Here is a 230,686-nt window from a genome sequence, read left to right as displayed (position 1 = left end):
TTGTATAAGGCAGGACATCTTTATTTGGTGAATGAAAAAAGGTATACTGGAGCATGTTTATAATTCATAATTCACGCCAAAGTAAGGAGATCGACAATGTCCATGCAGGAAATATCCGGTTATAAGTCTATAGCCCTTGATATTGCACAAAGAATTGTAAGCGGGGAATTCCCCGTACAGAGTAAGCTTTCGGGGCGTTCTCTATTAGCAGGCCAGTACCATGTTTCTCCTGAGACGATCCGTAAAGCTATGGGATTATTGAAGGATGAGAATATAGTATTTGTCTCGCAGGGGAAAGAGATTATTGTCATCTCTGATCAAAAGGCGTATGAGTATATCACTAGAAATAATTATTTGAAATCAGTTTATTCACTGAAAGAGGATCTACAGCAATTGTTGCTGGAAAAGAAGAAGCTCGACAGCAAATTTGAGAAGCTGCTCACTGGAATTATCGAGGCGTCAGACCGGATGAAGAATTTGAAACCTTATCACCCGGAAGAAATTACAATCCATGAACAATCACATGTGGTCGGTAAAACCATTGGCACACTACAATTTTGGCAGAATACAGGGGCTACTATTATAGCGCTTCGCCGAGGGGCGAACGTAACAATCTCCCCAGGTCCGCATGTCATACTCAGAGAAAATGATGTACTTGTAGCAGTTGGTGATGAGAAAATGTACCAAAGAACAGAGCAATTTATTAATAAAAATGCTGAGAATCATTTATAATAATAGGTCGAAAAAAGGCTATCCAGCGGGGTTTATCACTGGATAGCCTTTTTTTTGATTATTAAATTACAATAAATTACAAACAACCTATATGATCATTGTAGGTTGTCAGTTTGGGAGTTGTTTGTTATAGTTTAACTTACAGAGTCGCCCGGCGAGATGATCTGACGATAGAGATAAGAAGGAGAGACCCTATGCTGAAATTTGAAAAAGTAGGTAAGAAATACCCTAATGGTTATGAAGCAGTTAAGAACATTAGCTTTGAAATTGAAGCTGGAGAAATACTAGTGCTGATCGGTCCTAGTGGTTGCGGAAAGACAACAACGATGAAAATGATAAATCGTCTTGTTCCGCATACTTCAGGCCATATTTATATCCACGGTAAAGATATCACCAAGGAGAACCCTGTAACCCTCCGCAAGAACATCGGATATGTTATTCAACAAGCTGGTTTATTTCCGCACTACACCATAGAAGACAATGTAGGCCTGATTCCCGACCTAAAGGGGTGGGATGTTAATAAGAAAAAAGAACGGGTGCTAGAAATGCTCCGTCTAGTCGGACTGGATCCGACCCTATATGCCAAACGTTATCCGAAACAATTATCAGGTGGGCAGCAGCAACGTGTAGGAGTAGCCCGTGCATTGGCGGCTGATCCTGAGATTATATTGATGGATGAACCGTTTGGTGCTTTGGACCCTATTACCCGTGAGCAGCTGCAGGATGAACTGCTACGCATGCAACAAGAAGTAAAGAAGACCATTGTATTTGTAACGCATGATATGGATGAAGCACTGAAGCTTGGAGATAAGATCGCTATTCTTAAAGACGGTGAAATCGTTCAACTGGATACGCCATATGAGCTGCTCAGCCGGCCTGCTAATGATTTCGTAGAATCTTTTATCGGCAAAAACCGTATTTACCAAAACCCTGAGTATATCCCCGTAACAGAAGTTATGCGCGACAATCCATCTACATCGCTTCCAGGGCGGACGCTGGGCAAAGCTCTTACCTTTATGCGTCAACGCAAAATGGATACATTACTGGTTGGAAACGAGAAAGGTAAGCTGCTTGGCATAGTCTCCGCTTATGATGTTACCGCCAAAATGGAACAAAGCCTTACTATCGAAGAAATTATGACACCACCTCAAGTGGTGCTGCAGGATACAGCAACAGCAAGAGACGCATTATCATTGATTACGGAAGCTCCTTACGGCATTATTCCGATTGTAACCGCTGAGGGGATCATTGCCGGGATTGTTACAAGAGGCAGTCTTCTGACGGCGTTTGCCGCACAATGGGGAGGCGTGAAAGAGGAGGAAATGTCTATATGAGAGATCAATCATTATGGCAACAGCTCATATATCAATTAGATATACGTAGGGAAGATTTGATTCATTCTATGGGCGTGCATATGCAACTTGTGCTCTTGTCCATGTTATTTGCAATTATTGTTGGCATTGCGCTAGGAATTATGATTACAAGGGTTAAACCTCTGAAAGGTGTTACGCTTGGTGCGGCTGGGATTCTTCAGACGATACCTAGTCTGGCGATGCTCGGATTTATGATTCCTCTATTCGGCATAGGGATGAAGACGGCGGTTGTAGCTTTATTTCTGTATTCACTGCTGCCAATTATCCGCAACACATACACCGGAATAACTGATGTGGACCAATCTATAGTGGAAGCGGCCCGGGGAATGGGTATGAAGAACTGGCAGATTCTATTCCGGGTCCAACTCCCTTTAGCTTTAAGTGTAATTATGGCAGGGATCCGTACTGCTGCAGTTATTAATGTCGGGACAGCAACACTGGCAGCCTTTATCGGTGCTGGCGGATTGGGTGAATTTATTTTCCTGGGTATTCAACGGAACATCGAAGCTCTAACCTTACTTGGAGCTATTCCGGCCGCGATTCTTGCACTCGTACTGGATTATCTACTCGGATTGCTCGAACGCCTTACGACTCCAAAGGGATTGAAAGTATAACTTAAGCTCTGGTCTAGAAAGAATATAAAAGGGGAGATTATATATGAAAATTCCAAAATTGATGACAGGCGTTTTAACTACAGTATTAATGGGGGCGCTACTTGCTGGATGTGGTGGCGGGAATAATAACGCTGCTGCTGGTAACAGTGGAGAAATCACAATTGGCTCCAAAAACTTCACGGAGAATGTTCTACTCGCTCATATGATGGCAGATCTGATAGAAGATAAAACAGATATCAAAGTGAAGCGCCAGATGAACTTGGGGGGCTCTAATGTAGCTTGGAGTGCACTTGAGAATAATAACATTCAGCTATATCCGGATTACACCGGTACCATTGTAGCTAATTACTATCAGGAGAAGACAGGAAACTCCGAGGAATCGTTGGCTAAAACAAGAGAACTGCTTAAAAAAGATGGACTGGCCTTTCTGGATCCATTCGGCATAAATAATACCTACACTTTAGCTGTTAGTCGCGAAACGGCTGAGAAGTACAATCTAAAGACCTTCAGCGATTTGGCGAAAGTATCTGGAGAAATGGTTCTTGGCGTAGAGTTCGAGTTCTTGGATCGTGAGGACGGATACCCTGGTATCCAAAAACTCTACGGTATGGACTTCAAGCAGAGCAAAGGAATGGACCATGGTATCATGTACCGTTCGATCGACGATGGGGAAACTGATGTAACCAATGCATATGCAACGGATGCGCAAATTAAAGTACATGATCTGGTGATTCTGCAGGATGATAAGGAATTCTTCCCTCCTTATGATGCAGGACCGATTATTCGTCAGGAAACGCTAGATAAATACCCTGAACTAGAGGGTATCTTAAATCAATTGAACGGACAGATCAGTGATGAAGAAATGCAACAATTGAACGCAGAAGTTGATGTGGATGCACTCAAGGAAGAGGATGTAGCTCGTAATTTCCTGATCAAGAAGGGATTAATAGAAGGTTAAATATGAGATGCAAACTAAAGCAGGCTAGGAATTTTCTAGCCTGCTTCTTTTTCTGTTATTTGTTTGTAGGTCTGGCTAGTTTCTAAAGTAGTCTGCCAATCCTTCCGCGATGGCTTTGGCTGCTTTTTTCTGATAGGAGGATTTGCGGACAATTGACTCATCTGTAGGATTGGTAAGAAATCCGAGTTCAACTAAGGTAGCTGGAATTCGATTCTCCCTCAGGATGTGATAATCGCCAAAGGATAACCCGTTGCTCTTTAGACCAATGCCATGGCCTAGCCGGGATTCTATCGCCCGTGCCAGCTCCAGATCATCGGACTCGGAGTAAAAGAAGGTCAGTGTTCCGGACACTTTTTTAGGTGAGGAATTATAATGAATGCTTACAAATGCATCAGCATGCAGAGCCTCAGTCATTTGAACTCGCCGAGCGAGTGTAGGCTTCTGGTCCTCCCGGGTACGTGTCATCTCAACCCGTGCACCTTTAGCTAAAAGGGCATCGCGGAGATAAAGGGCAGTATGCAGATTCAAATCCTTTTCCATGGTGTTATATGTAGTGCCGAGCATTCCTGGATCACTGCCGCCATGACCGGGATCTACGACGATTAATTTTCCTCGTAAATTTCCTGTGCGCGAAACGGTGTTTGTGATGCTTTGCGTTGCTCCGGTACGGATATATTGCGCTGCGACCCAACCGGTGTCACCGCTAGCTGTTCGAATCCGCGCCCAATCGTTCTGACGAAGGAGGAGGGTAACAGTATCCTTGGCTTTTAAAGAACCAAGCATCTTATATTGTGTTCCCGGACCGCTTCGGATACGCAATGAATCTGCCGTTACGGTAGCCTTTGTGGTGTTACCCGAAGGGCTGGTTGAGGTGGAAGAAGCATTACTGGTGTTGGAAGATTTAGAAGCGCCAGATTGCTGGGAGCTGCTGTTCACCTTTTTAAGGTAATAGCCGGCTACCCAACCAGAGGTGTTTCCGGTCTTCACCTTTAACCAACCGTGTTGCTCATCGGACACAGTTACTTTGGCACCGTTCTTAATAGATCCTACCACAGTTGCATTCTTAGCCGGCTCGCTGCGTACATTTAAAGAGTTCGCGTATACCTGAGCGGTATAACTGGCTGCTGTTTTAGCTTCAGCAGGCTGTGACGCTGCCATACCCATAAGACTTGCCGCAAGTAATGTGACACCTATCATTTTATTCATAGTATCCTCGCTTTTTCAAAGTAGTCGTAATTTTTTACCCACTTTACGAGGTTTAGAATAATATTTTTTGAGAATAAGGCCTCTTTTCCAGCTGTCTAAAGACTTGTATAATTATTACATAATGGGAAAAGGATGAAGGAGACTGCCGTGACTAAACCAAAGCTATTCATTGGATCTTCCAGGGAATCCATACGTTATGCAAGAGCGATTCATGAGCAGCTAAAGAGGGATGCTGAAGTTCATCCTTGGTATGCCAATGCCTTTCGAGCGAATGAATATACAATGGAGGCATTGGAGCGAAATTTGGATGAGAGCGATTTTGCTGTATTTGTGTTCTCGCCAGATGATGTTGCCAAAATACGCGGTAAATTTTATTATGTGACACGTGATAATACGGGGTTTGAAATGGGTTTATTCTGGGCTAGATTACGGCGTAGCCGCGTATTTTGTCTAGTGCCTGATCAGGTGACTGCCCGTGATGATTTAATCCCTGGAGAGAATGTTGAAGAGTACCATCTGTTGTCTGATTTATCAGGAATTACATCTCTAGAGTATGAAGTGCATCATGATAATCCTACAGCTGCTGTAGATGTGAGCTGTGGTAAGATTATTGATAGTATTCAAGAGCGTGGTAGATTCCGGGACCCGGTTAAAGATTTAGAGCAGCTAAAGATAGAATTAAGGCGCAAAGAAAGTATCCTTCATTTCTTTTGGCAATATAATAGTAATGTGACCATCTCCGAAAATGGAGAGAAGTATCACGCACTCAGCGAGGCGATACGCAATTCCTTTTTACCTCCGAAGCATTGTCGTGTAATCGGTGCAGCGATTTGGCAGGCTCAAGAGCAGGAGACTCTTGTTCAGGTCGGAGGGAATGTTGGGCGTGGTCACTCTTACCCCCTGTCTGTAACGAGAGGGAATGAGAAGCGGCCTAGTGTGGTGGATGCATTTTTATCGAGCAAATGGACTTTTTTTCAACGAACAGAAGTTGCAGAGGTATATATCCTATGCTATCCTCTAGGTAAGAAACATGTTCTTTCCGTACATTTTTCAGGGAGTGATGGGTTATCTGCGGATGATCTTAAGGCGGTAGTTGGGCATAATCAGGATTTATTCCGTACCATCAATCATTTAGTAGGGGAGGATTCAGCATGAAGAGAATAAAGGGCATGAATAACTTAACGGGTGCTGTTCTCCGATCTGCAAGTGGTGGAAGCAGTAGTTCAGGAGATAAGAACACCTCAAGTAAAGCAGGCTCGAGCCATACTGCTCAGCAACCAGCTTCAGCTCAAATTTATACTGCGCCTTCTTTAGACGGCGGAGACGATGAATATAAGAAGCTTATTAGCGGTAAGGTAGATAATAATAAACCTTCCTTTGCGTGATAAGCATAAGTGGCTGTCTCAAAAGTAGAAATCTACTTAAGGGGCAGCTTCTTTTTTTTGCGTAAATGTAACGCTCGATTGAGGTATTAAGCTGTGGGACTAATGAAATTTTTGGAGTAATCAGGGAAAAACTCCCTAAAAATAGCTGGTAATAACTCTAAATGAATGGAATTAGGGAATTCCTCCCTAAAAATCGGGGGAATATCTATATTTAGCACCGAATCAGGTCAATTATAGGGAGATATTCCCTAATTGTTAGAATAATGAGCAGAAATCTCCGATTATTAGGGAGATATTCCCTAATTCCTAAGCAGAGCTTCTGTTTCAATTCTTCAGCCGTTGTGAGGGCGCTCTGCACAACGTGTTGTAGCAAGTCATACATAGTGCACCAAGCCACAAACAATGCTGCAGCAGCACATAGAAGCGCTTCTCCATTAACAGGAGAAGCGCTTCTATGCTTACTGGGACAGCCTTCAGCTCTATCGACTGCTTTTCTTGGCAATTTCGCGTCGTACGACAGGTGCAACCTCTGTTGCCAATAGTTCAATTGCCTTGGCTACCTTGGCGTAAGGAAGGCCACCGATGTCGAGCTGAGTCATAAAACGGTTATGGCCGAACAGCTCATGCTGATAAAGGATTTTTTCGATAATTTGCTGCGGGCTGCCCACAGCCATCGTGTTATCAGCAGATACATATTGGCCAAAGTCGTCACGAGAGACGCTGTATTCTTGTCCAGGTTTTGGGCTGATGGAATTACGATAACTATAATAGTAAGGGTAATATTCATCGAGTGCCTGCTGTGAAGTTTCGGCAATGTAGCCGTGGCTAGTAATTGCAATCTTTAATGCTTCAGGTGAATGCCCCGCCTGCATTCCAGCGCGTCGATAAGTTGCGGCAAGCTCTTGGAAAGGTTCTGGACTACCGCTAAGAATGGCGATGGCCATTCCAGTTCCGAGTACGCCGGCTTTCTCCGCGCTTTCAGGAGAACCTCCTACGCCAATCCATACCGGCAGGCTTTGTTGAAGAGGGCGTGGTGCAATCTCAGAATCCTTCAAGGATGAACGGAAGGAACCTTCCCAGTTCATAATTTCATGCTTATTAAGCTCGAGAAGCAGATCGATATTCTCGGCGAAAAGTCGATGATAGTCTTCAAGTTCATACCCGAAGAGCGGGAAAGATTCCACAAAAGCACCACGTCCAGCAATAATCTCTGCACGTCCATTCGACAGTAAATCAAGCGTGGCGAAATCCTCGAACACGCGCACGGGATCAATGGTGCTTAATACGGTGGTGGCGCTCGTCAGTTTGATTCTACGGGTAACCTGAGAGATGGCGGCCAGAACGACTGGAACCGAAGAAATTGCAAAATCAAGACGGTGATGCTCACCTACACCGAATACATCAAGCCCCGCTTCATCCGCTAACTTCGCCGCAGCTACAACTTCGTCAAGTCGTTGTTTCGGGCTGATCTTATTGCCGGTATGACAATCAGCTACTATGTCTCCTAAGGTGTAGATACCGAATTCAAAATCGGCTGCTGATGCTGTGGTTACCTCGTTACTCATGATCACAAACCCCTTGTTATTCATATATTTGATAAAGCTTGTTCGTTTATGAAAGAATGTGATTATTATAACACAACAACTTACAAATTGTAAGTTTATGAGTAAATGTCTTGATTTCCAGTCTTTTTAATGACAAAATGAGGAAGAAAAATCCATGTTATTACATTATAATTGTCATTAGTATTATATTTTATTTTGAGAATATATCCAAAGATAGCATTTATATGAGGAGGCGTGTGGTAGTGGGAGGAACATTATTAAAATCACATCTTCGTACTGCAGTTATTGGTTTAGGGGTATTGCTTATGGTAAATCCGGTACAAGCTGCTGGGATTGATTCACACACCTCGTATATAGGCTCAAACTTTGAGGATTATTATGCAAATCTGCCTGCTGCGAAGGTAGAGTGGTCAACAACGATGGATTTACCAGCATTAGAAAATGTACCGACGGATTACCTCATGGGGAAAGGGGTTGTTTCTGTTGGAGCAGGTAAAGTTTTTATGCTTCAAAAGGGTCAACTGCTTGCCGTTAACGCTCAGACAGGAAAAGTTGTGTGGAAATACGGCGCTAAATTAAAAACACCGCTGCTTTATCAAGACGGCGTGGTTTACGCGACTTCTGAGGCGGGTACCATCTATGCAGTGAATGCAGCTACTGGAAAAAATAAATGGAGCTCGTCAGCAAATAGTAAAGGTGTCAGTCAATTGGTTCTTGATAAAGATCAGCTATTTGCCGCAGCCAATGGTGATATTCAAGCCTACAATCTGAAGGATGGCAAGTTGCAGTGGCGTGATAACTTCAGCGATCAGCTGTTTGAACCGTTTATGGTTGAGGGGAATCTGGTACTAGCTCAAAACTCAGTATCTGGAGCATATACGTATGACATCTTGCATGCGTTTGATCGAACAACGGGTAAGGAGCTTTGGAATAATAGAGATTATGATCTTCCGATTGCAGAGATGAATGGAACGCTTGTCGTACAACGGAAAGCTACCTTATTCGATACTTACCCACTTCCGACACTCGACAGTCTGGATGTTAAGACAGGGAAAGTGGTAAAAACCGTAGAGTATAATCCTGCTAATATTGACCCGAATGATCCCGAAGCATTTAAGGGAGGCAGTGCCTGGAGTGACGGTGACAGAATTTATATAACAGGGGAAGAGGGTGTTTTTAGTTACCCCCTGAATGCAGATCCTGCTACCGTAACACGAGATAATTACTCGTATGCATCTATCGGATCGAATTTAGAATACGCAGCTGGTCCTTATGATGGAAGAATTCTTTTTAGTAAGGGACAAAGTATTTATGGTGTTAAAATTGCGAATAAATCAGCGGTTCAGTATAGTGGAATTAGCAATCCGATTGCACGCTTTGATCTGCTCGGACATGGTATGTATGTGGCCCAGACTGACGGAAAATTAATCGCGATAGACCTGATTACCGCAAAACCGATCTTACAGCTCAAAACACCAGATAGAGTATTTGGCCCAACCTTGCTGGAGAACGGGATGATTATTGTACAGAGCAAAGGGAAGCTAACTGCTTTCAAGGAGCCGCAGGCACTGAAGATGAAATAATAGAATTCATAAGCGGCTCACCGAAGAATATTCGGTAGAGCCGTTTTCTGTGAATTGGACTTTAAAATCCCAGTGCGAAAAACACAATTCTAATTTATGATTAATAGGATATAGATTTAAGAAATTAAATAGAAGGACCGGGGGATTTTATGGAACAGCAAGCAATTTGGGCGATAGGTATTTTTCTACTGATTTATGGACTGATTATATCTGAAAAAATTCACCGTACGATCCTAGCGATGTTAGGTGCTATTGTTATGGTAGCGATGGGCATTGTGGATCAGGAGACGGCATTGCATCACATCGATTTTAATACCATTGGATTACTTGTAGGCATGATGATGATTGTAGGAATTACTGCAGAGACAGGGCTCTTTAAATATGCAGCCGTGAAATCGGCTAAGCTGGCGAAAGGGAAGCCGAGACGGATACTGATTGCCTTATTTGTTATTACTGCTGTGGCTTCTGCCTTCTTGGATAATGTTACAACAGTGCTACTTATGGTACCCGTTACCTTCAGTATTACAAGACAACTGCGCATAAATCCGCTGCCTTTTTTGATGTCACAAATTATCGCATCGAATGTCGGTGGGACAGCAACATTGATCGGAGATCCGCCGAATATTATGATTGGCAGTGCTGTGAAAGAGCTGACTTTTATGTCCTTTATCAGCAATCTGACGCCCGTGATTATTATCATTATGTTGGCGTATATCCCGCTTTTCCTGTTGATGTTCGGTAAGCAAATTAAATCTACGCCGGAATTGCAGCAAAGCATCATGAGCATGGACGAGAAGGCGATGATTACGGATCATAAGCTGCTGCGAAAATGCTTGATCGTACTTGGAATTACGATTACAGGCTTCTTTTTACATCAGGCGTTACATTTGGAGTCTGCTACGGTTGCCTTAGCAGGGGCTTTTTTACTGCTCTTACTAACTGGAGGAGAACACATGCTGGAGAAAGCTTTTCACAGCGTGGAGTGGATTACGATCTTCTTTTTTATCGGACTGTTTGTTCTAGTATCAGGACTCGTCGAGACGGGTGTCATCGCGGAGCTGGCTGCCAAAGCAATCGAATTAACGGGTGGGGATGTGCTCATGAGCTCGATGATGATCTTATGGGTAAGTGCAATCGCTTCTGCATTTCTTGATAATATTCCTTTTGTAGCCACGATGATTCCTTTAATTCAGGAGATGGGACAGATGGGTATTACCAATTTGGAGCCCCTCTGGTGGAGTTTGGCCTTGGGTGCTTGCTTAGGTGGTAATGGTACATTGATCGGTGCCAGCGCCAATCTGATCGTTGCCGGTCTAGCCGGAAAAGAGGGCTACCCGATTACGTTCATGAAGTACTTAAAGGTGGGCTTCCCTTTGATGCTGCTGTCCATTGTGATCTCAAGTGTATATTTATATTTAAGATACCTGATGTGAATAAGTGTGTCAGAAATAAGTTTTATTGTTGACAGCTTTTCAAATGGATGATATTTTAAATATTATAATTCCAATTGATTTACTTTGAATAAAAATTACCGACTGTTCCTACAGAGGTATTGCGCATGTAAAAGCGCAATACCTCTGTTTTTTTGTAAATATAAGAACGTATAAGTTTCACGCTATACAGTATCCTTATATTTCTCGCATAAACACTTATCGTCCTAGTAAGGATGCTGAAGGCGATTGGGCTTGACTCAAACTAGAAGGAGGGGTTCCGGTGGGAGAAGCGTTGCTGGCTATTTCAAATCTGAATAAACGTTTTGAGTCTGCAGGGGGTCATGTTCAGGCACTGTATAATGTTGATCTCCATGTGCAAGAAGGTGAATTCATTACGGTCATCGGCCCCAGCGGTTGCGGCAAAAGCACGCTGCTGCGCATCGTGGCTGGTTTGGACAGCGGTTATACGGGGAGTGTTACCCTAGGAGGGACGGAAATTGGAGGTCCCGGAATTGATAAAGGGTTTATTTTTCAAGAACATCGTCTCTTCCCTTGGCTCACCGTAGAGAAGAATATTGCTTCCGATTTACCGCTAGGGAACAAGGAGATTAGACGGAAGGTCGATGAGTTGATTGATCTCGTCAAGTTAAATGGATTTGAGAAATCCTATCCCCGGGAGTTATCAGGAGGGATGGCCCAACGGGTGGCGATAGCCCGTGCACTACTGCGAAATCCCAAAATCCTGCTGCTGGATGAACCGTTTGGTGCACTGGATGCGTTCACCAGAGCACATATGCAGACGGTATTACTGGACATTTGGCGTGCGAATAAAACAACCATGATTTTTGTAACACATGATATTGATGAGGCTGTATTCCTAGGCAATCGGGTAGTGATTCTAGAACCGCGCCCCGGTAAGATACGTAAGGTTGTACCGGTTGATCTGCCGTATCCACGTAAAAAAACAACGTCTTCCTTTCAAGAGCTACGTTTGAAGGTGCTGAGTTATTTTGAAAAAGTCGATGAGCTTGAGCTTATTGACGGGGCAGGAATATAAATAAGTCGACCATACCAATGGAGACCTCCGAAAGTGTTCAATATTCGAGGGTCTCTTTTTGTTATTCAAAGAGATTGTAAAGCTAAAAAAAGGCGGGTGCAGAGCATGACAAATCGGGCTATGGCCGTAAGAACTTCCGAACGCCCCGGAAAGGTAACAACATTGGGACTGGGTCTTCTGTTGCCGGGCACTGTGCTGATTCTGTGGCAGACCCTAGGACACTATGGAATGATCTCAGAAATGCTGTTTCCGACACCGTATACCATTGCAGAATCATTTGTATCCTTGGCCGTCTCAGGGGATTTATGGCCGAACTTTAGGATCAGCTTGGTGAGAGCTCTTTCCGGCTTCCTGCTCGGTGGTGGACTTGGACTGCTGTTAGGTATTCTTGTAGGTCTGTTCCGCAGATCAGAGAAATTGCTAGATCCCTCCCTGCAAATGATTCGCATGATACCGAGCTTGGCGGTAGTGCCGCTGTTCATCTTATGGTTCGGGATTGGCGAGGAATCTAAAGTGCTGTTGATTGCTAAAGGCGCATTTTTCCCACTTTATATTAATACGTTTATGGGCATTCGCGGTGTGGATAATAAGCTGTTCGAAGTTTCTCGAGTGCTTGGGTTCAGTCGGTTTAAGCAAGTTGTAAGATTAGTGCTTCCAGCGGCGCTGCCGAACATTATTCTCGGAGTGCGCCTTTCCTTGGGGCTATCTTGGTTAGGTCTGGTAGTAGCAGAGCTGATTGCTTCCACTTCAGGCATTGGGTATATGATGTCGGACGCGCGTCAATTCGCGGATACCCCTGTGGTGTTCGTGGGAATTATTATTTTTGCTATTGCAGGAATGGTGAGTGACTCTATTGTCCGCTACATTGAACGACGGCTGCTCAGATGGCAGGACAACTATCGTGGATAAACAGAAAACGCGCAAGAAACGAAAGGGGGATGCACCATGAGCGATGGAGTAGAAGCTATTTTAAAAAACGCTACAAGAGCACGGGAATCGTTAGATAGCAGTGATACTGCTCCTTTATCGACTAAGAAATCGGAGAGATCCGCGGTACCTATAGCATGGAAATCTCTACTGTCAGATTGGGGAACGGGCGCTATCATACCGGTGGTGACGATTGTTCTTTGGCAGCTGGCAGGAAGCACCGGACTGATCTCCGCGCAGTTTTTGCCGACTCCGTTGTCGATCGCCAGAGCGTTTACAGACCTATTGGTTACTGGAGAGTTAACTCATCATCTAGGTGTCAGTATGGGGAGAGCGGGAATTGGTTTTCTCATCGGAGGTGTTCTAGGCCTTTTATTCGGAGTCCTGACTGGTTTATTTCGCAGTGTGGAATATGTGCTAGATCCTAGTGTGCAGGTGTTGCGGCTTGTCCCGCATTTAGCTATAGCACCGCTGATTATTTTGTGGTTTGGCTTTGGGGAGATGTCTAAAGTAGTGATCATTCTGACAGGGTCATTTTTTCCACTCTATATTAATACGTTTATGGGCATCCGCAATGTGGATAACAAGCTGTTTGAAGTGTCTCTAGTATTAGGCTTTAGCCCGTATCAGAAGCTGCGCAGGTTGATATTGCCGGCAGCATTACCCGGGATTTTGTTAGGATTGCGGCTGTCATTGGCTGTAGCATGGATCGGTCTTGTTGTAGCTGAACTTATTGGATCACAATCCGGCATTGGATTCCTGATCAATGAGGCGAAGCAGAATTCAAATACAGAGGTTGTATTTGTAGGCATTATTATTTTTGCTATAGTCGGTAAGTTAATCGACTCTTTGTTCCGGATCATTGAACGCAAGTTCTTGTTCTGGCGCGATAGTTACGAAGGATAAACCAATTGAGGAGGTCTTGGGACATGAGTAGATCGATACAAAAAGGATTGTTGAATTTGGTGGCGGATGTGCTCGTTATAGGCGGAGGGCCGGCAGGAACATGGGCAGCCCTTACGGCCTCAGCAAAGGGTGCGAAAGTTGTCCTCGCAGATAAAGGCTATTGCGGTTCGAGCGGTGCAACTGCGCCTTCGGGAACAGGGGTCTGGTATGTCAAGCCGGATGAAAAGCTCCGCGAGGAAGCTAAGGCAAGTCGTTATATTTTGGGCGGTCAGCTGGCTGAATCCCGCTGGATGGACCGAGTGCTAGACCGTACCTATGCCAATATGAACAAACTTGGCGTTTCAGGATATCCATTCCCTGTAGATGAGCAGGGCAATCAGTTTCGTAGGAGTCTTCAGGGACCGGAATATATGAAATTAATGCGTAAACTGGTGAAAAAGGCGGGCATTAAAATTTTAGATCATAGCCCAGCCATGGAGCTCCTTGCGGATGAGCATGGCGTAGCCGGAGCGGCTGGCGTTCATACGCAGAGTGGTGAGACCTGGACGGTTCAAGCCGGAGCGGTCGTTATTGCTACTGGGGGATGCGCCTTCCTAAGTAAGGCACTCGGCTGCAACGTGCTTACTGGTGATGGCTATTTATTCGCTGCTGAGGCCGGAGCAAATCTGTCAGGTATGGAGTTCTCTAATGCCTACGCGATTTGCCCTACGTTCTCATCGGTGACCAAGACGGCGTACTACAGCTATGCCAGCTTTTATTATGAAGATGGGAGCATTGTGGAAGGGGCAGGTTCCAAGAAAGGACGTTCAGTGATCGCTCGGAATTTGCTGGCAGGCAATCAGGTGTACGCCAAACTGGACGGAGCGCCCGAGGATTTAAGACCGCTGCTGCGGGTGGCGCAGACGAACTTTTTCCTGCCCTTTGATCGACAAGGGATCGATCCGTTCAAGGATGCTTTTCCGGTTACGCTTCGTCTCGAAGGAACGGTTCGCGGGACGGGTGGTATTCATATCACAGACGAAAGCTGTGGCACAGGTGTTCCGGGACTTTATGCGGCAGGAGATGCAGCAACCCGTGAGCTGATTTGCGGGGGATTTACTGGTGGTGGCAGTCATAATGCGGCTTGGGCTATGTCATCCGGCTCTTTTGCAGGAGAAGGGGCAGCTGTCTATGCGCAGAGCCTTGGCTCACATGCAGCGCACCGTAATCCAGTCGGCTTATCATCTTCCCCACTGGTTCATCAAGAAGTGAAGCCAGGAGTGACTGCTCAAACGACAGAGGTTGTATCTGCTGTGCAGGCTGAAGTGAAGCCGTATGACATTAATTTATTCCGTACGGACAAAGGGCTGACCTCTTCATTAGGTCGTCTGGATGAACTGTGGAAAGATCAGCGCAGCCGTGAGATTCAGCGTACACCTGAAGGGGTTAAAGCGCGTGAAGCAGAAGCCATGACAGCAACCGCCCGCTGGATGTACAATTCTGCGCTTGCCCGTACAGAGACGAGGGGCATGCATAAGCGTGAAGATTTTAAGGGAACGGATCAAGATCAGCATCATCGCTTGATTAGCGGTGGATTGGATCAGGTATGGGTGAAGACAGAAGCCGTGGCCAAGGAGGGTGTTTTATCGTGATTGAGGTGATTAGCGCTGCCAGATGTGTAGAGTGCAACCAATGTGTATCGGTCTGCCCAACCAATGTTTTCGAACGGGTAGAGGATGGCATTCCTGTTATTGCCCGGCAGAGCGATTGCCAGACTTGCTTTATGTGTGAGCTGTACTGTCCTGTGGATGCTCTTTATGTTGCGCCAGATTCAGAGAAAGTGATTGGGGTGACAGAGGCAGGGCTTCAAGAGCAGGGGCTACTTGGTGGTTATCGTGAAAAAGTAGGCTGGGGCAAAGGCAGACAGCCGGTAGCAAGCCATGACTTTATGTACAAATTGGCGTCGAGGGCAGGGTTCTGATCTTGATTAAGATTTAAATAAATAACATTTACTAGGGGGAGAAAGTAATGAAACAAGCGTACAGAGAGATTCAAGGGAAACAATCTAAAAGGATACGATGTGCACTTTTAACTACGATCATGATGATCATGCTGGTGCTTCAGGCTTGCGGAAATAACACTGGGGGCAATGGAGCATCTGCATCCGGCGGCTCTAATACAGAGAAATCTGGAGGAGAGACCGCGAGTAATGTTCCAGCGGTTCTAAATTTTGGTTTTATCGGCTCCAATAAGCTGAATGTGCCAGGTGGCGCGGAGGGCTGGGGCTTTTATAAGGGGATTATTCAGGAAGAGTTAAAGAAATATGGCATTACTGAGGTGAAGCTTACGGGCTTTCCAAACGGTCCCGATCAGACAGAATCCTTAATTAGTGGTCGGCTGGATATCGGCAGTCTTGGGGATACACCTGCTATTATTGCTTATGCTTCTGGCGCCAAGACGCGTCTGATTTCACAATCCTCAGCCAACACTATCGGTTATTTAATCGGTAAGAAGGATGGGCCTAAGACGGTGAAAGATCTGCAAGGTAAAACTATCGCGATTCAAAAAGGCTCTTTTATGCACCGCTATGTGGTCGGATTACTACAAGAAGAAGGCGTGACCGACTACAAACTCGTGCATATGCTCATTCCGGATGCTACCGCAGCTTTAGCCCGTGGAGATGTAGATGCTACTACGAACTTGGGTGTTCCTGCGCTGAAGTTAATTGACCAAGGCTATACTCACTTGGATGACGCCTCGAAGCATCCGAACCTGCTTGGCACTAGCGCAACCGTTGTGTCTGAGGATTATCTGGCGAAATTCCCTGATTTCCCTAAGGTATGGAATGCCGCTCGTGAGAAAGCATTGGCTGACTTGAAGCAACATGAAGATGAATATTATCAATTCCTCGCCGAAATCGGAGATACAACCCCTGAGCTGGCGAAGCAAGTAAATCCGATCAGCGATATCAAGGATACCGCATTTACTGATGAGGGAACCAAGCTGCTGGAGGGTACTAAAAACTTCCTTGTCGAAGAAAAGCTTGCGAAAAAGGATTTTAATATTAGTGATTGGCAGCTGAAATAACGATGGCTGGGAAGCACAACCTGAATTTGAAGCGGTCTAAAATAGCATGTGCTAGCTAATTTTTTTGGGAGGAAGTCAAATGTCGCAGCTTAAGAAGGAAATGACAGTGGATGTCCTCGTGCTTGGAGGAGGCCCCGCAGGTGCTTGGGCGGCATGGAGTGCAGCGTCGCAAGGTGCAAAGGTAGTCCTGGCCGATAAGGGCTACTTGGGCACAAGCGGGGCTACTGCTCCGGGCGGTACAACGCTGCTCGTTATCCCTCCGATTGCCGAACTGCGAGAGCAGGCGGTTCAATCTAGGCTGAAATCCGGTGGATATTTGTCGGAGAATGCTTGGATTCACCGAGTGCTGGATCAGGTAGAGCAGAATCTGGCTCTAGTCGAGCAGTGGGGTTATCCTTTTCCAAAGGATGAGGCAGGCAACTCACTTCGTACACATCTGCATGGACCAGAATACATGCGGATTATGCGAAGAGTTGTCCGCAAAGCGGGGGTCACGATCCTCGATCAGTCGCCAGCGCTAGAGCTTCTTTATGATGAACATGGGGTTGGCGGTGCACGTGGAATCAACCGTCTGACAGGGGAGTCTTGGGAAGTGAAGGCTAATGCCGTAGTGATGGCAACCGGTGGCTGCGCTTTTCTCAGCAAAGGTCTTGGCTGCAACGTACTGACAGGCGAAGGGCTGCTGATGTCTGTTGAAGTGGGAGCCGAGCTGTCGGGTATGGAATTCAGCCGCCAATACGCGCCGAGCTTCGCGGATGGAACCGTAACCCGCGGCCGTATGCTGGCGTGGGCAACGCTTTATGACGCGGACGGTCATCCGCTGCATAAAGGGGATCGGACTTTTGGCAGCATTCCTGAAATGATGCTCAAAGGTTCGGTTTATGCTTCGCTCGATCTGGCAGATACAGCGGAGAAACAGGATTTTCTGCGAAAAGCGCATCCGATTTTCTTTATGCCGCTGGAGCGGGCGGGGATTGATGCGTTTAAGCAGAAATTCCCGCTCACCCTGCGCTATGAGGGAACCATGCGCGGTACTGGGGGGTTGCGCCTTACGGGCACGGACTGCCGGACGACCGTGCCCGGACTTTATGCGGCCGGAGATGCCGCATCTCGCGAGAAAGTGACCGGCGCCATCTCCGGCGGCGGGGCTTACAACGCTTCCTGGGCCATATGCAGCGGAAGCTGGGCAGGTCAGGGAGCCGCGCAGCATGCGCGGTCCTGCCGAGGGCAGGCGAACAGCCGCAACCTTACCGCAGCGGGACGCTACGGTCTGGCGGCTGGCGCCGACACCTCGGAGACGCTGGAGGTGAAGCCGCTAGTCGCGGCGATCCAGCGTGAAATCTTACCGCTGCAGATTAATTATTTCCGCAGCGAGCCGGGCATTTCTTCAGCCTTGAAGCGGCTGAATGCCTTGATGCCCTTCTTGAACGGGCGGGTCCCCGCCACCGTACAGGGCATCGTGCAAGCGCGTGAAGCCGCGGCTATGCTCGCGGTCGGCAGGTGGATGTACACCGCCGCACTGGCTCGGAAGGAGACGCGCGGCCTGCAAAAGCTTGCGGAATATCCGGAGCTTGATCCGCGTCAAACCCACCGGCTGATTGTATCCGGTATAGAGCAAATAAGCATCGGTACCGAAGCTGTGCCTCATGCTCATGAACTGAATCTACTAAAGGAGGGGCAGGCGATATGATCGAACTAATCAGCTTGGAACGCTGTGTGGGTTGCAAACTGTGTACGAAAGTATGTCCGACAAACGTATTCGAAATGCAGGGGAAGATTCCGGTTATTGCGCGTCAGGAAGATTGCCAGACTTGCTTTATGTGTGAAGCTTATTGCCCTGTAGATGCACTTTATGTAGCACCGCAGGCAGATCAGCTGATCGGTGTAAATGAGGACGCGCTAATCCAGACAGGGCTGCTAGGGAGCTGGCGGGCTGAGATCGGCTGGGGACCGGGCGCTAATGGCTCAATGGCTGAAAGGGATACTACCCCTTATTTTGAAGTGTTTACCGAGCAGTACCGTACGTGAAAAAATGAATGTTCTACACTAAAAAGCCGCTCAGACTTACAAGTCTGAGCGGCTTTTTTTAATTCGGTATTGTAGCTACACATCTTCTACTAGAAAAATCTATAGCAGTGCTTCGATCGCTGGCTCAATATCCAGCGGATCCACAGTAGATTCGAATCTTGTAATTACATTGCCTTCGCGATCAATTAGAAATTTAGTGAAGTTCCATTTGATTTCGTCATTGTTCAGCGCTTCCGGATCTTTGCTCTCAAGCATGCTTTGAAGCAGCTTTCCTGAAGAATGGTTCATGTCGAAGCCTTCAAATCCAGCCTGCTCCGTAAGGTGAGTGAAGAGGGGGTGTTTATTTTCGCCCTTTACTTCAACCTTCTCAAAGAGAGGGAACGTAACGCCGTAATTGATTTGGCAAAAGACATTCACTTCTTCATTGCTGCCAGGTTCCTGCTCCCCAAATTGATTGGAAGGGAAACCGAGAATTTGGAAGCCACGATCTTCGTATCGTTCATAGAGCTTTTGCAGGTCGGAATATTGATGGGTAAAGCCACATTTACTTGCTGTATTCACAATCAAAAGTACTTTACCTTTGTATTGTTCTAGTTCGATATCTTTTCCACGAATACTGCGTGCCGTATATGGATAAATGCTCATGCTGCTACATCCCTTCAGTTATGTATTGTAAACCCTAAAGCTGCCAGTGAATAAGAACAGGAAAAATTTTCAATGATTTAATTGTAAACAATGAAAATATCACTGTCAACTTCATACCCAGAAAGGGAGTGGAACCTTTAAAGCAGAACTAGAATAGTATGGATATGGGTTATTTCATATTTCAAAGCAGCTGTTATAGGAATAATTCTACCTCATATTGTTTTAATGCGTTAAAGCTACTCTGCGTTCCATTATTATCTTGCATCGAAAACATTTTTTGATTAAGATAGCAGAAACCAGCGCAAAAGACGCGCTGACATAAACAAGGACTATGACGAAGAGAGTAAGCATTATAGCGGATCTTAACAGGGAAGGCGTGCCGGAGACTGAGAGCACCCTTATGAGACGATTAATGCCGAAGTTCACTTCCGAGTTGGCCCCTGAAGTAGTTTGTCACAGGTCGTGACAGGTATGAGTAGGGAGGCCCGCGCCCCGCGTTACCGGGTTTAAGATAGAGTTAATCTTTAGTCAAAGGAATTCGATATTCTATTCCTTTGTGCTAGTATTCGGGTTAATTCTAAATAAGGGTGGTACCACGGCTCCTCGTCCCTTGCGACGGGGGGCCTTTTTGCGTTTCAAATTATAACAAAGAAGAGGGAGTGGAAGGGTAATGAGTAACGTGGAATTGGATGTTCTTAGAGGTCGTCTGGATGAAATCAATGGGCAATTGCTGGAGCTGATCTCCGAGCGGGCTAAGATTGTGCAGGAGATTGGAGTAGTTAAAGAAAAGCAAGGTGTGCCTAAGTTCGATCCAGAACGTGAAAAGAAAATGTTGGATCAGCTCGTAGCGAGCAACAAAGGACCTTTCACTGACGGGACCATCCGCAGCCTCTTCAAACAAATTTTTTCAGCTTCTCTGGACTTACAATCCGATGAACATAAAAAAACCTTACTAGTAGCACGCAAGGGTCACAAAGAAGATACAGTGATTGTTTTGCCGGGAGATGTTACGGTTGGCGGCTCTTCTTCACTGATGGTAGCTGGCCCTTGCTCCGTGGAGAGCGAACTACAGACCCGCACCGTAGCTGCTGCTCTGCAAAAGGCTGGCGTACGTGTTATGCGTGGCGGTGCCTTCAAGCCCCGGACTTCTCCTTATGACTTCCAAGGTCTAGGTATGGACGGACTAAGAATATTACGTGAAGCTGCAAATGACTATGGTCTGCTGACCATTAGTGAAATCGTAGATCCAAGACATATTGAAGAGTCTTTAGATTATGTAGATATCATCCAGATCGGTGCACGGAACATGCATAATTTCGAGCTGCTCAAGGCAGTCGGAGAAGTTAATAAGCCAGTGCTGCTGAAACGCGGATTGGCTGCCACACTTGATGAATTCATACATGCTGCGGAATACATTATGTCTCGTGGTAACACACAAATCATGTTGATTGAACGCGGAATTCGTACCTATGAAAAAGCGACCCGCAACACGCTCGATATCTCAGCAGTGCCTATTCTCAAGCAGGAGTGCCATTTGCCAGTATTGGTCGATGTTACTCACTCTACAGGACGTAAAGACATTCTCATCCCTTGCGCAAAAGCCGCGCTCGCAGCCGGAGCCGATGGGATTATGGTCGAGGTGCATCCTGATCCTGCAACCGCGCTGTCCGATGCCGCACAGCAGCTGAATATTGATGAGTTCAACACCTTCTTTAACGAAGTGAAAGCATCCGGACTGTACCGAATCTAGAAATATAGAATTTGAATGATATTTCAAGGATTGGCTAGAAAATGAGGTAAATAAGCGCTTACAAGTCTAACTAATCTTTTTGTGAAGGTGAAGGCGGGTCGAGTACAATAAGCAACATTAGCGTTGCACCGGCCCCGGGTCTTTTGGAAAAAGGCCTATATACCTTAATAGTCACAGGAGGAAATTAGATTTTGAAGCAGCTTACCTTAAATAATGGGTGGTTTTCTAACACTCGAACCGATATTTTATCGGGGATGACTGTAGCCGTTGCACTGATTCCTGAAGCGATCGCTTTTTCAATCCTGGCGGGAGTAAGTCCGATGGTTGGTTTATACGCCTCTTTCTGTATTGCGATTGTAACAGCACTTGCCGGAGGCAGACCCGGAATGATTTCGGCGGCTACAGGGGCTATGGCTCTGTTAGTCGGAAGTCTTGTACTAGAACACGGAATAGAGTATCTGTTCGCAGCAACTGTACTGGCTGGTGTGTTTCAGATATTGATGGGGATGCTAAAGCTTGGCCGCTTCATCACGTTTTTGCCTCAGCCGGTTATGACGGGGTTTGTCAACGCGCTGGCAATACTGATTTTTATGGCGCAGCTTACCCATTTTAAGGGACAGGGCTGGGTGATGTACGGCCTGGTAGCTCTGACATTGCTTATTATCTACACGGTTCCTCGGTTTACCAAAGCCGTACCTTCAGCACTTGTAGCGATTGTTATCGTTTCTGTTCTTAGCATCGCTCTTCATCTGGATGTAAGAACCGTAGGCGATATGGGGAATATTACAGCAACTTTGCCATTATTTCATCTTCCGCAAATCCCGTTCACGCTAGATACTCTGCTTATTATTTTGCCATATTCACTCTCACTGGCCGTAGTTGGGCTATTGGAATCACTGATGACTGCCACCTTAATAGACGATATTACGGGCACAGGTAGTGATAAGAACAGAGAGGCGAAGGGACAGGGGCTTGCGAATGTAGTCACTGGTTTTTTCGGAGGGATGGCAGGCTGTGCGATGATCGGACAGTCAATGGTTAACATGAAGTCTGGAGGACGCACGCGTCTGTCCACGTTTGTGTCAGGGATCTTTTTATTGTTCCTAATTATTGTACTTGGCGATGTCGTTAAGCAGATCCCGATGGGCGCACTGGTTGGCGTAATGATAATGGTCTGTATCAGCACCTTTGAATGGGGCTCGCTCAAAACTTTAACCCGTGTCCCGCTCAGTGATGCGCTGGTTATGATTGTGACGGTGGTCACCGTGGTGGCTACGGACAACCTTTCTATTGGTGTTTTGTTTGGAGTTCTGTTAAGTGCTCTAACGTTTGCTTGGAAAATAGCTTCGATCCGCCTAACTGTTCAGGAAGCTGCCTCTTCCAAAACATATGCGGTTTCCGGCCAGCTGTTCTTCGGCACGACAAGCCACTTCATTCATGAATTCGCCTACGATAGCGATCCGGATCATATTATTATCGATTTCTCACACTCTCATGTGTGGGACCAATCCGCAGTTCATGCCATAGGGAAGACGATGAGCAAATACGCCGAGCGTGGCAAAAAAGTCACTATTACCGGACTTAATGACCAGAGCTCGCAGCTGGTTCAGCGGGTGGGATTATCATTATGAAAAAAGATTGCGCTATATGCGCGATCTTTTTTTATAGTAGGGATAACCGTAATAGAAGAAGAGTAAGGTTTTACTTTTGGTGTAAACTGATATAAAGTATAAAGTGGATAATGTTTATCCGCTTTATACGCGGATGTTATCATCTACAGTTCTATTCAAGCTATCTACGTAAATCGAGGTGCTGTACATGCATATGAAAACAGGGGTAGAACAGTCAGTATATGCACTAGTTCTACTCAACATGCTGCCGGATAAGGCGGTTCTGTCTGGGGAAGCGATTAGCCAGCAGCTCGGAGCATCGGCGACCTATTTTCAGAAACTGTTAAGAAAGCTGGTTACCGCAGACATCATCACATCTGTTCCCGGCATTAAGGGCGGCTTTAAATTAAAGAAGAGACCTGAGGATATTCGTGTATATGACGTTTACCTCGCGGTGGAGGGACAGCAGTCGCTGTATTCATCCAATGGTATTCTGGTAGACATGTTGGATTTAGAAAAAGAAGATAGCTGCTGCCTGCTAACCAATCTGATGGAAGAAGCTGAATCCTCCTGGAAAGCTGTATTAAAGCGGGAGACTATTGCTTCGTTGTCGGAGGAAATGCGCGGTGAACGTTTTAAAGATAAGATTGCAGCCTTAGAGGAATGGATCCGCAATAAAATGGTCATCTAACCAAAGAAGGGATGTATTCGCATGAGATTGAGCGTATTGGATCAGGCACCCGTGACTAGTGGTAACACAGCGGAAGGTGCTTTGAATAAAGCAGAAGAATTGGCTATTTTAGCAGAAGAGTTGGGATATAGCAGAATGTGGATGGCTGAGCACCATGGCGGAAATACATTTGCTAGCTCGGCTCCTGAAGTAACGGCAGCCCGTTTAGCCGCCAAGACCAACCGTATTCGAATCGGCACCGGCGGTGTGATGATGATGCATTATTCTCCACTTAAGCTGGCGGAAGTATTTAAAACGTTAAGTGCTTTTTCCCCGGGGAGAATTGATTTCGGTGTAGGAAGAGCGCCTGGCGGCGATACAAGTGCCATGTACGCTCTGTCTGAAGGCCGCGAGTTAATGCTGCATAACATGTATGATAAGCTTGGCATTACTATGCAGTTGCTTAGCGATCAGATTCCGGAAGATGAGCTGTATGCCAAAAATCTCGCTGCTCCAACGAAGGTGGCGCTCCCAGAAGTATGGTTGTTAGGCTCGAGCGGCAACAGTGCGCGAAAAGCTGCACAAATGGGAGTCGGATACTCTTTTGCGCAATTTTTTAACGGTGCGATGAGTAATGAGATCTTGGACCAGTATCGGAATAACTATCAGCCTTCTATCTTCATGGACAAACCTGAGATCAGTGTATCCTATATGGTGACCACAGCAGAAACGAAGGAAGAAGCTGAGTATGAGGCATTACCGCAGGATATTTTCCGCTTGATGATGAGTAAGGGCAGAATTACGCAGGTGCTGACACCAGAAGAAGCTCAGAACATATCGTTATCAGAAATTGACCGGATGGCAATCAAGGAAGGCCGTAAGATTCATTTGGTCGGTGCGGTTAAAGACATCGCCGTACGCCTGCAAGAAGAACAAGCACAATATGGATTTCAGGAAGCGATGATATGCAGCATTCCGCATTCGCAGGAAAAACGGCTAGAGGTTTACCGGTTACTGGCGCGTGAACTGCTCGGTTCTTGATTCTTTCCTCTCAAACCCGCATTTGATGCGGGTTTTTTGTATGCCCAATTTAGCTTTTTGATCGACACATGCCCTCAAAAGACAATAAATTAACCCTCCCGCCCCCTAAAAGTAACATTTGAATATCTAACTTCATCTATGATTAATGAAAGATTTAATTTGAAAAAGAGGATTGGAAGTGATCAAGAGATGTTTCCTTTACATAAATCCGTTACGCTGATAGCTTTGCTTCTAATGAATCTGCTGGCGGGTTGCCAACATCAGGCTGATCCAGCCCCCCTTCAATCGGCCAACGACTACCACACATCAAGACCAAGGCCAACAGACACCGCTGCTAACCTCATTAAGCTGGAGTGGAAGCTGGTGGATACAATCCCTGTAGTCTCTCAACTAAGTGCTCCACCTACAGGCGCTACTTTGATTACAGAGAAGAAGCTTGATGATTTCGGAGGAGTCAAAGTGAGTGTGTATACGATGGCTAGTGACGAAGACTATGTATATGCCAGAGTTTCTTCATCCCAAGGACAATACAGTCTAGGGGCGATAGGGACTTATAATTATCGTCAGCCGGAGAATATCAAGGTAGAAGTGGTGCGGATTTTTAGCGAAAAGGTGCTGAAAATCACCGGTGGACTAGGAGCAAATAATTCGCTCACTAACTATTATTTAATCGACGAGAGTGGTAACCCCTCGGGATTGCTGCAGATAGATACCGGACATTCCAAAGAGCTGGATGTTGATGGGGATGGATCTATTGAGGGTGTAGCTGCACATGGAAATCCGATGAGTGCCTACATTTACCGCTGGAATGTTGATCACGCTGAGGTAACTTTCGTTAATGATGCTTTAAAGGCAGACTCCGTGGTGCTAACGGATGAAGGAATATATGAAGCTTTAAATATCGGGGACAAGCAGAGCAAAAGATTCCGGTTGACCTTAGAAGGACTGATCCAAGAGCAATAACGTCATGACCAGTGCTGCTGAAATATTTCCTGCGACCAATTCCCTCAAACCTCCGTATAGACGATTAAGCTTAAATGATTATCCATAATCTAGGAGGGGTATTGGATGAATATGCAAATGAATCCGAAATTGAAACAGCTGCGTCCGGGAAAAATAGTTAGCGGTGTTGCAGCAGTGCTCATTGTATTGTTGATTGGCGCAAACTCTTTTGTATCTGTGGAATATGGGCATGTAGGTTTGTACAAAACCTTTGGTAAATTAAATGACAACACGTTGTCACCCGGCATTCATTTTAAAATTCCATTTATTCAGACGGTAATTCAGGTCAATACGCAGGTAACGAAGGCGGAGACCGATACTTCAGCTTCTTCAAAAGATCTTCAGCCCGTATCCACACATGTAGCAGTGAATTATTCCGTAAACAAGGCTTCCGCCTTTAATCTGATGAACAATATCGGAGGTAATTTTGACAATGTAATTATCAATCCGGCCATTCAGGAAATCGTCAAGGAAGTGACGGCAAAATATCCAGCAGAAGATTTGATTACGCGCCGTGATGTAGTGTCTAGTGAGATCAGTGAGCATTTAACTGCTAGGCTGGCAAAATATGACCTGATCGTCAACGATATTAACATCGTTAACTTTAAATTCTCGGAGGCGTTCAATCAGTCCATTGAAGCGAAGCAGGTTGCTCAGCAGCAGGCGCTAAAAGCGGAGAATGATCTTCGTAGGATTGAAATCGAAGCGAAGCAAAAAATCGCCCAGGCGCAAGCAGAGGCTGAATCTCTAAGACTTAAGAAGCAGGAGGTTACACCTGAGCTGGTGCAGCTGAAGCAAATTGAGGTCCAAGAGAAAGCGTTAGAAAAATGGAACGGCGTGCTGCCGTCAGTAACAGGGGGAGCGACTCCATTTGTGGATATTCAATCCCTGACGAAATAATTCATTGTTGGATTTCTGATTTATTTTTCCAATTGCTGTTCTGTTTGAGTTCGTGGCTGTCTGCTTCAACATCTGCTCCTCTGATGGGAAAGCCCTACTTCTATAGAAGTAGGGCTTTTTATACTATTAATATTGATAAAGCATTGTAGGAATTTGCCAGCCAGCGCCAACTGACCAAAAGAAGACATAATCGCCACGTTTGATTCGTCCGTCTTCGACTCCGCGTTGAAAGGCGATAAAAGGACTGCTTGTTGCTGTATACCCGAACTCGTCACCTACATAGATGAATTTCTCATCAGTAAGTCCAAGACCCTCTTGGATGAGTTCGATATTTTTGAGAGAGAATTGTGAAAGGCAGAAGGCAGATATATCATCTGTAGTCAGGCCGTTTCTTGAGAGAAGCTCCTTCATGTCTGCAACGGCCGCATCTACACATACTGTACCGTCAAAGGGGGTCCAGCGTATCCGAATTTGCTCCGGTGTAATGTCTTCATGATAAATATTCGAAAGACCACAAGCAGGGAACATAATGTTCTCAGAGCCCTCAGAATCAGTGTAATAAAGGGAGTCAATGAAGCCAGTTTGCTCGCTCCGTTCCAGAATGACAGCTGCTGCGGCATCTCCGAAGTTAGGGTAAGTGATTTCATCATCTGTATTGCAGTTTACCGAGCTATAGTCACTGCCCACGACGAGCGCGTACCGAATGCTAGGATTAGCTTGCATATAACGACTTGTCTGCTCGACGGCGGATACCATTCCTGCGCAGTTGGCATTGGAATCTTGGGTAATGGTCCGGTGTTTGCCTTGCAGCATACGGTGTAGCAGAAGTGCATTGGTAGGGTAGGTATATTCCGGTGTCTGAGAAGCGAACGTAATCATGTCCATATCTTCCCCATGTAAATTGGCTTCATTTAACACTTTTTGGGCGGCTTTGAATCCCATCGTTAGGGCATTCTCATCCTTTTCTTTTACGATGTATCTCCGGTCACGACCCATGACTTCCAGGAATCGCTTGATGTCCTTGCCCATACTCTGGAAATGCCCCAGATAATAATCATTAGTTACGACATGCTCCGGATGGTAATAAGCAGCTTGGCGGATGGTTATATGTCCCAAATGAAACCTCCTATGCTTCAATAATTTCGTAATTCTCTAATTTCGTTGCCCGGGCTACTCGGCTCAGCTGCATTTTTAGGACAGGGCTTTTGGCAATAATGAAGGTTACTTTCTTAAATCCAGATTCTTTATACAGTATGTAGCATTGCTCAAGCATAGGAAGAGTGTCCGGCGAGGATACGTTTAGTGTCTTGCAATCTAAAATGATCTCAAATTGTGTCGGGTCAAATGTACTTATGATTTGGTTGTACTCCTGAATGAAACGTCCGGCATCCTCAGGTGACATAGAACCTTCCACTTGTACATTCAGTTTCTGGGCTGCAGCGTTTGAGGCGAAATTAAAGTTTCCCATTTTAAACAGTCTCCTCCTAAGTAAGTTTGAAGAAAAATTTTAATAAATAGGCTAAAAAACCCATTTATATATAACTATTATCGTATTTTTAAATGGGAAAGTTTAGGGAGATTGTTATTTATATTTTAAAAAATACAAGAAGGTATAAATTTAACTTGAAAAGATAATTAAGTTAATAATGACCTGCTCCAAGTATATTTATAATGAGTTAACCGAGATTGGAGTGGGCTTGATTGCCCTGTCGACTTTGCAAAGCAGAGTTCTATTGGTATGATTACAGAGATGAAAAAAATTTACTATCCAAATCATGGAGGAATGACAGAAATGAGCGAAATTACACTATCGGGGATCATTGATCATACACTGCTTAAAGCAGATACACGGAAAGCAGATATCATTAAATTGGCAGAAGAAGCAAAAGCCTATAAATTTGCTTCGGTCTGCGTAAACCCTGCCTGGGTAGCTACTGCCCATGAAGTATTGAAGGATACGCCTGAAGTTAAAGTATGTACAGTTATCGGCTTCCCACTCGGATCTTCGACAACAGAGACTAAAGTATTCGAGACTACCAATGCTATTGCGAATGGTGCAGGTGAGGTAGACATGGTTATCAATATCGGAGCGCTGAAAGATGGTAACGATGAACTGGTTAAACATGATATTGCATCAGTTGTAGAAGCAGCTCGCGGCAAAGCGCTGACTAAGGTCATTATCGAGGCTTGTTTATTAACGGAAGAAGAAAAAGTACGTGCTTGCAAGCTTTCTGTTGAAGCTGGAGCAGACTTCGTAAAAACATCCACAGGATTCTCTACAGGTGGAGCAACGAAGGAAGATATCGCTCTGATGCGTGCAACAGTTGGACCTAATGTGGGTGTGAAAGCTTCCGGCGGTGTTCGTAGTGCGGAAGACGCTCATGTAATGGTACAAGCAGGCGCAAGTCGTATTGGTACTAGCGGCGGTGTAGCGATTGCTAAGGGAGAAACAAGCCAAAGCAGTTACTAATCAAAGCAGTTACTAATAGAAGATAAGTAAACCAGTAGCGGTGAGATAAGGTGGACAAGCTTTGTCCGCCGCTATTCTGTTTTTTTATGCGTAGAAGCTCTCTACTAGATACATAGGGTATATCTATTTTTTAGCTTAAAAACTGTTATTGAAAGCGTTATCTGGTTTTTATCGAACAGGCTTTCATTTGCAAAATAAAATTATGATAATTCACACCGGAATAATAAGATTTTTTTCTTTTCAAATGATGTCGTTTATGAGAGAATGAGTACAATTATTATTTGTTAAAGATTTCTATTCTTAATTTATAAAGGGAGGAAATACCTATGTCAGAAGACCGTAAGCTGTCATTTGAAACTTTGACTGTTCATGCAGGCCAGGAAATTGATCCAACTACTTTCGCACGTGCTGTACCGCTTTATCAGACCACGTCTTATGGATTCCGTGATGCTGATCATGCAGCGGATCTGTTTGCGCTCAAAGAATTCGGTAATATTTACACTCGGCTGATGAATCCGACTACAGATGTATTTGAACAGCGTTTGGCAGCACTAGAAGGTGGAGCAGGTGCACTTGCTACAGCTTCCGGGGCAGCGGCTATTTCTTTCTCCATTCTAAATATTGCGGGCGCTGGGGATGAAATTGTATCTGCGGCAAGCCTATACGGTGGAACTTATAATCTTTTTTCTACAACGCTGCCTAAGCTTGGCATTAAGGTGCATTTTGTGGATTCGGATAATCCTGAGAACTTCCGTGCTGCGATTAATGATAAAACCAAAGCTTTGTATGCAGAAACCATTGGTAACCCACAGGGGAATGTACTAGATATTGAAGCCGTTGCAGCAATTGCGCATGAACATGGAATTCCTCTTATTGTGGATAATACGTTCCCAAGTCCATATTTACTGCGTCCGATTGAGCATGGAGCTGACATCGTTGTTCATTCGGCAACTAAATTCATCGGCGGGCATGGTACATCTATCGGTGGAATTATTGTGGACGGTGGTAAGTTCGATTGGAAGGCAAGCGGTAAGTTCCCAGGACTTACAGAGCCTGATCCAAGTTATCATGGTGTTGTTTACACGGAAGCTGTGGGTCCGATTGCTTACATTATTAAAGCCCGTGTTCAACTGCTTCGTGATCTAGGGGCTTCTATTTCACCATTTAACTCTTGGATGCTGCTGCAAGGGCTCGAAACACTCCATTTGCGGATGGAACGTCACAGCCAGAATGCGCTGAAGGTTGCGCAATATTTGGAGGCACACGCAGATGTAGAATGGGTAAGTTATTCTGGACTTCCTACTCATCCATCTCATGAATTAGCGCAAAAGTATTTACCTAAAGGTCAAGGAGCGATCCTTACCTTCGGTATTAAAGGTGGAAGTGCTGCGGGACGCAAGCTGATTGAAAATGTGAAGCTGTTCTCGCATTTGGCGAATGTCGGTGACTCCAAGTCATTGATTATCCATCCTGCAAGCACAACACATGCACAGCTGTCGGATGAAGAGCAAACCACAGCGGGAGTAACTCCGGAATTACTCCGCTTATCGATTGGTACGGAATCTATTGATGATATTATTTATGATCTGGAGCAGGCAATCGCCGCCAGTCAACAATAGAACAATGAAATTCAAGGAAGGCATTTGCTGCTATGCGGCGATGCCTTTTTTTTGTGATTTAATAAGGCTAAATTATTCACATCATTTGGCAACGCTTGCATATTTCATGGGAGGTTCCCGTATTTATAAGTGTGGTAATAAGATGTCGGTGGCATGATGTTTATTAACTTGGCGTACCGGCAGCAATCCAAAGATAAAGGGTGGGTGCGAAGATGAAGGGTGAACGTCAGCAGGATGGTTTTCGGAGTAGTGAAGAGCGCCCGTTCAAGTTCATGTATAAGGCCGGTGATCGGGCTGTAGGGATGGAAATGAGCCAAGCCGGATCCGTAGCCTCCGCTGCCGCAGAATTTATTACCGGGGTAGAGCAGAAGGATGTTGTAGAACCTTTGAACCGTTCTTATTTTAAACGACCTGGAGAACAGTCGGCCTTCTTAGTATTGCGTGAAGGACGTGAAGAACGAGAAGAGCGTCCGATTACACGGGAAGGCGCAAGGTCCGTTCAAGCCGGTCCTTGTCTGATACGAAGTGAGGAATGGCTGCTTGAACCTGAACTGTTTTGTCTTTATGAGCATTGGTTATCCAGTGAGGATGAGCTGCAGGCTAATCGAATGCTGCAGCGGATCTATTACCGATTGCAAGCAGCCACCACAGCTCTGCTGGAATCACCGGATGGTGAATGGGCAGCAGTCACCCTGCTGCATCCAGAGGAGCTTGCGGCGCAGCCCGCAAAGCTCGCCGCGCTTCAGGACGCGCAGCTCGAAGCGCTTTTTACTGCGGTGGCGGAGAGCCAGCGTCAAGGCGGCGATTGCCGCCTTGACCTGCTGGTCGCCTACACCGCAAGCGGAGCCGAATTCGCAGCAAAGCGCGAATTCATCGAGTTCGTGGCCGATCAGACACTCGGCCACGCTTATGCGGCGACGTGCCGCATCGGGGCGCTGATCGCGCCTGATGTGGAGCCCGCCGCCGCCGCGGAAATCGCGCGCATCGCCGATTTCCTAGTGCTCGACGGCGCGGCGAGCGAGCTCGCGCCGGAAGGGGCCGCCGCAGAGGGCTTCGCCCTGGCGGCGGGGGAGATACTTGCCGCCGTGCGGAGCGTGAAGCCGGCGGCGGTAGTGCTCGCCGCGGGGACTCCGGCGGCGTCGGCTTTGGCCGATCTGTATCAGATCGGCCTCAGCGGGATCTTTTGCAGCGCCGGTCAGCGGACCGAAGCGCTGCTTAGAGCAGCCTGTCTGATCTGGATCGCCAGGCAGCAGGAAACATTGGATACTGCCGCCGGTGGAAGGCAGTAACACAGCAACGAAGTGGCTGTTCCATATGCCACTTGCGATTCTAAATGGGACGACAGAGCAGTGATTCTCCCGTTATCGGAGGATCACTGCTCTTCATTTTGTGCGTTTTGACTGCTTGCTTCAAAAGAATATTCATCATCGCTTTGGGCACACGGACTCGGAGGACCCTATTTGTATGATTTATGCTTTTGGAGCACAGTTTCGGACTCCAGAGACATTATTCAATAGAAGTTGTGTCCGTATCGGCTAGCTCACACCCTTCCTGCTTTATCAACAATGTAGCTATTACGTCTACCTAGATTTTATCTCTCAAATGTATTTATCTGTAGATCAAGTAAGGTCGTCGTCCTGTGACCAGTATATCATTCTTGTTGCTGCCTCCCGTCTGGAGCACGTGGAGTGGTGAGCGCACAATTTCTTTCAGCACTCTCATTTTACATAAAAAGGATAATTATATTAGCGGATCGAATCTATTAGCATCCTACTGAAAAGAGGCGCTGCACATGTCCGCAAATTTTAGAGTTGCCCTGAAGAAGGTTGTTGACCACTCCTACGACATTGAGATCGGAGAAACTTTATTTAGCGCACTAATAGAGGACTTAAAACGAGGTATCGTAGAAAATGTAAGCAAATTTGCGATAATTACGGATTCCAAAGTTGAAGCACTTTATGGACAAGCCTTGCTGGAACAGCTGATTCAGAATGATTTTCATGCGGAGCTTTTTTCTTTCCCCGCCGGAGAGAAATCCAAAACCCGTGAAACGAAGGCGTTGCTGGAGGATCAGCTATTAAGCCGTTCTTATGGACGAGATTGCTGTATTATTGCGATTGGAGGCGGGGCGGTAACAGATTTGGCAGGTTTTCTGGCAGGGACATTTGGCCGGGGAGTGCCGAGTTTGAACTATGCGACCACCTTATTAGCAGCAGCAGATGCATCCATTGGCGGAAAAACAGGCGTAAATACACCGGTCGCTACCAATCTAATCGGTGTATTTCATCAACCCAGAAAGGTGTACATCGACTTAGCGACATGGAGAACACTTCCGGTTCGTGAGTTGCGTAGCGGCTAGCTGAAACGATCAAACATGCCTGCATGGCGGATGCAGGTTTTTTTGAGTATTTGGAGCAGAATTTGGAACAAGTTGTTTCTTTAGAGGGAGAGCTTATATTAAACCGAGAGGTCTGCGAACGGGTTGCACTTTATAATTGTGAGATCAAGTACGGTGTGGTAGAGAAGGACGAATTGGAGAGCAATCTGCGGCAAATTCTTAATCTAGGGCATACTGCGGGTCGAGCGCTGGAGGCTTTAAGCGGTTATGAATTGTTACATGGTGAGGCTATTGCGATAGGTCTTGCTATTCAGGTGCAGTTAGCAGAGCGCTTGGGATATGTAACTCCGAACCAAACTCAGCGGGTGATTGCATTACTACAGAAGGCGGGTCTGCCGACTGAAATTCCAGCAACCATTACAAACCGAATGCTAATCGATAAAATGTATACAGATAAAAAAGTACGCAAAGGGCGCATACGGTTTGTATTCCAAGAGGGGATCGGTTCGATGAAACGTTTTGAGGATGGATCTTATTCGACTCCAGTCGAGGAACATGTCCTAACAGAACTGTTAGATAAAATCCGCCATTAAGCGAGCAGCTAACATATACTCTGAAATTTAGGGCGGTTAGCTGAACAGATAGGCTTTACTTTTTCATTCCTGGTGGTATGATTAAAATATAAGTTGCACTAAGGAAATATAGTTGTACTATTGCAACAATGATTATCATTCTCACTACCTATAGTTATCAATCATGCTGTCCCGGCTAAGCCGGGGCAGCATGTGTCATTTTAGGGGTCTTAATAATGGCTCTCATTCTCACTTGGCTGAAGTTAGGCTCCACAAAACAAAGCGTATGCTTACGAAGCAAGTTTTGTTGCGAAGAAGAGTCACAGAAGGAACGCTCCACAAAACTTTAAAGGACGGCGATTATTATGCAAGCAACATCAAAACATTTACCTCAGCAATCATCTATTTCCGGCAGTATGAAGAAGCCAGGCGCTCCAAAGCGTCGGTTCGATCCGCGTGCCATGCTTAGCAATTCCGAAATGCAGGCTGCTCTGGGCAGCGGACTGCTTATGCTTTTAGCATGGTCTGTTGGTGGATGGTCAGAAATTCTTTCCATAGCACTCTATGTCATTTCTTATACGATTGGTGGCTGGAATAAAGCAAAAGAAGGCGTAGAAACGCTCGTCAAAGAACGGGATCTCGATGTGAACCTATTAATGATTGCAGCCGCACTAGGTGCAGCTTCCATTGGGTACTGGAATGAAGGCGCCATGCTTATTTTCATTTTTGCACTCAGTGGAGCCTTAGAGAGTTATACGATGGAACGCAGCAAAAAGGATATTTCCTCGCTGATGGCACTCAAGCCGGCAACGGCTATGCGTATTGAACAAGGAAGTATGAATGAGGTCCATATCGACCAGCTGGTGATCGGAGATCTGCTGCTTGTACGCCCGGGAGATTTGATTCCGGCAGACGGTAAGGTATATCGGGGGGAGTCGGCAGTAGATCAGGCTTCCATTACGGGAGAATCCGTACCCGTTGAAAAATATGTCGGTAGCGAAGTTTTTGCAGGCACCGTGAATGGAGAAGGTCCCCTTTATATTGAAGTAACGAAAGCAGCTGAGAACACCCTTTTTGCCAAAATCATCAAAATGGTAGAAGAGGCAGAAACGGAAGTTCCCAATTCGCAGCGTTTTATAAAAAGACTCGAAGCCATCTATGCAAGGGTTGTCGTAGCCTCGACCGTGGCACTGATTCTCCTTCCACCATTTTTGCTGGACTGGAGCTGGAGCGCAACCTTCTATAAAGCGATGGTGTTTCTAGTAGTAGCTTCACCTTGCGCTTTGGTTTCATCCATTATGCCAGCGATGCTGTCAGCGATCTCCAAAAGTGCGCGAAAAGGGGTTCTTTTTAAAGGCGGGGTCCATCTGGAAAATATGGCACGCACAACGGTTGTGGCGTTCGATAAGACAGGGACGCTTACAGAAGGAACTCCACAAGTAACTGATTTTATTGCAGGAGAAGGCTACAGTCGTCAAGAGTTGCTAACGGTTAGTGCATCCATTGAGAATATGTCCCGTCATCCACTGGCGGAAGCGATTGTGCGTAAAGCGGAAGAGGAAGGCCTGGAGCTACGGGGAGTGGAAGACAGTAAAACCATCACAGGCTGGGGGATTGAAGGTCAAATCGATGGACATCTCTGGAGAATCGGGAAGTCTAATTTGCTCGATGAGCTGGCTCAGTCTGCTATGAATCCTGAACTGGAGCATTGGAAACTTAAGCGGCAGCAGTTGGCTGAAGAAGGGAAGACCGTCTCCATCATTCTGGACGGCGAGCAAATTGCCGGAATGATTGCTTTGCAGGATACGGTTCGTCCACAAGCAGAAGCCGCAGTGCGGAAGCTACAGGAGCTTGGGATTAAAGTGGCAATGCTTACGGGTGACCGTGACGCTACGGCTCAGGTCATTGCAGCTACAACAGGGGTAGATCTAGTGTTTGCTGACCTTTTACCGGAGGATAAAGTGAAGCATATCAAGGCACTGCGTGAAAAGTATGGTCACGTTGTTATGGTAGGGGATGGTGTGAATGACGCACCTGCTTTGGCGACAGCAACCGTAGGCATGGGTATGGGCATGAAAGGGAGCGGCGCTGCACTCGAAATAGCCGATGTAGTGCTTATGAATGATAATATAGAAGAGATCGCTTCAACGATATCATTGGCGCGTCGTTCACAGCGTATTGTGAAGCAAAATATGATTTTTGCTGTGTCTGTGATTGCAGTGCTTATGATCAGCAACTTTGTGCAAGGGATCGCACTTCCTTTTGGCGTAATAGGTCATGAAGGCAGTACGATATTAGTGATTCTTAATGGACTAAGATTATTACGATAATATTTATCAAAATTAAATTGTTCACAAAATAGTTTTGGGGTGAGGAAGTCTGGCATATTGACATATTTGCTTTCAGTTATCATAATTAACACTACATTATAATTATTTTAATTAAGAAGCGACGTCATTGCCGTCTAGCTCAAGGAGGACATAGATATGTATAAATCAATAATTGTTGGAACTGGACCGGCAGGATTAACCGCCGCTATTTATTTGGCTCGTGCCAATTTGAACCCACTAGTAATCGAAGGACCCCAACCCGGTGGACAATTGACCACTACAACAGAAGTGGAGAATTTCCCTGGATTTCCTGAAGGCATCATGGGTCCTGACTTGATGGATAATATGCGTAAACAAGCTGAACGTTTTGGTGCGGAGTTCCGTACGGGCTGGGTGAACAGTGTAGAACTTGGAGAGCGTCCTTTTAAGTTGAATGTTGAAGGAATGGGCGTTCTTACTACAGATACATTGATCATTTCCACAGGCGCTACGGCAAAATACCTCGGTATCCCAGGGGAGCAAGATAATGTGGGACGCGGTGTAAGCACCTGCGCTACCTGTGACGGATTTTTCTTCCGTAATAAAGAGATCGTGGTTGTTGGTGGCGGAGATTCCGCACTTGAGGAAGCTGGCTTCTTGACTCGTTTTGCTTCCAAAGTAACTTTGGTGCATCGTCGTGGAGAATTGCGTGCTTCGAAGATCATGCAGGATCGCGTTCGTGCTAATGTTAAAGTAGACTGGAACCTAAATCGCACTCCACTGGAAGTGACTTCGAGCGACAGAGGCGTCAATGGTCTAAAAGTGCTTAACAATGAGACCGGAGAAGAAGAAATCATCGAAGCAAGCGGCGTGTTTGTTGCGATTGGTCACCACCCGAACACCTCTTTCTTAGGTGGACAGATCACAACCAATGCGGATGGCTATATCATGACGAACCCAGGCACTTCCGAAACCAATATCCCAGGCGTGTTCGCATGTGGTGATGTGCAGGATACTCGTTACAGACAAGCGATTACTGCAGCAGGTAGTGGATGTATGGCAGCTATGGATGCTGAGAAATATATCGAAAGCTTGGAGCACAGTGCAGTCATTCTATAATTTGGTTTGAAAAAAACTCAATGCTACATTAGATATCTTCACTGTATATCTTTTATAGGAGGAGGTCATACCATGGAGAAGGTTATTGTATATACCTCAACAAATTGCCCGCATTGCCGTCAGGTTAAGAGCTTTCTTAGCGAAAAAGGCGTTTCCTACGAAGAACGCAACGTCGAGCAGAATGATGATTTTGCGCAGCAAGTATGGGACATGGGAATGAGAGCTATTCCTGTAACTGTTATCGGTGAGCATAAAATTGTGGGCATGAACAAAACTCAGTTCGACAAAGCACTGGCGACTGTTTAAGTAAATAAGATTTCCGCAAGGACATTGTAAGGGGCCGTTTCCGATCAGGAGGCGGTCTTTTTTATGATCTTTAAGTATACAAAAAATAGTCTGACGCTTTAGTGCGCAGACTATTTTTATGAAAGTAGATCTAGAAGTAGAGTTAGGTTTGAGTGAAAGATGTAATGATCTGAAATAGTACGTATACAGCAGCGCCGCTGCCAATAAGAATAAATCCTGATTTCTTTTTAGCTTGAAAAAAACGGAGCACACCGAGGCTGATCAAAGGGGCAATAATGAGCAGAAAAAGCAACACAGTGATGAACATCTGTGCCGAGATATCAGACGTATCAACATAGGTCATGGACTCGCTCTCCATTTCAAAAAAAGGGTTGTAGTGATAAATGTCACACTAGCTTAGCCTTTATTATATAGGATTTCTGTTCCTTTTACTGCACTTTTGATTCACTCAAATGCGTCAATTTTACGTCAATTATTTGTCTTATGAATTTTCGCCTATAAAGATGTTCAGTGAATGAACACAATTGATCCATCAAACTAATAATTATAGGGTCACTCGAATGTCGCCTAGGAATTGCATAACGGCAGAGAAACCTGCACCGATCATCGTTCCACGGCTGCCGAGCTTAGAGAATGTGATTTCGAGTTGCTGCTTGTGGTAAGGAAGAGTACGTTCAGCTACAACCCGGCGCAGCGGCTCACCTAGCCATTCTTCAGCCTCAGACAATGCTCCACCGATTACAATAAGCTCTGGATTGAAGCTATTGATTAGATTGGTCACCCCGATACCGAGATATTCACCCATCGTTGAGAAGTGACGAAGGGCGTCTTCTTGTCCCCCAGCCGCATAACGAACCAGCTCTGGCGTAGTATGGGCAGGGAGGGGGAGGTCGGGATTATCATAGGTTTTCTCAGAGGCATATAACTCCCAGCAGCCACGGCTGCCGCAACTGCAAGGCTTGCCTTGTGCTTCAATCGTCATATGTCCGGTTTCACCGGCATATCCTCTTGCACCCTTGTATAGCTCTCCACCAATAATAATTCCTGATCCGATCCCTGATCCCGCACTGATGTAAAGCAGATGCCTTACCTCTCTTGCCGCACCAAAGTTGAGTTCTCCCTGTGCGCCTGCGTTCGCTTCGTTATCAATGGTGACTGGGACAGAAAATTCAGCTTCCAGTATCGCCCGCAGGTCGACCATTTCCCAGCCAAGGTTGGGAGCAAAGAGTACAACACCATTTTCATCGACCATGCCGGGGACACCTACTCCGATACCGACGATGCCATAAGGCGATTCAGGAGCGCTGACAATCAAGCCGGAGATAAGCTTCTTCATTTGTTCCAGTACGTAAGGGAGATCATGATTGTCTAAGGAGAAATCGCTTTCGTAAAGAATGCCCCCACTCAGATCACATAAGACTGCTGTTAGCTGCTTTACCCGCAGTTCTATGCCAATTACACTGCCAGCCATTGCGTTGAAATGCAGCATTAACGGTTTACGGCCGCCGCTTGATTCCCCAGGTCCGACTTCAGTTACCAATTCTTGCGTGCACAGCTCAGCTACCAGATTGGACACAGTAGCTTTATTCAATCCGGTCATCTCTGAAACCTTCGCGCGCGAGAGTGGAGAGTGTCTTCGAATGGTATGTAGTACGATAGATTTATTTATTTTTTTGACCAGCGCTTGGTCTCCAGTAACCTTCACAAATCACACATCCTTCTTAAATTATAAGAAAGTATAAGCTTCACGGTATACTTTCTCCTTATAATTCTCGCATAAACGCTTACCCCGTCCTTAAAAGGACGCTAAAGGCGTTTTAGCTTGGCATAGTTCCCATTTGTTGTATGCCATTTAGTCTAGAGTGATGTGCTGGAAATTGCAATACATAGCGTCTAGAGGAAATTTTCCAAGATAGATCTCCTATAATTGGGAAGCGGAGAGAGGAAGCTAGACAGAGCTCCAAAAAATGGACGAAAAAAACTTATCAAAACTTTGTTTAACCAATATACAAAGTCCAAAAGATGTGTTAAGATGATCCTGTAAACGCTTGCGGGCGAAGTACAATTTGAGGAGGATTACACAATGGCTTATTTTGAGACAGTGAACAAAATCTCTTACGAGGGAAGCCGTTCCACCAACCCTTTTGCATTTAAATTCTACAATCCTAAAGAAGTCGTAGCCGGCAAAACTATGGAAGAACATCTGAAATTTGCAATGGCTTATTGGCATACATTAACTGCTGGCGGTTCCGATCCGTTTGGCGCTGAAACAGCTATTCGTAGCTGGAACAAATTGAACGGTCTGGACAAAGCTAAGGCTCGCGCTGAAGCAGCTTTTGAATTTATGGATAAGATGGACCTGCCTTACTTCTGCTTCCATGATGTGGACATCGCACCAGAAGGCGCTTCTTTGCGTGAATTCTACAGCAACATCGACACCATCGTTGATATCCTTGAACAAGGCATGAAGACTTCCGGCAAGAAATTGCTGTGGAATACAGCTAATATGTTCACTAACCCACGTTATATGCACGGTGCAGGCTCCACTCCAAATGCTGATGTATTCGCACATGCAGCAGCACAAGTGAAGAAAGGTCTGGAAGTGGGTAAACGTCTAGGCGCTAGCAACTATGTATTCTGGGGTGGCCGTGAAGGCTACGAAGAGTTGCTGAATACAGATATGGGCCTTGAACAAGATAACATTGCTCGTCTGTTCAGCATGGCTGTAGATTACGCTAAGGAAATCGGCTTTGATGGTCAATTCCTGATCGAGCCTAAACCAAAAGAGCCTACGAAACATCAATATGATTTCGATGCAGCAACAACGATCTCATTCTTGCAAAAATACAACCTCGACAAGCACTTCAAGCTGAACCTTGAAGCTAACCATGCTACACTTGCTGGTCATACTTTTGAACATGAGCTTCGTGTAGCTCGTATCAACGGCATGCTCGGATCGCTTGATGCTAACCAAGGTGATACATTGCTCGGATGGGATACTGATGAATTCCCAGTTAACATCTACGATGCAACACTCACACTGTATGAAGTACTCAAGAATGATGGCCTTGGCAAAGGCGGTATCAACTTTGACTCTAAAGTACGTCGTCCTTCCTTCGAGCCTGAGGATTTGTTCCTAGCACACATCGCTGGTATGGATACTTATGCAAAAGGCTTGAAAGTAGCTGCTAAATTGATCGAAGATCGCGTATTCGAAGATTTCGTTGAAAAACGTTACAGCAGCTTCAATGAAGGTGTTGGCGCGGATATCGTATCCGGCAAAGCAACACTGGCTTCCTTGGCTGAATATGCTTTGAACAATGAGAACCCACGTCCTAACCAATCCGGACGTCAAGAATACTTGAGAGCTACACTTAACCAATACATTTTGGCTGAGTAGGATTTACAGGGAGCTTGAAGCTTAGGCTTTGATTCCAGTTTGAACAAATGCAACGGGGGTTGCTGAAGAGAGCATTCTTCGGCAGCTCCTTTTTTGTACAAAGAAATTCTAGAAACGCTCACAAAACTAAGCAGGATGCTTACGAAGTAAGTTTTATTGCGAAGAGAATCAAGTAGCTAAGCTCCATAAAACTAAGTGGATGCTAACGAAGTAAGTTTTGCTCGAAGTAATTCAATGAAGCCTATGCTCACAAAACTAAGCAGGATGCTTACGAAGTAAGTTTTATTTCGAAGAGAATCAAGTAGCTAAGCTCCATAAAACTAAGTGGATGCTTACGAAGTAAGTTTTGTTCGAAGTAATTCAATGAAGCCTATGCTCACAAAACTTTTAGGAGGTCAAAAATGAAATACGTTATAGGTGTAGATTTGGGCACTAGCGCAGTGAAGACTGTGCTAGTGGACCCACAGGGCAAGGTTGCTTTTGAGCATTCTGAATCCTACCCGCTAAGCAGACCACAGCCGAACTGGAGCGAACAAAATCCAGAGGACTGGGTAAAAGGAACGCTGGTCAGCCTTCGTCGCCTAATCGAAGTATCGGGCATAGATCCATCGCAAGTTGATGGTCTTAGCTTCTCCGGGCAAATGCACGGATTGGTACTAGTGGATAAGGAAGGTCAAGTGCTTCGTCCGGCCATTCTTTGGAATGATACACGTACTACTGCACAGTGCAGAAGAATAGAGAAGACGCTTGGAGCAACGCTTATTGAGGTCGCTAGAAACCGTGCGTTAGAAGGCTTCACGCTTCCTAAAATTCTATGGGTGCAAGAGAATGAGCCAGAGGTATTATCACAAGCGTACCAGTTCCTTTTACCAAAAGATTATGTGCGTCTCCGGTTGACTGGTGATTATGCGATGGATTATTCTGATGCTGCTGGAACGCTTCTATTGGATGTAGGTTCTAAAACGTGGAGTGCTGAAATTGCTGAAGCTTTTGAACTTCCACTTTCCCTTTGTCCTAGACTGGTAGAGTCCTTTGAACAGACAGGAACGTTATTGCCGGATATTGCTGAAGCATCTGGTCTCTTATCATCAACAAAGGTATTTGCTGGTGGTGCGGATAATGCATGTGGAGCACTTGGAGCAGGGGTTCTAGGCGAAGGCCGGACGATGTGCAGTATTGGTACATCTGGCGTGGTTCTTTCCTATGAGAGCAACAAAGATTTAAATCTCGAAGGTAAAGTCCATTTCTTCAACCATGGTGAAAAGGATGCCTACTATATCATGGGTGTTACTCTAGCTGCGGGTCATAGCCTTACATGGTTCAAAGAAACCTTTGCGGCAGACAAGAGCTTTGATGAATTGCTAAATGGAGTCTCTTCCATTCCAGCGGGTAGCGGCGGACTGCTCTTTACACCTTATATAGTAGGAGAACGTACACCACATCCAGATGCGAATATTCGCGGAAGCTTTATTGGTATGGATTCAGGGCATACATTGACTCATTTTACACGTTCCGTATTAGAAGGTATTACCTTTTCGTTACGTGAATCCATCGAGATTGTACGTGATTCAGGCAAAGAAATTACAGAAATCATTGCGATCGGCGGCGGGGCTAAAAATGAGGCATGGCTCCAGATGCAAGCAGATATTTTCAATGCATCCATCGTGAAGCTTGAAAGTGAGCAAGGTCCGGCCATGGGAGCAGCGATGTTGGCAGCTTATGGAAGCGGATGGTTCGCATCCCTTAGTGCATGTGCAGAAGCCTTCATCCGTCCTGCGGATGTGTATACACCAGATCCAAAGCAAGCGGCAATCTATGACGGTTTATTCAACCTCTATCAGGAAGTCTACGGTCAGACTCGTGAACTGAATAACAAGCTGGCTGCATACCGCCAATAAAGTGCCATTGTATTTAAACGCTTACCATCCTTATAAGGATGCAAAAGGCGTTTATGCTTGATATGTCTGATGAAAAGGGTCTTTCGCATATGGCGGAGGACCTTTTTATGACCATTTCGTCTATGAATATGAGGATAGGCTGTATTCGAAATGGTTGCCGTTCCTATTGTTCTTCTGTAAAGTATGGGGTATCTCCAGAGCAGAGTTAGATGCTGTAGGAGATAGTGAAGGTTTTGGGGGGCGGAAGGCCATGTTCCAATGGATTGTTAAGCTGTTGAATGACATCAAAATCCGCAATAAGCTGTTGCTTGCTTTTTTACTCACCACGTTACTTCCGGTATTACTGGTAGGCGGTTATCTTACATTTGAGATGAGGACCATGGCGTTCCAGAGCGCACTGGAGCAAGCTTCAATCAACGTAGATCGGGTAAAGAAAAGAACGGAAGAAGTTATCGGTGTGTCTCAAGATATCGCATATCGCTTGAGCAATGACGCACGGTTGAAGAAACTTGCCATACGTCAGTATGTTAGCACTTATGATGTCGTGGAAGCTTACCGCGATTATTCAGATATGCGTGAGTATCTAAGGTTGTATAAAGATATATCCAACATTCGCTTGTACACTGACAACGCTACGCTGCTTAACAACTGGGAGCTGATCAATCCTTCATCTGAGATTAAGGAGAGCCAGTGGTATCAGAGAGCACAGCGGTACGATAGTCTTGTCGGTTGGGAATATATTGAAGATGAGCGTGATAAGCGGAATTATTTAAGTCTTGTTCGCAAAATTGAGCTGGAGGGCTCCAGCAAAATAGGTGTACTCGTTATTAATGTGAACAGTCAGCAGCTTGCATCCATTCTAAGCCAGGAATCTTTTGATACCATGATTGTCGATGATCAGGACAATATCATTGCAGCGAACCGGAAAGATCGGACAGGCAAAAAGCTGGCGGATGTTTCTTTTGATACGAAGCTCCTGGGGCAGGGAAGTGGGAGCTATGAAGCCGTAGTAGATGGTGAAGCTTCCAAAATTGTGATCGAGGAGCTTAAACCGCAAGCCAGCCGAAATGCGCTACGAATTATCTCTGTTTTTTCTATAGAAAGTATAGTTAAAGAACCCAATCAAGTGATTAAGCTTTCGATTACTGTGGTTGCGATAAGTGTTCTATTGGCCTTTTTAATAATATATAGCTTCTCCTCGTTGTTCTCACGACGCTTGCTGCATTTAAGTAGACATATTAATCGAGTCAGTACCGGGGATTTTGATACGGCATTAAAGATTGATGGCAAGGATGAAATCGCCCTGTTAGCTCGTCAATTTAATTCCATGGTACGCAGCATTAATGATTTGATGTATGAGGTACAGGAATCCAATGCTCAGAATAGTCTGTTGGAACAAAAGCAAAATGATATACGATTCAAAATGCTGGCAAGCCAGATCAACCCGCATTTCTTGTTCAATGCACTGGAAGCAATTCGGATGGAGGCTCACATGAAGGGGCAAGTGGAAATTGCTCGTGTGGTACGTCTGCTAGGTAAATTGATGCGCAGTAATCTAGAGGCAGGCCGAAGTAAGATCTTGCTTAGTCAGGAATTAGAAGTGGTACGTTGTTACTTAGATATTCAGCAATTCCGTTATGAGGAGAGGTTGAAATATCAATTTACTGTAGACCCTGCCGTTGAATCTCTTTATATGCCCCCACTCCTTATTCAGCCACTTGTTGAGAACGCAGTAATCCACGGACTGGATAATAAGATGGAAGGAGCATTTGTGACGGTGGAAGTTGTACAAGTTGGGGATCACGCTAAATTTACGATTACAGATAACGGAGTAGGGATATCTCCAATTAAGCTGGAGAAATTACTGAAAACGCTTGAGCACCAGGAAGAGCGTGAAGGTGAGCGAATTGGACTTCGTAATGTCCACGACCGGCTAAAACTATCATACGGTGCAGAATATGGGCTAACTATTGAGAGTAGACCTAATGTAGGAACGGTTATTTTCTTCTGCATACCAATGGAGGACAACAATCTATGATAAAAGTGATGATTGTCGATGATGAGCCGAAGCTGCGGGAAGGACTACGAAGTCTGATCCCATGGGAGAAGCTTGGTTATACGGTGGTAGCTACAGCAGCTAATGGTTTGCAAGCGCTTGAAAAGTATCATACCTTCTATCCAGAGTTAATAGTTGCTGATATTCGTATGCCTGGTATGGATGGTTTGGAAATGATTAGTGAGCTTCGCAAAGAGGGCTCCGAAAGTCATGTGCTCATTTTGAGTGGACATGCAGATTTTGAATATGCAAAGCGAGCGATTGGTTATCGGATTGACGGTTATTTACTGAAGCCAGTCGATGAAGATGAGATGATCGTATGTCTGGAACAGCTGCATGAAACCATCGATCAGGAGCAGCGGTTCAGTGACTGGAATGAGGAGGAGCCCGCTCGTAACAGGGAAACTTTACTTCGGGCGCTACTGCAGCCAACTTCAGAGGAAGAACTGGAGATGGAAGACCTTAGTAGACATGTGGATGCACTAGGACTGGAACAGGGAAACTACGAAGTTATTCTCATTGAGCTAAGAAAAACAGCTGGTGTAAATGATGAGGATCTCCGGGGAATCAAAACAGTGATGGAACAGCAGTTTAATAATGATCCTAATGCTTCATTCTTTACGTTGTCACAGTATTTGGGCATTCTTATGAAGGATCCGGATCAAAGGGCGAGCAAGCGAGAAGAATTATACAAGGGATTATCTGCAACGATAGAACAAAAGGGATACGACTTCATTGCAGCAGCGGGGGGAGTGGTGTCTCGGCCTGAAATGGCGGGAGAATCATTGAATGCAGCACGGGAGTTGCTTAGACGCGCATTCTTCTTCAAGAAGGAGATCCTCATCAATACAGATCCTTCAGGACTTCTGATGGAGTTGAAGGAGAAGACGGAGGATGATCCGGAGACGGAGAGTCGTCTGCTGCTTGCAGTAGAAACCGGAAGTCTGAGCGCGATTCGACCGATCGTGCAGACCATCTGTGCTGAGCTTATAGCCGCGGGCAGTGACGAATTACGAATTAAGGAGACGTTTGTTAGACTTCTTAGTACTGTGTTGGCCCGTCTGGAGCCTACGTATCCGGAAATTCGTACCTATGCAGCAGAGCACTCCCCACCAATAGGGGAACTCTATCAAAGTTATTATTTGTCCGATTTGCAGGATCAGGCTGTCTCATTTCTCGAAGAAATTGCGGGTCAGATGACCAGTGGGCGCGGAAATGAAATTAAGAAGATCACGGAGATCATCAACCGCCGCTACAATGAGAACCTAAAGCTGGAGACCTTATCCGAATTATTCTGCTACAACAGCGCTTATCTAGGTAAGATGTTTAAGAACACCACAGGAGAATACTTTAATACGTACGTGGACAAAGTGCGGATTGAGAAGGCGAAAGAGTTTCTGACGCAAGGAATGAAAGTATATGAGGTAGCCGAGAAGGTTGGGTATATGAACCCCGATTATTTCAACGCTAAGTTCCGTAAATATGTAGGAATCTCACCAACTTCTTATCGTAAAAGCATTTAAGGTTGGTGTGGTGTTCTTGTCTGTTATACCCGTGGCTGAGTTCAGGCGGTTTTCTGAACTTCAGTCCACGGGTCTTTTTTTTGTTTTCCCTACTCCCACCAATTGTACGTGTTGAAGTATTAATGTAGTTAAATAGACACCAGCTTAAGCTTATGCGGGTGAAGGGTTAATGCATTTTCTTTAGAATCAGGGTTCTAAACATCTGCTGGGAACGGAGTGAAGAGGAATATTTGGAACTGTAGAAGCGTTGATAGCTTCTAATTTTAAAAGGGCGACTGGTAGAAGAACGAAGAGGAATATTTGGAACTGTAGAAGCGGAGCGTTCGCCCGAAAGCTTTTCGTAGAAAAGCTAGCTTCGAAAGCATATGCTATCCTCGGATTTCTACCGCGAGAAGCGGTTCAAATCAGGAAATCTGAGGATAACAGCGATCGGAAGTCCGAATATTCCGCGTAGTGGCTGGTTACCAGAAGCCTAGTTAGAAATTTCGAAGAACCAGCGATCAAAAGTTCGACATTCCTCGTAGTGACTAATATCCAGCAAGCAAAGTGTTTTTAGGAGTCCAATTCAAAGAATAATGCAGACGCCAGCAGCATTAGCCCCCCTGTGTCGATGAGTCGAAATGAGAATTCACCACGGACAAAAATCTCTAATTTTCACCTGATTTTAAGTCGAATTTATAGGGTACTGCAATCGCTTACAAAGATTTAGAATTATGACATAGAGAGGAGGGGCTTTATGAAAGCGGACACAGTAACTGCTCAAATCCCGCCGGACACCCGAATGCGCAACAAAAAGCCTGCTTCAGGAGGACGGTTTTGGAGAAGCTTTAAGAATCAAAAGTATTTGTGGATGATGTCGATACCCTTTGTGATCTGGGCATTCGTCTTCAGTTATCTCCCATTATGGGGCTGGACGATGGCGTTTCAAAAGTACAAGCCCGCACGCGGCTTTTTTGAACAAGAATGGGTAGGCTTCGAACATTTTAAGACACTGTTTAGCGATTCGCAATTCCTACTGGCACTACGTAACACGCTGGCGATGAGCGGAATGGGCCTCATCGCAGGTTTTATCTTTCCGATAACATTTGCAATATTGCTCAATGAATTGCGTCTTGGATTTTTTAAACGATTTGCTCAGACCGTCTCGTATTTGCCTCACTTTGTATCATGGGTGGTTGCAGCGGGAATTGTAACTAAAATGTTATCTAGCGAAAATGGTCTTGTAAACGATCTCTTGTTAACAATTGGATTTATAGACTCGCCAATCCAGTTCATGGCTCAGGGCCATCTCTTCTGGGGAATCGTTACATTATCTGATGTTTGGAAAGAAACCGGATGGAATGCGATCATCTACCTTGCGGCCATCTCGGGTATTGGACCTGAACTGTACGAAGCGGCTCGAGTGGACGGTGCCAGCAGGCTCCGCCAGGTATGGCATATTACTCTTCCTGGTATCCGCCCGACGATTACAGTGCTACTCATTATGTCGATCGGTAATTTGCTAAATATCGGCTTTGAGAAGCAATTCTTGCTTGGAAATAACCTCGTTACCGACTATTCTCAAGTGTTGGATCTGTATTCTCTGAAATATGGACTAGGCATGGCGAGATATTCCTACGGTACCGCGATCAATATATTCAACTCAGTGATCAGTGTAATCCTGCTGTTTACGATTAATGGAATCTTCAAACGTACAACTAAAGAGAGCCTTCTGTAATACAGAGGGCCCTTCTAACAATCGTGGCAGCAAAATTGCCCTTTTCTTGAAAGGAGAGCGTTACAGTGGGAAACACAGCTATCACCGGAAAGTCGTGGTCAGACCGGATCTTTGACTTCATTGTTTACTTTGTAATCTTGTTCGTGGTTGTAATCACGATCTACCCGTTTTTGAACGTGCTTGCGATCTCGCTGAATGATTCAGTGGATAGTGTGCGCGGCGGTATCACCATTTATCCTCGGGAATTTACCTGGGACAATTACTTGAAAATCTTCAGTTTCTCAGGACTGATTACCGGGTTCAAAATATCCGCTTTGCGGACAGTCGTTGGTACGTTGTTCGGACTGATTAGTGCCTCAATGCTAGCATTCACGATCAGTCGCCCTGACTTTGCAGGCCGCAAGTTCGTCTCCACATTCTTGGCGATGACCATGTATATCTCTGGAGGAATGATTCCAATATACATGCTGATCAAGGATCTCCATATGATGAATAGCTTTGCAGTCTATGTATTACCTGGACTGGTTAGTGCCTTTAACGTCTTCGTCATCCGCTCCTTCATTGACGGCCTGCCGTATGCACTGCAAGAATCGGCGAAGCTAGATGGAGCTAATGACTTTACCATCTACTGGCGTGTTATCCTTCCGCTGATGAAGCCGGCGCTAGCAACAATCGCGCTGTTCCTAGCAGTGGGTCAATGGAATGCATGGTTTGATACGTATTTGTATAATGGCTCGAGCCCTCATCTGACAACACTACAATATGAACTGATGAAGGTTCTACAGAGTACAACTAGTGGTAACGGAGGCGATTACCGCTCCAACATTGCTTCATTAGCTTCTAATCAGGTCTCGCCAGAGTCTATTAAAATGGCGATTACGATTGTCGTAACCGTGCCAATCTTGCTGGTGTATCCGTTCATTCAGAAGTACTTTGTTCAAGGTATGACACTTGGCGCTGTGAAGAGCTAATCGCAATTTCAGTTACAGGGGAGCTTAGTCTCCCCTAAGTTTTAAGAGTATTTTGTATCCGTTTTCTTTTCCTTTTGGAAAGCTGGGACGAGTATTAACAGGAATTCACCTGTGATACGATAGATAAACAATTTTAAGGAGGGTTTATTTAATGGGGAATAATAGAAAAATAAAAGCTAAGGCAACTGCACTTACACTCACTTCTATTATGATGCTTGGCATGCTCGCAGGCTGCGGTGGTAACAACGGCAATAATGCAGCTGGAGATGCGGCAGGAAATGCAACTAATAAGGAGAATACGGCTAATTCGGCCAATGCGGTTGAGGATACTTCTCCGCTCACGATGACTTTCTTCAGTGCTGACCCTAACCCGAACTGGACAGGTATGCAAGATGAAGTAGGTAAAGTAATTACAGAAAAAACAGGAGTAACCTTAAATGCTGAATACGCGGTGGGTGACCCTGCTCAAAAAGTAGCACTAATCGCAGCGAGCGGTGATTATCCGGATCTGATCAGTGCCAAGACTGACGTTAGTAAGCTGGTAGATGCAGGAGCAATGCTCGATCTGACAGACCTGATTGATAAATATGCACCGAACATCAAAAAAGTATTGGGCGAAGAAGGCCTGAAACGCTCACGTTACAGTGACGATGATCATGCGATCTATGCTATCCCTACCTATGCAGGTGTGGATAACAAATATTTTGATGCTGGCGGCGGATTTGAACTACAGCACCGTGCGGTTAAAGAAGCTGGCTATCCTGCAATCAAAACGGTTCAAGATTATGAGAACGTAATCAAAGCTTACCTGGAAAAACATCCAACGGATGAAAATGGTAATAAAAACATCGGTCTGACGCTGAATGCAGATGATTGGTACATGTACATTACAGTAACTAACCCGGCTTTCACTACAACAGGCTCCCCTGACGATGGTGAATATGCCATTGATATCGACACACAAGAAGTAACGTATCACTTCCGTCGTCCTGCTGAGAAGGAATATTTCCGCTGGCTCAACCATATGAACGATATCGGATTACTTGATCCGGAAAGCTTCGTTCAAAAGTATGACCAGTACAAAGCAAAAATCGCTACCGGCCGTGTTATTGGTCTGATTGACCAAGACTGGGGTTATGGCGATGGAGAAAGAGCATTGAAAGCTGAAGGTAAGCTGGATCAAGGATATGGACACTATCCTGTAACCTTGTCTGAGGAGTACAAAGAAACTTCCTTCTGGCCTACAGGCTTCATGGGTGGTAACGGTATTGGGATCAGCGTAGATGCTAAAGATCCAGTTCGTGCGATTAAATTCCTGGACTACCTCGCTTCCGACGAAGGTCAAGTATTGGTTAACTGGGGTATTGAAGGCAAGCACTACAACGTTGTAGATGGCAAACGCGTCATTCCTGAAGATGTAAACAACCGTAAATATAATGACACTACCAATTTCCAAAAAGAAACAGGACTTGGCAATGTCGGATCAAACTACGCATTGCTTAGCGCTCACTATGGCGACGGTGTATTGGACCCAACTGGAAACTACTATACAACTCGCTTCCCAGAGCAAGTAACTGTAGGTTACAACGCAGTTGAAAAAGAAACACTTGCTGCTTATAATGCAACAACTTGGAAAGACCTTTTCCCAAGTGAAGATGATTTCAAAGTTAAACCATGGGGTGCGGCATGGAATATCACGATTCCTGGCGATAGCGAAATTGTCGTTCTCGACAACAAGCTGAAAGATATCACATGGAAACGAATTCCAGAAGCAATCTTATCCAAACCGGCTGATTTCGATAAAGTTTGGGATGCCTACATGGCTGAGCTTGATAAAGCTGGTGTAACAAAAGCCGAAGATTTACGTGAAGAGCTGGTTAAACAACGCGTGAAACTTTGGAATGATTAATTGCTGAATCACGGCTAATACAATAAAAGCATGAAGATGGCGGGAAGTCCGAACGAAAGTCCGGGCTTCCCGCCGATTTCTTTTCATCTGTAATTACAGGATAGGAGGAATATACGTGGGAGAGAGCAAAAGCACTGGACGGCATGAGCTCTGGTATAAGCAGCCGGCGGCGGTATGGGAAGAGGCACTGCCCGTGGGTAATGGGCGTTTGGGCGGTATGATCTTTGGAGGAACGGAAGAAGAACTAATTCAACTCAATGAAGACACCTTATGGTCGGGCTTTCCGCGGGATACAGCTAATTATGAGGTGTTGCGTCATTTGGCTCCGGCCAAACAGTTAGTGGCAGAGGGGAAATACAAGGAAGCGGAAGCGCTGGTGGATGCTAAGATGCTAGGCAGACGGACCGAATCCTATCAACCGCTTGGGGATTTGCGAATGAAGTTCAATCTTGCTGGTCCTGTAGAGGGTTATCAGAGGGAGCTTGATTTGGATCAAGGGATTGCTACGGTATCCTATATTGCTGGGGATGTAAGGATTGTGCGCGAAGTGTTGGCTAGCAGGCCGGATGAGCTTATAGCCATTCATATCCGTGCTGTGGGGAGTGAGGGTGTGGAGGTTCTACCGGATATTTGGGTGGATCTGACCTCACCTCATCCTTCTCGCTCGGAGATTACTCCGAATGGTGCGCTGATGATGACCGGCCGTGCTCCGTCACATGTGGCTGATAACTATGTAGGGGATCATCCGCGCGCCGTATTATATGAAGAGGGGCTTGGTATAAGTTTTGCTGCTGTTATGGAGTTCCAGACGGTAGGTGGAGGTTGTGTTGCGGAGAACGATAAGCTGTCGATTTCTGGCGCTCGCTCCATTACCATCCGTCTGGCTGCAGCAACCGATTTTTCCGGGTATGACCGGATGCCAGGAAGCGGCGGTAAGCTGCCTTCGGAGTTATGCCTAGAACAGCTGGCTATATCCTCTACTGAATATGCAGAGCTGAAGCAGCGTCATCTGGAGGACTATCAGTCCTTATTCCGGCGCGTGGAGTTAACGCTTGCATCAGTTTCCTCCGAAATAGAGCTTCCCACGGATGAGCGACTGACACGTTACCGCGAAGGCCAAACAGATTCTGCTCTAGAAGCGCTGCTGTTCCAGTATGGCCGCTACCTGATGATTGCTGGCTCACGGCCGGGGACGCAAGCTCTGAATCTGCAAGGGATCTGGAATCCCTATCTCCAGCCGCCATGGAACAGCAATTATACGACCAATATAAACTCTGAAATGAATTATTGGCCAGTCGAGTTATGTGGTTTGGGAGAATGCCATGAACCGTTAATTGATTTTATTACGGAGCTTAGTGTGGCTGGCAGCCGTACAGCAAATATTCATTATGGCGCACGTGGCTGGACGGTGCATCATAATACAGATTTATGGCGTATGACGTCTCCGTCAGACGGCAAGGCGATGTGGGCATTTTGGCCATTGGGGGGTGTTTGGCTCTCTCGCCATCTATGGGAGCGTTATGCTTTTCGTCCAGATAAGGAATATTTGCGCAACACAGCTTATCCTTTGTTAAAGGGAGCCGCGTTATTTTGTCTGGATTGGCTGGTAGAGCTACCTGATGGAAGATGGACAACGGGTCTGTCTACCTCACCGGAAAATGTATTCTTGACTGCTGACGGCACGCCATGCAGTGTCTCGGCTGGCTCAGCCATGGACTTATCGCTCATCGCTGAATTGTTTAAACACTGTATTCAGGCTGCTGAGGTTTTGAATACCGATGATGAACTGCGTCAAGAGCTCATGCAGAAGCAAAAGCTGCTTGCCCACCCGGAGATTGCACCGGACGGACGTATTCGTGAATGGAATGAGGATTTTGCTGAACAAGAGCCTGGGCACCGCCATGTTTCTCATTTGTATGATTTATATCCCGGGAATGTAATTAGTCCGTCCTCCACACCGGAGCTAGCGGAAGCCGCATCGTTATCGCTTAAGAAGCGCTTAGAAGGTGGAGGAGGACACACGGGATGGAGTGCAGCCTGGCTACTTAATCTGTATGCGCGTTTGAAGGATGGAGAGAGTGCGTATAGCTGTTTACGTCGTATTTTGCAAGATTCAAGTCTGCCCAATTTATTCGGTAATCACCCTCCATTTCAGATTGACGGTAACTTCGGAACTACAGCCGGGATTGCTGAGATGCTCTTGCAGAGTCATCAGGAAGGGCTTGAATTATTGCCTGCTCTTCCAGAAGGATGGTCTGACGGTAGTGTGAAAGGGTTGGTAGCCCGAGGCGGCTTTATCACAAATATAGAATGGCGTGAGGGGCGCTTAACGAAGGCAGAACTGACCTCGACTCATGGACAACTGTGCAGGATTTATAGTCGTCAGCCTTTGCTCATTCAAAGTTCTGGTGGTTCACGAATAGGGCTAGAGGTGGAATTTGAAACCGTAATAGGAGAGACCTACATCATTACACCGCAAAGCGAATAAAACATATCTTTCTAGCATATAGGCTGTTCTCAGAGTAGAATTATTCTACAGGGAGCAGTCTTTTTTTGCCTAAACGCTCATTATCTATTAAATGGTAGGGTTCATTATAAGTCTATAGGAGCCGGAGGATCGGAATATATATGTGGAAAAAACGCTTTACACTAGTAAAGATCATTCTGGGAGGAGTGATTATATTCGCTGCTATTCCACCAATGATTTATTGGGGCTGGGGTCATGCTTATGCGGCTTCGAGTTCACCCACCCTTCGTTCTGTAAATGAAGTAGCGCAGAAGCTAACGGGTGCAATGAACAATCGTAGAGAGACCATTACTTTTACTTATGAGAGTAAAGCTTCAAATTTGAAAACGAAAATACAAGCGGCCCTGGATCAAGCGATGGCTAGTGACCCTTATTTGTATTACATTATAGACAGCTACGGATATACTTATCGAGGAAGCTCAAGCTCTGTAAAAGTTACGGTGGAAGTGAAATATTTGGAGACGTTGGAGCAGACGGCTTTTGTGAACAAAGAAGTGAAGGCTGCGCTGAAGAAGATCATAACACCGGGCATGAACAATCATCAGAAGGTGAAGGCTATCCACGACTGGGTTGTGCTTCATCTGAAGTATGATACCTCATATCGCAAGTACACAGCTTATGAAGGATTGAAGAGTGGCAGCGCCGTTTGCCAAGGGTATTCGCTGTTGACCTATAAGCTGTTAAAGGAGGCTGGATTCACGAATAAAATCGTTGAGGGTACAGCCAAACAGCCTGGAGGACGCAGCCAGTTGCATGCCTGGAATCTTGTGCTGTTAGATGGACGGTGGTATCATCTCGACACAACTTGGGATGACCCGACACCTGATAAGGCAGGTGTGGTTAGCACAGCATACTACTTGAGAACGGATGCCCAGATGCGTCAGGACCATAGCTGGACGAAGTCTTATCCGGCAGCTTCTGTAGGTTATCATAAGACCTTGTCTGCGCTTGTGGAACGTGGGGGACAGAATGCGGCTGTCTATAAACAGCTTCAGAAGGATCTCAATTATGAGCTATATGCCGAGGAGCTAATTGTACGTTCGGTAGGAGATCTGACTCGGCTAGCGAATAAGGCAATTGCCGCCGGTGAGGTGTCTATATTGTTCCGTTATCAAGGGAGTGGGACCAAGCTTAAGAATGACCTGCAGGAGCTATATAAGCTTGGACTAGAGGACGTATCTTACTCCAGTTCTGCTTTTGACAATACGGGTGATCTCAAAGTGTTTGTGACTTGGGAATAGAAGGATAACAAAAAAAGGACATCCCATAAGCCTAAATGGCTACGGGATATTCCTTGACTTTTAATGGTTCTTGTTTGTAAGTCTCTTTGTGTGATACTTCATTAATGCCTACAAACTGGATTACCACCGATTAACAATTAGGGAAAATGTCCCTAAAATTCAGCGATTTCAGCTCTTAAGACTAATAATCAGGGAATTCCTCCCTGAAATTCACCCTATTTGGTGGTAAATATATATAATTCACTCAATTATTAGGGAGTAATTCCCTAATTGCATTCAATTAAAGAGCTTTCCATCTACTTTTAGGGAGATTTTCCCTAATTCCTCTCACCTAGCGTAGCTGCAGGGAAAGCCAAAAATAAAGGAGCTAGGCGTCTACAGACTGCTTAGCTCCTTTATTTGCATTTTAACAATATTTTACCACTCAGGTTGCCCAAAGTTACTTTTGAGACACCCACTTTTACCGGGTCTATTTATTCTGGGTGAGTACTTAGGTCGCATTTATCCAAAGGAATAATATTACTCTTCCGGAACCAGCGATAGCCGACCCAGATCAAGACAAACAGCGGCAAGCTGATATAGGAAACGGCGATACCATACCAGTCGATATTTCCGCCTGAGAAGGCGCCCATGTTCTGACCGAGGATAGCTACAATACAAAGTCCTAAGGCAAAGATAGGACCGAATGGGAACCATCTAGCTCGGTAAGGTAGTTCATCTAGCGAATGCCCTTGTGCTATAAAAGCACGTCTGAAACGGTAATGGCAGACTGCAATACCCAACCAGTTAATAAATCCGCACATACCAGAGGCATTCAGTAGCCAGTTATATACGGCTCCGTCACCAAAGAATGAAGCGAGAAAGGCGAGCATTCCGACAGCCGTAGTTACTAGCAAAGCGCCAACAGGGACACCACGGCGATTGAGCTTGCCCAGTGCGCGTGGAGCCATGCCATCCTTAGCCATTGCATACAGGACACGGGTAGAGGCGTACATCCCGGAGTTCCCGGCTGATAATACGGAGCTTAGAATGACGGCATTCATTACGGATGCAGCAATTGCAAGCCCTGCCTTATTGAACACGATTGTAAACGGACTGACTCCGATATCATCGATACCCCCGCGTAGAAGATCTGGATTCGTATAAGGAATCAACATTCCGATTACAAATATAGCAAGGATATAAAAGATTAATATACGCCAGAATACTTGGCGGATCGCAATTGGAACGTTGCGGCGTGGGTTCTCGCTCTCACCAGCAGCAACACCGATTAGCTCGGTACCCTGGAACGAGAATCCGGCTGCCATAAAGACCCCGACGAAGGCGAAGAAGCCACCATGGAAGGAGCTGCCCCCGATTTGGAAGTTACTGAAGCCTACGGCTTCTCCACCCATAATGCCGAATATCATGAGGACCCCGACAACGAGGAAGGCGATAACGGTAATGATTTTGATAATGGCAAACCAATATTCTGATTCCCCGTAGCCACGAGCAGATAGGAAATTAAGGCCGAACATCAGCAGTAGGAACACCAGACTCCAGAGAAAGGAAGGGCTGTCCGGGAACCAATATTTAATGATGACGGTAGCCGCCGATAGCTCTGCTGCAATCGTAACCGCCCAGTTATACCAGAAGTTCCACCCGATGGCGAAGCCAAAGGCGGGACTGACGAAACGAGTACCGTAGGTACTGAAGGACCCGGAGTCCGGTAAATAGGTGGCGAGCTCCCCAAGACTAGTCATGAGAAAATAAACCATTACACCCACTGCCGTATAAGCTAGAAGCGCTCCACCAGGTCCTGCTGAAGCGATCGCGCCGCCACTGGCTAGAAACAGACCCGTACCAATAGATCCGCCAAGCGCGATCATGGTCAAATGTCTTGCTTTGAACGATTTTTTTAGCGCAGGCTGATTAATGTTGCCTTGCGCTGGATTTTGCTGATTGCCCTGCATGAATATGACACTCCTTATGATCTAATCTTACTGTTCATGAACGGGGAGTGCTGAGCTGCTGACTCCCGCAAAACGGGAGGTATACTTCGTGATTTCCAGAAGGTTATGGATGATTGTACGAAACATACAAATTCTGTAAACGCAAAGAAGCCGCAAACTATGTCTGCGGCCTCCATCTATACAGCTCCGCATCATACTCCCTGTGAAGATAGCGCAACACACTGCAGTCTGCTACTTACGCAGGCTGTACAATGTGACAGTTCCGTGCCTTTCGGCAACGGCCCCAGCCTGCACCGCTGTAAGAGCTACAGCGCAAGCTTCGGCAGATATTCCTTTCGGCGTGATTCATAGACGGCTCTAACGTCTCCACACGCGTACTCTTTATATCCGCGACCTCTACCTCATCCTAGTATGACGAGGCTATCTTTACTTCATTCATTTATAAACAACAGGAATTAGTATAAAGCAAGTTTACATCTCAAAGCAATGACAAAATCAGGTACTTCACTGTTAATTGCGGCGGCGTTCTGACATCTGCTGCCAGACGGTGCCCGCTGCGGCTTCACCTGAGGCGATGCGCTCCAAAGCCATCTTGGCCTGAAGTCCAACCTCGAACTCTGGATCATCTGCAGCAAGTGTGAGCGCATCTTGAGCTTCGGATGTGCCGACTTCATAAAGGAAACGAGCCGCGCGCCAGCGGACAAGCTTGCTCTTATCCGTTAGTGCCGCCGTCATTACTGGCGTGGCGGCAGGATCGCCGATGTCGGACAGGGTATCGCCAGCCGTACGTCTTACCGCTGGCGCACTGTCTGCCATCGCCTCGTAGAGCAGCTCCATCGCCTCGGGCGTGCGAAGGTCGCCCAGATACACGACCGCAAGCCTGCGAATATGCAGCTTGGGATCGTGTAGCGCCGCCTTAAGCTCCGGCAGGAGCTCCGCCGTCGGCGTAAGATCCTCTAGCGCGGCGTAGCGCACGCGCCAATCCTCATGCTTCAGGTCTCGCAGCAGCTCATCCTGAGTGCGAGTTCGTCTCTGCTCGACGAACTCGCCTTCGGCTCCGTGCGCAATGGCTTGCTGCACGAGGGAGTCGAGGCGTTCCTGCGGATACGCCGCTTCGATCTCTTGCTCGACCTCGCGCGCAATGTCCGCGGGCTCGCCATAACGAACGCCGTAATCGGTGAGCTTGCGCTCTTTGATCATTACGGCGCTGGCTACATCCATAACCGCTTTCGTGAAGCGGTTAGCTAAGGATATGCGCTCCTCATTCGCGCCCGTTTTTACGCGGATTTGCATCGGTATTCCGCGGAACATTTGGACGAAGACTTGTGCTTCCCCAAAATGCGCACCGGCATCCTCGTCAGCTAGGCTCCAATCTCCAGTCAAGCCGTCACTACTCCCGAAGCGGCTTTGAACTTCTCTTAGAATGGCCGCCCAATCGGCGTTGCCTTTGCGCTCAAGTGCTGCGAAGTCAGCAGCATGATAAATGCTAGTAACGCCCGGTATCGTTAACATTTCACGTGCCCAAGCAGGTGCGGAACGCTCGCTTTCATGCGTATAGGTTCTGCGAATTCCGGGTTCTAAACTTTCGTCCAAATGAAGCTTCATCGTATTTGGACTAGGAGTCGGTTCAATAAATGTAATCTTCATACGTAGCTCCCCCTTGAACGGTATATGGACCGTCATACTTTATACACATATTATCTCATTTCTGGCGTGAAACACAAAATAACACTTCTATTATTTCGCTAAGTTCTGCAATGCGATGAATAAAAGGGCGAACCTTTCTTATGCTATTTGTATATTTTGCAAAATGCGCTGCTGTTCAATATAGTTGTAGTATATTCGCTAAAGCTAGGATTGCGCGGCAAACTCTGTAGAAGAGGTGTTTTATGCCTAAAACTCGTTACCATAATGTCGACAATGTAAGTACAGATAAAACACTAAAAGAATTTCGCCAGTGGCGTGAGGAGCGTCGTCGCAAGAAGAAGGACTATTCATATGTTGTGCCAAATACGCCGCCCAGATTATCTTATCTGTCGGAGAATAGTTTGGAGTCTACCATTACATGGATTGGGCATTCAACATTCTTCCTTCAATATGAGGGGATGAATATCATTACAGATCCCATCTGGGCAAGAAGGCTAGGCTTTGAGAAAAGATTGGGACAACCTGGGATTCCGATTAGTGAAGTGCCGCCGATTGATCTGATTTTGATTTCGCACTCTCATTATGATCACTTACACATAGCTTCTATCCGCAAATTATATCGGGCAGGGACGACGCTTGTAGTTCCTGTAGGTCTGAAGCGAAAAATGCTTCGTAAAGGGTTCCGCAACTGTATGGAAATGGAGTGGTGGCAGGAGATTAAGCTAGGAAAAATCAAGCTTACTTTTGTACCTACCCAGCACTGGACGCGGAGAACGCCTTGGGATACGAATACTTCTCATTGGGGTGGGTATATCTTGGAGCCCGCCGAGTCTGAGAACAAGAGGCTTTCTCCGAACCTTTATTTCGCTGGGGACAGCGGGTATTTTCCAGGTTTTAAGGAGATCGGAAACCGTTATAAGATTGATATCGCGCTTATGCCGATTGGGGCCTATGAACCGGAGTGGTTCATGACCTCTCAGCATGTGAATCCAGAGGAGGCGATACAAGCCTTCCTAGATGTAGGAGCGGAGACCATGATTCCGATGCATTATGGTACCTTTAGACTTGCTGATGATACCGCCCGGGAAGCATTGGATCGCATGGAAAGCGCCCGAGTTAAACACGGGATTTCTGAGAACCGAATTCGTACGCTCAGTTATGGAGAAACACTGGTTGTACAATCGGAGAATCGCACATCTGGACAATAATTGAAAAATTTCCTCCTGGAAAGTTGTCGCCTTAAAACAGTTGGAATAAGTTTCGTAGGAGAGAGATCAGCTTAAATGCCTATTTCACGGGATTTTTGCACTGATTTTATGCTATAATGAGCCGAAACCCTAAAGTGAAAAGGATGGTAATGCGTAATGATTAGCACAAGCGGCGTAACACTCCGCTACGGAAAACGCGCTCTCTTCGAAGATGTAAACATAAAATTCACCCCTGGTAATTGCTATGGTTTGATTGGTGCCAATGGTGCTGGTAAATCAACCTTTCTGAAAATTCTGTCCGGGGAGATTGAAGCGAACACGGGTGATGTTCATATAACACCAGGTGAACGCCTTGCAGTTCTGAAGCAGAACCATTTCGAGTACGATGAATTTCCAGTACTTGAAACAGTTATTATGGGTCACACTCGTCTTTATGAAATCATGAAAGAAAAGGACGCGCTTTATGCGAAGTCTGATTTCACGGAAGCAGATGGTCTACGTGCCGGTGAGCTAGAAGGCGAATTTGCGGAACTTAATGGCTGGGATGCAGAGCCTGATGCGGCGGCTATGCTGATCGGTCTAGGCATTATGCGTGAACTACATGATAAGAAAATGGCCGAACTGAGCGGCAATGAGAAGGTACGGGTACTCTTGGCACAAGCCTTGTTTGGCCGTCCAAATAACCTCCTGCTCGATGAGCCTACCAACCACTTGGATCTCGAATCCATTGGCTGGTTAGAGAACTTCCTCATGGATTATGAAGGTACTGTTATCGTCGTATCCCATGACCGTCACTTCTTGAACAAAGTATGTACGCATATTGCGGATATTGATTTTGGCAAAATCCAGATGTACGTTGGTAACTACGACTTCTGGTACGAGTCCAGTCAGCTTGCTCAAGCTTTGCAGCGTGATTCGAACAAGAAGAAGGAAGACAAGATCAAGGAACTGCAAGCCTTTATCCAGCGTTTCTCGGCCAATGCTTCCAAGTCTAAACAGGCAACTTCTCGTAAGAAACAACTCGAGAAAATTACACTGGATGACATTCGTCCATCCAACCGTAAATATCCGTTCCTCAACTTCAAACCTGAACGTGAAGCAGGTAAGCAGCTGCTGACGATCAGCGGCTTGACCAAATCGGTTGAAGGTGAGAAGGTTCTTGATGAAATCAGCTTTGTAGTTAACAAAGGCGATAAGATTGCTTTCGTGGGCCCTTACTCTCAGCCTAAATCACTTCTATTTGATGTGATCATGGGCGAGCAAGAAGCGGATGCGGGTGAATATGCATGGGGAGTCACTACAACTCAAGCTTATTTCCCGAAAGACAACTCCAGCTATTTCGATGGCGTGGACTTGAATCTCGTAGAATGGCTGCGTCAGTATTCTAAAGATCAGGATGAGACGTTCCTGCGTGGATTCCTTGGACGGATGCTGTTTGCCGGAGAAGAAGCACTGAAGAAAGCAAGTGTACTGTCCGGGGGCGAGAAGGTTCGCTGTATGTTGGCGAAGATGATGCTGAACGGTGCGAACGTGCTTGTATTCGATGAACCTACCAATCACTTGGATCTGGAATCCATTACGGCACTGAACAACGGACTGATCGATTTCGACGGGACTATTCTCTTTACTTCCCATGACCATCAGTTCATCCAAACCATTGCTAACCGTATCATCGAAATCACACCTACAGGTGTAATTGATCGCACGATGACTTACGATGAGTATTTGGAGAATCCTGAAATTAAGGAAATGCGCCAACGCATGTATCCTGTAGAAGTATAATATTTGCCTTCCGCTAAGCGGAAGGAACCCGTTAAGCAGCTACTCTAATCCTTATAGGATTAGGGTAGCTGTCTTTATATTTCAATTTCGAAAAGTTAACGGTAGGTGAAGGCTGTGGACAGAGCAATTTTTATTATGAGGCATGGGGAGACCGAGTTTAATACGCAAGGTCGTTACCAAGGCCAATTGGATTCACCTCTGACTGAGCATGGAGTGGAACAAGTCAGACAAATGGCGAGGCTGCTTCGTTATTCCGTAGATCAATCCTCCGAGTGGAGGGTGATTTCAAGTCCGCTTGGGAGAGCGCTGCAAAGCACACAGATTTTGTGTGAAATCTTAGGTTACGATTTCAATAAAGTAGAAACGGATTCCAGGCTAAGTGAGGTATCCGTCGGATCATGGTCAGGGTTAACGCTGAAAGAGATTGAACAGGACTGGGCCGATAGACTTACTGGAACTACTATGTATGATTGGTACTTTTACTCTCCAGACGGGGAGAGCTACGAGGCGGTTCAAGAGCGTGTCACAGACTGGCTGGATAGCGTGTCTTCTTCTCCGCAGGTCATAGCGGTCACACATGGATTAACAAGTAGAATTCTACGCGGAGTATACGCGGGGCTTACAAGACAGGAGACCTTAGCACTTGAGGTTTCCCAAAGCGCATGTTTTCAGTTGGCTAATTGTACAATAAAGAGAATCAGTAATGAATTTGATGAGTTCTAGCCCATCCTTTAAGGGAGACGAACGCATAAAAGGCTGCGTTGTCCCTGAGGGATAGGCAGCCTTTTATGTTTATAAGATAGTACTAGGATCCGCCGGTACGACGGCGTTGGTTGTTAGGCTTTTTGTTATTCTGACTTTTTAGCGGTTTGGCGGAGCCGGCCTGAAAAGTTGATCCAGGTTTGGAGGTAGATTGTTGTTTCTTCTGCTCCAGCTTTTGCCGGATAGCTTCAGCTAAATTGATTTTTCCTTTTTCATTGCTTTCGCTCATTATGATAACCTCCTTCGAAGCAAGTCCTTCACTTTATTCTAATTGTTTTTAAATGCTGCTACAAGGGCAAGAATAATTGAAAGAATTCTTTTCTAACCAAACAGAAAACGAGGAGATAGCCAAAATGGTTGATATTTACGAAGATATACGTAAAGGCGAGCGTGGAGCTTGGGTTAGCATAGCGGCTTACCTCATTTTATCGACATTCAAACTGATTAGCGGTTATCTATTCGCCTCTAATGCATTGGTCGCGGACGGGGTCAATAATTTAACTGATATCGTGGCATCGGCAGCCGTATTGGTTGGTCTGCGGATTTCGAGAAAGCCTCCTGACTCTGACCATGCTTATGGACATTTTCGGGCAGAGACAGTAGCTGCATTGTTGGCCTCTTTTATTATGGCGGTAGTAGGTATTCAGGTCATTGTGGAGGCGGTGCGTTCTTTTTTCGATCGTGCAAAAGAAACGCCGCAGCTATGGTCTGCGGGTGTGGCTTTAGTGTGTGCAGTGGCAATGATGGGAGTATACATATACAACAAAAGGCTGGCTAAACAGATAAATAGTAGCGCACTAATGGCAGCGGCAAAAGATAATTTTTCGGATGCTATGGTTAGTGTAGGGGCTGCTGTTGGAATTGTGGGTGCTCAGTTCGGACTGCCATGGATTGATTCTGCGGCAGCAGTAGTTGTCGGGCTGATTATCTTAAAGACAGCATGGGATATTTTCCGTGACTCAACTTATCGGCTTACGGATGGCTTTGATGAAGATCGGTTGATGGATCTCCGCAGTACGATCGCTCGTACACCGGGAGTAGAAGGAATTAAAGATGTAAAGGCACGGGTGCATGGGAACCATGTGCACGTGGATGTTGTAGTGGAGGTTGACGCAAATATTACAGTGGTGGAGGGGCATAAAATTAGTGATTCCATCGAAGAGAGAATGAGCAAGCTGCATAATATTATGAATGTGCAGGTGCATGTGGAACCTAAAGATTAAACTTAAAAATGCTAATTTAAGGAAGGAACAAACATATTTAAGGAGGATTCAAGACTTTAGTCCTGTATTTTACCATAAAGTGGCATGATTATATGTGCAATTTGGAGCATGTTCCAAATCCCGGGCAAGCCTATAATGAGGGCATAAAGGAATGTAGTACACACCTTTGTTGAAATCTCATCATGGTATTGGGGGAACGTATGATTAAATCACATAAGCAATTAACAGCATCCTTGTTGGTTTCAGCTGCAATTGTTGCAGGTTTAGGAGTATCTGCTCCTGGAAATGCAGCAGCAGCCTCAAGTCCATCAAATTCAGTTACGGCGGCAGCAGCCGGTCAAACCGCGGTCATCGAGGCAAGTGTTCGCCTTCGCAGCACACCTTCTACAAGTGGAGAAGTAGTGAAGTATTTGCAAAAGGGCGATCAAGTGCAGATTGTGGCGAAACCGAATAACTATTGGTATCAAGTGAAGACAGCAGATGGATCCGTAGGTTACACAAGCACGGATGATAAGTATATCAGCGTAAATTCATCTTCAGTAGGTACACCAACTGCACCATCAGCACAAACGGGAACTATTAAGTACGGAGTGAATCTTCGAACTACTCCTTCTACAAGCGGAAAAGTACTGAGACTTCTGAAGAAGGGGGAACAAGTACAACTTCTGGCAGAGCCGAACAGCTACTGGTATCAAATTCAAACCTCTGATGGTAGCATTGGATATATAAGTTCAAGTGATCAATATATTTCGTTTGCTGGTAACGGGGGGACTGGGACGGTAACGCCGACACCAACACCAACACCATCGGTACCACCAGCACCACCTATTTCGACACCTGGGGCTTCGGCCCAAATCGAGAGTGTAATCTCGGCAGGGATGGGTTATCTTGGTACACCTTATGAGTTTGGATCTAGCAGAAATGATACAAGTACCTTCGATTGTTCTGATTTTATTCGCCAAATTTTCATGGATGCTCTGAATCTGAAACTACCTGCTGATTCTCGTCAACAGGGAGATTGGGTGAAATCAAACAGTACGGTGGTTACGTCTACCTCAGGTTTAAAACGCGGTGATCTAATGTTCTTCATGGATTATAAAGGGAATTCCGCTTCCGCTTATGCAGGGATTGATAAATCCAAGGCTAGAATATCACATGTTGCTATGTATCTGGGAGATGGACAAATTATTCATACGTATTCCGTAGCTTCAGGCGGGGTAAAAGTAGATCAGTTAAGCGCTTCTTGGACGAATCGTTTCCTCTTTGGGGGATCGGTCATCCGATAATTATATAGGTACACAGAAGCGGCAGCATCGCATGTTTGTGACGGGTGAACAAAGGCGGCGTAAGTGCAAAAGATACCCCCTCAGTAGAATCATATCTACTGAGGGGGTATCTTTTGGTAAATATAAGGATTTATACGTTCCGTGCTATAAATTATCCTTATATTTCTCGCATAAACACTTGCCGTCCTTATAGGGACGCCGAAGGCGTTTATGCTTGTTATCAGCTTTTCGGAGCTAATTACATAATTACATTGGCAGCCACAGGAACCTTAACCCACGCTTTTCCTAGCCAAGTATAAACTTCTCTCCATTCATTGCCCCAAGTATCCGTAATCACTTCACCTGTAGTGTCAAGCATTTGAGGGCTAAGCCAGCCTGCGGGAATCATACTGCCGACTGAAAAGTGGAAGGCTGTTTTTTCGGTCAGAACAATTTGCGGTGTGGCCGGAGTAATATCCGATGGCGTAATAATCGTTTCGAAAGTATTTGTGTAAGTGCTTCCATTAACTGTTGTAGCGTCTGTAGTTGTACCTGTTACCTCTGCGGCTGATGCAGTAGCTGCTATTGAAGCCATAAGTCCTAAGGCTAGTGTAATGCTGGCGAATTTTTTCATGTTTAGTTCCTCCTTATTATGAACCAGATTCATACATTTTTCTTATTTTCTCAAGTGACATCTGTGTGCGAATGACCTATACTTTCTGCATGATGAATAAGATATATGGATACTTATGGGAGGAGGCTACATCGATCGACCTCTGCGTCCCGTGAAGAGGGAAACAACAAACAGAACCAAGAAGACGAAGAATAGTATCTTTGCAAGACCTGCAGCGGCTGCTACAAGATTAAAGAAACCAAATATACCAGCGATTACAGCTACAACTAGTAGAATTGCGGACCATTTTAACATTACATATCACCTATCCTTTTTTTGTATTTGTAGTCATTGTATAAACGGGGACTTTGATTCTGAAACAAAGGGGGAGCAGGGAGTTTTGACAACGCTCGACAGAATGTTTCGGCCTATGGCACTAGGGGTAACTATGCAGTATACAAGGCTGAATAGCCGCTATTTATGAGATTTGGAAGGGGTTATAAATATGATCATTGAACTTAGTGTAGCTCTCGTTGCTATCGCATTCGCAATACTTGTTTTCTTTCTAATTAAGACTTTGCAGTCAGCGAAGCAATCTCTCGACAAAGTAAGCCAGACCTTGGTGGAAGTGCAGAAGACGATGGATGAACTGACTTATGAAGTAAAGACTACAGTCAGACATGCCAATGAAATTACCGCTGATGTACAGAATAAAATTCAGAAGATTGATCCTGTCATAGATTCTGTGAAGAATTTGGGAGAAGTTATGAATGAGTTAACCTTAACCGTTAAGCAAGTCTCAGTAACTGTGATTGAGAGATATCGTAAATCGCATGAACTGAGGGAGAAGCGTAAGGGAGTATCCGTAAAAGAAGTTCCACTGACTGCAGCCGAGGAACGTACGGTTAACTCCTATGATGCTGTTAATGCCGAGAAAGCGCCGGGGAAAATAGCTACTGTGTTAAAAGGTGTAGATGTAGCTGCAACTCTTTGGAAAAAATTCCGTCATTAAACTTAAGGCAGCAAGTCTTCTGTAAATGGCGGCTGCAGATAAGAAAGGTGGGATAACAACATGAACATTATCATTCTTTTGTTTAGTCTTCTTTCCCCATACTTTGATGCGTCTCCACAGTTGACACCTATCTCAACATTTATTGAACAGCCTAAGTCTGTTCTGGCCTTTGAGCATATTGCAGAATCCAGCCCTTCTATAAATCGGTTTGATTCACTGCAAGGAGTCTCTTTATATGCCACAAAGGAAGAACTGCTTCTGAGCAAGGGGAATCCCCTTACGGTAACAAATGATCCATTGCAAGGGACAGTGGAGTACCACTACGCAGATGTGACAGTCGGTGTTGGCGAGGGCTTTGTATTATATGTGCATGTCTCACCTTCTCAAGCGCAGCAGTTCGGTCTGCAGGTAGATGGGGTAGGAATTGATCCCGTGAAGGATAATGTGCAATCAACCTTGGGGAAACCGTATTTTATAGCTGAAGATGGTGACGTATATATGAGAGGAAATAATGCGCTCAAAATATATCGAAATTTGGCAGGTGAATTCGAAGGTATTGATTTATTTGATAGTATTTCTTCTTAATGTGTTTCACTTTTGATCATTTTGGTTAATAATCAGGGGCTGTCTTTACCATAGAGTAACCTCCCGAACCACTAGGTGTAGTGGTTCGGGAGGTTACTTTGCTGAACACGTAAATGAACCTATTACTATATTTACATATTATAAAAATAGATATAACGGTTTTAAATAGCGTATGATATAGGTAATGAGTCGCAGAATTTTACGGTCGTAATACAATTTGTGTGAGGTGAAGATGATGAGAATCTTAATCGTAGATGACAATCCGACTAATGTTATCATTATCCGTGAAATCCTGAAAAAAGAAGATTACCGAAATTTCGTAACTGCATCCTCTGCAAAAGAGATGCTTACACGGCTGGGAATCGGTACTGTTAGTGAAGATGGACGTCCTCGGATGTCAGATATCGATCTGATTTTACTGGATATGATGATGCCGGAAATGGATGGAATCGAGGCATGTCGTGTTGTACAGCAATACGAACATCTTAAGGATATTCCAATAATAATGGTTACAGCAGTTGGTGATTCCAAGAAGCTGGCTGAGGCACTGGATGCAGGTGCAGTAGATTATGTTACGAAACCGATTAACAAAGTGGAGCTCATGGCCCGAATTCGGCTTGCGCTCCGGTTGAAGCGAGAGAAAGATTGGCATAAGGAACGGGATCAGCGTATTCAGGAAGAATTGAGACTGGCCGCACTTGTTCAGAATGCTGTGTTGAGCTTACCGCTTCAGGAAGAGAATTTTGAGGTCAATGCCATCTATCAGCCATCCTCTGAGCTTGCCGGTGATTTATACGCATGGTACCCCCTTGGTGATGGCCGATATGGCGTGATCCTGCTGGACATTATGGGACACGGAATATCGTCATCACTTTTTTGTATGTTTCTTGCATCTGTTTTAAAGGACACGGTAACTACGTATGTAGAACCGGAAAAGGTTATTCAGGAGCTCAATCGAAGGTTTAATCAGCTGTATATTGAAAAAAAGTTGATTCAATACTACTTTACGACTATTTATCTCGTGATAGATACCCGTATGAAGCGTATTGACTATGTCAACGCGGGGCATCCGCCTGCGCTGTTTTTTGAAGGTGTAGCTAAGACTCCAGTCATGCTGGAAAGTAACTGTCACCCTGTGGGTCTGTTTGAACAGATCGATATTCAGCCACAGAGCTTAACCTATGAAGATGAAGGGCATCTAGTTCTTTATACAGACGGTTTACTGGAACTGGTTGAGGGCGAACAAGAGGAGCAGTTGAAATTTATGATTCAACATTTAAATGTTGAACATGAGTGGAATGAAGAAGCTATTCGAGCTGCTTTTTTCAATGTTGAGGTTCCTAAAGAGCGTGATGATGATAAGTGTATTGTGTGGATCTCACTGAAGAAGGGAACAGATAGAGAATGAAGATAAAGGCTAAACTCTTAATTGGCTTCAGTGCCATGTTAGCGATTATGCTTGCACTTACGATGATAGGATACGACCGCTTAAATTATATGAATAACCAACTGGAAGGATATCAGGATAGATATATGAAGGGGCGGTCTTCTTCGGGGATGCGTGGAGAAGTCAATGATATGGCACGAATATTGACCACGACCATGTTAAGTGCCGATGCATCATCGGTAGAATCTCAGAAGAATGAGATTAATAAGAAGATTGCTAAAGCGAATGAGCATTATGAGAAAATAAAAGCGTCGATGACTAGCGCTGAAGAAATGCAAATGGTCAGTCAAATAGATGGTGCGTACACTACTTATTTAAATTATCAGGAAAAGGTATTGAAACTGCTATCGGCTGGTTATTTTCAGAATGCTAGCACGTATTCCAACACAGAGGGACAAGCGATTCAGAATGCCGTGTTAAACGCTCTGAACAGTCTCTCTGATTATAATGCTTTTATTATGAATGAAGAGAGTACGAAGGCCAACGAAGCTTATAAAAGTTCGACTCAGATGGTAGTTCTAATGATGATTATGGGCTTACTTCTCGGACTTGGAGTAGTTCTATGGATCATCCCAAGCATCACTCGGGGGCTTAATGTCGTTTCGATGATGATTACCAGCTTTGGCAACGGTAAGGTGAGGGCCATACGGCGTATAAAGGTTACTACTAAAGATGAAATTGGTGAGGTTGCTCTTGTCTTTAAAAAGATGGCTTTAGATCTTGAACAGAAGCAACAAATGGAACAGGCCTATGCGCAAGCGCAGAATGACCAATCCTGGCTAAATGCGAATGTTGCTCGGGTGACGGAACTATTGCGAGGTGTTAGCTCCTTAGACCAGGTCTCACAGACCTTCATCAATGAGTTTACCCCTGTGCTGGGAGCACAGTTCGGAGCTGTATATTTAAAAGATGCCAATCGTCCTGATTTTTTACGAAGCAGTGGATATTATGCAGTAGACAATGATAAGAAACCTAAGGACGGTTTTGTGGTTGGAGAAGGGCTCGTAGGTCAAAGTGCGCTCGATATGCACCCGATCAGACTGGAGAAGGCCCCGGAAGACTATTCATCTGTTAAGTCCGGATTCGTGGATGCACAGCCTGGATATATTTCTATCCATCCGCTTATATTTGAAGACGAACTGCTTGGCGTAGTAGAATTTGCTTCATTCCAGCCTTTTAGCAGCTTGGAAAATGATTTGCTGCAACAGCTCGCAAATAATTTAAGTATTATTTTTAATAATATTAGCCGCCGTTTGATCGTGGAGAAATTGTTACGTGATTCCCAAGCACTTACGGAAGAGCTACAGTGTCAATCCGAGGAATTACAGACTCAGCAAGAGGAATTGCGCCGTTCCAATGAAAATTTGGAGGAGCAGACAGATGCGCTTAAACGCTCGGAAGAACTGCTTCAGCGTCAGCAGGAAGAACTGGAGCATTATAATACAGAACTTATTGCCAAGACCCGTGCTTTAGAGGAACAGGTACAAGAGGTAGAAGAAAAGAAAGATGAGATTGAGCATGCAAAAATTCAATTAGAGAAACAGGCTAAGCAATTATCCGTTACTAGTAAATATAAATCTGAGTTCTTGGCGAACATGTCCCATGAATTGCGAACTCCGCTCAACAGTCTCTTGATCCTATCCCAGCTACTTACGGAGAATAAGGATGGCAACTTGTCAGAGAAGCAGGTTGAATTTGCGCATACGATCTATATGTCAGGTGCGGACTTGCTGAAGATGATTGACGAGATTTTGGACTTGTCCAAGGTTGATGCAGGCAAAATGGAACTAAACCAAGAAGAAATTAAATTGACTGAGCTGAAGAGCTTTGTGAAGCAGAATTTTGCTCCGCAAGCACTTAAAAAAGGTCTTTCCTTACGGATTACCTTTAACGAGCCGCTGCCAGATAGCGTTATTGCCGATGGTCATCGGTTGAAGCAGGTGCTGAGAAATCTGCTTTCTAATGCTTTTAAGTTTACGATGGAAGGATTTATTGAGTTCTCTGTTAGCCAAGCAGATGATAATCTTATTCCGCTAGATCTGCCAGGAGAAGCTGACTATATTGCTATTGCTGTGAAGGATAGCGGAATTGGTATTCCGGCGGACAAAACCGATATTGTGTTTGAAGCCTTCCAACAGGTGGATGGAACAACCAGTCGTAAGTTTGGGGGGACAGGCTTGGGCTTGTCTATCAGCCGTGAGTTAGCACGTTTAATGGGCGGAGCCATTGTGCTGGAATCCCGTGAGGGCCAAGGTAGTACCTTTACTATGTATTTGCCGGTTAAAGGAAATTATAATAGGCAACCTGCAGTGATAGAAGCTGCTGCTTCTGTAGAGGATGCACCCTTTGAGGAATATTTCGGAGATAGGCTTCCAACCCTTGTACCCACGCCGGTCCATGCACCGATCCCACAATTGATGATCGATGATGACCGGGATCATTTGACTGCAAATGATAAGGTTCTGCTTATTATTGAAGACGATGAGAGCTTTGCTAAAATATTGCTGGATATGGCTCATGGCCGCAAATTCAAAGGACTGGTAGCCCTCCAAGGCGATACTGGACTGCAGATGGCGAAGACTTATCTGCCGGATGCGATTATTCTAGATATTCAGCTGCCCGTTATGGACGGTTGGACCATCCTTAGAGAGTTAAAAAGTGCATCACAGACTCGTCACATTCCTGTCCATGTCATCTCTGTGAATGATGAAGTGAAGCAGGGACTTATGATGGGGGCTATGGCTTATTTAAGAAAACCATCTTCCAGAGAGGCTCTAGAGCGGGCGTTCTCGCAAATCGAGAACTATACCTCCAGTACGTTGAAGTACTTGCTGATTGTTGAGGATGATGAAATTCAACGTCGTTCTATCATGGAATTGATCGGTCACGACGATGTGGCCATAACCGCAGTTTCAACTGGCGGGGAGGCACTGAGTGAGCTACGGAAGCAGAGATATGATTGTATGGTTCTAGATCTGATGCTTGAGGATATGACAGGTTTCGATCTGCTGGATCAGATTCGTGATGATGAGGAATTAAATGATCTTCCTATTATTATTTATACAGGTAAGGATTTGGATGGTAAAGAAGAGACACAGCTACGCAAGTATGCGGAATCAATCATTATCAAGGATGTACGTTCGCCAGAACGGTTATTGGATGAGACTACATTGTTCTTACACCGGGTAGAAGCCAATCTTCCGGAAGATAAACGTAAGATTCTGCAGAAGCTTCATAATAAAGAAGAATTGTTCGAAGGAAAGAAGATCCTGCTCGTTGATGACGATATTCGTAATGTCTTTGCGCTCTCCAGCGTACTCGAAGAGTATCATATGGAAGTGAAGTTTGCCGAGAATGGACGCGAAGCGCTGGAAATGCTGGTAGAGCAAGAAGATTTCGATCTTGTGCTTATGGATATGATGATGCCGGAGATGGACGGATATGAGGCTATGCGTCGGATCCGCGAGATGCCGCAGTATCAGAAGCTGCCAATTATTGCACTTACCGCCAAAGCGATGAAAGAGGATCGTGCCAAATGTATTGAAGCTGGAGCCTCTGACTATATGAAGAAGCCAATCGCTACAGGTCAACTTCTATCTTTAATGCGAGTTTGGCTGTATTCGTAACCTCAATATTGGGGTAATACTTTAAAAGAACTAACAAAAAGCCATTCTTCAAAAGTACGGCGTGTTGATAAGGGAGTCGGGATAACAATGAAAGCAATAGAACACGGATATGAGGAGCAGCCCGTTCTGGCGGGAAGTGAAGAACTGGAGCAAATTGAGATTGAGCTGCTTCTTGATGGGGTACACCGTTTATATGGCTATGATTTCCGGAATTATGCGTTACCTTCATTGAAACGACGTATCTGGCATCATGTTCATGCGGAGAATGTCCTCAGTATATCCGCGCTGCAAGAGAAAGTGCTGCATGATCGCGCTTGTTTTGAACGATTTGTCTACAGTCTCTCTATTCCTGTTACTGAAATGTTCAGGGATCCGGGATTATTTCTAACTTTTCGCCAGAAGGTAGTCCCTTTGTTAAGAACTTATCCCTATATTCGTATCTGGCATGCTGGATGCTCCACGGGGGAAGAAGTTTATTCTATGGCCATCCTGCTACATGAAGAGGGGCTTTATGATAAGGCTCGGATTTACGCCACAGATATGAATGAGCGTTCTTTACAGCAGGCTAAGGAAGGCGTTTATGATATTAGCAGAATGAAGCAATACACAAAGAATTATTTGGAGGCAGGAGGTACTCGGGCATTCTCCGAATACTATACTGCGAAGTATAACTCCGTTATTTTACAACCTTATTTACGCAAAAATATTATTTTTGCTGAGCATAACTTAGCTACAGACACTTCTTTTAATGAGTTTAATGTTATTTTCTGCCGAAATGTAATGATCTATTTCAATGATGAGCTTCGTGATCATGTGCACGGGTTGTTTCATGAAAGTCTGAGTCGCTTTGGAATCCTAGTTTTGGGCTCCAAAGAGTCCATTCACTTTACGAAATATAGCGATTGCTATGAATCTTTAGACAGAGTGGAGAAAATATACCGTAACATAAAATAACGCATGTAGGAGGGTGGTCCTATGGGGTTTCAAGAACCAATTCATATACTACTAGTAGACGACCGTCCTGAAAATTTGCTGGCGCTGGAGGCGGTGCTTGAGAGCCAGCATTACGAGCTAATTAAAGCTACCTCCGGTGAAGAAGCGTTGCGCTGTTTGTTAAGGTATGATTTTGCTGTCATTGTACTAGATGTACAGATGCCGGGTATGGATGGAATTGAAACTGCAAAATTGATCAAGGCCAGAGAGAAAACGAAAGAAATTCCGATTATTTTTATCTCTGCCAATAGCAAAGAAGCGGAGCATTTATTCGCGGGCTATTCGGCAGGGGCTATTGATTATATGGTCAAGCCTTTCATTCCACAAATCTTGAACTCTAAGATACAAGGCTTTGTCGAAATGTACATCACGAGCAAGAAGCATCAGACTCAAACCATGCTGCTGCAGCAAAAGACGAAAGAACTGGAAATCATTAATAGTGAGCTTATCAAGGCAAAAGAAGAGGCGGAGATTGCCTCCAAAGCAAAGTCGGAATTTCTAGCTATGATGAGTCATGAGATTCGTACACCTATTAACGGCGTAGTTGGCATGATTGATCTATTAATGGAGACGGATCTTACGCCAGAGCAAAAGGAATACTCGGAGATTATTCGGAAAAGTGCCGACACATTGATTACAGTTATTAACGATATTCTTGATTTTACTAAAATGGAATCGGGAAAAATGGAAGTCGAAGAGCATTTGTTTGAACTCCGAAATTGTATTCAAGAGGTGTTCAGCCTCTTTTCGATTGAAGCGGGAAAGAAGAACCTGGAACTCGCGTATTTTATTGATCAGAAATTGCCTAGACTTTTATATGGAGATATGGCTCGCTTACGCCAAGTTTTAATTAATTTGATCGCTAATGCCGTTAAATTCACAAATCAAGGTGGGGTGTATCTAGTCGCCTCGATTAAGAGCATTGCTGATCATAAGATGGAAGTTGAATTCACGATCATGGATACAGGGATTGGGATTTCTCCGGAAAAATGTGACCGATTATTTGAACCCTTTTCGCAGCTTGATTCTTCTATGACACGGAAATATGGGGGAACAGGTCTGGGACTAGCTATATGTAAATCTCTTGTCGGAATGATGGGCGGAGAAATCCGGGTAGAATCGATGGAGGAAAAGGGAGCTACCTTTATCTTTACGATTCAGGCTTCTATGCCAGGAGAAGATTTGATAGGCGGTTATCAAGAAGAGGAATCCATGCAACCTGTTCCCAATCAAGAGGGGAGAAGCAGAATCCTTGTTGTAGATGACCATCCGATTAATCAGCGTCTAATGGTCAGTATGCTGGATAAGCTGGGCTATGCGGCGGATATGGCTGAAGATGGACAACAGGCTGTGGAAATGGCGATTAAGCATCCTTATGATTTTATCTTTATGGATCTTCAAATGCCAGTGATGGATGGCTTGGAGGCGACCGCCCAAATTCGGCGAGAGGGTGGTCCTGCTGCCAAGAAGACCGTTATTATTGCAATGACGGCGAACGTCATGGAGGGAATTCAGAATCGCTGTAAGGCCTCAGGAATGGATGATTACATCAGCAAACCGCTGAAGATGAGTAGTATAAAACAAATGATTTCTCGATATTCTAGCAATGACAATGTAATAGTTGAACCTGATATATCTATTTTCCAGGCGTAATCTAGTATTTACCAATTGGTTTTTTTAACGTTATTTGATTCAAAGGTATATCATTAAGGTTATTAATATAGAAAATATTTGTTCAGGAGAGATCGTCTAATGAATACGCATAAAAGTAACAAGTTCCATGCGAAGACAGAAACTAAAGGGAATGTATGCACCGTTTTCCTGAGTGGTGAACTTGATTTATCAGTTGCTTCCGATTTCCGCCTGGTGATGGAGCCGCTTGTAGGAGATACCAAACTAGATTTAGTTATTAATCTTAAGGAATTAAAATACATCGATAGCACAGGGATTGGTATTCTACTTTCGATCTTGAAGTCAAGACAAGGAATGGACGTTAAGTTTATGGTTGAGGATGTTCCTCCACAAATTCAGAAGCTGTTTGATATGACTGGTATTTCCAAGTTTTTTGCCTCCCAAGAGAATTCCCACTAGGAAAGGATAGAACAAAGAATGAGTGATGATGTGCAAAAAGTAATTCTTCAGTTGCCTGCTAGCGCAGAGTATGTGGATATTGTTAGGTTGAATTTATACGGCATTGCCTCGAAAATGGGTTTCACCTATGAGGATATCGAAGACATGAAAGTGGCTGTATCCGAAGCGTGTAACAACTCCGTATTGTACGCTTACGGCCAAAAAGACGGAATGGTAGATGTAATCTTTGAGGTAGAAGAAAGCTCCTTATCCATTACAGTCAAAGACGAAGGGGAGAGCTTTGACGGATTGGACAATTCTAATGAACGTATGACACTGCATGATAAGGAATTAAGTGACGTTCAAGTTGGTGGGTTAGGGTTCTACTTGATGCAAGCGTTGATGGACGACGTAAGCGTCGTAAGTGAAGCCGGAAAAGGGACGGTGGTAACTTTGAAGAAGCACCTTAATTTTAGCGAGGAGAAAGTATGAGTGACAAAGTGACTCCCCCCGAGTCCATGAATGAAGCAGTCACCCAAATTTGGGAGTATCAGCAGTCCAAGGATAACGATCAGGCGACGTTGCTGATACAGAAATATGAGCCAATGGTAAAAATGGCTGCTGGGAAAATTTCCCGTAATCGCCCCGATCTGTATGAGGATTTATATCAGGTCGGGCAAATGGCGCTCATCCGGTTACTGCAGCAATATGATATCAGTCTCGGAATCCCTTTTGAGCCCTATGCGATGAAAAGCATGATTGGACATATGAAGAATTATCTTCGTGATAAATCTTGGTACATACAGGTTCCTAGACGGATTAAAGAAAAGGGAGCGCTTGTTCAACACGCGATTGATGAACTAACAGTTAAGCTCGAACGTTCACCTGCAGTCGATGAGATTGCTCATTATCTTGATCTGTCTGTTGAAGAAACTGTAGAAGTACTGGCAGGTAGAGAATGTTACCATTACGTATCTCTTGATTCACCGCTTTCCCAAGAGGAGACCGGAGCTACGCTAGGAGAGCTTATCAGCTCTGATGCGAACGATTACGAGACTGTAGAGAAACGAATGGATCTTCAGCAAGCACTAGGGCAATTGAAGGAGCAAGAGCAGCAAGTGTTGCTACTAGCCTTCCAAGATGGTCAATCCCAGCGGGCAATCGCTCAGAAGCTGGGGGTTTCACAGATGAGCGTTTCACGGATACAGAAGCGGGCCACTGAGAAGTTAAAGCAGATTATGGCCAACTCATCCTATTGAGCTCCTTTATGTGTAATAAACATTACTTTGATTTGAACGCCACTTTTCGACGATAAGGACATGCCTCTCTCCGTACCTGGAGAATAGCATGTCCTTTATTTGTGTTTTATGTTTTTACAAAGCTCTTCCCCCGCTTGACCGTCTAACCCTAAAGGATAGACGGTCAAGCGGGGGAAGAGGGAGAGGTGATAGATGGGCGATAGATAACCCATCTGTTAGCTATTTGCATCGATGTATTTTTTGATCTCGCCAAGGTACTCACCGATCACAGGAACATCAAGAAACAGGCTAAGAATATAGCCTAGTACACCAAGGACTACGAATGTTCCGAGCGACAGTCCGAGACCTCGGGAGATGCCGGCCATCAAGTTTGTGATGATTCTTTTTTTGGGATCGGAGTAATTATCGAGAATATCTTTGAATTCTGATTTTTCCAGTGATTCAGCAATCTTATCGAGGCGATGGTTTAGGCGTTTTACTTCATGTCGTAGCTCAAAAGGATGTTCATCAATTTCATATGCTTTTGTTTGGCTATTTGATTCTCCCATGCAGCATCCCTGCTTTCTGTGGCCCAAATGGGCATTCATTAAGTATTAGTTGAACCGCTGAAACGTTATTAAAGGTATAACTAAACAACAGCCAGCTGCGGACAGCTGGCTGTTGTTTGATAAAGCTGTGTAATGGCCGCAGTTTAATAACTGGATTTATAAGAAGATTTAACATCCTCTTTCGCATCTTTAGCCTCATCAGCAATTTCTTTAGAGGATGCTTTGGCTTCGTCAGCCACTTCTTTAGAAGCATCTTTAACATCAGAGGCTACATTATTTGAGGCTTCACTTACAGTGTCACCAATTTTGCTGCCTGCTTCTTGAAGGGTGGCGGCAATTTGCTGTTTGCTGTCACTGACCGTAGTGTAGATATCCGTGGCTTTAACTGAAACTGTACTAGCCAGGTCGGTTGCCTTTTCACCTACTGTTGTGGCAATGGCTTTGGTTTTGTCAGTTACTACACCGGCAACTTCTTTTGTTTTGTCAGTAGCAAGTGTAAGTTTGTCAGACAGATCACTGCGCATTTCACGACCGGGTTTTGGTGCAAATAATAGAGCTGCTGCAGCGCCTATTAAACTACCAATAAAGATGCCCTTGAAAAAGTTGCTTCCGTTTTCTACTTCATGCTCTACTTTATGTTCTACGTTACTCATCACCAATCACTCCTTATAAGTTATCTTACTTCGTATATAAACTTTGGAGTATAGGCTGAAACAATGGATAAGCAAGGCGTAGATTGCGAGAGCCGCTTATTATGGACTAATGATGAACTGCTTGGAGCACCGCATAGCCGAATTCAGGCAGATTCAAATAGAGACATGAGGTGATAGTTTCTATGCGTTTCTGCGTCTCTAGGTTTACCCATATAGAGTGCGCCACAGGGCAGGGAATCTTGGCGTCGACTATCAAGTCTTCATTGTTGAGCACGATTAAGAAATGGCCATGTTCGTCCCAACGCTCATATACAAGCAGCCTTGGGTGATCCGGGATGTCCAGCGATTTAAAGCCACTATTCCGGAATGCTGTATGTGATTTGCGAAGTTCAATCGTCCAGCGGTAGAATTTGAATAGTTCATTATTCTGTTTCTGGGGGTCCCACTCCATACATTTTCGGTTATCTGGGTCATAGCTACCTTCCATACCGATTTCATCGCCATAGTAAATGCATGGTGCTCCTTGAAAGGTCATTTGGAACAAAACAGCCAGCTTTAATCTTCGGACATCACCGCCGCAAAGGGTCAGGAAACGAGTTGTATCATGACTGTCTAATAGATTGAAGGTAGCCTCTGTAATGTGCTGAGGGTAATTCGCTAGCATAGTAGCAATCGATAGAGAGAATTGTGCAGCATTGATTTGTCCGTGAGCGAAGAAATTAATCTGAATATTGGTTAGCGGGTAATTCATTACAGCGTCAAATTGATCACCAAGAAGCCACGGCAAGGAATCATGCATAATTTCTCCTACGAGATAGGCTTCTGGATTAATGCTTTTGATCGTATTACGGAATTGTCGCCAGAATGTATGCGAGACTTCATTCGCGACATCAAGCCGCCAGCCATCTATACCAATTTCCTCAATCCAATAGCGACCAACATTCAGAAGATATTCATTGACCTCAGGATTCTCAGTATTGAGTTTTGGCATGATAGGCTCAAAAGCAAACGTGTCATAGGTGGGAACTTTGTCGACAACCTGTGGTGGCCACTCCCGTACATGAAACCAGTCAGCGTAACGCGAAGATTGCCCATTGGCGAGCAGATCAGCAAATGGAGGGAAGGTATGGCCGCAATGATTAAAGACACCGTCTAGAATGATCCGAATGCCTTTGGAATGACAGGCGTCTACAAGTTCTTTTAGCAATGCGTTGGTTCCCAGATGAGGGTCCACCAAGAAATAATCCTTTGTGTCATATTTATGATTGGTAGTTGCCTCAAATATAGGATTGAAATATATAGCAGTGATGCCCAGTTCACAGAGATAATCTAAATGATCTAGCACACCTTGCAAGTCGCCTCCGAAGAAATTTCGCGGACTTGGCGTGCCACCCCATACCAGCACATCTGCCGGATCATTGGTAGGGTCACCATTTGCGAAACGCTCCGGGAATATTTGATAAAATACTGCATCCTTCACCCATGCTGGAGGGGAGTGTACATCTTCACGGTTTAAAAAAGGAAAGTCGAATAGGCCTTCATATATAATTACTGGAGGTTCTGAGAAGAAGCCTTTTTCCAAATAATAAAGGACCTCATCTCCATCATAAAGTCCAAAGTAATAAGTGAGTCTGCGATAAATAGGACGGGCCGCAGCCTGCCAATAATCGAATAAGCTATCAGAAGCAAGGATCTGCATGGGAATGATCTCATGGGTTTTATCCCACCCGTATTTATCTCCGCAGAAAAGATCAATCCGGGACACATTATCACGTTTGGTTCTAATGCGAATATGCAGTGTAGACTCATTGTAGGCATAAGACCAATTTTGCCCCATACGATGATAAACGGCTTCTGGTTGAATCATATTCAATTTCCATCCCTTCGCGGCAAGTAAACGCAAAAAAGGGTTCTACCTCATGATTTTCAGAGGTTGAACCCTTGGCGGTTTCATTGCCTTTAAATTTTGTCTGAATCTTATCATATCCCTCAAGATCAAAGCAAGAGATAATTTCACATAAATCCACGATATGGAATATTAAGTATACAGTTGAAATAAAGAGAGAATATAAGGAAGAACCTGAAAAACATTATTAAATCGTCCCGTTTGAGTCTATATTCTTATTGCAATCCAAATTATGGGTAATATAGAATGAGGGCGAATGAACTTGATTTTTCATAACACGCATACAAATTAAAGGCAATGTTACCTGACAGGGTACAACCTCGGCACTTTGTGCAAATGAGGTTGTACCTTTTTTGTATGCTTATTTTTTCTATGTGTGTTAGGTCTGATCACTCATGAATAAAGGGGAGATGAGCAAATGAAGAAGAGTAGACGTTCTAAAATGCAAACGGTGTCATTTAGTTTGGTCCTGAGTCTGCTGTTGGCTTTGACAGTTACGGCTTGCAGTTCAGGCAATGGCAACTCTACGGCAGAGCCGAACTCAAGCCCGAATTCCGCAGTGAACGAGCCAGGGGGAACCACAAATCAGACAGATCCCGCCGAAGAGGAGTTGAAACCGGAAGCGGGGGCCAAATTGATGGTCTGGGAAGCCAAGGAGCAGGTTGAATACATGAAGCAGTTGGCCGCTGATTTCGAAAAAAAATACGGCGTTCCAGTCACGGTTGAAGAGTTGGCGGGTGGAGATCAGGGTGCAAGGCTGGCAACGGACGGCCCGTCCAAACTAGCAGCCGATGTGCTGACTCTTCCGCATGACCAAATCGGTCAGGCTGTAAAAGCGGGGCTACTGTTGCCTAATGATGTGTTTGAGGAAGAGACGAAATCAACGATGGTGGAGACAGCGATTCAAGCATCGACTTATGACGGCATCCTGTACGGCTATCCTAAATCGGTAGAGACCTATGCACTTTTCTACAACAAGGACCTGATCCCTGAGGCTCCAAAAACCTGGGATGATGTGGTTGCTTTTGCCAACACGTATAACAAGCCGAAGGAGAACAAATTTGCGATCATGTGGGAATTCGTAGGGTATTACAGTTATCCATTCATCGGCAGCTTCGGCGGATACATCTACGGTGATAACAATACAAATACCAAGGATATCGGATTAAATAACGAAGGTACTGTCAAAGGATTTACCTTTCTTCAGAGCTTAAAAGGAATTCTGCCATTGAATGCGGGGGACATCACCTATGACGTTAAAACCCAATTGTTTCAGGAAGGTAAGCTGGCGATGAACATTGACGGGCCTTGGTCCATATCGGCATTCAAGGATCATGTGAACCTGGGTGTGGCGCCACTTCCAAAAGGACCTGACGGACAGGACAGCATTTCTTTTTCTGGGGTCAAATCGTATTATGTTAATTCCTATACGGCTTATCCAATCGCTGGCCGCTTGTTCGCAAATTTTGCAAGCAGCAAGGAGAATCAGCTCAAAAACTTTGAAATGACGGGGGCCATTCCAGCGAGCATTGAAGCTGGAGAAGCGCCGCAAATCAAAAATGATCCAATTATCAGTGGAATCTTCGAGCAGTTCCAACACTCTGTGCCGATGCCTTCCATTTCGGAAATCAAATCTGTGTGGGACCCGCTAAAGGCAGCATTTGTATCCCTGTGGAACGACCCAAGTCTTGATGTCAAGAAGACACTAGATCAGACAGTATCAACGATTCAAGCTGATCTGGCGTCGAAGTAAAGGACGGGTGATTTGACCTATGCACAAAAAAACAGGCGCAGCGTTACTCTCGGTAGTCGTTCCGGGACTGGGCCAGTTCTATAACCGCCAGTGGCTAAAAGGATTGGTATTTCTGCTGGTGGGGTCTGTCGGGATTTATTTTATCTTTCATGATCTGATTGGTTATTTACGCGGTTTGAGCACACTTGGTGAATTTCCTAGCCGTATGGTGAAGGTTGGGAAGCTAACCCGGATGGTGGAAGGTGATCACTCCATTTTTATGATGATTGACGGTTTGATAGCTTTATTGGCATTGCTCTTTTACTCAGCCTTTCATGTCCTAAACATTAGAGATGCCTTCCTGGTTGGAGCTGCGCGGGATGGGAAGGAGCCTATTCATTCATTTGTTGAGTCGCTCAGACATATGGGCCGCAGGAATTTCGCGTATCTCGTACTCGCGATACCTTTTGTAGCTGTAGTTTTTCTGACAATATTACCGCTTGTTTTTTCAGTGCTCTTGGCATTTACGAACTATGCTGACCCAATTCTTCCGCCCGCGCATCTGGTGGATTGGGTAGGATTCGGAAATTTTAAGAAGATGCTTAGTCTGGATGTTTGGAGTTCTACCTTTAGCGGCGTGCTAACTTGGACACTAATCTGGGCGGTAATTGCCACCGTGACGACTTACATTGGGGGAGTGCTCGTAGCTGTGCTTATTCACCAACCCCGTGTTCGGTGTAAAAAGCTTTGGCGTACTCTTCTGATTGTTCCCTTCGCCATCCCTAATATGATCTCTCTGCTCGTTATGCGCAATATGTTCAATAATCAGTTTGGACCGATTAATAGTTATTTAAGAGCTATGGGACTGGACGGGGTGGCATGGCTGACCGATCCGTTCTGGGCCAAGGTTACAGTTATTCTGGCTAATATGTGGATCGGGATTCCCGTTACCATGATTTTAGCCTTTGGGGTACTGACAACGATTCCAAGAGATATGTACGAAGCGGCTGAAGTGGATGGCGCTGGGGCATTCTACAAATTTCGCATGGTCACACTACCCATGGTGTTGTTCGCTACCGCCCCTATCCTGATCATGCAGTTTGCCGGTAACATTAACAGCTTTAACGTCATTTATCTAATGACAAATGGAGAACCGGTTAATCCTAATTACCAGTACGCGGGCCATACCGATCTACTGGTGACTTGGCTCTACAAACTGGCGCTTAACCAGTCACAGTACAGCTTTGCCTCTGTCATCGGAATTGTCATCTTCCTGCTGGTCGCGACCTTCTCCATTTGGAGCTACCGCCGAACGCGATCCTACAAAGAGGAGGATATGATTGCATGAAGCCAAAACTGTCGGAAGCGTTAAAAACGATTGGAACCCATTTGCTGCTAATTGTACTTAGTTTTATTAGTCTTTTCCCGGCATTCTGGATTATTATGTCTTCTTTCAAGACAGGAAACAGCCTGTTCAGTGACTCGTTGATTCCTAAACAATTTACAATCATTCATTACAAGGAACTGTTTGAACAGACTAAATATTTGATATGGTTCATGAATACGCTAAAGGTTGCAGTGCTGTCTACGCTACTTGGTACCTTTCTGCTGCTGTTAACTTCGTATGCCATCTCTCGTTATCGATTCACGGGCAGAAAAACGACACTGACCGCGCTCCTTGTTCTACAAATGTTTCCGGGATTTATGGCTATGATTGCAGTTTACGTGCTGCTGAATACACTTGGGCTGTTGAATTCCCACTGGGCGCTTGTGCTTGTATACAGCAGCGGGGCCATTATCACGAATGTATTTGTGGCTAAAGGTTTTTTTGATACCATTCCCAAAAGTCTGGAAGATGCTGCGCGGATGGACGGGGCGAGCCATATGAAAGTTTTTCTCTCTATAATGATCCCGCTGTCCAAACCAATGCTTACCTATGCCAGTCTAATGATATTTAACGGCTGCTTTGTGGATTTCATTTTCGCTGACCTTGTATTACGTACGGAAGAGACGAGGACGCTAGCTGTCGGGCTTTTCCGGATGGTGAATCAAAGCAACTCGACCGAATTCACGTTGTTCGCCGCTGGAGCGGTGCTGGTTGCTCTGCCGGTCACGCTGTTATTCATTTTCCTTCAGCGTTTCCTGGTGGATGGTCTGACCGCGGGTGCAAGCAAGGGATAGATCGATTTGTGCATGCTCCCATACTACAGCAGTGCCGAATTCCAAACAGGCTACTTCCTTTTCAGAAAATCAAAATTCTGAGGAGGAAGTGGTTTTTTTTATTTGAAAGCTTCATTTATACTCATGTCATTCGGAATATATTGCTGTTGTAATTGTTTTTGTGTAGCTTCTAAAATCTTCTTGGTGTGTACAGGATTGAAGAATGATGAAAATAGGAGTAGAATTCCTCATGGAACTAACACTTAAGGGAGTTTGTAGCGTATAAAAAATCCCCGGAGCACGGGGTTATTTTCTAGCATTTATTAAATGTGGAATATTAATAAAATCCTTGTGAGTTATAGCATCTAGAGAAAAGGGAGAGATACAGTGGAAACAGTATTAGTACGAGAGTATCGGTCGGATTTACTGGAATGTGTCCATAGTGGACATATTGCTATCGTAGGAGAAAATGGTGATGTGAAGGGATATGCAGGTGATCCTGAGTTTGTATCCTTTACTCGTTCAGCGGCCAAACCACTTCAGGCTATTCCAGGCATACGTGGAGGAATCGCGGAGCATTATGGTTTTACACCCGCTGAGATTGCCCTAATGACTGCTTCGCACCGAGGAGAGAGCTATCATGTTGCCGCGCTTGAGAGCATTTCCTCCAAGATTGGCATCGATGAGCAACAAATGATATGTGCCACAAGCTATCCACTGGATTATACGAGTAGAGAGAATGCCATTCGCGGCGCGGGCAAAAGAAAGTTCTATCATAACTGTGCAGGCAAGCATATGGGGATTTTATCGTATAGTAAGCTCAAAGGGCTGCCACTTGAGGAATACTCACAGCCGGAGCAAACGGTTCAGCGTGAGATTATAGATACCATTGCTTATATGGCTGGCGTAGCCCCAGACAGTATTGGTCTAGGTACGGACGGATGCGGTCTGCCGGTATTTGCTATGCCTTTGACAGCTTTGGCGACCGCGTATTTGAAATTAGCCAATCCTGATTTAATTGCTGACGAGGCTACCCGCAAGGCGGTTTCTACGATTACGGCGGCGATGAATGCACATCCGGAAATGGTTTCTGGTCACGGACGACTCGATTCAATTCTTTTAGAAGATGATAATATTATTGCTAAGGGTGGATTTAAGGGCGTATATTGCTTCGGCTTGCGCCGTGAACGACTGGGTATTGCCTTTAAGATTCTGGATGGATCAGAAGAAGAGTGGGGACTTATTGTACAGGGGATTCTAAATCAGATTGGATACAGTCAGAAAAATACTTTGGAAAAGCTGCGTCATGCATTTTCAGGTGTGATCTACAATGACGGTGGTACACGGGTAGGCCATGCCGATACAGAATTCCAGCTTCATTTCATAAAATAAGCGCATAGGGAAAGAGCCTCTCGACTACGTATCCATCCTCTGGATACATAAGCGAGAGGCTCTTTTATTTACCTGCAGATCAATTATTTCTGACGTAGGCGTCCGAGTTCAGAGACGAGCGCTTCCACCTGAGAAATACTGAGTCTATCGCTGCTCATGGCTACCTCATAGACATCGAAGATATCCTCATATTTATCTACTGAAAAAGCAGAGGCTTGCATTGCTGCAGCGCTAGCCATTTTCAGCTTGTTCTTGATGGCCTCGATCATATATTCAACATTTTCCTGACTAGGTTGTGTTAAATCCATAGGTTATTAACATCCTCTCTGTATACTGATCCATGTATTTTACCATGATTGTGAGCTTGATCACCATTTTTTTGTCGAGCCCACAGAAATCATGTTAAATTAAAGGCATGAAATCAAAAATATCATCGAAGGGAGGAAAGGTATTGGCAATTAGAGAACAGGGAAGCGGAAAACGAAGCAAATTGGTCGATGTAGGATTGGTGTCCTTTTTTATGGAAATTGCTGCACTGCATTCCGCTGAGAAAGTCACGTTTCTGTGTATCGGAACGGATCGTTCTACAGGTGATGCCCTCGGTCCGTTAACAGGGAGCAAACTTCTGGAATATGGCTTTCCACACGTAATCGGTACGTTGCCATCTCCTTGCGATGCAGATAACTTGATGGCCAGAGTAGCTGAGATTCCATCGGAGCATATCATTATTGCTGTGGATGCCTGCCTAGGACCACCAGTAGCTCTCGGTTATTTCTTCGTTTCGAATGAGCCGCTTCAGCCAGCACAATCAGTGGGGGCATGCCTTCCCGCAGTGGGGCATTATAGCTTGGCGGCGATTGTAGATATCAACGGTCCAAAACCCTATCGGACGCTGCAGACGACTCCACTACATAGAGTTATGGTTATGGCTGAACAAATTGCCGCCGCAGCAGCAAAAGGGTTTGGAATTGGGTATTAAGAATACGATGCCGGTTTCAAGGAGAGCTGTTTTGCTTAATAATAGATATTAGTTAATATATCTTAGTATTTTGGAAAGAGGGAAGCAGCCATGGAAAGAGTACGTTGTGACGGAAGCAATATTTGCTACAGTGATCAGGGGAAAGGCGAGGTTATTGTATTACTGCATGGCTTTTGCGGAAGTGCTGAATACTGGGAACAAGTCATTCCCATCTTAAGCAGCGACTACCGAGTGATTGCTCCCGATTTACGTGGTCATGGAGCTTCTGAGGCTCCACTAGGCCCCTATACTATTGAACAAATGGCAGACGATGTTCTGGGCTTGTTAGATACACTGGAAATTTCTGAATGCACCATGCTGGGACATTCACTTGGTGGATATATTACACTTTCGTTCGCGCAGCGGTATGCCTCTCGATTGAAGGGCTTCGGATTAATCCATTCTACGGCATATCCGGATAGTGAAGAAGCTCGGGAGAATCGATTGAAAAGTGTCAGCAGGATTCAAAATGAAGGTATTACTCCTTTTGTGGACAGCTTTGTCCCGGGGATTTTTGCTAAAGCAACCGCTTCTACATCACCGCACTTGCTGGAGCGAGCAAAAGAAATTGGTTACAAAACACCTCCACAAGGAGCAGCGGGAGCTGCACTGGCGATGCGCGAGCGTCCGGATCGACGTGATGTGATCACAGCTACCACGTTGCCGGTACTTCTTGTTGCTGGCGAGCAGGATGGACTGATTCCTGCGGAGCGTACCTTTACTTCGGATAAACCAAATATAACGCAAGCTACGATTTCTAGAGCAGGCCACATGAGCCTCTTTGAAGCTCCTGAACGGTTAGCTGAGGTTATCAAGGAATTCACCCAAGCTACGGTTAGTATTAACAGCCATTCGTGATCGCTGAAATAATAATTCAAAAAAGAGGCAGCTCCGCGTCAAAGTAACTGGCGTGGGCTGCCTCTTTTTCTGAAAAATAATTTATTATATCTCTAAAGTACGACAATGTCGTTTCATCTTGGGAGACTATTGAAATTTGCGGATGGAGGGAACGCTTAACACCACCCCAATACATGTCATCCCTAGTCCGGCAAAGATAGCTATGGTTGTTACGCCTCCAATGAGGTCAGCCAACCAGCCTACAAGGATATACCCAATGGGCAGCAGCGCGAAGGAGCCTAGCAGATCTAGACTAGCAACACGGCCGAATGCTTCCTGAGGTACGAGCTCTTGCAGACTAATCTCCCAAATGAGCCCAAAGATCATTAGACCGAAGCCTTCGAGAGCAAATAGGGCAATTGCGCTAATGGCGTTCGGAGCAAAGGGGAGAAGTAGTAGCGCCAGACCGCTTAGGAAAGCACCTCCGTAAGCCATGAACCCTCGATGATTCCACTTGGGTCTCATGCCGAACAGCAGTCCTCCAATAATCGCACCTACTCCTGAGAAAGTGACTGCAAGTCCATAAATATAGGGCTCCCAGCCATGATGCACTTTAAAAAGCCAAGGTACAAGAATACTTGTAATACCGGCATAACAAATGTTGATGAATGAAAAAGCCAAAATCGTAATCCACAACCAAGGCTGACTCCGCAATACCGCGATCCCCTCCATGAAATCCTGTTTCCAATTCGGAGAAGATTCCAAGGGCTGTGCAATAGATGATGTAGGGGGCTTAGCTATTTCGGAATTTGATTTGTTGAGTAGTACTTTTCGTAAATAAATCAGACAGACTAGGGACATTAAGTAAGTAAAAGCATCCATCCCAAATCCTACACCAGCCGATAAATGAGTAATCAATATCCCGCCAAGGGCAGGACCAATAAGGCGTACGGTCTGAGTAGTCATTTGAGTTAGCGCATTAGCGGCAACACGAATATTTGGCGTGAAGATTGTTGCACGGACTGCTGCATAAGCAGGCTGAAACAGACCATCAAGCAAACCATAAAAGCCTACCAATACAAGTAGAAGCGGGATTGTCAAAACCCCGATCAAAGAAAGAGCGGCAGTTGCCAGCATGATTAAGAACCGAGCAATATCAGCCAGCATCATAATCTTTACACGGTCATAGCGGTCTACGATATGGCCAGAGATAGGAAGCATTATTATATTTGGCAGCATGTAGACGGCCATTACGATGCCCATAATCGTTGTAGATCCAGTTAAGGAATAGACTAAGACAGGTAAAATAACCATCGTAACTGAACTTCCTAGAAATGAAATCAAGTGACCTAGCCATAGAAAAGGGAAAGCACGTGATTCCGCAAATGGAGCAGCGAATCCCCGGAATGGGTTACGGCTTTTAGATTCAGTAGTATTTGCAGAGATCATGTATAGGTATTGCCTCCTATGTATTCATCCTTGATTGGTGGGGTCAAGTATATTTTAACTTGGCATTTTGTGTCAATAAGAAGAAGGGTCTTGATCATTCCTTTTCTTATAATTGCTTTAGTGGCATAGCGAAGTGCAATGGTTTAAGATAAATGAATAGAACATATATAATAGCCGGATACACAAGCTTTACAGTTACAGTATGGAAAAGGGGGAAGTTCATGTTCCGAAGAGACTATATTGTCCGGATGATCGAAGATATGACGGCGATGGTTGCAAAGGTTCTAACGCTGAAGCAGGAGCGGAAGACAACGGAAGCCTTATGGGAAATTGATGAGCTGTTGAACCGACATTTTCCACTGAACTCACGTCTTTTAAACTCACTATCTGTAGAAGATATCATAGATATGTTCCGTTTTAACGGGGTGTTGGAGTCAGATAAGCTTCAAGGTGTTGCCAAACTGCTTAAGGAAGAGGGCAGCATTTATGCTGCTAGCGGTGATCATGATGCAGCGCTATTCAGAAGCATGAGGGCACTGCATTTATACTTGTACGCAGATTTGCACGGCGCTGATCGAGAACTGCTGCAGATGACAGCTGATATCGATGAACTCCTGGAGGAAGTCAAAGCATATCGTCTCCCGGCCAAGACGGAACGGCTGCTGCTAGTTTATATGGAGTCCATCGGGCATTACAGCAGAGCGGAGGACAGTCTGTATCGACTATGGGAGCAGGGGGAGAATGTCTCGCTGGAAGGCGATCAATTGTACAGACGGCTGCTGCTTAAATCACCGGAAGAATTGGAACAAGGCTCGCTTCCTATACATGAAGTGGAACAAGGATGGAAAGAGTGGAGCCGGATCACAGAAGTTCGGAGGGAGTCGGAAGCCTAGTGAATACACCTTTATTTATTATCGATGCCTTTGCAGGAAAAGCTTATTCAGGAAACCCGGCGGCAGTATGCTTGCTGAAGCATCCAGTTGATGAGGTATTCATGCTGAAGACAGCAGCAGAAATGAATTTGTCAGAGACGGCCTTTCTCTGGCCAGAGAATGATGGATATCGCCTGCGTTGGTTCACGCCCAAGACTGAGGTTAATTTATGTGGTCATGCTACTCTAGCTAGTGCACATGTATTGTGGGGAGCGGGATTGCTGGACCCCGATGTGGAGGCTAGATTCTATACACGCAGCGGGTTGCTTAGAGCTTCTCGTGCAGGGGATCTGATCTCACTGTACTTTCCGCCTTATGAGCTTAAGGCTTCTCCTACAATTCCGGGTCTTACAGAAGCACTTGGTATTACAGAGGCAAATGTAGTGGAAACTATGTTATATGCGGACAATGTGCTTGTGCGACTTGATCAGGAATCCTTAGTTCGCGAACTTAGCCCAGACTTCGGGGCTTTATCCCGACTTGAAGGGAGAGCTTTCGCGGTAACTGCAGTTAGCTCCACGGAAGGCATAGATTGTGTGTCACGGTTCTTTGCACCGAAGATGGGGGTAAATGAGGATCCGGTCACAGGCTCAGCGCATACTGCGCTGGCACCTTTTTGGGCTAGTCGACTCAACCGTACGCAGTTGACCGCCTATCAGGCTTCCGAACGGGGAGGTTTGCTTCAACTTGAGGTAAGCAAAGATCAGATTAAGATGTCTGGCCGAGCAATAACTATCGTTAGTGGAGAGCTGCATGTGAAGCCCTGCTAGGATACCTCTTGTAGAGCCGTGATATAATGAAACGATGATGGTTAGGAGACATAGATTCTCCATTTTTAATCCCGAAAGTGAGATGTGCGTTGTGGAATCTTTAACAGCTCTTATTGAACAACTGATAAGTGACCGTACTTTGATTATGGCAACCTTAAGCCAAGTACGTTATAAAGGGGAGACTTGTACGAAAGTACAGGTTAAACCTATTGAACTAAAGGGTAAGCTGCATTATCAGTTTGCATCTTATATTGGTACAAAGGTTGAACATCGGAACGTACCGGCTGAATTAGCTGCGGAGGAAATGACTCTTCTATTCAGAGAGACATTCCGCCAAGGTCTGCTATGTACAGTAGAAGCGGATTATCAGGTGCTGATTAGCAAAAAATTTAAAGTGTCGATCCTTACCAAGTCTCCCACTAAAAAAGAAGAGCCGGATCTAGCGCACAATCGCCGTAAGCGTTATGTGCTGGAAGATGGGGACCCTGTACCCTTTCTCGTGGAGCTCGGCATTATGAATAGAGAAGGTAAAGTGCTTGCTAAACGATATGATAAGTTTCGGCAGATCAACCGATTCTTGGAGATGGTCGAGGATGTACTTGCCGATCTTCCAACTGGGCGACCATTGACGATCGTTGATTTTGGTTGTGGGAAATCGTATTTGACCTTTGCGCTTTATCACTATCTGACCGTTCGCAAGAAGCGGGATCTCAATATTATAGGACTAGATTTGAAAGCTGATGTCATTGAGCATTGTAACGAGCTTGCTGCGAAGATCGGTTACGATCACTTGAAGTTCCTTGTGGGTGACATTGCCGAGTACAATGAGCTGGATCAGGTAGATATGGTTATAACGCTTCATGCTTGTGACACTGCTACAGATGCTGCACTCGAAAAAGCAGTACGCTGGGGGGCCTCCGTCATCCTGTCTGTCCCTTGCTGCCAGCACGAATTATTCGCACAGATTGAGAATGAAGTAATGAGTCCTATGTTGTCGCATGGGATACTGAAGGAACGTTTCTCCGCCTTGGCTACGGATGCCATCCGTGCCAAATTACTCGATATGATGGGCTATAGCAGTCAGCTGCTGGAATTCATCGACCTGGAGAATACACCTAAGAACATTTTGATCCGCGCCGTTAAGAGCTCAGGTGGTGATAACTCCGTCAAATGGCGTGAATATACCGCATTCCGTGACTTTATAGGGGCGAAGCCTTATCTTGAGCGCGTATGCGCTGACCTGCTTCCGGGTGAAAGTTCGGTGGAGGGGTAACACGACATTTTAGGAGCGGATAATTGGTTTAATTGTATTTTATGCAGCTAGATAAGCTCTGAAGGTGCTTTACTATGAATTAGTTGCACTCTGTACACTTAAAAACGGATAATTGTCCTTATCTTGCGGGATTCTCGAAAAATAGTTGTATATTATGCAATTACACTAGGAAGCAGTGGCGAATATCAGAGGTCAGTTGTATTTTTTGCAACAGAATATGCTTTGAAGCTACTTTTTAAGGATTTAATTGCACTTTGTACACTCTAAAACGAATAATACTCCGTATTTGGCGGTATTTTCGCGAAACGGTTGCACATAATACAATTAAAATGAAACTAGGCAGCGAATTAAACAGATCTATTGTACTTTTTACAACTAAATAGCTCATGTTGAGCATTAGGGCGGTGCAGCTCCTTCGTGGAGAGGTATCGTCCTTTTTGTATTCTAGTTTTGGCAAAGGGGAAATGTGGAAAGGATAGAGATAACTTAACGATTACAGGGGTATCTAAATGTGGAACGTTAACAAAGCGCGGAGTCTTGATTCAGTATTCGTATATTTTAGTGCAGCCTTAGTAATCGCAGCCGGAGTAGGAGCTTGTTTGTTGCGGGGATTTTTTTTTACGGAGGAGATGTATCCCTTTCTGGTCCTATGGTTTGTGATGTGCTCTGCGATTTTGCTTTATTTGTATATTGGAGTGGGTACGCGGAGTGGCAGTGTGTGGGGAATAAGTAGGGCACCCAGAGTTGTGAGAATAATGTTGATCGTACCTTTGCTAGTTCTATCACTCTATCTGGTTCATTGGCTAAGAGAACCTCTTTCGGCACAGGGAACAATGAATGAAATGTTACGGTGGGGCTTGTATGCCAGCTTTGCATTTTTGGTTTGTTTTTGCGCGTTGAATCGGGTGGGGCGTCAGCTTATCATTGCGTCTTGGTCCATTTTGGGTATGTTCTTGAGCATGAGTGCTCTGCTGGCAGTGTGCGGGGTGGTAGAGTTACCTTTTGCTGTAGCCTATAGTAATTCATCGGAAGTAAGCATCACAGGTGCCAGATTAGCAGGGGTGATGGAATATCCTAATGCTTTTGGAGCTGTGATGGCTATTTTTCTACTGGAGCGGCTGTTTGCTGTCGCTGCTTATTATGTAACTCCGCAGAAGAGTGCGAAGACGCGGGTAGCAGGAGAGCGGGCGATTGGGCGAGAGTGTAAACAGACAGGGCTAGAGTATGCTGGGGAAGGACTACGGAGTAACGAGACAGGTTCAAAGTGCGTAGAGGTGGAACGTAGGAGCGAAAAGAAATGGTCAAAGTGTGACACGGTGAGCGTGAACGTAGGGGATGGACGCGTAGGTGTGGAGCAGCTAGAAACGGGAAGCACGGCCGCCGCGCTGCTGCGCTTGCTGCCGCTGTTCCCGTACGCCGCCGCGCTGCTCCTCAGCGAGTCGCGCGGCGCGTGGCTGACGGCGGCTTGCGCCTGCGCCGCCGTCTTGCTCTGGAAGCGGCAGCTCATTGCGCCGCTTCTTGCCGCTGGCGCCGCGCCTATGGTCGCCGCGGCGCTGCTCTACCGCCAACTGGCCCGTGCCGGGTTGGCGGTAGAGCCTTTGCCCGGCCTGCTGTTGCTGGCCGGGCTTTGGGCCGGCGCGCTGCTAGCCGGCCTATGGCTGTACCGCCGCCAGCGCAGTGCGGCGGGCAGTGCCCGAGCCGCCATGCTGGCATTGGCGGCGGCAGGTTGGACGGCGGCGGGCACCGCCGTCCTCTTGCACGTGCGCGAGCGGATCACCGGACCGTCATCGACGGTATCCGCGCGTAGTCTGTTCTACCGCGACGCCTGGCGGCTGGCGGCAGAGGCACCTTGGCTGGGGCGCGGGGGTGAGACTTGGCGGAGCTCATACCTTGCCGCCCAGTCTCGCCCCTATGTAGGCAGCCAGGTGCATAGCGGTTATCTCGACATCCTGTTGAACCTAGGATTTGTCGGCCTTGCAGCCATACTGCTTATGCTGCTAGCAGCAGGCTGGCTGCTGGCTAAGAGCGTGCCGCGGCTGCTGCCGCCATTTTTGGTTATCGTTTTACACAGCGCAGTCGATTTTGACTGGAGCTACGGATTAATCTGGCTGCTGCTTTTTTGGCTGCCAGCACTTGCGCTAGCTGAATATAAGCAGGAATATCAATCAGCGACAACCCGCTTTATAACCAAAAGTTCACTCATAACTCATTCCGCATCCGCGACCCTGCCGCCAGCTCACTCGCCTTCCGCGAACTTGCAGACCATGCATTCTACGTCCGTGAATATGCAGACCATGTATTCCGCATTCGCGAACCGGCTTAATTCCGTCTACCCATATTTTCGCGGGCTACTCATTACTGTAGCCGGTTCCTTTTGTCTCGTGCTATTCGTGTTGTCCTTTCAGGCCGCCCAAGGAGAGAGGTACTACCGGCAAGCAGTTCAGACGGTTGATTCCTTGGAGAAGGTTAGTTTGCTGCAACAATCACTAGCGTGGAATCCTCGGTCTTCTAGAACAGCTATAGTATTATCTAGGCTGCTTACGGGCGAAAAGAGCGTGAGAATACTCCGGCATAGCTTGCAATACTCCCCAGAGAATCCAGGTTTGAGCTGGGAAATGGCTGGACGATGGATGTACAGTGATGATCAGGTAGCTGCACTATATTGGGTACGCCGAAGTCTTCGACTAGATAAATACAACAATGCGAAGTGGGTTAAAGGGATTGAAGGCATGCTTATGATGGGCCGGAAAAAGTTAGCGGAAGGGAATCGAACGGAAGCTATGAACTGTATTGCCTCGGGGAATGAGCTTTTGCGGCAGTATAGAGTGTTGGCGGAATTCGAGGCTAGCAAAGGGGAGCAGCATAATGATCGGAAATTCCATATGACAGAACAAGCCGACGACCTTAGTCGGCGGCTTAGTGTATTAGCTTCAAGATTTTAACTGACGCGAGATGATCCAGGAATACAGAACAGGGACAATAATAGCAAGCACAAGTGCTGCAATAATAAGGGCCTGAGACAAGACTCCGCTCAAGAAGGCTCCCCCAAAAATAAGCAACCCACCGACCATCCACATTCTCCCGGAAAGGCGATGTGTTTTTCGCCACACCTCTGGGCTGGAGAGTGTCCAGGCTGTACGAACACCGAATAAATAATTATCTTTTACCTGTGGCATGTAGTTGCCGAGCGCAATAAACATCACTCCGACAGCTCCTATAGCAATTTTGCCCACATTAATATCTTTACCCAGACCGTAAGTAACCGTGAGCACGAGCATTAGATTAAAAAGCACACCAATAGCAAGTCTGCTCATGGCATAGGCATTTTCGAACTTCTTGTAATTTTCCCGTTTAGGATCGATGCTGCGGGTGAACTGCATGATCAGCGGAAGCACAATGCCTAAAATACCCCACAAGGGAATAGCTATACTTTTATCCCAGTACCGGTTGACCTTACCCGTAATTCCCCACTGCGCGGGCAGCTCCTGTGGGAGCTTGCCGTAATTGATTAAAGCGTAAGACAGTGAAGCTAAACCTAAGATTACGATCAGTGTATCTTGCCATCTCCATTTAAAATCCTTCATCGTCAATCAGCCTCCTTCTCAGAATCAGTATTCTGACGACTTTGCTTTCCCGTACCTGTTAGCTCAAGCATCCAGCCAAGAACCTCCTCGAGAACCGTCGTATTTAATGAATACATAATGAATTGACCTTTTCTTTCATCCTGTACGAGATCGGCATGCTTCAGTGCATTCAGATGGTGAGAAATGCTTGGCTTAGACATGTTGAAAAAATCGGCAATTTCACCTGCGGTTCGGTCTTTCTCCTTTAGTAACCGAATGATTTGGCGACGGGTTGGGTCAGCTAGTGCTTTGAAAGATTCATTCATGTTCCACCCAGCCTTTCGACATTTAGGTAATTATCTAAATATATAATAACCACTTATTATATGATGTGTCAATGTGTATTCGCCTCCTTATAACTGCAAACAAAAGTGTCATCGAATCTTTGAAATTATCGGCGTTTGAGCCTCTGTCCATGCTAATACTAACTGTGGGCATGTAGTCGATAAATAGATCGAATCAAACAAGAGGTGGAGTGGACACATGATGCTGGATGGACCGCTTATTAACAAGGTAATGTTTTTTCTTGAAATTCTAATAATTGTTAGCTCTTAGATTTTAGCTGAAAAGGTGTCCATTTCCATCTTCATTGGTGGAAGTGCACACCTTTTTGGGTTATACGTGTTGTTCCAACTCTTTTTAAGAGAGGATCGAAATAGGGTGACGGCCTTGCCGCTGTAAGTAGATGTGATAAGGTTGCTTGTGCTAGAATAGGCTAAGAGAAACTGGAAAATAGAGCAGAGCGGCAGAGCTTTTGAAAATATAAGAAAGCATAAGTTTAGCATCAATACTTTATATTCTTATATTTCTCGTTTAAACGCTTAGCGTCTTAATATAGATGCCGAAGATGTTTACGCTTGATACATAGCCATATTCTGCGGAAAAGGGAGGAGGAGTACGGTTGCATTTTATTTCTGATCTGATCTCGACATTGTTTGAATGGATTCAGAGTCTTGGGTATTTTGGGATTATGATCGGACTTATGATTGAAGTCATTCCGAGTGAAATTGTACTGGCTTTCGGTGGTTTTTTAGTATGGAGTGGAGATATTAACTTTTTTGGTGCCGTTTTATTCGGCACGATTGGCGGAGTCATCGCACAGATTTTTGTATATTGGATTGGTCGTTATGGTGGCAGACCTGTTCTGGAGAAATACGGGAAATATATTTTTATTCAAAAGAAGCATATTGACCATTCAGAAGAGTGGTTCAATAAATACGGGACTGGCGTAATCTTTACAGCACGTTTTATTCCCGTTGTTCGCCATGCCATTTCCGTTCCAGCCGGGATATCGAAAATGCCTTTAGGTAAGTTCACTTTGCTGACTACGCTTGCTGTTATTCCATGGAGTGCGTTATTTGTATATTTGGGTATGACCTTAGGGAATAAGTGGGAAGATATTGACAAAGTAGCAGCTAAGTATACCAACGAAATTATACTTGTAGCGATCGCTCTGATCATCATTTACTTTGTGTTTAAATGGTACAAATCCAAGAAAAAGGGGACTACAAAATGAAGCAGAATGTAGCTCATAAGTTTGGAAAAGGCCTAACACCGCGCCAATTCGTAGAAAGTATGACGAAGAATCAACAGGCTTTTGAATCCTGGTATGAGAAGTTTAATTGGGAAGATGGGAGCGATAAGGAATATTTCGAAAGTCTGAACCATCGCGACGATTTGCGGGTACTTATTCTTGCAGCGGATTGGTGTGGAGACGTAGTTCGCAACGTTCCTGCTGTATTCCGTATTCTGGAGACGGCAGGAATGAAGACAGAGGTATTCATTTTGGAAGAGAATCCGGAGCTTATGGATGATTTTTTGACCATGGGTGGAAGATCTGTCCCTGTTGTGATTTTTGCGGACACCGGCGGATATGTGCTCGGACATTGGGGTCCTAGACCAGAGCATGTGCAGAGTATTATGAGAGAGTTCAAACGTGAGAATCCTGATCGTGAGGCCGCTGATTACGACAGCAAAATCGCAGAAGCACGTAAGGCTATGGGGCAAGCCTATGGGGAAGGAACGGAATATCAGACAGTTATCGCAAAAGAGCTGCGTAGTCTGATTTCCGGATTCTAGACCGATGTTAAATATACGTTCATTTAATCTAGGTCCGCTTCAGACGAATGCCTACTTGTTGACAGGTGCGGATCCTGCGAAGGGTATCATTATAGATCCCGGTATGAATCCAGCTGCATTAGTGCGGAGTATCGAAGGGATGGAAATCGAAGCTATTTTGTTGACACATGCGCATTTTGACCATATGGGCGGTGTAGACGAAATTCGTAAAGCTAAGAAATGCCCTGTTTATTTACATCCACTTGAAAGTGAATGGCTAAGCAGCCCCAAGCTGAACGGTTCACTAATGTGGCCGGAGGTGTCATCTCCTTTAACTACAGATCCTGCGGAATATGATCTGGCAGAAGGACAAGTTCTGCAGTTCATCGGACACACCTTCCGTGTGTACCATACACCTGGTCACTCTCCAGGCAGTGTAAGTTTCCTTTGTGGAAATGATCTGTTCTCCGGTGATGTACTGTTTAAAATGGGGGTTGGACGCACAGATTTACCCGGTGGTCGGGAAAGAGATCTGTTCGATTCTATTCGCGGCAAGCTATACAAAATGGATGATGAAGTGAAGGTTTATCCAGGGCATGGCCCACGGACAACTATTGGCTTTGAAAAGATTCGCAACCCTTATGTTCCTCAATAGACGTTGGTTCTAGTAGAACCGACAAAAACCGAGGAAGTTATGATAGACAAAAGACTACAAAAGGACTACAATGAGGTTAATTAAATGTAACATTTACCTCGCGAAGCACGCAGACTGCGGAATTAATCCCGGTTTGCGTTCTTTTTTTTGTCTTCATATAGGCTTAAAAGCATGGAGGGAAGTAGAATGGAGAAGAATATATACTACCCGTTGGACTGCGGTTGGTATGATTCCAAAGTTAATTATGGTGAATCCTTGCTCCAAGAGGGCAGTGTGGATTACATGGAAGTACAAGTGAATTCAAGGGGCGAGTGCAGAAGTGCGTCGCTTTTTTGGCGTTTTCCGGCAAGGGATGGGATCATTCAGCCCTGGCGGCGCAAGTTGTGGGATCTCAAAAAATAATTATTAAGCAAAGTGAACGATTCACAATACATATTCGTACTACAAATATAGGAACGAAATCTTGAATGGAGGGGCAGATGAGCGATCAGTCGCTGGAGAGAATCAGACGGGCACAGCAGGGAGATACTTCAGCACTGTCTTCACTGCTGCAAGAACACTATACTTTTTTATTTAAATATTTAATCAAGGTGACTATGGACCCGTTGCTGGCAGAGGATCTTGTACAGGACACTATGGTCAGATGTATGGAAAAAATCAACACCTATAACGGAACCTCTTCGTTTTCCTCATGGTTAATCACAATAGCTACCAGAATATTCATTGATCGAAAGCGACGCTGGAAGCGTGAGGCGGAGTGGAAGCAGCGCGAGCAACAGGAACAGGGGATACGTTCGATTCGGTGGCGGTTTGAGAGCAGGGGGGAGGAATGGAGCGGAGTGCTGGATGCCCTCTCCAGATTGCCTTCTGCACAAAGGGTAGCTGTGTTACTGAAGCATTATTATGGCTATAGCTACGACGAAATCGGCGAAATCATGCGAATTCCTTCAGGCACAGTCAAGTCGCGTGTATCGCTTGGTCTTAACCAACTACGAAAGGAGCTGAATGAGGATGGAGAAGGATAAAGATAAGGAGCCTGAGTTGTATTTGCATAAGCTTGCAGATGAGCTTGACCGGTTAGATGCACAATATAATGACATCACACCACCTTCATTACAGGAACTGGAGAGGTTAATGGTTGATGCCTCTGTGCATAGAAAGAGCATGGAACGTAAAGAGCTGCTGCTATTCTGGGGGATATCGTTGATTCTGATCAGCGTATTTCTATCCATTCTCGGTTCTGCTCCGATGATCTACTGGATTATTCAAGCGATCATTCCTATTGCGGGACTCAGTGCTCTAGGGATAGCGAGGATCAGGAGGAATAGAGAAGGTGCACAGGAATGAATGAACTGCAAGATGTACCTCTATGGTTATGGATATTGATAGCTGTTCTTTTAATGCTGCAAGGCACGTTTTTGTTCCGGGATGCAAGACGACGCGGAAGAAAAGCTTGGTTCTGGGGACTATGGGCTATTACTACAGTACCGTCTCCCGTTCTGGTCTATATACTTGTTGTTATTCTACCGGAAAGACGTAGGAGAAAAAAATTGTAAGAGTCTAGGATATGAGCTCGTTCCTTTCATAACACTAAAGGAGTGGTACTTCATGGAAGATGTAAATTGGGGTTTAATTATGCCGTTGATCATTTTACAGGCTTTACTGGCTATTATCGGTTTGATTTCATTAGCCAAAGCCGATAGCGTGCGTGGCCCAAAATGGATGTGGATTATCATTATTATTTTTGGAAATATGCTAGGAAGCATAGCTTACTTTACGATAGGAAGGAAAGATGTCTAATGTCACTCCTTCAAGTTACAAATTTACGCAAAAGCTATGGGGCGTTTATTTCCGTAAAGGATATAAGCTTTGAGATTGAAAAAGGACGGTGTGTAGCTTTGCTGGGGCCTAATGGTGCTGGAAAGACGACCACACTACGTATGCTGGCTGGACTTTTAGAACCTACCTCTGGAATGATTTCTTTTGAGGGGAGCCGTCCTGGATCAGAATATCGCAAGGGATTAGGGTATGTTCCGCAGTCTCCGGCCTTTTACGGGTGGATGACTGGACAGGAATATGTAGTATTTGCTGCAAAGCTTAGTGGGATGGGTACTAAAGAAGCGACAACCAGCGCATTAGAATCGCTTAAGCGTGTAGGCCTCAAAGACGATGCTCGTCGCAAGATTGGTGGCTATTCCGGTGGGATGAAGCAGCGGCTGGGTCTCGCACAGGCGCTTGTACATCGCCCTCGACTTCTTTTGCTTGATGAGCCTGTATCTGCACTTGATCCGATTGGCCGCAGGGAAGTAATGGAATTGCTACGAGAAATACGTGAAGAGACAACGGTAGTCTTCTCCACACATGTGCTGCATGATGCAGAAGAGATTTGTGATGATATTATTTTAATGAATCATGGACTCATCGCTGAGCAGGGGTCTTTATCGCAGCTTCGTTCACAATACAGTCTTCCTGTTATTCGTTTACGTACCGAGAAGCACAAAGAAGCCATTCAGTGGTTGGAATCTCTTGCCTCCAAGCCATTTGTACTGGAGTCTCAGTTGTTCGGAGATCATGCCGTCTTTAATGTGAACGATGTAGAAATGGCTCGCCGGACGATTTTGCACGAAGCGGCGCAGCTCGAAGTTCCATTGCTGCAATTTGAAGCAGGTTCTTCCACATTAGAGGATTTATTTATGAAGGTGGTGGGCGTATGAGCAGCACATGGATCCTTTATCGAAAAGAAATGCTCGAGATGGCTCGTAATTATAAGCTAATCTGGATACCTGTCGTGTTCATCATCTTAGGTATTATGCAGCCCTTAAGTACTTATTATTTGCCAGAAATATTAAAAGCCTCAGGTGATGTGCCCCCGGGTCTTTTGGAGGGTTATGAAATACCGAGTGCCGCAATTGTGATGGCGCAAGCTCTAGGACAGTATGGAACGATTGGGATGCTCGTGTTGGCGCTTGGCTCTATGAACACTTTAGCGGGTGAGCGTTATAGCGGAACTATGGAGTTAATTCTAGTAAGACCCGTTTCTCCGGCAGCAATTGTGTTCGCTAAATGGGCAGCCCAATTGACCTTGCTTGTTGTTGCTCTTGGACTGGGTGCAGCGGGTGCTGGATACTACACGGAACAGCTAATTGGCTCACTATCATGGGGCAATGTTATCGTAGCTTCTGGAGTGTATGGTTTGTGGCTATTATGTGTTGTCTCGACTACTTTGTTGTTTAGTGCCTTTTTAAGACCTCCAGTAGCCGCATTTCTAGCATTGGCGTTAATGGCTGGATTTTCACTAGGTTTAAGTTTATTGCCTACATGGTTTGACTGGACACCCGCCGGGCTTTCCGGACTGTCAGCAGGAATTCTAACAGATGGAGAAGGTTTTAGAGCAGGTCCATATCTGTCTGCCAGTATATTGATCATGATTTGCCTTGCTGTGGCCTCATTTTTGACAAGGAAGAACAACTTTCCCGACTGATTATTAAGCTGTGGGGTATCGAATATAGTATATTTTAAAATATAAGAAAGTATAAGTTTCACACTATACATTATCCTTGTATTTCTCGCATAAACGCATATCGTCCTTAGGGGACGCCGAAGGCGTTATTGCTTGGTAGAATTTTCAGGATCACCCGGACTGCTGCTAGACAGTTCTATCTTTTTTTAGTAGACTGTTGAAACAAGCAAAATCATGATAGATTTTGGGGTCAGGAGGTAGGGCGATGCTGCGTTTAGGAGAAAAGATTGTCATTGTTGCGGACGCTTTTGAGCAGAGTCTTCCTATCGGGGAATACGGCTACCTAATTGCTTACGACCGCAATCCCGATAATGCGTTTGACTATGTTATACGTGTACCGGAAGCCAACAGGAACTTTTATGTTCCGGCTGAAGACATTGAGGCGGAAGAACATTTATTAGTAGCTGAGGCTGAAAGAGCAACGCATGAAGCGTTAATTGATTATGCTTTGTCCACGTACAATGAGAAGCTGTTCCATCATTTGATGAACGGTGAAGATATGGATACAGAAGAGACGGAAACAACGTCAACTGAAAGCATGTCCCAAGCAGATTTCATTAAACAAGTGAATCTTAGAGCTTGGATTTAAGGAAGGCCGGCGCAAGCCGGCTTTTTTGTTTTGATATAAGAAAGCACCATACTTTATGTCCTATATTTCTCCCTTAAACGCTTAGCGTCCTTATATGGATCCCGAAGGCGTTTTTACTTGTGTCATAAAGAGAATTCCCCCTCATCATACCCCCCTGAATGGACACATCACTTTCAAAAACTTTTTTAATTCCTTCTTTATAATTTTCGAACGCTCATTTTTATTTTTTCGGGGTACAACCAACTGCCAATTTTATGTATCTAAATTATTGAGAGCCGAATACGAGAATGCAGATCTGCGGTATAGGCGCTTTAACCTATATAAAGGAGAACCTCTAGTGAAGATGATAACCGCTGTTCAAAAAGCGAGAAAAGGCGATAAGGAAGCTTTTATTCAGCTGTGCCGGCAAATTGAACCTGAAATGTATGGCATGGCCCGATCTATTTTGGGCAGGGATCAGGATTGCGCAGATGCCATGCAGGAAGCCACATTAAAGGCTTATCGGTCTATCCAAGGCTTACGACAGCCGGAATTTTTCAAGACATGGATGATTCGAATTCTTATAAATGAATGTCACAAGCTTCAGCGCAAACAGACAAATATCGTGGAAGTTGGAGATACCATTACGGCTCTGGAATGCCATTCCTCCGATGCAGAATACGAAAAAATCGAGTTGCGAGAAGCAGTGGAGCGGCTAGATACTCCGCTGCAGACCGTGATTTCGATGCATTATTTTCAGGATATGCCTATTCGGCAGATTGCAGATCTTCTGAATATTTCCGAAACGGCAGTTAAATCGCGTCTCTATAGGGCAAGAAAAAGCTTATTGAATGGATTCTAATGATATTTAGAAGGGAAGAAACACATGAAGAAGAGAACATCGGAACAGCTTGAGTTGCTTTTGAAAAATATGAATCTTCTCCCGGCAAATGAGCTACCTGCTGTGATTCGCCAACGCCAAGAGGAAACGTATGCGATGTTAGATGAAATAACGAAGCCTATGTACAAATTTAATATTTTGAAGCGGACAGCGATTGGATTTGGGGTAGCTCTGGTTTTAGGAGTTATCGTGCTTGGAAGCGGCTTTGCTTCTCCTGCTCTCGCTAGGTCGCTCGAACGTATCCCCTTAGTAAATAGTATTTTTGAGTTTGCTGGTGATATGGGGCTTCAAGCAGCGAGTCGCCAAGGCTTTACGACCTCAATTAATAATAGCGACGAAGTTCAAGGTGTTACTATTCGTGCTAGTGAAGTTATATATGATGGTACACGGCTTTCTGTAGCGCTGACACGTGAAGGTGAAGAGGGAGCATTCAGTGAATCTGTTCAGGATCTTCGAGTATTCATTGATGGACAACCTCTAAACGCCGGGGAAGAAATAGAGAATTCTTTTAAACACAATATTGGGATTATTATTTCTCCCGGGACTGATGAGCAATCGTTAATTTTGCAATTCTCAGAGAAATCCTATGATGAGGGGGGAACTACTTTACCGGATCAGTTCCAAATGACAGTGAAAGGCCGGCTGTCCGGAATGGAGGATGATTTTCAAATTGAAATCCCTGTAAAGAAGGATACGAGTCATAATATTGTTCAGCAGCCCGGAATCAGTCGAACCTATAATCATGTAACGACCATTATCGAAAAGATTACTCAGACTCCGGCAACCACACAAATACAAATGAGTACTCAAGCCGTGGGTGATATTCCTGATACTTACCTAACAGATACAAACAACCTGGCAATCCATTATGAATTCTATGATGATAAAGGCAACTTGTTGAAATATGTGAATGGTAGCAATGGTTGGTCAGATTCGAAGAAGGTAGATGATGCAATCCATTATAGTCTTAAAGAGGATATTAATATTGTGCCGTTGCCAAGGGATGTGAAAGCACTAACTGTCAAACCTTATCTCTACAAATATATTGGAGAGGGAAGCGAAAAACGAAATTTACTGGACAGTCACGGTTACCCGGCAATCGAATATATTCTACAGCTGGAAATGACAATCCCTATACGTTAATGAATGAAACGCTCCTTTAAAAAGTGTTGGAATCCCCTTCACTTGGATAAAGGAGCGTTTGTTTTACAGCCCATCATTGAATTGTCCAAGTTTCTACAATATAATTAAAAACGTTATCCGGGCGCTTTAGCCCTTTAAACAGGAGGGATTTAACTTATGAGCATTACCGTTAAAGATGTGCAGCATGTGGCCAAGCTGGCTCGTCTGCAATTGAGCCCGGAAGAAGAGGCAACCTTTACAGAACAAATGAATGCTATTTTACAATATGCTGAGAAGTTGAATGAGCTAGATACGGAGAATGTGAAGCCGACCACGCATGTACTGCAGGTCAGTAATGTGATGCGGGATGATGTTGTGAAGGAAAGCTTAACGCAAGAGGAAGCACTTCTTAACGCGCCGGATGATGAAGACGGACATTTCAAGGTTCCAGCTGTTTTGGAATAACTACATAATTAGAAAGGGGGAAGAATCTTGAGCCTGTTTCAAAATCGATTGCCAGAAGTACATCGTATGTTGACTGCTAAAGAAGTATCAGTCAGTGAACTGACTGAAGAATCGCTAGCGATTATCTCTGAACGGGATAAGAAAGTAAATGCATTTTTGACCTTGAACGAGGAGGGCGCTCGTAGCACTGCACGCGCTTTGGACGACAAACTGGCATCTGGAGCAGCACGTGGGCTGCTGTTTGGTCTTCCTGCCGGAATCAAGGACAATATTGTAACTAAAGGATTGCGCACGACTTGTGCCAGCCAATTTTTGAATAATTTTCAGCCGATTTATAACGCAACTGTAGCATCTAAACTGCAACAGGCAGATGCTGTAACGATCGGTAAATTGAATATGGATGAATTCGCGATGGGCGGATCTAACGAGAACTCCAGCTTTGGACCTGTGCGTAACCCTTGGGATCTTGAACGTGTTCCTGGAGGTTCTAGTGGTGGATCTGCTGCAGCTGTAGCTGCAGGTGAAGTGTTCTTCTCACTTGGTTCGGATACTGGGGGTTCCATCCGTCAGCCTGCTTCTTATTGCGGCGTCGTAGGTCTCAAACCTACATACGGTCTTGTATCACGTTACGGACTGGTGGCTTTTGCCTCCTCTCTTGATCAGATTGGCCCGCTTACACGTAATGTAGAAGATTCTGCATATGTGCTTCAAGCTATTGCTGGTTATGATGCACAGGATTCTACTTCAGCTAAGGTAGAAATTCCTGATTATTTGAGTTCACTGACTGGTGATGTTTCCGGTCTTCGTATCGCTGTACCTAAGGAATACTTGGGAGCTGGTGTCGATGCTTCTGTTCGTGAGACGGTCTTGTCGGCGCTTAAGGTGCTGGAGGGAATGGGTGCTGTCTGGGAGGAAGTTTCATTACCACATACGGAATACGCAGTAGCGGCTTATTATTTGCTATCTTCCTCGGAAGCTTCGTCTAACCTTGCACGGTTTGACGGTGTGCGTTATGGCGTACGTGTAGATGAAGGTGGAGGATTGCTCGATCTGTACCAAAACTCCCGCAGTCGCGGCTTTGGCCCTGAGGTGAAACGCCGTATTATGCTAGGGACTTATGCGCTGAGCTCCGGGTATTATGATGCTTATTATTTAAAAGCACAAAAAGTCCGTACTTTGATTAAACAGGATTTTGATGACATCTTTAAAAAATATGATGTGGTTATCGGCCCAACAGCGCCTACGACAGCATTCAAATTAGGTTCACAGACTGAAGATCCGCTGACCATGTATCTGAACGATATTCTCACGATTCCTGTGAGCTTGGCAGGCATTCCTGCCGTTAGCGTTCCATGCGGCTTTGCAGAAGGTATGCCAGTTGGTCTACAAATTATCGGTAAAGAATTTGACGAGAGCACGATTCTGCGTGTTGCTCATGCTTTTGAACAAAATACAGATCATCACAAGCAGCGTCCACAGCTGTAGTAAAGGAGGGAATGGAATTACTTATGTCTAAATACGAAACGGTCATCGGCTTAGAGGTTCACGTAGAGCTTCATACCAACTCCAAAATCTTTTGCGGATGCTCCACTGAATTTGGAGCCCCGCCTAACACGCATACCTGTCCCGTCTGCCTGGGTCACCCCGGCGTATTGCCAGTACTCAACAAACAAGCGGTAAATTACGCTATGAAAGCAGCAATGGCGCTGAATTGCACCATCGGTGATGTTAGTAAATTCGACCGTAAGAATTATTTTTACCCGGATTCTCCGAAAGCCTATCAGATTTCGCAGTTCGATCAGCCTATCGGTTTGAACGGCTGGATCGACATTGAAGTGAATGGAGAAACAAAACGGATTGGTATTACTCGTCTTCATTTGGAAGAGGATGCAGGTAAGCTGACGCACGTAGATGGTGGGTTTGCGTCGCTCGTCGATTTCAACCGGGTGGGAACGCCGCTTATCGAAATCGTATCCGAGCCAGACTTACGCTCCCCAGAAGAAGCCCGTGCTTATCTGGAGAAAATCCGTGCGATCATGCAGTATTGTGATGTGTCTGATGTCAAGATGGAAGAAGGCTCGATGCGCTGTGACGCGAACATCAGTCTACGCCCAGAAGGACAAGAGGAATTCGGCATTAGAGCAGAGCTTAAGAACATGAACTCCTTCCGTGGTGTGCTGCGTGGACTGGAGTATGAACAATATCGTCAGGCTGAGATCCTGGATGATGGTGGAGTAGTTGTGCAAGAGACTCGTCGCTGGGATGAAGCGCAAGGAAAAACTTTATCTATGCGTGGTAAAGAAGAAGCACACGATTATCGTTATTTCCCAGATCCGGATTTGATCGTACTGCATATTGACGATGCCTGGAAAGAATCCATTCGCTCGACGATCCCGGAACTGCCGGACGCAAGACAAGCTCGCTATAGTGAAGAACTGGGCCTTACAGCTTATGATGCTGGCGTGATTACGTCCTCTAAACCGTTAGCGGACTTTTTCGAAGGTTGCCTTGCTTATACGCAGGATGCCAAGGCTGTTGCAAACTGGATCATGGGTGATCTGCTGGCTTATTTGAATAGTAATAACCTGGAATTGTCTCAGGTCAAGATTACGCCGCAAGGGCTCGGGGAAATGATTGGCCTTATTGCAGGCGGAACCATCAGCAGTAAGATCGCTAAAACGGTATTTAAAGAAATGCTAGAGAGCGGTAAGTTGCCTGCGGCAATCGTTGAGGAGAAGGGTCTGGTACAAATCAGCGATGAAGGTGCCATTAAAGGAATTGTGGAAGCTGTCGTAGCTGCTAACCCGCAATCTGTTGAGGATTATAAAGCAGGAAAACAGAAAGCCATTGGCTTCCTTGTAGGACAAGTAATGAAGGAAAGTAAAGGCAAGGCTAATCCAGGTCTAGCGAATAAACTTCTGATCGAGGTATTGGGCAACTAAGCCTTTATCAGAAATATAAGAAAGTATAAGTTTAACACTATACTTTATCCTTATATTTTACGAGAAACGCTTGCCGTCCATAAAAGGACGCTGAGGGCGTTTATATTCGGGGTAATATACTTATGTAATAAGCAAAGGGCTTGTCGGCAACGGCAGGCCTTTCGCGGCATATAAGGGGACTGGTAGGGATGAATACAATTATTAAGCTTAATCTGCAGGATGATAATACCGTTAATGAACTATGGAGCCTCCAGCACAAGGCCTACCGACTGGAAGCGGAGTTAATAGGGTTTCGGGAGATCCCCCCACTTATGGAGACGAGAGAGATGCTCAGCCACTCTAAAGAGGACTTTTATGGCTGCTTCGATGAAGAGGAAGAGCTGATGGGTGCGATTGCTATAGAGGAGGAATCCCCAGGCAAACTCACGATTACACGAATGATGGTAGGTCCGGACTTTTTTCGTAGAGGTATTGCTAGCAGACTCTTGGAATATGTATTCGAACATTTTTCAGGGATGGAGCAATTCATCGTATCTACGGGAAAATTAAACTTGCCTGCCGTTTCTTTGTACAGAAAGCATGGATTTGTGCCTAATGGGTCGCAGGAGGTTGCCCCCGGCGTGGAATTGATTGACTTTTACCGGAGTGGTTTACTTTGAAGAAACGTATGCACAGACAAGTATTTACGAAAGGAGGAGTCCAGAATATGACGAATGACTCTGCAACGTTCGCGGCGCAGGAAGAGCAGGAGGGTTCTGTCGACCTAGAGACTACGGAGAATGAGATACAGAAGAAGATCATTCCTCCGCGTCCGAAACGGCGTCCCCGCAAACGCAAATTTATCGCTGGACTATTGGCAGCTCTCATCCCAGGAACAGGACATTTGTACTTTGGGCTTCTCCGCAAAGGAATAACCTTTATCTTCTTGATTCTATTGGATATTTCGGCGTTACTGTATTTTTCATCCATAGGAATGCAGATTAATGTACCGTTACTTATTTTACTTGCACTAATTATTCCGACGATATATTTCTACAATGTATATGATGTGCTTCAATCAGCGGACAAGATTATTCGTTACCCTGAAGATCAAGAGCTTGATGATCCTGCGGCAACAGTAACTACATCTCCAAAGCGTCGCAGTATCGTCACTGAACCTGGCATATCCTTTGGATTTCTGCTTCTCTTAGGGGGAGCGTTACTTATTCTGTTTCGCCAAAAGCCAGCTTGGCTGCAGTTCTTTATTGAGCATTACTCCGAAGTGACCGTAGCTGCCGTTTTATTATGTGGTGGTCTATATATAGGAACGAGAGAGATTGTTAGAGGAATCGTTTGGCGCAAAAAAAATGAGCCTCATAACCGGCGTGTAGGAAGGTATACGGCATCTGTCTTGCTGATTGCTATTGCCATCCCGTTGTTTCTGGATTGGAGAGACGGAACCGATTATATGCTTCTGCTCCTGAAGTGGTGGCCAGTCATCCCAGTGTTATGGGGGATTGAGTTCTTGATCATGTATTTCTTCTCTGGTCGTTCAGGCTCAGTACAAAAGGGAACAAGAATCAGGTTGGACTTACGCGGTCTTTTATCTGCTATAGTGCTTGCTGTTAGTGTGTTTATCGTTGCAGAACAAGAGCATTATTTATATCTCTGGAAAAATGTCAGTCTTAACTTTACCGCAGCAGCAGTGGACTATGGCGAGGCTAAGGGCAGCAAATTTCAGAAGGCTCCGATTATAGTTCCTGTCGAATTAAATACGGCCAAAATATCCATTGATGGTATTAATGGTGATGTTTTATTGCATCGTGCTCCGGTAGATAACATTCAAATTACTACTACAATCTGGGTAGATCAATTGGAGGGGCCGATGGCTGAAGCCATTTCGGAACAATCCTTTGTGGATGTTGTTGAAGGACCAACCATAAAAATCACTTCGAATAGTAAGGCGTATGGAGAATCCGGCAAACGTCAGCCGCGAATGGATCTAGATATTACCTTGCCGGAAGATCGTCGGTTTAACCTTGATGTTCGTACAATGAATGGCGGGATCACCCTGCAGAACATAGAAGCGATTGAAGATATTTCACTTGAAACAGGAAATGGAGAACTTATTCTTCATCGTGTCTTTGGTAATGTGAAGGGGAAAACATTGAATGGAGCTGTGCGTGCCAGATCTGTCCAGGGCAGTGTTGATTTATCGACGAGCGGTGGCAACATGAATGCTTGGAGCGTTACAGGGGCTTTGAAATTATCAACGGCAGTTGGCAATATCGGTGCAATCGGGAATGAAGCCGAGATTGATATTTCCAGCAAAAATGGTAATTTAGAGATTGATGGAGCCAGATCGAAGCTGCATGCAGAATCCCTGAATGGCATCATAGATGTTCGTTCACAGGAAGTCGGAGGAGACTGGGATATTTATAGCGCAGTTGGCGATATCCATTTGTATTTGCCGCTTTTAGGGAACTATAAGTTGAATGGCTCTAGTGGATATGGTGATATCACTTCGGATTTACCTAGCTTAACCATTGATAAGAAGAAGATATCTGGTGAAGTGGGCACAGGTGAATTCAAAGTTCAGGTTGAGGGAAACAGCAACTTAAATGTTAGAGGTTATTGAAAAAAGTAATTTTTCTTATATAATAATGAATATAATGTATCGACTCCGTTGACAAGATTAAAAACCCAGTCTTACAATTATAAGAAATATTTCTTTTATTTTTAAATTCAAAAGGCGGTGACAGTCATGGGGAGTGGCGTACAACATGCATTGGAACAATTAAAAACAACAGGTGTCCGTATAACGCCCCAGCGTCATGCGATTCTTACGTATTTAATGGAAGCAATGAATCATCCTACAGCTGACGATATATATCGGGCATTAGAGCCTAAATTTCCGAGCATGAGCGTAGCAACCGTATATAATAATCTCAAGATGTTTATGGAAGCAGGCATGGTTCGTGAGTTGACCTATGGGGATAGCTCCAGTCGTTTTGATGCTAATGTGTCTGATCATTATCATGTTATATGTCAGCAATGCGGTAAGATTGAGGATTTCAGTTATCCTTCACTTAGGGATGTAGAGCTGCATGCTGAGCAAGCTACAGGCTTTAAGATTACAGGATTGCGTATGGAGCTGCATGGAATTTGCGAATGTTGTAGAGAGAAGCAGCATTAGGACTAGAATAGAATGTGTCAAGGCAATATTGCCAAGTTACCACAATAAACGTGAGAAATCCGAAAGCGGAGGACTCACGTTTTTATTTTTTAAATATAAGAACATATAAGTTTCACGCTATGCATTATCCTTTTATTTCTCTACGAGAAACGCTTGTCATCTATAAAGGGCGACAACGTCATTTCTTCTTGGATATAACATTTTATAGGAATAATGACTTTTTTATACTGGTTATACGAAACCAAGTGGATGTTATAATCGTAATGTTAGACTCTATTAAAAATTATTTCATTATCTGGAGGATATATTTTGGATATAAGACAGGGACATAGACGCGTTAAAAAGCGCGGAGGTTTTTTTAGACGCTTGTTTGGACTTTTAATTATTGCAGGTGCAGCTTACTGGATAGTATTTTATGTATTGCCAAATCGTCAGCACATAGATGTGGACTGGAAAGCTCAAGAGCATCCCATATTTGTAAAAGGAGAGCACACCGGTTATTCTGCCAGTGGGACTGGGGATAGCATGTTGTTACCATTACCGTTGTTGCAAGAGTATGTGGATCCGTCCATTCGTTATGAAGAGAAGACGAAATCGGTCATATTATCAACGGATAGCGAGCTGCTATACATGCAGGAGAATAAAACTGATGCCAGTCTGAACAATCGTCCATTGCAGCTGCGGTTAGCGCCTGAAGTGAAGGAGAAAGTAACCTACCTTCCGGCGGATGTATTAGAAGATCTGTATGGGTTTGAAATTCAGGAGGATACAACTACTGGCGCAATACTACTTATGACGGCAGGAGAGACTGTCTCGCTTGGGAAAGTTAAAGGCGAACAAGGAGGCAAGTCAGTAGCTCTTCGAAATGAGGCATCTATTCACGCACCTATCGTTGCGGATATGTCTCCTGGGGCAGTCGTGAATATTTGGATTGAGGAAAATAAGGACTGGCTGTTTGTACAATTAAGCAGCGGGTATGCAGGTTATGCCAAGGCAAGTGACATTATTCCGGATGGTCAAAAGACAGTGGAGCCAAAAAAATCCACGCCAACACGCGCTGAACGTAACTGGAAAGGGAAGTCAGTGAATTTGTATTGGGAGGCTGTTTACCAACGCAAACCTAACCCAGAAACCTTCGGTGAGCTACCAGGCGTCAATGTGGCTAGCCCAACCTGGTTCAGTATTATCGATGGTGATGGCAATGTGCGCAGTCAGGCCGACAGTGCATATGTGCAGTGGGCACATGAGCGCGGGTTAGAGGTATGGGGACTGCTCAGCAATAGCTTCGATCCAGACATGACTACTGAGGCATTGTCTACCTATGAAAAACGGATGAATGCAATCGTTCAGATCTTAGAATATTCGGATTTATATAATTTGAATGGAATTAATATCGATTTTGAGAATGTGTATACGAAAGACGGAGAGAATGTCACTCAATTTATGAGAGAGTTAAAGCCTATGGCTCAGGCTAAGAATCTAATCGTCTCCATAGACGTGACACCTAAATCCAATAGCGAGATGTGGTCTGCGTTCCTTGATCGCAAGGCTCTTGGGACATTAGTCGATTATCTGATAGTGATGGCATATGATGAACATTGGGCGGCTAGCCCTATCGCGGGCTCTGTTGCCTCCTTACCTTGGGTAGAGAATTCAATAAGCCGGATCATAGAGGAGGACAATGTGCCGCCTGAGAAGGTGATTCTGGGGATCCCATTGTACACCCGCATCTGGACTGAGGCTCAAGTAGATGGCAAGACAAAGGTAAGCTCTAAATCGGTTAGTATGAATGCCGTTGAAAAAATTATTAAAGAGAAGAAGCTAACCCCGACATTTGATAAGGATGCTGGGCAGAATTACGTAGAATACAAGGAAGATGGCGCTCTTAAGAAAATATGGATAGAAGATGAGGTGAGCTTAAAATCAAGAGTTGAGCTTGCTAAGTCCATGGGGCTTGGAGGCATTGGGTCGTGGAATCGCAGCTTTAGTAACCCATCCGCATGGGAAGCATTACAAGGAATCCATAAATAATTCTTTATCTTAGATAATAACGAAAAGGGCCCCAAATGGGGCCCTTTTTTGTTCTAGGTAATGCTTGGTGAACATTAATAGAGTACATATACTTCGCTAGTAGTGAACTTTTGTAAGATGTGTTTAGTGGTTAAGTTGCTGCTGCTCAAGCTGTTCTGCTGTAATATTGGCCTCTGCCGGATCCATAGTAAGGATGGTGTGGCAGAACATACAGCGGTCTGTTTTGCCGAGCATCTTGGTTAGCTTGTGACATTCTGGGCACTCTAGCTGAACTGCGCTCGTTGACAGCATGCCAGCCCAGAAATAGATCGCAAGACTTGACATCATGGAAATTAAACCGATTACAAGTCCGATTCCAGCGAATACTTTTCCGGTTGATCCCCAGAATACTATGCCTGCTGTACCCAAAACCATAAGTCCCATTCCGAGCATTGTGAGCAGTAATCCCCATGTGCGAAAAGCGTTGATCTTAGCCGTTTTAAACTTCATGAGTGTTTGCTCCTAACTAAATATAGTTGGGTTGTCCAGAAGGAACTGTCTTTCATATGTAGAATAATAATTATAACTGAATTATAACTGACTGGACGCAAATTCGCCAAATTTAATGGAGGGAAGCATGGAATTGTCATTGTCCAATGTAACTTTGTTGAGTGGAGAAACGTTTGAAGAGAATGTTTTAGGAGCTGTCGCTTTGCGGCAGGAAGGAAGTACTCCATTTCAAAGCGCGCTACTTCACGATTTTGATATGGTTGTGTTAGTTTTGCACGAGGAACAGGATTTAGAACATATTGTTCGCCACACCATTGCCGGTGACAAACGGACACAGTCAGTCCATATCGGCCTTTCCGCTTTGGAGCGGGCTGTCATGGCGGGCGATAATAACGAACTCCTTACTAGTTTGATGATTGGGGAAGTGATCTGGGATCCCAAAGGAATATTAGGGGATATGCGCCGGGAAATTTTGCAATTCGAAGGCCCTCTAAAGGAACGAGTCGAGTTCATGGAGTTTGCGCGATTCTTGCATTTGTATGTGAAATCTAAAAGGTATATAGAAGCCGGCTGCATTATGGATGCGTATAACTGTGTATTGATGGCTTTATATCATTGGGCAAGAATAGAAGTGAGTGAAGCTGGTTTATTTCCAGAGCCCGCTGTTTGGGAGCAAGTTAAAAGCTTGAATACTTCGGTCCATAAATTATATGAGGAACTAACCATAAGCACGGAGACCTTAGAGCAAAGAGTTGAGCTTGTTCTTCTAGCGTGTGAATTTGGAATTATGTCCAAAATGACCGATTGTTGTGCGTTGCTCTTTAATATTTTGAATAGCCGCAAGGAAGCGTGGAGCATAAAAGAATTGCTTCAGCATTCTGGCCTATGTCAATTAGAGGCTGAGTTGCCATTGGTATTACGAAAGCTTGTTTCTCGTTCATTAATCCGTGAGATTACTTTATGGACTGCTGGATACGGGGGAGAGGGTCATGCGATCCGATATACCTTATAGAGAAGAATTAGATGCAGGGTTTCACGGTAATCTATAGATAAAGTAAGTAGGGATAGGGAGAGGCTAAGCACTCTCTTTTTTGTTTGCTCACTATTAGGATGGGCTCATATTTATTCTAATAAATTTATGGTTGACTCATTCCTTGTTCATGTGTTAAATTATAACTCGTCCCTCTGACACAGAGATGTGCTTTCGAAAACATTCGAAAGACAACCGAAAAAAAGAAATTAAAAAAAAGGTTGACTAAAACGAGGACGCTGTGATATATTATAAAGGTCGCTGCTGAACAACAACAACGACGAAATAAAGAACTTGATCTTTGAAAACTGAACAACGAGTGAGTAGGAAATCACGAAAGTGAAATCCAAATTAGAGAATTAATTTTCTCGTCAGATGTTTCAAAATGAGCATATCGCTCTTTTCAATACTAATTGGAGAGTTTGATCCTGGCTCAGGACGAACGCTGGCGGCGTGCCTAATACATGCAAGTCGAGCGGAGTCATTTTGAAAGCTTTCTTTCAAAATGACTTAGCGGCGGACGGGTGAGTAACACGTAGGCAACCTGCCCCTTAGACTGGGATAACTACCGGAAACGGTAGCTAATACCGGATAATTTCTTTTTTCTCCTGAAGAAAGAATGAAAGACGGAGCAATCTGTCACTGAGGGATGGGCCTGCGGCGCATTAGCTAGTTGGTGGGGTAACGGCCCACCAAGGCGACGATGCGTAGCCGACCTGAGAGGGTGAACGGCCACACTGGGACTGAGACACGGCCCAGACTCCTACGGGAGGCAGCAGTAGGGAATCTTCCGCAATGGACGAAAGTCTGACGGAGCAACGCCGCGTGAGTGATGAAGGTTTTCGGATCGTAAAGCTCTGTTGCCAGGGAAGAACGTCCGATAGAGTAACTGCTATCGGAGTGACGGTACCTGAGAAGAAAGCCCCGGCTAACTACGTGCCAGCAGCCGCGGTAATACGTAGGGGGCAAGCGTTGTCCGGAATTATTGGGCGTAAAGCGCGCGCAGGCGGTCATTTAAGTCTGGTGTTTAAACCTTGGGCTCAACCTAAGGTCGCACTGGAAACTGGGTGACTTGAGTACAGAAGAGGAAAGTGGAATTCCACGTGTAGCGGTGAAATGCGTAGATATGTGGAGGAACACCAGTGGCGAAGGCGACTTTCTGGGCTGTAACTGACGCTGAGGCGCGAAAGCGTGGGGAGCAAACAGGATTAGATACCCTGGTAGTCCACGCCGTAAACGATGAGTGCTAGGTGTTAGGGGTTTCGATACCCTTGGTGCCGAAGTTAACACAGTAAGCACTCCGCCTGGGGAGTACGGTCGCAAGACTGAAACTCAAAGGAATTGACGGGGACCCGCACAAGCAGTGGAGTATGTGGTTTAATTCGAAGCAACGCGAAGAACCTTACCAGGTCTTGACATCCCTCTGAATCTGCTAGAGATAGCAGCGGCCTTCGGGACAGAGGAGACAGGTGGTGCATGGTTGTCGTCAGCTCGTGTCGTGAGATGTTGGGTTAAGTCCCGCAACGAGCGCAACCCTTAACTTTAGTTGCCAGCAAGTAATGTTGGGCACTCTAGAGTGACTGCCGGTGACAAACCGGAGGAAGGTGGGGATGACGTCAAATCATCATGCCCCTTATGACCTGGGCTACACACGTACTACAATGGCCGGTACAACGGGAAGCGAAGCCGCGAGGTGGAGCCAATCCCATCAAAGCCGGTCTCAGTTCGGATTGCAGGCTGCAACTCGCCTGCATGAAGTCGGAATTGCTAGTAATCGCGGATCAGCATGCCGCGGTGAATACGTTCCCGGGTCTTGTACACACCGCCCGTCACACCACGAGAGTTTACAACACCCGAAGTCGGTGGGGTAACCCGCAAGGGAGCCAGCCGCCGAAGGTGGGGTAGATGATTGGGGTGAAGTCGTAACAAGGTAGCCGTATCGGAAGGTGCGGCTGGATCACCTCCTTTCTATGGAGAATCGTCTTCTGCAATGAAGACATTCAAATCGGAAGTTAAACTTCCAAATCTCAGGTTTAGGCCTGTTACTCACTCGTTGCTCAGTTTTGAGAGTTTAAGCTCTCAAGTAAGACTTGATCCTTGAAAACTGGATACCGAAACGAATTTGCGTTTTAGAACATCTTTTAGCAACTTGTGCAAACAAGTAAATGTTATTAGTGAGATGATTCCAAGAGAGATATCGTATGATATTTTCCTGTGGAAAAATCAAGGTTAAGCTAATAAGAGCACACGGAGGATGCCTAGGCGCCAGGAGCCGACGAAGGACGTGGCGAACAACGAAACTGCCTCGGGGAGCTGTAAGCAAGCTTTGATCCGGGGGTGTCCGAATGGGGAAACCCAGCTGTGGTAATTCGCAGTTACTCATACCTGAATACATAGGGTATGTAGAGGCAGACCAGGGGAACTGAAACATCTAAGTACCCTGAGGAAGAGAAAACAATAGTGATTCCGTCAGTAGCGGCGAGCGAACGCGGAACAGCCTAAACCTAAGAGCTTGCTCTTAGGGGTTGTGGGACGTCTCACATGGAGTTACAAAGGAATATGGTAGGCGAAGAGGTCTGGAAAGGCCCGCGATAGAGGTAAAAGCCCTGTAGCCTAAACTGTGTTCTCTCCGAGACGGATCCCGAGTAGTGCGGGGCACGTGAAACCCCGTATGAATCCAGCAGGACCATCTGCTAAGGCTAAATACTACCTGGCGACCGATAGTGAAACAGTACCGTGAGGGAAAGGTGAAAAGCACCCCGGAAGGGGAGTGAAATAGAACCTGAAACCGTGTGCTTACAAAAAGTCAGAGCCCTATCTATGGGTGATGGCGTGCCTTTTGTAGAATGAACCGGCGAGTTACGTTTAACATGCAAGGTTAAGTCGAGAAGACGGAGCCGCAGCGAAAGCGAGTCTGAATAGGGCGACTCAGTATGTGGACGTAGACCCGAAACCGTGTGATCTACCCCTGTCCAGGGTGAAGGTGCGGTAACACGCACTGGAGGCCCGAACCCACGCACGTTGAAAAGTGCGGGGATGAGGTGGGGGTAGCGGAGAAATTCCAATCGAACTCGGAGATAGCTGGTTCTCCCCGAAATAGCTTTAGGGCTAGCCTCGGTATAAGAGTAGTGGAGGTAGAGCACTGATTGGGTGCGGGGTCCGCAAGGATTACCAAGCTCAGTCAAACTCCGAATGCCATATACTTATTGCCGGGAGTCAGACAGTGAGTGCTAAGATCCATTGTCAAAAGGGAAACAGCCCAGACCATCAGCTAAGGTCCCCAAGTGTGTGTTAAGTGGGAAAGGATGTGGAGTTGCACAGACAACCAGGATGTTGGCTTAGAAGCAGCCACCATTGAAAGAGTGCGTAATAGCTCACTGGTCGAGTGACTCTGCGCCGAAAATGTAACGGGGCTAAACACACCACCGAAGCTATGGCTAGATACTATGTATCTGGGGTAGGGGAGCGTTGTATGTGGGTTGAAGGTGTACCGTAAGGAGCGCTGGACAGCATACAAGTGAGAATGCCGGTATGAGTAACGAAAAGATCAGTGAGAATCTGATCCGCCGAAAGCCCAAGGTTTCCTGAGGAAGGCTCGTCCGCTCAGGGTAAGTCGGGACCTAAGGCGAGGCCGAAAGGCGTAGTCGAAGGACAACAGTTTGAAATTACTGTACCACCGTAATCCGCTATGAGCGATGGGGTGACGCAGGAGGGTAGTGACGCGGACTGATGGATATGTCCGTCTAAGCAGTGAGGCTGATGTGTAGGCAAATCCGCACATCGTTAAGGCTGGGCTGTGATGGGGAGCGAAAATTGTAGTAGCGAAGGTCATGATCTCACACTGCCAAGAAAAGCCTCTAGCCAGGAGAAGGTGCCCGTACCGCAAACCGACACAGGTAGGCGAGAAGAGAATTCTAAGGCGCGCGGAAGAACTCTCGTTAAGGAACTCGGCAAAATGACCCCGTAACTTCGGGAGAAGGGGTGCCCCGGTAGTGTGAATAGCACGAGGGGGCCGCAGTGAAAAGGCCCAAGCGACTGTTTAGCAAAAACACAGGTCTGTGCGAAGCCGCAAGGCGAAGTATACGGGCTGACGCCTGCCCGGTGCTGGAAGGTTAAGGGGAGTGGTTAGGGGTAACCCGAAGCTATGAACCGAAGCCCCAGTAAACGGCGGCCGTAACTATAACGGTCCTAAGGTAGCGAAATTCCTTGTCAGGTAAATTCTGACCCGCACGAATGGCGTAACGACTTGGGCGCTGTCTCAACGAGAGATCCGGTGAAATTTTAATACCTGTGAAGATGCAGGTTACCCGCGACAAGACGGAAAGACCCCATGGAGCTTTACTGCAGCTTGATATTGAATTTGGGTACGATCTGTACAGGATAGGTGGGAGCCGTAGAAATCGGAGCGCAAGCTTCGGTGGAGGCGCCGTTGGGATACCACCCTGATCGTATCTAGGTTCTAACCTAGTGCCCTAATCGGGTACGGGGACCGTGTCAGGCGGGCAGTTTGACTGGGGCGGTCGCCTCCTAAAGAGTAACGGAGGCGTTCCAAGGTTCCCTCAGAATGGTTGGAAATCATTCGAAGAGTGCAAAGGCATAAGGGAGCTTGACTGCGAGACCTACAAGTCGAGCAGGGACGAAAGTCGGACTTAGTGATCCGGTGGTACCGCATGGAAGGGCCATCGCTCAACGGATAAAAGCTACCCTGGGGATAACAGGCTTATCTCCCCCAAGAGTCCACATCGACGGGGAGGTTTGGCACCTCGATGTCGGCTCATCGCATCCTGGGGCTGAAGTAGGTCCCAAGGGTTGGGCTGTTCGCCCATTAAAGCGGTACGCGAGCTGGGTTCAGAACGTCGTGAGACAGTTCGGTCCCTATCTGTCGTGGGCGCAGGAAATTTGAGAGGAGCTGTCCTTAGTACGAGAGGACCGGGATGGACGTACCGCTGGTGCACCAGTTGTTTCGCCAGAAGCATGGCTGGGTAGCTACGTACGGACGGGATAAGCGCTGAAAGCATCTAAGCGTGAAGCCCCCCTCAAGATGAGATTTCCCAATTAGTAAGACCCCTTGAAGACGACGAGGTAGATAGGTTGGAGGTGGAAGTGCAGTAATGCATGGAGCTGACCAATACTAATCGGTCGAGGGCTTATCCTATACTTAAAACGCAAATTCAATTCGGATTCAGTTTTCAGGCATCAAGCCTGGTATGAATATTCCCTGATAGCTCAGTTGGTAGAGCACTCGACTGTTAATCGAGTTGTCACAGGTTCGAGTCCTGTTCGGGGAGCCATATGGAGAGGTGTCCGAGTTTGGCCGAAGGAGCACGATTGGAAATCGTGTAGGCGCCACAAGCGTCTCGAGGGTTCGAATCCCTCTCTCTCCGCCACAAATTTTTAATTAGTATGGCCCGTTGGTCAAGGGGTTAAGACACCTCCCTTTCACGGAGGTAACATGGGTTCGAATCCCATACGGGTCACCAAATTTTCACTTGATTTTACATAGTGGACTTTGGTACAATAACAATTGTTGTTTACGGAGGCTTAGCTCAGCTGGGAGAGCATCTGCCTTACAAGCAGAGGGTCGGGGGTTCGATCCCCTCAGCCTCCACCATATTCATTTAAGAACGACGCGGGGTGGAGCAGCCCGGTAGCTCGTCGGGCTCATAACCCGAAGGCCGCAGGTTCAAATCCTGCCCCCGCAACCAATTTTCATCAAGTAATTATATCTTTTGGAACCGTGGTGTAGTTGGCCTAACATGCCTGCCTGTCACGCAGGAGATCGCGAGTTCGAATCTCGTCGGTTCCGCCATTTTCTTGGCTCGATAGCTCAGTCGGTAGAGCAGAGGACTGAAAATCCTCGTGTCGGCGGTTCGAATCCGTCTCGAGCCACCATGTAGTATATAACTTAATATGCCGGTGTAGCTCAATTGGTAGAGCAACTGACTTGTAATCAGTAGGTTGGGGGTTCAAGTCCTCTCGCCGGCACCATCTTTGGGGGATTAGCGAAGTGGCCAAACGCATCAGACTGTAAATCTGCTCACTCACGTGTTCGGTGGTTCGAATCCATCATCCCCCACCATTTTTTTAGGGGCATAGTTTAAAGGTAGAACAACGGTCTCCAAAACCGTTGGTGTGGGTTCAATTCCTGCTGCCCCTGCCAATCTTTATCTAAAGTCTTTCTCTAAAGTTTAATATGGCGGTCGTGGCGAAGGGGTTAACGCACCGGTTTGTGGATCCGGCATTCGTGGGTTCAAGTCCCATCGGTCGCCCCATTTACTTTAAGAAGAACAGCAACAAATTCAGTTTAATATGGCGACTGTGGCGAAGGGGTTAACGCACCGGATTGTGGTTCCGGCATTCGTGGGTTCGAGACCCATCAGTCGCCCCATTTTACTTTAAAATGTTATTGGGGATTAGCCAAGCGGTAAGGCAACGGACTTTGACTCCGTCATGCATAGGTTCAAATCCTATATCCCCAGCCATTTTATGCGGACGTGGCTCAGCGGTAGAGCATCGCCTTGCCAAGGCGAGGGTCGCGGGTTCGATTCCCGTCGTCCGCTCCAATGTTTTCATATGGCGCCATAGCCAAGTGGTAAGGCAAAGCTCTGCAAAAGCTTTATCCCCAGTTCAAATCTGGGTGGCGCCTCCATTAATTTCATATGTGCCGGCGTGGCGGAATGGCAGACGCGCTCGACTCAAAATCGAGAGGGAAACCGTGGAGGTTCGAGTCCTCTCGCCGGTATATCAAAAAGGTTAGTAAAGTTGCTAATACAAGCGAATTTACTAACCTTTTTTCTTTGTCTATGAACTTTTATTCTTAAGCCGTTGAATTAGAGACACTTCTAATTCAACGGCTTTTTTATGTGAAGCGGAGTGAATTGTAATTTTATTGACTGCTTAGTCGGAATGTCCGCGGTGTGAGACCTACCTCACGTTTGAACATATTGCAGAATTGAGCGTCATTCACAAACCCTGCAGCGGCAGATACTTCTGAGATATGCATTTGGGTATGTTGCAAGAGAGACTTTGCATAATCCAGACGTTTCAATAGTAGATAGCGAAGAGGTGAAGAACCGAATCGCTCTTTAAATAAATGGCGGAAACGATCATAGCTGTATCCAGACATCTCAGAGAGTGTTGCGACCGATAGCTTATGGCGGTAATGCTCATTCATATAGTTTAGAACATATTGGACTCTGTCTTCCGTTGGCGATTGAAACCCAGAGGCGCTAAGAAGCCGTATCAGATGAACAGTGATTTCGCTCATTTGAAGGTTCAATAGTTCAGAGAATCCATCTTGTTTGCGCGTAAACTCTGCTTTCATTCGAAGCAAGATCTGTAGAACAGTATGGTCTTTATCATCTTCATATACGCCTTGCAAATTCTCCATATTTGGGTGATTTGAATGGAAGCCTACAAATAGTATAGTAGCGTCTTCGCGATGATTCTCGTCATGTTTATGATTGGGTGGTATTAGCGCGAATGAAGAAGAACGAAAATGATAACTTCGCGAACCTACATTGGTAGTTCCTAATCCGTTTAAATAATAGACTAGTTCATAACATTCATGCTGGTGTGGTGGAATATAGGTATTAACCTCATGTGCTGCATTTACAATATATAGAACACGATCCATGATGAGCCTCCAATAATTATGTTTTAGCCGAATCGTACAAAATTATGACCGAAATCATATAATTATTTTCATTAATATTTGATATGATCGTATCAAGAAATCCGAAGATTAGCAACCTGACTGGCCATCTCGTTCGGAAATTAGTCGGATTATTCGTAAAAATTATAATTTTCTCTCTATTTTTGAGTGTATTCGTTAAAATTATTAAAATTTTGACAATGTTACATGAAATATGAGAGTTTCCATCTAAATCGTGAAATATACAACAGACTAAGATGGAGAACCTCTCAAATTACTAACCAACTATATATAGGGGTGGAATAGAAAAATGAAAAAGAAAGCTCTTTCTTTGTTGCTGCTAGTAGTAATGGTAATGGTCACAGCCTGTGGAAATAATACGTCGAGTAATGGATCTTCCGCGAATGCAGGTTCTAATGCGGCTGAAGGTGGAGAAACAAGTTCAGGAGATAAACTCAAAGTTGTACTTCTGATTCCAGGAACGCTTGGAGATAAATCTTTCTTTGACTCTGCGAATAGCGGTTTGCAAAAGGTTAAGGATGAACTGGGTGCAGAAACAAAGGTTGTAGAAATGGGTGTCGATAAAACGAAATGGGACCCTACGTTTAACGATATCGCCGCTGAGGATTGGGATGTTATTATTTCTGGCGGATCGGAAATTACAGAGATGTTTAATGCAACGGCTGAATTATATCCAGACAAAAAATTCATTAACTATGATACCGATATAGATGAAGCACCAGAGAACATGTACAACATGTCTTATGCGACTAATGAAGTATCTTTTCTAGCAGGTGCTGTAGCGGCGCTAGCTACACAATCCGATATGCCTAATGCTAATCCTGAGAATGTGATCGGATTTGTAGGCGGTATGGATATTCCAGGGATTAACGCTTTCTTGGTTGGCTACATTCAGGGCGCTCAATATGTTGATCCTGATGTGAAGGTAGCTGTATCGTATGCTGGTGATTTCGTTAACCCGGCTAAAGGTAAGGAGCTTTCACTGATTCAATATAACTCCGGTGTGGATGTTATTTTTAACGTAGCTGGGGGTACAGGTCTTGGGATCTTTGATGCAGCTAAAGAGAAGAAGAAATATGCTATTGGCGTAGACTCTGATCAGGCGATGTTACTTAATGAAACAGATAGCGAAAAAGCAAACTTGATCGTTACTTCTTCTATTAAAAAGATTGATAGTGCTATTCTAGGTGCCGTGAAGAAATTACAAGAGGGTACGCTTGAAATGGGTAAACGTGATGTATTGAGCTTCGTAGATGATGGTGTAGGCATTGCAGAGAATGAGATATATAAAAATGTCTTCCCAGCGGATCTTCAGGCTAAAGTTGAAGAAGTGAAGCAAAAGCTGATCAATAAAGAAATTACAGTAGATAACGCGATGGGAATGGAAACCTCAGAAGTAGAAGCCATTCGTAACGCAGTTAAGCCTTAAGTATAGCTATAAAGTGATAAACCTACAGTTGGAGATTCTTCTATTAGAAGAATTCCAGCTGTATATTTTTGCAGACCTCCAAGTGGAAAGGCGTTGAGACCGATGAACAAAGCTCTGTTGGAAATGCGGGGAATTACGAAGGTGTATCCCAATGGCGTCGTTGCAAATAAAGACGTGCATTTTTCTTTACGTGAGGGAGAAATTCACGCGATTGCGGGCGAGAACGGCGCGGGTAAATCAACTTTAATGAAGATCATGTTCGGCATGGAAGAGCCTAGTGAAGGTGAGATCTATATCAAGGGAGAAAAAGTGAAGCTGCAATCGGCTCAGGATGCCATTGATAGAGGGATCGGTATGGTTCACCAGCATTTTATGCTGGTTCCTTCTTTTACGGTAGCAGAGAACATGGTGCTGGGCATGGAGCCCCGTAAGGGAGTCGGCATCAATTATGCTGAAGCCGTGCGCATGACCGAAGAGACTGCGAAAAAATACAATCTGGCAGTGGATCCAAAAGCAAAAGTGGAGGATCTTACGGTTGGTATGAAGCAAAAGGTTGAGATCCTGAAGGCGTTGCTGCGTGGTGCGAAAATCCTAGTTCTAGATGAGCCGACCGCGGTGTTAACCCCACAGGAAACAGAAGAATTGTTCCGTGAGCTTAAGCAATTAAGAGAGCAGGGACATACGATTGTGTTTATTTCACACAAGTTGAAAGAAGTGAAAGCGATCTGCGACAGAATTACGATTATGCGTAGTGGACGTAGTGAAGGTGTCTTCCAAACGAAGGATGTCACGGAGCAAGAAATTTCCCGACTCATGGTGGGTAGAGATGTTGTGTTGAAATATGACAAGGAGATTCTGTCTATTGGTGAGGCGGTGCTCACTGTGCAAGGTCTAGGTGTAAATGATGCACACGGCAAAGCGTTGCTATCAGATATTAATTTTGCGGTACGCGGAGGACAGATCGTCGGGATTGCTGGTGTAGAAGGAAACGGGCAGACACAGCTCATTGAGGCTCTTACAGGGAGCTTAAGAGGGGTTTCAAGCCAGGGTTCTGTGCTAGTGAAGGGAAAGGATATTCGAGAATCGGATATTTTGGATATTCGTAAGTTGGGTGTTTCTTATATCCCAGAGGATCGGATGCATCAAGGGATAGCTAGTGATGCGAGCATAGCGGATAATCTGCTGTCCACTCAGTATCGTACAAAGGAAATGAATAAAGGTCCTTTTTTGAATGGATCACGAATTGCTAAGCTAGCCGTATCACTTGTAGAGGAATTTAAAGTCCGCTGTTCTGGACCTTCTCAGCCAATAGGTATGTTATCAGGTGGTAACATGCAGAAAGTTGTCGTAGCTAGAGAGTGTTCTACTGAACCGCAACTGCTTATTGCAGAGCAGCCGACACGGGGTGTGGATATAGGCGCAGCTCAGTTCATACATCAGAAGCTTTTGGAGCTACGCTCAGACGATTGTGCGATTTTGCTAGTGTCGGCAGATTTAAATGAGATCTTAGAGATCAGCGATAGTCTACTAGTGATGTATGAAGGAAAGATTGTTGCCTTTTTCGAGGAGCCTTCTAAGGTTAGTGAAGAAGAATTAGGGCTTTATATGCTAGGGATTCATCGACAGGACGAGGAGCACATCAGGAGGGCCGTAAATCATGTTTAAAGTAAAATATTTTGAATACATTCGAACATCGGCGGTAATCGTTATTGCACTCGCCATTGCTTTTCTGATCATCTCATTGGTCAGTAATCAGCCGGTGAAGACGATTGGTATATTCCTATTTGAGCCGTTATCCAGTAAAGGTCATATCGGTAACGTCATTGAGATGGCTATTCCGCTCATGTTCACAGGGCTAGCGGTTTCCTTGTTATTCCGAGCAAATATGTTCAACTTGGGTGCTGAAGGGATTTTCTATTTCTCCGGTGTTGTAACCTCCGTGTTGGCGATTCATTTAACGCTGGACGGCTGGCTGCATCCGATCGTAGCTATTGCTGCGGGTTCTATTGTAGGGGCGCTGCTCTCTGCAATCCCCGGGATCCTCAAAGCCAAATGGAATGCCAATGAGCTGGTTACATCCTTGATGTTCAATAATATTTTGTTTGGAGTAGGTTTATATCTACTGAACTATCATTTACGTGATGCAAAAGCGTTCGCCAATGTATCCTACAAATTCGAGAAAACGGCACTGCTGAGTAAGATGGTACCTGGCACTCGTATTCATACCGGACTGATCATCGTTATCGTGCTTATTATTGCAGCGCATCTATTTTTATACAAGACTAAATGGGGATACGAGCTGCGTATGACAGGCATCAACCGGAACTTTGCACGTTATTCAGGCATGAAGACCGCGAAGGTTATTATACTGGTTCACTTGATTGCTGGTTTTATTGCGGGGATGGGTGGTTCCGTAGAAGTGCTAGGGATGTATAACCGATTCCAATGGACTTCGTTACCAGGCTATGGCTTAGACGGTGCTCTTGTAGCGATGTTAGCCAAGAATAATCCGCTATCCGTAATCGGTGCTGCATTGTTCCTTGCGTATATCCGGATCGGAGCCGATATGATGGCACGTCTGTCTGATGTACCTTCTGAGATGATTTCTATCATACAGGCAATTATCATTCTTCTGATTTCGGCTGAGCAATTCCTGAAGTTCTGGAAAAATCGGATGCTCTTGAAGGAGGCGAAGGAAGCATGAACAGTTTGTTTGATGTGATTTTTACGACTGACTTTGCTTTCTCTGTCCTTCGAGTGACAACACCGATTCTATTCGCTGCGCTTGGAGCATTAATCTCTAATAGAGCGGGTATCATCAACATCGGTATGGAAGGCATCATGCTTGTCGCGGCTTTAGCTGGTGTCATTGTAAGCAGCTACACGCATAGCGCGTGGGTAGGTTTACTTGGGGCTGTGATGTCCGGAACATTGATCGCTGGAATATTAGCTTTTTTCACACTGAAATTCAAAACACATATCATTCTCGGCGGCGTAGCTATTAATATGTTCGCTTCGGGAGGAACCGTGTTTATTCTTTATCTGCTTAGTGGAGATAAGGGTTCTTCTACTTCTCTGGCAAGTAAAGTGCTACCTAGTGTAGAGATTCCTTTGCTGAAGGATATTCCGGTGCTTGGGCCTATTCTATCAGGTCATCACATTTTGACGTATGTATCTATTATTGCTGTGTTTGTTGTCTACTATCTCTTAAACCGTACACCGCTTGGTCTGCGCATTCGTTCAGTGGGTGAAAATCCACATGCTGCTCAATCTGTAGGCGTAAGTGTTGTGAAAATACAGTATATGGCTTTGCTACTTAGTGGATTTTTCGCTGGTTTGGGCGGGGCTTACATGTCGATGGGTTACCTGTCACTGTTCACTCGCGATATGATCGCTGGTCGGGGCTGGATTGCGATTGCCGCAGAGTCTATGGGTAGAAGTACGACAGTAGGCACGGCGCTAACCTCTCTATTATTTGGTACGGCAGACGCCTTGTCGAATGCGCTACAGGTCCTGAAGATTCCTGCAGAACTTATCGCGACGCTTCCTTATGTAGCAACGGTAATTGGACTAGTGATCTATGCTGTATCTGAGACACGGAAGAAGAACAAAAAGCTAAAGAGCCCGCTAGTGAAATAGCGATAGGAGTAACGAGGATTTATACAACTAAGGAGTGAATGACTATGCGAACACCTATTATTATTGACTGCGATCCAGGGCATGATGACGCTATCGCAATCCTGCTTGCAATAGCAAATTCGGAGAAGCTGGATCTGCGCGGGATTACAACGGTTGGAGGAAACCAGATCCTCGATAAAATCACTGAAAACGCACTTAAAGTGATCAGTTTCGTGAATGCGGATATTCCTGTAGCCAAAGGGGCTGCGGGTCCGCTGTTCGGCAAGCTTGTTACAGGTGAGGAAGCGCATGGTGAATCTGGCATGGACGGCCCACTATTGCCGCCAAGTAAATTCCGCCCTGTAGAAGAAGGCGCTGTGGAATTTATGCTGAATATTATCCGTTCTTCGGAGGAGAAAATTACGCTCGTACCGATGGCTCCTTTAACGAATATTGCGCTATTAATTACAGCATATCCGGAGATTAAAGAAAGAATTGAAAAGATCTCATTAATGGGCGGAGGAATTTCTTATGGAAATGTAACCTCTACTGCGGAGTTTAACATCTATGTAGATCCTGAAGCCGCTCGTATCGTGTTTGAATCTGGTATACCGATTACGATGAGTGGTTTGGATGTGACCGATAAGGCAGCGATTTTCGAAGATGAGATCGTAGCATTGAAAGAGCGTGGGCCAGTGTCCACTATGGTCGGAGAGCTGCTAGATTTCTATTCGATTTACGGAAAGAAAATGGGCTATGTTGGCAGTGCGCTGCATGATCCATGTGCAGTAGCTTGGCTCTTGCACCCTGAACTGTTTGTATCCGAGCATCTGTATGTAACGGTGGAGACAGAAGGCAAGCTAACACGTGGAATGACGGTTGCAGACAAACGAAAGAAGACAGATCGTCCAGCAAATGTAGAAGTTCTGGTGGGAGTAGACCGGGAAGCATTTATGAAACTGATCTTTGATTCACTGGAAAAGCTAGATCAAGAGCTGCTTGCGGCTGAAGGGAATTAACCTATGGCAGGATGGGAGAGACTTCAGGAGACGGTTCAGTTTGAATTGGTTCAGCGTGGAGAAGAAGGCTGCAAGATTGACGGCTTCGCGGATAAACTAGCTGCTGCAGGTGCCGATGAGATTAAGCTGATGCAAGTATACAACGAGTTGATGGAGCTCACGGTTGCTGAGGACTTTCCTTATGAAGAGCCCTCTTCACTGGAAGAGATTCGTCGTCTACGTCCAGAAGGTCCACGTAAGCTGCATCCAGAATGGAGCGAGGCGGAGTGGAGAGACAAGTTCTATGGTGCTTGGCTGGGTAGAAGTGTTGGCTGTGCACTCGGAAAACCACTGGAGTATTGGGACTACCTCTACGGTAAAGATGGACGCCCGGGCTGGGAGAATATTGAGCTGTGGTTCCGAGGTGCGGATGCATGGCCAATTACCGGCTATACGCCTGGTCATTCACGGGCAGAGGCAGAATATGGTCTTGGTTTAAGTGATTGGACTTATGCTAGTACCCAAGAGACAATCAAGTTTATGGAAAGCGATGACGATATTCGTTACACGGTTTTGGGCCTTATGCTGCTGGAGCAGAAAGGACTGGATTGGGATTCTTGGGATATCGGAAAGCTCTGGCATAAACATCTGACATATGCTCAGGTATGTACGGCTGAGACACAGTCGTATATGAATTTTGCGCAGGAGACATCTCATTTACATGGTGAGAAGCCTGCGGATTGGCTGGCGCGGCAGGAAAGAGTGCGGATGCACTTAAATCCATACCGGGAGTGGATTGGTGCGGCTATACGCGCAGACGGACTGGCGTATGGCGCGGCAGGCCATCCGGAGCTTGCGGCGGAGCTAGGCTGGCGCGATGCTTCTTTTTCACATGTGAAGAACGGGATCTATGGCGAGATGTTTAATGCAGCGATGATTTCGGCGGCTTTTGCTGAAAAAGATAACGAGCGTATCCTAGAGATTGGTCTTAGTGAGATCCCTAGTACTAGTCGTCTGGCAAGTGATGTACTACGAGGCATAGATATTGCGCACAAGGCTAAGAGTGAGCGTGAGTTGGTGAGTAAGATTTGGGATACATTCAGCCACTATGATGCAGTGCATACCAATAATAATGCTGCTCTTGTAGCTGCTTCGCTGGTCTATGGCGGGAATGATTTCGAAAAAGCGGTCGTTACTTCCGTATACGGAGGAATGGATACAGACTGTAATGGAGCTACAGTGGGGTCGATTATGGGAGCGAAGCTTGGAGCAAGTGTGTTGCCGGCTACATGGGTTGAACCGCTCCATGATACACTATATGCAGATTTACCCGGGTTTCATCCGATAGCGATTTCGGAATGCGCGGAGCGCAGCTATCAGGTGTTCTTGAAGATTCGCAAGGAGCTTGGCGGAAAGTTTTAGATCAGGGATACGCAAAATAATTAAGGGATGACTTAAGCCACCGTGCTTAAGCATCCTTTTTTTCGTGCTGACCTAGTTCTTGAAATAGATGCAACAGGGGTTTAGGAGTTAGGTAACAGGAGAATCCTGATTTGAAGAGGGATTAAGTTTAGTCATTTATTTGGGAGTTAAACACGTAAAAATAGCATGGTGCAAAGGGATTTTATACGGTAATCCTTTTTTACTGATATATCATTTAAATAAAAATGGTGACACAGAACATAAAATGCCTTATTATTTAAAGAGATTTTTAGTAAAACAGTTTTTAAATAATTATAGTACAAACCTTGGCTTAGAGGGTTTCAGAATAAATGGAAAGGAAGGGGGAGTTTGCAATCCTATCGCTGAGTGGGGTGAGTAAAGGATTCAAGCTGAAGGACGGCATGTATCAGGCTGTGGATGATGTATCGCTTGATGTGAAGAAAGGATCGATTCACGGTATCATTGGTGAAAGCGGGGCAGGGAAATCCACGCTGCTGCGATTGATTAATCTGCTGGAAAAGCCAGATCAAGGGACAGTTACCGTAGAAGGGTATAATTTAACCGAAATGCCGAGTAAACAACTACGGAAAGCTAGGGAAAAGATTGGGATGATTTTTCAGCAATTTAATCTGGTCAATAACGTCACGGTAAGCCGCAATATTTCGATTCCATTGGAATTGGCAGGGGTGCCGAAGCGTGAACGGATGAAACGGGTAAAGGAATGTCTTGATTTTGTCGGATTGGCAGATAAGGCAGCGCAATATCCTGCACAGCTAAGCGGAGGACAACGACAACGTGTGGCGATCGCCCGGGCGCTTTCGAACAGTCCAGGACTATTGCTATGTGACGAACCCACCTCCTCCCTTGATCCAGGAACAACTGCGGATATTCTGGACGTCCTGAAGCATATTAATTCAAGCCTCGGGGTTACAGTAGTGATTGTTACGCATGAGATGGATGTTGTCAAAAGTATATGCACTCACGTATCCGTGATGGAAAATGGACGAATCGTAGATTCCTTCTCTCGCGAAGACGGTGATTTCCGACCTGCTGCAGTTCGTACTGGCTCGTACCGGGATCAAATTCTGGGTAAAGCGGGGGAAATACATGTTTGATAGTGTACTTCAATATCAGGCACAGATGTGGGAATCGATCGGGGAAACCTTTGTCATGGTCGGTATTTCTGTCGGTGCCGCATTGCTGCTTGGCCTTCCGCTCGGGACGTTGTTGTTTTTTTGCCGAAAAGGTCAGCTCTACGAGAATAAAGCATTGTCTCTGGTGCTCAACAGCATCGTTAATATTATTCGTTCGTTTCCATTCCTGCTGCTTGTCGTTGCACTCATTCCGGTCACTCGTTTCCTAGTCGGAACTGCGATTGGAACCATGGCAGCCACGGTTCCGTTATCCATTGTTGCCATTGCTTATTACTCCCGTCTGGTGGAGCAGTCTTTGTTGGAGGTTCCTAAAGGAGTCATAGAGGCGGCCTTGTCTATGGGAGCTTCGAAGCTAGGGTTGATCTTTAAATTCCTGTATGTTGAGGCACGTTCGGGGCTAGTGCTCGGACTCACTACCTCTACGATTAGTTTTATCTCTTACTCAACTGTAATGGGGGTTGTCGGAGGGGGCGGGGTTGGTGATTTTGCGATCCGGTATGGATATCAGCGTTTTGAGACTGAAGTGATGATCTATGCGATTATCGTGATGATTATATTGGTTCAGTTGGTTCAATTCACAGGAGGTACGATCTCACGGCTGTTAGATAAGCGTTAATCGTTCAACCCGTATATCAAATTTTGTAATACAAAATGATTGAATATATAAACTGGGGGTTAGTTGTAGTAATGAAAAAATCAATGATAGTTGTGCTTATGTTAATGGTATTGGTCGTAGCGGGTTGTGGCTCTAATAAAGCAGCAGAGAACAATTCTGTAAAAGGTAGCGATGAACTAACGAAATTAAAGATTGCTACTTTGATTCCACCAATGACGGAAATTCTGGATATTGTGAAGCCACTTCTGAAGGAAGATGGCATTGATCTTGAAATCGTTGTGCTATCTGACAATGTACAGCCTAATGAGGCTTTGGCGAATAAAGAGGTAGATGCTAACTTTTTTCAACACGTTCCTTATATGAAGCAATTTAATGAGAGCAAAGGCTCAAATCTGGTAGAGGTACAACCTGTATATGACGCTATATACGGTGGTTACTCCAAGCGTTACAAGAATGTAGCTGATCTTCCTGAAGGTGCAACGTTAGTAATGGCTAATGATCCATCGAATATTGGTCGTTCTTTACAAATGTTCGCTGCAGCTGATCTTATTAAGCTAAAAGAGGGCGTGGGTATTCAAGCTACACAAGCAGACATTACAGAAAATCCAAAAAACTTTAAGTTTGAAGAAGTAGATTTATTGATGTTGGCTCGTATGCTGGATGATGGCGATCTAGTGGCAATGACTCCGGCTTATGCTAGCCCGCTTGGATTGACACCGAAGAAAGATGCACTGATTACTGAAGGTGCCGATTCTGAATTCACAATCACCTTGGTTGCGCGTGAAGACAACAAGGACTCTGATGCGATTCAGAAGCTAGCTAAACGGATTAGCGGCCCTGAAGTGAAGAAATTCCTTGAAGATAATTATGCGGATATCGCATTGCCTGCTTTTAAATAAGCTTAAATAGTTAAATTAGTAATTCAATGAGACTTGTCCATTATGGGCAAGTCTTTTTTTGCATTCAGAAAGCATATATTGGGGGCCCTCACAAAGTACCTGAGGTTGCATCGAAGCAAAGCCCCACTTTGTGGGGATATTTTAGTGTGTCACTAGAATGTAAGAACTGCTAGATATAATGGGTTGTAGAATAACAAAGCGGAATGGAGATGTGAATATGGCAGTACTTAGCGCGATTAATCTCACGAAACATTACGGTAAGGGAACTAACTTGGTTAAGGCATTGGATGGAATTAACGTGGAAGTTAATAACGGTGAATTTATAGCGATTGTCGGGACATCAGGAAGCGGGAAATCAACGTTATTACATATGTTTGGCGGACTTGATCGAGCAACTGATGGACAGGTGATCATAGATGGTAAAAATATTTTCGGAATGAAGGATGACGAGTTGACGGTATTTAGAAGAAGAAAGATCGGATTTGTATTTCAGAACTATAATCTGGTGCCGATTCTGAATGTATACGAGAATATTGTGTTGCCTATTGAACTGGATGGAAACAAGATAGATAAGGAATTTGTGGATCATATTGTGAATACGTTAGGACTCTCGCAAAAGTTGGACAACCTCCCCGGTCAGCTTTCAGGGGGTCAGCAGCAAAGAGTAGCTATAGCACGGGCCTTGGCTGCAAAACCTTCCATTATCCTAGCCGATGAACCTACAGGAAACTTGGACAGCATCACCAGCCAGGAGGTCATTGGATTACTCAAAGTAACGAGCAGACAGTTTAATCAGACGATTCTAATGATTACTCATAATGAAGAGATTGCTCAGCTTGCAGACCGGACCATCCGGATAGAGGACGGTAAAATTACTGGAGGGGCATTGTGATGATGTTTCCAAACAGCAATAAACCAATTGTTAAGAAGCTGACGAGTAGAAGTCTGAAAGCCAATCGGACCCGAAATCGTTTTGTGATTCTGGCGATAATTCTCACCACTTGGCTCATTACTTCTTTTTTTAGTATTGGGCTGAGCAACTACAAAACCTTCGAAATGCAGGAATTAAAAATAACCGGGACGATGGCCAATGCCTACTTAACCTCCCCGTCAGAACAACAAATAAACAAGTTAAAGGAACTTTCCTATATTAAGTCCATCGGACTTCAGTCCAGAGTAGGTAATGTGATCCATACGCCAGAAATAGGAGATCTTAATTTAGCTCTCCTCTGGTATGACCCTACTGAATGGACGGACATGCGTAAGCCTGTAATCGATGGTCTAGAGGGGACATATCCAGAGAAGGAAAATGAAATCGCTGTTCCTTTATGGATTTTACAGTCGATGGGGATAGATGCTCCAAAGATTGGTATGAGCTTGCCGTTAACTTACTCCGTTACCCGCGATGGGGTGAAATCGCAAGAGAGCAACACCTTCATACTAAGTGGATGGTTTACCGATTACAGTCATGTCCGTACCGGAAATACTGGAGCGGTGCTGGTATCGGGGGCTTTTGCTACAGCTCATGGTGTAGATCTTAAGAATCCCAAAAATGCCACTATTCTTTTTCATGAGAAAAATACGGATGAACTCCTCTCCCGTTTGCAACAGGATATCACTTTGGGAGAGAGTCAGAAGCTTGAACCAGTCTCTTACAGGTCTACTACCTCTTCGGACAGAACAGCGACTTTGATTGGATACGCCGGAATAATACTATTTGTTATGCTGAGCGGTTATTTATTGATTTATAATGTGCTTTACATTTCTGTCTCACGGGATACAAGGTTCTACGGTCTGCTTAGAACGTTAGGAACAACACAGCGGCAGATTAAAAAAATAGTCAGAGCTCAAGCCTCAAGGTTAGCACTTATAGCAATTCCACTGGGACTTGCCGCAGGAGCTGTAACTTCTTTCGTACTTGTTCCACTGGCTATGAGTACAGCTGAATTGGATACGGGTGTGGAGATTTCATTTCACCCATTAATCTTTATTGGAGCTGCGTTGTTTGCTTGGCTGACCACCATGTTCAGTGCTATTAAACCTGCCTCCATCGCTGGTAAAGTCTCTCCAATAGAAGCAGTAAGATATACAGGGACGATGGTTAAAGCTAAGAAGAAGCGTGGAACTGGCGGTTCTAAGCTGCATCGACTGGCCTGGCGAAATATTTTCAGAGTGAAGAAACGGGCAATGGTTGTATTTCTCTCTTTATTTCTTGGGCTGACGACTTTTCTGGTAATCAATACACTTGTGCTTAGTATGAGTACAGATCATTTTATATCGGAATATATGGATAATGACTTCACGCTGTCGAATCAGACGATGTCCTTTGGATTTGAGGGGGAAGAGAAGGCCAAGATCTCAGAGGATATGATCAAGGAAATTCAGGATATGAAGGGAGTAAAAGAGGTCTTCAAGGCTTATATTGGAATGGCTGAGATGAAATATGACCCTAAGGTATTCGGAAAGTATGTAGATGAATTTGCGAAATCATATCACACAGAACGCCCTGCTGATGAACAATTGGCTAAGGGGCAAGGGATGTTCTCAATGACCCGTGTTACCGGGTTAGACTCAGATCAGGTCAGAAAGTTGGAGGAGAAATTAGGGTTTACTGTAGATATGGAACGTTTTGAAAAAGGTGAGATTGCCTTGCTGGACAATTTTAGTCTCGGTGGTCTTAAGGTTGGAGATTCATTTCAAATCAGTCCTATAAAAAGCGAGGCCGCACAATCTTTCGAAATTGGAGGGCTTGGTGATTTCAGCTCACTGGGATCTTCACATTTTGTGGCTCCGAATGTCTATATCAGCCACACTGCTATAAAGAAATTCATGAGTAACCCGCTTATAAGTAAAGTGTATATTAATGCTGGTCCGAAAGACTGGAAGCAGATTACCGATCAATTGGAAGGACTCATCGGCGGAGATGGTGAGCTGAAGCTGGAGTCGAAGCTGTATATGGAAAAGTTCATGGAATCGGCTAAGCTAACCTTTTACATTATGGGTGGCGGAATTGCGCTCATTCTAGCGCTGATTGGCATTTTGAATTACGTTAATATTATGTATACAGGGGTTGTAGCTAGAAAGCTGGAATTCGCAGTGATGGAGAGCATCGGGATGACCTCTAAGCAGATGAGAAAGCTGTTACTGTTTGAAGGGGCAGGTTATGCGATCCTATCGACATTGCTAATCTCAACAATAGGCACATTAATCAGTTACGGTGCTTATAGCCTGTTTAGCCAAGAAGCTACTTATGCTGTGTTTAGCTTCCCAACCCTTCCGCTTTCTATTGCAATTGTACTCGTTTTTGCGGTTTGCCTGAGTGTTCCGCTAATTGCTTACAAGCAAATTAAAAAGGACAGCATTGTGGAACGTCTGCGGCAAATGGAATAGTGTCAAAAGAAAATAAAGTTCTAGACTGAAAAATAAAGTGTTAGACTCTAAAAATAAAGTTATAGACTAAGAAAATAAATAATTAGACTGGTAACGTCCCATTACGCTAACGGGCAGTTATCTATAAGACGATTGATTCATTCGGGGGATTGCGGGAATTTCAAAAGTGGAATATTATTTAATTATGATTAACGTATTTGCTTACTAATTAATTCTTATATTAATTTTATCGGAGTTGATGTATTATGTATCCCCATCATCAAGCTGCCATTGATGCCATCACCAACAAGCTTAAAGCCAGACCCGACGTACAAGGGATCATCATCGGAGGTTCCGTGGCGCATGGCTTTGCCAACGAAACCTCTGATATCGACATTATGATCGTCCTTTCTGAAGAGGATTACAAAAAAGCTTGTTCCATCCATAATCTTGGGTATTTCGAAACGGAATCCTGTTCTTATGAAGGCGGTTACGTGGACGGGAAAGTTGTGTCCGCTTCCTACATCAAGCAAGTGGCCGAATCCGGCAGCGATCCTGCTAAGTTCGCATTCCAGGATGCGTTCGTCACCTATTCCAATATCGAGGGGTTGGAACAGTTGGTCCAATACGCTCCCCGATATCCGGTGGAGAAAAAGGCAGAGAACATGCAGAAGTTCTATGCACAATTCGAAACCTGGAAATGGTATTATTACGAAGGACTGAAACGCAACAATCGTTTATTAATCGACTACTGTTTGACCCACTATGCCTTTTTCGCAGGTAGGTTGATTTTGGTACACAACGAAACGCTGTTCCCTTCTTATAAGTGGTTCTTAAAGGTTCTGGAAGGGGTTGAAAAGAAGCCAGAGAATTTGTTGGCGGACGTCCATCGGGTACTGGAAGAACGAACGCCGGAAGCCGTCGAGAATCTGTATGAGAGTATTGTGGAATTTAATAACTGGTATCAGGCAGAGCATCATTGGTCGGTTCAGTTTATGATGGATAGCCAGCTGAACTGGATGGACGGACCGGTTCCGGTTCTCGATTTATAAACTGTTCCGCTAACGGGACACGTTTGTTCAATAAAACAGCGACAGTCTAGAACTTTATTTTCTTGTCCTTGGCTGTCGCTGTTTCAATTTCAACGCTCAGTCTATAACTTATTTTATGGAGTCTAACGGTATGACAATTAGAAAACCCAAGTGGAATAAAGCCATCCCGTCTAATACTTTATTTTCTGCTGACAAATAGAGCTAATTAATTTACAGCGTAGCCTTCCTCTGCTTGTTACAATGATAGGTATAGAGGTGAGTTTCAATGACAAACATTCTAATTGTAGAGGATGACCGTCTCTTAAACGAGGGGCTAAAGTTCATGCTTGAAAAAGAAAACTTTAATATTATTCAAGCCTACTCTTATCAACAAGCAGCTTCTAAAATTCAGGATCAGACCCTCGGTCTGGTCCTTTTGGACATTAATCTTCCAGACGGGAGTGGTCTTGCACTGTGTCAGGAAATTCGGCGAATGAGCTCCATCCCGGTAATCTTTCTGACTGCCAACGATACTGAGCAGGATATGGTCACTGGATTTGGGCTCGGTGCAGATGATTATATTGCAAAGCCGTTTAGTATGGTCGTTCTTTTACAACGTGTGAAAGCTGTACTTCGACGAACAGGTACTGATGGAAGCTCGGAGCTGTTTCAATATAAGACTATTACAATTAACTCAGCCAAAATGAAGGTTTACAAATATGGGCAGGAGATCAAACTAACCACCAATGAGTATCGCCTACTTGCCATCTTAACCGAGAATAGTGGTCAGGTTCTTACCCGGAGGTTAATGCTGGAGAAGCTATGGGATATAGAAGGTAATTTCGTGGATGAGAATACACTAAGCGTAAACATTCGTAGGCTGCGCGCTAAAATTGAGGATGATCCTAAAGATTGTCAATACATTAAAACCGTATTCGGCATTGGCTACACATGGGGAGATTAAGGATGAAGAACCCTTTTTCAAAAATTATTTGGAGCTCTTTCGTCCTTTTTGCTGTTATTGTGGCTTTGTTCGGCTCTTTGCTTATCTATTATAAGCCTGAGCGATCTGTAATTATAGGAGCTATGGTGTTTGTTGGCATGATGGCTTTGCTGTTTATAAGTTTTGTGCTCGCACTTCGTAAAGAAATGCTAAACACGCTATCATCATTGTCGGGATTGATTCAAGAGCTTATCAATGGACAAATGACTCAAATGTTCCCGGTGCAGGAGGATACACTACTCTCCAAATTACAGCATCAGGTCATTCAGCTATCTGAGCTGTTGTCTTCGCAGAAGCAGCGTTACCGTGAAGAGAGTCAGGAGGTCAAAACATTAATTTCTGATATTTCTCATCAACTCAAGACCCCTTTAGCTAATTTAGGAATGTATAACAGTCTTCTGATGGATGAAGGGCTCCCCGCTGAAAAACGCAGTGAATTTACTCGCCATATGGGAAGCCAGATTGAGAAGTTATCTTGGCTCATGGAGAATCTGATCAAGTTATCACGGCTCGAATCCGGTATTATAGAGCTCCATGCGGAGAAGCTTAATCTTGAGAACACCGTGCTGTCAGCCATCAAACAGGCATTTCCAGCAGCTGAACAAAAGAATATAGAGATTTTACTGGAAGCGGATCAGGGGTTTGCGCTGCAACATGACCCAAAATGGATGGGGGAGGCTATCTATAACATCATCGATAATGCTCTGAAATATACACTTGGGCCCGGCAGTATTAGGATTACACTTCAGCGGTATGATCTGTTTGCAAGGATTGATGTTGCCGATGGTGGAATCGGAATTCCTTCCGCTGAGATCAATGACATTTTTAAACGGTTTTATCGAGGAGCGGGTTCCAATGGAACTGAAGGTGTTGGCATTGGGCTTTACTTAGCCCGCAAAATTGTTGCTGAGCAGGGTGGATATATAAAGGTGAAATCAGAGCTAAGTAAAGGGAGTGTTTTTTCTATATTTTTGCCGATACGTTGATTCTGAATGTACTCGAAGGCTTAGCCCCCGAAATTGGGGCTTTTTCTCATTAAAGTTGCGATTTCATTGAGGAAAAGTGCTTTGCTAGCCCTGTAGTGGTCTGCAGTCGCACAGCTACCTCGACTAAGGTCCAGTACCAAAAACCGTCGTTGGTCTGTTTTGAAAGTCTGCGAATTGCTCTAGAATAAGGCTATAAGGTTAAGGACAACGAAAGGCGGTGAGAAAATAATGCAAAGAAGACAAGGAAACGGATTGGCGGTTGTACTGATTGTGATTGGTGCGGTAATGCTGCTCGGTTTAGCGCTTCCTCTGATTCACGGTATTTTCAGACTACTGTTCCCAGTATTGCTGGTTGTTCTCGGGTACTATGGGATTAAGAGCGGACGCAAGATTATCGGTTGGGTATTAATGTTCATTGGTGTCATGACCTTGATCGCGAAGCTTTCCTGGATCATCGGACCACTGCTAGGTGTGGCGTTGATCGTATGGGGCGTGTATGCCTTAAAGGGTAGAAGAAATGGTACTTATTAAGAAGGATTGTACTTAAATAAGAAGCAGGGAGGGAGCAGGAGATTATGAGTGTTTTTCGTCGCATGAGGGATATTACCGTAGCTAATTTAAATGAACGTCTGGAGCAAAGCCAAGATCCTGTGAAGCTGATTGATCAATTTCTACATTCAACTCGTGAGGAAATCAGTGAAGCTGAAAGATTGTATCAGCAATACGCTTCCCATACGAAGCAACTGCAGCAGCAAGTGAATCAAGCGACTGCCATGCGAAACAAACGTGAGGAACAGGCGCTACTCGCACTAAAAGCGGGCGAAGATCATCTGGCAAAGCTGGCTTTACAAGAAAAAATTATCCACGAGGAAAAGTTGGAGCAGTACAGCGGGCTACTTGAACAAAGTAAGCAATCCTTGTTTGAACTTGAAGGACAGCTGAATGAGCTGAAAATAGAGTATCAGACGGTGTACAGCAAACGTCAGTATTATGCAGCACGGATGGAGTCGCTGAGACTACAGCAACGTATGAATCAAAGAGCAAGTGCTTATGGCAACGGTGGTGATGTTCCCAAAATGTTCGGACGTCTGGAAGATCGGATGTCAGATTGGGAATTAGAAGCGAAGAGCCTCCGCGATGTGCGGCGCATGGGACAGGAATATGCTGTGCAAGCAGGTGAGACTGTAGCAACCGTACTCGAAAGAGAAATGGCTCGCTTAAAGGAGAAACTGAACAATGGTGGAAAGGAGTAGCGCTATGAGTCGATTGTATCGTTCAACTAGAGATAAAGTGATGACGGGTCTTGCAGGTGGATTATCTGAGACACTCGGTATTGATTCCACGCTATTCCGGATTCTGTTACTGGTCAGCATTCCGTTTACAGGAGGCGCCGTGATTCCAGTGTATTTCATTGCAGCATTGGTTATTCCGAAGGAGCCTACGCATTATAATCCTTTCGGACCAGGCCCTGGTGCACCTGGTGGTCCATTCGATGGTCCTTACTCAGGTAGACCCGAACATGGACACGGACCGCATGGCGGACATGGATCTTATGGACGCCAACCTAACTACAATCCTAATTTTGAGAAGAATAACGCATATTCCGCTCCGGATTCCGGTTTGGATGCGATGATGAAGGATATCGAGAAGAAGGCTCTGCAAAAAGAAGTAGAAGAACTAAAACAAAAACTGTCTAAATATGAGAAAGGGGAATTGTAATCATGGGAGTATTTCAAAGAATTAAAGATATGACTAAGGCGTCGGTAAATGACTTGTTGGATAAGGTAGAGGACCCAATCGTAATGCTTAACCAATATCTGCGCGATATGGAGGCTGAAATTCACGAAGCTGAAGTTACAGTTGCTAAACAAATGGCGAACGAACGCCGCATGAAGCAACGCGTGGAAGAAGCAGCAAAAATGTCTGCACAACGCGGAGCACAAGCTGAACTGGCATTGAAAAACGGCCAAGAAGAAGTGACTCGCAAACTGTTGGAGGAAAAAATCTACTTCGATCAAAAACAAGCGGAATACAGCGATCTTCACGCTCAAGCTGAAGTGCAAGCGAAGGAATTGGTAGGACAGCTGCACGATATGAAGGATGAATTCTACAAGCTGCGCAACAAGCGTAACGAGCTCGTATCCCGTGCTCAAATGGCTAAAGCGAAGAAACAAATGTCGCAAATCAGCAGTGTACATTCCATCGAAAGTGGCAGTGCCTCACTCGGATTCCACCGGATGGAAGAAAAAATTATGCAGCTTGAAGCAGAAGCAGATGTACTGCGTGCACCTTACAGCCCATCCGCGGCTTACACTAAACCAGTGGATGTTGAGAAGCAACTGAAAGTGGATGAGCAACTGGCTGCATTGAAAAGCAAGCTGAATGATACACCAGCGGCTCCTTCTTTAAACAAAAAAGAAGAATAAATCCTGTTCCTAAAACTTAAGTAGATATGATATGCTGGACAAGAAGAAGCCATACGGTATGGATCTCCATACCGATATGGCTTTTATAGCGGCTGGCTATAATATATTACTGAGTATGTTTTTCGAAGCAAAACTTTAACTTTAATCCGGTGAATAGTCAGGGAGAGGAAGTTTGGAACTGTAGGAGCAACAGCGAACGAAAGTCCAAACATTCCTCGGAGTGACTATTAGTTCACGGATACTATTGAAGAAAGTTTTGCTTAGCAAAACTTTTGGGAGGTGCGAAATGGATAAACGAAACCGTTTGATTGCCATCGGACTGATCGGTGTTGGCTGCATGATGATTTTTGGTAGATGGCTCGGCTTTTTCTCCATTGTCGCGCTTCTATTCCTGCTTCTAGGGGTCTACCGTACAACGTCAGGCAAGGTGAAGCAGGGTTATAAGCTGCTCGGAATTGGCGCTATACTGCTTTTGCTGGATCATTTAGTGCTCGTACTGGGGATTTGTTTGATCTCTTTGGGAATGTTTTTTACTAAATCCAAAAGAGTTCAGCGTAAGGAAGGGTTTATGCAGAAGCAGAACTTCTCGTCTAGATTTGACTGGGATCGCTCACCTTGGGTGATGCACAGTCTTAGTTCATGGCATATCCTCGGGGAAGCTGATCTTGATCTTTCGCTGGCTATGGCGGAGCAAAAAGAAACAGTTATGCTGTTTCAAGGGATCTTTGGTGATATGGACATTCAATTGTCGGATGATTATGGTGTGGAAATTGAAGCCTTTGTGCTTTTTGGATCGATTGAATTCGGTAATGGGCGCGATACAGGTATGCTGAACCGTCTGAATTGGAAATCCCCTAACTATGATAGCAGTGAATATAAGGTGAAGTTTAGTGTGTCTTATTTGATGGGAGATTTGGATGTGCGATTATCCTGATTAGTTTGATACAGAAGGGAGGGTCCCCATATGGAAAAAAAGAACAAAAACATGATGTCACGCAGTATGGGTGAGGGGGCTCTGTTCTCTTTTGTCATGCTGCTTGTGATATTGTACACCATGTATACATATGGCTATTTGAAGCCTTTTGAAAGCTGGATGATTGGATTACGCACGGCATTCACACTAATTCTGTTACCCATGGGGTTCGGAGTTGGCTTTGGGTTCTATCAGAGCTTTCGTGTAAAGCGAAAGTTGGAACGCTTGAGAGAAACCCTCGTATTGTGGGAGAAGGGCAACCTAACGCTATCTATGCCTGACTTGGGTGACGATGAGCTGGGAAGGCTCGGAGAACAATTGGGCCGAATCAGCGGAAAATGGGAAAACCAAGTGACAACGCTACAGCGCTTGTCTACAAATAACGCAAAGCTCGCGGAACAGGCCAGAGTATCTGCTATTATGGAGGAGCGTCAGCGGCTTGCGCGTGAATTGCATGATGCTGTCTCCCAGCAGCTGTTCGCGATTTCTATGACCGCCACGGCTGTAGGCCGGACGCTGGAGAAGGATTTTGACAAGGCGCAAAGGCAAATTGCACTTATTGAAGAAATGTCTGCTGTAGCGCAATCAGAGATGAGAGCACTATTGCTGCATTTGAGACCTGTTTATTTGGAAGGTAAGGGATTAGCGCAGGGGCTGCAGGAGTTGATCAAGGAGCTTAAGGTTAAGGTTCCGATTGAAATCGTGTTCGAGATGGATCCTGATGTACAATTGTTAAAAGGGGTAGAGAATCACTTATTCCGAATTGTGCAGGAGGCAATCTCCAATACGCTTCGTCATGCGAAAGCAGAGAAGATGGAAATCAGACTGCATCGGCGAGGAGATACGGTTCGTTTGACGCTCCGTGATGATGGGATTGGTTTTGAATTGGATGAGAGTAAACAAACTTCCTACGGTTTGTCGAACATGCAGGAGCGGATGAATGAAATCGGGGGTTCCATTCAGTTTATTACCGCTCCGGGTAAAGGAATGCGGATTGAAATAACCGTTCCGTTAGTCAATGAATAATAGGAGGAAAGAGTGACCATGGAGATGGAGGAAGCCATTAAGGTATTACTTGTAGATGATCATGAAATGGTACGGATCGGACTAGCTGCTGTACTTGGGACTGAAGACGGGATTGAAGTTGTAGGTGAAGCTGGAAGTGGAGAAGAAGGTATCCGCCTGGCACAAGAGTACAATCCGGATGTAGTCCTGATGGATCTCGTAATGGACGGGATGGATGGGATTGAAACGACAAAACAATTAATGAAGCAATATCCCGAAATCAAAGTGATTGTGTTAACAAGCTATCTGGATGATGAAAAAATGTATCCGGTGATTGAGGCGGGTGCGTTTAGTTATCTATTAAAGACCTCGCGAGCTAGTGAAGTTGCGGATGCCATACGCGCTGCGGCAAGAGGGCAGTCTGTACTCGAGTCACAAGTCGCCTCAAAAATGATGAATCGTTTTCGAAACAATGCCAAGGGTGAATCCCCTGCTTATAAAGAGCTTACCGAGCGCGAGATGGAAGTATTACGTCTGCTGGCGCAAGGTAAATCGAATCAGGATATCGCTGATCAACTAATTATTGGGATCAAAACTGTGAAATTTCATGTAACGAATATTCTCGCGAAGCTGGGTGTGGAAGATCGAACCCAAGCAGCAATTTATGCATATAAAAATGGACTAGCTGAATAATTGGATATCCCAATTGGTGTGAGTACAAGAACTGGCCAGAGTAAGAAGGGCTGGTTTTTTTGTGTGCACGAGTATATGAAAATACTTGTCTCCGTATAAAATCTTGTAAAGCGGACATCCTGTTTAGTAGATTAATAGACCGGATTGAGAGGGTGTTGGATTGTGGGGTATGTGGAAGAAAGTAAGGGAAAGAGACACGATGCAGGCCGAAAAAGCGGTATTAAAGGAATGTTGCTGGTATTTATTCTATGCTGTACTGCGTTACTTTTGGCAGGTTTTCGGGGCGAAGGTGAAAAAGAGAGCAGCCAGATCGCCCAATTGAAAAAGTCACTTCCTCTCCTGACCTCCCTTGGTAAAAGTGTTACAGTACCCGGATCCCCTCTTCGTTTAGTTTTAAAATGGCAGGGAGAATTCAATGGTGATGGTCTAGAGGCTGGTGTCACTGCAACTAACCTATCCGATGATCTTGGGTTGGGAGAAACAAGCCGGGAAGACGGGGGGGAACATCTTACTTACCGTTCGTCTGCCGACAGAGCCGGTTTGCAAACCACCATGTTCTGGAGTGAGCTGGGAAACGGACGTAGTTATGTGATTGTAACCCTGGAGACACCTGATTTGTTAAATACTCCGGATCTGCAAGCTGAAGCAGAAGAGGCTGGCGCGAAACTACAGAAGGTCGGCATCACAGCGGAATGGAATACCTCGCTTCAGGGGGCTGCGAAGGAGCAGGAGCATCCTCAGAAGGCTCTACTGTTAACGGAGCAGAATATGTACGCACAGCTGCCCGATCTTAAAGTACAGGAAAGCTACGAAGACGAAACAACAGCCAGCCATACTTATAGTACATCGGCATTGTTGCATTCCGTAATCAGCGGAAACCACGAGGTAGTCCTACAGGCAGCTATTCATCAGGATGCAAAAGAGGGCAGCAGCCGCGTTACGATTGGATTACCATTAATAACAATAGAATATTGAAAAGACCAATCAAGGATCTATTGTAGAATGCCCGTACTTACAATTTTAACATCAACCTTGGTATGGAATTTTACTTTCCGGTAATCCTCAGACCAATTTTTGTTGCTCCAGACATTGTGATGATAAGCAATAAGTTTTCTTCCTACACCAAAGATATCACAGTTTGCCTTTTGGATTTCATTAACAACTGTCTTGGCTTCCTTTGTAAGTAAATCTGAAAGATCTTGACTGACTTTTTTAAGTTCTTTCTCGTCGAGTACATCGGTAAACTCTTCTACGACGGCTTGCAGCTCCAAGCCCAAATTTACATCAATGCTTTCATCATCAGCAATGGTTACCTTGAATTGCCGCTTTATTTTTTTGAACCCACATTAATAGTAATGAAATTCCGAATATCATCGGAATGTCCCAAATCAAGTTTCTTAGTGAAGCGGGCATTTTTCCCCTGTTGTCCCATCAGCAGAACCATCATGATTGACTGATCGGGGTTCAACATTCCGCTGTAATTCTGGTCATGAAAGAGAGCTACCCCTTTCGTGATTATTTCGCCCCCATCTCTGCCTAGATATGGAAGAGCAAAGTCATGCCCTGGATCCATCAGGGATCGGAACACGGTATCTGCCGTTTCTTTTGGAAAAATACTCATTTCTTCCAGACTATCGATCTTTTGCTTAATGAATTCACCGATCTTTAATTCCCCAACCTTTTTTTGTTCAAGAATTTGGGCAGCTTCTCCTTCCGTAATAATTAGCCGAACGTTGGATGTTGGATTGCTTGGATCCCTGTAATTCACATCCAGAATAGGGTACAGGCCACGCTCAGCCGTAGTCCTTCCCATAAGCTCAAACCCATATTTAATAAATCTAATGTTTCCCCTAACTTTATTTCGCAATTGATTGCTCGCATTGCGCACAGTCGATCCGATACTCGAATGGATTTCATTCTTGGTAGCTTTCTGCTCAATATCGGGGGGAATGATTAATTCGATGGTTTCTTTGATCTCTCCGTTCTCTGTATAATCAATTGCAGCACAATAAGCCAGATGCAGGTCTTTCAAATATTCCCGGTCCCAACATCCAGTAAGACAGATGGAAACAAGGGCAATTAAAAGTAAATGCGACTTGAATTTCATGTCAAACTTCATGCAAGACCACCTGGCTTTCTCTTCATAAATAGGGAAATCATCAGCAATAACATCGATAATCCGGCAATAAACACATAGGCCGCATAGTTAGCGGCCGTATCAAAAAGATGTACACCTGCAGGAGTTACAGGTGCAAGTGCGATCATAAAAGAAATGATTTTTACAAACGGAGCAAAATGTTTATGGCTTTTTCGACTAAATAAAACACTGAGTCCAATGGATGCTGCATAGCAGTAGCTAACAATAGAACAAACAAGCGTGATGGCCCAAATCGGCAGAAACAGGATATCTGCACGATCCACGATATAAAAGTTAAGAGATTTTACTAAGTAAATGACGGGTTCGGGCATGATTTTGATTTGCTCAGAGTTAAATACCATCAGACAGGTGGATACCACAAAGACATAGAGCAGGGTTACGAACCAACTGGCTAGACTAATGGTCATTAATTTTTGTTTATTTGTACCTTCGGAAAGCGGATAGACGATCATCATCATTTCGAAACCATACATAGATTTAGTTGATTCCTGTGCTCCCTTCACGACATTCCAGAACCCATTCTCCAGAAGGGGGAGCATAAATTCAAAATGAGCTTGAGTTAAACCATAGCTGACAAATAGTATAAGCGGAACAAAAAGAAATGTTGCCAATGTATAGAATCTGGCCAACACTGTAAGCTTTTCTCTTGCCAAATAGAGAGTCATGATCGAGAAAAGGGTTAATATAGCCCATCTTGGTGTGGATTGCAGAATCCACCTCTGCAGCACCTCCACCGCACTGAACATAATATTGGAGCCAAGCAGAACAAAGTAACTGATGTAAGCGATTATAAGTATTCTACCTATAATTGGACCTCCGAGCTTTAAACATATAGAAAATAAGTTGAGTCCGGGGAAATTTTTCAGCAGAACCCATAGAAGAATGATAACAAGTTGGGTAATGATGCCCGCAATCAAAACAGAGAGCGCTCCTCCACCCTTGGCCGCTTCGTTAAGCTTGAAGGGAAGAGACAGAATGCCAACCCCGATTTGGGCTTGAATCATAAAGCAGAAAAGCTGCCCCCTCGTTATCATTTTTTCTTTTTGAGTCATTCTTATAACTCCTGTCGTTCAGAGTAAATGATTATTCTTCTTCTGCCTCTGATTTGCTTGTATTCTTGCGGATGGACCATATCGGAAGGCGCAAAAAGGTGTCTTTCAAGCTTTGAATATTTACCGGGCTTAGAGGCGTAAGGTAAGGTTGTCCAAAAGATTCAAGCTTACACAAATGTATAAAAATAAGTGTCAACCCAAATGATATGCCAATATATCCGAACAAAGAGGCAGCAACCATAAGTGGAAACCGCATAAATCGGATCGCGGAGCTCATCTCGTTGGAAGGGATGAGAAAGGATGATATGGCAGTCAATGCGACAACGATGATCATTGAGTAAGAGACCAATCCAGCTTTAACAATGGCATCCCCGATGACCAAACCACCTACAATCCCAATGGTTTGACCTACACGGCTGGGCAGACGGAGCCCTGCCTCCCGCAGCAGTTCGAATATGAGTTCAAGCAGCATCGCTTCTACCAATGGAGGGAATGGGATCCGGGTCAGTGAACCTTGAATTGTGAAGAACAATTGCAAGGGAAGGACGCTGGAGTGAAAAGAAACGGTGGCAATATAGAGCGCGGGCAGTTGGAATGCTGTTACAAAACCAATCAGACGGATAAAACGGACAAAGGAAGCAATCAGCCATCGATTGCTATAGTCATCCGGCGTCTGATAGAAGGTGAAGAAGCTGGCAGGTACAATCAGAGCTGTGGGATCTCCATCCAGCAGGATTGTGACGTATCCTTTCAGCAAGTAGAAGGAGGTATGGTCTGGGCGCTCTGTATTGATATGTTGTGGAAATATAGAGTACGAATTATCCTCCGTTAATTCCTGAATAAAGCCGGTGGAGAGTACCGAATCAAGAATGATTTTTTGTATTCTAGATTCTACTTTTTTTACTAATTCAGGTTTGGCAAGGTTCTCCATATAGATTAAAGCTACCTTTTTGGGAGCGATTTTCCCAAGGGTAAAGTAGCGAACAGTAAGGTTTGGAGTGGTGATTTGTTTACGTATCAGGTATAAGTTAACCGTCATATCTTCAATAAAACCGTTATGCGGCCCCCGAATAACTGCTTCATTAAGAGGTTCGGCTATGGTTCGTTCGTGTTTGGCAGGAGTAGAGAGGATATAAAATTCAGATATTCCTTCAACAAAGTAGAGGCAGCCTCCGTTAATAAGTCCCTGAATACCTTTATTTAGTTCTGTTTCCACATCGAAGCTGAGCGTTGTAAATAGTTTGGAAAGCTCTTTTTTTTTGCTATTGTAAAAAGGAGCAATCACATTCTGCTCAACCAGTTCCGTGTCTGCCATGGACTCTAGATAAAAGAGAATTCCTTCAGTTTCGTTAAAGGATATTCTTCTTTTTTTAAGATCATTTGAATAGAACAAAGCTGCTTCGATGAAATCGGCGTTTTGATCTACAGTAGTGAATGAGATCTGTGTTTGGTCAGTCATTAAGGGTGCTCGACTTTCGAGTTATTTTCCTTTAACGTTCCCGAATGATTTGCAGAATATTCCTGAATGAAAGTAACTATTAATGGATAAAGTGACAAACACTTCGTCAATATAGATAGTTTTATAAGGTGAAGTATAATTAGTAATAAGAAATTTAATTGAAATTTGCGAAATCCCGAGAGTATTTGTCAGGAATCTGATAGCATCCTTTTTAGGAATATGCTAAAATGACATAACGTCGTTTTCTCGACGCTGAGAATGTCAATAAACTATATTACATACAGAAAGATGAGGAGCCATGGCTGAAAATCAAACCCTTGATGCACTGCACACACCCGGTGCTGTCTTTTTTATCTTTGGGGCAACCGGAGATTTAGCCCGGCGTAAGCTTTTCCCGGCGATTTACAGCTTGTACCGTGAAGGTAAGCTGGCACATGATTTTGCGGTAATTGGCGTGGCGCGGCGCCCGCGTACTCAGGAAGAATTTAGAAGTGATGTGAAGGAATCCATCCTTGAATTCTGCCGTTATAAAGCGGGAGAAGAGAGCGAATGGAATGAGTTTGTACAGCATTTTGAATACAAATCTCTGGACATCAACGATATTGATGGCTTCCGTGAATTAAGAGCTCAAACAGAAGCGCTTGAAGAGAAGTTTAGAATTCCGGGCAATCGGATGTTCTATCTTGCGCTGGCACCTGAATTGTTCGGCAGTGTCTCGTTCAACCTTAAGGCTGGCGGCATGCTGGATAGCACAGGTTGGAATCGCCTCGTCATCGAGAAGCCTTTTGGATATAATCTGGAGTCAGCTGAGCAGCTGAACGAGCAGATCCGTGAGGTGTTCAAGGAAGAGGAAATCTACCGGATCGATCATTATCTTGGTAAAGAAATGGTTCAGAATATTGAAGTCATTCGTTTTGCCAATGCTTTTTTCGAACCGCTTTGGAATAATAAGCATATTGCCAATATTCAAATTACACTTGGCGAAACCGTAGGTGTTGAAGAGCGTGGTGGTTATTATGACCATGCTGGAGCGTTACGGGATATGGGCCAGAATCATATATTGCAACTGCTGACTATGATCGCAATGGAACCACCAAGCCGTCTGCTTGCAGAGGATATTCGTGACGAGAAGGTGAAGGTACTTCGTTCCCTTCGTCCTTATGGTACATCTGACGAGGTTCGTGAGAACGTCGTGAGAGCACAGTATATTCAAGGCTTGCATGGTGGCAAGACCCTTCCTGCTTATCGTCAGGAAGATAAGGTTGATCCTGAATCGAGTACTGAGACGTATTTTGCTGCCCGTGTGTTTGTAGATAACTTCCGCTGGGCTGGAGTTCCTTTCTATATTCGTACAGGTAAACGTCTACCGGTGAAGACAACGGAAGTGGTAGTTGAATTCAAGGGCATGCCAACCAATGTTTATTTGGGACAAAAGCATACGCTGGAGCCTAACCTGCTTGTTATCCGTGTGAACCCTATGGAAGGCATTTATGTGAAGATTAATGCCAAGAAGCCAGGTTCTGAGTCTGAAATTCAACCGCTCGCTATGGACTTCTGTCAAAGCTGCTTGGTTGGAATCAATTCTCCGGAAGCTTACGAGCGCTTGCTTCATGATGCGGCACGCGGAGATTCTACTTATTTCACGCGTTGGGATGAGGTATCGTCGGCATGGTCGTTCGTGGATCGTATTGCGAAGGCTTGGAAGGAAGAGTCGAGTGATCTATCGTCTTATCCTGCTGGCACTTGGGGTCCGGTTGAAGCGGATCAACTGCTTGCTCAGGATGGCTTCCATTGGTGGCCGGTAAACGGTCAGGAAGAAGATAATGTAGTATGGTTGAAGAATAACTAAACTTTGAGTTAATGCTATCTCCCTGCAGAGGATGCAGGGAGATTTTTTGTAATGCTGAGATTAACACTCAGCTTCACAAGGCCACTCTGGCTCCAAATGCCGCTCGGGCGACAGAAGCATTTTTCAAATAACTGCACTTTGTACAATTAAAATCACATATTGGGTGGAGATTAGTGTTTTAAGTGTATTTTCTGCAACTATTTTCTCCGTATAAGGCCGAAAAGCTAGCACATTGATTTTTTAATTGCATCAAATACAACTAAAGGCGATTGGAAATGCTAATACTTCAAATAAGTGTAGGAAATACAACTATTTTACTATAAGAGACTGCGGAGAAATGTGAAACGAATTCAAGGGAGGGGCCTGTATTCAACGGGTGGCCATGGGGAGGCCTGTTTCCAATTAATACACACCTCTGTGGGACGGAACGAGACGAACCTTATCCTCCGAAATGCATGTTTTAGTCGAGCTTACGGACAAATGTATGCGAAAAACCGAATACAATGCGCCGTCAGTAACGTAATCGAGCCAAATGTATGCGAAAAACCGAATACAATGTGCCTCCGGTAACATAAACGAGCCAAATGTATGCGAAAAACCGAATACAATGTGTCTCGGGTAGCGTAAACGAGCCAATTGTATGCGAAAAACCGAATACAATGTGCCGCCAGTAACGTAAATGAGCCAGATGTATGCGAAAAACCGAATACAATGTTTCTCGGGTAGCGTAAACGAGCCAATTGTATGCGAAAAACCGAATACAATGCGCCGCCAGTAACGTAATCGAGCCAAATGTATGCGAAAAACCGAATACAATGCGCCGCCAGTAACGTAATCGAGCCAAATGTATGCGAAAAACCGAATACAATGTGCCTCCGGTAACATAAACGAGCCAAATGTATGCGAAAAACCGAATACAATGCGCCGCCAGTAACGTAAACGAGCCAGATGTATGCGAAAAACCGAATACAATGTGCCTCTGGTAGCGTAAACGAGCCAATTGTATGCGAAAAACCGAATGCAATGTGCCGCCGGTAACATAAACGAGCCAATTGTATGCGAAAAACCGAATACAATGCGCCGCCAGTAACGTAATCGAACCAAATGTATGCGAAAAACCGAATATAATAATGCGCCGCCAGTAACGTAAATGAGCCAGATGTATGCGAAAAACCGAATACAATGTGCCTCTGGTAGCGTAAACGAGCTAGCGCTGTTATCCGCCCTGAATCACCCAGGAATGGACTTGTTATTAGGGAATAAGTGGAATATGATTCGTCCCTTATATATGTGCTCATTTCATCGAAATAAAGATCCGTAAGGTCCGTAAGCGAAATCTAACTACGAAGGTGCTTATGGATACGAGTATGGAACGGATGTACTCAGCTTGTAACGCTACCTCTAAGGACGCCGTCAGGCGTTTTTCTTATTGAGCTATGGGAACTGGTGAACAGGATACAGACCTGATTTGGGAGATATTTTGCTGTAATAGCTTTTTAGTAGATAATGTCTGTCGGATTTTGATATACTTTAGAGGATGCTTTCACTTGAAGCGGACTGGAGCTAGACCTAAGATAGCTATTCATTCAGAAATGAAGGGGTATGAACAATGAGCAGAGCACCGATTTGAAGATAACCCCAGTGTAATTGAAGCAGAAGTAGGAATTTTATATATGAAGGGATATGTGTAATGAACAAAGCAATAGATCAGAAGCTGCAAAAGGAAGTGGACAGACGCAGAACCTTTGCGATCATTTCCCACCCGGATGCGGGTAAAACAACTTTAACGGAAAAACTACTGTTATTCGGTGGCGCTATCCGTCTGGCGGGAACCGTTAAGGCCCGTAAGGCGAACAAGCACGCAACGAGTGACTGGATGGAAATTGAAAAGCAACGGGGGATTTCTGTTACTTCCTCTGTCATGCAGTTTGATTACTTGAATCACCGTGTGAATATTTTGGATACTCCGGGTCACCAAGACTTTAGTGAGGACACCTACCGTACACTAACTGCAGCGGATAGTGCAGTCATGCTTATCGACGTGGCAAAAGGTGTGGAAACCCAAACGACTAAACTGTTTCAGGTCTGTGCGAAACGTGGGATTCCTATCTTTACCTTTATTAATAAGCTAGACCGTGAAGGACGCAGTCCGTTTGATCTGATGGAAGAGCTGGAGCAGGTACTGGGTATTCGCTCTGTGCCAATGAACTGGCCGATCGGCAGTGGCCGTGAATTATGTGGTGTATATGACCGGATGAAGAATCAGGTAGAACTGTTCCAGGGTGACGATCATTCCGTAATCAAGGTTCAGAAGGTTGATGGATATCGTGATCCAATCATTCGTGAAATGGCTGGAGAATATCTGCATGATCAATTGTGTCAGGATCTGGAGCTGCTGGATGTAGCAGGTGACGCTTTTGACTATGAAAAAGTATTAAGTGGTGAACTCACACCTGTGTTCTTTGGTAGTGCGATCAACAATTTCGGCGTACAGACTTTCCTCGATAATTTCTTGGATTTGGCACCGAAGCCTGAACCACGCCGTAGTACTACAGGTTTGGTAGAACCAATGAATGAGAAATTCACTGGTTATGTGTTCAAAATCCAAGCCAATATGAACCCGGCTCACCGTGACCGGATTGCTTTCCTGCGTATTGTATCCGGGAAGTTCGAACGTGGGATGAGCGTAAAGCATGTGCGTGTGGGTAAGGACATTAAGCTGGCCCAGCCGCAACAATTCTTGGCGCAAGACCGTGATATCGTAGAGGAAGCTTATCCAGGAGATATTATCGGGCTGTTTGATCCAGGTATTTTTAGAATTGGAGATACACTGAGTCAGGCCGGAGATTTGGAATTCGATGAGCTGCCAACATTCTCACCAGAGATTTTTGCTAAAGTGAGTATTAAAAATGCTTTGAAATCGAAGCAATTCCAAAAGGGTGTCGATCAGCTGACTGAAGAGGGTATGATTCAAGTATTCCGTACGGTTAACTTTGACGATATTCTGCTCGGCGTAGTTGGACAGCTGCAGTTTGAGGTGTTCGAGTACCGCATGAAAGGTGAATATGGTGTAGATGTTCAGTTACAGCGTATGCCATACCAGTTCGCGCGTTGGATCGTAGATGATGCTAAACCGGATGCGAGTAAGTTCCGTATTAACTCTACGCTCGTTACAGATAAGAAGGGCAATTTTGTCGTGTTGTTCGAGAATGAATATGCTATGCGGACAGCGATGGATAAGAACCCGACAGCTACGTTCCTGGAGATGGCTCCAAAAACATTGCTATAGTAAGGAAGCTATAACTTCCTGATGGTTAATAAAAACCTCCGCCTCCATAGGTGAGTTTCACTATGGTAAGACGGAGGTTTTTGGCTAATTACGTCTAGTTATGAAGTGATATTGCCAGGGGTAATTGTCTCCAAGTGATCATGCAGCATAGAGACCAAATTATCTTGTTTAGCGGTGTCCAGGTCTTTCCATATCATTTCAAACACGGCGCCAAGTCCCGGGAGTGCTGCTTCCGGTCCGTCTACCGAGCCTTCAATCATATGCCGCAAATCCTCTTCAGATTGACCATGCACTTTATGAATAATCGCCTGACGTAAGTCAATGGTAACTGGCATGAAAAAGTACCTCCTTTTTGGAATGTAGTGATATTCACTTCGTTTTAATGTACCCTGTATGGGTGCTGAAAATTCAAGTTTTTGCTACGAGAAACGGTTGTCATCCATAAAGGACCACAATGACGTTTCTTCTTGGCTTATGCTATACTATTTGAGATATAGAATGCTACGGGAGGTACATATAGACATGGCCAAAAAACAATATGCTATCATTGGCATGGGGCGTTTCGGATCCAGTGTTGCTAGAGCGCTCAGCGGTATGGGGTATGATGTACTTGCGATTGATGCGGACGAGCAGCGAACACAGGAGATTTCAAATATAGTAACACACGCCGTATCTGCAGATTCTACGGATGAGGAAGCGTTACGCGCACTTGGTATTCGCAATTTTGATGTAGTCGTTGTAGCCATTGGTGAGGACATCCAAGCTAGCATTCTGACAACTTTAATCCTGAAGGATCTTGGAGTGCCAGCAATTATTGCAAAAGCCAAAAGTGAACTGCACGGCAAAGTATTAGGTAAAATTGGTGCGGACAAGGTGATTTATCCTGAACGGGATATGGGAATGCGGGTTGCGCATCATTTGGCTTCGCCTAATATATTGGATTATATCGAGCTGTCGCCTGATTATAGTATTTTGGACATGAAGGTATCCGGATCGATGATCGGAAAAAATCTACAAGAGCTCGATATCCGCGCAAAATATGGCTGTAACGTAATGGCTATTCGCCAAGGTGAAGAGATGAACATCTCCCCTCGCGCAGAGGATCGCTTGATCGACGGGGATATTCTTGTAATCGTTGGGCATAAGGATAATTTGACGAAGCTTGAGATCGCGTATCAGTAGGTGGGGCGATTCTGATGATAAGCGTTATTCCGAGGAAAGTTGGACTTCCGGTCGCTGTTGTCTCCAGATTTTTTTGATTTGAACCGCTTGCTGCGGATAAAATCCCGAGACTGCTTATGCTTTCGAAGTGAGCTTTACTTCGTAAAGCTTTCGGGCGAACGCTTAAGCTCCTACAGTTCCAAATTTCCTCTTCATAACGTAATCATCAGGTTTATAGGGGAGTAGAAGAGAAGAAGAACAAAGATAAAGATAAAAAATAAAGATAAAGATAAAGAACAAAGATATAAGAGCAAGAATAAATGGCAAGGCATAAGAAAGGAAGACTTTATGGAAATCATGTCTCCGCAAAATACGCGGGTTAAAGAGTGGGCCGGGCTGCAGGAGAAAAAGCACCGTGACAAGGCTCGTAAATATATCGTAGAAGGCGTTCATCTGGTACAGGAAGCGCTGCTGGCTGAAGCAGATGTGGAATGTTTGGCCTATGACCTCGACAAAGGAATGCCTGCTGAACTCAAGGGGCTTCTTCAGTCCGTTCAGGGCATGGAAGTGATTGGCGTGTCAGCGGCCATTATCTCGAAATGCAGCAGCACTAATACACCGCAGCCGGTGTTCGCCATCGTGCGGAAGGAACAGCAGGCGGTAGAGGCTATCCTAGCGAAGAAGGAAAGCCTGGTGGTTGTCCTGGACGGTGTACAGGACCCCGGCAATGTCGGCACCATCATCCGCAGTGCGGATGCTGCGGGAGCAGACGGAGTGATCCTCGGCCAAGGGTGTGCCGACCTCTATAATCCTAAGACCATCCGTTCCACGATGGGCTCGATGTTCCATCTCCCGGTGGTGGAGGGAGATTTAAGTGAGATTTTGCCACAAGCCCGGGAAGGCGGGGCATTGCTGGTGAGTACTTCGCTGCAGGGAGAAGAATCGTGCTATCAGCATGATTTTCACGGCAGTCAGTGGCTGTTGATTGGCAGTGAGGGCAAAGGCATTTCGCCGGAAACTGCGCGACTCGTGGACAAGAGTATCATCATCCCGATGGCAGGCCGCGCTGAATCACTAAATGCAGCGATGGCAGCGACGATTTTGCTGTTTGAGGGGATGCGGCAGCGGGAGGCATAAGCTGCTTCTAAAAAAGGAACGGACGATAAAAAACTGCAAGCTCATGATTGAGTTGCAGTTTTTTTGTCGTTTTTAAGAAGCCTGTTCAAATTGGCTATTGTAGAGCTCTGCATAGAATCCGTTCTGAGCCAGCAATTCTGCGTGGCTGCCGCTTTCCAAGATATCGCCGTCCTTCAGGACCAGAATCACATCGGCATTCTTGATCGTTGAGAGTCGGTGTGCGATAACGAAAGAGGTTCTGCCTTCCATAAGCTTATCCATCGCCTGCTGAATCAGCAGCTCTGTACGGGTATCCACCGAGCTTGTAGCTTCATCAAGAATGAGCATCGGCGCATCCTTTAGCATCGCGCGAGCGATGGTCAGCTGCTGCTTTTGGCCGGCGGATAAATTGACCTTATCATTAAGGATAGTATTGTAACCATCACTTAAGGTTTGAATGAAGCGGTGCAGGCCAACAGCCTTGCAGGCTTCTTCAAGCTTCTCGTCTGTTATATTCTGCTGATTGTAAATCAGGTTCTCTTTGATGGTACCCTCAAACAGCCAGGTATCCTGCAGGACCATACAGAATAGATCATGAATGTTCTCTCTCGTAAGGCTGCTGATCGGCGTATCATCAATGTAAATTTCTCCGCCTGTTAATTCGTTGAAGCGGATGAGCAGATTAACGAGAGTGGTCTTCCCTGCACCGGTAGGTCCTACTATGGCAACTTTTTGCCCGGGCTTTACGTCTGCCGAGAAGTTTTTGATAATCAGCTTCTCTGAAGTCTCATATGCAAATTGTACTTGATCAAAACGTACTTTGCCTTCAGCAGTTGCCAGCGTGCGTTCTTTCAAGCTCTCGTCTTCCATTTCTTCAGCCTCTAGGAAATCAAATACACGCCCTCCAGCGGCGGATGCCGATTGCAAATTCTGTGCGGCTTGGGCGATCTGAGATAACGGCTGGGTAAAGTAACGTACATACATGATGAAAGCGACAATGACCCCGAATGAAATCGTACCATTCATGGCTAATACAGCACCCACGACACAGACGGCGACAAAGCCCAGATTACCAATGAAGCCCATAAGCGGCGGCATCAGACCGGAGAGGAATTGTGCTTTGAAGGCGCTGTTCTTCAGCCCTTGATTCAATTCCTGGAAGGTGGTGCGCATCTGCGCTTCCCCGTTATATGCTTTTACAACGTTATGTCCTGTGTATACTTCTTCAACATGACCGTTGATTTTGCCCAAATATTCCTGCTGACTGGCAAAATACTTTTGCGATTTCTTCATGATGATCGCCATAAGACCGAAGCCGATGATAGTTGCAACGACAGCGGTGATGGTCATGATCACATTGGTCCGGAGCATCATGATAATGGAGCCGATGAACATTGCGACAGCGGTCACTACAGTACCGATACTCTGATTGAGGGCCTGACCGATGGTATCCACATCGTTGGTAACCCGGGAGAGAATGTCACCGGTTGCCGACTTGTTGTAGTAGGAGATCGGAAGTCTGTTCATTTTATGAGCCAGGTCGGTTCTTAATTTCTTGGAGACTTTTTGGGTAATATTCGACATGATCAAGCCTTGCGAGAGTGATAACAACGCACCGACGCCGTAGATCACGACGAGGGTAATGCCAATGGCAGTAATGCCGTCCATATCGATGCCGCTGACGAGGCCGGCTGTAATCTTGTCGGTGATCTCGGAGAGTTTATCCGGACCGAATAACGTGAGTACCGTTCCAGCCGCCGCGCAAATTAGCGCAATTACGATCACTGGAACATACTTGCGGCAGTAACGGAGCAGCTTGCTCCATGTATTCTGACTCTTATTCTTAATCTTCATTAGGCAAGCTCCTCCTTGGTCAGCTGTGAGTAGGCAATTTCCTGATATACGCTGCAGGTTTGCATTAATTGGTCATGTGTTCCGATACCGGCGATTTGTCCGGCTTCCAGAACAATGATTTTATCGGCGTCTTTGATTGTACCGATACGCTGAGCTACGATCAGCATTGTTGAGTCATGCGCGTCTTTTTTTAGCTCACTGCGTAATTTGCGGTCGGTCTTATAGTCAAGCGCCGAGAAAGAATCGTCAAAGATTAATATTTCTGGACGTCGTGCAATCGCCCTGGCAATCGACAGCCGTTGTTTCTGCCCGCCAGAGAGATTTGATCCGCCTTGGGCGATATGGGCATCATAGTTCCCCTCTAGCTTTTCTACAAATTCAGAGGATTGGGAAGTGTACACCGCATCTACAATATCTGAACTGAGGACCTGACCGGAGCCGTTCTCACCAAATGCAATATTGGAGGACACTGTTCCTCCAAACAAAACAGCCTTCTGGGAGACGTAGCCCATTTTATTCCGTAGCGCTTGCTGGTCGTATTCTTTAACATTGATGCCATTTACCAGCACTTCACCTTCTGTAGCATCATAGAAACGGGGAATGAGATTAACAAGTGTACTTTTTCCGCAGCCTGTTGATCCGATAAAAGCAATCGTTTCTCCCTGTTTTGCCGTGAAGCTGATGTTCTCCAACACATATTCCTCTGCATCTGGATATTTGAAGCTAACCCCCCTGAATTCAATTTCATCTTCTCGCTTCACAGGGAATTGAGTTACTGATCCATTCTTTAAGCTAGGTACTGTTTCTAGTACTTCATTGATACGCTTAGCCGACACTTGAGCGCGGGGCAGTAAGATAAAGATCATAATCAACATCATAAAGGCCATAACTACTTGCATGGCATAAGATGAGAATACGATCATATCTGAGAACAAGCCCATCTTGGCTGTCCCCTCGGCTGCTTGAATGAGCACGGCACCGATCCAATAGATGGAGAGGCTTAACCCACTCATAATCAAAGTAATACTTGGCATCAACATGGTCATAACATTGTTGGCAAATAGATTGGTACTGGTAAGCTCGTTGTTGGCTACAGCGAACTTCTTTTCCTGATATTGTTCGGCATTGTAAGCCCGGATGACACGAAGACCGTTAAGATTCTCTCTGGACACACGATTCAGATTATCTGTAAGCAACTGCAGCTTTTTAAATTTAGGCAGGACAAGCACGATACAGATCGCGACAATAATTACGAGGAGTGCGACCGCGACACCTGTAGAAAGGGTCCACTGCCAGCTTTTGCCGGAAATCTTGAGTAACGCCCACACTGCAAGGATTGGAGCTTTCACAAGCAGTTGTAAGCCGATCACAATCAGCATTTGTACTTGCGTGATGTCATTCGTGGAACGGGTAATTAGACTTGCTGTTGAGAAGTTGCTGATCTCCTCCATGGAGAAGGACTGCACCTTATCGAACAAATTGGAACGCAATCTTGCAGACAAGTCGGCCGCTATTCTCGCAGCAATACCTGCTACAACCACCGAGGTCGCCAGACTGCCAAGAGCACAGAGCAGCATCCAGCCTCCTGCTACAAGGATTTCATTCATTTCGCTTCCTGGTGTCTGGATCAGCCGGGTAATATCACTCATGTAGTCAGGCAGTTCTAAATCCAGCCAAACTTGAGCGATAATGAACATGAGGCTGATACCGAATAAGAACCATTCTTTGGGTTCCAGATTCTTGAGTAATTTCAACATAAGAATGACTCCTTTGCATTATCGTTGCTATGATCGTAACGGAGAATGATAAACTGAAAATTAACTTTTGCTATGAAATGAAAGAAGAGACTATCCCTTAAGCCATAGAATGACTGCTTGGGATAGCCTCTTGTGTTTGAGCAGGATATACGTGAACACCTTAACATTTTATAAAAAATACACATAATCTATGAATTCTTCAATAAAATCTGCGCCGTTCTCATTTCTCCTTTTTTGATACATTGTGAATCCAACACTTTCATACATCCGTTGAGCAGGGGTTAGATCATCATTTGTGGTCACAATAATTTTTTTTACATCATTCTGGCTGATTCTATTAACCGCCTCTTGAAGCTGGATTTTACCATAACCATTGCCTTTATGTTTGGAAGCAATGCAATTATGCCCGATTTCTGCATACTCAGGCATGTTTCTCGGGTCCCACACCACAAATCCGATGGGTTCATCATCTACAGTTGTGATAAAAGCATATTTATCAGCAATTTGTAAATGCTCAAAGAAAAAGTTGTCACAATCCTGCCAATCAGAAATAGAGCTTTGTTCATATCTTCGATCAAATGAATACGCATCTGTCAATAATTCAAAGAGAATTCCCCGATTAAAGCTACTCAGTTTTTTGAATTTTACACTCATTTATTGGTAGCCCCCATTTCTTTTCTTACCTTTTTAAAATCGGGGAGCAGTACAGTGAAAGTGGTTCCTTGCATTGGAACACTGTCGCAGGTGATGGTTCCATCGTGCAGCTCAATGATTTTTTGGACAATCGTAAGCCCCAAGCCATTACCGGCAGTAGAGTGAGAGGTATCCTGTTGATAGAACTTGTCGAAGACCTTGGGGAGTGCATTTGGACTAATGCCTACTCCATTATCACGGAACGTAATTTCGACCTGATCCTTCAACCGCCTCATGGTAACTTCGATTTCACCGTACTCGGGCGTGAATTTGATTGCATTGTCTAATAAATTTAGCCAGACCTGGCTCAACATCTCTTTATTCCCGGGTACCTCATAATCCTGCACGTTGGCTTTGAAGGAAATATGCTTTTTCGTAAGTTTAGTATGCTGTAGCAGGACGCATTGGCGAATTTGTTCTCCAACATTGAAGGGTTGTCGATCGCTTAATATCGCTTGTGCTTCCACTTTGGAGAGGTTCAGGACATTTGAGGCCAGAGCCGCCAGGCGGGTAGATTCTTCGATAACAATATCCAGATATTCATTCCGTTCGTCCTTGCTCAGCTCATCATCCTTCAGGATTTCAGCGAACCCTTTAATCGATACAATCGGAGTACGGAATTCATGGGAGAAATTGTTTACAAAGTCTGTACGCAGAATTTCGATGCCACCCAGCTCCTCAGCCATCCGGTTAATATTCTCGGAGAGAATCTTGAATTCCGGAGGGTGTTTGAGCTGTAGCCGCATGGAGAAGTCCCCTCCGGCTAACTTGTCAATGGCATCGATAAAGGTATGGATTGATTTCAGCATTCTACGACTGGTAATGATCGATATGACGGTGCCGATAATGGTGCAGGCAATCAATATAATCAAGGTGAGAATTTTTTTGTCCTGGAGAATCCGCTCATCGAGCAGACCGAAGACTAGGGACAGATAGGTCAGGATTCCGGTGATCAGCATTGTAATGAGGAAAATGATGAATACACCAATCGAGAAGTAGATCGGCAGACTGATTTTGCTACTTAGCTTTTTGATCATGTTCTCACCGCCTTATAACCGAGACCGCGGACGGACACAAGTTCGAACTCCGGATAGTTTTCAAACCGTTTTCGCAAGCGATTGATGTGCACATTAACTGTAGTGTCCGTGGTTTCGCTGTCCATCCCCCAGATTTCGTCCATCAGCTGGATGCGAGTGAAAATGCGCTCCGGATAGGATAAAAGCTTATAGAGGAGATGGAATTCCTTTTGGGGAAGCGTCTGTTTTTCATTGTCTCGAGTTACTGTTAACGCATCGAAATCAAGAATGACTTTACCGACAACAAGCTTACGGGCGCTTACAATCTGTGAGCGGCGCAAAAGGGCTTGAATTCTCAACAGCATTTCTTCTGTATCCACAGGTTTGGTCATGTAATCGTCCGTTCCGAGGCGGAATCCTTTTTTCTTATCTTCTGGAAGCTGCTTGGCCGTGGCCATGAGGATCGGAATTGTGTTGTTCGCATTTCTTAGCTCTTCGGCAAATTCGTAACCATCCATCCCCGGCATCATGATATCGAGGATAATTAGATCGATATGCTGGACTTCAAGAACTTCCAGTGCCTGGATGCCATTCTCAGCTGTTAACACTTTATAACCTTCCCGTTTTAGGACAGCGTTCATTAGTTTTCTGACATGCTTATCGTCTTCCACAACGAGGATATTAATCATGGTTTCACTCCAATAGGTTCCGGATTTAACCGCTTATCCCCATAATTCTAAAGGATAAAAGTGCTAAAGACAAAATCTTTAGCGGTTCTTTAGATTCCATTGCGTTCTTCCTAAACTCCCTCGGTGTAAGTATCCGATCGGGCACTTTTATGCTTAGTGGTATTAATCTTCTTTAAAGGGCAATCTCAGTTGAAATGTGAAGACATCATTAGTATGTTTAAGTGTTAAGGTTCCCTCGTGCAACTCAGCAATATTTCTAGCAATGGAAAGGCCAAGTCCAGCTCCTGTTTGAATTCCTTCGCTATTTCTTGAATGGTCAACCTTATAAAATCGGTCAAATAGTCTTTTCTCTTGATCTCGTGTAAGAGGAGTCCCTTTATTTTCAATTTCTATGGAAATGTGTTCACAATTTGTTGTCATCCGTATGTAAATGCTTCCAGGCTTGTAGGAATATTTTAATGCATTCATGAGAAGATTATCGATAGCTCTTGCCACTTTTTCGCTGTCAATTAAAGTGAATACTGGTAAATCGGAGAATCCTTTCACGAGATGTACACTATTTTCTTGAGCAATCGGTTCGAATTCAAATAACAACTGATTTAAAAGCTGAGATAAATCGATTTTTTCTAGTTTTATCCTGGATTCAACTGAAGTAAGCCTGGTATATTCGAATAAATCATCAAGTAACTTCTTCAAATGAACCGCTTTGTTGTAGGTGTTTTGAATGAAACGTGTGTATTCTTCTTTATCTTGAAACGAACCTGTTCGTAAGAGCTCAATGTATCCAATAATGCTTGTAAGAGGTGTACGTAAGTCATGTGAAATCCCCGTGATCATCTCCATCTTCGATTTTTCAATTTCACGTTCCTTGATGATCTGTTTTTCTAGTTGCTCTGCCATCCGATTGATGTTTAACGCCACCGATCCTAGTTCATCTTGTCGTTCAACAGCTACCCGGTAACTTAAATTACCTTCGGAAATAATTTGAAGTCCATGCTCCAATGCAATTAAATCTTTGACGATTCGTCGGGTCAAGGAAAAAAATGTAATCACAAAAATAACTAAAAACATTGGTGTAAGAAGATAGGCCAGAAAATTGAACAACCATTCCCATTTTGTTACATTGGCAAAGTGAAAGAATAGGAGGCTAAGTGAGGTATTAATTGCTATGGTAATGATTAAACTCAACACCATCCTGATTAAAATATTGGTTTGAATTCGTTTGTTTTTTTCTGGTTTTCGCTTAATTCTAGTCAATTTTATAGCCAACTCCCCAAACAGTCTTAATATACAAAGGTTCTCTTGGGTTCTCTTCTAATTTTTCTCTTAAGTTACGAATATGGACCATTACGGTATTGTCAGAATATCCATAAGGTTCTTTCCATACATTCTCGTAAATTTGCTCCGAACTAAAAACTTGCCCAGGCCGACTTGCAAGCAAAGTCAAAATCGCAAATTCAAGTGGAGTCAATGAAACATCGGCTCCCTTAATCTTCACAGAATGTTTATTTTTATCTATTATCAGGTCTTTGATTATAAGTAGTGAATTGAATTCTTCCTTCCCAATTAAGGACTGACGCCGTAATTGGGCTTTCACACGAGCCAGTAGTTCCAGAGGATTAAAGGGTTTGATCATGTAATCATCTGCCCCAGTAGTTAAACCTGTGATTTTATCAATGTCTTCCTGCTTGGCTGACAACATAATAATAGGAATATTCGATATTTCTCTTATTTTCAGACAGGCTATAATACCATCCATTCGCGGCATCATAACATCCAGGATAACCAATTGAATGGGTGTTGTTTGTATTGCTATCAGGGCCTCCTGACCATCTGCTGCTTCAAGCACATGGTAGCCTTCATTTCGTAAATAAACATGAATCACATCTCGAATTTCAGAATCATCATCCGCAATAAGGATTGTATTCATTAACTACAACGCCCCTTCTTCATTTATTTATAATAGTTCCCTTTTTACGACAGACATAGACTATAGCAGGGGGAAGATTAAAAGGCACGAATTCTATTTTTTCAATACTAAAATATTCGGATAATTGCTTCTTCATCTGAAGTGAATATTGAAATGCGACAAATAATCCTCCTGGCTTGAGCGCTTGATAAATCTGTTCCACTAAGGTATCTCTCAGTTCACGTTCAAAATTAAAAAAGGGCAACCCACTAAAAATACAGTCTAGCTGATGAATATCTAAATCCTTCATTCTTTCTACTAAATGAGAAGCATCTGAATAACAGGAGAAGTCAGGGTATTCTGTTTTTAGATTATTTCTCATGGTCTCATCCATTTCAAACAATAATACTTTTGTTGTTTTATTTATCTTAGTACTAATTGCACGAGTGATTGCACCTGTCCCTGATCCAAGTTCAGCAACGGCCTTAACCTCGGGCCATTTCGCTTTTTTAACCATGGAATCTGCGAGAAACCGTGAACTTGGTATAACACTACCAACCCGTTTTGGATGTTGAATAAAACTTCGTAAAAATAAAATGTTTTCATTGAAGCTCACTTAGTTTCCCTCCATTAATTTAAGATTTAATTGAAATTAGGGATTGAATAAATTTGATAGAATGTGATCCCCGAAGTACGTACCTGCCGAGAAAAACATTAAGGTCCAACCTAAAGCACTGGTATAAGAAATAAGAGCAAATCGTCTATAACTTGTACCGCTTAGTCCGATTAATAGAGGGATGATATATCGTACAACTGGGATAAACATGCCAATGTACATAGCCATATTTCCGTATTTTTTCAAGATCTGCTCTGCTTTTTGAAAATGTCTATTCTGCTGGAATCTGTTCTTCAGTTTTTGACCGGAGAATTTACCTGCAAGATAAGCAAGTGTAAAGGCTGTTAATAGCCCTGATAAAATGCAGAAGTAAGTCATCCATGAATTAATTACCTCCATATGGCTCAGGGTTGCTCCGGTGAGGATTGTAATTTCATTAGGGATTGGAATTCCAAAAGGTCCTAGAGTGAAAGCAAGATAAAAAATCAGATATCCATACTGATTGATTAGCTCTAAGATCGTATTACTGGCCAATATGACACCTCTTTCGCTCAGTTCAATACAGAAATCTTAACGGAAAATTCTGAGGATTTAGTGGTGAGAATTCTAAAGAAATCCTGAAGAGGTGTATGGGAATCCTATGAAGATGATGTTTATCCGGGATAAGCAAAGTGAAGTGTTCCTAGATCATAAAAATGTCTCGTCTGGATTATCAAGGTGAATAATTCTCAGTAGATGGATGGTGAGAGTAGATATTCAAAATATTAGTATTTATACAAAAAAGTCCTGATGATCAAGAAACTTTTGATCAATCAGGACTTTTTTATTTTCATACACCCGGGTAATACTATAGCAATGGGCAAACTAGGTTGTCTCCCGTTGAATTAGTTGAAACGACAGTGGCTGCAGTTCCATCTCCCGCCCAAGTAGCACTGGAGCCAGCAGAAGAAAAGCGTTCTCTGCCTGTCCCGCAATCGGATTCAGAATGGTGGTGATTCCAAGGGTTCGCGACAGCTCTGAATGATCAAAACCAACGATGGCGAGATCCCCGGGCACGTCCAATTTCTGCCTGCGTGCTTCGCTGAGAATGCCCGCCGCGACCAAATCATTGGAGCACAAAATCGCGTCCGGCCGGTCTGTTTCATCCATAAGGGTGCGCAGTAACTGCTCTCCGTCGTGGATGCTGTAAATCGTAGAGTAATACCAATTCTCGACAACGGGAAGATTATATTTGGTCATGATGTGCTCATAGGCCAGGCGTCTGCTTTGGGTATTAATGCTGCTGGGACGGCCGAAGGCATTAGCGATACGCTTATAACCCCGCGCTATCAAATGCTCCAAAGCGAGTGCGTATCCATCATATTGGTTCATGGCAACGGACGGTATATCAGGATGGTCCATGCGCTGCCAGGATACGATGGGTCCGTATTTGCAGTAGGAAGAGATGACATTCTGTTCGTTAACGGAGGTCAGGATGAGCAGGGCGTCGACTCGTTTCATTTTGAGATCCTCAAAAGCCTGAAGCTCCTTTTGCTTATCCCCACCGGTAGTATAAATAATCGTCTGGTATCCGTAACGACCGGAGATTTCGACGAAGCTGTTCATAAAGCTCAGAATAAGCTCGTTTAAGTCCATGGTGATCATGCCGATTTGCTGCGTCTGACCTTTGGATAAAGAAATGGCATTTCGGTTAGGAACATAATCCGTTTCCTTCATAATGGCGAGAATTTTCTCACGAGTCTCCTTGCTAACATGAGGCGATTGGTTCAGGACGCGGGACACCGTGGCTTTGGAAAAGCCCGATAGCTTAGCAATTTCGTCAAGAGTGGACATCGGTTTGTTCTCCTTCACATGAATAATACTTGACATGTAACGCGTTCCAAGGTTTAGGATTCGAATTAGAGCAGTAATCCTATACTATCACAATAGCAAAGGCGGGAAAAAATATGGAATTGCAATTTCCAAAAGGATTCTTATGGGGCGGTGCTGTAGCAGCCAATCAGCTTGAAGGGGCGTATCAGGAGGATGGTAAAGGATGGTCCACCCAAGATGTTATGCCGAAGGGGATTAAGTCTGCGCCTACAGAGGTTCCTACTGACGATAATATGAAGCTGGTGGGAATCGATTTCTATCACCGATATAAAGAAGATATTAAGCTGTTCGCGGAAATGGGCTTTAAAGTGTTCCGGACGTCTATTGCCTGGTCCCGGATTTTTCCGAAAGGGGACGAGCTGGAGCCCAATGAAAAAGGTCTGCAGTTTTACGACGACCTATTCGATGAGTGTCATAAATACGGCATCGAGCCACTGGTGACTATCTCCCATTATGAAACTCCGCTACATCTGGCAAGAGAATATGATGGATGGGTTAACCGTAAGATGGTGGATTTTTACGAGCGCTATGTAAGAACGATATATAATCGTTACAAGAACAAGGTTAAATATTGGCTGACCTTTAACGAGATTAACTCCATTCTTGAGTTTCCATTTATGAGTGGCGGGATCAATACGCCGTTAGAGAAATTGAGTAAGCAGGATCTGTATCAAGCTATTCATCATGAGTTCGTAGCAAGTGCTCTGGCTGTGAAGATCGGACATGAGATTAATCCAGACTTCCAAATAGGGTGTATGGTGCTTAGCATGCCGATTTATCCTCTCACTCCGCATCCGGACGATTTGATCAAGGTAATGCAAAGTGATCACAAAAATATGTTCTTTGCGGATGTTCATGCTAGAGGGTATTACCCTGGCTATATGAAGCGGTTCTTCAAAGAAAATGGGATTCACATTCATTTTGAGCCAGGGGACGAAGAGATTCTGAAGCATACTGTGGATTTCATATCGTTCAGTTACTATATGAGCACTTGTGAAACGGCTGATCCAGAGAAACAGATCAGAGGAGAAGGGAACCTGCTGGGTGGGGTGCCTAATCCGTATCTGGAAGCGAGCGAATGGGGCTGGCAGATCGACCCACAAGGCTTGCGTTATGTTATGAATATGTTCTACGACCGATATCAGAAACCGCTGTTTATCGTGGAAAATGGTCTTGGCGCTGTCGATCAGCTGGTAGTAGATGGGAACGGCGAAAAGGTAATAAACGACGACTATCGGATCAATTATTTACGAGATCATCTGGTTCAGGTCGCGGAGGCTATTGCCGACGGAGTGGAAGTCATGGGCTATACAAGCTGGGGCTGCATCGACTTGGTTAGCGCAACGAGCGCCGAACTAAAGAAACGTTATGGCTTCATTTATGTGGACCGTCATGATGATGGTTCAGGTACTCTTGAACGATACCGGAAGAAGTCCTTCCACTGGTACAAAGAAGTGATTGAATCAAATGGACAGAACCTGTTCTAGGATGTCGGTTGACATCATGAATTGAACATGTTAATTTGTAAATAACAATTAATCGGATATCAGGATTGCTACTGCATAGCAGGCAAAACCTAAGTTTCATTTATGTTTACGGGAGATTTCTCTCTCGTGCATAAATGTGATTTAGGTTTTTTTGCGTTCATTCCTTCTCGATTGATTAATATATCGGTTACCAAAGGGGTGTAGGATAATGAGTTATGAACAGCTGGGTAAAGACATCATTCAATCTGTCGGTGGAGAGAAAAATATTAACAACGTAATTCACTGTGCTACTCGACTAAGATTCACGCTTAATAATGAACAGAAAGTTGATAAAGAAAAGCTGGATAAAATGGAAGGGATTATTGGTGCAGTTAGCAAAGGGGGACAATTCCAAGTTATTGTGGGTACCCATGTTGCTGATGTTTATAAAGAGATAAGCAAATCCATATCCCCTAGTAGTAATTCTGGCGATAATACGGTTAAGAAACCTATAGGAACCCTGATTTTTGATGTGATTTCTAGAAGCTTCTCGCCTTTAATTGGTGCCTTAGCGGGTGCGGGTATGTTGAAAGCGCTATTAACTGTACTGACTTCGTTAAATGTTTTAGCAGCGGATGGAGAGACTTACAAAGTACTAGCCGGCGCTAGTAATGCCGTGTTTTACTTTCTGCCAATTTTCCTAGGCATTACGTTATCGATTAGACTTGGTGTAAATGCTTACGTAGGGGGCGCTATCGGTGCGGCTTTACTCGAACCAAATATTACGGGATTAGCCAGTATTGAATCTCCACATTTTCTAGGTATTCCTTTAGTAATGTCGGATTATTCATCGAGCGTTTTTCCGATTTTCATCGCTATCTGTATATATGCTTTATTAGATAAGCAGCTAAGAAAGTTTATACACAAGGATTTACAATTGTTCTTGGTACCTATGTTATGTTTGATGTTAATTGTTCCTTTAACCATTTTGGTTTTCGGACCGTTTGGAGTGAATGTAGGGAACTTAATCGGAGACGCTATTGTGTTCCTCAGCAGTAAGAGTGGTATTATTACGGGTGCAATTGTGGGGATTTCCTGGACGTACCTGACCGTGCTCGGTTTGCACTGGGGACTCGTTCCGATTATTCTTGAAAACATTGCTAAGGGTGGAGATCCGATCTATGCAATGGCAGGTATGGCTATTTTCGCTCAACTTGGTGTTGCCTTAGGTATTTTCTTGAAAACAAAAGACAAAAAGTTGAAAACATTGGCCGGAAGTACCTTTTTACCTGGCGCGCTCTCAGGCGTAACTGAACCTATTATTTACGGATTGCTGACACGTTACAAACGGACTTTTATTTATGTATCTATTGCCGGTGGTCTAGGTGGAGCGATGTCGGGTCTTGCTGGTGTAAAAATGGAAGTATTCGCATTTGTTAGCGTATTAAGTCTTCCTGCATTCTCACCTTTGGCTATTCAAGCGATCATAGCTCTTGGGACGATTATATTGGCTACGGTGATTACGATGTTCTTTGGTTTTGAAGACAAAAAGAAAGTGATCGCTGAGGAAGAAACAACGAGTTCTGAGAACAATGAGGTTATTCTGCCTCACGCTGTGAAAAGTACAACGGTTGCAAGCCCTCTTGCCGGTAACGTAATCCCATTATCCTCCGTAGATGATGCTGCATTTGCTTCTGAAGCAATGGGCAAGGGGATGGCAATTGAACCTTCAGAAGGTAAGCTGTACTCCCCAGTAAGCGGGGTTGTATCCACCATTTTTAGAACAGGTCATTGTATTGCAGTCGTATCGGATGATGGCGTTGAAGTTCTGATTCATATCGGTATAGAAACTGTGAAGTTAAAGGGTAAATACTTTGATGTGAAGGTGGAAGAAGGAGCAACTGTTAAACAGGGTGACCTACTGATTGAATTCGATCTCGAGCAAATTAAAAATGAAGGCTATCAAAGTACAACACCGATCATTATTACCAATACAGCTAACTATAGTGACGTTATTGGCACTAAAAAAGCAGCGATCACACCGGGCGAAGATTTGTTGACGGTAGTAGTTTGATTAGTGGCAGGCCATAAGAATTAAAACGAAATCGATCTCTTAGTATGGATGCTGAGAGGTCGATTTTTTTATGAAAAACATAATAAAAATATAGCTAGTTGCGCATAATGGAAAGGATTGCTAGATGCTTGTCGACTAAATAAGTCCATGGTATGATTTTTATAAATTAATAATTGTGGATTGTTACTGGTCGTGCAGGCAAAACCCGAAGTTAAGCCATTTGTTTAATGGTTACTTTTGGTTTTGCCTTTTTTAATTTTTGGTACAAGGAGTTGTAGCATGCAGATTGAAAAAATATTAAACAATAATGTAGTTACCGTCATAGATGATCAAAATATTGAATTGGTAATCATGGGGAGAGGCCTTGCTTTTAAGAAAAAACGAGGAGACATCTTAGAAGAAGACAAAATTGAAAAAATATTTACGTTAAACAATCAAAAACTATCAGATAAGCTAAAAACGCTTCTTTCCGAGATTCCAATAGAGCATATGGAGCTTTCAGAAGAGATTATCAACTTTGCCAAACTGCAACTCGGTAAAATGTTGGACGATAGCATCTATGTTAGTCTGACCGATCATATCAGCTTTGCGTTGGAGCGATTCTCAAAAGGAATGAAGATTAAAAACGCTATGCTTTGGGAAATTAAAAAGTTCTATAAGGAAGAATACGAGGTTGGGAAAGCTGCACTTCAAATTATTCACTCAAAGTTCGGCGTTAGGCTTCCCGAGGATGAGGCAGGACATATTGCTCTCCATCTGGTGAATGCTGAATTAAATGAAGAGATGCCCAATATGGTGAATATTACGAAGATAATGAATGATATATTAAATATTGTGAAGCATCATTTCAGACTAGAATACGATGAGGAGTCCCTCTCTTATTACCGGTTTATCACTCACTTGAAATTTTTTGCACAACGTCTCATCAACGGTACACCGCCGCCGGATAATGAGAATGGCTTATTTAATTTAGTGAAGGAGCAATACAAAGATGCTTTCGCCAGTGTTGAAAAAATAAAAATCTATATTGATAAAACATACAATCGTGAATTAACAAATGATGAAATGTTGTATCTCACCATACACATTGAAAGAATTACCAACCAAAAAATGGAGTAGCAAACATCCTAATGATCAAGGAAGCCCTTGATTTATTAGGATTTTTTTTAGAGAATATAAAATTTTAACTTTGACTTTCAGCGGAATCACGTATAAGATATCTATTATGTTCTCTATGATAATCATTATCAATAGGATGATAACAATTATCATAGAATAAAACTTCGAGCGGTACATACAGGGGGATAAAGAGAATGCACAAAAGGTTAATTAGTTTATTTATGGTTATCGCTATCATATTGGTAGTATCTGGCTGTGGTACTAGCCAAAAGAATAATTCAACATCGAACGCGGGAGCAAATGACAAACCAGCTTCTGAAAATGCAAGTAGTGAATCTACAAGCGGTCCGATCGTATTAAAAGATTCTAAAGGCGAGGTTAAGTTGGATAAACCTGCGCAAAAGGTTGTAGTTCTGGAATGGACATTTACAGAAGATATTATTGCGCTCGGAATGCAGCCGGTGGGGAACGCCGATAACGAAAACTACAAGTTATATGTAACTTCTGAAGTACCACTCGATGCAAGCGTAACGGATGTTGGTTCACGCGACGAGCCGGATCTAGAGACCATTGCTTCATTAAAACCAGATTTGATTATTGCGAATACGGGTGGACACGAAGGAATTTATGATCAATTAAAAGGCATCGCTCCAACACTGATTTTCGGTCTGTATCCGGAAGAAGGACAAGGCAATCAGTATACGTTGATGGAAGATACTTTCAAAACGATTGCAGCGGCTGTAGGTAAAACCGCGGAAGGCGACAAGGTTCTTGCTGACCTGGATGCACATTATGCGGAAGCGAAGGCAAAGCTGGCTGAAGCAGGTAAAGAAGGCTTGAATTACGTGCTGACGCAAGCTTACAGCTACCAGAATGCAGCAACATTGCGTCTTTTTACAGATAACTCACTTGCTGTACAAACATTGGAGCGGATTGGTTTGAAGAACGACTGGAAACCCGAAAAATTCGAAGCTTACGGCTTCACTACATCAACGGTTGAAGCATTGCCGGCTGTTCAGGATACTAACCTGATGTATATCGTCCAGAAGGATGATAATATTTTCACGAAAGAGCTGAAGGATAATTCCGTGTGGAACGGCCTTAACTTTGTGAAAGAGAATCGTACTTTCGGTTTGAGCAGTACTACTTGGGTTTTCGGCGGTCCGATCTCCTCCAAAGTTATCGTGGATGAAGTTATAAATACATTAACGAAATGAGTGCTTTTATGAACGGGAAGAGCAGAAAAGAAGCCTCGAGTGGAATGATCTGGCGTATCATTGTAATATTTGGGGGCGGCCTTGCCGCCCTCTTTGTTCTGTCCATTCTAAGCCTAGGCTTCGGTGAAGCCAAAATCCCTGCAGCTACGGTGTTGGAGGGATTGCTGAATCGCCAGGATGTGATGGAACATAATCTGCTCTGGGATATCCGGATGCCGCGTACGGTGATAGGCCTACTGGCTGGGGCCGCCCTGGCTGCGGCTGGAGCATTACTGCAAACGATAACGAAGAATCCGCTGGCTTCCTCAGATACATTAGGGATTAATGCCGGAGCTTATTTTATGGTTGTCCTTGGAATGGTTACTTTTCCAGCTTTGCAGCATCAGTTCCCATTCTTGCTTGCAGTAGCAGGGGGACTGCTTGCCGCATTAGCCGCTTATTTGTTGAGCGGTGGTAAAGGGGCTACGCCTGTCCGATTGGCATTATCAGGTATGATTGTGTCTATGGTTCTCGGAGCTTTTACATCGGCCCTACATATTTTTAACAAGAACGAAACACAAAACCTATTCTTATGGGGCTCAGGCTCATTGATACAGCTAGATTGGGACGGTGTTAAGTATGCCTGGCCGTTTGTAATTCCATTGCTTATAGCAGCTATGCTCGCAGGTAGACAATTTGATGCGCTGGAGCTTGATGAATCCACTGCCCGCTCGCTTGGGCAACGTGTTGGATTGGCACGGGGTTTAGGTCTAGGTTTATCTGTATTATTGGCTGCGGTCGTGGTCAGCGTGGTCGGTCCGATCGGATTTGTTGGTCTAGTGGCTCCTCATCTGGTTCGGCTTAGTGGTATTCGAAAGCACCACCTGCTCATTCCTGCAAGTGCGTTGTGGGGAGCCCTGCTCATTACGGCAGCGGATACGCTTGCGCGCGTGGTTCGTAGCAGTGTAGGGGAGATGCCAGTTGGGGCAGTTATGGCGATCATTGGAGCGCCTTGGCTCATTTGGCTAGTCCTCACCAAGATGAAAAATATCTCAGGTTCAGGCTCTGGTCAGTCATCTATGAATATAGGCGGAACAGCGCTTCGGATGCGCTTTGTTCCGACGGTCATATGTATGACCGTCCTGCTCATTGTTGTTATCCTTGTGAGTTTGTCACTTGGGGGAACGAGAATACCAATCAGGGATCTGTTGAGCAGTCTTGTCCACAGCGGAGATGGATCGTATTCCGTCCTGTTGAATTTACGACTTCCGCGTACACTCGTTGCCGCTGGCGGCGGTATAGCTCTTGCCGTTAGCGGTGTCTTGATTCAAAGCGCTGTCCGAAATCCGCTGGCTGATGCCTCCATTATTGGTGTGACCTCGGGTGCTGGATTGGGGGCGCTAACTGTGATGATCGCTTTTCCGGCACTGACGGTAATAGCGGTCCCCATTGCAGCAATTGCGGGTGGTGCTCTAGCTGCAGCCTTTGTGTTTGTTTTGGCATGGCGTAGAGCCTTGAATCCATCTGTCCTTATTCTGCTTGGAATCGCTGTATCAGCCATTGCCTCTGCGGGAATACAGGTTATGATCGTCAAGGGGAGTTTATGGAGCAGCAGCTCCTTAATTTGGTTAACGGGTTCGACTTACGGACGAAGCTGGAATCAATTTAATAGCTTGTTTATCTTTTTGATTGTACTTGTTCCATTGGCTTATTATTTAGGACGTAGATTCGATTTATTAGCATTTGGCGATGAGAGTTCAACAGGTTTGGGTCTGTCCGTTCGCGGAACTCGACTTTGGGCTATGATTATCGGTGTGATGCTTGCAGCGGGAGCCGTTGCAAGTGTAGGAACCATTGGGTTCCTCGGACTTATGGCGCCGCATGCGGTACGGATGATGATTGGGCATCACACTAGACGATCTATTGTTCTGTCAGGATTACTTGGCGGATTGATGCTCGTGATTGCGGATACGCTGGGAAGAACCATAATGGCACCGAAAGAAATCCCATCAGGCCTTATTATTATGTTGATCGGAGCTCCGTATTTCCTATTTCTAATGTATAGATCACAGGTTAGAAAAGTGTAAATCTTCGCGAAGCTGAATAATTTGAGTACTGGAAGGAGAGAGCGTGGTAATACCGCGCTCTCTTTTTCTCTGAGTGCATAACCCGTCTTCCATCATGGACTGATGGGGAAGATTATTTTTTTGTAACCTATAAATCATGAAACTTTTATATACTTAGAGGCGTCAAATAAGTAGGTAAAAAATGTATTCGTCATTCCAGGAGGGTGGATTTGTGAAAAAGTTATGGATTTCAATTTTAGTGGTTTTAGTAGCCTTTCCGATGATGTTTCAATCTTCAGTGAAGGCTGCTACTCCGATCAGTATTATTATTGACGGTGTTCGATTGTCTACAGATCAAGCACCGGTAATGGTGAACGGGCGGACGATGGTACCGCTGCGGGCTATTTTTGAGGCCTTTAATGCCTCCATCAAGTGGGATCAAAAGGCACAAACTGTAACTGCGACTAAAGATAATACAACGATTATGTTAAAGATTGGCTCAAAGACAGCCACCATTAACAATAAGGCTGTAACGCTAGACGTGCCTGGTTTAAATCTGAAGGGGAGAACGATGGTCCCAACAAGGTTCGTCAGTGAAGCGCTGGGCCATGAAGTGGGATGGAACCCTAAGACGCAAGTTGTAACTATAACGACTTCTGCCTCGAATGTTGGAAACGCTGGACCAGTATCTAACATAGTAGCGCAGGATGTGAGTGATTATGGTGACGGTCGGGATCTTCAGGTTAGCTTCACACGAGCAGTTAATGAATCTCTAGTAGATCATTACCGTGTTCTGATTGTGAAGTCAGGGAATATTCTCAACCTGTCATCCGCACAAGCGGTAGCCTCTTACAATTATTCTACGGTATTACCGACAGGCACAAATCCTTCGATTAAATTAACATCCATTTCGAGGACTGTTGATGGTGATTCAATTAAGAATAATCAAGCGTATGTGGCGTATGTCTTGACGGTTGGCAAAGGAAGTAATACCAGTGCACTTTCTATTGGGTCCTCCTCTATAACACTAGTGAATAAGACTGTAACAGCAATAAATAATGTACAAGTAAATGATATAAGTGATTATGGGGATGGAAGAGATTTATCGGTCAGCTTCAATAAGCTGTCAGATGAGTCGAAGATAAGTTCTTATCGGATATTCGTTGTTAAAGGTAATAATTATTCGAATTTTAATTTAACCACAGCCAATAATGTATCTAGTGCGAACAGCACGCTAGTCAGTAAGACAGGGAATAATATCACTCAAATTTTATCTTCAGCATCCAGAGATACAGACGGAGCACTTCTTAAAACAGGCGTAAGCTATAGAGTGTTTGTTATGGCGATGGATAACAGCAATGCAGCTAATAATGTATTGTCTTCTGTTTCCTCTGCAATAACACTGACCAACATAGGTGTCTCTAACTTAACTGTCAGCGACGTTAGCAACTATAATGATGGCCGAGATTTAAGGGTGTCATTTACTCATGCGACGGACGAAACCTATATTAGCCAGTACCGGATCATGGTGGTTCCAACGTCATATTACAGCAGCTTTAGTTTAGCCGAAGCCAATAATGTAACAAATGCCAACTATACAGCGGCTAGTACAAATGGTACTTCAACCAGCCTAACATTGAGCTCGTCAGCCAGAGATGTACGTGGAGCTTTGATAAAGAATGGAGTCAGCTACAAAGTATATATCTTATCTATTGGAAGCGGAAGTAATTCAGGAGGGAATGTTCTTTCGAATGCTTCATCAGTAATTACATTAATTTATGATTCCAGTGTGAGCACAGTCTTTAACTTGAGTGTCAGCGATGTTTATGATTATGGAGATGGCCGAGATTTGAGAGTGTCATTTACTCATGCAACGGACGAAACCTATATCAGTCAGTACCGAATTATGGTAGTTCCAACGTCATATTATGGCAGTTTTGATTTATACGCAGCTAATAATGTAGTAAGTGGCAACTATACAACTGTTAGTACAAGTGGGTCTTCTACAAATCAGGTCTTGTATTCGTCAACTAGAGATGTTCTCGGTGATCTGATTAAGAGTGGGAGTAGCTATAGAGTGTATGTGTTATCTGTTGGAAGCGGAGGTTATTCGGATTCTAATGAGCTCTCTTCCGCTTCACCGATAGTTACATTGTTTAATAATTCCAGCCTAAAGGCTGTTACAAACTTGAATGTTAGCGATGTTAATGACTACGGCGACGGCCGGGATTTGCAGGTATCGTTTAACCACGCCACAGATGAAACTTACATCAACCAATACCGGATTATGGTGGTACCTACGTCTGATTACAGCAGCTTTAGCCTGTCTGATGCAAATAATGTATCCAGTGCTAATTACACCTCGGTAAGCACATCGGGCAGCAGTACCAGTCAAGTATTAGATTCTTCCGCCAGAGACGTACGTGGTAATTTAATAAAGGCTGGAATTAGTTATAAAGTGTATGTATTATCTGCCGGCAACGGAAATTATGCGGGTCCAAATGCAATTTCCGGGGAATCATCAGCCATTACGTTATCTGCGAATAAAAGTCCGGTGATCTCTGTAACAAATGTAACGTATAGAGAAGACAATGGTAGAATCCTGATCAGTTTCGACAAATCAGCCAATGAATCCAACATCTCAGAATACCGAGTATTGGTGGTTCCGTCTAAACAAGGGTTTGGTACGGCGGATGCACTTGCGGTGAATTCCTCTTATTATTCGTCGGTAACCCCTAACGGGACGAATCCTTCAACATTCACTGCGATAAGGGATGTTAACGGCAATTCAATTGTTAAAGGTATTAAGTATAAGGTGTATGTTCTTGCTGTAGCCAATAATAGCGGTATGCAGAATGGCGGTCTTTCAAATTCAACGGAGGAGTTTGAATTAAGCTCAGGGCGTGACGGAAGAGATTAAACGTACGATATGGAATTGGAATGAGACTTTTAGCTCTTTTAGCCTGGCCACTAATGGTCAGGCTTTTGTTTTATGTACATAATTTCCTTGAGTTTCATGATATAGTAGTGACCGAGAAGTTTGTGCTATTTTTCACAATTAATTATGTTACGATCCTGAAATCTTGTACCTCATATGACTAAAAAGGAGCAAAGAAAAATGAAAATTGGTGAATTCTCCAAAAAGAATAACGTGACGCAAGATACCATTCGCCATTATATAGATATGGGCCTTCTAGTTGCTGAAAAACAGGGCTGGCAGTATAAATTTAGTGAAGAAGATAGCTGTGATATCGAAAAAATTACGATGCTGAAGCAGTTGGATTTTTCGCTGACTGAAATTCAGGAGATTTTATGCTTCAATCGCATTGGCGGTGAAAAGACAGATGAGTTCAGAGATTTCTATTTATCCTTACTGGAGCGAAAAAAAGAGCAGAATCTGAAAGAACAGCAAAGATGTAAGGAGATTGACTTCCTTCTGAAAGATCGAATCAATGAGTTGAAAAGGTATGGAATCAGTGAAAAGAAAAGACTGGGATTTCCTCTGTCCTCTACAGGATTATTATATTGCCCTTGTTGCAAGCAAGCTTTGGAGATCAGTGACGGGATTGTAGAAAAAAGTATGCTGATCGAAGCTACTGTTCATTGTGAATGCGGTTACATTGCTGTGATAGAAGATGGAATCTACATCGATAAGAAGGCGGTAAGGAAAAAGATTGAGATCCCTTCGAAGAAAAAATTCCTCGAGGTGACTTCGCCGAAGTTTGTGAATTTTATGTATAACGGAACTCATACGATCATCGACTATATTTTAAACCACGGAAATAGCCCTAAATATATCATGGAGTTAGATAATTGTGTGGGTAGATTTCTAATGCAGTATATTGATTACCTGCCTAAAGGCTGCACTTATGTGCTTATTTGTCATGACAAGGACAGAATAACGAGTGTGAAGGATAATTTAGTGCAACAGCATGAGCATAGTAACTTCATCTTTTTCTGCTGTGCCATGGATCAATTACCGATTGCAGAATCCTCTATGGATATCATCATCGATCATTGGATGAGCAGAATATACGCTAAATCAACGAATAAATCCCTATTAGATATTGTATCGCCGTTTTTAAAAGAAGAGGGTCTTCTCACGGGTGCCTATCCTCATATCGGAACGAAAAGCAAGGACTTCATAAACATTCCGCTTGAATTAAGAGATTACTTTAATAAAAATAGAATATTGGAAAGATTGGATGCTTTGTATTTTTCACAGCTAGAGGTTGCAGAAATCGGTCCGGTTCTTGAGAACAACCCCTATATTGATATGAATGATAAAGAACAATATCTGATGCTGTATGCGGGCAGGAAAAAAAGTCAGATCGATAACATTTCACCTGCGAACGAATTTGAGCGGAAAAGAAGACAAAATTTGATTTCCTAAAATATTGGGTTAACCCCACACTTTTCTTTTTTTCGCGCTTTTTAATGTGCTTTTTTTTCACAAAGTTCCCTTGACGTGGTGATGACCCCAGAATTTACACTCAGGGTAGTAATCATTACGTGCTTATAGATCAAGGGGGAACAAGAATGAAAAGGAATTTGAAAAGGGTAAGTTTGTTGTTATTAGGTCTTGTATTGCTGTTAAGTTTAGCGGCGTGTTCACCATCTGCTTCAGAGACTGCCACTAGTGCCAAGTCAGATACTGCCTCAGCTTCTGCTATGTATAAAGCAGGGACATATACGGCGACAGCCGCTGGTAACAATGGCGATGTGACGGTTGAAGTAGTGTTCGACGAGCAATCGATCGTCTCAGTTGTAGTGAAGGAGCAAAGTGAAACCAAAGGTCTTAGTGATACGCCGTTCGAACGTATTCCGCAGCAAATTGTTGAGAGACAGACATTGGCTGTTGATGCTGTATCTGGTGCAACGAACTCCTCGAAGGCAATTCTTACTGCAGTGGAGGATTGCGTCAAACAAGCGGGTGGAGATGTAGAGGCGCTTAAGGTGGTAGCTGTAACGGATGCTAAGGAGCAAAAGGCAACGGAGTTAACCACTGATGTTGTCATTATTGGTGGAGGCGGTACAGGGCTTGCTGCGGCTGGATCCGCTTTTGAGAATGGTGCCAAAGTTATCGTATTAGAAAAATTAGCAACGCTAGGTGGTTCAACAGCTTTGTCTGGTGGAGCAATCGGGGCAACGGGCACTCGTTTTCAAAAAGAGCAAGGCATTGAAGACTCACCAGAGTCATGGTTAGAGCTGTGGAAGGAACGTCAAAGCACAAGTAATCCGGAGAGTAAGTATCCAGATTACGATCGGGTGCGTACTTTTATGGATGCTGCTGTAGATACGACAGAATGGTTAGTAGATACCATGAATCATAAATATGCAAGTGTACAAGGTTATGGCGTTGATCCTGTAGCTCGCCTGCATTTTCCTGAAGCAGGTGGAGCAAGCTTAATCGCAAATATGGAAAAGACACTTAGGGATAAAGGAATCGACATCCTTACGGAGACCAAAGCTACCGAGCTAATCACGAATGATAAAGGCGATGTGATCGGAGTTACGGCTGAGAATGCTGAAGGCAAGCTGATCGTTCATGCTAAAAAGGTGATCATTGCTTCGGGTGGTTTTGCTAAGAGTGAGGAATTAATGAAGGAGTTCTTGCCAGAATTTGTTAAGAACATGGATATCAGTGCAGCAGGTGCAGGTAGTACAGGGGATGGAATTCTTATGGCAGAGAAATTAGGAGCTGCTCTTTATGAAGACCCATGGATCATCGGTTTAGGGATGACTGCTCGTATTCCTGGCTTGAGTGCCCTAGAGTGGGATACAACGAAGGTATATGTGAATGAAAAGGGCGAGCGTTACATGAATGAAAATAGCCATTACGCCCTTGTAACAAATAAGGCTGCTAAGAATGAACAAGTGTGGGTGGTTCTCGATTCTAGTGTTGCTAATGCGGAAGTGATTAAAACACTGGAAGCTAAGCTTCCAAGTGATGAGATTGCTACTGGAAATACTATTGCAGAATTATCTTCTGCCATGCAGCTACCTGGAGATGCACTAGTAACAACGATGGATACTTTCAATGCAGGCGTCACTTCAGGCAAAGATGCTTTTGGAAAAGAATCGGCAACGCTTGTTGCAGTGAACAAAGGACCTTTCTATGCGATTAAGAATTACCCTAGAACGATGGGGACTTTTGGCGGCTTGAAAATTGACGAGAACTATAGGGTTGTAAAAGAAGATGGATCTATCATTAACAATCTTTACGCAGGCGGAGAAGCAGCCAATCGTTATTTGTACAATCAAGTGTACATGACCGGTAGTGCTGTGCAATATGCCCTAACTAGCGGTCGACTGAGCGGAGAACATGCTGCCAAAGCAGTTGTCGATGGAAAATGAAAATAACAAAGCCTGTGATCCACTGCTCTGCAAGGAGCAAGAGGATCACAGGCTATTTACGTTGTAAAACTTTATGATCAATTGAAGCTTTGATAAGATGAGTTGTCAGAAGATAACGTAGAATGAGCCTATGAGGAGAATTTAAATGATCACACGTACATGGCATGGGATCGTTCCATTTGATAAAATAAAACAGAAGTTGAAGAGGCTCTCTCATTAGACGGGAATATAGGTGCAAACGTAAAAATTGCAGAAACAAGATAAGTGTGTTCACTTTTTTTTGTGTATGGTATGGTCATCTTGGGAAGCTGTTCATTTGTTTGCAGGCAGTAGACCAATTATTGCAGTTACCTATCCTGAGGATGATAAATATGGTTCAATCTCTCATCTCATTGTTATAAACGAAGAAGTTCATTTTTCAGCCAACCCTTTTGAAATGAATGCTTTGTAAACATTTCAAGTTGACACCCTGTGTGATTTATCATATTATAATTCGTGTTGTTATAAGTAAATAAACCAAACTCTATCCAGTGGATGGAGTGGCGGAATTTTGTCAAAGATGTATTCTTTGGTTTCAGTCGCCCCTTGTCATTTCGATGACAAGGGGCTTTATTATGTGATTTGGACGGTCCAATAGGAAGGTTCAACAGAAAGGAAAGAAGATTACGATGAATATGAAGTTACTCAAATATGCTTTACTAGTATTTGTAGGTGCATGTAGTTATGGATCGCTCTCCACGATCGTTAAGCTTGGAATGAATGATGGCTTTAGAATGCAGCAACTGGTTGGGTCGCAATACTTTTTTGGATGGTGCATGCTGCTCTTGTTAGTTGTGTTATTTTCCCGAAAAAAACTCGGGTTAAAGGTAGGTGCTTCGTTATTAGGCGCGGGGATTACCATTAGTATGACGGGTATTTTCTATGGGTTTGCCGTTGAACAATTACCTGCTTCGATTGCGATCGTGCTCTTATTCCAATTTACTTGGATTGGTGTGATTCTGGAGGCGATTGTAGATAGAAAATGGCCTAGTCGAGAGAAAATAATTTCGATGGTTATCCTTCTGATAGGAACCATACTAGCTGGGGGGATTCTAGAACCTAGTGTAGGCGAAATGACTACGAGTGGTATTGTTTTCGGTCTGATGTCTGCGGTGTCTTTTGCTTTCTATATTTTTGTTAGTGGTAGAGTGGCTACGCAGGTACCTGCAGTGAATAAAAGCTTGTATATGACTACAAGTGCAATGATTATTATTATGGTTGTTTTTTCGCCTTCCTTTATTTATGACGGAGCACTTACAGATGGTCTTTGGAAGTATGGTCTTCCTTTAGGGCTGCTTGGTATAGTTATTCCTGTACTCTTCTTTTCTATTGGTGTTCCGAAACTGGGTTCAGGCCTGGGAACGATTCTTGGTGCGGCGGAGTTGCCGGCAGCTGTAGTCGCCTCCGTATTAGTTTTGCAAGAAGATGTATCTTTGCTTCGCTGGGTTGGAATTTTCGTCGTTCTAATTGGAATTGCGGCACCACAAATCATCCCGATGCGAACAGGGAAAAAGTCACCCAAACCATCCCCTAAACAACCACTACGTAAAATAGAGCTTTAAGTGCAAACTGGCATCGAGATATGAATCATGTCCTTACAGGATGAGATCATTCCTCGGTGCTTTTTTTAAAAATATAAGTGTGTATATCACCGAAAGCGTTTATGCTTGTACAAAAAAAGATTGGTGTTAATTTTTCTGGTATGACGGATCAATGCCTATTATATAGTGGTGCTATTCTATTTAATGGAGATGACCACTGATGAACAGAATTGACTATGACTATTTTAAATCTCTGCACAATCAACAGAAACCGCTAATGCTATATAACTGTTGGGATGTAGCTTCGGCCAAAGCGATAGCAAAAGCAGGTTCAAAGGCTATAGCCACAAGCAGCTTCGCAATGGCGGATGCATGGGGGTATTCGGATGGCGAACAGCTCTCATTTGAGCAGCTACTGTGGTCTGTTTCTAGAATAGCAGAACATGTATCTGTACCATTGACGGTAGATATTGAGGGTGGGTATGCTGTAGATGAAGAGTCCTTAGCCAATAACATGGAACAATTATTCCAATTAGGCATCTGCGGGATCAATTTCGAGGATCAAAAGGTGAATCATCCGGACGATGAATTATGGGCAATCAAGGAGCAGAGTCAGCGAATTCAAACGATACAGCAAGTAGCAGCCAAGCTTCAGAAGAACGTATTTATTAACGCCAGAACCGATCTCTTTTTCAAAAAAACGAAGCATTCGCTGGGTCTAGTAAATGAAGCTATAGAACGTACCTATGCTTATGCTGAGGCTGGGGCAGACGCGATTTTTATTCCGGGGTTGACTGAGCAAAGTTTGATAGAACAATTTGTGCAAAAGTCGCCACTGCCTGTAAATGTTATGGTGATGGATGGTATGATTTCTAATGCTGAATTGCAGGAGCTTGGCGTAAAAAGAATTAGCTATGGTCCATATAGTTACTTTCAAGCACTGCATCATCTTCAAGACGATGCCCGGTCCATTCTGCAGCCACCCGCACATTATTTAGAAATGAGCTAACGACACTATGATCACGAATAAACAGCAAATCGATAAATATTATGAGATGTTAGTCGAAAAAAACTCCAATTATGAAGGTGTATTTTTTGTCGGCGTAAAAACAACAGGCATCATGTGCAGGCCAACTTGTCCGGCTAAAAAGCCTTATAAAGAAAATTGTGAGTTTTTCGCAACAGCCAAAGAAGCCTTGTTAGCTTCATATAGACCGTGTAAAAGATGCCAGCCTTTGTCCAATCCCACGAAAATGTCCTCAGAAGTAAAGCTTCTTGTTGAAGCTATAGAGCGTAACCCGGAAAGGAAATGGACAGATAAAGATTTTGATGAGCTGTCAATTAGTGCAAATACTGCACGCAGACAATTTAAGAAGCAATTCGGAATGACCTTTATTGAATATGCACGTTCTAGACGTTTAGGACTGGCATTCAAACATATCAGGAATGGGGATTCTATCATTAACGCACAACTGGATAGCGGGTACGATTCGAGTAATGGATTTAGGGATGCCTTTTCACGAACGATGGGCACCGTCCCGAATCACTCCAAGCAGATTAAAGTGCTGCACTGTACCTGGATAGAAACGATATTAGGGTCTATGCTTGCGATCGCAGAAGAAGAGTACCTTTTACTGCTGGAGTTTGTAGACCGAAAGGGACTTGAGAATGAAATCAAGAAATTACGCACACGCTTAAATGCAACGATTTTGCCTGAAAAGGTTGCTGTGCTAGAGCAAATTGAAGAGGAATTAAATCTTTATTTCGAAGGAAAACTTATAGAATTCAGAACGCCGATTCGTTATCTTGGATCTGATTTTCAGCAAAATGTATGGAATCAACTACGAAGAATTCCTATAGGTCAAACGGTTTCGTACAAGGAGCTTGCAGAGAATATAAATCACCCTTCGGCTTGCCGCGCTGTAGCAAGGGCTAATGGAGCGAATCAATTATCGATCTTGGTTCCATGTCATCGAGTGATCAATAGTAACGGTGAATTAGGAGGCTATGGCGGCGGTATTGCAAGAAAAGAATGGTTAATCAATCATGAGAAAACCATTAGTATGTAGGGCGTAAATCAACTGAAAATGTATTGAATACGATGTGTCTGAAAGTCTGGATACATCGTTTTTTATTGTTTTTTTAAGTGAGAAAAGCACTAGTTCAAGCAAAAGAAGGAAATTTTATGCTATCACAACAATATCCAATTGTGATAGCATAATATATATTTTCATAAGAAAGCGCAGCCTTATCTTAAGGAGATTGGAGCGAACATCATGCTGAAGGTTATGATCGTGGATGATGAGCCCTGGGTACTTGAAGGGCTGAGAACGATGATTGATTGGGAAAAATACGGCTTTGAAGTGTGCGGGGAAGCCCGTAATGGTTCAGAAGCGATGAGACTTATTCAAGAATATAAACCGGAATTGGTCTTAACGGACATTAATATGCCGGTTATTAATGGTCTCGAGCTTATCACAAAGCTGAATGAATTGATGCCTAAGCCTCCAAAATTTGTGGTATTGACCGGATATAATGATTTTAAATATGCACACACGGCATTGCAACAACGAGTGAACGACTATTTATTAAAGCCTATTGATGATGAAGAAATAGAGTCATTATTAAGCAGGATTACGCCTATGATTCGAAATGAAATCGCTTCCAATGAAGAGCTTGATAAGAAGCAATTTTTTATCGTAAACAATATTATCAACCGTCTAATTCAAGGTGAGTGCAACGAAAATTTAGAGCTTCTAACCCAGAGCACGTTGAAGCTTCAAGCGAATGCAGAATTAATGTGTATTCTTATCGAACCAGCCACATCTTTGAATCCATTTCTTCCACGAACTGTCGACTACTTTCCTCAGGAAAGTATACATTTCTTTCAAGATCGATCGGGAAGAACAGGGATTATTCTTGAGTCTGCTTCTATTGGGAATGAGAGTCTGGATGCTATCGTCAACCAGATTCGTTCGGATTTTGCTGAACAATCACATGAGCCGGTACTCCTGGCGATTAGCACTAGGGGGGTAGGCGTGTGTTCGATTCGAGAAATTTATATGCAGGCGCTTGATGTATGGAAACGCAAGACACATCAGCAGAAGAAGGGGGTTTTTTATTATTGTGAGCTTAGGGCTCTAAAGAAGAATGAACACCATGAGGATCACTTCAAACTGCTGCTGGATAAGGTCCTGGCAAACGATATAGAACAGATACAGCCATGTGTAAAAGAAACGTTTGCTGTTTTCGTAGAGAATCTATTGACGATTGAAATCGTGCAAGCCCAAGTGGCTCATTTGGAGCTTACAATTTGTACACTTATAGCCCAAATGAATGGTACTCCAGATACGATGATGATAAAGATTCAGCAAGAATATGGAAATTTAGGGGAGTTAAATGATTATTTTGCATTAAGCCGCTATGTTCAAAGTCTTTCTATGCTGGCGACGGTCTATTTATCTGAATTAGAGCAGCAGAATGAACAAAATACGATTTACAAGGTGATTCAGTATGTGGATCGTGAATTTCGGAATAAATTGAAGCTTCAGGATTTAGCACGGCAATTTCATATCAATTCTACCTATTTGGGACAGCTTTTCAGGAAACAAACGGGTCAGGGCTTTAGTGAATATTTAAATGCCAAAAGGATTGAGGAAGCCAAAAGTCTGCTTAAGCGAACGCAGCTGAAAATATCGGATATTGCGGTGCAGGTGGGATTTTCAAATACAGACTATTTTATAGACAAGTTCAAGCTGATTGTAGGGGTAGTCCCATCCGTCTATAAAAATGAAAATAAAAACCAATAGCTCTAAGGGAAGCAAGGTGTTTCGTATGGAGAGAAAAAAATTCAGATTTAGAAAAGTAGTCAATGACATTCCACTGAACTATAAATTTTCCCTCATTTATATTATAGGTGTGCTTCTCCCTATCATTATTATCAACCTTGTTTTTTTGGATCGGATTTCCGATTTGATCAAATCCAGAGAACAGCAAAACTTAGAAATCTCTTTAGAGAGGGCCAGAAAGGATATTCAGGATTTCATTGAGGGTGGAGTAGCAGTTAGCTATACGCTGTCCTCCGATAAGAATCTGTATGAATTGCTAGAGCGGAGGTATGGGAGCTTGATCGAATTTTATGACACCTTCGACGAACAGCTTCGAGATCGGATGAACAGTTATATGCCAGTTAACAATCAGCTTGAACGAATTACTGTATTTACGAATAATGACTCCATTTTTTCTGGTAGTAACTATCAGGTCATCACGGACAAGGTAAGGGAAAGTGAGTGGTATAAGCAGTTCAGTACTGCGAATAAACATATGTTTCTTGCTGCTTATCAAATGAGCGCAGCGCCTAATGTGGCTTCTAATGCCCCCTATTTAAGTGTAATTGAACGAATGGATGTATACAGCTCACTAAATACCTATGAGAAGCTGCTTAGAATTGACCTGGATCTCAGTAAAATATATGACATTATAATTAGAGAAAAGGATTATTTGAGTCTTTACCTGGTTAACGGGCAGGATGAAATCATTATGTCTGCTCAGAGCGGTTATCAGAGAGGTGCGAAGGATCCTTATCCTGTATTCGAGCTTCAGGATGATGAGCGCAAGGAAGACATACATATTGTACCCGTTGGCGGAGCTAGTTATATAAAAAGCTGGCGAATTATAGGGGTTACGCAGGGGGAGCGTATTGCTCAGGCGATTCTGGAGATTCGAATTTATGCGGGTATTTTGGCGTCCATTGTCACCTTGCTCACAACCGCCTTTTTATATGTGATGTTAAGATCCTACAATTATCGGGTGAAACGGTTGTCTAGGCATATGCAGAAAGTAACGAATGAGAAATTCGATCTTATTCAAATCGATGAAGGACAAGATGAGATTGGTGACTTGATTCACAACTTTAATAGAATGACCACTAAAATTAATTCTCTAATTAACGACGTATACAAACTAGAGATTCAAAAGAATAACCTGGAGATGGAAAGAGTAAGGGCTGAACTGAATTTTTTGCAAAGTCAGATGAATCCCCATTTTCTCTTCAATACTTTAAATGCCATTTTAGTGGTCTGTACCAAAAATAATTATTCGGACGTTACAGACATCATTAAGAGTTTATCCAAGTTGCTCAGAAGACTACTTAGCTGGAAAGAAGATCTCGTTACATTGGAAGAAGAAATGACGTTCATTGAGATGTATCTGAAAATAGAAAAATTCCGGTTCAGAGATAAATTTGATTATCAATTTGAGATCGATGAGCAGTCGCTGCAATATAAAATTCCAAAGCTAAGCATGCAGCCTTTAGTAGAAAATTCCTGTAAGCATGGCCTGCAGGCCATAGAAGGACTCGGTATCATTAAAGTAAAGACGGAAATCGAGGATAGTCGTTTGCAAGTTACGATTTCAGATAACGGTAAAGGGATCGAACCAAGCCAGCTTAAAGAAATTTTATTTAATGTTCAAAATGAAGAAGCCTCCTCAGGAACGAATATCGGAATCCGCAACGTGTATCGCAGACTGGAGCTATATTATGAAGATCAGGTTCGCTTTGAAATCAGCAGTGTCCCAAATGAAGGGACCGTTGTCACGTTTGGCATTCCGCTAAAGCTCCTGGAACGAAAAAATAGCTAGAAGGTGAGGGAGCCTATGAAATACAAAGTATTGTTGATCGATGATGAGCCTAGTGCTCTTGAGGGGATGCAGCTATGGATAGACTGGCAGGCGCTTGGCTTTGAAGTATGTGGAACCTCCAGTAATGGCAAAGAGGGCTTACAGTTAATAAAGCAGCTACTGCCGGATCTTGTCATTACCGATGTAAATATGCCGCTAATGAATGGTCTGGAAATGGTTTCCGCCTGGCAGCAAGAGGAGACTAAACCGATTAAGTTTGCCATACTAAGCGGTTATAGTGAGTTTGAATATGCTAAGACAGCTATACGTTATGGCATTAACCATTATCTGATGAAGCCGCTATTCGAAGAAGAGGCGTCAGAAGAATTGAAGGAGATATATCGGGAATTAGAACAGGAAACTCAGAAGCGAAGCTTAAATCAAATGGCAAACTCAGAGGAGGTTGTCTCTCTTCTTAAGAGCATATTGAATGAGAAGGCAGAAGATAAGTCAGACTTTACAGTACTTACACGTCTATCGGAAGACAAAAGCCTTTGGAATATTTGTTTACTACAGACAGACCCAACGATGTATACGGAAATCAGAGAGAAAGCAGTAGCTCTCCTAACGAATACGGAATCGATGTTTCTGATCGATCTGGAGGCTTATTGCTTTGGAATCGTATACGGCTATCCTTCGGAGTCTGATGAGGGTGCTGCAATATATCATGCAGTAGCTCCCTTGCTGAATGAACACCCTAAGCAAGCCATGTATATTGCAGTAGGGGATAGCGTGGGCTCTTTGCTTCAAATAGCGAATAGCTACCGAACGGCGAAAGAAGCGCTAATGTATTATTTTTATAATTCGGATCATTCAGGATTCTTGACCTATCAGGGAACCAAAGATAGTCAGTTCAGCTATCACTATGATCAAATTCAACTGATGGATGACTTAATGAGACCCATTAACACACTGGACATAAAAGGATTTAAACAAGCTGTGGGCTTAGCCTCTCGCAGTTTTCGTGAGATGCGCATTGCTCCTGAGGTTGTGAAGAAGATCGTTATTCATATTATGTATAAGATCGTTGAGTTTACTTCGAAAGCTAGTGAAGTTCAAGTATCCTCCCTGTTAACCCAAATAACAATCCCCGAAATGCGGGACTCGATGATGAAGTTGAACGATTTAATGCGTAATCTTTTATCATGTGGTGAGGCAAGTATTGATATTCTTCTAAAAGAACAAAGCCAAAAATCACAGGGGATTGTACAGGAAATCAACAACTATATTGAAGCGCATTATCACGAAAATCTTACAATTAAAAAGCTGTCGGAGGTATTCTTCCTGCATCCAGTGTATCTGGGACAATTATTGATCAAGAAGAATGGCATTCATTTTAATGAGCAGTTGCATGACCTCCGGATTAAGGAATCTGCACGTTTACTTCAACACAATAAGCTCAAAAACAGTGAGATCGCCGAGAAAGTAGGATATTCCAATTACAGTCAGTTTCTCAAACAATTTGAAAAAAAGATGAAGATGAGCCCTAATGAATTTAAACATGCGAATACCTAAACTTTTTGGGGGTATACCTTTAGTTCTGGCGTATTATCAATGGCATCATCACCTCTATAATTTAACTTGTAAGGGCTTACAATATGGTTTCACCAACAAAATATGGAGGTGCTTTATGGGGGGCAAGTCAATATCAAAGTTCAAACTTAGTCTGATTGCTGTGTTATCCCTAAGTTTTGCTCTAGCAGGGTGCGGTGGAAATAACAGCGGTAATACTGCTAAGGGGGAAAACAAACCGGCAGAAACAACAGCTGCAACTGCAGCTGGAACCGATGACAAGAAGGTAGAGCCTTTTGAAGTTAGTATCTTTCTTGGAGAAGCTGGTCAACAACCAACACCAGATAACAAAATTTACAAGATGATCAAAGAAAAAACAGGTGCATCATTCAGTTTCGAATTCTTGGCAGGAGATCTTAAACAGAAGCTTGGTGTTATGATTGCCGGTTCGGATTATCCGGATCTGATGAGTTCCAATACCCAACTGACGGCAGCAGGCGCATTTATTCCTCTTGAGGACTTGATTGAAGAACACGCTCCGAATTTGAAAGCGCATTACGCAGCTTACTGGAACATGATGAAGGATCCAAATGATGGACACATTTATACACTTCCAAACTATGGTGCGTATAACGGTGAGATGAATACAACTTATTACTCTGGCCCAGCTTTCTGGATTCAGAAAGCCGTACTTAAAGATGCCGGTTATCCAACCGTTAAAACTTTGGACGAGTATTTCGATCTTATCGTGAAATATAAAGAGAAAAATCCAACCATTGATGGTCAACCAACAATTGGGTTTGAGATTCATAACAAAGACTGGAGAAACTGGGGATTGTTCAACGCTCCTCAGCATCTGATCGGGCATCCTAATGATGGCGGAGTAGTAGTTAAGGATAACGTAGCAGAAATCTTTGCGGATAAAGACTATGCTAAGCAGTACTATAAAAAGCTTAATGATATGAATGCGTTGGGTATTATTGACAAAGAAGCATTTGTGATGGATTATGACCAATATTTAGCTAAATTGTCTAGCGGAGCCGTACTGGGAATGTTTGATCAACACTGGAACTTCCAGAAAGCAGAAGATTCACTCAAAACACAAGGGAAAGATATGAGCACTTATGTAGGTTTGCCTCTTGTATATGATACTAACACCAAAGATTATTATCTGGATCGCCCTGCTCTTAACTTGAATAATGGATTCGGGATCACTGTCAATGCTAAGGATCCAGTGAGAATCCTTAAACTTATGGACACATTAATTCAAGAAGATTGGCAAAAAACCCTCACTTGGGGGATTGAAGGCGAAGATTATCAAGTGGAAGACGGTCGCTTTATAAGAACCCAAGAACAACGGGACAACGCAGTTGATGCAACATGGAAGCTAAGTAACAAAGCAGAAGCTTGGTATGCTACTGCTCCTAAAATGCAAGGGTACTTTGCAGACGGTAACTCAACGGATGCGGCAGCCCAACCAGAAGAATATAAAGCAGGGTTGGAAGCGTATGACAAGGAAGTCCTTGACGCATATGGATTCAACAGTTATGTAGATTTCTTCAGTAAGCCTGGACCGAACCCAGTGGCTTATCCAGCTTGGTCGATAGATCTTGTTGAAAATTCTCCAGCAAAAATTGCCGATACGAAGATGGGAGAAGTTAAAACCAAGTACCTGCCAAAAGCAATCTTGGCTAGCCCTTCCGATTTCGATAAAGTTTGGACTGAATTTGTTGGAGAACTTCATAAAGCGGATATTAAAGCTTACGAAGACAGAATCAATGAACAGCTTAAATGGAGATTTGATACTTGGAGTGTTAAATAGTTAGAGCTTGCTTAAAAATCAGAAAGTGGTGGCTTATTAGCCAACCACTTTCTGAAATATATGGATGATGTGAGGAGAAAATATATGGATGAGATTTTAACGGGAAAAAAAGTTAACCGGCATCCTAAAAGAAAAAAGAAACAACCGATTACTATGACCTTGATTAAGAATCAGAAACAGTTGATTTGGATGTCAGTTCCATTGCTGCTGTATATTGTACTATTTGCGTACGTACCTGTTTGGGGATGGACCATGGCTTTTCAGGATTATAAACCAGCTAAGGCATTTGGCGAACAAACGTGGGTTGGCTTGAAGCACTTCAAGGCAATATTTACGGACGATACCTTTCTAAGGGTATTTAGAAATACATTGGCAATGGGTTTAATTAATTTCATTCTAGGATTTATTACTGCGATAGGATTAGCCTTACTTCTTAATGAAATCAAAAATGTATTTTGGAAAAGAACCGTGCAGACTATATCCTACTTGCCGCACTTTCTCTCTTGGATCATTGTAACAGGGATTGTAGGTGTCTCCCTTTCGGTTGGTAACGACGGGATTATCAACATCTTACTCATGAAATTAAATCTTATTGACTCACCAATCCTTTGGCTCAGTGAAGGAAAATATTTCTGGGGTATTGTGGGTGCTTCAACCGTCTGGAAAGAGGTGGGATGGGGTACAATCATCTACTTGGCTGCTATTGCTTCTATAGATCCAGCTTTATATGAGGCTGCTGAGATCGATGGGGCAAACCGGTACAGAAAAATGTTCAATGTAACATTACCTGGAATTAAACCAACCATTGTAATCCTGATGATCATGTCCATAGGACATGTACTGGATGTCGGATTTGAGGTTCCGTTCTTGTTAGGGAACGGTCTTACTGCAGACTGGTCGGATACGATAGATATATTTGTATTGAAATACGGGATTGGGCAAGGGAATTATTCCTTAGCCACTGCGGGTGGTATATTTAAAACAGTCGTAAGTGTAACGTTGCTGCTATTAGCTAACTGGACCTCGAAGCGGCTAGGGGAAGAGAGGCTGTTATAATCATGGAGAAAACTCAATTATTACCTCATAAATCTCCAAAAAGTAATGGTGGAAGACGCATGAGAAATATAGGTCTTGAACCAGTATTGTTCGGTACCTTTAATGCTGTATTTATGGTATGTATAGTTATAGTTACCTTATATCCATTTCTAAATACTATAGCAGTTTCATTGAATGCGGGGAACGATACGATCCGTGGCGGCATTTATCTATTGCCTAGGGAGTGGACTATACAGAACTACAAAGCCGTTTTTGCCTCAGGTACCATTATTCCTGCTTTTTGGATTTCAGTTGCACGAACAGTGATATCTACGATCCTGAATCTATTTCTAACCACAATGCTTGCTTATACTTTAAGCCGGAAAGAATATGTTTTCCGCAAACCGATTACCATTATTTTCGTCCTTACCATGTATTTTAATGCGGGTCTGATACCAAACTATTTCCTTATTAAGGAGCTTCATCTGCTAAACTCGTTTTGGGTATATGTAATACCGACTATGATAAGTGCATTTAATATGATCGTTATTCGTACTTATATTGGTAGCATACATGAAAGTCTTATGGAATCCGCGAGAATCGACGGTGCCGGGGATTTCAAGATTTTCATGAAAGTAGTCTTCCCTTTATGTAAACCTGTTCTTGCTACCATTGCTCTTTTTGTCGCAGTAGGTGCATGGAACGCATGGTTTGATGCTTTTATCTACACCTCTTCCCGCCAGCACTTGAGTACATTGCAGTATGAATTAATGAAGCTAATACAATCTAGTATGAATGCGAACAGTAGCGCAAGTGTAGCTAACGGGGCAGGGGTAACTGCGGAGTCAGCGGGGTCATTGGTAACTCCAAAGTCCATTCGTGCAGCCGTTACTATCGTTGCTTCGGTTCCGATTCTGCTAGTCTATCCATTCATGCAAAAGTACTTTGTAGTTGGAATGAACGTAGGAAGCGTGAAGGAATAAGCAGCTTACAATCACTATTAAGGAATAGGAAGGTTGTTTGTTAAACTATGACCCAATCTCCAATCACATACACAAATCCAATACTTCCAGGCTTTTATCCAGATCCTAGTATTACACGGGCTGGAGACGACTTCTATTTGGTTTGCAGCTCCTTTGAATATTTCCCTGGGGTACCTATCTTTCACAGCCAGGACTTAATTCATTGGACACAAATTGGTCATGTGCTCAATCGTGAAAGTCAGCTAGATACACGTAAGAGCAAAAGCTCTGGAGGTATATTTGCTCCAACCATCCGGTATCATGAAGGAACGTTTTACATGATAACGACCGAAATACACGGGAAGGGGAATTTCTATGTTACGGCTACGGACCCAGCGGGTCCGTGGTCAGACCCGATTAGTATTCCTTATGGAGGAATTGACCCTTCCCTAATGTTTGATGAGGATGGAAAGGTATATGTAACTACCCAGCAGGGAGCAGATTATGATTCCCACGCTATTCAATATGAGATAGACATTGCTACAGGAGCAGCATTAACAGAACCTGTTGTCATCTGGACTGGGGATGGTGGACCTTGGACGGAAGGACCACATTTGTACAAAATTAACGGAATGTATTATATCATGTCTGCTTCAGGCGGCACGGCAAAGGAACACCGAGAAATTATCGGTCGTTCTTCCTCCCCTTACGGTCCTTTTGAAAGATTAGAGCAACCGATATTGACCCATCGCGGGACTGATAGTCCCATTCAGTATCTAGGACATGCTGATCTGATTGAGGATCGTAATGGGGATTGGTGGGCTGTATTCCTAGGTGTCAGACTAGTAGATTCAAAATATACTGTCCTAGGGAGAGAGACCTTCCTTGCTCCTGTAAGCTGGGATGATGACGGCTGGCCTATGATCGATAATAATGAGGACACTGTCGGGCTGGAGATGAAGGTTCCGCGTGTACCGGGTCATTCGCCAAAACCTGAGACTAGCGGAAGATATGATTTTGATGACCCTGTATTGCCATTGGGATTATCCTTTCTGCGGAATCCGGCAGAGGGAAGCTGGTCACTAAGCCAACGTCCGGGTTTTCTAGCTCTTCGAGGGCAATCGAAAGACCTTAATGAAGTGGGTCAGGTAGCCTTTATAGGCAGAAGACAGCAGCATACTTCAGCTGAATGGAGTACATTACTGGATTTTAACCCTACCGTGGACGGTGAAGAGGCTGGACTCTGTGCTAGATTGGACGAGAATGCACATTATGAAATTGCACTATCGCAAAGAAATGGACATAGAGTGATTACAGCTTATTTAACTGTTGATGGAACAACACATGTGGCTGCAGAGATTCCAACCATTGCTGGGTGTTTATATCTGAAAATTCGGGCGGAGCTAACGGAATACACTTTACTTTATTCTTTGGATGGTCAGGAATGGATCGAGCTATCTAGGGCTCTAGCCTATCCATTATCCCCTCAAGCTGTCAAAGGAAACGGATTTACCGGTGTTCTTGTTGGCTTATATGCGACAGGACATGGCAAAGTGGCGGGGGTTCCTGCTTACTTTGATTGGTTCGACTATCGATCATCATGAGTAGAATGCTAAATATGTACGCTTTTGTAGGGAGGGAAATTGATGAGACAAGCTAGCGATTACTCAGAGCCTGCACTAAAGACAGTGTTCTCGGAGGATTTCAAGATTGGCGCAGCGGTCAACCCATTTACGATACAATCACAGGAGCACTTGCTTGCTTATCATTTCAACAGTATAACTGCTGAGAATGAGATGAAATTTGAAAGTCTACATCCACTTGAGGATATTTATAACTTTAGGGCAGCAGACCAGCTAGTTGCCTTCGCCCGAAAACATAAGATGGCGATGCGCGGACATACCTTGGTCTGGCACAATCAGACTACGGATTGGTTGTTTGAGGATAAGAACGGAGGACCTGTAAGCAGAGAGATTTTGCTTGCACGAGTCAAATCACATATTCAAACCGTTGTAGGACGTTATAAGGAAGATATTTATGCTTGGGATGTTGTGAATGAAGTTATTGCCGATGAAGGAGAAGAGCTTCTTCGCCATTCGAAGTGGCTCGACATTGTTGGCCCGGATTTTATAGCTAAAGCGTTTGAATTCGCCCATGAAGCTGATCCTAAGGCATTATTATTCTACAATGACTATAATGAATCCCATCCCTTAAAGCGTGACAAAATCTATGAACTGGTGAAGTCGCTATTGGATCAAGAGGTGCCGATCCATGGCGTCGGATTGCAGGCACACTGGAATCTATACGATCCGAATCTTGATGATATTCGTGCTGCGATTGAGAAATATGCCTCGTTAGGACTGCAGCTTCAATTGACTGAGCTGGATGTATCCATGTTCCGTTTTGAAGACAAACGAATGGACTTAAAGACAGTACCTGCTGATCTGCTCGAACTTCAAGCAGATCGATATGAAGCGATGTTCGCACTGCTGAGAGAATACCGCGACGTGATTAGTTCAGTCACGTTCTGGGGAGCAGCGGATGACTATACCTGGCTAGATGATTTCCCTGTTCGTGGCCGGAAGAACTGGCCCTTCTTATTCGATGAAGAGCATCATCCGAAGCCAGCCTTTCACCGTATTATCGGCTCTGCCCCAAAATTATAGAGCGGGTAAGCTGCTCAAGTAGTAAAATAACCCGTCCTTATATTAAATAAGGGCGGGTTATTTGTTTGTAGATCAGAAGAATGAAACTCAAAGGGAGGGTTACGGTGAACATTATGATAAGAACAATACTGGAAGATTTAATGGGAACTGAGGAACAGATAGAGGGGACTGTGGATACACTTAAGCCAGGAAATCCAGAAACGGTGGTTACAGGGATAGTTACAGCATTTTGCGCTACGCAATATGTTGTGGAACGAGCGATGGCTATGAACGCCAATTTGCTGATCACACATGAAGGTGTGTATTACAGTCACCATGATACAAGTGAGTGGTTAAAGGATGACGCTGTTTATCTCACGAAACTGAGTTTGATCAAACGTTCTGAAATGGCTATTTTTCGTTATCATGATTATTGTCATCGTCATAAACCGGATGGGATCATGGTCGGCTTGCTGCGAGAGCTTGAGTGGTCAGCTTATGTGAATGAGCAGCAACCCGCTGCTACAATCCTAACGATTCCTGCCATGACAGTAAGTGAAGCGGCTCAGTACATAAAAAGAAAACTAGGAATCCCCTATGTACGTGTTGCCGGTGACCTATCCCAGGTATGCAGACATGTGGGGATATCAGTGGGTTACAGAGGAGGCGGGACAATGGCTATCCCTCTTTTTAATCAGCACAATCTTGATTTACTGATTGCTGGCGAAGGGCCAGAGTGGGAAACTCCGGAATATGTGAGGGATGCAGTACATCAAGGTAGATCGAATGCGCTGATTATGTTAGGTCATGCGGAGAGTGAAGCCCCGGGAATGAAATATTTAGCTGAAGTTTTGGCAGAGAAATACCCAACGATTCCTACTTATTTTATTGCAGAACAACCGATCTATCAGCTGGTTTAATCCTTATAAATCGAAATGAAGAATAAATTTGCATATTATGGAGAAAATGATTGGAAACCAGGTCACTGAGAGAGGAGTGTTTCAATGGAAATTCCTTTGGAGGCTGATGAAGTGTTAAGTCGTATCAAAAAGCTTCAAACTGACGGAAGCTCGATCAGTAAAAAACAAGTGAAGCAAAGCGATCCTGATCTTATGAGAAGTGCGCTGTTCTTTTTTCCGAGCTGGGAGCATGCATTGAAAAACGCCGATCTGTTGTAGCCGAATGATTGTATAAAGAAGCCGAGTGGTTCAGGGATTGATCTCTGATGACCGCTCGGCTTTTTCTTAATAAACCGAGTAAACAAGAGCAATAGAAAGAGAAAACGAAGAGTATGCTCAATATGAAATGAAAAGCATGGCTTTCATCATTATTTTGCCCAGGGCTCAACTTTACAAGAAACCTTACACGGAGTATGATTCATCACATAACTGACAATTACATAAGAAGTCCGCTTAATTTCCGTTAAGGAAAGCGGGGGAACCAACAACTGGAAATCGATATGACAGTCGGTACTAGTTATGGGGTGAATCCTGTTACAGATGCTGAATAGTGCATCCATACAGGTAGGGCAACTCTCACTGCCCGAATCCGACAGCTAACCTCGTAAGCGTATGGAGAGAGGATGAATGGCGTATTTGATGATGAATAGCCACAGAGAATCCCTCTGTGGTTTTTTGCTGCGTTTATAAGCACATATAGATATAGAACCTACCTGTGAAAGAGGTGTTAATTTTGCCTATTGCTAAACTGAATGGAACTTCGCTCTATTACGAAATCATTGGAACAGGGACTCCGGTTGTGTTTATCCATGGACATGGATTAACACATAGCATGTTTAAACCACAATTAGAGTATTTTTCTGATAAATATAAAGTGATTCTGTGCGATTTACGGGGGAATGGCAAATCAGGTGAATTGCTGCAGGCTCCAAACGAGATTATTGAAACGCAATGCCTAGATATAATTATGCTATTGAATGATTTGGGCATTCGTGAGGCGGTTTTTGTCGGGAGCGCCTATGGGGGGCTCGTCGTTCAACATATTGCGAAACAATACCCGGAACGGGTAAAGGCGATTGTTGTCGCCGATAGCTTTTGTAGAAGTCATGCATCAACAATAGTAGGTAAAATTCAGCTTATGGCTGCATATTGTAGTTGGTTAATGTATTACGCTCCTAGTGAGCTTGTACTGCCTTCGATTCGTATGATGTATCGCGAACGCTGGAACCTGGCCTATAACGAGATTAGAAGAGGACTTCTCGACAAACGTCCGCGGGAATTGTATCGCCAAAGGCTGGCTACTAGTCATGTGGATTACACTAGATGCTTAAAATCTTTTAACCGTCCCGCGTTATGTATAGTCGGTGACTTTAGTGAATTTGGAGTCAACTGTATGAAGGATATGGTGTCTCAGCTGCCGCATGCTCAGTTAGCGATCATTCCTAACGCATTAGATCCTAGTAATCTGTGTCAGCCGGAGAAATTTAATGCTATTCTTCAGCGTTTTTTGGAGAAACATCAGGATGCTCAGCAGATCAGTTGATCCTAGTGGAGAAAGCACCTTAGATTGCATAAACCTCTTCAGAGTCTTAATGGTCGGCTAACGTTTAAGCAAGAAATGAGGGCGTTCTATAGCTGGGAGTATGAACTGGCTGCGGGACGTTCTTTTGTATAGTATTTTAGGGAAAACCTCCCTAAAGTACAGAGTATCGAACTAAAGGCTGGCCCAAAGTAGCGAAATCTACGAATGAGCCAGCCTTTAGCATACTATTAATCGAAAGAATACCACTCATAGCACTTCTCAAAGAACAGAATAATGAAATCCAATCGGTAGCTATGCATTTTGTACATTGCTGTCTACTGATGTAAGATTAAAGATATTCGATATTAACTATCTAAAGGAGCTGAGTCATGATGTCTCAAGCCGAAACTATAAAATTGACTTCATTATCTTCAAAAGGAGGCTGCGGCTGCAAAATCGGTCCCGCCGATCTCATGCAGGTTATTCGCAGTCTGCCACCAACCGTTCCTAATCCGGATCTACTTGTAGGTTTGGATACTAGTGATGATGCAGGCGTGTATCGTTTAAGCGATGAACTCGCGTTAGTGCAAACTGTTGATTTTTTCACACCGATCGTGGACGACCCTTATTCCTTTGGGCAAATTGCAGCAGCCAATGCGTTAAGTGACATTTATGCTATGGGTGGTAAGCCGCTTACAGTGCTTAATATTGTAGCTTTTCCTATCTCTGTTCTGGATAAAAGCATTCTCGGTGACATTTTGCGCGGTGCAGCGGACAAGGTGCAGGAAGCAGGAGCGACGCTTGTAGGTGGACATTCTATCGACGATAAAGAGCCTAAATTCGGATTGGCTGTTACGGGGCTGGTGCATCCGGACAAAGTAAGAACGAATGCAGGCGCGCAGGTGGGGGATAAGCTGATACTAACGAAACCTATCGGTGTGGGCATCTTAACAACTTCTATTAAGAAGGATCAACTATCACCAGAAGAAACCACACGCCTCACCACAGTGATGTCTACATTGAATAAAAAAGCGGCTGAAATCATGGAGCCGTATGATGTGCACGCTTGTACGGATGTTACTGGATTTGGGCTGTTGGGACATGCCTCGGAAATGGCTAAGGGAAGTAACCACGGACTGATTATTCGTCAAGGCGATGTACCAATGCTGCCAAGAGTAAGAGATCTGGCGGAGCAGGGATTTGTTCCAGGTGGAACTAAGAATAACTTTGCCCATTTGGAGGGCAGCATTCTTTATCCGGAAGAGATGGACCAATTAAGCCGTTATATTCTGTGTGATGCTGTAACTTCTGGCGGATTGTTGATTTCTGTTGCTCCTGAACAAAGTGAAGCCTTGCTACAAGAGCTGGTAGCTGCAGGTGTAGAAGCGGCATTGATCGGAGAAGTAACAGAAGAACATCCGGGTCAGATTACGGTAATAGCTGCGCAATAATGATAGAGTCAGCTTAGAGGCAATCTAAGAAGTTAGCCACCAGAGGAGAGAGTGCATTGTTTCAGGATATTACACTGGAAGAATTAAGAATGCTAAAAAATAAGAAGCAGATCACTGTGATCGACGTTCGATCTCCTTCTGAATATAAAGATTCGACATTACCGGATAGTCTGAACATTCCTTTTTTTGATGATGAGGAACGGGCTGAAGTAGGCACTTTGTATAAACAGTCTAGTGTGCAGGCGGCGAAAGAACGCGGTTTGGAGATTGCTGCGGCGAAGCTGCCTACCTTTGTCAAAGAATTCGCAGCGATTCAAGGGGACAAAGCTGTATTCTGCTGGAGAGGAGGTATGCGCAGCCGTACTACGGCAACCGTACTTTCTTTAATGGATATTCACGCTTACCGGCTGATTGGCGGCTATAAAGCTTACCGTAAATGGGTACTCGACGAACTGGAGACTTATGAATTCAAGGCAAAGCCTTATGTAATTCACGGAAATACGGGTACAGGCAAAACAAACCTACTGCACCGCCTGAAAGCACAAGGTTATCCTGTTCTGGATTTGGAGGGGATGGCGGGTCACCGGGGTTCTATCTTTGGAGAGATCGGACTTCATGCAAATAATCAGAAAACGTTCGATAGTCTTCTTTTGGAGGAATTAATTAAGCTTGGGGATTCTTCTTATGTACTGTTTGAAGCGGAGAGTAAAAAAATCGGGAAAATCGTCATGCCCCCATTCATGGCGGAGCAGAAAGAGATCGGAACACAGATTTGGATTGAGATGCCATTGCAAGCTAGGGTGCAGCAAATCCTTGAGGACTACCGACCAGAAGCATACAAGGAGCAGTGTATTTCAGCTTTTCGGAGTATTAAATCCCGAATTCATATCCCCGTTGCCGCAGAAATCGAGCGATGCTTGCAAGCTGATTTGTTCGGAGAGGCTGTAGCGCTTTTGCTAGAATACTATTATGATCCTAGATACGATTATACGTCCACTCAGTATGAAGGCGTTGAGAGAGTTACGTTTAAGGTGAATAATTTGGATGAAGCTGAGACAGCGGTGCGCTCTTTTTTGAAAAATCAGGAAGTATAAGCTTTAGGAATCGTAAGGATGAGGGGCTAGAGGAGGCACAGCGTAACAAATGATCTATTTAGACTATAATGCTACAACACCTGTAGATAAGGAAGTCGCAGAGGCTATGATTCCGTATCTTTATGGTCATTTTGGCAATCCTTCAAGCAGTCATTTTTTGGGGCAAGAAGCTAAACTCGGAATCGAGCAAGGAAGAACGCAGGTGGCTAATTTCCTGAATTGCGCGCCGGGTGAGGTGCTTTTTACAAGCGGGGGCAGCGAATCGAATAATACCGTCATCAAGGGCGTCGCTCAAACGTATCGACATAAAGGCAATCATATGATTGTGTCTGCTGTGGAGCATCCTGCTGTCATTAAACCGTGTCAGTATCTGGAGCAGTTGGGCTATACGATTACTTATGTACCTGTTGACTCGTATGGAATGGTACAAGTAGACGATGTGAAAAAGCAGCTTACCGACCAAACCATACTAGTCTCCATTATGCATTCTAACAACGAAACGGGAACGATCCAGCCGATCAAAGAAATAGCTGAGGCCTGCCACGAACGTGGTGTTCTTGTACATACCGATGCTTCGCAGTCCGCTGGAAAAGTAGTGCTCGATGTGGCTGAGCTAGGGGTGGATTTTCTAACGCTGGCAGGTCATAAATTGTATGCGCCAAAAGGGATTGGAGCATTGTACATCCGAGAGGGCATTCACATCGAACCTTTAATTCACGGAGCGGGGCATGAAAATGGTAGACGAGCAGGTACCGAGAACACACCATATATTATTGGATTAGGAAAAGCCTGTGAGCTTGCTTCAGACTCCACCTCCAGAGCGCGTGTAAAAGAAGTTGCAGATTATTTCTATGACAGATTACAGGAGGCTTTTGGCGATAAGATTCACCTGAACGGTCATAGGGATAAGCGATTGCCTAACACGCTTAACGTTAGTTTTCTTGGAGCGGTGGGTCATGAAGTGATTGCTTCGCTAGAAGATGTGGCTGCCTCAACAGGCTCAGCTTGTCATTCTGGAGAAACATTGATCTCGCCTGTTCTAAAGGCAATGAATGTCTCACCAAGTATCGGGCAGGGAGCAGTTCGTTTTAGTTTGGGACGGTATACAACTATGGCAGAGATCGATGAGGTTATCGGTAAGTTGAAAGAGTATTTGCTGTGAGTAGATTGTCAGAGATTGAGTAGCTGATGACGGCCTAGTATGATTCCCGGGGAATAGACTGTTATAGGACTCAGGCGCTCTTAGTTGCACAAAAAAGATGAAGTTGACCTCCTGTTTTGCTCAATAGCGTCTCTCCGGTCCGAAAGATTAAGAAATTGCAATCGCATATTACAACAAAAGCATCTGTCACTCCTTTAGCAGGGAGGGCAGATGCTTTTGTTTGTATTAGTATTAGTGATTATACAATAGTGAAGCCTGCACTTGCATAACCAGTGACTGTATTTACAAGGCTGAGTCCTGAAGCGGTGGCTGAAAAGACCATAAGAAGGCGAGTTTGCGCTGTTACAGGGAAATCAACACCGAATGTTGCTCCACTGACAAAAGTTCCTAGATTAACTGCGCCTGTGATAGATGGCAGTGGTACTATAGCCCCTGGAATAGGAGTAAATGTGTTATTTGGTAAGGTAGACTGGAATAATTGTGCTGTCACAGTTACCGTACTACCAATAAGTGATAAAGCTACGGTATTACTAAAGTAAGCGGCAACAGATGTTATGACTCCCGAACGAGGAACTGACATTGCAAAGTTGATAAGAGGTCCAAGAACTGTACCTGTCAGATCAATATTTCCACCAACAAGAGAAATACCTGTGGCTGAACTCCCGAAGCCTATAAGGCTTGTTGTTCCAACTAAACCGCCTAAAATCGTAGTCATAATAATAGGCCCACCGGATGCCAGCGGAATGATTGCACCCCCACCGGTTGCACCAGTAACGCCTGTAACTCCGGTAACACCCGTAGCTCCAGCAAGCCCGGCGGTACCCGTAGCGCCTGTCGGCCCAGCAAGCCCGGCGGTACCCGTAGCGCCTGTCGGCCCAGCAAGCCCGGCGGTACCTGTAGCACCTGTCGGCCCAGCAAGCCCGGCAGTACCCGTAGCGCCTGTCGGCCCAGCAAGCCCGGCGGTACCCGTAGCGCCTGTCGGCCCAGCAAGCCCGGCGGTACCCGTAGCGCCTGTCGGCCCAGCAAGCCCGGCGGTACCCGTAGCGCCTGTCGGCCCGGCAAGCCCGGCGGTACCCGTAGCGCCTGTCGGCCCGGCAAGCCCGGCGGTACCCGTAGCGCCTGTCGGCCCAGCAAGCCCGGCAGCACCCGTAGCGCCTGTCGGCCCGGCAAGCCCGGCGGTACCCGTAGCGCCTGTCGGCCCAGCAAGCCCGGCGGTACCTGTAGCACCTGTCGGTCCAGCAAGTCCGGCGGTACCCGTAGCGCCTGTCGGCCCAGCAAGCCCGGCAGTACCCGTAGCGCCTGTCGGCCCAGCAAGCCCGGCAGCACCCGTAGCGCCTGTCGGCCCAGCAAGCCCGGCAGCACCCGTAGCACCTGTCGGCCCAGCAAGCCCGGCAGCACCCGTAGCGCCTGTTGGTCCAGCAAGCCCGGCAGCACCCGTAGCACCTGTCGGCCCCGTTGCCCCTGCTCCAGGACCTGGCGGTCCCTGTATACCTTGCGCACCAGTCGCACCAGTCGCGCCTGTCCCACCAACACCATATTCCCCTTGAGGCCCTTGCGCTCCTTGAGGTCCTTGAGGTCCCTGAGGCCCTTGAGGTCCTTGCGCTCCAGTCGCGCCTGTCGCTCCACCAGCAATCAGTAAATAATCTGATGAAGTACCGGGGATTCCTTTGGGTCCAGCAACAGTAGCTATATAGGTGCTGCCATTAAAGGTTACAACTTGACCCGCTGGATATAACGGGCTTTGCGCGGGATTAAAGACTACAATACCTTGCAGCCCTGCACCAGTGGATCCCTTAGGTCCTTGAGGTCCTTGAGGTCCCTGAGGTCCTTGAGGCCCCTGCGGCCCAGTGGCACCTTTAACGGGGAGGCCAAGTGCTTGTGAAATAGAAGCCTGAATATGCCTGATTTGAATAACCAACTGATCTTTGCAATGAGGGTCAATCTTTGTGGCAAGAACAAAAGACAATAACTCAGCTAATAGTTGTTGAAGATTGGTACCCACGCTTACGACGGAGAAGGGACTGACCTCTGTAGATACAATGGTTATTTCTACTACAGAAAGAAGCTCCGTTCTAGAAGGGCTGCATATCTTAGCTTCATGCAAGAATTCCATGAGTTCTCTTAACACTCTTTGAAGATTAGTAATATGAAGTATTGTGGGATTCGTAAGTGCGGGCGGTACCACTGTAGCGAGCTCAGTGACTATTTTTAATAGAGCAGTACACTCCCTTTTTCTCACAGGACTGCTTATTCTTCCTTGCTTGTTAAGGATAGCGTCACCTTTGAATGGTCTATGACTATGATCCGACATATTTCTGTATCTCCTCCTTGAGCTTCTCCTCTTCATTCCTTTAAAAATTGGGAACCTGCCCAATCAGCATATTCTGAGAAGCGGAAGTTGTTACAATCGTCGCGTTGAAAGTCAGTATTACCGGTGGCCTGCCTTATTGATAGAGTAGTTAAGTAGAAGTAGTATCACCCTTCATAAGAGTTATATCTAAAGTAGTGTTGTAAATCAGCATTTAGTTCTATAAACGGGTATTAGAGCGACGGTATTCTATTGGCGTGATGCTGAAATTGCGCTTGAACATTCGATGAAGATAAGAACTGCTGGTGAAGCCAGTCATTTCAGCAATATCTGAAACGGATAGATCGCTGTCTGTCAGAAGGCGGCAGACTTCCTGCATCCGTACATCCATGATGACATCCACAATGGCTGTCATTGTTTGTTGCTTATAAAGGCGGCTGACATATATAGGTGACAGGTTAAGCTCATCAGCAATCTGGTTCAAGCTCAGGCCGGGATCCATGTAAGATTGATTAATTTTTTGATTAATCTGCCGGATCAGATCACTTTGCTTAGAGCTACGCTTATCGGCTTGTAATTCCTGAATATTATCGAAGAGGTTATAAAAAGCTTCTTCAAGCTCCTCCATCGTTTCGTAATTTTCAAGTGAAGGCATCTTGAGCATGTCATCCATTGTAGTAGCGCTGAGCTTTTTGATATTATCAAAGATTCTCTTAATGGTTAGAGTCACCCTAGAGAGTGTCAGTTCTAGGACATGATAGGGATATTGCTCCATTTCGCGCAAGATGCCGGAGAAATGGCTGCGTGCCTCATCCGTCCTACCACTGGTAAGCGCATCGACCAGCTTCTTCTCGCTATCTGCCGGATAAGAGTATAGGTTATACTGCAATTCGTTGATCTTCTCGGCGTTGATCAGGCATCCATGCCCATAAAACAGTCTATGTTTGGAAGCTTCTTTAGCCTGACTGTAGATTCGGTTTAGTAGCTCCGGATTATCACTAACGGGACTGTACACGAGCGACAGTCCGATTCTCAGATAATCGCAGCAAGCCACACGGATTTGTCGCAGCAGTACTTCGATCAACTCTGTATCCAGAGGTTCAGCGGACGTCATACTGCTTAGTAGCATAACTACACTATCGTCGTTCATATCGACGCTCTCTACTTGGTAAGTTTGACCGCATATTTCCGAGGCAATATTCATGATGGCGAATTTGTACGGAAGTAGATAAGAACCTCTCTCTTGTCGCAAGGTGGTATATTCGTCAATACGGAGTAGTACCAGCCGGTAACTCCCGTTTAAGCTGAAAGCAATACTTAACTGCTCCATATCACTTGGTCGGCTGTTATGAGGGGATCTAATACCGAGAACAAGATTACGTAAAGAATTCTGTCTAATCGTAAACATGCTGTTGCGCTTGTCAGCTTCCAGACTATTCATTCGGCTTACGATGGAATCAATAGGAAGGTAGAGGCGTTTGGAAAGTATTCTAGAGATGATAAGTCCGAATATTAGAATAATCAAAGAAATTAATAATGTTGTATTACGGATTTGGTTGGTTTGTTCTGTGATTACATCATAAGGAGTAATGCGAACATACTGCCAGCCAAGGGAATCAGGTGAAGTATAGGATACTAGTGATTTCTGATTTTTATATGGAGCGGTGAAATAGCCTGCAGAGCGGTCTTTCACTTGATGCTCTATCCAGATGCGCTCATCTGCCGAGAGTTTTTCCAATGTTAGCTTGTTCCCCGAAAGAAAACGATCTTGGTCATCTAGGAGGTAGGTATTGCCACTACCGGTTGTATTACTGTTAGCTAGCTCCTTATTTATCCAAGCTGCTGATATATTAACAATAACAGCAGAGTTGATGGTGCGGTCCCAATTGATTGCATCATAGCAGAGATAAGTATAGACGGAGATAGCTTCTGATTTGGGTTCACCGATGGAGTAGGTACGCGGGATGGGAGTGAATGTTTTGTAATCCTGATAATGATTTAACATCTGTATGATTTCAGTGTCCTCTAATTCTCGTGTGGTGTACACACCGTTCTGCCCTTGCGCAGCGGAGATATATACCGTGTCGTTATTCGGATTATATACATAGATGGATTCAATGTACGGCATAGAATTCAGATAGTTACCGAGATCTGACATCGCAGCCGTAACCTCATAAATGGAGGGTTTGTTATAGAACAACAGGTGGGATATCGTGCTAGTTCGATATAGCTGAAATGAAAGCGTTTGCGCCACTTCAGCCATGTTGACTACCTTCTTGCCGGTCTGAGTCAGATCTCTTAGATCCGAGCGGAAGGTCTGTGTTTTCTCGACCCCGATGTAGTATGTATAGTATACAAATGTAGAGACCAGAAGCGTTAACGAAATACACAGTGTTATCGTTGTTAGCAGCTTGCCATACAGCAGTCTTTTTCTCCGTATATCATTATTCTTCATAGTCGCCCTCCCCTGAAATTGCTGCGGTTTATTAGACAAGGCTCTGGATGAACTTTAGATAGGAAGTCCTCTTATTATAATTCCCCTAGAGTGAACAGAACAGTGGAGTAACCTTAAAATCCTGTAAATTACCACTATTACCGCTATGAATAAAATAAGTATTTGTGCACATATCATTATTTTTTTCGGGATATTCTGCTGCGTCCCCCTATGTACACTGGTAATCCCTCGATTCATCGCTTCTCCATAAACATTTCAATTGTTCAATTGCAGATTCTCCAGTTTGTGAAGGAAAGCTATGAAGCTTCACTTCTGTGTTCACAAGAATCGCCCTATAGTGGAATTATGAAGCTTCTACATTAAAGGGAGTGAGAGACCTTGAGCCAAACCTCATCCAAAGGAATCTCAACCGTCGAACTTGGCATCCAGGCCGATGGAAGAGCACGCTTACGGACGACAAGGAAGAAGAAGGGATTTATTTATGAACTGCTGCACAATCGGGTAATGTTTCTGATGCTGCTGCCCACCTTGATCTTTTTCTTGGTGAACTCCTATTTTCCAATGGTAGGTATTTATTATGCGTTCACTCAATTTGACTTCAACAGCAGTATGTTCAATTCCAAGTTTGTCGGGTTGCAGAATTTCGAGTTTCTCTGGAGATCCGGTACGCTGGTGAAGCTGACAATGAACACGATAGGTTATAACATTGCTTTTATTGTACTTGGTAATGTGTTGGCGATTGCTTGTGCGATCCTCTTAAGTGAACTGAATGGGAAATGGTTTAAAAAGATTAGTCAATCGATAATGTTTCTGCCATACTTTGTATCCTTCGTCATTCTAAGTGTTATTGTCTACAACCTGTTCAATTATGACAGCGGTTTCTTGAATACAATGCTTACGCAGTTCGGACTCGATCCGGTGGATGTCTACAGTAAACCCTGGGCTTGGATCTTTCTAATTATTATCTTCTATCTATGGAAGAATCTCGGCTATAGCATGGTCATCTATCTAGCAGCGATTACGGGCATCAGTGATGAATATTATGAAGCGGCTAAGATTGATGGCGCTAATATTTTTCAGCGGATTTGGTATATTACAGTGCCGATGCTGAAATCAACCTTTGTGGTGCTGCTGCTCTTTGCGCTCGGAAGTATCATGAAGGGGCAGTTTGATCTGTTCTATCAATTAATAGGTAATAACGGGCTGCTCTACAATACGACAGATATTCTTGATACTTACGTATACCGTTCGCTTAAAGTAACCTTCGATGTGGGTATGGCGACAGCAGCTGGAGTCTATCAATCCTTGTTCGGCTTTGTCCTCATCATGACGGTTAACTATATTATCCGCAAAATAAACGACGACTACGCCCTGTTCTAGGAGGACAAGAAATGCAAATTCAAAAGGACAAATATACTCGGATGCTTCATGCCATCGCCTATGTGGTCATCCTTGGGCTGTCGGTTGCGTGCCTGCTGCCTTTTCTGCTAATTATATCTGCATCATTAACCAGCAATGAATCCATTATCCGGGACGGCTATCATCTGATTCCGGGGCAATTCTCTCTTGAAGGCTACAAGACGGTCTTCATATTCCCGGATGAAGTGCTGCGTGCTTACACGGTCACCATTGTTACCACTGTAGTGGGAACGGCATTAGGACTCTTCTTCATGACGATGTCGGGTTACGTGCTGGCTCGCAAGGATTTTAAATACCGTAATACATTCTCCTTTTATATTTATTTTACAACCTTGTTTGGTGGAGGACTTGTTCCGTGGTACATCATGATTACTAAATACCTCGGTCTGTTGGATTCCTATGCTGTATTGGTGCTACCAGGCCTGATGACACCGTTCTTAATTATTTTAATGAAAAACTTCGTGAAATCAGCAGTCCCCGAGGAGTTGTTTGATTCCGGGAAAATGGACGGGGCCGGTGATTTCCGGATTTACTGGCAGATCGTGCTGAAGCTATCCATGCCGGGGATTGCTACTGTCGGCTTGTTCCTTGCTTTGTATTATTGGAATGACTGGTTCACCTCTTCCCTGTTTATCAACGATACCCATAAATATCAGCTGCAGTTCTATCTGTACAATGTTATCAATTCGGCACAGTTTATTGCGCAGATGGGTGCTGGAACCGGGGTGTCATTGGCTACGGAAGTCCCTGCGGAATCTACCAAAATGGCCATGGCGATTGTTGTGACTGGGCCGATTCTATTTCTGTATCCATTCGTTCAGCGTTACTTCGTCAAGGGGTTGACCATCGGAGCTGTAAAAGGTTAGAACCGCAACTTGGTCCCTATGAGGATTAGGGGATAGTCGGCTAACATAGAATCATAGTGAAAAGGGAGGATTCAGATGAACAAACTACGGGGCAAAAGCAGCTCTATTCTGCTAATGTCAGTACTCAGCTTGGCTCTACTGGCAGGCTGTGGGGGGAACTCCAATTCCGCGAACAAGGAAAATGCAGCAGTAAAAGAGAGCAACAACGGGGGGGATACAGCTCAGAGTACCAACGCCGGAACAGAGGAGAAGACGGGGCTGGATACATCTAAGAAGGTTGAACTGCAATTTTATATGCTGGGTGATGCTCCGAAGGATCTTTCAAGTATTGAGTCGCAAATTAACAAGATGGCTGAAGAAGATTTGAATGCGACCGTTAAATTCAACTATACAACTTGGACAGACTGGGATCAGAAGTACAAATTGCTGCTATCTTCTGGTCAATCGATTGATTTGATATTCACTGCAGACTGGACACAGTATCAAGCTTACGCTAAAAAAGGGGCCTTTTTGGCTATAGATGATCTGCTGCCGAAGGCTGCTCCAGCCCTCCAGCAATTTGTACCGCAAGACATGTGGGAAGCCGTTAAGATTGATGGGAAGATCTACACTGTACCTGCGACTTATAAGGAGTATGTAACGAATGGTTTCGTATGGCGTGAGGATTTGCGCAAGAAATACAACCTGCCTCAGCCGACAGACTTGGCCAGTTACGAAGCATATATGGAAGGTATTAAGAAGAATGAACCGAAGATGTCGCCAGCATCCTTTAACAGTGATGTGAGGGGGAATCTGCATGATGTCTACACCACACTTAACGCGATGGTTGGAAGCCCGCTGCCTTACGGTATTGGAATTAAGTACAGCGATCCTGCGAAGGCTTATCTTTACTGGGGCTCGGAGGAACATAAAGAAGAACTGCTGACCATGAGACGCTGGCAGGAAAAAGGCTTAATCTCCAAAAATGTATTGAACGTGAAGGATACTATTCAGGCTCCGATTATTGCTGGAAAAGCAGCAAGTATTTTCGGAGATAACCCGACCCGCTTCAACGATACGCTGATGAAAGTTAAAGCGGCCCATCCAGATTGGGAGCTGGGTTACTACCCTTATGGTAAAACTATTGGTTACGCAACACCAGTGCATCCTATTCATAATGGGTTCGCGATCCCGAAGGGCAGCAAGAACCCGGAACGCGCACTAGCCTTCTATGAGAAGATGGTTTTGGATAAACGTTACAATCAGCTGACACAATACGGTGTTGAGGGGAAAAACTATAAGATTGATGCAAACGGTTATTATGAGCTTATTGGAGACGCTTCTACGAACGGTTTCACTCGTGAAGGGATGAATGGCTGGGCATGGCGGAACCCGGAATTTATGATATTCGACAAATCCTATGATGGTGTGAAGGAAATCTTTGCTGATCTCGACAAGATTCAGAAACCGGATATCTTCACAGGCTTTGCAGAAGATTACACCTCTTATCAGGCTGAAAAAGCGGCATTGGAGCAGGTAGAGAAGCAATACCTGTATCCGCTGCAAGCCGGATTGGTAGAGGATGTTGATGCGGGTCTAGTTACCTTCATGGAGAAGGCTAAGCAGGCTGGTCTTGAGAAGATCCAGGCGGAATATATCAAGCAATGGGATGCTTACGCACAGGAGAAGGGTTTGTAAAACAGAAGAGTAAAGGATGTTCCTTAAGCCATGGATGATATGCTCCCCATATAGTAGACAGGCGAAATAATAAAAACCTGCTGCTGTATGGGGAGTATTTTTATGGAACAAAAGAAGTATACGGCACTCGAAAAATTAACGGTTCTCCAAGAAATTGAACGGGGCGACATTGGTTTGAAAGCTGCGGCCCGAAAGTATGGATTATCCAAAAACTCTATAGTGAAGTGGCGGCAACGTTATCAATTGTATGGGTACGAAGGGCTGGAAGTTCGAAGCCACAACCGTACGTATTCCGCAGAACTTAAACTCCATGCCGTTAAGGATTATCTCGAGGGAGGATTGTCACAAAACCAAATCATCTGCAAGTATAAGATTGCAAGTTCAACCCAACTCGCCAACTGGATTAGGAAGTATAATGGTCATAGCAACAGCTTAACAGCTCATTCAGGAGGATCTAAAGCTATGACCAAAGGACGCGTAACCACTTGGCAGGAACGGATAGATATCGTGCTGTACTGCCTTTCGAACGGAGAAGACTACACGAAGGCGGCAAGCCATTTCCACGTGTCTTACCAACAAATATATAGCTGGGTAAAGAAGTACGAAGCAGGCGGTGAAGAGGCGTTACGTGACGGCAGAGGACGTACTAAAGCGCCCGAAGAACTTACGGAAGCAGCTCGCCACAAACTCGCGATGCAAAAGCTGGAGTACGAGAATGCACGCCTGCGTGCGGAGAATGCTTTTCTAAAAAAGTTAGAGGAACTCGAAAGGAGGAGACGTTAAGAACCATTCGCCAGGAGAACATCTACCTGGCCATTCAAGCCGTTCAACAGGAACAGTCTTGCTCCATTCGACTTATGTGTGACATCGTAGGGATTTCACGGTCAAGTTACTATAAATGGTTGAATCGCAAACCTAGTTCCCGAGAGACCGAAAACGAGAAACTGACAGAGGCTATGCTTCTCTTGTATGAGAAGGTGGAACGAACCTTTGGGTATCGTCAATTGACCCTGCATTTGCGCAGACAAATGAACAAATCTATTAACGCAAAACGAGTATACCGACTCATGAGACGCCAAGGTATCCAGTCTGTCATCCGCAGAAAGAGAAAGAAGTATGTAGGCTCCACGCCTCAGCAGGTCGCGGAGAATGTGCTAAACCGTAATTTTGAGGCGGAAGCTCCAAACCAAAAATGGGTAACGGATGTAACTGAATTCAAATACGGCAAGGGTAAGAAGGCGTATTTAAGTGCAATAAAAGATCTGTATGACAATTCCATTGTTGCTTACGTTCTGGGCCATTCCAATAATAATTCGCTAGTTTTTAACACGCTGGAATTAGCATTACAGGCAGCGCCGGAGAGCCGAACCTTACTCCATAGCGACCGCGGTTTCCAGTATACCTCTCTGCATTTTAAGAAGATGCTGGACGATTCACAACTGAAGCAAAGCATGTCCCGAGTAGGCTGTTGCATTGACAATGGGCCGATGGAATCCTTCTGGGGAACAATGAAATGTGAGAAGTACCACTTACATACCTACCAGACCTTTGAAGAACTCCAAACAGATATTGATACCTACATTCACTTTTACAATAACGAACGGTTACAGGCAAAATTAAACGGCCTCAGTCCCATTGAATTTAGGACTAAGGCCGCTTAAACTACTTTTATTTTTTGTACTGTCTACTTGACGGGGTGCAGTTCATGGAGGCGGGGGGAACATCCTTTTTTTTGTATTCTAGGAGACTACGAGAAGCGCTGGCGGAACTCCCGCGGAGTGGTTCCCTCAATGCGGACGAAGCTGGAGCTGAAGTAAGGGGCTTGATTGAAGCCGACTTCCTCAGCGATCCGGGCAATCGTATAACTGGTCTGCATCAGCAGTAGCTTACTCTGCTGAATCCGGTAGTGCAGCAGATAATCCATCGGTGCACAGCCATACTCCTTTTTCATGCAGCGAGCGATATATACCGGATGAAAGTTTAAGCTTTCTCCTAACTGCTGTGCAGTGATGTGTTCACGGAAATGACTTCGCAGATAGGAGGCAGCTTGCTCTGCACACAGTTTGGAGGGAGAGGGGCGCTCATGGCTCAGAGAGGCGGATAATTGCTGGAGAACCTCTTGGAAGAGCAACTGCTGCTGAAATGGAGTATCGCTCAAATGGGAATTAGGCGCTAATTGATTCAGCTGCGAGAGCAGTTCTTCCATCTTGGATGGTTGCAGCAGCGTGGTATATTGAGGCAGCTGTAAGGTGAAAGTGCGTATATTAAATTCGTCAGAATGAAGAGAATGCTCCACTCTGGTGTGTTCTGTGTCTGGAGTTGCAGCTGTAGCCTCGGAAATATTCCAATCGCCGACGGTCTGAAAATGAAGCCAATAATAAGAGGTGTACTCCTTACAGCTGTCCGTACTGAAATGATGGCTATCTGGACGAAGAAGCAGTGCCTGACCTGCGCGTACCTGAAAGGTGAGGCCTCCTTCATTCATATATAGGCAGCCCTGTTTAACTACAAGCAAGTCAAATACATTGATATTGTGGCGGCTCATGTGGTAATGCCCTGGTGAGAAGGTGTGCAATCCACTTACGATATAGTAGAGCATTGGCGGGACGGTAAAATTAAAAATGTTCATGGAGAGATCTCCTTTTATGAGGTTGGAATAATGTAATTATTGGTTTGAAATCTGTACCATCACCAAAAGTATATCATCTATAATTTAGTCTGACCTAAAGAAAAAATATGCTGTTTCTCAGGTCCAGTATGCATGTTTGGTTTAAGGGGAGGTTTGTTTAGTGAAAAAAGAAAGACAGGGCTTTGGACTATGGGTATTGGCTTGGCCTATATTTATAGAGGTGTTTCTTCAGACCCTGCTAGGTACGGTGGATACGCTAATGGTCAGCCGTATTTCTGATGATGCAGTCGCCGTAGTCGGCATTTCCAATCAATTGTTCGGTGCGTTGACCACACTTTTTACCACCTTTGCGGGCGGGGCGGGTATCCTGATCGCGCAAAGAATGGGTTCAAAACGTTTCAGCGAAGCGCGTACGATCGCAATTATGGGCGTATCGGTTAGTCTCATCCTTGGTATTGTCGTGAGCATCATCTTGTTCTTCTATGCGGGTCCAATAGCAGGGATTCTAAATATATCGCCTGAGCTATTATCACTGTCTAATGTCTATATCGCGTATGTCGGCGGCGGACTATTTTTGGTGGGGATGATTGCATCCCTTGGTACAGCGATTCGAAATACAGGAAATACCAGAGGGCCAATGTACACAGGGATCATCATAAATGTCATCCATATTATTCTGAACTATATCTTTATATTCGGGATGTTCGGTCTGCCACAGCTAGGGCTTGCGGGAATTGCGATCTCAAGTATTATCAGTAGACTGGTCGGAGTGATCATGCTGTATACCATGTTTAGAGGTTCCTTCGAGATTAAGATAAGACTTAGAGATTTCCGAATATTCAACGGCAAGCTATTCAAGGAAATTATAAAGATTGCTTGGCCACTTGGAATTAATTCTTCCTGCTGGGTGTTCTCTCAGCTAATTGTATATTCCTTTCTAGCCGCACTTGGAGCTGAAGCGTTAGCAGCACGGACTTATCTTAACACCTTAGAGTCCTTTTGCTTCACGTTAGGATATGCAATCGCTCTAGCCGGACAGATACAGATCGCGCATTTGTTCGGGGCAGGCAAATTGAAAGAGGCTTACCGTAGTGCGTATCGCACACTGTATATCGGGTTAGCCATTGTAACAGCCAACATGTTATTGCTATTTCTTTTCGGAAGGAATCTGCTAGGTTATTTCACTTCCGACCCGCGGATTATTGCTATTGGGATTTCCCTGCTGGCTCTAAATCTCTTACTGCAGCCTTGCAAAATGTTGAATATGGCCATGGGTAATGCATTGAACGCCATCGGTGATACCCGATATACGATGTATACTTCTATCGTTTCTATGTCCATTATTGGAGTGGGTTGTTCCTACTGGTTTGGCATTAGCTTAGGCTGGGGGCTCACGGGGATCTACTGCTGTATGATTGCTGATGAATTTGTGCGGGGGATGCTTGTTCTTATGCGCTGGAAAGGGAGAAAAGTTCTTCGTCAGGCGGATATTTTAAAAAGCGAAGAGAATGCCTCTATTCACAGCGGAAGTAAAAGAAGAGCCTTTCTTAGCATTTAAGGAGTAAATAGAATACAGGCAGCGATTTGTCCGTGCTTTTTTGGAGAAAGAGGTGATTCCATGAGTAGAGCTTATTACTTTGAGATCACCTCTTTTTTTCGCGAATAAATAGATGTTCATTCATATTAAGTTTGATTCGAACGGATAAATGAGTTAGCCTTTAGAGCATGGGTAGCTGTTTTATAAATACATACTACTGAAGGGTTTGAGGAAAATGCCGTTAAAATGGAGAGGCTTGACGATCCTAGCACTGCTCTTAATGATGATACTAATATCGGGATGCTCTAATGGTACCGTTCACGTTACGGTGAATAAGAATCAAAGCGTAGATTTAGCAATGAACGTGAAATTGGATTCCCGTACAGAAGCGTTGATCAGTGATAAAATGGAGAAGAGTCTGACAGATAAATTGAAGGAGGAAGGGATTCAGTTAGAAAAACGACAAGAAGGTAAGTCTACAGTCTATGAAATTCAGAAAAATTACCCTTCATTTGAGGATATAGGTTCAACCTCTATGGGGCTGGATATTGTGGATCTACAGCTCGTTACTAAAAAGAATTTGTTATATACCACGTATGATGTTGAGGCACAGCCTCAATTTAATAGCTATATGGATACCATCATGGATAATATGGGGACATTGAGTTTATCGAAGCCGATTATTCGGGCGGTGCTGAAGAACTTGGCATTTGATTTTAAATTAACGTTGCCAATAGATCTAGTTGGTGATAATAATGCAACTGTTGATGAAGGCAGAACACTTACCTGGAATGTTACGCTGGGGGATACGGAGCCGATCAAGATGCAGCTTTATGTGCCGAATGTATGGAATATAGTGATCATGTTAATCATCCTAGTGGTGGTGATCATTGCTGCAATTCTATTTTTCGTCAGAAAAAGAAAACACCGTAAAGTAAATCGTGCTTAAGTGGTTCGAGATATGTATAGAAAGTGCCGGGAAGCCATGCTGCTTTACCGGCTTTCTTTACTTTAGAGCAGGTGTAGAGTTATAATTAGTACCAAGTACTAATATCAGATACTAAATGAAGAGGTGATTGGAATGACAGGTGCAAAAATTACAGCTATCGGAACTTATGTCCCGGCAAAAAGACTGACGAATGCTGATCTTGAGCAGATGGTGGATACTAATAATGAGTGGATTGTGGGACGGACTGGAATCCGTGAACGCAGAATTAGTCGGCAGGATGAATACACAAGCGATTTATGTGTAGCTGCAGTACAGGATTTAATGAAACGTTATGGAAAAAACGTTGAGGATGTGGATATGGTCCTTGTAGCTACTAGTACACCTGATTTTTCCTTTCCCTCAGTAGCTTCTTTGATTCAAGACCGCTTAAATATTCCGCAGACTGCTGGAGCAATGGATTTGAGCGCAGCGTGTGCGGGTTTTGTATATGCACTTCATACGGCTCATAGCTATGTTGCTTCAGGGATGCACCGTAAGGTTCTAGTGATTGGTGCGGATACAATCTCCAAGATTACAGATTATACTGATCGCAGTACATGTATCCTTTTTGGTGATGGGGCTGGTGCAGTACTTGTGGAGAGTGATAAGCAATCAACGGGCTTTTTGGGCTTTCAGCTAGCCAGTGATGGCGGTGGTGCGCATCATGTATATCGCACGGGTCTAGCCCATACGGTGAACCATATTGAACTAGTAGATACACAGATGCTGGTACAGAACGGGCGCGAGGTATTTCGCTGGGCGGTCAGAACCGTTCCTCTCGGTGTACAGCAGTTGCTTGAAAAAGCAGAAGTGGCTCTGGAGCAAGTTGATTGGTTTATTCCGCACAGCGCCAATATGCGAATGATTGAGCCGATTTGCGAACGATTGAACTATCCGATGGAGCAGGTGCTGCACAGTCTTGTGAATTTTGGCAATACTTCTGCCGCAACGATTCCCTTAGCTCTTGATTTGGGTATACGTGAAGGTAAAGTAAAGAACGGGCAAAAGATTTTGATGTATGGCTTTGGTGCGGGGCTGACACAGGCCGGCCAACTGGTAGAACTAAACCTGGATGAACGGGTAGGGGAGCCGACTTTATTGTAAGTTGTTTAAGTAAATATAAATAAGAAGAGATTTGTTAACGCTGCGACCGTTTCCCGGTGCTTTTCCGGGAGTAAACTGTACCCGTGAAGATAACATTACCGATTCTGAATGGAACCAATCCAGCGTTAGCCAGTATTTATCGTATTGAGGAAAATGGTAGCTTTACTTATCTAGGGGGACGATGAATCCGTCCAAAACCAGTCTTACCATAGATTTGAACCATTTTAGCCAATACGTTGTTCTTTCGTTCCAAAGCAGCTATCGTGATGTACCTGAGAGTCACTGGGCATACAAGACTATTCAAGAATTATCTGCTAAACAAATCGTGAAGGGACAATCTGAAGCTATGTTTAACCCATCGGGTTCCATCACAAGAGCAGAATATGCAGCTCTCCTCAGCAGAGCGCTTTTCTTAACTGCGAGTCGTCCGACTTCATTCAAAGATGTAGTCACTGGATCGTGGTATGAAGAGGCGGTCAATGCAACCTTTGAAGCAGGCATTATTCAAGGCGTATCCGAGGATCGTTTTGACCCGAATCAACAGATTACCCGCGAGGAAATGGCGACTATGCTGGTAAGAGCTTATGCATATCGTACGGGCGTTAAGCCGGAAGCAAGCACATTCCATGTGACTAATGACAGCTCTAAAGTTAGTTCTTGGGCAGTAACCTATGTACAAGGTGCGCTAGAAGCTAAGCTTCTGACGGGTCATCAGGATGGTAACTTCCTTCCGCAATCGATGACAACCCGTGCCGAGGCAGCTCAGAGTATTTCAAATCTACTTGCGAAATTCTAAAATGAAATTGTAAGTTCCCTACATGAAAAATCCCCTCAAGTTAGACAATGCCTTAGACATCTTATCGAGGTCTGAGACGTTGTAAACTTTGAGGGGATTTATTTATGTTATACCTTAAGATTTCAATTGGCTTCCGCAGGACTCGCGCACAATAAGTACAGGCTCCACAACAAATGAACCGCCACCTGACTGATTGTTAATCAAGTCATAGAGCATATGGGCAGCGAGGATACCAAGTCGTTGTTTGTTCTGACGGATGGTAGACAGTCTTGGTGTAGTATATTTGCAGGCTTCGATGTCATCACAGCCGATGATGGCGATATCCTCAGGGACCCGGAGGTCATGTTCTTTTAATGCACGGATGGCTCCTAAAGCCAGTAAATCAGAGGCAGCAAAAATGGCCTTTGGTAAACTGCCGCTTTGAATTAATTGTTGCATAGCATCATAACCGCTGGGCTCAAAGAAATCGTCGCCATGTACAAACCACCGCCGGTTCAAGGGGAGACCGAAACTTTCGATAGCTTTGGTATATCCTGCTTCTCGTAGATTAGAAATTTCTGAATCCGCGGCACTTCCTATAAAACCAAGCTCCCTATAACCCAGAAGGTAAAAATGCTCCACGACCTTAGAGGATATTTGGAAGTTATCTGACATAACAAAGCCTGATTTCTTCCCTTTTAGTTCGAGATCTACCCCGATACAAGGAATACTGCTCATATCCAGATCGTGGATCGTCGGCTCCATCTTCTGTCCGGATATAATGACACAGCCATCTACATTAAAATGAACAGCACGCGCGAAGTAATCTCCGCTGCTAATAAATTTTTCGTTCGAAAAGAAGATGAGATCGTATCCTAGTACACCCATTTGTTTCTTGAAGGAATTTAATACCTCAACGAAAAAAGGATGCGTAAATTCTACATTAAGCTCACCAGCGAAAATCACACCGATCAGATTCGATTTCTTGGTTGCAAGTGTTTTGGCGGAGTTGGATGGTGAATATCCTGTTTGCTCGATGATCTCCAGGACTCTTTGTTTGGTCTTTTCCGAAACATCGCTGTAATTATTCATAATTTTCGAAACGGTCGAGACAGAAACGCCTGCCATTTCGGCAATCATTTTGATATTCATATGTAGTATAAGCCACCCTCCGCTTAATAGTTGGAATATGGGGGAAAGACTGTAGTAGAGCGGTTATTTATGAGTTTTTTTGAATGGAGTGAAGAGTAAAACAGTTATTTTAAGTCTATTCTTATTGCCGAAACAAGTCAAACGGATATTTTAATACTGAGATATATTCCGAAAAAAATAATGTAAAAAAATTCAAATTATATCTTTACAAATATGGAAATCTAAGGAACAATAACATTGTCGAAACCGATTTCGATTCTTCGCTTGAATTACGAATATTACGAAATTCGAGGAGTGATGTTTAGGATGAAGAGGAATTTCACAGCAGCAGTAGCTGCTATGCTCCTTGTCACCGGGCTGCTATCACCGGTTGGGAGCATGACTGCTTCAGCGGCAGAGGCATTAAAGGCAAACTCACCTGATTCAGCGGTAACGAAAGTGGGAAGTACAGCAATCGATGTGTTGAAAGCGTTTACGGATGTATCTCCAAGTCATTGGGCTGCAGGTCCATTACAGCGATGGAGCGAAAATGGGATTATAAGTGGATATGATGATGGGTCGTTTCGACCGGGCAAGGAAGTCACGAAGGCAGAATTCGCGGTTATTATGAATCGTATATTTAATTATCAAGAGCAAACGGATAAGCTCCCAGTGGATGTCTCGGCTACAGACTGGTATAAAAGTGATATTGCCAAAGGGATTGCTGCTGGATATTTAAGCAGTGATCAGAATAACAAGATCTATCCTTCACGTGCGCTTTCGCGCGCAGAAGCGGCGCTATCCTTAGAGAAAGTATTTCGTTTCAATACGGACAAAAGCAGTACAGCGGTATTCACTGATCTGAACGGAGTGAGTGATGAAACTGCAAAAGCTATAGCAGCGCTATCTAGTGCTGGCTTTATTAAAGGTTATCCTGGAGGTTTGTTTAAGCCTGAGGGCGGAATTACACGTGCAGAGCTTGCTCAGCTTGCTGATCGAATGGTTTCGGGACTCATCTTAAAATCTGGAGAGACTTCGCTTGGAACAGTAAAGGGCAATGTAGTCATTAATCATGCCGATGTGATTCTTAAAGATACTGTTATTCAAGGCAATCTGTATTTAACCGAGGGGATTGCCGAAGGGAATGCGAAGCTTGAAGGTGTAAAGGTAACAGGAGCTACGTTTGTACGAGGTGGCGGCGAGCAGAGTATTGGTTTACACAATACTTCTCTTGGACCGCTCCAAGTAGCCAAGCCTAATGACAAGGTGCGAATTTATGCCAGCGGGTCAACAACTGTGGGTACTGTGCAGCTGCAATCCGGAGCTATCTTGGAAGAGAGCAGCGATCTTACGGGGGCAGGCTTTGGAGATCTTGTAATAAACGCTGTCCCTCACAATATCGTACTTCGCGGGGGATTTGCCACGGTTCGCTCGGGAGACTCAGCAGTCAGCGGTTCTTTGCTAAGAATCTCAGGAACTGTTGCCAGTCTTACGGTGGGCAGTTCAACGCAATTGACTCTGGAGAACAATGCACAGGTGGCCGCTTTAATCCTGACTGCGAGTGCTGGAGGCACTGCGATTCAAGGCAGCGGAAGCGTAACCTCAATAGATAACAAGGCCGATGGAGTAACGATTGGCGGTTCGCCAGTGAAAAAAGGAAACACTGGTAAAACGACGCTGCCAGTAGCAACTTCAAGCAGTTCTGGTAATGGAGGTCCAGCACCAAATAACGATCCATGGACGCTGGTTTGGGGAGATGAATTCAATGAAGGGACCATTGATCCTAAGAAATGGACCTATGACCTTGGAGACGGCTCACAATTTAACAATCCAGGTTGGGGCAACAACGAGAAGCAATGGTATACAAGTGATGAGAAGAACGCAAAGGTACAGGATGGTAATCTAGTGATTACCGCACGTAAAGAACCAGTAAGTGGCAAGGAGTACACTTCTTCGCGACTTAAAACGAAAGGCTTGTTCAGCAAGAAATATGGTAAATTTGAGATTCGGGCAAAAGCACCTACCGGAAAAGGATACTGGCCGGCGATTTGGATGCTGCCGGAGAACTACGAATACGGGACTTGGGCTTCCTCTGGAGAGCTTGATATTATGGAGGGTTGGGGCAGCCGTCCTAATACGGTAGCAGGCACTATTCATTACGGCGGCGAATGGCCTAACAATGTGTACTCTGGTAAAGAGTATGTATTCCCGGAAGGCTCCACGATAGAACAATTCCATACGTACTCCATTGAGTGGGAACCGGGAGAAATTCGCTGGTATGTAGATGGTGAGCTGTTCTTGACCAAAAATGACTGGTACAGCATCAGCAATGGCCAGCCTGCGAATAATGCTTATCCAGCACCGTTCAATCAGGAGTTCCACCTGCTGTTAAATCTGGCTGTTGGCGGCAACTTTGATGGTGATCCAACATCAGAAACCGTGTTTCCAAAATCAATGCAGGTTGATTATGTCAGAGTCTATGAACTGACAGGCCGTGAGTATCGTGAGCCGGTGCCAATAACACTGGACAAGGAACCTTACTTGGAAGGCTCAAAGCTAGCACTTCCTGACGGCAACCTTGTCTATAACAACAACTTCACGGAGCAGGTTCCAGGAGATGATGGGATGGGCATACCGAATACTTCACACTGGGTTTTGTTTAAAGAACCTGGTGCTGATGCTACAGTCTCCACGGTACCGATAGGGGGACAAAACTTCGTAAAGGTAAATATCAATAATGCTGGAGGAAATGCCTACTCCGTACAACCTCAAGCAATCGTATCCGTTGCTAAAGGCAGATTCTATAAGCTCAGCTTTGATGCGAAAACTGACGTATCACGTAATATTAGCGTTAAATTAACGGGGGGAGAATCACGTGGCTTTGCCGCTTATTCTCCAGCGCTTAAGGCAGAGCTGACTTCTGAAATGACTCATTACGAAACAATGTTTCAGATGAAGGAAAACTCTGATATTGCAGCACGAATAGAGTTCAACATGGGTACTAACGCTTCACCCGTTTGGTTAGGGAATGTTCGTCTGGAAGAAGTAGATAGTATTCCTTTTGATCATGATGGTGTGAAGACACCGCTCGGTAGCGGTAATCATCTGTACAATGGTACTTTTGATCTTGGAGAGGTAAATCGGATGAGCTATTGGCACGTAGAAACAGTCAATGGTGCAACGGCTAATGCTAATGTAAATGACAAAGGCAAGCTGAAACTACAGATTGGCGGTAGTGAAAGTGGTGAAGTTCGATTGCTTCAGAAGGGAATCCAGCTCATACAAGGTCAAGATTATGAACTTACTTTTAATGCTGGTGTATCCTCCGCTCGTACAGCCACAGTTCAGCTACTTGGAAAAGACGGCAGCGTACATGCGCAGCAATCGGTTAGCTTAGATCAAGGTGAACAAGAAATTAAAGCTGTCTTCACTAACCTTGCAGGTACAACAGACCATGAGGGACAATTCGTATTACTTCTGAATGGTGCTGCGGATACAGTCATCTTGGATAACTTCAAATTGCTGCGCACGAGCTTTTATTATGATCCATCGCTTGTCTACTACCCGCTGGTGAATGGGGATTTCAACGCCGGATTTAATGCCTGGGACCGGCTATTGACAGAACAGGGTGGACAGAGCAATGCTACCGCGGCAGAGGGTACAGCGAAATTTAACATTACGAATACGGGTAGTCAGCCATACTCCGTGATGTTATTTCAAAATAATTTGAAAGCTGCCAGTGGAATAGATTATGTGCTAGAGTTTGACGCCAGCTCAACTGTAGCCCGGAAAATCCAAGTGAATGTTGAGAATGCGTCTTATCAGGCTTCGTTTTCAAAAATTGTAGATCTTACAGCAGCAACGAATCATTACAGATTCGAATTCCGTCAAGGCAGCAAGGACACCCTGTCTCTAAAATTTCTGCTTGGTAAAGTGGAGGGTGTTAGTATTGCCCAAAGCCATGATATTATCATCGATAATGTGAAATTTGAAATTAAGAATGCACCTGCCAAACCTCAGGAATTAAGTAGCGACAGTACGAATAATAGAGTGTCGCAGCCGATTGAGCTAACCTTCATAGACCATGAGGATTGGAGAAAGAAAATTGTTGCAGTGAAGGTTAATGGTGTAACTCTTGAACCTGAACAATACACCATCGAGCCTGGGAAAATCACCATCGATGCAGCAGTATTTCCAGACGAGGGCAGCTATCCAATCACTGTAGAAGCTGACCATTACGCAAATGGATTTGTGCTTCAGACAATACTTGCTAACGATAACAATCTAGTCATAAATGGCTCGTTCGGCAGTGGGAAGACGGGTTGGTCTACATGGTCTGGAGAAGGTGGTGTTTCTGCTTTTGATGTGAAGGATGGCGTGGCAGAAATCTTGATTACGTCGGCAGGATGGGAGGCGTGGCATACACAATTTTACCAAGAGGGTATCCCGCTGGAAGGCGGAAAAACGTATGACGTGAGCTTTAAGGCGAAATCAACGGTTCCGCGGCAGATCGTCCTAGAATACTCCAAAACTTCTGCAGCTTCCGCTCAGGCTAAGTTTGATATTACTGCCGATTGGGCCACTTATACAGCGCAATTCACAGTATCGAACAGCAATCCGTTGCAGCTGAATTATCTGATCGGCAAAACGCTGGGCGCTGATCCTGCGGCTAACACTACGCCCCACACGATTTCTTTTGACGATATAGTGGTACGGGAGGTACAAGGTGGTCCGCCGGTGACGCCGCCAAGCGGCAAGCTGGACAATGGAAACTTTGATGTGGATTCCAAAGGGTGGAGCCAGTATTTTGATGGAACTGGATCTGCTACTGTAAAAGAAGGGGAATTTGCAATAGACCTGACAGGCACAGGGCAAGCTGCCTATAGCGCACAAGTGGATTACGAAAATCTGAAGCTTGTTCAGGGAAAGACGTACACCTTGAAGTTTAAGGCCCGTTCTAGTGTAAACCGCAATATTCAGGTAGCTGTGGAGCATAAAGGCGGGGACTACACCAAATATATGGAAGCGGAGCTTGTAGCTCTGACCCAGAACATGAAAGAATTCAGCTATACATTTACCATGAACGGTGCGACAGACGCAGGGGCTCATCTGGTATTTTTACTTGGGCTTATTGACGGGAACAGTACGGAGACGAATAGTGAAATTAGTGCGGGCAGCACGATTTATTTGGATGATGTAAGCTTAATCGAAGGTTAAACGAAAAAAAACGGCAGTGTTTTCCTTTTTACAGGAGCACTGTCGTTTTTTTGCATGGAATTAAGATTCTTCTTTAGGGATAAATTCGAAGATCTTACCATTCTCAAAGGATTCAATTAATTTTAGCAACCAGCGGTAGTAATTAATGGATTCGGTAATCTTCTCTTCATCTGTATTTAAGAGCTGCATAAGTTTACTATCGTCACTATATTCTTTTTTCATATCGCTAATTTCTGCAAGTGATTTCGCTAGTGAGATCATATTTCCTTCAACGGCTTTTCTCCATTTAATAGAGAAGTAATCACTGAAGTTCTGATGCCAGTCAGGCACAGTGGTAAACAGGTCTTTGCGAGTCCCTCTCCCCCAAACTTTGTCGATCATTTTCAGATCTAGGAGGGTACGGACTCCCGTACTCATGGACGTCTTACTCATTCCCATTGTTTTGCTTAGTTCATCTAGTGTCACTGGACCTTGATTAAAATACATATAACCGTATAAATGCCCAATAGATAAAGTTATGCCGTATAGGTCCATATTTTTACCGATAGAGTCTATCACACGTTCACGTGTCTTACTAATCTTCTCTATTTGTTCGGGTGTTAACCCTTCTAAATCGTTCATGATGTCCCTCCTGAGGAATAGGTCGATAGACTGCTGCAACCTTATACAATGTATTGTAATCAAATCCCCCTCCATAAGTAAAGAAATCATGAAGAAAGGAATTTGGTGTAAAACAGAGTATGCTATACGTAAAGTACGTAAAGTTAAAACTGTACACTAAATTTTATCCGAATATGGTGTTTGCATGAATTTTCAATAGTCCGGTACACTACTATAAGTGAACTAAACCCGGATATATCTTCGGGAGAAGGAGGACAGCATGGCTATTATAGAGGTGAAAAAGCTAACCAAAGTATTCGGTCATGATGCGGGACGGGCGATTCCATTATTAGAGCAAGGGTGGTCGAAGGAAAAGATCGCTCAGGAATTGAAGTTGACGGTCGGAGTCAACAAAGCCGAATTCAGCATTGAAGAAGGAGAAATATTCGTAATTATGGGGTTGTCCGGCAGCGGTAAGTCAACGTTGGTTCGTTTGTTGAACCGTTTGATTGAGCCTACAGGGGGACAAGTTCTTTTTAAAGGAAAAGACGTCGTTAAAATGAACCCGGAGGAGCTGCGTCAATTTCGGCGCAAGAACATCGGCATGGTGTTTCAGAAGTTCGCATTGTTTCCACATCGGACGGTACTGGAGAATGCGGAATACGGACTTGAGGTTCAGGGCGTAGATAAAAAGAAGAGAACTGAACGGGCCATGGAGGCATTGCATTTAGTTGGTCTGAAGGGCTGGGAGAATCATCGCCCGGATCAACTTAGCGGAGGAATGCAGCAACGTGTGGGACTAGCTAGAGGACTGGCTAATGACCCTGATATCCTGCTCATGGATGAAGCATTTAGTGCACTGGATCCGCTTATTCGAAAAGACATGCAGCAGGAGCTGTTGGAATTGCAGTCCAGAGTGAAGAAGACGATTGTGTTCATCACTCATGATCTAGACGAAGCTTTGCGGATTGGTGATCGGATTGCACTGATGAAGGACGGAGTTATCGTTCAGATTGGTACACCGGAAGAGATTCTCATCCAACCTGCCAATAAATATGTAGAGCGTTTCGTGGAGGATGTGGACTTGTCCAAGGTGTTGACTGCAGCGCATGTGATGCGGCAACCGGAAACGGTTAGACCTGAGCGCGGACCTCGTGTAGCACTTCAATTGATGCGAGACAGCGGCATATTCAGCCTGTATGTGGTAGACAAAGAAAATAAGCTCCTGGGAGTTATTACAGCTGAGGATGCGGCACAGGCACTAAAAGATAATAAGTCCATCTTAGAGGTTACGCGGCGGGAGATTCCTCGTGTACATCCAGAAACGCTGCTTAATGATTTCTTTGAGCTAATATCTGAAACACATTTGCCTGTAGCCGTCGTAGATGAAGCAGATAGATTAAAAGGCATTGTGATTAAGGGAGCCGTTCTTTCCGCACTCGCGGGTAACGCGGTACCGGAAGGAGAAGGATCATAATGGACATTCCAAAACTGCCTTTAGGAAAGGCACTCGAGTGGTTGGAAAACTGGCTAACGACGTATTGCGGTCCCTTGTTCGATTTTATCGCTACGATTATTGGCGGGATGGTTTCTGCGATTGAAGGTGCGCTCACGTTCCTGCCTGCATTAGTGCTTATCTTACTTATTGCAGCGTTGTCTTATTGGATTGGGAAATGGCGCATGGCTTTATTTGCGGTAATTGGACTGCTGTTAATCGATAATCTCGGATTATGGGGACCATCGATGCAGTCTTTAGCCCTTGTTCTAACCGCCTCGATATTGGCTGTGTTGATTGGCGTACCGATTGGTATTTTATGTGCGCAGCGGAATGCAGTTAGAAACACAGTTACGCCAATTTTGGACTTTATGCAGACGATGCCGGCGTTTGTGTATTTATTACCAGCGGTATCGTTTTTCTCGCTTGGCGTAGTTCCAGGTGTAATTGCATCGATCATCTTTGCGATCCCACCGACAATTCGTTTAACCAATCTCGGTATTCGTCAAGTTTCAGAGGAGCTAGTAGAAGCAGCTGATGCTTTCGGTTCAACACCTACTCAGAAACTGGTTAAATTGCAGCTGCCGATCGCGCTGCCAACGATTATGGCAGGTGTCAATCAGACGATTATGTTGTCACTCTCGATGGTTGTCATCTCATCTATGATTGGTGCGCAAGGTGTAGGTGCTTATGTATACCGTGCGGTATCGCAGGCTAAGACAGGAGATGGGTTCGAGGCGGGGATTGCTATCGTTATTATAGCTATTCTACTCGACCGCTTAACGCAAAACGCACTAAAACCAAAACAGAGATAGGGGTTTTGAATAAATATGAAGAAAAAAAATATAGGTATATTCCTGTTAGTGGTCATGATGATCACTGTTATTGCTGGATGTTCATCCACTAGTAAAGAGAAGGTAAAACTGGCTTATGTGGCATGGGATTCAGAAATCGCAAGTACTTATGTAGTGAAAGAAGTACTTGAAACTAAGCTTGGAGCTACTGTTGAAATGCTGCAGGTGGATGCTGGCCCAATGTGGGCAGGGGTTGCTGACGGTAGTGCGGATGCGATGGTTGCTGCTTGGCTACCAAGCACACATGCAGCATATTTAGAGAAGTATGGTTCGAAAATCGAAGATTTAGGTGCTAATTTGAACGGCACTAAAGTGGGTTTGGCTGTTCCGGCGTACATGGAGATCAATTCTATTGAAGACTTAAAGAACAGTGAGCTGGCAGGTAAACTGAACAATCGAATTATTGGGATTGAGCCGGGTGCGGGTATTATGACGACAACTGAAAAGGCCATAGCGGAATATGGTCTTAGTGATTACACGCTCCTAGAAAGTTCATCTGCAGCGATGGCTCAGGAGCTACAAAAAGCCTATGACAATAACGAGCCTATTGTTGTAACGGGTTGGACACCACACTGGATGTTTGCCAATATGGATCTGAAATATCTGGAAGATCCAAAAGGTGTATATGGTGCGGATGAGCAAATTCATACGATGGTTCGCCAAGGTCTGAACGATGACATGCCGAATGTCTATAAGTTCTTGGATCAATTTGAGTGGACTGCTGAAGATATGGCAAAAGTAATGGTTGAGGTTCAAGGCGGAAAGTCACCAGAGGAAGCTGCTAAGACTTGGGTGGAGAACAACCCAGATAAAGTGACTGCATGGATTCAAGGTGTGGAATTGTAAGTAGATAGAATTCTGTGGTATGATGTGAAGAATCAATGGATTACAAAAGTGTAACTTGTACGCTAACCACTGTTCTTTACAAATGCACTTCATAAGCAAACTCATTCAATAAAACACCCCGGAAGGGGTGTTTTTCTTGAGAATATAAGGAAAGTATATTATATATTTTTCTTATATTTTAATGCTTACACTTATGCTTTAGCGAAGTAAATCAGGAGGCAGCTGCTGCAAGGAGTCAAGAGAGGAGACTGCTTCATGACAGAGACCATAAATACCTGGATAGATTGGCTGTTGCAAACACTTGGCCTTAGTGGACCCTCTATTTTATTTGTGACGATTCCGTTGGCGCTTTTGCAGAGTATATTAGGATTCTTTCCATTCGTAATTTTGATTGTCCTCCATGTGTCTGTCTTTAACGTTGTTGGAGGCATGTTAATCAGTTGGCTGGCTTGTAACTTAGGTGGTATACTGATGTACTTCCTTATTCGGCGTTACCTGTACAATTGGTTTGATCGAAAATGGAGATCTAAGCTGAAACGTTATGACAAATGGCAACGGTACTTGGATCGTTATGGAATCTGGACTTTGGTGCTTCTACGTACGATTCCCATTATTCCGAACAATGTGATCAATTTTATGTCGGCTGTTTCACCGATTAAAGCATCATCTTTTATTTGGGGAACAGTGCTTGGAAATCTGTCTTACATTTGGCTATTCGGTACGATTGGATCAAGCTTAATTGTCCCTAGGGAAGAATGGAACGGTTATCTTACTTGGTATGCCGTGTTTATCGCTGTTCTAATCGGTATCTTTGTACGGCGGCACTGGGATCATCTGCAGGAAGATAAGCGGAGTAGAATGCACTAATTTTATATGTTCAATTTATCTTCAAATGAACGAAGAACGTTTCTTTGGCATTGTCCGCCGGAGGGAACGTTCTTCTTTTTTGTCTTCTTTCCGAATACCTTAAACTAAGTGGAGGTGGCTTGACCTCTACGTAAGGTGGGAGGGACTATCGCAATGGGGAGATTAAGAAAATGGGGGAACCGAGGGCTAAGATTACCTGATCTAGGTCAGCTTCGGCTGCCAAAAATAAATGGGGGCGGGGCGCCGAGGTTCTCTGGAAGAAGCTCCGCGTTCAAGTCAAAACCTAGTAGGGCAGCGGCAAGACCACAGAGTTCACGCTTTGAAGCTAAACGAAGTAGAAGTCATATGAGATCGTCCAGTAGGTCAGAGAGAAAGATGACCGTTTCTGGTGGAAACACGCGTAAGCCAAGAAGCCGGCGCAAATTTTGGTTGATTGCATCCTTGGTATTGATTGTGCTTGTGCTACAAGCACTGCGATACGTGGAACTGCACATGAAGCCACCTATCTTGCATTTAGCGCAAATTCGTGTGAAGCAAATCGCAACAGAGTCGATAAATAAGGCGATTACTTCACAAGTAGCGAATGGAGGAAATGCGGAGGAACTGATTGATTGGAAGACCGATAAGAACGGGAAAATATCAGGCTTTATGCTGAACTATGCGGAGCATATGCGTATTACTTCGCAAGCGGCAGAGGTAATCCAGACCACGTTGCAGGATTTGCATAATCAGACAGAATATATTCCGCTCGGTCAGGCACTAGGTAGTCCTCTCATCGCCTCTTATGGACCTGATATCCCGATCAAGATTGAACCGCAAGGTGCTGTGAAGGTTGAACTCAGTACTCGCCAGCAAAATGCCGGAATCAATATGATTTTAGTCGAGGTCTATATCCATATTGTTACGGAGGTCGCGGTGGTTATTCCTTTTGATATGGAACCCCAAGTGGTGGATACGGAAATTCCTGTGTCTTATCTGATGGTCGTCGGAGACGTGCCAATGTATTACTACGATAATCAGGGTCAGCCAGTCGGAGCTAATGGCAGCAGTGCCCCGGGAATTGCTATTCCCGCACCTTCTGTAAGCGGAGATAAAAATGGAGTATCAGATCAGAGCAAGGATGCCACTGGGAATAGTAAAGAGAATAGCAATCCATCGCCAGCTTCATCCAATTCCTCGAATACGGGTGCAACTCATACAGAAGAAGGCGACAAAGGTGTAAATGCAGGGAATTAAGGGATATCATACTTCACGGCTCATAGACTATAGGTAGAGCAGCTTTAAAAAAATGGAGTGTGAGTCCTGATGTCACATGAATCGCTGAATGTGGAACGCTTGGCGGGGAGATATGGTTTCCTAGAACGTGCCGGACTTCTCCCCTTGCCTAGTCATGACGGGATTTCTATTGTAGTTGAGCTTAGCCGTATGGAATGTGCCACGGTCTGTTTGCCCTTGCTGCTGCTTCATTCAGGAGCCGATGTGCGTATTATTGCTGTTTCAATGACCCCCGATTTCCCCATGGAGGTATTAGCAGGACAGTTCTCACCGGAGGAGCCAGTGATCTTCCTACCCTATGAGAAGGAGGAGTATATGCCTAACCTAGCTCTGGCCCATATCGAGACCGATTTTGCTGTTCTGGTTGAAGATTCGATAATGGTATCTCCGGGCTGGTTAAGTGAGTTACTGTGGACTCACTTTGATGATGCTTCTGTTAGAGTCATTGCCCCGCGTTCTTCTACCGAGAGGGGGGAAGGGAAGAAACGGCTTCACTTTGGTACTCATCATGAATTTGCCGAGCATGTAAGCTACAGTCTTGGGCGGTATCAAGGAGAATGGCGCGAGATGGAAGTGCTAACCGGATCTTGTCTTCTATTCACTAAGGAATTGATTCAGCGAATTGGCGGCTTTGACACTTCGCTTCAAGCGCGGCATCTCATGATAGCTGACTGGTGTCTTAGAGCGCGGCAGATTGGAGCGAAACTGGCTCTGAGTGAAGCTGTGTATGTTCATGCTATTCAGTCACTGGATAGATACCTGAGAAATAAGGACGAATCTAAACAGACGGATGGCTGGCAGACATACTACAAGAAATGGGCACTTGAAAGCGGGGGAGAGAACGAAGGACATTTAGTACCGCCTGCTGAATCCTTAAAAATTCCTCAGCCGGTTATACCATTGGGCAGGCTACCCTTAGCTTCTCCTTTGGTAACGGCCATAGTGTATGGTGATGAAGCTTGGGATTTTGATGAGCTGAAGGAGCAATGGATAGCTGCACGGGAGCAGCAGAGCTACAAGCATATTCGCTGGATTTGGGTCAGAGACACTTTGGTGGACGCTGCTCCTGAGTTTCCGGCTAGTGAACATGATGTAGTGATTACAGTTCGCGGTGAGGACGCATGGCTACGGGCATTAAAGAACGCAGCTGCATTATATGAGAGTGAGATCATTCTGTATTTGTCCACTTCTATCCATTATGAGAAACGTTATATTGAGCGGGTGGTGAAGGCCATAACCCAAGGCTCCGCTGATCTGATCGTAAGTTTATCGACTGAAATGGAGGAAGCTGGGGTTCATTTGCTTGCAGGGGGAGATTCGGCGCTCACTCTACCACTTGAACGTGTTGCTTACAAAGGAGGGATTGTGCCAGGGATGATTAGCAATAGGAAGTTTACTTCCCGTCAATTGCTGCTTCACCCTAATGCCTCTCTGGTAACAGGCTATATTGGGGATTTGTCCGATTCCAAGGAGGCACACCCATGAAATATCTAATTCTAAGCGGAGGTTCTTGGGAGGATTACGAATATAAAAGATTGCTAGAGCTTCTTCCCGACCGGGAAGAGGTCTGCTTTGTTGGACGGATGACTCTTGAGCAGCAGACTAATAGCCAGATCCGGGCAGTTGCAGCTGTAAATATTTATTCTCTGAACATGAAGCATTACACGATTCTTGTCTCTTCTCCTTATTGGCTTTCAGAGGTTCTCTCCTTGCAGGCAGCCTATGTAGTGGCCCTTCTAGAACGTTGTCCGGAAGAAGAAAATAAGTGGTTATGGGAAAAATACAGCGGTTTGCTAGGCGCAAAGGCCGACCTTGCAGCCACCCGATCCGAGCGAATATATCTAGAGCAGAGCCTACGCAGGGAAGGTGTAATCTATCTCGGCGGGGATCAACAGGAATCCTACGGAGTTACCTTTCAGGGAGATCGGCTGTATTTTCTCACGGATTATGAGGTGCTGTGGAGGAAGGCCATAGTGAACTTGTGGCAGGATTCATCTATGTCATCTGCTGATTGG

The 230,686-nt window shown here is 44.6% G+C and carries 193 protein-coding genes, 16 tRNA genes, 2 rRNA genes, 1 pseudogene and 2 riboswitches (2 of these 214 only partly in view); of the genes and pseudogenes, 171 read left to right on the top strand and 41 right to left on the bottom strand.

Annotation, left to right across the window (positions count from 1 at the left end; translation table 11 throughout):
* The 5 genes from ACDZ28_RS03900 to ACDZ28_RS03880 all read left to right on the top strand — a co-directional run.
* Positions 1-8 carry the final stretch of an Nramp family divalent metal transporter gene (locus ACDZ28_RS03900; protein WP_076120331.1) on the top strand. It extends 1,252 nt beyond the left edge of the window, so the window shows 8 of its 1,260 coding nt (coding positions 1,253-1,260); its start codon lies beyond the left edge, outside the window; it ends in the stop codon at positions 6-8.
* Between the two features lie 88 nt (positions 9-96).
* Positions 97-732 (top strand): TrkA C-terminal domain-containing protein, encoded by a 636-nt coding sequence (locus tag ACDZ28_RS03895; RefSeq protein ID WP_231573950.1) that lies wholly within the window; start codon positions 97-99, stop codon positions 730-732.
* Between the two features lie 194 nt (positions 733-926).
* On the top strand, positions 927-2,066 hold the full coding sequence (locus ACDZ28_RS03890; RefSeq protein ID WP_042131101.1) for an ABC transporter ATP-binding protein: 1,140 nt from the start codon (positions 927-929) through the stop codon (positions 2,064-2,066).
* Positions 2,063-2,719, top strand: coding sequence for an ABC transporter permease (locus tag ACDZ28_RS03885; RefSeq protein ID WP_042131100.1), 657 nt, complete (start codon positions 2,063-2,065; stop codon positions 2,717-2,719). Before ACDZ28_RS03890 ends, ACDZ28_RS03885 begins: the two co-directional genes overlap by 4 nt.
* 43 nt (positions 2,720-2,762) lie before the next feature.
* A complete protein-coding gene (locus ACDZ28_RS03880; RefSeq protein ID WP_042131099.1) occupies positions 2,763-3,677 on the top strand; it encodes a glycine betaine ABC transporter substrate-binding protein in 915 nt (304 codons plus the stop codon).
* Between the two features lie 75 nt (positions 3,678-3,752).
* Here the strand turns inward: ACDZ28_RS03880 and ACDZ28_RS03875 are convergent, their stop codons facing one another.
* Positions 3,753-4,883, bottom strand: a complete 1,131-nt coding sequence (locus ACDZ28_RS03875) for an N-acetylmuramoyl-L-alanine amidase (RefSeq protein ID WP_375104032.1) — start codon at positions 4,881-4,883, stop codon at positions 3,753-3,755.
* A gap of 147 nt (positions 4,884-5,030) precedes the next feature.
* Between ACDZ28_RS03875 and ACDZ28_RS03870 the strand changes: the two genes are divergently transcribed.
* Positions 5,031-6,038, top strand: coding sequence for a TIR domain-containing protein (locus ACDZ28_RS03870; protein WP_231573941.1), 1,008 nt, complete (start codon positions 5,031-5,033; stop codon positions 6,036-6,038).
* Positions 6,035-6,268, top strand: a complete 234-nt coding sequence (locus ACDZ28_RS03865) for a hypothetical protein (RefSeq protein ID WP_042131096.1) — start codon at positions 6,035-6,037, stop codon at positions 6,266-6,268. The genes ACDZ28_RS03870 and ACDZ28_RS03865 overlap by 4 nt, the downstream gene beginning before the upstream one ends.
* A gap of 479 nt (positions 6,269-6,747) precedes the next feature.
* Here ACDZ28_RS03865 and ACDZ28_RS03860 read toward each other — a convergent pair whose 3' ends face one another.
* On the bottom strand, positions 6,748-7,833 hold the full coding sequence (locus tag ACDZ28_RS03860; protein WP_375104031.1) for an LLM class flavin-dependent oxidoreductase: 1,086 nt from the start codon (positions 7,831-7,833) through the stop codon (positions 6,748-6,750).
* A gap of 242 nt (positions 7,834-8,075) precedes the next feature.
* Between ACDZ28_RS03860 and ACDZ28_RS03855 the strand changes: the two genes are divergently transcribed.
* The 10 genes from ACDZ28_RS03855 (at position 8,076) to ACDZ28_RS03810 (ending at position 18,833) form a co-directional block, all read left to right on the top strand.
* A complete protein-coding gene (locus tag ACDZ28_RS03855) occupies positions 8,076-9,416 on the top strand; it encodes a PQQ-binding-like beta-propeller repeat protein (RefSeq protein WP_375104030.1) in 1,341 nt (446 codons plus the stop codon).
* Between the two features lie 149 nt (positions 9,417-9,565).
* Positions 9,566-10,849, top strand: coding sequence for an SLC13 family permease (locus tag ACDZ28_RS03850; RefSeq protein WP_076120306.1), 1,284 nt, complete (start codon positions 9,566-9,568; stop codon positions 10,847-10,849).
* A 280-nt stretch (positions 10,850-11,129) separates the two neighbouring features.
* Positions 11,130-11,906, top strand: a complete 777-nt coding sequence (locus tag ACDZ28_RS03845; protein ID WP_375104029.1) for an ABC transporter ATP-binding protein — start codon at positions 11,130-11,132, stop codon at positions 11,904-11,906.
* 120 nt (positions 11,907-12,026) lie between these two features.
* Positions 12,027-12,815 carry an ABC transporter permease gene (locus ACDZ28_RS03840; RefSeq protein ID WP_249923589.1) on the top strand — a complete coding sequence of 263 codons (789 nt, stop codon included), beginning with the start codon at positions 12,027-12,029 and terminating at the stop codon, positions 12,813-12,815.
* A gap of 36 nt (positions 12,816-12,851) precedes the next feature.
* Positions 12,852-13,739 (top strand): ABC transporter permease, encoded by an 888-nt coding sequence (locus tag ACDZ28_RS03835; RefSeq protein WP_375104028.1) that lies wholly within the window; start codon positions 12,852-12,854, stop codon positions 13,737-13,739.
* 23 nt (positions 13,740-13,762) lie between these two features.
* Positions 13,763-15,370 (top strand): FAD-dependent oxidoreductase, encoded by a 1,608-nt coding sequence (locus ACDZ28_RS03830; RefSeq protein ID WP_375104027.1) that lies wholly within the window; start codon positions 13,763-13,765, stop codon positions 15,368-15,370.
* Positions 15,367-15,699 carry a ferredoxin family protein gene (locus ACDZ28_RS03825; RefSeq protein ID WP_076120303.1) on the top strand — a complete coding sequence of 111 codons (333 nt, stop codon included), beginning with the start codon at positions 15,367-15,369 and terminating at the stop codon, positions 15,697-15,699. The genes ACDZ28_RS03830 and ACDZ28_RS03825 overlap by 4 nt, the downstream gene beginning before the upstream one ends.
* Before the next feature lie 47 nt (positions 15,700-15,746).
* Positions 15,747-16,805 carry an ABC transporter substrate-binding protein gene (locus tag ACDZ28_RS03820; protein ID WP_375104026.1) on the top strand — a complete coding sequence of 353 codons (1,059 nt, stop codon included), beginning with the start codon at positions 15,747-15,749 and terminating at the stop codon, positions 16,803-16,805.
* Positions 16,806-16,884: 79 nt separating this feature from the next.
* The gene (locus ACDZ28_RS03815) at positions 16,885-18,495 is read left to right on the top strand and encodes an FAD-binding protein (RefSeq protein ID WP_375104025.1); all 1,611 of its coding nucleotides are present in this window, start codon (positions 16,885-16,887) and stop codon (positions 18,493-18,495) included.
* Positions 18,492-18,833 (top strand): 4Fe-4S binding protein, encoded by a 342-nt coding sequence (locus tag ACDZ28_RS03810; protein ID WP_375104024.1) that lies wholly within the window; start codon positions 18,492-18,494, stop codon positions 18,831-18,833. Before ACDZ28_RS03815 ends, ACDZ28_RS03810 begins: the two co-directional genes overlap by 4 nt.
* 99 nt (positions 18,834-18,932) lie before the next feature.
* Here ACDZ28_RS03810 and ACDZ28_RS03805 read toward each other — a convergent pair whose 3' ends face one another.
* The gene (locus ACDZ28_RS03805; RefSeq protein WP_042131085.1) at positions 18,933-19,478 is read right to left on the bottom strand and encodes a glutathione peroxidase; all 546 of its coding nucleotides are present in this window, start codon (positions 19,476-19,478) and stop codon (positions 18,933-18,935) included.
* Between the two features lie 670 nt (positions 19,479-20,148).
* On the opposite strand from ACDZ28_RS03805, the gene ACDZ28_RS03800 reads away from it, so the two are divergent.
* The 6 genes from ACDZ28_RS03800 (at position 20,149) to ACDZ28_RS03775 (ending at position 26,451) form a co-directional block, all read left to right on the top strand.
* Positions 20,149-21,228, top strand: a complete 1,080-nt coding sequence (locus tag ACDZ28_RS03800; protein WP_042131084.1) for a bifunctional 3-deoxy-7-phosphoheptulonate synthase/chorismate mutase — start codon at positions 20,149-20,151, stop codon at positions 21,226-21,228.
* A 188-nt stretch (positions 21,229-21,416) separates the two neighbouring features.
* Positions 21,417-22,859 (top strand): SulP family inorganic anion transporter, encoded by a 1,443-nt coding sequence (locus tag ACDZ28_RS03795; RefSeq protein WP_042131083.1) that lies wholly within the window; start codon positions 21,417-21,419, stop codon positions 22,857-22,859.
* A 187-nt stretch (positions 22,860-23,046) separates the two neighbouring features.
* Complete coding sequence (locus tag ACDZ28_RS03790) at positions 23,047-23,529, top strand: Rrf2 family transcriptional regulator (RefSeq protein WP_042131082.1); 483 nt, start codon at positions 23,047-23,049, stop codon at positions 23,527-23,529.
* A gap of 21 nt (positions 23,530-23,550) precedes the next feature.
* The gene (locus tag ACDZ28_RS03785) at positions 23,551-24,549 is read left to right on the top strand and encodes an LLM class flavin-dependent oxidoreductase (protein WP_375104023.1); all 999 of its coding nucleotides are present in this window, start codon (positions 23,551-23,553) and stop codon (positions 24,547-24,549) included.
* Positions 24,550-24,708: 159 nt separating this feature from the next.
* Positions 24,709-25,512, top strand: a complete 804-nt coding sequence (locus tag ACDZ28_RS03780; RefSeq protein WP_339288170.1) for a hypothetical protein — start codon at positions 24,709-24,711, stop codon at positions 25,510-25,512.
* A 105-nt stretch (positions 25,513-25,617) separates the two neighbouring features.
* Positions 25,618-26,451, top strand: a complete 834-nt coding sequence (locus ACDZ28_RS03775) for a prohibitin family protein (RefSeq protein WP_042131079.1) — start codon at positions 25,618-25,620, stop codon at positions 26,449-26,451.
* Between the two features lie 126 nt (positions 26,452-26,577).
* On the opposite strand, the gene ACDZ28_RS03770 is transcribed toward ACDZ28_RS03775, so the two are convergent.
* Both ACDZ28_RS03770 and ACDZ28_RS03765 read right to left on the bottom strand, forming a co-directional pair.
* Entirely contained in the window at positions 26,578-27,567 is a 990-nt protein-coding gene (locus tag ACDZ28_RS03770) for a ketoacyl-ACP synthase III (protein WP_042131078.1), read from the bottom strand.
* Between the two features lie 10 nt (positions 27,568-27,577).
* Positions 27,578-27,919: a hypothetical protein gene (locus ACDZ28_RS03765; RefSeq protein ID WP_042131077.1), complete on the bottom strand. Its 342-nt coding sequence runs from the start codon at positions 27,917-27,919 to the stop codon at positions 27,578-27,580.
* 324 nt (positions 27,920-28,243) lie between these two features.
* Between ACDZ28_RS03765 and deoC the strand changes: the two genes are divergently transcribed.
* From deoC to ACDZ28_RS03730, 7 genes and pseudogenes are all read left to right on the top strand, one after another.
* Positions 28,244-28,921: a deoxyribose-phosphate aldolase gene (gene deoC, locus ACDZ28_RS03760; protein WP_375104021.1), complete on the top strand. Its 678-nt coding sequence runs from the start codon at positions 28,244-28,246 to the stop codon at positions 28,919-28,921.
* Between the two features lie 326 nt (positions 28,922-29,247).
* Positions 29,248-30,540, top strand: a complete 1,293-nt coding sequence (locus ACDZ28_RS03755) for a homocysteine synthase (protein WP_042131076.1) — start codon at positions 29,248-29,250, stop codon at positions 30,538-30,540.
* 212 nt (positions 30,541-30,752) lie between these two features.
* Positions 30,753-31,829, top strand: a complete 1,077-nt coding sequence (locus ACDZ28_RS03750) for a hypothetical protein (protein WP_042131075.1) — start codon at positions 30,753-30,755, stop codon at positions 31,827-31,829.
* A gap of 503 nt (positions 31,830-32,332) precedes the next feature.
* A pseudogene (gene aroB / locus ACDZ28_RS03745) lies at positions 32,333-33,471 on the top strand (3-dehydroquinate synthase).
* 344 nt (positions 33,472-33,815) lie between these two features.
* Positions 33,816-35,780 carry a heavy metal translocating P-type ATPase gene (locus ACDZ28_RS03740; RefSeq protein WP_375104020.1) on the top strand — a complete coding sequence of 655 codons (1,965 nt, stop codon included), beginning with the start codon at positions 33,816-33,818 and terminating at the stop codon, positions 35,778-35,780.
* A gap of 156 nt (positions 35,781-35,936) precedes the next feature.
* Entirely contained in the window at positions 35,937-36,878 is a 942-nt protein-coding gene (gene trxB, locus ACDZ28_RS03735; RefSeq protein ID WP_042131072.1) for a thioredoxin-disulfide reductase, read from the top strand.
* A gap of 72 nt (positions 36,879-36,950) precedes the next feature.
* Positions 36,951-37,184 carry a glutaredoxin family protein gene (locus ACDZ28_RS03730; RefSeq protein ID WP_042131071.1) on the top strand — a complete coding sequence of 78 codons (234 nt, stop codon included), beginning with the start codon at positions 36,951-36,953 and terminating at the stop codon, positions 37,182-37,184.
* Positions 37,185-37,326: 142 nt separating this feature from the next.
* On the opposite strand, the gene ACDZ28_RS03725 is transcribed toward ACDZ28_RS03730, so the two are convergent.
* Entirely contained in the window at positions 37,327-37,527 is a 201-nt protein-coding gene (locus ACDZ28_RS03725) for a hypothetical protein (protein WP_042131070.1), read from the bottom strand.
* A 201-nt stretch (positions 37,528-37,728) separates the two neighbouring features.
* A complete protein-coding gene (locus tag ACDZ28_RS03720) occupies positions 37,729-38,889 on the bottom strand; it encodes an ROK family protein (protein ID WP_375104019.1) in 1,161 nt (386 codons plus the stop codon).
* 378 nt (positions 38,890-39,267) lie between these two features.
* Between ACDZ28_RS03720 and xylA the strand changes: the two genes are divergently transcribed.
* From xylA to ACDZ28_RS03675, 9 genes are all read left to right on the top strand, one after another.
* Positions 39,268-40,584: a xylose isomerase gene (gene xylA / locus ACDZ28_RS03715; protein WP_042131068.1), complete on the top strand. Its 1,317-nt coding sequence runs from the start codon at positions 39,268-39,270 to the stop codon at positions 40,582-40,584.
* 401 nt (positions 40,585-40,985) lie between these two features.
* Positions 40,986-42,482: a xylulokinase gene (gene xylB, locus ACDZ28_RS03710; RefSeq protein WP_375104018.1), complete on the top strand. Its 1,497-nt coding sequence runs from the start codon at positions 40,986-40,988 to the stop codon at positions 42,480-42,482.
* 250 nt (positions 42,483-42,732) lie between these two features.
* Positions 42,733-44,520 carry a sensor histidine kinase gene (locus tag ACDZ28_RS03705; RefSeq protein ID WP_042131066.1) on the top strand — a complete coding sequence of 596 codons (1,788 nt, stop codon included), beginning with the start codon at positions 42,733-42,735 and terminating at the stop codon, positions 44,518-44,520.
* The gene (locus ACDZ28_RS03700) at positions 44,517-46,061 is read left to right on the top strand and encodes a response regulator (protein ID WP_375104017.1); all 1,545 of its coding nucleotides are present in this window, start codon (positions 44,517-44,519) and stop codon (positions 46,059-46,061) included. Before ACDZ28_RS03705 ends, ACDZ28_RS03700 begins: the two co-directional genes overlap by 4 nt.
* 781 nt (positions 46,062-46,842) lie before the next feature.
* Positions 46,843-47,778, top strand: coding sequence for a sugar ABC transporter permease (locus tag ACDZ28_RS03695; RefSeq protein WP_231574304.1), 936 nt, complete (start codon positions 46,843-46,845; stop codon positions 47,776-47,778).
* A gap of 65 nt (positions 47,779-47,843) precedes the next feature.
* Positions 47,844-48,749: a carbohydrate ABC transporter permease gene (locus ACDZ28_RS03690; RefSeq protein WP_042131063.1), complete on the top strand. Its 906-nt coding sequence runs from the start codon at positions 47,844-47,846 to the stop codon at positions 48,747-48,749.
* A 151-nt stretch (positions 48,750-48,900) separates the two neighbouring features.
* Positions 48,901-50,658, top strand: a complete 1,758-nt coding sequence (locus ACDZ28_RS03685) for an ABC transporter substrate-binding protein (protein ID WP_042131062.1) — start codon at positions 48,901-48,903, stop codon at positions 50,656-50,658.
* Between the two features lie 115 nt (positions 50,659-50,773).
* Positions 50,774-53,146 carry a glycoside hydrolase N-terminal domain-containing protein gene (locus ACDZ28_RS03680; RefSeq protein WP_375104016.1) on the top strand — a complete coding sequence of 791 codons (2,373 nt, stop codon included), beginning with the start codon at positions 50,774-50,776 and terminating at the stop codon, positions 53,144-53,146.
* Between the two features lie 140 nt (positions 53,147-53,286).
* A complete protein-coding gene (locus ACDZ28_RS03675) occupies positions 53,287-54,426 on the top strand; it encodes a transglutaminase domain-containing protein (protein WP_375104015.1) in 1,140 nt (379 codons plus the stop codon).
* Positions 54,427-54,899: 473 nt separating this feature from the next.
* Here the strand turns inward: ACDZ28_RS03675 and ACDZ28_RS03670 are convergent, their stop codons facing one another.
* Together ACDZ28_RS03670 and ACDZ28_RS03665 are read right to left on the bottom strand one after the other, a co-directional pair.
* Entirely contained in the window at positions 54,900-56,378 is a 1,479-nt protein-coding gene (locus tag ACDZ28_RS03670; RefSeq protein ID WP_042131059.1) for an amino acid permease, read from the bottom strand.
* Positions 56,379-56,579: 201 nt separating this feature from the next.
* Positions 56,580-56,785, bottom strand: a riboswitch (Lysine riboswitch).
* 103 nt (positions 56,786-56,888) lie between these two features.
* Positions 56,889-58,025, bottom strand: coding sequence for a virulence factor (locus tag ACDZ28_RS03665; protein WP_375104014.1), 1,137 nt, complete (start codon positions 58,023-58,025; stop codon positions 56,889-56,891).
* Positions 58,026-58,267: 242 nt separating this feature from the next.
* Between ACDZ28_RS03665 and ACDZ28_RS03660 the strand changes: the two genes are divergently transcribed.
* From ACDZ28_RS03660 to ACDZ28_RS03650, 3 genes are all read left to right on the top strand, one after another.
* A complete protein-coding gene (locus ACDZ28_RS03660) occupies positions 58,268-59,233 on the top strand; it encodes an MBL fold metallo-hydrolase (RefSeq protein WP_375104013.1) in 966 nt (321 codons plus the stop codon).
* A gap of 156 nt (positions 59,234-59,389) precedes the next feature.
* Positions 59,390-61,015: an ABC-F family ATP-binding cassette domain-containing protein gene (locus ACDZ28_RS03655; RefSeq protein ID WP_042131056.1), complete on the top strand. Its 1,626-nt coding sequence runs from the start codon at positions 59,390-59,392 to the stop codon at positions 61,013-61,015.
* Positions 61,016-61,129: 114 nt separating this feature from the next.
* Positions 61,130-61,738 carry a histidine phosphatase family protein gene (locus tag ACDZ28_RS03650; protein ID WP_375104012.1) on the top strand — a complete coding sequence of 203 codons (609 nt, stop codon included), beginning with the start codon at positions 61,130-61,132 and terminating at the stop codon, positions 61,736-61,738.
* 82 nt (positions 61,739-61,820) lie between these two features.
* Here the strand turns inward: ACDZ28_RS03650 and ACDZ28_RS03645 are convergent, their stop codons facing one another.
* The gene (locus ACDZ28_RS03645; protein ID WP_375104011.1) at positions 61,821-62,006 is read right to left on the bottom strand and encodes a hypothetical protein; all 186 of its coding nucleotides are present in this window, start codon (positions 62,004-62,006) and stop codon (positions 61,821-61,823) included.
* A gap of 124 nt (positions 62,007-62,130) precedes the next feature.
* On the opposite strand from ACDZ28_RS03645, the gene ACDZ28_RS03640 reads away from it, so the two are divergent.
* Together ACDZ28_RS03640 and ACDZ28_RS03635 are read left to right on the top strand one after the other, a co-directional pair.
* Complete coding sequence (locus ACDZ28_RS03640) at positions 62,131-63,000, top strand: cation diffusion facilitator family transporter (RefSeq protein WP_042131053.1); 870 nt, start codon at positions 62,131-62,133, stop codon at positions 62,998-63,000.
* 200 nt (positions 63,001-63,200) lie between these two features.
* Positions 63,201-64,286 carry an SH3 domain-containing protein gene (locus ACDZ28_RS03635; protein ID WP_375104010.1) on the top strand — a complete coding sequence of 362 codons (1,086 nt, stop codon included), beginning with the start codon at positions 63,201-63,203 and terminating at the stop codon, positions 64,284-64,286.
* Between the two features lie 238 nt (positions 64,287-64,524).
* Here ACDZ28_RS03635 and ACDZ28_RS03630 read toward each other — a convergent pair whose 3' ends face one another.
* The gene (locus tag ACDZ28_RS03630; protein WP_375104009.1) at positions 64,525-64,899 is read right to left on the bottom strand and encodes a hypothetical protein; all 375 of its coding nucleotides are present in this window, start codon (positions 64,897-64,899) and stop codon (positions 64,525-64,527) included.
* 126 nt (positions 64,900-65,025) lie between these two features.
* Positions 65,026-65,193, bottom strand: a complete 168-nt coding sequence (locus ACDZ28_RS03625) for a DUF1328 family protein (RefSeq protein WP_042131050.1) — start codon at positions 65,191-65,193, stop codon at positions 65,026-65,028.
* Positions 65,194-65,383: 190 nt separating this feature from the next.
* Here ACDZ28_RS03625 and ACDZ28_RS03620 point away from each other — a divergent pair, with 190 nt between their 5' ends.
* The 9 genes from ACDZ28_RS03620 to ACDZ28_RS03580 all read left to right on the top strand — a co-directional run bounded on the left by ACDZ28_RS03620 (position 65,384) and on the right by ACDZ28_RS03580 (position 75,870).
* Positions 65,384-65,890 carry a DUF948 domain-containing protein gene (locus ACDZ28_RS03620; protein ID WP_042131049.1) on the top strand — a complete coding sequence of 169 codons (507 nt, stop codon included), beginning with the start codon at positions 65,384-65,386 and terminating at the stop codon, positions 65,888-65,890.
* Between the two features lie 60 nt (positions 65,891-65,950).
* Positions 65,951-66,475 carry a hypothetical protein gene (locus tag ACDZ28_RS03615; protein WP_076120277.1) on the top strand — a complete coding sequence of 175 codons (525 nt, stop codon included), beginning with the start codon at positions 65,951-65,953 and terminating at the stop codon, positions 66,473-66,475.
* A 235-nt stretch (positions 66,476-66,710) separates the two neighbouring features.
* Positions 66,711-67,883, top strand: a complete 1,173-nt coding sequence (locus ACDZ28_RS03610; RefSeq protein ID WP_375105304.1) for a SpoIIE family protein phosphatase — start codon at positions 66,711-66,713, stop codon at positions 67,881-67,883.
* On the top strand, positions 67,880-71,548 hold the full coding sequence (locus ACDZ28_RS03605) for a response regulator (RefSeq protein WP_375104008.1): 3,669 nt from the start codon (positions 67,880-67,882) through the stop codon (positions 71,546-71,548). Before ACDZ28_RS03610 ends, ACDZ28_RS03605 begins: the two co-directional genes overlap by 4 nt.
* An 87-nt stretch (positions 71,549-71,635) precedes the next feature.
* Positions 71,636-72,502, top strand: a complete 867-nt coding sequence (locus ACDZ28_RS03600; protein WP_042131046.1) for a protein-glutamate O-methyltransferase CheR — start codon at positions 71,636-71,638, stop codon at positions 72,500-72,502.
* A 21-nt stretch (positions 72,503-72,523) separates the two neighbouring features.
* A complete protein-coding gene (locus ACDZ28_RS03595) occupies positions 72,524-74,194 on the top strand; it encodes a response regulator (protein WP_375104007.1) in 1,671 nt (556 codons plus the stop codon).
* A 99-nt stretch (positions 74,195-74,293) separates the two neighbouring features.
* Positions 74,294-74,632, top strand: a complete 339-nt coding sequence (locus ACDZ28_RS03590; RefSeq protein ID WP_042131044.1) for an STAS domain-containing protein — start codon at positions 74,294-74,296, stop codon at positions 74,630-74,632.
* Positions 74,633-74,650: 18 nt separating this feature from the next.
* On the top strand, positions 74,651-75,103 hold the full coding sequence (gene rsbW / locus ACDZ28_RS03585) for an anti-sigma B factor RsbW (protein ID WP_076120275.1): 453 nt from the start codon (positions 74,651-74,653) through the stop codon (positions 75,101-75,103).
* On the top strand, positions 75,100-75,870 hold the full coding sequence (locus tag ACDZ28_RS03580) for a sigma-70 family RNA polymerase sigma factor (RefSeq protein ID WP_076120274.1): 771 nt from the start codon (positions 75,100-75,102) through the stop codon (positions 75,868-75,870). Before rsbW ends, ACDZ28_RS03580 begins: the two co-directional genes overlap by 4 nt.
* Positions 75,871-76,085: 215 nt before the next feature.
* Here the strand turns inward: ACDZ28_RS03580 and ACDZ28_RS03575 are convergent, their stop codons facing one another.
* The 3 genes from ACDZ28_RS03575 to ACDZ28_RS03565 all read right to left on the bottom strand — a co-directional run bounded on the left by ACDZ28_RS03575 (position 76,086) and on the right by ACDZ28_RS03565 (position 78,938).
* Entirely contained in the window at positions 76,086-76,418 is a 333-nt protein-coding gene (locus ACDZ28_RS03575; RefSeq protein ID WP_076120273.1) for a DUF5665 domain-containing protein, read from the bottom strand.
* A gap of 143 nt (positions 76,419-76,561) precedes the next feature.
* Positions 76,562-77,071 (bottom strand): YtxH domain-containing protein, encoded by a 510-nt coding sequence (locus tag ACDZ28_RS03570; protein ID WP_076120272.1) that lies wholly within the window; start codon positions 77,069-77,071, stop codon positions 76,562-76,564.
* Between the two features lie 106 nt (positions 77,072-77,177).
* On the bottom strand, positions 77,178-78,938 hold the full coding sequence (locus ACDZ28_RS03565) for a glycoside hydrolase family 13 protein (RefSeq protein WP_375104006.1): 1,761 nt from the start codon (positions 78,936-78,938) through the stop codon (positions 77,178-77,180).
* A 457-nt stretch (positions 78,939-79,395) separates the two neighbouring features.
* On the opposite strand from ACDZ28_RS03565, the gene ACDZ28_RS03560 reads away from it, so the two are divergent.
* The 4 genes from ACDZ28_RS03560 to ACDZ28_RS03545 all read left to right on the top strand — a co-directional run bounded on the left by ACDZ28_RS03560 (position 79,396) and on the right by ACDZ28_RS03545 (position 84,261).
* A complete protein-coding gene (locus ACDZ28_RS03560; protein ID WP_339288147.1) occupies positions 79,396-80,730 on the top strand; it encodes a maltose ABC transporter substrate-binding protein in 1,335 nt (444 codons plus the stop codon).
* A 19-nt stretch (positions 80,731-80,749) separates the two neighbouring features.
* On the top strand, positions 80,750-82,057 hold the full coding sequence (locus ACDZ28_RS03555; protein ID WP_375104005.1) for an ABC transporter permease subunit: 1,308 nt from the start codon (positions 80,750-80,752) through the stop codon (positions 82,055-82,057).
* Entirely contained in the window at positions 82,054-82,890 is an 837-nt protein-coding gene (locus ACDZ28_RS03550; protein WP_076120269.1) for a sugar ABC transporter permease, read from the top strand. Before ACDZ28_RS03555 ends, ACDZ28_RS03550 begins: the two co-directional genes overlap by 4 nt.
* A gap of 366 nt (positions 82,891-83,256) precedes the next feature.
* Positions 83,257-84,261 carry an asparaginase gene (locus ACDZ28_RS03545; protein ID WP_339288143.1) on the top strand — a complete coding sequence of 335 codons (1,005 nt, stop codon included), beginning with the start codon at positions 83,257-83,259 and terminating at the stop codon, positions 84,259-84,261.
* Positions 84,262-84,344: 83 nt separating this feature from the next.
* On the opposite strand, the gene ACDZ28_RS03540 is transcribed toward ACDZ28_RS03545, so the two are convergent.
* Positions 84,345-84,569, bottom strand: coding sequence for a DUF1128 domain-containing protein (locus tag ACDZ28_RS03540; protein ID WP_042131036.1), 225 nt, complete (start codon positions 84,567-84,569; stop codon positions 84,345-84,347).
* Positions 84,570-84,712: 143 nt separating this feature from the next.
* Between ACDZ28_RS03540 and yyaC the strand changes: the two genes are divergently transcribed.
* Together yyaC and ACDZ28_RS03530 are read left to right on the top strand one after the other, a co-directional pair.
* A complete protein-coding gene (gene yyaC / locus ACDZ28_RS03535; RefSeq protein ID WP_339288141.1) occupies positions 84,713-85,240 on the top strand; it encodes a spore protease YyaC in 528 nt (175 codons plus the stop codon).
* Between the two features lie 90 nt (positions 85,241-85,330).
* The gene (locus ACDZ28_RS03530) at positions 85,331-86,137 is read left to right on the top strand and encodes an alpha/beta hydrolase (RefSeq protein WP_339288140.1); all 807 of its coding nucleotides are present in this window, start codon (positions 85,331-85,333) and stop codon (positions 86,135-86,137) included.
* Positions 86,138-86,263: 126 nt separating this feature from the next.
* Here ACDZ28_RS03530 and ACDZ28_RS03525 read toward each other — a convergent pair whose 3' ends face one another.
* On the bottom strand, positions 86,264-87,565 hold the full coding sequence (locus tag ACDZ28_RS03525; RefSeq protein ID WP_042131033.1) for an MFS transporter: 1,302 nt from the start codon (positions 87,563-87,565) through the stop codon (positions 86,264-86,266).
* 221 nt (positions 87,566-87,786) lie between these two features.
* Here ACDZ28_RS03525 and ACDZ28_RS03520 point away from each other — a divergent pair, with 221 nt between their 5' ends.
* From ACDZ28_RS03520 to ACDZ28_RS03505, 4 genes are all read left to right on the top strand, one after another.
* On the top strand, positions 87,787-88,458 hold the full coding sequence (locus tag ACDZ28_RS03520) for a DUF6483 family protein (RefSeq protein WP_339288137.1): 672 nt from the start codon (positions 87,787-87,789) through the stop codon (positions 88,456-88,458).
* Positions 88,458-89,267, top strand: a complete 810-nt coding sequence (locus ACDZ28_RS03515; RefSeq protein ID WP_339288136.1) for a PhzF family phenazine biosynthesis protein — start codon at positions 88,458-88,460, stop codon at positions 89,265-89,267. The genes ACDZ28_RS03520 and ACDZ28_RS03515 overlap by 1 nt, the downstream gene beginning before the upstream one ends.
* 82 nt (positions 89,268-89,349) lie before the next feature.
* Positions 89,350-90,540 carry an SAM-dependent methyltransferase gene (locus ACDZ28_RS03510; protein WP_339288134.1) on the top strand — a complete coding sequence of 397 codons (1,191 nt, stop codon included), beginning with the start codon at positions 89,350-89,352 and terminating at the stop codon, positions 90,538-90,540.
* Between the two features lie 509 nt (positions 90,541-91,049).
* Positions 91,050-93,482 carry an O-antigen ligase family protein gene (locus tag ACDZ28_RS03505; protein WP_375104004.1) on the top strand — a complete coding sequence of 811 codons (2,433 nt, stop codon included), beginning with the start codon at positions 91,050-91,052 and terminating at the stop codon, positions 93,480-93,482.
* Here ACDZ28_RS03505 and ACDZ28_RS03500 read toward each other — a convergent pair.
* Together ACDZ28_RS03500 and ACDZ28_RS03495 are read right to left on the bottom strand one after the other, a co-directional pair.
* Complete coding sequence (locus ACDZ28_RS03500; protein ID WP_042131029.1) at positions 93,471-94,124, bottom strand: SdpI family protein; 654 nt, start codon at positions 94,122-94,124, stop codon at positions 93,471-93,473. The genes ACDZ28_RS03505 and ACDZ28_RS03500 overlap by 12 nt on opposite strands.
* A 2-nt stretch (positions 94,125-94,126) precedes the next feature.
* Positions 94,127-94,429 (bottom strand): autorepressor SdpR family transcription factor, encoded by a 303-nt coding sequence (locus ACDZ28_RS03495; RefSeq protein WP_042131028.1) that lies wholly within the window; start codon positions 94,427-94,429, stop codon positions 94,127-94,129.
* Positions 94,430-95,064: 635 nt separating this feature from the next.
* On the opposite strand from ACDZ28_RS03495, the gene ACDZ28_RS03490 reads away from it, so the two are divergent.
* The 20 genes from ACDZ28_RS03490 to ACDZ28_RS03395 all read left to right on the top strand — a co-directional run bounded on the left by ACDZ28_RS03490 (position 95,065) and on the right by ACDZ28_RS03395 (position 111,600).
* On the top strand, positions 95,065-95,679 hold the full coding sequence (locus ACDZ28_RS03490; protein ID WP_042131027.1) for a DedA family protein: 615 nt from the start codon (positions 95,065-95,067) through the stop codon (positions 95,677-95,679).
* Complete coding sequence (locus ACDZ28_RS03485; protein ID WP_375104003.1) at positions 95,676-96,242, top strand: thioredoxin family protein; 567 nt, start codon at positions 95,676-95,678, stop codon at positions 96,240-96,242. The genes ACDZ28_RS03490 and ACDZ28_RS03485 overlap by 4 nt, the downstream gene beginning before the upstream one ends.
* 4 nt (positions 96,243-96,246) lie before the next feature.
* Positions 96,247-96,876 carry an MBL fold metallo-hydrolase gene (locus ACDZ28_RS03480; RefSeq protein ID WP_341115123.1) on the top strand — a complete coding sequence of 210 codons (630 nt, stop codon included), beginning with the start codon at positions 96,247-96,249 and terminating at the stop codon, positions 96,874-96,876.
* 186 nt (positions 96,877-97,062) lie between these two features.
* On the top strand, positions 97,063-97,278 hold the full coding sequence (locus ACDZ28_RS03475) for a hypothetical protein (RefSeq protein WP_375104002.1): 216 nt from the start codon (positions 97,063-97,065) through the stop codon (positions 97,276-97,278).
* A gap of 77 nt (positions 97,279-97,355) precedes the next feature.
* Entirely contained in the window at positions 97,356-97,901 is a 546-nt protein-coding gene (sigY, locus tag ACDZ28_RS03470) for an RNA polymerase sigma factor SigY (RefSeq protein ID WP_042131023.1), read from the top strand.
* Positions 97,888-98,223 (top strand): YxlC family protein, encoded by a 336-nt coding sequence (locus ACDZ28_RS03465; protein ID WP_042131022.1) that lies wholly within the window; start codon positions 97,888-97,890, stop codon positions 98,221-98,223. The genes sigY and ACDZ28_RS03465 overlap by 14 nt, the downstream gene beginning before the upstream one ends.
* On the top strand, positions 98,220-98,432 hold the full coding sequence (locus ACDZ28_RS03460) for a hypothetical protein (RefSeq protein WP_375104001.1): 213 nt from the start codon (positions 98,220-98,222) through the stop codon (positions 98,430-98,432). Before ACDZ28_RS03465 ends, ACDZ28_RS03460 begins: the two co-directional genes overlap by 4 nt.
* Before the next feature lie 52 nt (positions 98,433-98,484).
* Positions 98,485-98,676, top strand: coding sequence for a PLDc N-terminal domain-containing protein (locus ACDZ28_RS03455; RefSeq protein WP_042131020.1), 192 nt, complete (start codon positions 98,485-98,487; stop codon positions 98,674-98,676).
* The gene (locus tag ACDZ28_RS03450) at positions 98,676-99,590 is read left to right on the top strand and encodes an ATP-binding cassette domain-containing protein (RefSeq protein ID WP_375104000.1); all 915 of its coding nucleotides are present in this window, start codon (positions 98,676-98,678) and stop codon (positions 99,588-99,590) included. Before ACDZ28_RS03455 ends, ACDZ28_RS03450 begins: the two co-directional genes overlap by 1 nt.
* Positions 99,587-100,357, top strand: coding sequence for an ABC transporter permease subunit (locus ACDZ28_RS03445; RefSeq protein ID WP_042131018.1), 771 nt, complete (start codon positions 99,587-99,589; stop codon positions 100,355-100,357). The genes ACDZ28_RS03450 and ACDZ28_RS03445 overlap by 4 nt, the downstream gene beginning before the upstream one ends.
* A 244-nt stretch (positions 100,358-100,601) precedes the next feature.
* Complete coding sequence (locus ACDZ28_RS03440) at positions 100,602-100,985, top strand: hypothetical protein (protein WP_042131017.1); 384 nt, start codon at positions 100,602-100,604, stop codon at positions 100,983-100,985.
* A 343-nt stretch (positions 100,986-101,328) separates the two neighbouring features.
* Positions 101,329-101,826, top strand: a complete 498-nt coding sequence (locus ACDZ28_RS03435; protein ID WP_375105303.1) for a sigma-70 family RNA polymerase sigma factor — start codon at positions 101,329-101,331, stop codon at positions 101,824-101,826.
* A gap of 24 nt (positions 101,827-101,850) precedes the next feature.
* On the top strand, positions 101,851-103,008 hold the full coding sequence (locus ACDZ28_RS03430; RefSeq protein ID WP_375103999.1) for a DUF4179 domain-containing protein: 1,158 nt from the start codon (positions 101,851-101,853) through the stop codon (positions 103,006-103,008).
* A 156-nt stretch (positions 103,009-103,164) separates the two neighbouring features.
* Positions 103,165-103,452, top strand: a complete 288-nt coding sequence (gene gatC, locus ACDZ28_RS03425) for an Asp-tRNA(Asn)/Glu-tRNA(Gln) amidotransferase subunit GatC (RefSeq protein ID WP_042131015.1) — start codon at positions 103,165-103,167, stop codon at positions 103,450-103,452.
* A gap of 27 nt (positions 103,453-103,479) precedes the next feature.
* Entirely contained in the window at positions 103,480-104,937 is a 1,458-nt protein-coding gene (gatA, locus tag ACDZ28_RS03420; protein WP_042131014.1) for an Asp-tRNA(Asn)/Glu-tRNA(Gln) amidotransferase subunit GatA, read from the top strand.
* A gap of 11 nt (positions 104,938-104,948) precedes the next feature.
* Positions 104,949-106,394 (top strand): Asp-tRNA(Asn)/Glu-tRNA(Gln) amidotransferase subunit GatB, encoded by a 1,446-nt coding sequence (gatB, locus tag ACDZ28_RS03415; RefSeq protein WP_042131013.1) that lies wholly within the window; start codon positions 104,949-104,951, stop codon positions 106,392-106,394.
* Between the two features lie 188 nt (positions 106,395-106,582).
* A complete protein-coding gene (locus ACDZ28_RS03410; protein WP_375103998.1) occupies positions 106,583-107,053 on the top strand; it encodes a GNAT family N-acetyltransferase in 471 nt (156 codons plus the stop codon).
* 47 nt (positions 107,054-107,100) lie between these two features.
* Entirely contained in the window at positions 107,101-109,011 is a 1,911-nt protein-coding gene (locus ACDZ28_RS03405; RefSeq protein WP_375103997.1) for a DUF4097 domain-containing protein, read from the top strand.
* A 126-nt stretch (positions 109,012-109,137) separates the two neighbouring features.
* Positions 109,138-109,569: a Fur family transcriptional regulator gene (locus tag ACDZ28_RS03400; protein WP_042131011.1), complete on the top strand. Its 432-nt coding sequence runs from the start codon at positions 109,138-109,140 to the stop codon at positions 109,567-109,569.
* A 315-nt stretch (positions 109,570-109,884) separates the two neighbouring features.
* On the top strand, positions 109,885-111,600 hold the full coding sequence (locus ACDZ28_RS03395; RefSeq protein WP_375105302.1) for a glycosyl hydrolase family 18 protein: 1,716 nt from the start codon (positions 109,885-109,887) through the stop codon (positions 111,598-111,600).
* Between the two features lie 123 nt (positions 111,601-111,723).
* On the opposite strand, the gene ACDZ28_RS03390 is transcribed toward ACDZ28_RS03395, so the two are convergent.
* Positions 111,724-112,089 carry a DUF2614 family zinc ribbon-containing protein gene (locus ACDZ28_RS03390; protein ID WP_042131010.1) on the bottom strand — a complete coding sequence of 122 codons (366 nt, stop codon included), beginning with the start codon at positions 112,087-112,089 and terminating at the stop codon, positions 111,724-111,726.
* Between the two features lie 127 nt (positions 112,090-112,216).
* Here ACDZ28_RS03390 and ACDZ28_RS03385 point away from each other — a divergent pair, with 127 nt between their 5' ends.
* From ACDZ28_RS03385 to ACDZ28_RS03295, 19 genes are all read left to right on the top strand, one after another.
* On the top strand, positions 112,217-113,101 hold the full coding sequence (locus tag ACDZ28_RS03385; protein ID WP_052414741.1) for a nucleotidyltransferase-like protein: 885 nt from the start codon (positions 112,217-112,219) through the stop codon (positions 113,099-113,101).
* A 428-nt stretch (positions 113,102-113,529) separates the two neighbouring features.
* Positions 113,530-115,087 (top strand): 16S ribosomal RNA (locus tag ACDZ28_RS03380).
* A 259-nt stretch (positions 115,088-115,346) separates the two neighbouring features.
* Positions 115,347-118,274 (top strand): 23S ribosomal RNA (locus tag ACDZ28_RS03375).
* Together the 16S and 23S rRNA genes with 16 tRNA genes alongside form the textbook arrangement of a ribosomal RNA operon.
* A gap of 60 nt (positions 118,275-118,334) precedes the next feature.
* Positions 118,335-118,410, top strand: a tRNA-Asn gene (locus ACDZ28_RS03370).
* A gap of 3 nt (positions 118,411-118,413) precedes the next feature.
* A tRNA-Ser gene (locus ACDZ28_RS03365) sits at positions 118,414-118,506 on the top strand.
* A gap of 18 nt (positions 118,507-118,524) precedes the next feature.
* Positions 118,525-118,599: transfer RNA gene (locus ACDZ28_RS03360), tRNA-Glu, on the top strand.
* 55 nt (positions 118,600-118,654) lie between these two features.
* A tRNA-Val gene (locus ACDZ28_RS03355) sits at positions 118,655-118,730 on the top strand.
* Between the two features lie 17 nt (positions 118,731-118,747).
* A tRNA-Met gene (locus tag ACDZ28_RS03350) sits at positions 118,748-118,824 on the top strand.
* Positions 118,825-118,850: 26 nt separating this feature from the next.
* Positions 118,851-118,928, top strand: a tRNA-Asp gene (locus ACDZ28_RS03345).
* A 7-nt stretch (positions 118,929-118,935) separates the two neighbouring features.
* Positions 118,936-119,011 (top strand) — tRNA-Phe (locus ACDZ28_RS03340).
* Positions 119,012-119,031: 20 nt separating this feature from the next.
* Positions 119,032-119,107, top strand: a tRNA-Thr gene (locus ACDZ28_RS03335).
* Between the two features lie 5 nt (positions 119,108-119,112).
* Positions 119,113-119,198: transfer RNA gene (locus ACDZ28_RS03330), tRNA-Tyr, on the top strand.
* A gap of 7 nt (positions 119,199-119,205) precedes the next feature.
* Positions 119,206-119,279, top strand: a tRNA-Trp gene (locus ACDZ28_RS03325).
* A 36-nt stretch (positions 119,280-119,315) separates the two neighbouring features.
* Positions 119,316-119,391 (top strand) — tRNA-His (locus tag ACDZ28_RS03320).
* A 40-nt stretch (positions 119,392-119,431) separates the two neighbouring features.
* A tRNA-His gene (locus tag ACDZ28_RS03315) sits at positions 119,432-119,507 on the top strand.
* Between the two features lie 19 nt (positions 119,508-119,526).
* Positions 119,527-119,601, top strand: a tRNA-Gln gene (locus tag ACDZ28_RS03310).
* 6 nt (positions 119,602-119,607) lie between these two features.
* A tRNA-Gly gene (locus tag ACDZ28_RS03305) sits at positions 119,608-119,682 on the top strand.
* A 12-nt stretch (positions 119,683-119,694) separates the two neighbouring features.
* A tRNA-Cys gene (locus tag ACDZ28_RS03300) sits at positions 119,695-119,768 on the top strand.
* Positions 119,769-119,782: 14 nt separating this feature from the next.
* Positions 119,783-119,861, top strand: a tRNA-Leu gene (locus tag ACDZ28_RS03295).
* A gap of 144 nt (positions 119,862-120,005) precedes the next feature.
* Here the strand turns inward: ACDZ28_RS03295 and ACDZ28_RS03290 are convergent.
* Complete coding sequence (locus ACDZ28_RS03290; RefSeq protein WP_339288111.1) at positions 120,006-120,755, bottom strand: AraC family transcriptional regulator; 750 nt, start codon at positions 120,753-120,755, stop codon at positions 120,006-120,008.
* 328 nt (positions 120,756-121,083) lie between these two features.
* Here ACDZ28_RS03290 and ACDZ28_RS03285 point away from each other — a divergent pair, with 328 nt between their 5' ends.
* The 23 genes from ACDZ28_RS03285 (at position 121,084) to ACDZ28_RS03175 (ending at position 143,412) form a co-directional block, all read left to right on the top strand.
* Entirely contained in the window at positions 121,084-122,223 is a 1,140-nt protein-coding gene (locus ACDZ28_RS03285) for a BMP family ABC transporter substrate-binding protein (protein WP_375103996.1), read from the top strand.
* Positions 122,224-122,325: 102 nt separating this feature from the next.
* Entirely contained in the window at positions 122,326-123,888 is a 1,563-nt protein-coding gene (locus tag ACDZ28_RS03280) for an ABC transporter ATP-binding protein (RefSeq protein WP_076120926.1), read from the top strand.
* The gene (locus tag ACDZ28_RS03275; RefSeq protein ID WP_042131006.1) at positions 123,881-124,927 is read left to right on the top strand and encodes an ABC transporter permease; all 1,047 of its coding nucleotides are present in this window, start codon (positions 123,881-123,883) and stop codon (positions 124,925-124,927) included. Before ACDZ28_RS03280 ends, ACDZ28_RS03275 begins: the two co-directional genes overlap by 8 nt.
* Positions 124,924-125,862: an ABC transporter permease gene (locus tag ACDZ28_RS03270; RefSeq protein ID WP_042131005.1), complete on the top strand. Its 939-nt coding sequence runs from the start codon at positions 124,924-124,926 to the stop codon at positions 125,860-125,862. The genes ACDZ28_RS03275 and ACDZ28_RS03270 overlap by 4 nt, the downstream gene beginning before the upstream one ends.
* Positions 125,863-125,906: 44 nt before the next feature.
* Positions 125,907-126,860, top strand: a complete 954-nt coding sequence (locus ACDZ28_RS03265) for a nucleoside hydrolase (protein WP_375103995.1) — start codon at positions 125,907-125,909, stop codon at positions 126,858-126,860.
* 3 nt (positions 126,861-126,863) lie between these two features.
* On the top strand, positions 126,864-128,261 hold the full coding sequence (locus ACDZ28_RS03260) for an ADP-ribosylglycohydrolase family protein (protein WP_375103994.1): 1,398 nt from the start codon (positions 126,864-126,866) through the stop codon (positions 128,259-128,261).
* Between the two features lie 160 nt (positions 128,262-128,421).
* A complete protein-coding gene (locus tag ACDZ28_RS03255) occupies positions 128,422-128,661 on the top strand; it encodes a hypothetical protein (RefSeq protein WP_139328613.1) in 240 nt (79 codons plus the stop codon).
* Positions 128,636-129,397: a methionine ABC transporter ATP-binding protein gene (locus tag ACDZ28_RS03250; protein WP_081390020.1), complete on the top strand. Its 762-nt coding sequence runs from the start codon at positions 128,636-128,638 to the stop codon at positions 129,395-129,397. Before ACDZ28_RS03255 ends, ACDZ28_RS03250 begins: the two co-directional genes overlap by 26 nt.
* Positions 129,390-130,052: a methionine ABC transporter permease gene (locus ACDZ28_RS03245; protein WP_339288104.1), complete on the top strand. Its 663-nt coding sequence runs from the start codon at positions 129,390-129,392 to the stop codon at positions 130,050-130,052. Before ACDZ28_RS03250 ends, ACDZ28_RS03245 begins: the two co-directional genes overlap by 8 nt.
* 71 nt (positions 130,053-130,123) lie before the next feature.
* Complete coding sequence (locus ACDZ28_RS03240; RefSeq protein ID WP_076120931.1) at positions 130,124-130,951, top strand: MetQ/NlpA family ABC transporter substrate-binding protein; 828 nt, start codon at positions 130,124-130,126, stop codon at positions 130,949-130,951.
* Positions 130,952-131,168: 217 nt separating this feature from the next.
* The gene (locus tag ACDZ28_RS03235) at positions 131,169-131,843 is read left to right on the top strand and encodes an ABC transporter ATP-binding protein (protein ID WP_076120932.1); all 675 of its coding nucleotides are present in this window, start codon (positions 131,169-131,171) and stop codon (positions 131,841-131,843) included.
* Positions 131,843-134,341 carry an ABC transporter permease gene (locus ACDZ28_RS03230; RefSeq protein WP_375103993.1) on the top strand — a complete coding sequence of 833 codons (2,499 nt, stop codon included), beginning with the start codon at positions 131,843-131,845 and terminating at the stop codon, positions 134,339-134,341. Before ACDZ28_RS03235 ends, ACDZ28_RS03230 begins: the two co-directional genes overlap by 1 nt.
* A gap of 245 nt (positions 134,342-134,586) precedes the next feature.
* Complete coding sequence (locus ACDZ28_RS03225) at positions 134,587-135,372, top strand: nucleotidyltransferase domain-containing protein (RefSeq protein WP_042130998.1); 786 nt, start codon at positions 134,587-134,589, stop codon at positions 135,370-135,372.
* Between the two features lie 265 nt (positions 135,373-135,637).
* A complete protein-coding gene (locus ACDZ28_RS03220; RefSeq protein ID WP_375103992.1) occupies positions 135,638-136,315 on the top strand; it encodes a response regulator transcription factor in 678 nt (225 codons plus the stop codon).
* 2 nt (positions 136,316-136,317) lie between these two features.
* Positions 136,318-137,340: a sensor histidine kinase gene (locus ACDZ28_RS03215; protein WP_375103991.1), complete on the top strand. Its 1,023-nt coding sequence runs from the start codon at positions 136,318-136,320 to the stop codon at positions 137,338-137,340.
* Between the two features lie 228 nt (positions 137,341-137,568).
* Positions 137,569-137,871: a hypothetical protein gene (locus ACDZ28_RS03210; RefSeq protein ID WP_042130995.1), complete on the top strand. Its 303-nt coding sequence runs from the start codon at positions 137,569-137,571 to the stop codon at positions 137,869-137,871.
* Positions 137,872-137,915: 44 nt separating this feature from the next.
* On the top strand, positions 137,916-138,593 hold the full coding sequence (locus ACDZ28_RS03205) for a PspA/IM30 family protein (protein WP_042130994.1): 678 nt from the start codon (positions 137,916-137,918) through the stop codon (positions 138,591-138,593).
* Positions 138,577-139,059, top strand: a complete 483-nt coding sequence (locus tag ACDZ28_RS03200) for a PspC domain-containing protein (RefSeq protein ID WP_231573936.1) — start codon at positions 138,577-138,579, stop codon at positions 139,057-139,059. The genes ACDZ28_RS03205 and ACDZ28_RS03200 overlap by 17 nt, the downstream gene beginning before the upstream one ends.
* Positions 139,060-139,061: 2 nt before the next feature.
* Positions 139,062-139,766 (top strand): PspA/IM30 family protein, encoded by a 705-nt coding sequence (locus ACDZ28_RS03195; RefSeq protein WP_042130993.1) that lies wholly within the window; start codon positions 139,062-139,064, stop codon positions 139,764-139,766.
* Between the two features lie 286 nt (positions 139,767-140,052).
* Positions 140,053-140,700 (top strand): cell wall-active antibiotics response protein LiaF, encoded by a 648-nt coding sequence (gene liaF / locus ACDZ28_RS03190; RefSeq protein WP_042130992.1) that lies wholly within the window; start codon positions 140,053-140,055, stop codon positions 140,698-140,700.
* A 30-nt stretch (positions 140,701-140,730) separates the two neighbouring features.
* Positions 140,731-141,765 (top strand): sensor histidine kinase, encoded by a 1,035-nt coding sequence (locus tag ACDZ28_RS03185; protein ID WP_042130991.1) that lies wholly within the window; start codon positions 140,731-140,733, stop codon positions 141,763-141,765.
* Between the two features lie 18 nt (positions 141,766-141,783).
* Entirely contained in the window at positions 141,784-142,437 is a 654-nt protein-coding gene (locus tag ACDZ28_RS03180; RefSeq protein WP_036685532.1) for a response regulator transcription factor, read from the top strand.
* Between the two features lie 171 nt (positions 142,438-142,608).
* Complete coding sequence (locus tag ACDZ28_RS03175) at positions 142,609-143,412, top strand: YwmB family TATA-box binding protein (RefSeq protein WP_231573933.1); 804 nt, start codon at positions 142,609-142,611, stop codon at positions 143,410-143,412.
* Between the two features lie 17 nt (positions 143,413-143,429).
* Here ACDZ28_RS03175 and ACDZ28_RS03170 read toward each other — a convergent pair whose 3' ends face one another.
* From ACDZ28_RS03170 to ACDZ28_RS03155, 4 genes are read right to left on the bottom strand one after another with little or no spacing between them, the layout of a single operon-like run.
* Positions 143,430-143,714 carry a Ger(x)C family spore germination C-terminal domain-containing protein gene (locus ACDZ28_RS03170; RefSeq protein WP_375103990.1) on the bottom strand — a complete coding sequence of 95 codons (285 nt, stop codon included), beginning with the start codon at positions 143,712-143,714 and terminating at the stop codon, positions 143,430-143,432.
* A 50-nt stretch (positions 143,715-143,764) separates the two neighbouring features.
* Positions 143,765-144,556, bottom strand: a complete 792-nt coding sequence (locus ACDZ28_RS03165) for a hypothetical protein (RefSeq protein ID WP_375103989.1) — start codon at positions 144,554-144,556, stop codon at positions 143,765-143,767.
* A complete protein-coding gene (locus ACDZ28_RS03160; RefSeq protein ID WP_042130989.1) occupies positions 144,553-145,647 on the bottom strand; it encodes a GerAB/ArcD/ProY family transporter in 1,095 nt (364 codons plus the stop codon). Before ACDZ28_RS03160 ends, ACDZ28_RS03165 begins: the two co-directional genes overlap by 4 nt.
* A gap of 31 nt (positions 145,648-145,678) precedes the next feature.
* On the bottom strand, positions 145,679-147,106 hold the full coding sequence (locus tag ACDZ28_RS03155; RefSeq protein ID WP_042130988.1) for a spore germination protein: 1,428 nt from the start codon (positions 147,104-147,106) through the stop codon (positions 145,679-145,681).
* Positions 147,107-147,404: 298 nt separating this feature from the next.
* Here ACDZ28_RS03155 and zwf point away from each other — a divergent pair, with 298 nt between their 5' ends.
* Together zwf and ACDZ28_RS03145 are read left to right on the top strand one after the other, a co-directional pair.
* Positions 147,405-148,955 (top strand): glucose-6-phosphate dehydrogenase, encoded by a 1,551-nt coding sequence (zwf, locus tag ACDZ28_RS03150; protein ID WP_042130987.1) that lies wholly within the window; start codon positions 147,405-147,407, stop codon positions 148,953-148,955.
* Between the two features lie 1,690 nt (positions 148,956-150,645).
* Positions 150,646-152,244 carry a peptide chain release factor 3 gene (locus ACDZ28_RS03145; protein ID WP_042130986.1) on the top strand — a complete coding sequence of 533 codons (1,599 nt, stop codon included), beginning with the start codon at positions 150,646-150,648 and terminating at the stop codon, positions 152,242-152,244.
* Positions 152,245-152,342: 98 nt separating this feature from the next.
* Here ACDZ28_RS03145 and ACDZ28_RS03140 read toward each other — a convergent pair whose 3' ends face one another.
* On the bottom strand, positions 152,343-152,579 hold the full coding sequence (locus ACDZ28_RS03140; RefSeq protein WP_042130985.1) for a small acid-soluble spore protein SspI: 237 nt from the start codon (positions 152,577-152,579) through the stop codon (positions 152,343-152,345).
* Positions 152,580-152,742: 163 nt separating this feature from the next.
* Here ACDZ28_RS03140 and ACDZ28_RS03135 point away from each other — a divergent pair, with 163 nt between their 5' ends.
* Positions 152,743-153,426 (top strand): TrkA family potassium uptake protein, encoded by a 684-nt coding sequence (locus ACDZ28_RS03135; protein WP_331281342.1) that lies wholly within the window; start codon positions 152,743-152,745, stop codon positions 153,424-153,426.
* Between the two features lie 327 nt (positions 153,427-153,753).
* Entirely contained in the window at positions 153,754-154,542 is a 789-nt protein-coding gene (locus ACDZ28_RS03130; protein ID WP_375103988.1) for a TrmH family RNA methyltransferase, read from the top strand.
* Positions 154,543-154,614: 72 nt separating this feature from the next.
* Here the strand turns inward: ACDZ28_RS03130 and ACDZ28_RS03125 are convergent, their stop codons facing one another.
* The 10 genes from ACDZ28_RS03125 to ACDZ28_RS03080 all read right to left on the bottom strand — a co-directional run bounded on the left by ACDZ28_RS03125 (position 154,615) and on the right by ACDZ28_RS03080 (position 164,888).
* Positions 154,615-156,375, bottom strand: a complete 1,761-nt coding sequence (locus ACDZ28_RS03125; protein ID WP_375103987.1) for an ABC transporter ATP-binding protein — start codon at positions 156,373-156,375, stop codon at positions 154,615-154,617.
* Positions 156,375-158,132 carry an ABC transporter ATP-binding protein gene (locus ACDZ28_RS03120; protein WP_375103986.1) on the bottom strand — a complete coding sequence of 586 codons (1,758 nt, stop codon included), beginning with the start codon at positions 158,130-158,132 and terminating at the stop codon, positions 156,375-156,377. Before ACDZ28_RS03120 ends, ACDZ28_RS03125 begins: the two co-directional genes overlap by 1 nt.
* Positions 158,133-158,300: 168 nt before the next feature.
* Positions 158,301-158,786: a GNAT family N-acetyltransferase gene (locus ACDZ28_RS03115; RefSeq protein ID WP_375103985.1), complete on the bottom strand. Its 486-nt coding sequence runs from the start codon at positions 158,784-158,786 to the stop codon at positions 158,301-158,303.
* Positions 158,783-159,862: an ATP-binding protein gene (locus ACDZ28_RS03110; RefSeq protein WP_375103984.1), complete on the bottom strand. Its 1,080-nt coding sequence runs from the start codon at positions 159,860-159,862 to the stop codon at positions 158,783-158,785. Before ACDZ28_RS03110 ends, ACDZ28_RS03115 begins: the two co-directional genes overlap by 4 nt.
* On the bottom strand, positions 159,859-160,530 hold the full coding sequence (locus ACDZ28_RS03105) for a response regulator transcription factor (protein ID WP_076120943.1): 672 nt from the start codon (positions 160,528-160,530) through the stop codon (positions 159,859-159,861). The genes ACDZ28_RS03110 and ACDZ28_RS03105 overlap by 4 nt, the downstream gene beginning before the upstream one ends.
* A gap of 162 nt (positions 160,531-160,692) precedes the next feature.
* Positions 160,693-161,787, bottom strand: coding sequence for a sensor histidine kinase (locus tag ACDZ28_RS03100; protein WP_375103983.1), 1,095 nt, complete (start codon positions 161,785-161,787; stop codon positions 160,693-160,695).
* Complete coding sequence (locus tag ACDZ28_RS03095; RefSeq protein ID WP_042130977.1) at positions 161,780-162,460, bottom strand: response regulator transcription factor; 681 nt, start codon at positions 162,458-162,460, stop codon at positions 161,780-161,782. The genes ACDZ28_RS03100 and ACDZ28_RS03095 overlap by 8 nt, the downstream gene beginning before the upstream one ends.
* A 19-nt stretch (positions 162,461-162,479) precedes the next feature.
* Entirely contained in the window at positions 162,480-163,055 is a 576-nt protein-coding gene (locus tag ACDZ28_RS03090; RefSeq protein ID WP_042130976.1) for a class I SAM-dependent methyltransferase, read from the bottom strand.
* Between the two features lie 36 nt (positions 163,056-163,091).
* Positions 163,092-163,589, bottom strand: a complete 498-nt coding sequence (locus ACDZ28_RS03085; RefSeq protein ID WP_375103982.1) for a DedA family protein — start codon at positions 163,587-163,589, stop codon at positions 163,092-163,094.
* 330 nt (positions 163,590-163,919) lie between these two features.
* Positions 163,920-164,888, bottom strand: coding sequence for a LacI family DNA-binding transcriptional regulator (locus ACDZ28_RS03080; protein ID WP_341115972.1), 969 nt, complete (start codon positions 164,886-164,888; stop codon positions 163,920-163,922).
* 113 nt (positions 164,889-165,001) lie between these two features.
* Here ACDZ28_RS03080 and ACDZ28_RS03075 point away from each other — a divergent pair, with 113 nt between their 5' ends.
* The 26 genes from ACDZ28_RS03075 (at position 165,002) to ACDZ28_RS02950 (ending at position 200,628) form a co-directional block, all read left to right on the top strand.
* Positions 165,002-166,414, top strand: a complete 1,413-nt coding sequence (locus tag ACDZ28_RS03075) for a glycoside hydrolase family 1 protein (RefSeq protein ID WP_375103981.1) — start codon at positions 165,002-165,004, stop codon at positions 166,412-166,414.
* Between the two features lie 208 nt (positions 166,415-166,622).
* A complete protein-coding gene (locus tag ACDZ28_RS03070) occupies positions 166,623-168,467 on the top strand; it encodes a beta-glucoside-specific PTS transporter subunit IIABC (protein WP_042130972.1) in 1,845 nt (614 codons plus the stop codon).
* A 279-nt stretch (positions 168,468-168,746) separates the two neighbouring features.
* A complete protein-coding gene (licT, locus tag ACDZ28_RS03065; RefSeq protein WP_042130971.1) occupies positions 168,747-169,586 on the top strand; it encodes a BglG family transcription antiterminator LicT in 840 nt (279 codons plus the stop codon).
* Positions 169,587-169,780: 194 nt separating this feature from the next.
* The gene (locus tag ACDZ28_RS03060) at positions 169,781-170,803 is read left to right on the top strand and encodes an ABC transporter substrate-binding protein (protein WP_042130970.1); all 1,023 of its coding nucleotides are present in this window, start codon (positions 169,781-169,783) and stop codon (positions 170,801-170,803) included.
* Complete coding sequence (locus ACDZ28_RS03055) at positions 170,800-172,869, top strand: iron ABC transporter permease (RefSeq protein ID WP_375103980.1); 2,070 nt, start codon at positions 170,800-170,802, stop codon at positions 172,867-172,869. Before ACDZ28_RS03060 ends, ACDZ28_RS03055 begins: the two co-directional genes overlap by 4 nt.
* Positions 172,870-173,080: 211 nt before the next feature.
* Complete coding sequence (locus ACDZ28_RS03050) at positions 173,081-175,768, top strand: copper amine oxidase N-terminal domain-containing protein (protein WP_339288075.1); 2,688 nt, start codon at positions 173,081-173,083, stop codon at positions 175,766-175,768.
* 198 nt (positions 175,769-175,966) lie between these two features.
* Positions 175,967-177,241 carry a MerR family transcriptional regulator gene (locus ACDZ28_RS03045; protein ID WP_042130969.1) on the top strand — a complete coding sequence of 425 codons (1,275 nt, stop codon included), beginning with the start codon at positions 175,967-175,969 and terminating at the stop codon, positions 177,239-177,241.
* A 146-nt stretch (positions 177,242-177,387) separates the two neighbouring features.
* The gene (locus ACDZ28_RS03040) at positions 177,388-179,205 is read left to right on the top strand and encodes an FAD-dependent oxidoreductase (protein WP_339288074.1); all 1,818 of its coding nucleotides are present in this window, start codon (positions 177,388-177,390) and stop codon (positions 179,203-179,205) included.
* Between the two features lie 286 nt (positions 179,206-179,491).
* On the top strand, positions 179,492-179,656 hold the full coding sequence (locus tag ACDZ28_RS03035; protein ID WP_339288072.1) for a hypothetical protein: 165 nt from the start codon (positions 179,492-179,494) through the stop codon (positions 179,654-179,656).
* A gap of 223 nt (positions 179,657-179,879) precedes the next feature.
* Positions 179,880-180,806: a DMT family transporter gene (locus ACDZ28_RS03030; protein ID WP_042132474.1), complete on the top strand. Its 927-nt coding sequence runs from the start codon at positions 179,880-179,882 to the stop codon at positions 180,804-180,806.
* Between the two features lie 199 nt (positions 180,807-181,005).
* Positions 181,006-181,794 (top strand): isocitrate lyase/phosphoenolpyruvate mutase family protein, encoded by a 789-nt coding sequence (locus tag ACDZ28_RS03025; RefSeq protein ID WP_339288071.1) that lies wholly within the window; start codon positions 181,006-181,008, stop codon positions 181,792-181,794.
* A 7-nt stretch (positions 181,795-181,801) separates the two neighbouring features.
* Positions 181,802-182,854 (top strand): trifunctional transcriptional activator/DNA repair protein Ada/methylated-DNA--[protein]-cysteine S-methyltransferase, encoded by a 1,053-nt coding sequence (locus tag ACDZ28_RS03020; protein ID WP_339288070.1) that lies wholly within the window; start codon positions 181,802-181,804, stop codon positions 182,852-182,854.
* Positions 182,855-183,061: 207 nt separating this feature from the next.
* The gene (locus ACDZ28_RS03015) at positions 183,062-184,594 is read left to right on the top strand and encodes a response regulator transcription factor (protein WP_339288068.1); all 1,533 of its coding nucleotides are present in this window, start codon (positions 183,062-183,064) and stop codon (positions 184,592-184,594) included.
* A 25-nt stretch (positions 184,595-184,619) separates the two neighbouring features.
* Complete coding sequence (locus tag ACDZ28_RS03010; protein ID WP_375103979.1) at positions 184,620-186,425, top strand: sensor histidine kinase; 1,806 nt, start codon at positions 184,620-184,622, stop codon at positions 186,423-186,425.
* A gap of 15 nt (positions 186,426-186,440) precedes the next feature.
* On the top strand, positions 186,441-187,979 hold the full coding sequence (locus ACDZ28_RS03005) for a response regulator (RefSeq protein WP_042130963.1): 1,539 nt from the start codon (positions 186,441-186,443) through the stop codon (positions 187,977-187,979).
* Between the two features lie 115 nt (positions 187,980-188,094).
* Positions 188,095-189,798 carry a sugar ABC transporter substrate-binding protein gene (locus ACDZ28_RS03000; RefSeq protein ID WP_341115970.1) on the top strand — a complete coding sequence of 568 codons (1,704 nt, stop codon included), beginning with the start codon at positions 188,095-188,097 and terminating at the stop codon, positions 189,796-189,798.
* Between the two features lie 84 nt (positions 189,799-189,882).
* Entirely contained in the window at positions 189,883-190,854 is a 972-nt protein-coding gene (locus ACDZ28_RS02995; protein ID WP_076120957.1) for a sugar ABC transporter permease, read from the top strand.
* Between the two features lie 59 nt (positions 190,855-190,913).
* Positions 190,914-191,816: a carbohydrate ABC transporter permease gene (locus tag ACDZ28_RS02990; RefSeq protein WP_076120963.1), complete on the top strand. Its 903-nt coding sequence runs from the start codon at positions 190,914-190,916 to the stop codon at positions 191,814-191,816.
* 47 nt (positions 191,817-191,863) lie between these two features.
* Positions 191,864-193,399 (top strand): glycoside hydrolase family 43 protein, encoded by a 1,536-nt coding sequence (locus ACDZ28_RS02985; RefSeq protein WP_375103978.1) that lies wholly within the window; start codon positions 191,864-191,866, stop codon positions 193,397-193,399.
* A 42-nt stretch (positions 193,400-193,441) separates the two neighbouring features.
* On the top strand, positions 193,442-194,461 hold the full coding sequence (locus ACDZ28_RS02980; protein ID WP_042130959.1) for an endo-1,4-beta-xylanase: 1,020 nt from the start codon (positions 193,442-193,444) through the stop codon (positions 194,459-194,461).
* 113 nt (positions 194,462-194,574) lie between these two features.
* Positions 194,575-195,360: a Nif3-like dinuclear metal center hexameric protein gene (locus tag ACDZ28_RS02975; protein WP_375105301.1), complete on the top strand. Its 786-nt coding sequence runs from the start codon at positions 194,575-194,577 to the stop codon at positions 195,358-195,360.
* A gap of 84 nt (positions 195,361-195,444) precedes the next feature.
* On the top strand, positions 195,445-195,618 hold the full coding sequence (locus ACDZ28_RS02970; RefSeq protein WP_170880375.1) for a hypothetical protein: 174 nt from the start codon (positions 195,445-195,447) through the stop codon (positions 195,616-195,618).
* Between the two features lie 221 nt (positions 195,619-195,839).
* Positions 195,840-196,026, top strand: a riboswitch (cyclic di-AMP (ydaO/yuaA leader).
* 106 nt (positions 196,027-196,132) lie between these two features.
* On the top strand, positions 196,133-196,942 hold the full coding sequence (locus ACDZ28_RS02965) for an alpha/beta fold hydrolase (protein ID WP_076121243.1): 810 nt from the start codon (positions 196,133-196,135) through the stop codon (positions 196,940-196,942).
* A gap of 368 nt (positions 196,943-197,310) precedes the next feature.
* Positions 197,311-198,372, top strand: a complete 1,062-nt coding sequence (selD, locus tag ACDZ28_RS02960; RefSeq protein ID WP_375103977.1) for a selenide, water dikinase SelD — start codon at positions 197,311-197,313, stop codon at positions 198,370-198,372.
* A gap of 56 nt (positions 198,373-198,428) precedes the next feature.
* A complete protein-coding gene (mnmH, locus tag ACDZ28_RS02955) occupies positions 198,429-199,466 on the top strand; it encodes a tRNA 2-selenouridine(34) synthase MnmH (protein ID WP_375103976.1) in 1,038 nt (345 codons plus the stop codon).
* A gap of 49 nt (positions 199,467-199,515) precedes the next feature.
* Complete coding sequence (locus tag ACDZ28_RS02950) at positions 199,516-200,628, top strand: cysteine desulfurase family protein (protein ID WP_375103975.1); 1,113 nt, start codon at positions 199,516-199,518, stop codon at positions 200,626-200,628.
* Between the two features lie 238 nt (positions 200,629-200,866).
* On the opposite strand, the gene ACDZ28_RS02945 is transcribed toward ACDZ28_RS02950, so the two are convergent.
* Entirely contained in the window at positions 200,867-202,939 is a 2,073-nt protein-coding gene (locus ACDZ28_RS02945; protein WP_375103974.1) for an exosporium glycoprotein BclB-related protein, read from the bottom strand.
* 217 nt (positions 202,940-203,156) lie between these two features.
* Positions 203,157-205,391 (bottom strand): AraC family transcriptional regulator, encoded by a 2,235-nt coding sequence (locus ACDZ28_RS02940; protein ID WP_042130954.1) that lies wholly within the window; start codon positions 205,389-205,391, stop codon positions 203,157-203,159.
* Between the two features lie 504 nt (positions 205,392-205,895).
* On the opposite strand from ACDZ28_RS02940, the gene ACDZ28_RS02935 reads away from it, so the two are divergent.
* The 4 genes from ACDZ28_RS02935 (at position 205,896) to ACDZ28_RS02920 (ending at position 211,014) form a co-directional block, all read left to right on the top strand.
* On the top strand, positions 205,896-206,771 hold the full coding sequence (locus tag ACDZ28_RS02935) for a sugar ABC transporter permease (protein ID WP_139328631.1): 876 nt from the start codon (positions 205,896-205,898) through the stop codon (positions 206,769-206,771).
* Positions 206,772-206,782: 11 nt separating this feature from the next.
* Positions 206,783-207,676, top strand: a complete 894-nt coding sequence (locus ACDZ28_RS02930) for a carbohydrate ABC transporter permease (protein ID WP_076121232.1) — start codon at positions 206,783-206,785, stop codon at positions 207,674-207,676.
* Between the two features lie 69 nt (positions 207,677-207,745).
* The gene (locus ACDZ28_RS02925) at positions 207,746-209,353 is read left to right on the top strand and encodes an extracellular solute-binding protein (RefSeq protein WP_375105300.1); all 1,608 of its coding nucleotides are present in this window, start codon (positions 207,746-207,748) and stop codon (positions 209,351-209,353) included.
* 102 nt (positions 209,354-209,455) lie between these two features.
* A protein-coding gene (locus ACDZ28_RS02920) for an IS3 family transposase (protein ID WP_139328618.1) occupies positions 209,456-211,014 on the top strand; the annotation gives its coding sequence in 2 pieces (ribosomal slippage) (positions 209,456-210,089 and positions 210,089-211,014; 1,560 coding nt in all).
* 86 nt (positions 211,015-211,100) lie between these two features.
* Here the strand turns inward: ACDZ28_RS02920 and ACDZ28_RS02915 are convergent.
* On the bottom strand, positions 211,101-211,982 hold the full coding sequence (locus ACDZ28_RS02915; RefSeq protein ID WP_042130951.1) for an AraC family transcriptional regulator: 882 nt from the start codon (positions 211,980-211,982) through the stop codon (positions 211,101-211,103).
* Between the two features lie 160 nt (positions 211,983-212,142).
* Here ACDZ28_RS02915 and ACDZ28_RS02910 point away from each other — a divergent pair, with 160 nt between their 5' ends.
* From ACDZ28_RS02910 to ACDZ28_RS02895, 4 genes are all read left to right on the top strand, one after another.
* Positions 212,143-213,540, top strand: a complete 1,398-nt coding sequence (locus tag ACDZ28_RS02910; protein WP_375103973.1) for an MATE family efflux transporter — start codon at positions 212,143-212,145, stop codon at positions 213,538-213,540.
* Between the two features lie 214 nt (positions 213,541-213,754).
* On the top strand, positions 213,755-214,468 hold the full coding sequence (locus ACDZ28_RS02905) for a DUF3153 domain-containing protein (protein WP_042130949.1): 714 nt from the start codon (positions 213,755-213,757) through the stop codon (positions 214,466-214,468).
* Positions 214,469-214,600: 132 nt separating this feature from the next.
* Entirely contained in the window at positions 214,601-215,611 is a 1,011-nt protein-coding gene (locus ACDZ28_RS02900; RefSeq protein WP_375103972.1) for a ketoacyl-ACP synthase III, read from the top strand.
* 181 nt (positions 215,612-215,792) lie between these two features.
* Positions 215,793-216,407: an S-layer homology domain-containing protein gene (locus ACDZ28_RS02895; protein WP_375103971.1), complete on the top strand. Its 615-nt coding sequence runs from the start codon at positions 215,793-215,795 to the stop codon at positions 216,405-216,407.
* A 114-nt stretch (positions 216,408-216,521) separates the two neighbouring features.
* On the opposite strand, the gene ACDZ28_RS02890 is transcribed toward ACDZ28_RS02895, so the two are convergent.
* Complete coding sequence (locus ACDZ28_RS02890) at positions 216,522-217,538, bottom strand: LacI family DNA-binding transcriptional regulator (RefSeq protein WP_375103970.1); 1,017 nt, start codon at positions 217,536-217,538, stop codon at positions 216,522-216,524.
* A 306-nt stretch (positions 217,539-217,844) separates the two neighbouring features.
* Here ACDZ28_RS02890 and ACDZ28_RS02885 point away from each other — a divergent pair, with 306 nt between their 5' ends.
* Positions 217,845-222,734 (top strand): carbohydrate binding domain-containing protein, encoded by a 4,890-nt coding sequence (locus tag ACDZ28_RS02885; protein ID WP_375103969.1) that lies wholly within the window; start codon positions 217,845-217,847, stop codon positions 222,732-222,734.
* Positions 222,735-222,794: 60 nt separating this feature from the next.
* On the opposite strand, the gene ACDZ28_RS02880 is transcribed toward ACDZ28_RS02885, so the two are convergent.
* Positions 222,795-223,355, bottom strand: coding sequence for a GbsR/MarR family transcriptional regulator (locus ACDZ28_RS02880; RefSeq protein WP_042130945.1), 561 nt, complete (start codon positions 223,353-223,355; stop codon positions 222,795-222,797).
* 259 nt (positions 223,356-223,614) lie between these two features.
* Between ACDZ28_RS02880 and ACDZ28_RS02875 the strand changes: the two genes are divergently transcribed.
* The 7 genes from ACDZ28_RS02875 to ACDZ28_RS02845 all read left to right on the top strand — a co-directional run.
* On the top strand, positions 223,615-224,811 hold the full coding sequence (locus ACDZ28_RS02875; protein WP_042130944.1) for a glycine betaine/L-proline ABC transporter ATP-binding protein: 1,197 nt from the start codon (positions 223,615-223,617) through the stop codon (positions 224,809-224,811).
* Positions 224,811-225,644, top strand: coding sequence for an ABC transporter permease (locus ACDZ28_RS02870; RefSeq protein WP_375103968.1), 834 nt, complete (start codon positions 224,811-224,813; stop codon positions 225,642-225,644). The genes ACDZ28_RS02875 and ACDZ28_RS02870 overlap by 1 nt, the downstream gene beginning before the upstream one ends.
* A gap of 15 nt (positions 225,645-225,659) precedes the next feature.
* Positions 225,660-226,529, top strand: coding sequence for a glycine betaine ABC transporter substrate-binding protein (locus ACDZ28_RS02865; protein ID WP_375103967.1), 870 nt, complete (start codon positions 225,660-225,662; stop codon positions 226,527-226,529).
* A gap of 255 nt (positions 226,530-226,784) precedes the next feature.
* The gene (locus ACDZ28_RS02860; protein ID WP_076121214.1) at positions 226,785-227,396 is read left to right on the top strand and encodes a TVP38/TMEM64 family protein; all 612 of its coding nucleotides are present in this window, start codon (positions 226,785-226,787) and stop codon (positions 227,394-227,396) included.
* Positions 227,397-227,771: 375 nt separating this feature from the next.
* Entirely contained in the window at positions 227,772-228,632 is an 861-nt protein-coding gene (gene yunB / locus ACDZ28_RS02855; RefSeq protein ID WP_042130940.1) for a sporulation protein YunB, read from the top strand.
* Between the two features lie 69 nt (positions 228,633-228,701).
* Positions 228,702-230,156, top strand: coding sequence for a glycosyltransferase family 2 protein (locus ACDZ28_RS02850; RefSeq protein ID WP_375103966.1), 1,455 nt, complete (start codon positions 228,702-228,704; stop codon positions 230,154-230,156).
* Positions 230,153-230,686, top strand: the start of a protein-coding gene (locus tag ACDZ28_RS02845) for a hypothetical protein (protein WP_375103965.1). Its footprint extends 669 nt past the window's final position; 534 of the gene's 1,203 nt are visible here — the first part of the coding sequence; it begins with the start codon at positions 230,153-230,155; its stop codon lies off the right edge, out of view. Before ACDZ28_RS02850 ends, ACDZ28_RS02845 begins: the two co-directional genes overlap by 4 nt.

It is taken from the genome of Paenibacillus sp. RS8 (assembly GCF_041956825.1).
In the GTDB taxonomy this organism is placed as follows: domain Bacteria; phylum Bacillota; class Bacilli; order Paenibacillales; family Paenibacillaceae; genus Paenibacillus_AQ.
This window is presented reverse-complemented; position numbering and strand designations above follow the sequence as displayed.

Excerpts from the sequence above, each read along its gene's own strand:
- ACDZ28_RS03895 (WP_231573950.1), top strand. The coding sequence starts at position 97 with ATGTCCATGCAGGAAATATCCGGTTATAAGTCTATAGCCCTTGATATT.
- ACDZ28_RS03890 (WP_042131101.1), top strand. The coding sequence starts at position 927 with ATGCTGAAATTTGAAAAAGTAGGTAAGAAATACCCTAATGGTTATGAA.
- ACDZ28_RS03885 (WP_042131100.1), top strand. The coding sequence starts at position 2,063 with ATGAGAGATCAATCATTATGGCAACAGCTCATATATCAATTAGATATA.
- ACDZ28_RS03880 (WP_042131099.1), top strand. The coding sequence starts at position 2,763 with ATGAAAATTCCAAAATTGATGACAGGCGTTTTAACTACAGTATTAATG.
- ACDZ28_RS03875 (WP_375104032.1), bottom strand. The coding sequence starts at position 4,883 with ATGAATAAAATGATAGGTGTCACATTACTTGCGGCAAGTCTTATGGGT.
- ACDZ28_RS03865 (WP_042131096.1), top strand. The coding sequence starts at position 6,035 with ATGAAGAGAATAAAGGGCATGAATAACTTAACGGGTGCTGTTCTCCGA.
- ACDZ28_RS03860 (WP_375104031.1), bottom strand. The coding sequence starts at position 7,833 with ATGAGTAACGAGGTAACCACAGCATCAGCAGCCGATTTTGAATTCGGT.
- ACDZ28_RS03850 (WP_076120306.1), top strand. The coding sequence starts at position 9,566 with ATGGAACAGCAAGCAATTTGGGCGATAGGTATTTTTCTACTGATTTAT.
- ACDZ28_RS03840 (WP_249923589.1), top strand. The coding sequence starts at position 12,027 with ATGGCCGTAAGAACTTCCGAACGCCCCGGAAAGGTAACAACATTGGGA.
- ACDZ28_RS03835 (WP_375104028.1), top strand. The coding sequence starts at position 12,852 with ATGAGCGATGGAGTAGAAGCTATTTTAAAAAACGCTACAAGAGCACGG.
- ACDZ28_RS03830 (WP_375104027.1), top strand. The coding sequence starts at position 13,763 with ATGAGTAGATCGATACAAAAAGGATTGTTGAATTTGGTGGCGGATGTG.
- ACDZ28_RS03820 (WP_375104026.1), top strand. The coding sequence starts at position 15,747 with ATGAAACAAGCGTACAGAGAGATTCAAGGGAAACAATCTAAAAGGATA.
- ACDZ28_RS03815 (WP_375104025.1), top strand. The coding sequence starts at position 16,885 with ATGTCGCAGCTTAAGAAGGAAATGACAGTGGATGTCCTCGTGCTTGGA.
- ACDZ28_RS03810 (WP_375104024.1), top strand. The coding sequence starts at position 18,492 with ATGATCGAACTAATCAGCTTGGAACGCTGTGTGGGTTGCAAACTGTGT.
- ACDZ28_RS03805 (WP_042131085.1), bottom strand. The coding sequence starts at position 19,478 with ATGAGCATTTATCCATATACGGCACGCAGTATTCGTGGAAAAGATATC.
- ACDZ28_RS03800 (WP_042131084.1), top strand. The coding sequence starts at position 20,149 with ATGAGTAACGTGGAATTGGATGTTCTTAGAGGTCGTCTGGATGAAATC.
- ACDZ28_RS03790 (WP_042131082.1), top strand. The coding sequence starts at position 23,047 with ATGCATATGAAAACAGGGGTAGAACAGTCAGTATATGCACTAGTTCTA.
- ACDZ28_RS03785 (WP_375104023.1), top strand. The coding sequence starts at position 23,551 with ATGAGATTGAGCGTATTGGATCAGGCACCCGTGACTAGTGGTAACACA.
- ACDZ28_RS03775 (WP_042131079.1), top strand. The coding sequence starts at position 25,618 with ATGAATATGCAAATGAATCCGAAATTGAAACAGCTGCGTCCGGGAAAA.
- ACDZ28_RS03765 (WP_042131077.1), bottom strand. The coding sequence starts at position 27,919 with ATGGGAAACTTTAATTTCGCCTCAAACGCTGCAGCCCAGAAACTGAAT.
- deoC (WP_375104021.1), top strand. The coding sequence starts at position 28,244 with ATGAGCGAAATTACACTATCGGGGATCATTGATCATACACTGCTTAAA.
- ACDZ28_RS03755 (WP_042131076.1), top strand. The coding sequence starts at position 29,248 with ATGTCAGAAGACCGTAAGCTGTCATTTGAAACTTTGACTGTTCATGCA.
- ACDZ28_RS03750 (WP_042131075.1), top strand. The coding sequence starts at position 30,753 with ATGAAGGGTGAACGTCAGCAGGATGGTTTTCGGAGTAGTGAAGAGCGC.
- ACDZ28_RS03740 (WP_375104020.1), top strand. The coding sequence starts at position 33,816 with ATGCAAGCAACATCAAAACATTTACCTCAGCAATCATCTATTTCCGGC.
- trxB (WP_042131072.1), top strand. The coding sequence starts at position 35,937 with ATGTATAAATCAATAATTGTTGGAACTGGACCGGCAGGATTAACCGCC.
- ACDZ28_RS03730 (WP_042131071.1), top strand. The coding sequence starts at position 36,951 with ATGGAGAAGGTTATTGTATATACCTCAACAAATTGCCCGCATTGCCGT.
- ACDZ28_RS03725 (WP_042131070.1), bottom strand. The coding sequence starts at position 37,527 with ATGACCTATGTTGATACGTCTGATATCTCGGCACAGATGTTCATCACT.
- xylA (WP_042131068.1), top strand. The coding sequence starts at position 39,268 with ATGGCTTATTTTGAGACAGTGAACAAAATCTCTTACGAGGGAAGCCGT.
- xylB (WP_375104018.1), top strand. The coding sequence starts at position 40,986 with ATGAAATACGTTATAGGTGTAGATTTGGGCACTAGCGCAGTGAAGACT.
- ACDZ28_RS03705 (WP_042131066.1), top strand. The coding sequence starts at position 42,733 with ATGTTCCAATGGATTGTTAAGCTGTTGAATGACATCAAAATCCGCAAT.
- ACDZ28_RS03700 (WP_375104017.1), top strand. The coding sequence starts at position 44,517 with ATGATAAAAGTGATGATTGTCGATGATGAGCCGAAGCTGCGGGAAGGA.
- ACDZ28_RS03695 (WP_231574304.1), top strand. The coding sequence starts at position 46,843 with ATGCGCAACAAAAAGCCTGCTTCAGGAGGACGGTTTTGGAGAAGCTTT.
- ACDZ28_RS03685 (WP_042131062.1), top strand. The coding sequence starts at position 48,901 with ATGGGGAATAATAGAAAAATAAAAGCTAAGGCAACTGCACTTACACTC.
- ACDZ28_RS03675 (WP_375104015.1), top strand. The coding sequence starts at position 53,287 with ATGTGGAAAAAACGCTTTACACTAGTAAAGATCATTCTGGGAGGAGTG.
- ACDZ28_RS03670 (WP_042131059.1), bottom strand. The coding sequence starts at position 56,378 with ATGCAGGGCAATCAGCAAAATCCAGCGCAAGGCAACATTAATCAGCCT.
- ACDZ28_RS03665 (WP_375104014.1), bottom strand. The coding sequence starts at position 58,025 with ATGAAGATTACATTTATTGAACCGACTCCTAGTCCAAATACGATGAAG.
- ACDZ28_RS03660 (WP_375104013.1), top strand. The coding sequence starts at position 58,268 with ATGCCTAAAACTCGTTACCATAATGTCGACAATGTAAGTACAGATAAA.
- ACDZ28_RS03655 (WP_042131056.1), top strand. The coding sequence starts at position 59,390 with ATGATTAGCACAAGCGGCGTAACACTCCGCTACGGAAAACGCGCTCTC.
- ACDZ28_RS03645 (WP_375104011.1), bottom strand. The coding sequence starts at position 62,006 with ATGAGCGAAAGCAATGAAAAAGGAAAAATCAATTTAGCTGAAGCTATC.
- ACDZ28_RS03640 (WP_042131053.1), top strand. The coding sequence starts at position 62,131 with ATGGTTGATATTTACGAAGATATACGTAAAGGCGAGCGTGGAGCTTGG.
- ACDZ28_RS03635 (WP_375104010.1), top strand. The coding sequence starts at position 63,201 with ATGATTAAATCACATAAGCAATTAACAGCATCCTTGTTGGTTTCAGCT.
- ACDZ28_RS03630 (WP_375104009.1), bottom strand. The coding sequence starts at position 64,899 with ATGAAAAAATTCGCCAGCATTACACTAGCCTTAGGACTTATGGCTTCA.
- ACDZ28_RS03625 (WP_042131050.1), bottom strand. The coding sequence starts at position 65,193 with ATGTTAAAATGGTCCGCAATTCTACTAGTTGTAGCTGTAATCGCTGGT.
- ACDZ28_RS03620 (WP_042131049.1), top strand. The coding sequence starts at position 65,384 with ATGATCATTGAACTTAGTGTAGCTCTCGTTGCTATCGCATTCGCAATA.
- ACDZ28_RS03615 (WP_076120277.1), top strand. The coding sequence starts at position 65,951 with ATGAACATTATCATTCTTTTGTTTAGTCTTCTTTCCCCATACTTTGAT.
- ACDZ28_RS03610 (WP_375105304.1), top strand. The coding sequence starts at position 66,711 with ATGAGAATCTTAATCGTAGATGACAATCCGACTAATGTTATCATTATC.
- ACDZ28_RS03605 (WP_375104008.1), top strand. The coding sequence starts at position 67,880 with ATGAAGATAAAGGCTAAACTCTTAATTGGCTTCAGTGCCATGTTAGCG.
- ACDZ28_RS03600 (WP_042131046.1), top strand. The coding sequence starts at position 71,636 with ATGAAAGCAATAGAACACGGATATGAGGAGCAGCCCGTTCTGGCGGGA.
- ACDZ28_RS03595 (WP_375104007.1), top strand. The coding sequence starts at position 72,524 with ATGGGGTTTCAAGAACCAATTCATATACTACTAGTAGACGACCGTCCT.
- ACDZ28_RS03590 (WP_042131044.1), top strand. The coding sequence starts at position 74,294 with ATGAATACGCATAAAAGTAACAAGTTCCATGCGAAGACAGAAACTAAA.
- rsbW (WP_076120275.1), top strand. The coding sequence starts at position 74,651 with ATGAGTGATGATGTGCAAAAAGTAATTCTTCAGTTGCCTGCTAGCGCA.
- ACDZ28_RS03580 (WP_076120274.1), top strand. The coding sequence starts at position 75,100 with ATGAGTGACAAAGTGACTCCCCCCGAGTCCATGAATGAAGCAGTCACC.
- ACDZ28_RS03575 (WP_076120273.1), bottom strand. The coding sequence starts at position 76,418 with ATGGGAGAATCAAATAGCCAAACAAAAGCATATGAAATTGATGAACAT.
- ACDZ28_RS03570 (WP_076120272.1), bottom strand. The coding sequence starts at position 77,071 with ATGAGTAACGTAGAACATAAAGTAGAGCATGAAGTAGAAAACGGAAGC.
- ACDZ28_RS03565 (WP_375104006.1), bottom strand. The coding sequence starts at position 78,938 with ATGATTCAACCAGAAGCCGTTTATCATCGTATGGGGCAAAATTGGTCT.
- ACDZ28_RS03560 (WP_339288147.1), top strand. The coding sequence starts at position 79,396 with ATGAAGAAGAGTAGACGTTCTAAAATGCAAACGGTGTCATTTAGTTTG.
- ACDZ28_RS03555 (WP_375104005.1), top strand. The coding sequence starts at position 80,750 with ATGCACAAAAAAACAGGCGCAGCGTTACTCTCGGTAGTCGTTCCGGGA.
- ACDZ28_RS03550 (WP_076120269.1), top strand. The coding sequence starts at position 82,054 with ATGAAGCCAAAACTGTCGGAAGCGTTAAAAACGATTGGAACCCATTTG.
- ACDZ28_RS03540 (WP_042131036.1), bottom strand. The coding sequence starts at position 84,569 with ATGGATTTAACACAACCTAGTCAGGAAAATGTTGAATATATGATCGAG.
- ACDZ28_RS03530 (WP_339288140.1), top strand. The coding sequence starts at position 85,331 with ATGGAAAGAGTACGTTGTGACGGAAGCAATATTTGCTACAGTGATCAG.
- ACDZ28_RS03525 (WP_042131033.1), bottom strand. The coding sequence starts at position 87,565 with ATGATCTCTGCAAATACTACTGAATCTAAAAGCCGTAACCCATTCCGG.
- ACDZ28_RS03520 (WP_339288137.1), top strand. The coding sequence starts at position 87,787 with ATGTTCCGAAGAGACTATATTGTCCGGATGATCGAAGATATGACGGCG.
- ACDZ28_RS03510 (WP_339288134.1), top strand. The coding sequence starts at position 89,350 with ATGTGCGTTGTGGAATCTTTAACAGCTCTTATTGAACAACTGATAAGT.
- ACDZ28_RS03505 (WP_375104004.1), top strand. The coding sequence starts at position 91,050 with ATGTGGAACGTTAACAAAGCGCGGAGTCTTGATTCAGTATTCGTATAT.
- ACDZ28_RS03500 (WP_042131029.1), bottom strand. The coding sequence starts at position 94,124 with ATGAAGGATTTTAAATGGAGATGGCAAGATACACTGATCGTAATCTTA.
- ACDZ28_RS03495 (WP_042131028.1), bottom strand. The coding sequence starts at position 94,429 with ATGAATGAATCTTTCAAAGCACTAGCTGACCCAACCCGTCGCCAAATC.
- ACDZ28_RS03485 (WP_375104003.1), top strand. The coding sequence starts at position 95,676 with ATGAAGCAGAATGTAGCTCATAAGTTTGGAAAAGGCCTAACACCGCGC.
- ACDZ28_RS03480 (WP_341115123.1), top strand. The coding sequence starts at position 96,247 with ATGTTAAATATACGTTCATTTAATCTAGGTCCGCTTCAGACGAATGCC.
- ACDZ28_RS03475 (WP_375104002.1), top strand. The coding sequence starts at position 97,063 with ATGGAGAAGAATATATACTACCCGTTGGACTGCGGTTGGTATGATTCC.
- sigY (WP_042131023.1), top strand. The coding sequence starts at position 97,356 with ATGAGCGATCAGTCGCTGGAGAGAATCAGACGGGCACAGCAGGGAGAT.
- ACDZ28_RS03465 (WP_042131022.1), top strand. The coding sequence starts at position 97,888 with ATGGAGAAGGATAAAGATAAGGAGCCTGAGTTGTATTTGCATAAGCTT.
- ACDZ28_RS03460 (WP_375104001.1), top strand. The coding sequence starts at position 98,220 with ATGAATGAACTGCAAGATGTACCTCTATGGTTATGGATATTGATAGCT.
- ACDZ28_RS03455 (WP_042131020.1), top strand. The coding sequence starts at position 98,485 with ATGGAAGATGTAAATTGGGGTTTAATTATGCCGTTGATCATTTTACAG.
- ACDZ28_RS03450 (WP_375104000.1), top strand. The coding sequence starts at position 98,676 with ATGTCACTCCTTCAAGTTACAAATTTACGCAAAAGCTATGGGGCGTTT.
- ACDZ28_RS03445 (WP_042131018.1), top strand. The coding sequence starts at position 99,587 with ATGAGCAGCACATGGATCCTTTATCGAAAAGAAATGCTCGAGATGGCT.
- ACDZ28_RS03440 (WP_042131017.1), top strand. The coding sequence starts at position 100,602 with ATGCTGCGTTTAGGAGAAAAGATTGTCATTGTTGCGGACGCTTTTGAG.
- ACDZ28_RS03435 (WP_375105303.1), top strand. The coding sequence starts at position 101,329 with ATGATAACCGCTGTTCAAAAAGCGAGAAAAGGCGATAAGGAAGCTTTT.
- ACDZ28_RS03430 (WP_375103999.1), top strand. The coding sequence starts at position 101,851 with ATGAAGAAGAGAACATCGGAACAGCTTGAGTTGCTTTTGAAAAATATG.
- gatC (WP_042131015.1), top strand. The coding sequence starts at position 103,165 with ATGAGCATTACCGTTAAAGATGTGCAGCATGTGGCCAAGCTGGCTCGT.
- gatB (WP_042131013.1), top strand. The coding sequence starts at position 104,949 with ATGGAATTACTTATGTCTAAATACGAAACGGTCATCGGCTTAGAGGTT.
- ACDZ28_RS03410 (WP_375103998.1), top strand. The coding sequence starts at position 106,583 with ATGAATACAATTATTAAGCTTAATCTGCAGGATGATAATACCGTTAAT.
- ACDZ28_RS03405 (WP_375103997.1), top strand. The coding sequence starts at position 107,101 with ATGACGAATGACTCTGCAACGTTCGCGGCGCAGGAAGAGCAGGAGGGT.
- ACDZ28_RS03400 (WP_042131011.1), top strand. The coding sequence starts at position 109,138 with ATGGGGAGTGGCGTACAACATGCATTGGAACAATTAAAAACAACAGGT.
- ACDZ28_RS03390 (WP_042131010.1), bottom strand. The coding sequence starts at position 112,089 with ATGAAGTTTAAAACGGCTAAGATCAACGCTTTTCGCACATGGGGATTA.
- ACDZ28_RS03385 (WP_052414741.1), top strand. The coding sequence starts at position 112,217 with ATGGAATTGTCATTGTCCAATGTAACTTTGTTGAGTGGAGAAACGTTT.
- ACDZ28_RS03290 (WP_339288111.1), bottom strand. The coding sequence starts at position 120,755 with ATGGATCGTGTTCTATATATTGTAAATGCAGCACATGAGGTTAATACC.
- ACDZ28_RS03285 (WP_375103996.1), top strand. The coding sequence starts at position 121,084 with ATGAAAAAGAAAGCTCTTTCTTTGTTGCTGCTAGTAGTAATGGTAATG.
- ACDZ28_RS03280 (WP_076120926.1), top strand. The coding sequence starts at position 122,326 with ATGAACAAAGCTCTGTTGGAAATGCGGGGAATTACGAAGGTGTATCCC.
- ACDZ28_RS03275 (WP_042131006.1), top strand. The coding sequence starts at position 123,881 with ATGTTTAAAGTAAAATATTTTGAATACATTCGAACATCGGCGGTAATC.
- ACDZ28_RS03270 (WP_042131005.1), top strand. The coding sequence starts at position 124,924 with ATGAACAGTTTGTTTGATGTGATTTTTACGACTGACTTTGCTTTCTCT.
- ACDZ28_RS03265 (WP_375103995.1), top strand. The coding sequence starts at position 125,907 with ATGCGAACACCTATTATTATTGACTGCGATCCAGGGCATGATGACGCT.
- ACDZ28_RS03260 (WP_375103994.1), top strand. The coding sequence starts at position 126,864 with ATGGCAGGATGGGAGAGACTTCAGGAGACGGTTCAGTTTGAATTGGTT.
- ACDZ28_RS03245 (WP_339288104.1), top strand. The coding sequence starts at position 129,390 with ATGTTTGATAGTGTACTTCAATATCAGGCACAGATGTGGGAATCGATC.
- ACDZ28_RS03240 (WP_076120931.1), top strand. The coding sequence starts at position 130,124 with ATGAAAAAATCAATGATAGTTGTGCTTATGTTAATGGTATTGGTCGTA.
- ACDZ28_RS03235 (WP_076120932.1), top strand. The coding sequence starts at position 131,169 with ATGGCAGTACTTAGCGCGATTAATCTCACGAAACATTACGGTAAGGGA.
- ACDZ28_RS03230 (WP_375103993.1), top strand. The coding sequence starts at position 131,843 with ATGATGTTTCCAAACAGCAATAAACCAATTGTTAAGAAGCTGACGAGT.
- ACDZ28_RS03225 (WP_042130998.1), top strand. The coding sequence starts at position 134,587 with ATGTATCCCCATCATCAAGCTGCCATTGATGCCATCACCAACAAGCTT.
- ACDZ28_RS03220 (WP_375103992.1), top strand. The coding sequence starts at position 135,638 with ATGACAAACATTCTAATTGTAGAGGATGACCGTCTCTTAAACGAGGGG.
- ACDZ28_RS03215 (WP_375103991.1), top strand. The coding sequence starts at position 136,318 with ATGAAGAACCCTTTTTCAAAAATTATTTGGAGCTCTTTCGTCCTTTTT.
- ACDZ28_RS03210 (WP_042130995.1), top strand. The coding sequence starts at position 137,569 with ATGCAAAGAAGACAAGGAAACGGATTGGCGGTTGTACTGATTGTGATT.
- ACDZ28_RS03205 (WP_042130994.1), top strand. The coding sequence starts at position 137,916 with ATGAGTGTTTTTCGTCGCATGAGGGATATTACCGTAGCTAATTTAAAT.
- ACDZ28_RS03200 (WP_231573936.1), top strand. The coding sequence starts at position 138,577 with ATGGTGGAAAGGAGTAGCGCTATGAGTCGATTGTATCGTTCAACTAGA.
- ACDZ28_RS03195 (WP_042130993.1), top strand. The coding sequence starts at position 139,062 with ATGGGAGTATTTCAAAGAATTAAAGATATGACTAAGGCGTCGGTAAAT.
- liaF (WP_042130992.1), top strand. The coding sequence starts at position 140,053 with ATGGATAAACGAAACCGTTTGATTGCCATCGGACTGATCGGTGTTGGC.
- ACDZ28_RS03185 (WP_042130991.1), top strand. The coding sequence starts at position 140,731 with ATGGAAAAAAAGAACAAAAACATGATGTCACGCAGTATGGGTGAGGGG.
- ACDZ28_RS03180 (WP_036685532.1), top strand. The coding sequence starts at position 141,784 with ATGGAGATGGAGGAAGCCATTAAGGTATTACTTGTAGATGATCATGAA.
- ACDZ28_RS03165 (WP_375103989.1), bottom strand. The coding sequence starts at position 144,556 with ATGAAGTTTGACATGAAATTCAAGTCGCATTTACTTTTAATTGCCCTT.
- ACDZ28_RS03160 (WP_042130989.1), bottom strand. The coding sequence starts at position 145,647 with ATGACTCAAAAAGAAAAAATGATAACGAGGGGGCAGCTTTTCTGCTTT.
- ACDZ28_RS03155 (WP_042130988.1), bottom strand. The coding sequence starts at position 147,106 with ATGACTGACCAAACACAGATCTCATTCACTACTGTAGATCAAAACGCC.
- zwf (WP_042130987.1), top strand. The coding sequence starts at position 147,405 with ATGGCTGAAAATCAAACCCTTGATGCACTGCACACACCCGGTGCTGTC.
- ACDZ28_RS03145 (WP_042130986.1), top strand. The coding sequence starts at position 150,646 with ATGAACAAAGCAATAGATCAGAAGCTGCAAAAGGAAGTGGACAGACGC.
- ACDZ28_RS03140 (WP_042130985.1), bottom strand. The coding sequence starts at position 152,579 with ATGCCAGTTACCATTGACTTACGTCAGGCGATTATTCATAAAGTGCAT.
- ACDZ28_RS03135 (WP_331281342.1), top strand. The coding sequence starts at position 152,743 with ATGCTACGGGAGGTACATATAGACATGGCCAAAAAACAATATGCTATC.
- ACDZ28_RS03130 (WP_375103988.1), top strand. The coding sequence starts at position 153,754 with ATGGAAATCATGTCTCCGCAAAATACGCGGGTTAAAGAGTGGGCCGGG.
- ACDZ28_RS03125 (WP_375103987.1), bottom strand. The coding sequence starts at position 156,375 with ATGAAGATTAAGAATAAGAGTCAGAATACATGGAGCAAGCTGCTCCGT.
- ACDZ28_RS03120 (WP_375103986.1), bottom strand. The coding sequence starts at position 158,132 with ATGTTGAAATTACTCAAGAATCTGGAACCCAAAGAATGGTTCTTATTC.
- ACDZ28_RS03115 (WP_375103985.1), bottom strand. The coding sequence starts at position 158,786 with ATGAGTGTAAAATTCAAAAAACTGAGTAGCTTTAATCGGGGAATTCTC.
- ACDZ28_RS03110 (WP_375103984.1), bottom strand. The coding sequence starts at position 159,862 with ATGATCAAAAAGCTAAGTAGCAAAATCAGTCTGCCGATCTACTTCTCG.
- ACDZ28_RS03105 (WP_076120943.1), bottom strand. The coding sequence starts at position 160,530 with ATGATTAATATCCTCGTTGTGGAAGACGATAAGCATGTCAGAAAACTA.
- ACDZ28_RS03095 (WP_042130977.1), bottom strand. The coding sequence starts at position 162,460 with ATGAATACAATCCTTATTGCGGATGATGATTCTGAAATTCGAGATGTG.
- ACDZ28_RS03080 (WP_341115972.1), bottom strand. The coding sequence starts at position 164,888 with ATGTCCACTCTTGACGAAATTGCTAAGCTATCGGGCTTTTCCAAAGCC.
- ACDZ28_RS03075 (WP_375103981.1), top strand. The coding sequence starts at position 165,002 with ATGGAATTGCAATTTCCAAAAGGATTCTTATGGGGCGGTGCTGTAGCA.
- ACDZ28_RS03070 (WP_042130972.1), top strand. The coding sequence starts at position 166,623 with ATGAGTTATGAACAGCTGGGTAAAGACATCATTCAATCTGTCGGTGGA.
- licT (WP_042130971.1), top strand. The coding sequence starts at position 168,747 with ATGCAGATTGAAAAAATATTAAACAATAATGTAGTTACCGTCATAGAT.
- ACDZ28_RS03060 (WP_042130970.1), top strand. The coding sequence starts at position 169,781 with ATGCACAAAAGGTTAATTAGTTTATTTATGGTTATCGCTATCATATTG.
- ACDZ28_RS03055 (WP_375103980.1), top strand. The coding sequence starts at position 170,800 with ATGAGTGCTTTTATGAACGGGAAGAGCAGAAAAGAAGCCTCGAGTGGA.
- ACDZ28_RS03045 (WP_042130969.1), top strand. The coding sequence starts at position 175,967 with ATGAAAATTGGTGAATTCTCCAAAAAGAATAACGTGACGCAAGATACC.
- ACDZ28_RS03040 (WP_339288074.1), top strand. The coding sequence starts at position 177,388 with ATGAAAAGGAATTTGAAAAGGGTAAGTTTGTTGTTATTAGGTCTTGTA.
- ACDZ28_RS03035 (WP_339288072.1), top strand. The coding sequence starts at position 179,492 with ATGGTATGGTCATCTTGGGAAGCTGTTCATTTGTTTGCAGGCAGTAGA.
- ACDZ28_RS03030 (WP_042132474.1), top strand. The coding sequence starts at position 179,880 with ATGAAGTTACTCAAATATGCTTTACTAGTATTTGTAGGTGCATGTAGT.
- ACDZ28_RS03025 (WP_339288071.1), top strand. The coding sequence starts at position 181,006 with ATGAACAGAATTGACTATGACTATTTTAAATCTCTGCACAATCAACAG.
- ACDZ28_RS03020 (WP_339288070.1), top strand. The coding sequence starts at position 181,802 with ATGATCACGAATAAACAGCAAATCGATAAATATTATGAGATGTTAGTC.
- ACDZ28_RS03015 (WP_339288068.1), top strand. The coding sequence starts at position 183,062 with ATGCTGAAGGTTATGATCGTGGATGATGAGCCCTGGGTACTTGAAGGG.
- ACDZ28_RS03010 (WP_375103979.1), top strand. The coding sequence starts at position 184,620 with ATGGAGAGAAAAAAATTCAGATTTAGAAAAGTAGTCAATGACATTCCA.
- ACDZ28_RS03005 (WP_042130963.1), top strand. The coding sequence starts at position 186,441 with ATGAAATACAAAGTATTGTTGATCGATGATGAGCCTAGTGCTCTTGAG.
- ACDZ28_RS03000 (WP_341115970.1), top strand. The coding sequence starts at position 188,095 with ATGGGGGGCAAGTCAATATCAAAGTTCAAACTTAGTCTGATTGCTGTG.
- ACDZ28_RS02995 (WP_076120957.1), top strand. The coding sequence starts at position 189,883 with ATGGATGAGATTTTAACGGGAAAAAAAGTTAACCGGCATCCTAAAAGA.
- ACDZ28_RS02990 (WP_076120963.1), top strand. The coding sequence starts at position 190,914 with ATGAGAAATATAGGTCTTGAACCAGTATTGTTCGGTACCTTTAATGCT.
- ACDZ28_RS02985 (WP_375103978.1), top strand. The coding sequence starts at position 191,864 with ATGACCCAATCTCCAATCACATACACAAATCCAATACTTCCAGGCTTT.
- ACDZ28_RS02980 (WP_042130959.1), top strand. The coding sequence starts at position 193,442 with ATGAGACAAGCTAGCGATTACTCAGAGCCTGCACTAAAGACAGTGTTC.
- ACDZ28_RS02975 (WP_375105301.1), top strand. The coding sequence starts at position 194,575 with ATGATAAGAACAATACTGGAAGATTTAATGGGAACTGAGGAACAGATA.
- ACDZ28_RS02970 (WP_170880375.1), top strand. The coding sequence starts at position 195,445 with ATGGAAATTCCTTTGGAGGCTGATGAAGTGTTAAGTCGTATCAAAAAG.
- selD (WP_375103977.1), top strand. The coding sequence starts at position 197,311 with ATGATGTCTCAAGCCGAAACTATAAAATTGACTTCATTATCTTCAAAA.
- ACDZ28_RS02950 (WP_375103975.1), top strand. The coding sequence starts at position 199,516 with ATGATCTATTTAGACTATAATGCTACAACACCTGTAGATAAGGAAGTC.
- ACDZ28_RS02945 (WP_375103974.1), bottom strand. The coding sequence starts at position 202,939 with ATGTCGGATCATAGTCATAGACCATTCAAAGGTGACGCTATCCTTAAC.
- ACDZ28_RS02940 (WP_042130954.1), bottom strand. The coding sequence starts at position 205,391 with ATGAAGAATAATGATATACGGAGAAAAAGACTGCTGTATGGCAAGCTG.
- ACDZ28_RS02935 (WP_139328631.1), top strand. The coding sequence starts at position 205,896 with ATGTTTCTGATGCTGCTGCCCACCTTGATCTTTTTCTTGGTGAACTCC.
- ACDZ28_RS02930 (WP_076121232.1), top strand. The coding sequence starts at position 206,783 with ATGCAAATTCAAAAGGACAAATATACTCGGATGCTTCATGCCATCGCC.
- ACDZ28_RS02915 (WP_042130951.1), bottom strand. The coding sequence starts at position 211,982 with ATGAACATTTTTAATTTTACCGTCCCGCCAATGCTCTACTATATCGTA.
- ACDZ28_RS02905 (WP_042130949.1), top strand. The coding sequence starts at position 213,755 with ATGCCGTTAAAATGGAGAGGCTTGACGATCCTAGCACTGCTCTTAATG.
- ACDZ28_RS02900 (WP_375103972.1), top strand. The coding sequence starts at position 214,601 with ATGACAGGTGCAAAAATTACAGCTATCGGAACTTATGTCCCGGCAAAA.
- ACDZ28_RS02895 (WP_375103971.1), top strand. The coding sequence starts at position 215,793 with ATGAATCCGTCCAAAACCAGTCTTACCATAGATTTGAACCATTTTAGC.
- ACDZ28_RS02890 (WP_375103970.1), bottom strand. The coding sequence starts at position 217,538 with ATGAATATCAAAATGATTGCCGAAATGGCAGGCGTTTCTGTCTCGACC.
- ACDZ28_RS02885 (WP_375103969.1), top strand. The coding sequence starts at position 217,845 with ATGAAGAGGAATTTCACAGCAGCAGTAGCTGCTATGCTCCTTGTCACC.
- ACDZ28_RS02880 (WP_042130945.1), bottom strand. The coding sequence starts at position 223,355 with ATGAACGATTTAGAAGGGTTAACACCCGAACAAATAGAGAAGATTAGT.
- ACDZ28_RS02875 (WP_042130944.1), top strand. The coding sequence starts at position 223,615 with ATGGCTATTATAGAGGTGAAAAAGCTAACCAAAGTATTCGGTCATGAT.
- ACDZ28_RS02870 (WP_375103968.1), top strand. The coding sequence starts at position 224,811 with ATGGACATTCCAAAACTGCCTTTAGGAAAGGCACTCGAGTGGTTGGAA.
- ACDZ28_RS02865 (WP_375103967.1), top strand. The coding sequence starts at position 225,660 with ATGAAGAAAAAAAATATAGGTATATTCCTGTTAGTGGTCATGATGATC.
- ACDZ28_RS02860 (WP_076121214.1), top strand. The coding sequence starts at position 226,785 with ATGACAGAGACCATAAATACCTGGATAGATTGGCTGTTGCAAACACTT.
- yunB (WP_042130940.1), top strand. The coding sequence starts at position 227,772 with ATGACCGTTTCTGGTGGAAACACGCGTAAGCCAAGAAGCCGGCGCAAA.
- ACDZ28_RS02850 (WP_375103966.1), top strand. The coding sequence starts at position 228,702 with ATGTCACATGAATCGCTGAATGTGGAACGCTTGGCGGGGAGATATGGT.